This window comes from Otariodibacter oris, assembly GCF_009684715.1.
In the GTDB taxonomy this organism is placed as follows: domain Bacteria; phylum Pseudomonadota; class Gammaproteobacteria; order Enterobacterales; family Pasteurellaceae; genus Otariodibacter; species Otariodibacter oris.
Genome location: NZ_CP016604.1, coordinates 1672470 through 1903155, shown reverse-complemented (window position 1 = coordinate 1903155; position 230686 = coordinate 1672470). Strand labels below are relative to the sequence as shown.

At 36.9% G+C, this 230686-nt stretch carries 215 protein-coding genes, 11 tRNA genes, 3 rRNA genes, 1 other RNA gene, 2 pseudogenes and 1 CRISPR repeat array (2 of these 233 only partly in view); of the genes and pseudogenes, 127 read left to right on the top strand and 105 right to left on the bottom strand.

Annotated features, from left to right (window positions below):
• From tatA to corA, 5 genes are all read left to right on the top strand, one after another.
• Window positions 1-187: the 3' portion of a Sec-independent protein translocase subunit TatA gene (tatA, locus tag A6A10_RS08900; RefSeq protein WP_121123968.1), read on the top strand. The gene continues 41 nt to the left of window position 1, outside the view; 187 of the gene's 228 nt are visible here — the last part of the coding sequence; the start codon falls outside the window, past its left edge; the stop codon is at window positions 185-187.
• Window positions 188-190: 3 nt separating this feature from the next.
• On the top strand, window positions 191-793 hold the full coding sequence (tatB, locus tag A6A10_RS08895; RefSeq protein WP_121123965.1) for a Sec-independent protein translocase protein TatB: 603 nt from the start codon (window positions 191-193) through the stop codon (window positions 791-793).
• The gene (gene tatC, locus A6A10_RS08890; RefSeq protein WP_121123963.1) at window positions 783-1538 is read left to right on the top strand and encodes a twin-arginine translocase subunit TatC; all 756 of its coding nucleotides are present in this window, start codon (window positions 783-785) and stop codon (window positions 1536-1538) included. The genes tatB and tatC overlap by 11 nt, the downstream gene beginning before the upstream one ends.
• Window positions 1539-1594: 56 nt before the next feature.
• The gene (gene hemB / locus A6A10_RS08885) at window positions 1595-2617 is read left to right on the top strand and encodes a porphobilinogen synthase (RefSeq protein WP_121123961.1); all 1023 of its coding nucleotides are present in this window, start codon (window positions 1595-1597) and stop codon (window positions 2615-2617) included.
• 271 nt (window positions 2618-2888) lie between these two features.
• Entirely contained in the window at window positions 2889-3857 is a 969-nt protein-coding gene (gene corA / locus A6A10_RS08880) for a magnesium/cobalt transporter CorA (RefSeq protein WP_121123959.1), read from the top strand.
• A gap of 92 nt (window positions 3858-3949) precedes the next feature.
• On the opposite strand, the gene A6A10_RS08875 is transcribed toward corA, so the two are convergent.
• The 11 genes from A6A10_RS08875 to epmA all read right to left on the bottom strand — a co-directional run bounded on the left by A6A10_RS08875 (window position 3950) and on the right by epmA (window position 14266).
• Window positions 3950-5848, bottom strand: a complete 1899-nt coding sequence (locus A6A10_RS08875; protein WP_121123957.1) for an LTA synthase family protein — start codon at window positions 5846-5848, stop codon at window positions 3950-3952.
• Window positions 5848-6762, bottom strand: coding sequence for a tyrosine recombinase XerC (gene xerC / locus A6A10_RS08870; protein ID WP_121123955.1), 915 nt, complete (start codon window positions 6760-6762; stop codon window positions 5848-5850). Before xerC ends, A6A10_RS08875 begins: the two co-directional genes overlap by 1 nt.
• 4 nt (window positions 6763-6766) lie before the next feature.
• Complete coding sequence (locus A6A10_RS08865) at window positions 6767-7057, bottom strand: DUF5377 family protein (protein ID WP_121123953.1); 291 nt, start codon at window positions 7055-7057, stop codon at window positions 6767-6769.
• Between the two features lie 70 nt (window positions 7058-7127).
• Window positions 7128-9194 (bottom strand): glycine--tRNA ligase subunit beta, encoded by a 2067-nt coding sequence (gene glyS / locus A6A10_RS08860; protein WP_121123951.1) that lies wholly within the window; start codon window positions 9192-9194, stop codon window positions 7128-7130.
• Window positions 9195-9254: 60 nt separating this feature from the next.
• Entirely contained in the window at window positions 9255-9521 is a 267-nt protein-coding gene (locus A6A10_RS08855; RefSeq protein WP_121123949.1) for a hypothetical protein, read from the bottom strand.
• 16 nt (window positions 9522-9537) lie between these two features.
• Complete coding sequence (locus tag A6A10_RS08850; RefSeq protein WP_121123947.1) at window positions 9538-10047, bottom strand: hypothetical protein; 510 nt, start codon at window positions 10045-10047, stop codon at window positions 9538-9540.
• Window positions 10048-10079: 32 nt separating this feature from the next.
• Window positions 10080-10988: a glycine--tRNA ligase subunit alpha gene (gene glyQ, locus A6A10_RS08845; protein WP_121123946.1), complete on the bottom strand. Its 909-nt coding sequence runs from the start codon at window positions 10986-10988 to the stop codon at window positions 10080-10082.
• Between the two features lie 111 nt (window positions 10989-11099).
• Window positions 11100-11825 (bottom strand): UDP-2,3-diacylglucosamine diphosphatase, encoded by a 726-nt coding sequence (lpxH, locus tag A6A10_RS08840; protein WP_121123944.1) that lies wholly within the window; start codon window positions 11823-11825, stop codon window positions 11100-11102.
• A gap of 64 nt (window positions 11826-11889) precedes the next feature.
• Entirely contained in the window at window positions 11890-12417 is a 528-nt protein-coding gene (locus tag A6A10_RS08835) for a DUF1523 family protein (protein WP_121123942.1), read from the bottom strand.
• A gap of 8 nt (window positions 12418-12425) precedes the next feature.
• Window positions 12426-13214 (bottom strand): TatD family hydrolase, encoded by a 789-nt coding sequence (locus tag A6A10_RS08830; protein ID WP_121123940.1) that lies wholly within the window; start codon window positions 13212-13214, stop codon window positions 12426-12428.
• A gap of 68 nt (window positions 13215-13282) precedes the next feature.
• Window positions 13283-14266 (bottom strand): elongation factor P--(R)-beta-lysine ligase, encoded by a 984-nt coding sequence (epmA, locus tag A6A10_RS08825; protein WP_121123938.1) that lies wholly within the window; start codon window positions 14264-14266, stop codon window positions 13283-13285.
• 129 nt (window positions 14267-14395) lie between these two features.
• On the opposite strand from epmA, the gene A6A10_RS08820 reads away from it, so the two are divergent.
• The 5 genes from A6A10_RS08820 (at window position 14396) to dnaJ (ending at window position 20227) form a co-directional block, all read left to right on the top strand.
• Complete coding sequence (locus tag A6A10_RS08820; RefSeq protein WP_121123936.1) at window positions 14396-15880, top strand: TrkH family potassium uptake protein; 1485 nt, start codon at window positions 14396-14398, stop codon at window positions 15878-15880.
• A 314-nt stretch (window positions 15881-16194) separates the two neighbouring features.
• Window positions 16195-18096 (top strand): molecular chaperone DnaK, encoded by a 1902-nt coding sequence (gene dnaK / locus A6A10_RS08815; protein WP_121123934.1) that lies wholly within the window; start codon window positions 16195-16197, stop codon window positions 18094-18096.
• A 22-nt stretch (window positions 18097-18118) separates the two neighbouring features.
• On the top strand, window positions 18119-18508 hold the full coding sequence (locus tag A6A10_RS08810) for a hypothetical protein (protein ID WP_121123932.1): 390 nt from the start codon (window positions 18119-18121) through the stop codon (window positions 18506-18508).
• A 122-nt stretch (window positions 18509-18630) separates the two neighbouring features.
• Window positions 18631-19023, top strand: coding sequence for a GyrI-like domain-containing protein (locus A6A10_RS08805; RefSeq protein ID WP_121123930.1), 393 nt, complete (start codon window positions 18631-18633; stop codon window positions 19021-19023).
• Window positions 19024-19093: 70 nt separating this feature from the next.
• Complete coding sequence (gene dnaJ / locus A6A10_RS08800) at window positions 19094-20227, top strand: molecular chaperone DnaJ (RefSeq protein WP_121123928.1); 1134 nt, start codon at window positions 19094-19096, stop codon at window positions 20225-20227.
• 39 nt (window positions 20228-20266) lie between these two features.
• Here dnaJ and A6A10_RS08795 read toward each other — a convergent pair whose 3' ends face one another.
• From A6A10_RS08795 to A6A10_RS08775, 5 genes are all read right to left on the bottom strand, one after another.
• Window positions 20267-21436, bottom strand: a complete 1170-nt coding sequence (locus A6A10_RS08795) for an MFS transporter (protein WP_121123926.1) — start codon at window positions 21434-21436, stop codon at window positions 20267-20269.
• A gap of 120 nt (window positions 21437-21556) precedes the next feature.
• A complete protein-coding gene (yccS, locus tag A6A10_RS08790; RefSeq protein ID WP_121123924.1) occupies window positions 21557-23740 on the bottom strand; it encodes a YccS family putative transporter in 2184 nt (727 codons plus the stop codon).
• Between the two features lie 101 nt (window positions 23741-23841).
• Window positions 23842-24117: a deoxyribose-phosphate aldolase gene (locus tag A6A10_RS08785; RefSeq protein ID WP_121123922.1), complete on the bottom strand. Its 276-nt coding sequence runs from the start codon at window positions 24115-24117 to the stop codon at window positions 23842-23844.
• Window positions 24118-24168: 51 nt separating this feature from the next.
• Complete coding sequence (locus A6A10_RS08780; protein WP_121123920.1) at window positions 24169-24633, bottom strand: outer membrane lipoprotein; 465 nt, start codon at window positions 24631-24633, stop codon at window positions 24169-24171.
• A gap of 3 nt (window positions 24634-24636) precedes the next feature.
• The gene (locus tag A6A10_RS08775; protein ID WP_121123918.1) at window positions 24637-25272 is read right to left on the bottom strand and encodes a VOC family protein; all 636 of its coding nucleotides are present in this window, start codon (window positions 25270-25272) and stop codon (window positions 24637-24639) included.
• A gap of 38 nt (window positions 25273-25310) precedes the next feature.
• On the opposite strand from A6A10_RS08775, the gene argS reads away from it, so the two are divergent.
• Entirely contained in the window at window positions 25311-27038 is a 1728-nt protein-coding gene (gene argS, locus A6A10_RS08770) for an arginine--tRNA ligase (RefSeq protein ID WP_121123916.1), read from the top strand.
• Between the two features lie 78 nt (window positions 27039-27116).
• Here argS and rpoH read toward each other — a convergent pair whose 3' ends face one another.
• Window positions 27117-28070 carry an RNA polymerase sigma factor RpoH gene (gene rpoH / locus A6A10_RS08765; RefSeq protein ID WP_121123915.1) on the bottom strand — a complete coding sequence of 318 codons (954 nt, stop codon included), beginning with the start codon at window positions 28068-28070 and terminating at the stop codon, window positions 27117-27119.
• 93 nt (window positions 28071-28163) lie between these two features.
• Between rpoH and ssrA the strand changes: the two genes are divergently transcribed.
• The 8 genes from ssrA to A6A10_RS08725 all read left to right on the top strand — a co-directional run bounded on the left by ssrA (window position 28164) and on the right by A6A10_RS08725 (window position 33542).
• Window positions 28164-28530, top strand: a transfer-messenger RNA (tmRNA) gene (gene ssrA, locus A6A10_RS08760).
• Window positions 28531-28921: 391 nt separating this feature from the next.
• A complete protein-coding gene (locus A6A10_RS08755; protein ID WP_121123913.1) occupies window positions 28922-30187 on the top strand; it encodes an integrase arm-type DNA-binding domain-containing protein in 1266 nt (421 codons plus the stop codon).
• 782 nt (window positions 30188-30969) lie between these two features.
• A complete protein-coding gene (locus A6A10_RS08750) occupies window positions 30970-31218 on the top strand; it encodes a hypothetical protein (protein WP_121123911.1) in 249 nt (82 codons plus the stop codon).
• A gap of 20 nt (window positions 31219-31238) precedes the next feature.
• Window positions 31239-32057 carry a hypothetical protein gene (locus A6A10_RS08745; protein ID WP_121123909.1) on the top strand — a complete coding sequence of 273 codons (819 nt, stop codon included), beginning with the start codon at window positions 31239-31241 and terminating at the stop codon, window positions 32055-32057.
• Window positions 32058-32228: 171 nt separating this feature from the next.
• On the top strand, window positions 32229-32441 hold the full coding sequence (locus A6A10_RS08740; protein ID WP_121123907.1) for a helix-turn-helix transcriptional regulator: 213 nt from the start codon (window positions 32229-32231) through the stop codon (window positions 32439-32441).
• 12 nt (window positions 32442-32453) lie between these two features.
• Window positions 32454-32789, top strand: coding sequence for a hypothetical protein (locus A6A10_RS08735; protein ID WP_121123905.1), 336 nt, complete (start codon window positions 32454-32456; stop codon window positions 32787-32789).
• On the top strand, window positions 32789-33268 hold the full coding sequence (locus tag A6A10_RS08730; RefSeq protein WP_121123903.1) for a hypothetical protein: 480 nt from the start codon (window positions 32789-32791) through the stop codon (window positions 33266-33268). Before A6A10_RS08735 ends, A6A10_RS08730 begins: the two co-directional genes overlap by 1 nt.
• On the top strand, window positions 33243-33542 hold the full coding sequence (locus A6A10_RS08725) for a hypothetical protein (protein ID WP_121123901.1): 300 nt from the start codon (window positions 33243-33245) through the stop codon (window positions 33540-33542). Before A6A10_RS08730 ends, A6A10_RS08725 begins: the two co-directional genes overlap by 26 nt.
• A 4-nt stretch (window positions 33543-33546) precedes the next feature.
• Here the strand turns inward: A6A10_RS08725 and A6A10_RS08720 are convergent, their stop codons facing one another.
• Entirely contained in the window at window positions 33547-33735 is a 189-nt protein-coding gene (locus A6A10_RS08720) for a hypothetical protein (RefSeq protein WP_121123899.1), read from the bottom strand.
• A 381-nt stretch (window positions 33736-34116) separates the two neighbouring features.
• Between A6A10_RS08720 and A6A10_RS08715 the strand changes: the two genes are divergently transcribed.
• From A6A10_RS08715 to A6A10_RS08690, 6 genes are read left to right on the top strand one after another with little or no spacing between them, the layout of a single operon-like run.
• Window positions 34117-34770, top strand: a complete 654-nt coding sequence (locus tag A6A10_RS08715; RefSeq protein ID WP_121123897.1) for a host cell division inhibitor Icd-like protein — start codon at window positions 34117-34119, stop codon at window positions 34768-34770.
• Window positions 34763-34993: a hypothetical protein gene (locus tag A6A10_RS08710; protein WP_121123895.1), complete on the top strand. Its 231-nt coding sequence runs from the start codon at window positions 34763-34765 to the stop codon at window positions 34991-34993. Before A6A10_RS08715 ends, A6A10_RS08710 begins: the two co-directional genes overlap by 8 nt.
• Window positions 34983-35195: a hypothetical protein gene (locus A6A10_RS08705; protein WP_121123893.1), complete on the top strand. Its 213-nt coding sequence runs from the start codon at window positions 34983-34985 to the stop codon at window positions 35193-35195. Before A6A10_RS08710 ends, A6A10_RS08705 begins: the two co-directional genes overlap by 11 nt.
• The gene (locus tag A6A10_RS08700) at window positions 35185-35427 is read left to right on the top strand and encodes a hypothetical protein (protein ID WP_121123891.1); all 243 of its coding nucleotides are present in this window, start codon (window positions 35185-35187) and stop codon (window positions 35425-35427) included. The genes A6A10_RS08705 and A6A10_RS08700 overlap by 11 nt, the downstream gene beginning before the upstream one ends.
• A 1-nt stretch (window position 35428) precedes the next feature.
• Entirely contained in the window at window positions 35429-35731 is a 303-nt protein-coding gene (locus A6A10_RS08695) for a hypothetical protein (RefSeq protein ID WP_121123889.1), read from the top strand.
• Window positions 35721-37922, top strand: a complete 2202-nt coding sequence (locus A6A10_RS08690) for a DUF927 domain-containing protein (protein ID WP_121123887.1) — start codon at window positions 35721-35723, stop codon at window positions 37920-37922. The genes A6A10_RS08695 and A6A10_RS08690 overlap by 11 nt, the downstream gene beginning before the upstream one ends.
• Window positions 37923-39175: 1253 nt before the next feature.
• On the opposite strand, the gene A6A10_RS08685 is transcribed toward A6A10_RS08690, so the two are convergent.
• Both A6A10_RS08685 and coaBC read right to left on the bottom strand, forming a co-directional pair.
• Window positions 39176-39508 (bottom strand): SH3 domain-containing protein, encoded by a 333-nt coding sequence (locus tag A6A10_RS08685; RefSeq protein WP_229583602.1) that lies wholly within the window; start codon window positions 39506-39508, stop codon window positions 39176-39178.
• On the bottom strand, window positions 39505-40722 hold the full coding sequence (gene coaBC, locus A6A10_RS08680) for a bifunctional phosphopantothenoylcysteine decarboxylase/phosphopantothenate--cysteine ligase CoaBC (protein ID WP_121123885.1): 1218 nt from the start codon (window positions 40720-40722) through the stop codon (window positions 39505-39507). Before coaBC ends, A6A10_RS08685 begins: the two co-directional genes overlap by 4 nt.
• A 159-nt stretch (window positions 40723-40881) precedes the next feature.
• On the opposite strand from coaBC, the gene radC reads away from it, so the two are divergent.
• From radC to A6A10_RS08655, 5 genes are all read left to right on the top strand, one after another.
• A complete protein-coding gene (radC, locus tag A6A10_RS08675) occupies window positions 40882-41556 on the top strand; it encodes a RadC family protein (RefSeq protein ID WP_121123883.1) in 675 nt (224 codons plus the stop codon).
• 162 nt (window positions 41557-41718) lie between these two features.
• Window positions 41719-41955 carry a 50S ribosomal protein L28 gene (gene rpmB / locus A6A10_RS08670; RefSeq protein ID WP_121123881.1) on the top strand — a complete coding sequence of 79 codons (237 nt, stop codon included), beginning with the start codon at window positions 41719-41721 and terminating at the stop codon, window positions 41953-41955.
• Window positions 41956-41965: 10 nt separating this feature from the next.
• Window positions 41966-42136 (top strand): 50S ribosomal protein L33, encoded by a 171-nt coding sequence (gene rpmG / locus A6A10_RS08665; protein ID WP_005599764.1) that lies wholly within the window; start codon window positions 41966-41968, stop codon window positions 42134-42136.
• 314 nt (window positions 42137-42450) lie between these two features.
• Window positions 42451-43818: a diaminobutyrate--2-oxoglutarate transaminase gene (locus A6A10_RS08660; RefSeq protein WP_211327988.1), complete on the top strand. Its 1368-nt coding sequence runs from the start codon at window positions 42451-42453 to the stop codon at window positions 43816-43818.
• A 59-nt stretch (window positions 43819-43877) separates the two neighbouring features.
• The gene (locus A6A10_RS08655; RefSeq protein ID WP_121123877.1) at window positions 43878-45410 is read left to right on the top strand and encodes a pyridoxal phosphate-dependent decarboxylase family protein; all 1533 of its coding nucleotides are present in this window, start codon (window positions 43878-43880) and stop codon (window positions 45408-45410) included.
• Between the two features lie 58 nt (window positions 45411-45468).
• Here the strand turns inward: A6A10_RS08655 and trkA are convergent, their stop codons facing one another.
• From trkA to nhaA, 4 genes are all read right to left on the bottom strand, one after another.
• Window positions 45469-46845, bottom strand: coding sequence for a Trk system potassium transporter TrkA (gene trkA / locus A6A10_RS08650; RefSeq protein ID WP_121123875.1), 1377 nt, complete (start codon window positions 46843-46845; stop codon window positions 45469-45471).
• Window position 46846: 1 nt separating this feature from the next.
• A complete protein-coding gene (gene rsmB / locus A6A10_RS08645) occupies window positions 46847-48142 on the bottom strand; it encodes a 16S rRNA (cytosine(967)-C(5))-methyltransferase RsmB (protein WP_121123873.1) in 1296 nt (431 codons plus the stop codon).
• 1 nt (window position 48143) lies between these two features.
• Window positions 48144-49100 carry a methionyl-tRNA formyltransferase gene (gene fmt / locus A6A10_RS08640; protein WP_121123871.1) on the bottom strand — a complete coding sequence of 319 codons (957 nt, stop codon included), beginning with the start codon at window positions 49098-49100 and terminating at the stop codon, window positions 48144-48146.
• 229 nt (window positions 49101-49329) lie between these two features.
• Window positions 49330-50508, bottom strand: coding sequence for a Na+/H+ antiporter NhaA (gene nhaA, locus A6A10_RS08635; RefSeq protein ID WP_418789093.1), 1179 nt, complete (start codon window positions 50506-50508; stop codon window positions 49330-49332).
• 252 nt (window positions 50509-50760) lie between these two features.
• Here nhaA and rpmH point away from each other — a divergent pair, with 252 nt between their 5' ends.
• The 3 genes from rpmH to yidD are packed head-to-tail and all read left to right on the top strand — an operon-like array spanning window position 50761 to window position 51525.
• Window positions 50761-50895 (top strand): 50S ribosomal protein L34, encoded by a 135-nt coding sequence (gene rpmH / locus A6A10_RS08630; protein ID WP_121123869.1) that lies wholly within the window; start codon window positions 50761-50763, stop codon window positions 50893-50895.
• 28 nt (window positions 50896-50923) lie between these two features.
• Window positions 50924-51295 (top strand): ribonuclease P protein component, encoded by a 372-nt coding sequence (rnpA, locus tag A6A10_RS08625; RefSeq protein ID WP_121123867.1) that lies wholly within the window; start codon window positions 50924-50926, stop codon window positions 51293-51295.
• Entirely contained in the window at window positions 51247-51525 is a 279-nt protein-coding gene (gene yidD, locus A6A10_RS08620; RefSeq protein WP_121123865.1) for a membrane protein insertion efficiency factor YidD, read from the top strand. Before rnpA ends, yidD begins: the two co-directional genes overlap by 49 nt.
• 6 nt (window positions 51526-51531) lie before the next feature.
• Here the strand turns inward: yidD and A6A10_RS08615 are convergent, their stop codons facing one another.
• Complete coding sequence (locus A6A10_RS08615) at window positions 51532-52143, bottom strand: YigZ family protein (protein WP_121123863.1); 612 nt, start codon at window positions 52141-52143, stop codon at window positions 51532-51534.
• A gap of 178 nt (window positions 52144-52321) precedes the next feature.
• Here A6A10_RS08615 and A6A10_RS08610 point away from each other — a divergent pair, with 178 nt between their 5' ends.
• From A6A10_RS08610 to A6A10_RS08600, 3 genes are all read left to right on the top strand, one after another.
• Window positions 52322-53290: a TAXI family TRAP transporter solute-binding subunit gene (locus A6A10_RS08610; RefSeq protein ID WP_121123861.1), complete on the top strand. Its 969-nt coding sequence runs from the start codon at window positions 52322-52324 to the stop codon at window positions 53288-53290.
• Window positions 53291-53424: 134 nt separating this feature from the next.
• Entirely contained in the window at window positions 53425-56064 is a 2640-nt protein-coding gene (locus A6A10_RS08605; protein ID WP_121123859.1) for a TRAP transporter permease, read from the top strand.
• 68 nt (window positions 56065-56132) lie between these two features.
• On the top strand, window positions 56133-56558 hold the full coding sequence (locus A6A10_RS08600; protein WP_121123856.1) for a universal stress protein: 426 nt from the start codon (window positions 56133-56135) through the stop codon (window positions 56556-56558).
• Between the two features lie 89 nt (window positions 56559-56647).
• On the opposite strand, the gene znuA is transcribed toward A6A10_RS08600, so the two are convergent.
• Window positions 56648-57661 carry a zinc ABC transporter substrate-binding protein ZnuA gene (znuA, locus tag A6A10_RS08595; RefSeq protein ID WP_121123854.1) on the bottom strand — a complete coding sequence of 338 codons (1014 nt, stop codon included), beginning with the start codon at window positions 57659-57661 and terminating at the stop codon, window positions 56648-56650.
• A gap of 160 nt (window positions 57662-57821) precedes the next feature.
• Between znuA and ubiD the strand changes: the two genes are divergently transcribed.
• From ubiD to A6A10_RS08555, 8 genes are all read left to right on the top strand, one after another.
• Complete coding sequence (ubiD, locus tag A6A10_RS08590; RefSeq protein ID WP_121123852.1) at window positions 57822-59297, top strand: 4-hydroxy-3-polyprenylbenzoate decarboxylase; 1476 nt, start codon at window positions 57822-57824, stop codon at window positions 59295-59297.
• A 32-nt stretch (window positions 59298-59329) separates the two neighbouring features.
• Entirely contained in the window at window positions 59330-59626 is a 297-nt protein-coding gene (locus A6A10_RS08585; RefSeq protein WP_121123850.1) for a YrhK family protein, read from the top strand.
• A 268-nt stretch (window positions 59627-59894) separates the two neighbouring features.
• Window positions 59895-60881 (top strand): extracellular solute-binding protein, encoded by a 987-nt coding sequence (locus A6A10_RS08580; RefSeq protein ID WP_229583639.1) that lies wholly within the window; start codon window positions 59895-59897, stop codon window positions 60879-60881.
• A gap of 13 nt (window positions 60882-60894) precedes the next feature.
• The gene (locus A6A10_RS08575) at window positions 60895-61461 is read left to right on the top strand and encodes an acetate uptake transporter (protein ID WP_121123846.1); all 567 of its coding nucleotides are present in this window, start codon (window positions 60895-60897) and stop codon (window positions 61459-61461) included.
• Window positions 61462-61650: 189 nt separating this feature from the next.
• On the top strand, window positions 61651-61971 hold the full coding sequence (locus A6A10_RS08570) for a hypothetical protein (RefSeq protein ID WP_121123844.1): 321 nt from the start codon (window positions 61651-61653) through the stop codon (window positions 61969-61971).
• Window positions 61968-63002, top strand: a complete 1035-nt coding sequence (locus tag A6A10_RS08565) for an AAA family ATPase (protein WP_121123842.1) — start codon at window positions 61968-61970, stop codon at window positions 63000-63002. Before A6A10_RS08570 ends, A6A10_RS08565 begins: the two co-directional genes overlap by 4 nt.
• 31 nt (window positions 63003-63033) lie before the next feature.
• Complete coding sequence (locus tag A6A10_RS08560; RefSeq protein WP_211327987.1) at window positions 63034-64026, top strand: 5-methylcytosine restriction system specificity protein McrC; 993 nt, start codon at window positions 63034-63036, stop codon at window positions 64024-64026.
• A 161-nt stretch (window positions 64027-64187) separates the two neighbouring features.
• The gene (locus A6A10_RS08555; RefSeq protein ID WP_121123838.1) at window positions 64188-65045 is read left to right on the top strand and encodes a phosphoribosylaminoimidazolesuccinocarboxamide synthase; all 858 of its coding nucleotides are present in this window, start codon (window positions 64188-64190) and stop codon (window positions 65043-65045) included.
• A gap of 86 nt (window positions 65046-65131) precedes the next feature.
• Here A6A10_RS08555 and acpP read toward each other — a convergent pair whose 3' ends face one another.
• Window positions 65132-65362: an acyl carrier protein gene (acpP, locus tag A6A10_RS08550; protein WP_006249478.1), complete on the bottom strand. Its 231-nt coding sequence runs from the start codon at window positions 65360-65362 to the stop codon at window positions 65132-65134.
• Between the two features lie 351 nt (window positions 65363-65713).
• Between acpP and proS the strand changes: the two genes are divergently transcribed.
• Window positions 65714-67429 (top strand): proline--tRNA ligase, encoded by a 1716-nt coding sequence (gene proS, locus A6A10_RS08545; RefSeq protein ID WP_121123836.1) that lies wholly within the window; start codon window positions 65714-65716, stop codon window positions 67427-67429.
• 99 nt (window positions 67430-67528) lie between these two features.
• On the opposite strand, the gene A6A10_RS08540 is transcribed toward proS, so the two are convergent.
• Window positions 67529-69556 carry a M13 family metallopeptidase gene (locus A6A10_RS08540; RefSeq protein ID WP_121123834.1) on the bottom strand — a complete coding sequence of 676 codons (2028 nt, stop codon included), beginning with the start codon at window positions 69554-69556 and terminating at the stop codon, window positions 67529-67531.
• Between the two features lie 130 nt (window positions 69557-69686).
• The gene (hemH, locus tag A6A10_RS08535) at window positions 69687-70646 is read right to left on the bottom strand and encodes a ferrochelatase (protein WP_121123832.1); all 960 of its coding nucleotides are present in this window, start codon (window positions 70644-70646) and stop codon (window positions 69687-69689) included.
• Between the two features lie 192 nt (window positions 70647-70838).
• Here hemH and rpsL point away from each other — a divergent pair, with 192 nt between their 5' ends.
• The 12 genes from rpsL (at window position 70839) to accC (ending at window position 82632) form a co-directional block, all read left to right on the top strand.
• Entirely contained in the window at window positions 70839-71213 is a 375-nt protein-coding gene (gene rpsL, locus A6A10_RS08530) for a 30S ribosomal protein S12 (RefSeq protein ID WP_121123831.1), read from the top strand.
• A gap of 139 nt (window positions 71214-71352) precedes the next feature.
• On the top strand, window positions 71353-71823 hold the full coding sequence (rpsG, locus tag A6A10_RS08525; RefSeq protein ID WP_121123829.1) for a 30S ribosomal protein S7: 471 nt from the start codon (window positions 71353-71355) through the stop codon (window positions 71821-71823).
• 105 nt (window positions 71824-71928) lie between these two features.
• Window positions 71929-74031 (top strand): elongation factor G, encoded by a 2103-nt coding sequence (gene fusA / locus A6A10_RS08520; protein WP_121123827.1) that lies wholly within the window; start codon window positions 71929-71931, stop codon window positions 74029-74031.
• Window positions 74032-74094: 63 nt separating this feature from the next.
• On the top strand, window positions 74095-75279 hold the full coding sequence (gene tuf, locus A6A10_RS08515; RefSeq protein ID WP_121120754.1) for an elongation factor Tu: 1185 nt from the start codon (window positions 74095-74097) through the stop codon (window positions 75277-75279).
• A 204-nt stretch (window positions 75280-75483) separates the two neighbouring features.
• Window positions 75484-76707 carry a uracil-xanthine permease family protein gene (locus tag A6A10_RS08510; RefSeq protein ID WP_121124037.1) on the top strand — a complete coding sequence of 408 codons (1224 nt, stop codon included), beginning with the start codon at window positions 75484-75486 and terminating at the stop codon, window positions 76705-76707.
• A gap of 151 nt (window positions 76708-76858) precedes the next feature.
• On the top strand, window positions 76859-77683 hold the full coding sequence (gene dapD / locus A6A10_RS08505) for a 2,3,4,5-tetrahydropyridine-2,6-dicarboxylate N-succinyltransferase (protein ID WP_121124039.1): 825 nt from the start codon (window positions 76859-76861) through the stop codon (window positions 77681-77683).
• 59 nt (window positions 77684-77742) lie between these two features.
• On the top strand, window positions 77743-78351 hold the full coding sequence (locus A6A10_RS08500) for a haloacid dehalogenase-like hydrolase (RefSeq protein ID WP_170143767.1): 609 nt from the start codon (window positions 77743-77745) through the stop codon (window positions 78349-78351).
• 93 nt (window positions 78352-78444) lie between these two features.
• Window positions 78445-79752 (top strand): polyamine export protein PaeA, encoded by a 1308-nt coding sequence (paeA, locus tag A6A10_RS08495; protein WP_121124043.1) that lies wholly within the window; start codon window positions 78445-78447, stop codon window positions 79750-79752.
• Window position 79753: 1 nt separating this feature from the next.
• Complete coding sequence (gene arsC, locus A6A10_RS08490; protein WP_121124045.1) at window positions 79754-80098, top strand: arsenate reductase (glutaredoxin); 345 nt, start codon at window positions 79754-79756, stop codon at window positions 80096-80098.
• Between the two features lie 8 nt (window positions 80099-80106).
• Window positions 80107-80550 (top strand): type II 3-dehydroquinate dehydratase, encoded by a 444-nt coding sequence (gene aroQ / locus A6A10_RS08485; RefSeq protein ID WP_121124047.1) that lies wholly within the window; start codon window positions 80107-80109, stop codon window positions 80548-80550.
• A gap of 191 nt (window positions 80551-80741) precedes the next feature.
• Window positions 80742-81212 carry an acetyl-CoA carboxylase biotin carboxyl carrier protein gene (gene accB, locus A6A10_RS08480; protein ID WP_121124050.1) on the top strand — a complete coding sequence of 157 codons (471 nt, stop codon included), beginning with the start codon at window positions 80742-80744 and terminating at the stop codon, window positions 81210-81212.
• Between the two features lie 76 nt (window positions 81213-81288).
• Window positions 81289-82632 (top strand): acetyl-CoA carboxylase biotin carboxylase subunit, encoded by a 1344-nt coding sequence (gene accC / locus A6A10_RS08475; RefSeq protein WP_121124052.1) that lies wholly within the window; start codon window positions 81289-81291, stop codon window positions 82630-82632.
• 71 nt (window positions 82633-82703) lie between these two features.
• Here accC and pfkA read toward each other — a convergent pair whose 3' ends face one another.
• From pfkA to A6A10_RS08460, 3 genes are all read right to left on the bottom strand, one after another.
• Window positions 82704-83669: a 6-phosphofructokinase gene (gene pfkA, locus A6A10_RS08470; protein WP_121124054.1), complete on the bottom strand. Its 966-nt coding sequence runs from the start codon at window positions 83667-83669 to the stop codon at window positions 82704-82706.
• A 120-nt stretch (window positions 83670-83789) separates the two neighbouring features.
• Window positions 83790-84986, bottom strand: coding sequence for an aminotransferase class V-fold PLP-dependent enzyme (locus A6A10_RS08465; RefSeq protein WP_121124056.1), 1197 nt, complete (start codon window positions 84984-84986; stop codon window positions 83790-83792).
• The gene (locus A6A10_RS08460) at window positions 84983-85672 is read right to left on the bottom strand and encodes a thermonuclease family protein (protein WP_121124058.1); all 690 of its coding nucleotides are present in this window, start codon (window positions 85670-85672) and stop codon (window positions 84983-84985) included. Before A6A10_RS08460 ends, A6A10_RS08465 begins: the two co-directional genes overlap by 4 nt.
• Before the next feature lie 156 nt (window positions 85673-85828).
• On the opposite strand from A6A10_RS08460, the gene A6A10_RS08455 reads away from it, so the two are divergent.
• From A6A10_RS08455 to cas2, 25 genes and pseudogenes are all read left to right on the top strand, one after another.
• The gene (locus A6A10_RS08455) at window positions 85829-87088 is read left to right on the top strand and encodes an NRAMP family divalent metal transporter (protein ID WP_121124060.1); all 1260 of its coding nucleotides are present in this window, start codon (window positions 85829-85831) and stop codon (window positions 87086-87088) included.
• Window positions 87089-87278: 190 nt separating this feature from the next.
• Window positions 87279-87662 carry a 30S ribosomal protein S6 gene (rpsF, locus tag A6A10_RS08450; RefSeq protein ID WP_121124062.1) on the top strand — a complete coding sequence of 128 codons (384 nt, stop codon included), beginning with the start codon at window positions 87279-87281 and terminating at the stop codon, window positions 87660-87662.
• Window positions 87649-88012: pseudogene (gene priB / locus A6A10_RS08445) on the top strand (primosomal replication protein N). Before rpsF ends, priB begins: the two are co-directional and overlap by 14 nt.
• Window positions 87987-88214 carry a 30S ribosomal protein S18 gene (gene rpsR, locus A6A10_RS08440; protein ID WP_005598105.1) on the top strand — a complete coding sequence of 76 codons (228 nt, stop codon included), beginning with the start codon at window positions 87987-87989 and terminating at the stop codon, window positions 88212-88214. The pseudogene priB and the gene rpsR overlap by 26 nt, the downstream one beginning before the upstream one ends.
• 18 nt (window positions 88215-88232) lie before the next feature.
• Complete coding sequence (gene rplI / locus A6A10_RS08435) at window positions 88233-88682, top strand: 50S ribosomal protein L9 (RefSeq protein WP_121124066.1); 450 nt, start codon at window positions 88233-88235, stop codon at window positions 88680-88682.
• A gap of 171 nt (window positions 88683-88853) precedes the next feature.
• Window positions 88854-89564 carry a pirin family protein gene (locus A6A10_RS08430; protein ID WP_121124068.1) on the top strand — a complete coding sequence of 237 codons (711 nt, stop codon included), beginning with the start codon at window positions 88854-88856 and terminating at the stop codon, window positions 89562-89564.
• A 138-nt stretch (window positions 89565-89702) separates the two neighbouring features.
• Window positions 89703-90227: a 23S rRNA accumulation protein YceD gene (yceD, locus tag A6A10_RS08425; protein ID WP_121124070.1), complete on the top strand. Its 525-nt coding sequence runs from the start codon at window positions 89703-89705 to the stop codon at window positions 90225-90227.
• Between the two features lie 17 nt (window positions 90228-90244).
• On the top strand, window positions 90245-90415 hold the full coding sequence (rpmF, locus tag A6A10_RS08420) for a 50S ribosomal protein L32 (RefSeq protein WP_121124072.1): 171 nt from the start codon (window positions 90245-90247) through the stop codon (window positions 90413-90415).
• A 25-nt stretch (window positions 90416-90440) separates the two neighbouring features.
• Window positions 90441-91469: a phosphate acyltransferase PlsX gene (plsX, locus tag A6A10_RS08415; protein WP_121124074.1), complete on the top strand. Its 1029-nt coding sequence runs from the start codon at window positions 90441-90443 to the stop codon at window positions 91467-91469.
• A gap of 132 nt (window positions 91470-91601) precedes the next feature.
• Window positions 91602-92552 (top strand): beta-ketoacyl-ACP synthase III, encoded by a 951-nt coding sequence (locus A6A10_RS08410; protein WP_121124076.1) that lies wholly within the window; start codon window positions 91602-91604, stop codon window positions 92550-92552.
• Between the two features lies 1 nt (window position 92553).
• Window positions 92554-93300 (top strand): tRNA (guanosine(46)-N7)-methyltransferase TrmB, encoded by a 747-nt coding sequence (gene trmB, locus A6A10_RS08405; protein ID WP_121124078.1) that lies wholly within the window; start codon window positions 92554-92556, stop codon window positions 93298-93300.
• Between the two features lie 31 nt (window positions 93301-93331).
• Window positions 93332-93676 (top strand): YggL family protein, encoded by a 345-nt coding sequence (locus tag A6A10_RS08400; RefSeq protein WP_121124080.1) that lies wholly within the window; start codon window positions 93332-93334, stop codon window positions 93674-93676.
• Window positions 93677-93802: 126 nt separating this feature from the next.
• The gene (locus A6A10_RS08395) at window positions 93803-94336 is read left to right on the top strand and encodes a YggT family protein (protein WP_121124082.1); all 534 of its coding nucleotides are present in this window, start codon (window positions 93803-93805) and stop codon (window positions 94334-94336) included.
• The gene (gene yggU / locus A6A10_RS08390; protein ID WP_121124084.1) at window positions 94336-94635 is read left to right on the top strand and encodes a DUF167 family protein YggU; all 300 of its coding nucleotides are present in this window, start codon (window positions 94336-94338) and stop codon (window positions 94633-94635) included. The genes A6A10_RS08395 and yggU overlap by 1 nt, the downstream gene beginning before the upstream one ends.
• Before the next feature lie 116 nt (window positions 94636-94751).
• Window positions 94752-95531: a cytochrome C assembly family protein gene (locus A6A10_RS08385; RefSeq protein WP_121124086.1), complete on the top strand. Its 780-nt coding sequence runs from the start codon at window positions 94752-94754 to the stop codon at window positions 95529-95531.
• Between the two features lie 105 nt (window positions 95532-95636).
• Window positions 95637-96911: an HlyC/CorC family transporter gene (locus tag A6A10_RS08380; protein WP_121124088.1), complete on the top strand. Its 1275-nt coding sequence runs from the start codon at window positions 95637-95639 to the stop codon at window positions 96909-96911.
• Window positions 96912-97057: 146 nt separating this feature from the next.
• Window positions 97058-98041 carry an octaprenyl diphosphate synthase gene (ispB, locus tag A6A10_RS08375; RefSeq protein WP_121124090.1) on the top strand — a complete coding sequence of 328 codons (984 nt, stop codon included), beginning with the start codon at window positions 97058-97060 and terminating at the stop codon, window positions 98039-98041.
• 8 nt (window positions 98042-98049) lie between these two features.
• A complete protein-coding gene (locus A6A10_RS08370) occupies window positions 98050-98754 on the top strand; it encodes an epoxyqueuosine reductase QueH (protein ID WP_121124092.1) in 705 nt (234 codons plus the stop codon).
• 52 nt (window positions 98755-98806) lie between these two features.
• Window positions 98807-99742 (top strand): ACP S-malonyltransferase, encoded by a 936-nt coding sequence (gene fabD, locus A6A10_RS08365; RefSeq protein WP_121124094.1) that lies wholly within the window; start codon window positions 98807-98809, stop codon window positions 99740-99742.
• A 30-nt stretch (window positions 99743-99772) separates the two neighbouring features.
• A complete protein-coding gene (fabG, locus tag A6A10_RS08360) occupies window positions 99773-100501 on the top strand; it encodes a 3-oxoacyl-ACP reductase FabG (protein ID WP_121124097.1) in 729 nt (242 codons plus the stop codon).
• Window positions 100502-100616: 115 nt separating this feature from the next.
• Entirely contained in the window at window positions 100617-101909 is a 1293-nt protein-coding gene (brnQ, locus tag A6A10_RS08355; RefSeq protein WP_121124099.1) for a branched-chain amino acid transport system II carrier protein, read from the top strand.
• Window positions 101910-102047: 138 nt separating this feature from the next.
• Window positions 102048-102872, top strand: a complete 825-nt coding sequence (gene mutM / locus A6A10_RS08350) for a bifunctional DNA-formamidopyrimidine glycosylase/DNA-(apurinic or apyrimidinic site) lyase (protein WP_121124101.1) — start codon at window positions 102048-102050, stop codon at window positions 102870-102872.
• Window positions 102873-103144: 272 nt separating this feature from the next.
• Window positions 103145-106321 carry a type II CRISPR RNA-guided endonuclease Cas9 gene (gene cas9 / locus A6A10_RS08345; RefSeq protein ID WP_121124103.1) on the top strand — a complete coding sequence of 1059 codons (3177 nt, stop codon included), beginning with the start codon at window positions 103145-103147 and terminating at the stop codon, window positions 106319-106321.
• 60 nt (window positions 106322-106381) lie between these two features.
• The gene (gene cas1 / locus A6A10_RS08340; RefSeq protein ID WP_121124105.1) at window positions 106382-107296 is read left to right on the top strand and encodes a type II CRISPR-associated endonuclease Cas1; all 915 of its coding nucleotides are present in this window, start codon (window positions 106382-106384) and stop codon (window positions 107294-107296) included.
• Complete coding sequence (gene cas2 / locus A6A10_RS08335) at window positions 107289-107615, top strand: CRISPR-associated endonuclease Cas2 (protein ID WP_121124107.1); 327 nt, start codon at window positions 107289-107291, stop codon at window positions 107613-107615. Before cas1 ends, cas2 begins: the two co-directional genes overlap by 8 nt.
• A 249-nt stretch (window positions 107616-107864) precedes the next feature.
• Window positions 107865-108428: a CRISPR direct-repeat array (repeat unit 36 nt; unit sequence ATTGTAGCACAGCGAAATGAGAACGGGAGCTACAAC).
• A 961-nt stretch (window positions 108429-109389) separates the two neighbouring features.
• Here cas2 and A6A10_RS08330 read toward each other — a convergent pair.
• From A6A10_RS08330 to A6A10_RS08310, 5 genes are all read right to left on the bottom strand, one after another.
• Window positions 109390-109809 carry a DoxX family protein gene (locus A6A10_RS08330; protein WP_121124111.1) on the bottom strand — a complete coding sequence of 140 codons (420 nt, stop codon included), beginning with the start codon at window positions 109807-109809 and terminating at the stop codon, window positions 109390-109392.
• Window positions 109810-110147: 338 nt separating this feature from the next.
• Window positions 110148-113357 (bottom strand): carbamoyl-phosphate synthase large subunit, encoded by a 3210-nt coding sequence (gene carB, locus A6A10_RS08325; RefSeq protein ID WP_121124113.1) that lies wholly within the window; start codon window positions 113355-113357, stop codon window positions 110148-110150.
• Window positions 113358-113415: 58 nt separating this feature from the next.
• Window positions 113416-114600 (bottom strand): phospholipase D family protein, encoded by a 1185-nt coding sequence (locus A6A10_RS08320; protein ID WP_170143768.1) that lies wholly within the window; start codon window positions 114598-114600, stop codon window positions 113416-113418.
• A 17-nt stretch (window positions 114601-114617) separates the two neighbouring features.
• Window positions 114618-115742: a glutamine-hydrolyzing carbamoyl-phosphate synthase small subunit gene (carA, locus tag A6A10_RS08315; RefSeq protein ID WP_121124117.1), complete on the bottom strand. Its 1125-nt coding sequence runs from the start codon at window positions 115740-115742 to the stop codon at window positions 114618-114620.
• Window positions 115743-116040: 298 nt separating this feature from the next.
• Complete coding sequence (locus A6A10_RS08310; protein WP_121124119.1) at window positions 116041-116364, bottom strand: zinc ribbon domain-containing protein YjdM; 324 nt, start codon at window positions 116362-116364, stop codon at window positions 116041-116043.
• Between the two features lie 212 nt (window positions 116365-116576).
• Here A6A10_RS08310 and cysK point away from each other — a divergent pair, with 212 nt between their 5' ends.
• Complete coding sequence (gene cysK, locus A6A10_RS08305; RefSeq protein WP_121124121.1) at window positions 116577-117524, top strand: cysteine synthase A; 948 nt, start codon at window positions 116577-116579, stop codon at window positions 117522-117524.
• Between the two features lie 83 nt (window positions 117525-117607).
• On the opposite strand, the gene frdD is transcribed toward cysK, so the two are convergent.
• From frdD to recR, 6 genes are all read right to left on the bottom strand, one after another.
• The gene (gene frdD / locus A6A10_RS08300) at window positions 117608-117958 is read right to left on the bottom strand and encodes a fumarate reductase subunit FrdD (protein WP_121124123.1); all 351 of its coding nucleotides are present in this window, start codon (window positions 117956-117958) and stop codon (window positions 117608-117610) included.
• Window positions 117959-117966: 8 nt separating this feature from the next.
• On the bottom strand, window positions 117967-118368 hold the full coding sequence (frdC, locus tag A6A10_RS08295) for a fumarate reductase subunit FrdC (protein WP_121124125.1): 402 nt from the start codon (window positions 118366-118368) through the stop codon (window positions 117967-117969).
• 12 nt (window positions 118369-118380) lie between these two features.
• A complete protein-coding gene (locus A6A10_RS08290; protein WP_121124127.1) occupies window positions 118381-119151 on the bottom strand; it encodes a succinate dehydrogenase/fumarate reductase iron-sulfur subunit in 771 nt (256 codons plus the stop codon).
• 14 nt (window positions 119152-119165) lie between these two features.
• On the bottom strand, window positions 119166-120950 hold the full coding sequence (gene frdA / locus A6A10_RS08285; RefSeq protein ID WP_121124129.1) for a fumarate reductase (quinol) flavoprotein subunit: 1785 nt from the start codon (window positions 120948-120950) through the stop codon (window positions 119166-119168).
• A 383-nt stretch (window positions 120951-121333) separates the two neighbouring features.
• Window positions 121334-123181, bottom strand: a complete 1848-nt coding sequence (gene typA, locus A6A10_RS08280; RefSeq protein ID WP_121124131.1) for a translational GTPase TypA — start codon at window positions 123179-123181, stop codon at window positions 121334-121336.
• A 216-nt stretch (window positions 123182-123397) separates the two neighbouring features.
• Window positions 123398-124003 (bottom strand): recombination mediator RecR, encoded by a 606-nt coding sequence (recR, locus tag A6A10_RS08275; protein WP_121124133.1) that lies wholly within the window; start codon window positions 124001-124003, stop codon window positions 123398-123400.
• Window positions 124004-124239: 236 nt separating this feature from the next.
• Here recR and A6A10_RS08270 point away from each other — a divergent pair.
• Together A6A10_RS08270 and A6A10_RS08265 are read left to right on the top strand one after the other, a co-directional pair.
• Window positions 124240-124315, top strand: a tRNA-Gly gene (locus A6A10_RS08270).
• 12 nt (window positions 124316-124327) lie between these two features.
• Window positions 124328-124414: transfer RNA gene (locus A6A10_RS08265), tRNA-Leu, on the top strand.
• A 97-nt stretch (window positions 124415-124511) separates the two neighbouring features.
• Here the strand turns inward: A6A10_RS08265 and lolE are convergent.
• Entirely contained in the window at window positions 124512-125762 is a 1251-nt protein-coding gene (gene lolE, locus A6A10_RS08260) for a lipoprotein-releasing ABC transporter permease subunit LolE (protein ID WP_121124135.1), read from the bottom strand.
• Entirely contained in the window at window positions 125762-126448 is a 687-nt protein-coding gene (gene lolD, locus A6A10_RS08255; RefSeq protein WP_121124136.1) for a lipoprotein-releasing ABC transporter ATP-binding protein LolD, read from the bottom strand. Before lolD ends, lolE begins: the two co-directional genes overlap by 1 nt.
• A 187-nt stretch (window positions 126449-126635) precedes the next feature.
• Here lolD and eno point away from each other — a divergent pair, with 187 nt between their 5' ends.
• Together eno and A6A10_RS08245 are read left to right on the top strand one after the other, a co-directional pair.
• Entirely contained in the window at window positions 126636-127937 is a 1302-nt protein-coding gene (gene eno, locus A6A10_RS08250) for a phosphopyruvate hydratase (protein WP_121124137.1), read from the top strand.
• A gap of 132 nt (window positions 127938-128069) precedes the next feature.
• A complete protein-coding gene (locus tag A6A10_RS08245; protein ID WP_121124139.1) occupies window positions 128070-130517 on the top strand; it encodes a class I adenylate cyclase in 2448 nt (815 codons plus the stop codon).
• A gap of 24 nt (window positions 130518-130541) precedes the next feature.
• Here A6A10_RS08245 and A6A10_RS08240 read toward each other — a convergent pair whose 3' ends face one another.
• From A6A10_RS08240 to serB, 6 genes are all read right to left on the bottom strand, one after another.
• Entirely contained in the window at window positions 130542-131840 is a 1299-nt protein-coding gene (locus tag A6A10_RS08240) for an NAD(P)/FAD-dependent oxidoreductase (protein ID WP_121124141.1), read from the bottom strand.
• 58 nt (window positions 131841-131898) lie between these two features.
• Window positions 131899-131975: transfer RNA gene (locus A6A10_RS08235), tRNA-Arg, on the bottom strand.
• A gap of 63 nt (window positions 131976-132038) precedes the next feature.
• A tRNA-Arg gene (locus A6A10_RS08230) sits at window positions 132039-132115 on the bottom strand.
• Window positions 132116-132131: 16 nt separating this feature from the next.
• Window positions 132132-132224 (bottom strand) — tRNA-Ser (locus A6A10_RS08225).
• Between the two features lie 154 nt (window positions 132225-132378).
• Window positions 132379-132870, bottom strand: a complete 492-nt coding sequence (locus tag A6A10_RS08220) for a YajQ family cyclic di-GMP-binding protein (RefSeq protein ID WP_121124144.1) — start codon at window positions 132868-132870, stop codon at window positions 132379-132381.
• A 1-nt stretch (window position 132871) separates the two neighbouring features.
• Window positions 132872-133744, bottom strand: a complete 873-nt coding sequence (gene serB / locus A6A10_RS08215) for a phosphoserine phosphatase SerB (protein WP_121124219.1) — start codon at window positions 133742-133744, stop codon at window positions 132872-132874.
• Between the two features lie 130 nt (window positions 133745-133874).
• On the opposite strand from serB, the gene A6A10_RS08210 reads away from it, so the two are divergent.
• Window positions 133875-134525: a YtjB family periplasmic protein gene (locus A6A10_RS08210; RefSeq protein WP_121124146.1), complete on the top strand. Its 651-nt coding sequence runs from the start codon at window positions 133875-133877 to the stop codon at window positions 134523-134525.
• A gap of 111 nt (window positions 134526-134636) precedes the next feature.
• Window positions 134637-134855, top strand: coding sequence for a translation initiation factor IF-1 (gene infA, locus A6A10_RS08205; RefSeq protein ID WP_025217878.1), 219 nt, complete (start codon window positions 134637-134639; stop codon window positions 134853-134855).
• 43 nt (window positions 134856-134898) lie between these two features.
• On the opposite strand, the gene A6A10_RS08200 is transcribed toward infA, so the two are convergent.
• From A6A10_RS08200 to clpP, 4 genes are all read right to left on the bottom strand, one after another.
• Window positions 134899-135063: a Trm112 family protein gene (locus tag A6A10_RS08200; protein ID WP_121124148.1), complete on the bottom strand. Its 165-nt coding sequence runs from the start codon at window positions 135061-135063 to the stop codon at window positions 134899-134901.
• A gap of 1 nt (window position 135064) precedes the next feature.
• Window positions 135065-136045: a tetraacyldisaccharide 4'-kinase gene (gene lpxK, locus A6A10_RS08195; RefSeq protein ID WP_121124150.1), complete on the bottom strand. Its 981-nt coding sequence runs from the start codon at window positions 136043-136045 to the stop codon at window positions 135065-135067.
• Between the two features lie 67 nt (window positions 136046-136112).
• Window positions 136113-137363: an ATP-dependent protease ATP-binding subunit ClpX gene (gene clpX / locus A6A10_RS08190; RefSeq protein ID WP_121124152.1), complete on the bottom strand. Its 1251-nt coding sequence runs from the start codon at window positions 137361-137363 to the stop codon at window positions 136113-136115.
• Complete coding sequence (gene clpP, locus A6A10_RS08185) at window positions 137363-137953, bottom strand: ATP-dependent Clp endopeptidase proteolytic subunit ClpP (RefSeq protein WP_121124154.1); 591 nt, start codon at window positions 137951-137953, stop codon at window positions 137363-137365. Before clpP ends, clpX begins: the two co-directional genes overlap by 1 nt.
• A gap of 126 nt (window positions 137954-138079) precedes the next feature.
• Here clpP and A6A10_RS08180 point away from each other — a divergent pair, with 126 nt between their 5' ends.
• A complete protein-coding gene (locus A6A10_RS08180) occupies window positions 138080-138463 on the top strand; it encodes a SufE family protein (protein ID WP_121124156.1) in 384 nt (127 codons plus the stop codon).
• Here the strand turns inward: A6A10_RS08180 and pilW are convergent.
• The 8 genes and pseudogenes from pilW to A6A10_RS08140 all read right to left on the bottom strand — a co-directional run bounded on the left by pilW (window position 138456) and on the right by A6A10_RS08140 (window position 144149).
• A pseudogene (pilW, locus tag A6A10_RS08175) lies at window positions 138456-139034 on the bottom strand (type IV pilus biogenesis/stability protein PilW). The gene A6A10_RS08180 and the pseudogene pilW sit on opposite strands and share 8 nt — an antisense overlap.
• A gap of 65 nt (window positions 139035-139099) precedes the next feature.
• Window positions 139100-140260 carry a dual-specificity RNA methyltransferase RlmN gene (gene rlmN / locus A6A10_RS08170; RefSeq protein ID WP_121124158.1) on the bottom strand — a complete coding sequence of 387 codons (1161 nt, stop codon included), beginning with the start codon at window positions 140258-140260 and terminating at the stop codon, window positions 139100-139102.
• 262 nt (window positions 140261-140522) lie between these two features.
• The gene (locus A6A10_RS08165) at window positions 140523-141467 is read right to left on the bottom strand and encodes an AEC family transporter (protein ID WP_121124160.1); all 945 of its coding nucleotides are present in this window, start codon (window positions 141465-141467) and stop codon (window positions 140523-140525) included.
• Between the two features lie 17 nt (window positions 141468-141484).
• Entirely contained in the window at window positions 141485-143098 is a 1614-nt protein-coding gene (mdlC, locus tag A6A10_RS08160; protein ID WP_121124162.1) for a benzoylformate decarboxylase, read from the bottom strand.
• A 620-nt stretch (window positions 143099-143718) separates the two neighbouring features.
• A tRNA-Val gene (locus tag A6A10_RS08155) sits at window positions 143719-143794 on the bottom strand.
• 44 nt (window positions 143795-143838) lie between these two features.
• Window positions 143839-143914: transfer RNA gene (locus tag A6A10_RS08150), tRNA-Val, on the bottom strand.
• A gap of 38 nt (window positions 143915-143952) precedes the next feature.
• Window positions 143953-144028 (bottom strand) — tRNA-Val (locus A6A10_RS08145).
• A gap of 45 nt (window positions 144029-144073) precedes the next feature.
• A tRNA-Val gene (locus A6A10_RS08140) sits at window positions 144074-144149 on the bottom strand.
• Between the two features lie 170 nt (window positions 144150-144319).
• Between A6A10_RS08140 and gltX the strand changes: the two genes are divergently transcribed.
• From gltX to A6A10_RS08110, 6 genes are all read left to right on the top strand, one after another.
• Complete coding sequence (gltX, locus tag A6A10_RS08135) at window positions 144320-145765, top strand: glutamate--tRNA ligase (RefSeq protein WP_121124164.1); 1446 nt, start codon at window positions 144320-144322, stop codon at window positions 145763-145765.
• A gap of 78 nt (window positions 145766-145843) precedes the next feature.
• A tRNA-Ala gene (locus A6A10_RS08130) sits at window positions 145844-145919 on the top strand.
• A gap of 297 nt (window positions 145920-146216) precedes the next feature.
• Complete coding sequence (trpB, locus tag A6A10_RS08125; RefSeq protein WP_121124166.1) at window positions 146217-147422, top strand: tryptophan synthase subunit beta; 1206 nt, start codon at window positions 146217-146219, stop codon at window positions 147420-147422.
• A gap of 158 nt (window positions 147423-147580) precedes the next feature.
• Window positions 147581-149287: a 2-succinyl-5-enolpyruvyl-6-hydroxy-3-cyclohexene-1-carboxylic-acid synthase gene (gene menD, locus A6A10_RS08120; RefSeq protein ID WP_121124221.1), complete on the top strand. Its 1707-nt coding sequence runs from the start codon at window positions 147581-147583 to the stop codon at window positions 149285-149287.
• A gap of 1 nt (window position 149288) precedes the next feature.
• Window positions 149289-150056, top strand: a complete 768-nt coding sequence (menH, locus tag A6A10_RS08115) for a 2-succinyl-6-hydroxy-2,4-cyclohexadiene-1-carboxylate synthase (protein WP_121124169.1) — start codon at window positions 149289-149291, stop codon at window positions 150054-150056.
• Between the two features lies 1 nt (window position 150057).
• Window positions 150058-150288 (top strand): zinc ribbon domain-containing protein, encoded by a 231-nt coding sequence (locus tag A6A10_RS08110; protein WP_121124171.1) that lies wholly within the window; start codon window positions 150058-150060, stop codon window positions 150286-150288.
• Between the two features lie 47 nt (window positions 150289-150335).
• On the opposite strand, the gene A6A10_RS08105 is transcribed toward A6A10_RS08110, so the two are convergent.
• From A6A10_RS08105 to A6A10_RS08075, 7 genes are all read right to left on the bottom strand, one after another.
• Entirely contained in the window at window positions 150336-153329 is a 2994-nt protein-coding gene (locus A6A10_RS08105; protein ID WP_121124173.1) for a TonB-dependent receptor domain-containing protein, read from the bottom strand.
• Between the two features lie 193 nt (window positions 153330-153522).
• Window positions 153523-154089: a cysteine hydrolase family protein gene (locus A6A10_RS08100; protein WP_121124175.1), complete on the bottom strand. Its 567-nt coding sequence runs from the start codon at window positions 154087-154089 to the stop codon at window positions 153523-153525.
• 9 nt (window positions 154090-154098) lie between these two features.
• Window positions 154099-155382: an O-antigen ligase family protein gene (locus A6A10_RS08095; protein ID WP_121124177.1), complete on the bottom strand. Its 1284-nt coding sequence runs from the start codon at window positions 155380-155382 to the stop codon at window positions 154099-154101.
• 69 nt (window positions 155383-155451) lie between these two features.
• The gene (locus tag A6A10_RS08090) at window positions 155452-158316 is read right to left on the bottom strand and encodes a valine--tRNA ligase (RefSeq protein ID WP_121124179.1); all 2865 of its coding nucleotides are present in this window, start codon (window positions 158314-158316) and stop codon (window positions 155452-155454) included.
• 43 nt (window positions 158317-158359) lie between these two features.
• Window positions 158360-159097 carry a Fic family protein gene (locus A6A10_RS08085; protein ID WP_121124181.1) on the bottom strand — a complete coding sequence of 246 codons (738 nt, stop codon included), beginning with the start codon at window positions 159095-159097 and terminating at the stop codon, window positions 158360-158362.
• Window positions 159098-159115: 18 nt separating this feature from the next.
• The gene (locus A6A10_RS08080) at window positions 159116-159730 is read right to left on the bottom strand and encodes a hypothetical protein (RefSeq protein WP_121124183.1); all 615 of its coding nucleotides are present in this window, start codon (window positions 159728-159730) and stop codon (window positions 159116-159118) included.
• A 36-nt stretch (window positions 159731-159766) separates the two neighbouring features.
• On the bottom strand, window positions 159767-160204 hold the full coding sequence (locus A6A10_RS08075) for a DNA polymerase III subunit chi (RefSeq protein ID WP_121124185.1): 438 nt from the start codon (window positions 160202-160204) through the stop codon (window positions 159767-159769).
• A 241-nt stretch (window positions 160205-160445) separates the two neighbouring features.
• On the opposite strand from A6A10_RS08075, the gene A6A10_RS08070 reads away from it, so the two are divergent.
• Window positions 160446-160781, top strand: coding sequence for a hypothetical protein (locus A6A10_RS08070; RefSeq protein ID WP_121124186.1), 336 nt, complete (start codon window positions 160446-160448; stop codon window positions 160779-160781).
• A gap of 254 nt (window positions 160782-161035) precedes the next feature.
• On the opposite strand, the gene A6A10_RS08065 is transcribed toward A6A10_RS08070, so the two are convergent.
• The gene (locus A6A10_RS08065; RefSeq protein WP_121124188.1) at window positions 161036-161491 is read right to left on the bottom strand and encodes a DIP1984 family protein; all 456 of its coding nucleotides are present in this window, start codon (window positions 161489-161491) and stop codon (window positions 161036-161038) included.
• Window positions 161492-161589: 98 nt separating this feature from the next.
• Between A6A10_RS08065 and lysM the strand changes: the two genes are divergently transcribed.
• Window positions 161590-162033 carry a peptidoglycan-binding protein LysM gene (gene lysM, locus A6A10_RS08060; RefSeq protein ID WP_121124190.1) on the top strand — a complete coding sequence of 148 codons (444 nt, stop codon included), beginning with the start codon at window positions 161590-161592 and terminating at the stop codon, window positions 162031-162033.
• Window positions 162034-162144: 111 nt separating this feature from the next.
• On the opposite strand, the gene A6A10_RS08055 is transcribed toward lysM, so the two are convergent.
• Complete coding sequence (locus tag A6A10_RS08055) at window positions 162145-163380, bottom strand: DUF2254 domain-containing protein (protein ID WP_121124192.1); 1236 nt, start codon at window positions 163378-163380, stop codon at window positions 162145-162147.
• A gap of 125 nt (window positions 163381-163505) precedes the next feature.
• Here A6A10_RS08055 and A6A10_RS08050 point away from each other — a divergent pair, with 125 nt between their 5' ends.
• On the top strand, window positions 163506-164060 hold the full coding sequence (locus A6A10_RS08050; RefSeq protein WP_121124194.1) for a DUF5358 domain-containing protein: 555 nt from the start codon (window positions 163506-163508) through the stop codon (window positions 164058-164060).
• Between the two features lie 69 nt (window positions 164061-164129).
• Here A6A10_RS08050 and serA read toward each other — a convergent pair whose 3' ends face one another.
• Both serA and rpiA read right to left on the bottom strand, forming a co-directional pair.
• A complete protein-coding gene (gene serA, locus A6A10_RS08045) occupies window positions 164130-165362 on the bottom strand; it encodes a phosphoglycerate dehydrogenase (protein ID WP_121124195.1) in 1233 nt (410 codons plus the stop codon).
• An 18-nt stretch (window positions 165363-165380) separates the two neighbouring features.
• Window positions 165381-166040, bottom strand: a complete 660-nt coding sequence (gene rpiA / locus A6A10_RS08040) for a ribose-5-phosphate isomerase RpiA (RefSeq protein ID WP_121124197.1) — start codon at window positions 166038-166040, stop codon at window positions 165381-165383.
• 315 nt (window positions 166041-166355) lie between these two features.
• On the opposite strand from rpiA, the gene A6A10_RS08035 reads away from it, so the two are divergent.
• Entirely contained in the window at window positions 166356-166619 is a 264-nt protein-coding gene (locus tag A6A10_RS08035; protein WP_121124199.1) for a GrxA family glutaredoxin, read from the top strand.
• A gap of 57 nt (window positions 166620-166676) precedes the next feature.
• On the opposite strand, the gene plsB is transcribed toward A6A10_RS08035, so the two are convergent.
• Complete coding sequence (gene plsB / locus A6A10_RS08030; RefSeq protein ID WP_121124201.1) at window positions 166677-169112, bottom strand: glycerol-3-phosphate 1-O-acyltransferase PlsB; 2436 nt, start codon at window positions 169110-169112, stop codon at window positions 166677-166679.
• Window positions 169113-169261: 149 nt separating this feature from the next.
• Between plsB and lexA the strand changes: the two genes are divergently transcribed.
• The 3 genes from lexA to recQ all read left to right on the top strand — a co-directional run bounded on the left by lexA (window position 169262) and on the right by recQ (window position 172093).
• A complete protein-coding gene (lexA, locus tag A6A10_RS08025) occupies window positions 169262-169891 on the top strand; it encodes a transcriptional repressor LexA (protein ID WP_121124203.1) in 630 nt (209 codons plus the stop codon).
• Between the two features lie 67 nt (window positions 169892-169958).
• Complete coding sequence (cyaY, locus tag A6A10_RS08020) at window positions 169959-170270, top strand: iron donor protein CyaY (protein WP_121124206.1); 312 nt, start codon at window positions 169959-169961, stop codon at window positions 170268-170270.
• Window positions 170270-172093: an ATP-dependent DNA helicase RecQ gene (gene recQ / locus A6A10_RS08015; RefSeq protein WP_121124208.1), complete on the top strand. Its 1824-nt coding sequence runs from the start codon at window positions 170270-170272 to the stop codon at window positions 172091-172093. Before cyaY ends, recQ begins: the two co-directional genes overlap by 1 nt.
• 32 nt (window positions 172094-172125) lie before the next feature.
• Here the strand turns inward: recQ and A6A10_RS08010 are convergent, their stop codons facing one another.
• Window positions 172126-172374 (bottom strand): hypothetical protein, encoded by a 249-nt coding sequence (locus A6A10_RS08010; protein ID WP_121124210.1) that lies wholly within the window; start codon window positions 172372-172374, stop codon window positions 172126-172128.
• The gene (locus A6A10_RS08005; protein ID WP_121124212.1) at window positions 172371-173486 is read right to left on the bottom strand and encodes an MBL fold metallo-hydrolase; all 1116 of its coding nucleotides are present in this window, start codon (window positions 173484-173486) and stop codon (window positions 172371-172373) included. The genes A6A10_RS08010 and A6A10_RS08005 overlap by 4 nt, the downstream gene beginning before the upstream one ends.
• Before the next feature lie 201 nt (window positions 173487-173687).
• On the opposite strand from A6A10_RS08005, the gene A6A10_RS08000 reads away from it, so the two are divergent.
• A complete protein-coding gene (locus tag A6A10_RS08000; RefSeq protein ID WP_121124214.1) occupies window positions 173688-174515 on the top strand; it encodes an SEL1-like repeat protein in 828 nt (275 codons plus the stop codon).
• A 91-nt stretch (window positions 174516-174606) separates the two neighbouring features.
• Here the strand turns inward: A6A10_RS08000 and A6A10_RS07995 are convergent, their stop codons facing one another.
• Together A6A10_RS07995 and tal are read right to left on the bottom strand one after the other, a co-directional pair.
• Window positions 174607-175938, bottom strand: a complete 1332-nt coding sequence (locus tag A6A10_RS07995; protein ID WP_121124216.1) for an anaerobic C4-dicarboxylate transporter — start codon at window positions 175936-175938, stop codon at window positions 174607-174609.
• A 185-nt stretch (window positions 175939-176123) separates the two neighbouring features.
• On the bottom strand, window positions 176124-177074 hold the full coding sequence (gene tal, locus A6A10_RS07990; protein ID WP_121124218.1) for a transaldolase: 951 nt from the start codon (window positions 177072-177074) through the stop codon (window positions 176124-176126).
• Between the two features lie 448 nt (window positions 177075-177522).
• Here tal and A6A10_RS07985 point away from each other — a divergent pair.
• The 8 genes from A6A10_RS07985 (at window position 177523) to A6A10_RS07950 (ending at window position 191023) form a co-directional block, all read left to right on the top strand.
• Window positions 177523-179063: ribosomal RNA gene (locus tag A6A10_RS07985) — 16S ribosomal RNA — on the top strand.
• A 96-nt stretch (window positions 179064-179159) separates the two neighbouring features.
• Window positions 179160-179235: transfer RNA gene (locus A6A10_RS07980), tRNA-Glu, on the top strand.
• A 257-nt stretch (window positions 179236-179492) separates the two neighbouring features.
• Window positions 179493-182394: ribosomal RNA gene (locus A6A10_RS07975) — 23S ribosomal RNA — on the top strand.
• Between the two features lie 182 nt (window positions 182395-182576).
• Window positions 182577-182692, top strand: a 5S ribosomal RNA gene (gene rrf / locus A6A10_RS07970).
• The 16S, 23S and 5S rRNA genes sit together here with 1 tRNA gene alongside, the layout of an rRNA operon.
• Before the next feature lie 247 nt (window positions 182693-182939).
• Window positions 182940-184445, top strand: a complete 1506-nt coding sequence (gene putP / locus A6A10_RS07965) for a sodium/proline symporter PutP (RefSeq protein ID WP_121122813.1) — start codon at window positions 182940-182942, stop codon at window positions 184443-184445.
• Between the two features lie 113 nt (window positions 184446-184558).
• Window positions 184559-188164: a bifunctional proline dehydrogenase/L-glutamate gamma-semialdehyde dehydrogenase PutA gene (putA, locus tag A6A10_RS07960; RefSeq protein ID WP_121122811.1), complete on the top strand. Its 3606-nt coding sequence runs from the start codon at window positions 184559-184561 to the stop codon at window positions 188162-188164.
• Between the two features lie 227 nt (window positions 188165-188391).
• Entirely contained in the window at window positions 188392-189369 is a 978-nt protein-coding gene (locus tag A6A10_RS07955; protein WP_121122809.1) for a ribonucleotide-diphosphate reductase subunit beta, read from the top strand.
• On the top strand, window positions 189356-191023 hold the full coding sequence (locus A6A10_RS07950) for a ribonucleoside-diphosphate reductase subunit alpha (protein ID WP_121122808.1): 1668 nt from the start codon (window positions 189356-189358) through the stop codon (window positions 191021-191023). The genes A6A10_RS07955 and A6A10_RS07950 overlap by 14 nt, the downstream gene beginning before the upstream one ends.
• A gap of 101 nt (window positions 191024-191124) precedes the next feature.
• Here the strand turns inward: A6A10_RS07950 and rlmB are convergent, their stop codons facing one another.
• From rlmB to nadR, 4 genes are all read right to left on the bottom strand, one after another.
• Complete coding sequence (gene rlmB, locus A6A10_RS07945) at window positions 191125-191868, bottom strand: 23S rRNA (guanosine(2251)-2'-O)-methyltransferase RlmB (protein WP_121122835.1); 744 nt, start codon at window positions 191866-191868, stop codon at window positions 191125-191127.
• 84 nt (window positions 191869-191952) lie between these two features.
• Window positions 191953-193542, bottom strand: coding sequence for a peptide chain release factor 3 (prfC, locus tag A6A10_RS07940; RefSeq protein ID WP_121122807.1), 1590 nt, complete (start codon window positions 193540-193542; stop codon window positions 191953-191955).
• Window positions 193543-193746: 204 nt separating this feature from the next.
• Window positions 193747-194433 (bottom strand): metallophosphoesterase family protein, encoded by a 687-nt coding sequence (locus A6A10_RS07935; RefSeq protein ID WP_121122806.1) that lies wholly within the window; start codon window positions 194431-194433, stop codon window positions 193747-193749.
• Window positions 194433-195701, bottom strand: a complete 1269-nt coding sequence (nadR, locus tag A6A10_RS07930) for a multifunctional transcriptional regulator/nicotinamide-nucleotide adenylyltransferase/ribosylnicotinamide kinase NadR (protein ID WP_121122804.1) — start codon at window positions 195699-195701, stop codon at window positions 194433-194435. Before nadR ends, A6A10_RS07935 begins: the two co-directional genes overlap by 1 nt.
• A 184-nt stretch (window positions 195702-195885) precedes the next feature.
• On the opposite strand from nadR, the gene A6A10_RS07925 reads away from it, so the two are divergent.
• The 5 genes from A6A10_RS07925 (at window position 195886) to A6A10_RS07905 (ending at window position 198482) form a co-directional block, all read left to right on the top strand.
• Window positions 195886-196155: a YfhL family 4Fe-4S dicluster ferredoxin gene (locus A6A10_RS07925; protein ID WP_121122802.1), complete on the top strand. Its 270-nt coding sequence runs from the start codon at window positions 195886-195888 to the stop codon at window positions 196153-196155.
• Between the two features lie 342 nt (window positions 196156-196497).
• Window positions 196498-197010, top strand: a complete 513-nt coding sequence (locus tag A6A10_RS07920) for a hypothetical protein (RefSeq protein ID WP_229583601.1) — start codon at window positions 196498-196500, stop codon at window positions 197008-197010.
• Window positions 197011-197028: 18 nt separating this feature from the next.
• Entirely contained in the window at window positions 197029-197169 is a 141-nt protein-coding gene (locus tag A6A10_RS07915) for a hypothetical protein (RefSeq protein WP_154399696.1), read from the top strand.
• 88 nt (window positions 197170-197257) lie between these two features.
• Window positions 197258-197776, top strand: coding sequence for a hypothetical protein (locus A6A10_RS07910; protein WP_121122800.1), 519 nt, complete (start codon window positions 197258-197260; stop codon window positions 197774-197776).
• A 193-nt stretch (window positions 197777-197969) separates the two neighbouring features.
• Window positions 197970-198482, top strand: a complete 513-nt coding sequence (locus tag A6A10_RS07905; protein ID WP_229583600.1) for a hypothetical protein — start codon at window positions 197970-197972, stop codon at window positions 198480-198482.
• A 316-nt stretch (window positions 198483-198798) separates the two neighbouring features.
• Here A6A10_RS07905 and rph read toward each other — a convergent pair whose 3' ends face one another.
• A complete protein-coding gene (gene rph, locus A6A10_RS07900; RefSeq protein ID WP_121122798.1) occupies window positions 198799-199515 on the bottom strand; it encodes a ribonuclease PH in 717 nt (238 codons plus the stop codon).
• An 86-nt stretch (window positions 199516-199601) separates the two neighbouring features.
• On the opposite strand from rph, the gene A6A10_RS07895 reads away from it, so the two are divergent.
• The 4 genes from A6A10_RS07895 (at window position 199602) to A6A10_RS07880 (ending at window position 202837) form a co-directional block, all read left to right on the top strand.
• On the top strand, window positions 199602-200465 hold the full coding sequence (locus A6A10_RS07895; RefSeq protein ID WP_121122796.1) for a YicC/YloC family endoribonuclease: 864 nt from the start codon (window positions 199602-199604) through the stop codon (window positions 200463-200465).
• Window positions 200466-200579: 114 nt separating this feature from the next.
• A complete protein-coding gene (locus tag A6A10_RS07890) occupies window positions 200580-201350 on the top strand; it encodes an amino acid ABC transporter substrate-binding protein (RefSeq protein ID WP_121122829.1) in 771 nt (256 codons plus the stop codon).
• Window positions 201334-202050: an amino acid ABC transporter permease gene (locus A6A10_RS07885; RefSeq protein ID WP_121122794.1), complete on the top strand. Its 717-nt coding sequence runs from the start codon at window positions 201334-201336 to the stop codon at window positions 202048-202050. Before A6A10_RS07890 ends, A6A10_RS07885 begins: the two co-directional genes overlap by 17 nt.
• Before the next feature lie 16 nt (window positions 202051-202066).
• On the top strand, window positions 202067-202837 hold the full coding sequence (locus tag A6A10_RS07880; protein WP_121122793.1) for an amino acid ABC transporter ATP-binding protein: 771 nt from the start codon (window positions 202067-202069) through the stop codon (window positions 202835-202837).
• Between the two features lie 112 nt (window positions 202838-202949).
• Here the strand turns inward: A6A10_RS07880 and A6A10_RS07875 are convergent, their stop codons facing one another.
• From A6A10_RS07875 to lptF, 8 genes are read right to left on the bottom strand one after another with little or no spacing between them, the layout of a single operon-like run.
• Entirely contained in the window at window positions 202950-203924 is a 975-nt protein-coding gene (locus A6A10_RS07875) for an N-acetylmuramoyl-L-alanine amidase (RefSeq protein WP_121122792.1), read from the bottom strand.
• A gap of 8 nt (window positions 203925-203932) precedes the next feature.
• Window positions 203933-204436: a tRNA (adenosine(37)-N6)-threonylcarbamoyltransferase complex ATPase subunit type 1 TsaE gene (tsaE, locus tag A6A10_RS07870; protein ID WP_121122790.1), complete on the bottom strand. Its 504-nt coding sequence runs from the start codon at window positions 204434-204436 to the stop codon at window positions 203933-203935.
• 17 nt (window positions 204437-204453) lie between these two features.
• Window positions 204454-205005: an oligoribonuclease gene (gene orn / locus A6A10_RS07865; RefSeq protein ID WP_121122788.1), complete on the bottom strand. Its 552-nt coding sequence runs from the start codon at window positions 205003-205005 to the stop codon at window positions 204454-204456.
• A 1-nt stretch (window position 205006) separates the two neighbouring features.
• A complete protein-coding gene (coaD, locus tag A6A10_RS07860; RefSeq protein ID WP_121122786.1) occupies window positions 205007-205480 on the bottom strand; it encodes a pantetheine-phosphate adenylyltransferase in 474 nt (157 codons plus the stop codon).
• 13 nt (window positions 205481-205493) lie between these two features.
• Complete coding sequence (gene waaA / locus A6A10_RS07855; RefSeq protein ID WP_121122784.1) at window positions 205494-206774, bottom strand: lipid IV(A) 3-deoxy-D-manno-octulosonic acid transferase; 1281 nt, start codon at window positions 206772-206774, stop codon at window positions 205494-205496.
• A gap of 23 nt (window positions 206775-206797) precedes the next feature.
• The gene (gene dnaE / locus A6A10_RS07850; RefSeq protein WP_121122782.1) at window positions 206798-210274 is read right to left on the bottom strand and encodes a DNA polymerase III subunit alpha; all 3477 of its coding nucleotides are present in this window, start codon (window positions 210272-210274) and stop codon (window positions 206798-206800) included.
• Window positions 210275-210283: 9 nt separating this feature from the next.
• Window positions 210284-211354, bottom strand: a complete 1071-nt coding sequence (gene lptG / locus A6A10_RS07845; protein WP_121122780.1) for an LPS export ABC transporter permease LptG — start codon at window positions 211352-211354, stop codon at window positions 210284-210286.
• A gap of 1 nt (window position 211355) precedes the next feature.
• Window positions 211356-212453, bottom strand: coding sequence for an LPS export ABC transporter permease LptF (lptF, locus tag A6A10_RS07840; protein WP_121122778.1), 1098 nt, complete (start codon window positions 212451-212453; stop codon window positions 211356-211358).
• A gap of 189 nt (window positions 212454-212642) precedes the next feature.
• On the opposite strand from lptF, the gene A6A10_RS07835 reads away from it, so the two are divergent.
• Together A6A10_RS07835 and trhP are read left to right on the top strand one after the other, a co-directional pair.
• On the top strand, window positions 212643-214136 hold the full coding sequence (locus A6A10_RS07835) for a leucyl aminopeptidase (RefSeq protein WP_121122775.1): 1494 nt from the start codon (window positions 212643-212645) through the stop codon (window positions 214134-214136).
• Window positions 214137-214272: 136 nt separating this feature from the next.
• Window positions 214273-215652, top strand: a complete 1380-nt coding sequence (gene trhP / locus A6A10_RS07830; protein ID WP_121122773.1) for a prephenate-dependent tRNA uridine(34) hydroxylase TrhP — start codon at window positions 214273-214275, stop codon at window positions 215650-215652.
• A gap of 76 nt (window positions 215653-215728) precedes the next feature.
• On the opposite strand, the gene mnmA is transcribed toward trhP, so the two are convergent.
• From mnmA to A6A10_RS07785, 9 genes are all read right to left on the bottom strand, one after another.
• On the bottom strand, window positions 215729-216880 hold the full coding sequence (gene mnmA, locus A6A10_RS07825; protein ID WP_121122770.1) for a tRNA 2-thiouridine(34) synthase MnmA: 1152 nt from the start codon (window positions 216878-216880) through the stop codon (window positions 215729-215731).
• Between the two features lie 32 nt (window positions 216881-216912).
• On the bottom strand, window positions 216913-217164 hold the full coding sequence (gene nqrM, locus A6A10_RS07820; RefSeq protein ID WP_121122768.1) for a (Na+)-NQR maturation NqrM: 252 nt from the start codon (window positions 217162-217164) through the stop codon (window positions 216913-216915).
• A 26-nt stretch (window positions 217165-217190) separates the two neighbouring features.
• Window positions 217191-218243, bottom strand: coding sequence for an FAD:protein FMN transferase (locus tag A6A10_RS07815; RefSeq protein ID WP_121122766.1), 1053 nt, complete (start codon window positions 218241-218243; stop codon window positions 217191-217193).
• A 146-nt stretch (window positions 218244-218389) separates the two neighbouring features.
• A complete protein-coding gene (gene nqrF, locus A6A10_RS07810; RefSeq protein WP_121122764.1) occupies window positions 218390-219616 on the bottom strand; it encodes an NADH:ubiquinone reductase (Na(+)-transporting) subunit F in 1227 nt (408 codons plus the stop codon).
• A 12-nt stretch (window positions 219617-219628) separates the two neighbouring features.
• Window positions 219629-220225 carry an NADH:ubiquinone reductase (Na(+)-transporting) subunit E gene (gene nqrE, locus A6A10_RS07805; RefSeq protein WP_121122762.1) on the bottom strand — a complete coding sequence of 199 codons (597 nt, stop codon included), beginning with the start codon at window positions 220223-220225 and terminating at the stop codon, window positions 219629-219631.
• 3 nt (window positions 220226-220228) lie between these two features.
• On the bottom strand, window positions 220229-220852 hold the full coding sequence (locus A6A10_RS07800) for an NADH:ubiquinone reductase (Na(+)-transporting) subunit D (protein ID WP_121122759.1): 624 nt from the start codon (window positions 220850-220852) through the stop codon (window positions 220229-220231).
• Window positions 220852-221628 carry a Na(+)-translocating NADH-quinone reductase subunit C gene (locus tag A6A10_RS07795; RefSeq protein WP_121122757.1) on the bottom strand — a complete coding sequence of 259 codons (777 nt, stop codon included), beginning with the start codon at window positions 221626-221628 and terminating at the stop codon, window positions 220852-220854. Before A6A10_RS07795 ends, A6A10_RS07800 begins: the two co-directional genes overlap by 1 nt.
• Window positions 221621-222871, bottom strand: a complete 1251-nt coding sequence (locus tag A6A10_RS07790; RefSeq protein WP_121122755.1) for an NADH:ubiquinone reductase (Na(+)-transporting) subunit B — start codon at window positions 222869-222871, stop codon at window positions 221621-221623. The genes A6A10_RS07795 and A6A10_RS07790 overlap by 8 nt, the downstream gene beginning before the upstream one ends.
• Before the next feature lie 2 nt (window positions 222872-222873).
• Entirely contained in the window at window positions 222874-224220 is a 1347-nt protein-coding gene (locus tag A6A10_RS07785; RefSeq protein ID WP_121122753.1) for a Na(+)-translocating NADH-quinone reductase subunit A, read from the bottom strand.
• A 402-nt stretch (window positions 224221-224622) separates the two neighbouring features.
• On the opposite strand from A6A10_RS07785, the gene nfuA reads away from it, so the two are divergent.
• Complete coding sequence (gene nfuA, locus A6A10_RS07780) at window positions 224623-225216, top strand: Fe-S biogenesis protein NfuA (protein WP_121122751.1); 594 nt, start codon at window positions 224623-224625, stop codon at window positions 225214-225216.
• A gap of 106 nt (window positions 225217-225322) precedes the next feature.
• On the opposite strand, the gene A6A10_RS07775 is transcribed toward nfuA, so the two are convergent.
• The 4 genes from A6A10_RS07775 to exbB all read right to left on the bottom strand — a co-directional run bounded on the left by A6A10_RS07775 (window position 225323) and on the right by exbB (window position 228345).
• On the bottom strand, window positions 225323-226411 hold the full coding sequence (locus tag A6A10_RS07775; protein ID WP_121122749.1) for an anaerobic sulfatase maturase: 1089 nt from the start codon (window positions 226409-226411) through the stop codon (window positions 225323-225325).
• Window positions 226412-226570: 159 nt separating this feature from the next.
• Window positions 226571-227437 carry a cell envelope integrity protein TolA gene (tolA, locus tag A6A10_RS07770; protein ID WP_121122747.1) on the bottom strand — a complete coding sequence of 289 codons (867 nt, stop codon included), beginning with the start codon at window positions 227435-227437 and terminating at the stop codon, window positions 226571-226573.
• 9 nt (window positions 227438-227446) lie between these two features.
• Complete coding sequence (gene exbD / locus A6A10_RS07765; protein ID WP_121122745.1) at window positions 227447-227833, bottom strand: TonB system transport protein ExbD; 387 nt, start codon at window positions 227831-227833, stop codon at window positions 227447-227449.
• A 68-nt stretch (window positions 227834-227901) separates the two neighbouring features.
• Window positions 227902-228345, bottom strand: a complete 444-nt coding sequence (exbB, locus tag A6A10_RS07760; protein WP_121122743.1) for a TonB-system energizer ExbB — start codon at window positions 228343-228345, stop codon at window positions 227902-227904.
• A gap of 153 nt (window positions 228346-228498) precedes the next feature.
• Between exbB and glpE the strand changes: the two genes are divergently transcribed.
• The 3 genes from glpE to dusB all read left to right on the top strand — a co-directional run.
• Complete coding sequence (gene glpE, locus A6A10_RS07755; RefSeq protein ID WP_121122741.1) at window positions 228499-228819, top strand: thiosulfate sulfurtransferase GlpE; 321 nt, start codon at window positions 228499-228501, stop codon at window positions 228817-228819.
• A 36-nt stretch (window positions 228820-228855) separates the two neighbouring features.
• Entirely contained in the window at window positions 228856-229917 is a 1062-nt protein-coding gene (sohB, locus tag A6A10_RS07750; RefSeq protein ID WP_121122739.1) for a protease SohB, read from the top strand.
• A gap of 260 nt (window positions 229918-230177) precedes the next feature.
• A protein-coding gene (gene dusB, locus A6A10_RS07745) for a tRNA dihydrouridine synthase DusB (protein ID WP_121122737.1) crosses the window boundary here: on the top strand, window positions 230178-230686 show its 5' portion. 457 nt of this gene lie beyond the right edge of the window; 509 of the gene's 966 nt are visible here — the first part of the coding sequence; the start codon lies at window positions 230178-230180; its stop codon lies beyond the right edge, outside the window.

Below are 230686 nucleotides of genomic sequence, written 5' to 3'. Positions count from 1 at the left end.
GATTATCCTTCTTCTTTTTGGTACAAAGAAATTGCGTAATTTGGGTTCAGACTTAGGCGAATCAGTTAAAGGTTTCAAAAAAGCAATGAGTGATGATGATAAGTCTAAAGATGCAGAATTTGAAAAGGTAGAGAAAAAGCAGGCTGAATCTACAGAGCAAAAGGCGAAAGAGAAAGAGCAGGCATAATCCGTGTTTGATATTGGTTTTTCTGAATTATTGCTAATTCTGATTATTGGATTAGTCGTATTAGGGCCTAAACGGTTACCGATTGCGATTAGAACAGTAATGGGATGGGTTGCTACCATTCGAGGATTAGCAAGTAATGTGCAAAATGAATTAGCTCAGGAATTGAAATTACAAGAGCTACAAGAAAGCATAAAAAAAGCCGAAGCACTTAATCTTACTCAACTTTCACCTGAACTGACTGAAACTGTTGAAGAATTAAAACAATCAGCAGAAAAGATGAAAGAAGGTATTGATTCAGCTAAAAAACAAGCTCAATCTTTAGCGAAAGAAACGCAAGAGCAGATTAATGAAATTCCGCCTAAGCCTACGGAACATAAGGAATTAGGGCAGAAGCAAGTTGATGAACAATCATCATTGAGTAATTTGCAAAATAAGCAATTAAACTCACCGCTTGAGTCAGCTCAGGAAAGTAATGTTTCTCCTTCTGGAGAAACCGCAGAGCTTGCAGAAGCGGATGAAGATATGTTATCCATGTATTATCCACTAGATGATGATCTTGCTGTAGTAGATACTCAAACAAAACAGGATAAATCAGATGTCAGTTGAAGAGTCTCAACCGCTTATTTCTCATTTAATTGAATTACGTGATCGTTTACTCAGAGCTATTATTTGTGTACTGGTTGTCTTTGCTGTCTTAGTTTATTGGGCTAATGATATCTATACGTTATTAGCAACCCCGCTAACAGAACGTTTACCAGCTGGCGCTACAATGATTGCAACCAATGTGGCAACGCCTTTCTTTACGCCAATAAAACTGACTGCAATTGTTGCTGTTTTCCTTTCAGTTCCTTATATTCTGTATCAAATTTGGGCGTTTGTTGCGCCAGCGTTGTATAAACAAGAAAAACGTTTAGTGTATCCATTAATGTTTTCCAGTACTTTCTTGTTTTATCTTGGTGTAGGGTTTGCTTATTATGTTGTTTTCCCTTTAGTCTTTGGTTTCTTAACGAGTACAGCTCCGCAAGGCGTGACTATTGCAACAGATATTAGTAGCTATTTAGATTTTGTATTGACGATCTTTCTCGCTTTTGGTGTGTGTTTTGAAGTGCCTGTTGCAATTATCTTATTATGTTGGACTGGTATTACAACGCCAGAGGATTTGAAAGCAAAACGTCCATATATTGTCGTGGCGGTATTTGTCGTTGGGATGTTATTGACGCCTCCTGATATATTCTCTCAAACGTTATTAGCAATCCCAATGTGGTTGCTCTTTGAAGTGGGTATATTAGTTTCTCGGTTCTATGTTTCTTCCGATAATGAAGAGCAAGAAGATTCGCCAAGTATTAAATAATTGAACAGACCCGCACTAAGCGGGTCAATTTTTTTAATTCATAATAGGATCGTATCATGATTCAACATATCTCATCTCCTTTTCCCTCTAAGCGAATGCGCCGTTTACGTAAGCATGATTTTAGTCGTCGCCTTGTTGCTGAAAATAAAATTACAGTGGATGATTTGATTTACCCTGTATTTGTTATTGAAGGTGAAAATCAACGTGTTAACGTTCCATCAATGCCGAACATAGAACGTTTAACCATCGATCAATTATTAATTGAAGCAGGATTATTGGTGAAGTATGGTGTACCAGCCATCGCTCTTTTTCCCGTGGTTGAAGCTGATAAAAAATCATTAATGGCGGAAGAGGCTTATAATCCAGGCGGGTTAGCACAGCGTGCAGTAAAAGCATTAAAAAAAGCTTATCCTGAATTAGGTGTTATTACTGATGTAGCATTAGACCCATTTACTACGCACGGTCAAGATGGAATTATTGATGATAATGGGTATGTGATTAATGATATCACTACAGAAGTATTGATTAAGCAAGCATTATCTCATGCCCAAGCTGGTGCTGATATTGTGGCTCCAAGCGATATGATGGATGGACGTATCGGTGCAATTCGTCAAGCTCTTGAGGAAAAAGGATTTATTCATACGCAAATAATGGCATATTCTGCTAAATATGCCTCAAATTATTATGGACCATTCAGAGATGCGGTAGGTTCGGCAAGTAATTTAAAAGGTGGGGATAAAAAAACTTACCAATTAGATCCAGCTAATAGTAATGAAGGACTACATGAAGTTGCTTTGGATATTGAGGAGGGGGCTGATATGGTAATGGTAAAACCCGGTATGCCGTATTTAGATCTTGTTTATCGAGTCAAAACGACTTTTGGAGTGCCTACTTTCGCCTATCAAGTTTCAGGGGAATATGCGATGCACATGGCGGCTATTCAAAATGGTTGGTTAAAGGAAAAAGAGAGCATCTTGGAATCGTTACTTTGCTTTAAACGTGCAGGAGCAGATGGGATTTTAACCTACTTTGCTAAACAAGTTGCAGAGTGGTTATATGAAGAAGGTAAAATTAAGTAACTCATAGGTAAACAAATTGAAATGAGGGATTATGATCCCTCTTATTTATGCAAATTTCTTGACGATTTACTTCTAAATAGGTACTATTCGCCCGTTTTTTCACTTTGAGGATACCAGCATTTTGGACAGTCACAGTCGATACTTACCCGTTTTTTAATCCCCTCTCGTCCAAATTTCTTTTAATTGCCGACGAGTGTCGGTTTTTGCCAGTCAGTATCTTAATTTTTGTTCATTTTTGTTCATCGCCTCATACCATGTTTAGGAGTATGAAATGATCCGAGCTTTTTCGTTAAATAACGAGCGCTTAATCAGTGTAGATGAAACCGTTTCAGACCAATTAAATGACGCAATGTGGATCGATCTTATCGACCCATCCGATGATGAGCGTAAAGTTGTTGAACACCTTTTAAAACAAACTCTTGCGGAAGAGCATGAGCTAGAAGACTTAGAAGCATCTGCTCGTTTTTTTGAAGATGAAGATGGACTTCATTTGCACTCATTCTTTTATTGCTTAGATGATGAAGATTATGCCGATATTGCGACTGTCGGTTTTACTATTCGTGATGGGCGATTATTTACGATTCGTGAGCGAGATTTACCTGCATTCCGTTTATATCGAATGCGTTCTCGTCGTGAAAAAATGATGGATGGTAATGCTTACGAATTATTACTTGATTTACTGGAAACCAAGATCGAGCAGTTGGCAGATGTTATTGAAAATATTTACGCAGATTTAGAAAAGTTAAGTCGAGTTGTGTTAAGTGCTCAAGAAAATAAAGAACAACATAACAATGATACCTTTGATGATGCATTATCTGATTTAACTGAATTGGAAGATGCAAGTTCTAAAGTAAGATTATGTTTGATGGATACACAACGAGCGTTAAGTTTTCTATTGCGCAAAACGCGTTTACCCAACAATCAGTTAGAACAGGCAAGAGATATTCTACGAGATATTGAATCTCTACAACCTCACAATGAATCACTTTTCCAAAAAGTGAATTTCTTAATGCAAGCAGCGATGGGTTTTATCAATATTGAACAGAATAGAATTATGAAATTCTTCTCGGTAGTCTCAGTAATGTTCTTACCAGCAACATTAGTTGCCTCTACTTATGGAATGAATTTTGAGTTTATGCCTGAATTAAAATTACATTACGGATACCCAATGGCTATTGGCTTGATGATTTGTGCGGCGGCTACACCTTACATTTATTTTAAGCGTAAAGGGTGGCTGTAACGGGGATTTCAATTTTTTAATCAATTATAAATAAGCCTTATCATTTAATTGATAAGGCTTAATTTTTTACAATGATATTCTTATTTCATTTTCTAAGGTTTTGTCCAACGGTTTTGTCTCAATAGTTGATCGGCATATTGTATTTTTAATTTCAATTTATTGAGTTGTTGTTGGTCTTCTTCGGATAATTCATGGTGGACTTCTTCAATATTTTGTTGAGTAAATCCCACCCAATTATTTGGCGTGACCATTCCTACCATATCACCTTGATTTAACATCACTGATTCACTCTCTTCATTTGAGAATAATGATTTACCAAAGGTAAAAATAGATTGATTAAAACCTAGAATATCCATAATTGTTGGGAATAAATCATATTGTGATGCCAGTTTAGTATTTCTAGCAGGTGGTAATGATCCATCAGGCGTAAAAATCACTAAAGGAATATGGAATCGTTGATCTAACGTATCGTCAGTTTTTGCGTTTAACACATGATCGGCACTAAAGATAAAGACCGTATTGTTGTACCATGGTTGAAGGGATGCTGACTGCATAAATTGCTCTAATGCCCAATCACTGTATTTTAACGTGTTTAAGAAACCATTTTCACTTTTATCATCATGTGGATAAAGCTCAAATTCTTTCCCAATTTTTGGAAAAGGTTCATGGGTTGTACCTGTAAACATGAAGGCAAAAAATGGTTTATTATTTTCCGTTTCACTCAATTTTTGGTTAAAGGCTTGTAAGGCATCATAATCCCAACCAAAACGAGGTTGTTCTTGAGGGTATTCTTTAATAATTGGCACATCTTCTTTACCGTAATATTCCTGAAAACCCAGTGCATTGGCGATACTATCCATATGGAATGAACGACGAGCCGATGATTGCATCATGACGGTGCGGTAATCGTAATCACTTGCTATTTGTGCGATACGGCTCATATCTTTCATTTCTAAACCAAATCCAAGTGTGGGTTGGCTTTGAAGTGATGGAACAGAGGATAGGATTGCTTGAATCCCAATAATACTACGTTGTCCTGCTGCATAATAATTATCCCAAACTTGAGAGCGAGCAACGAGACTATCCATAAATGGTGTGACGCCATACTGGTTATGACTTAAGGCATCAATATATTTATAACTCCAGCTTTCTAGTAAAATTAGCACCACATTTTTCTTAGTTAGTGTGTTTTCTGAGTGTTGCCATTGGAAGATAAGCGGTGAGTTTTTAATAAAGTTTTGCACTTCCTCTTGAGAAAGGTAATTCAGGGGTTTTTCTTCCAACTTATTTCGAATTTCTCTGTAAGAAGTGTATACGGGATTTAATGATAGATTTGCTTGTTGAAGTTTACTACCATTAAATGCATCACTTAAATTAATTGGTCTTCCAGAAAGAATAATCCCCCTAAATAAAATAAGATAAACTACGGCAAGTCCTAACCAACTTAATCCCTTAATTAATTTACTAGAAATAAGAGGATTTATTGGAGAAGATGGTTTTACAACAAAATAGTACCATCCAATAAATAAAATAATTAAAAAGACCAAACCGCTTAATGTATAGGTAAGACGAGATGATAGAGCTATTTCAATTAATGCAGCTTGATCTGACGAAAGATTTGCAATTTCTGCACCAATATGGCGCTGTACTTCACCAAAGTAGGTTAAATCTGCCATATTGTAACCAAGCATAACAAAGATAACTAAAGCAGATAACCAAACTAGTAAGATTTTGAGTTTAGTTTCATGAATAACTTTGAAGGGTAAACTCAGTAATGCCAACATGGGTGAACAGAAAAGCATCACTGTTGCACTATCAAATTGTATCCCTGTTAATAGCCCACTTACGACCTCCGAGCTATTTAGGGGCGAAAAATAGTCTGAATGAACAAAATAGAATCCCAATCGAGATAATGTGAATGCAATTAATCCAAAAAGAATAATTCTAAGAGGTATTGAAATAAAGTTTATACGTTCTAAATTAAATTTCATTATGGTTTCTCTTTTTTTCTTCTCGCTCTTGGATGAGCTGAGTCATAAACTTTAGCAAGATGTTGAAAATCTAAGTGAGTATAGATCTGGGTTGTTGACAAATTGCTATGTCCGAGTAATTCTTGTACAGATCGAAGATCTGAACTAGCTTCAAGCATATGTGTAGCGAAAGAATGGCGAAGTTTATGAGGATGTAAATGAACCGTCAAGCCCTGTCTTTTTCCCCATTTTTGCATAATTAATTGGATTGAACGAGTGGAAATTCGCCCTCCTCGTTGATTTAAGAATACAGCATTATCTTTCGGTTGAAATTCCCCACGAACAGCTAACCATTTATTGATTGCTTCAATTGCTTTTGAGCCGATTGGTACAATCCGTTCTTTGCTACGTTTACCCAGTACCCGAACTTCCCCGACGTTTAAATCCATATCGCCAAGATCTAGCCCTTGTAATTCAGCTAGACGTAAACCTGAGCTATACATCAACTCCATCATGGCTAAATCACGAAGATCAAGCGGTTGGTTACTCTCAACATTTAGCAATTGTGTGATCTGTTCGGCATCAATATTTTTTGGAAGATGTTTATTTATTTTCGGTGCTTTAATACCAACAGCAGGGTTTGTTGGTAGTACTTCTTTACCAACTAAAAAAGCAAGAAATTGACGCAAGGCAACTAAACGCAAACCGACACTTTTTGCACCTAATCCTTCTTTGTGGCTTTGGGATAATATCCAACGTATCACAGATGCATCCACAGTTCGCCAATCTGTAATTTGCTGTTTATCTAACATCTCACAGATAGCTTTCAGTTGCCGTTGGTAATTGCTCAATGTATGTGGGCTGACTTGTCGCTCAATACGCAAAAAATCCCAGTAAGGCTGTGTTTGTAAATATAAAGGAGAACCTTCACTCATACCATTAAGCTAATCCTAATTTTCCGATTTTTACACCAATATTGCCTAGTGCAACAGGACCTAAATATTCTGCGAGGAATTTGAATAAATCATCAACATTATTGAAAATACGATGAGTTTCCACTTCTTTTTCTGCTTTACGAATAAACTCATAAGAAACCTGATCATTTTCAATATGCGCTTCTAATTTTAAACTGACAGTCTCAAAATAATTGCTCATTGAGCCTTCTAAGCCTGGATCACTAATACGTACATCCCATTGATTCGTAAATAATAATTCAGTTTTTTTAGTCATGTTGTATTCTCCTCTGTATATTATCTTCATGTTGAAAAAAGACCGCTTTTCAGCGGTCTTTATAACTCATTTATTGCAATAACGAAATATCAGCAACTTGCAAGAATAAGTTTTGCAAGGTGTTTAAAATCGCAAGTCGATTTTGGCGAAGTTTTGGATCTTCCGCATTCACCATAACGCTATCGAAGAAGCTATCAACAGGCTGACGTAAATTCGCAAGCTGATCTAACACGGCAGTGTAATTTCCTTCAGCCACTAATGGTTGCACATCCGCTTGGAGTTTAATTACCGTTTCAGCTAACGCTTTTTCTGTTGGCTCTACGCAAGCGGTCAGATCAATCTCGCCGATTGAAATATCCGCTTTAGCTAAAATATTGCTCACACGTTTATTCGCAGCCGCTAATGCAACCGCTGAATCTAAAGTACGGAAATGAGCTACCGCACGTACACGTGCATCAAAGTCGGCTGGTTTGGTTGGGCGACGAGCTAATACCGCTTGAATCACATCAACAGCAATGCCTTCATCTTGATACCAAGCACGGAAACGTCCGAGCATAAAATCAACCACATCGCTAACCACATCTTTATTCGTTAATTTATCGCCAAATAATTCCACTGAAGTTTTTACTAACTCTTCTAAATCAAGTGAGAGTTTTTTCTCAACGATAATACGTAACACACCTAATGCCGCACGGCGTAAAGCAAATGGGTCTTTATCGCCTTTTGGATGCTGTCCAATACCAAAAATCCCTGCTAGGGTATCAATTTTATCCACTAATGCGACTGCACAGGCAACGAGAGAATGTGGTAAGTCATCGCCTGCAAAACGTGGCATATATTGTTCATTTAACGCTACCGCCACTTCTTCATCTTCGCCATCGTGACGGGCATAGTGCATACCCATAACCCCTTGGGTATCGGTAAATTCAAACACCATATTGGTCATTAAGTCACATTTAGAAAGTAAGCCTGCACGTTTTGCTTTGGTTTCATCTGCCCCAATTTGTTTTGCAATCGCACCGCTTAATTGCTCAATACGATCTGTTTTATCACGCAATGTGCCTAATTGTTGTTGGAATAAAACAGTTTCTAAGCGTGGAAGTTGATCTTCTAAACGTTGTTTTAAATCGGTTTTGAAGAAGAATTCTGCATCGGTTAAACGTGGGCGAACGACCTTTTCATTTCCTTCAATAATCTTACTTGGATCTTCAGGATTGATATTAGAAACGAAAATAAAGTGCGGTAATAATTTGCCGTCTTTATCATAGATTGGGAAATATTTTTGGTCGCCTTTCATTGTATAAACGAGGGCTTCCGCAGGTACAGCTAAGAAACGCTCTTCAAATGTTGCAGCTAATACGTTTGGATACTCAACAAGCGAGGTAACTTCATCTAGTAAATCATCTTGAATATCGGCAACACCACCTAAAGCGGTCGCTTTCGCTTGTGCTTTTGCAAGAATTTCTTCACGACGTTCGTTGAAATCTGCAACCACTGATCCTTTTTCTCTTAATAATTGAGGATATTGATCAGCGTGTTCAATTTGAAATTCACGTTCGCCTAAGAAACGGTGACCACGAATGGTTCTACCGATAGTCACACCTAAAATTTCACCTTCGATTAATTCATCACCAAGTAATAAGGTAACAGTATGCACAGGGCGAACAAAGTGTTCAGTCTTATCACCCCAACGCATTGTTTTAGGAATAGGTAATTTTGCTAATGCTCGGCTGATGATATCTACCACTAAATTTTTAGTTGGTTGTCCTTCAATCACTGCACGATGCACTAACCATTCGCCCTTATCGGTCGCAATACGATCAGCTTGATCCACGCTGATACCACAACCTCTTGCCCAACCTTCCGCAGCTTTAGTTGGTTTACCTTCCGCATCAAATGCAGCAGAAACCGCAGGACCACGTTTTTCAACTTCTTTACTTGGTTGGCTTGTGGCTAATCCCAACACCTTCACTGCTAAACGACGAGGTGCAGCAAACCATTCTACTTTCTCAAAGCCTAAACCAGCTTGAGTTAATTCTTGTTCTACATTATCAGCAAAGGCAGTCGCTAATTTTTTCAGTGCCTTCGGTGGTAATTCTTCTGTGCCGATCTCGGCAAGGAAATTTTGTGTTGTCATTGTTTGTCTCTTTAAAATTTTTTAACTTAAATTGTAAATTCTCTTTAAGATCTCACCGCTTTAACTAAATATTTTCTGCAACTCTTCAAGATCTAACACAACTTTTTCATCATCCATCACTAAAGCAGGAATCCCGATGTAACCTTGTTTTTTGGCTTGATCAAAAGCTGAATGATTATCTCGTAATTTTAGAAAGCGTTTAAAATTTGCCATACTTTCAAAAATATTAACCGCTTCATATTCCACCTTAAGTTGCTCTAATTGGGTTACAAAAGGTGGGGAGTCAGGACACAAGTCAGCAAAAAATAATATGGTTTTAGTTTTCATTTGTTTGCTCTAAATTTTATCTTACAAAGCCGTTAGATAAGCAAATTTCTTTATTTGTTTTTAACTCGAATGCAAGAGATTTATTTGGATAGTCATAATAATATTTATGATCCTCTTCTAACCCTTTTTCTTGGGCTAAGGCAACAGTTCTTAAAGAACAAGTTCTATAAATTAAATCTCTTTGCATATTATTCTGAATATCTTTTTGTTTAGACTCTCCCAAACTTTTCCACCATGATGGATTAAATGAGTATTCATAAATTACTTGATTTTTGTTTGGTCTTACATTTTCAATATACATATATTGATCTATTTGCATTCGACTCTGCCCATTCATTTTAGCTTTATCTTTTTTTGCCCCATCAATAGCTAATTGTTCAACAGATAATCCTTCAATGTTTTTTGCAAATTGAGCCACATACTCATCACTTTGTTTATAGTGTTCAGCATAATTAGCTCGAATCTCTTGGTCACTGAGAGAGCATGCGGATAGGAATACTGAAAGAGTAATAAGTAATTTTTTCATTTTTGCCTCTGCTAGCTAGATTAACATTAATTTTATTTCTTACACCCTGGAAATCCTAACGCCTCACGGCTTGCGTAGTAGGCTTCTGCTACACCTTTAGTTAATGCACGGATGCGTAGAATATAACGTTGGCGTTCGGTCACTGAAATCGCTTTGCGAGCATCTAAAAGGTTAAAGCTATGAGCGGCTTTTAAAATGCGTTCGTAAGCAGGCAATGGTAGTGGTTTTTCTAGAGCGAGCAATTCTTGGGCTTCTTTTTCGTATTGGTCAAAACAGTAGAATAAGAAATCAGTATTTGCATATTCAAAGTTGTAAGTGGATTGTTCCACTTCGTTTTGGTGGAAAACGTCGCCATAGGTGGTTTTGCCTAATGGACCGTCAGACCAGACAAGATCATAAACAGAGTCTACACCTTGAATGTACATTGCTAAACGTTCTAAACCGTAAGTGATTTCGCCTGTAACGGGTTTACATTCTAAGCCCCCCACTTGTTGGAAATAGGTAAATTGAGTAACTTCCATACCGTTCAACCAGACTTCCCAACCTAATCCCCACGCACCTAATGTTGGGTTTTCCCAGTTGTCTTCCACAAAACGAATATCATTTTGAGTTGGGTCGAAACCTAACATTTTTAAGCTATCTAAATAGAGTTCTTGGATATTATCTGGGGAAGGTTTGATAACCACTTGGAATTGGTAGTAGTGTTGTAAACGGTTTGGGTTTTCACCATAGCGACCATCAGTTGGGCGACGTGAAGGCTGAACATAAGCCGATGCCATTGGTTCTGGACCAATCGCACGTAAACACGTCATCGGGTGAGAAGTTCCTGCGCCCACTTCCATATCAAATGGTTGAACGATGGTACAACCTTGAGTTGCCCAGTAATCTTGTAATGCAAGGATCATTCCTTGAAAGGTTTTCACATTAAATTTTGCTGACATTGTGATTCCTATTAATAAAATTCAGTTAAAAATACTGCTTATTATAGCGGGTAAGCGGTCGAATGTCGGGCATTTTTTGCAAAAATCTGCAAAAGAATCAGTCAGTAATCCTTAACGTTCTTCGTTAAAATAAAATGAGTCGGGGGTAACGGTTAAAATCGAGGCGGTTTTGCCCCAATCGCCAAGGACAATACGGGTAAAGGTGCGATCAGAATTTGCAAAATGTTGATTGGAATGCACCGCTTGTCGATGGGTGTGTCCGTGAATCAACCATTCCGCTTGATATTTTTCGACAATCTCGGCAGTGAACGCTTTATTTACGTCCATAATATCAATAGGTTTATGTTGTTTATCTTGTTTACTTTTAGCTCGAATTTTTTGCGCTATGTTGATACGCAAGGAAAGGGGCAATTTTAGGAACAGCCATTGTAGCCATTTTTGGTGGACTTTTTTGCGAAAGTTTTGGTATTTTTCATCATCAATACACAAGGTATCGCCGTGACAAATTAACGTTCGTTTGCCATAGAGGTCGACAATATGATAATCGGGTAGTAGCGTCATCCCCGACTCCTTCGCAAAGCGTTTACCAATTAAAAAATCTCGATTACCACAAATAAAATAACAAGGCACACCTTGCTCTACCACTTTGCACGTCGCTTGTTTGACTTGAGTAATGAGTTCGGACTGTTCATCATCGCCAATCCAGAAATCAAAGAGATCACCTAGGATATAAATCGCCTCTGCAAGCGGTGCTTTCTCTTGCATAAATTGCAAAAAGAGATCGGTAATCTCAGGTTGAGATTCATTTAGATGAAGATCGGCGATGAAATATTGCATTATGTCGTATCTATTGGATAAGAAAAAATTCCCTTCTCGTACAAGAAGGGAATAAGCTTAATGATTATTTGCTACTATCAAACCAACCACGGATAAATTGGACAGATAGGAAGAATGTGAAGGCAAAAAATGCATAGATAATATAGCTAATCCAAGGCATAGATTGGCTTTGTCCTTCTTCTACTGGTTGGATCGAAACAACATTTCTGAACTCATTTAACCAACTGATATACCAACCATAATATTTAATTTGGACCAATTTTTTATCGTTAGCAAAGGCTTGAGCTTTTGCTTGAGTTAAAGCAGCATCAAATTTGAAGTAGAAAGGTAAGCCCCAGCCTGTGTCTTCATTACGATAAGTCATAACTTTCTTGGTTTCAGGATTTTCAGTAAAGAGATAGTACACATCTCTTACTGGACCATCTTCTGGGTTTGATTTACTGATTGGACCATCTTTGTCCACACGGCGAACCTCCATACCCGTAATCACCGTTTGTTCATAACTTGGGAATGCGTAATTAACGGCTCCGATTAAAACGATATGCAACGAAAGCATAACTAAAATCAGGAAATATTTAAGAATTGATTTCATAGTCACTCCTATACAGTGAGTTTAAATAAACGTTGAACATTTTGTGTTGTCGTCTGAGCCATTTCTTCTACCGAAACACCTTTCAAGGTGGCTAAGTATTCGCACACTTCTCTGACATACGCTGGTTGATTTGGTTTACCTCGATAGGGAATCGGTGCTAAATAAGGCGAATCCGTTTCTACCAATAAACGATCAAGGGGTACTTTCTTTACGACTTCACGTAAATCTTCTGCATTTTTAAAAGTAATAATACCAGAGATAGAAATATAAAACCCGATATCTAAAGCGCGTTTTGCCATATTCCAATCTTCTGTAAAGCAATGCAACACTCCGCCACATTTTTCCGCATTATTTTCAATTAACAATTGCATCGTATCTTCACGAGCTGAGCGTGTGTGGATTACTAACGGCTTATTTACTTCATTCGCAATGTGAATTTGTTGTTGAAAAATAGACTGTTGTAGCTCTTTAGTTTCAGGGGTGTAGTGATAATCTAACCCTGTTTCGCCAATAGCAACCACTCTTGGATCTTTGGCTGATTCAAGCAATCTTGCATAATCAAAAGGTTCATCCTCAACATTGAGGGGATGTACTCCACACGAGAGCGAAACTTCGGGACGATGAGCGGTAAGCTTTTTCATATTTTCGAAGCTACCTAATGTCGTACAGATAGAGATAAAACGTTGCACACCTCTTGCTTTGGCATTTTCGATCACTTCATCGACGTTTTTATGACGAGTTTCATAATCCAAAGAATCTAAGTGGCAATGTGAATCAATAATAAATAAATCGTTCAAATTTTTTCCTGTTATTATTAAATTTTAATACAATACTTTAGCGTATTTTAATCTATTATAGCTAAATTCTAAGCACTTTCTATTCCAAATGCCATGACTTCCTCAATTCGTTCTGCACCAAGAGCAATCATAATTAAACGATCAACGCCAACTGCAACACCAGAACAATTTGGAATCCCCGATTTTAAAGCAGCGAGGAAACGGGAATCCAATTCTTGAGGTGGTAAGCCGATTTGTTGGCGGTAAACATTATCTTGCTCAAAACGGCGGAATTGTTCTTTAGCGTCACTTAATTCGTGAAAGCCGTTCGCTAATTCAATCCCTTTATAATAGAACTCAAAGCGTTCTGCCATTCTTGGGTCTTCCGCACTTACTTGAGCTAATGCTGCTTGAGAAGCAGGGAAGTGATAAATCGCAGTCGGGCGTTCTAAACCGATATTTGGCTCAACAACTTTAGTAAATAAGAATTGTAGTAATACATCACGATGATCATTATCGTCACATTGTAAGCCATGTTCTTGCGCTTTTGCCACAAGCTGAGATTTTGTTGCAGAAAGCGGATCTAATCCTACATAGTTCTGAAATACGAATTGATAGCTAAAAGATTCAGCAGGCTCACAATCTAAAATATATTGTAATAGATCATCCACTTCATTAATCAAACGATACATATCAAAATGAGGGCGATACCACTCTAGCATAGTAAATTCAGGATTATGATTTTTGCCAGCTTCTTCATTGCGGAATACGTGGCAAAGCTGAAAAATTGCTCCACTTCCACTGGCGAGCAAGCGTTTCATATGATATTCGGGGCTAGTAATTAAATGTAGCGTTTTAGCTTTACTCTCAAATGGCGAAAGAAATTGAGTGCTAAATGCTGAGAGATGAACGTCAGTGACCGAAAATTCACTCATTGTAGGTGTATCGACTTCAAGTAAGCCACGTTCTGTAAAGAATTTACGAATATCACTGATGATTTTTGAGCGTTTTAATAATGTTGGAATGGAAGCAGTTGGCTTCCAGTTAATATGTTCTTGTTGCAAATCGTCCATAGGATCTTACCGCTTGTAAAAAATTTTATTTAATGAAACACAGTATAACAGACCTTCAAGCGAGAAAAAATTTGACTGAAATAAAAAGCTGAGTACCATTGTGAGCAATATTATCAGTTGGAATATCCTGTGCAATTTCTTTCTATTATCAGAATAGTTGGCATCTTAGTAATGCTATTTTCTTTTACGATGCTTGTACCAGCTTCCGTTGCGCTTATTTATGGAGACGGTGGCGGACGTGCATTTTTAGAAGCATTTTTACTTAATTTTGTGGTTGGCACAGTGTTATGGTGGTTCTGCCGAGATTATAAATATGAGTTACGTTCTCGAGAAGGCTTTTTAATCGTTGTCTTATTCTGGGTGGTTCTAGGTTCTCTTGGGGCTGTACCTTTTATTTTACTAGAGCGACCAAATTTGAATTTTGCCGAATCTATTTTTGAATCATTTTCTGGGCTTACAACAACTGGTGCAACGGTGATTGTCGGGCTTGATCAGCTACCTAAAGCGATTTTATTTTATCGTCAATTTCTGCAGTGGTTGGGTGGGATGGGGATCATTGTGCTTGCTGTTGCGATTATTCCTTTGCTTGGTATTGGTGGAATGGAACTCTATCGGGCTGAAATGCCAGGACCATTGAAAGAGCAAAAAATGCGCCCTCGTATTGCAGAAACTGCAAAAGCATTGTGGCTGATTTATGTTGCGCTTACCGCCTTATGTGCGACAGCATTTTGGTTTGCAGGAATGGATTGGTTTGATGCAATTTCTCACAGTTTTTCGACGATTGCAATTGGTGGTTTTTCTACGCATGACGCTAGTATTGGTTATTTTAAAAGTGATCTGATCAATTATATTACGGTATTATTTTTGTTGATCTCATCTTGTAACTTTGCTTTGCATTTTGCGGTATTTGACCAATTTAATGGACGTTATAAAGGGCTAGCTAAACGTAAATTCTTTGGTGTGTATTGGCGTGACTATGAATTCCGTTTCTTTATTTTGATCCAATTTAGTTTATTCCTTATTTGTTTTTTAGTCCTCTGGGCAGATAGCTATTTTGGTGGACGAGCAAGTACCTTATCACAAGCCTTATTTCAATCGGTTTCAATTTCTACTACTGCTGGATTTACTACGGATAATTTCAGTATTTGGCCATCTTTCTTACCATTAATTTTGGTTTTGGCTTCATTTATTGGCGGTTGTGCTGGCTCAACAGGCGGTGGATTAAAGATGTTCCGTGTCTTATTACTTTATTTACAAGGCAGACGAGAGGTCCATCGTTTTATTCATCCTAATGTTATTCAGCCAATTAAACTGGGTAAACATGTATTATCAGAACGAATTGTAGAAGGTGTATGGGCGTTCTTTTCGGCTTATTTCTTCGTATTTGTGATATGTTGGATTGCTTCCATTGCTTGTGGAATGGAAACTTTTGATGCCTTAAATGCGGTGATCGCCACAATGAATAACTTAGGCCCCGCATTAGGTACGGTGAGTAGTAACTTTTTACACGTACCAGACAGTGCAAAATTGGTCCTTACGTTTGCTATGGTGTGTGGGCGATTAGAGGTCTTTACCTTATTGGTCATCCTTACACCAACGTTCTGGAAAGATTAATGATAAGCGGTGAGTTCTCAATCTTATTTTGCAAAAAGATAACTTAAACTTACCGCTTGCAAGCTCCTCTAGATATTGTTATTTGCATAAAATTCATACCTTGGATGATAAATTATTAGAAATTTTGAAAAATTTTTATATTTCCTCTTGAACTCATCATTTTTACCCCTATTTATTGCTCCGTCTGAACGGTATGTTAAAAATACCGCTTCCTTGTTAAAAAAGTTGTAAGTTACCCTTGAATTTTTAGGAAAAAACGCAATCTTGTAGGTATCTTACAAAAATGAACAAATTTTTATATCGGAGAATTTAAAATGGGTAAAATTATTGGTATTGACTTAGGAACAACAAACTCATGTGTTGCCGTAATGGATGGCGATAAACCACGTGTGTTAGAAAATGCTGAAGGTGCAAGAACAACTCCTTCTATTATTGCTTATACAGATAAAGAAACTTTAGTGGGTTCACCAGCAAAACGTCAAGCGATCACAAACCCAAAAAATACATTATTTGCAATCAAACGTTTAATCGGTCGTCGATTTACTGATGCTGAAGTACAACGTGATATTGAAATTATGCCATTTGAAATCACACAAGCTGATAATGGTGATGCGTGGGTTTCTGCAAAAGGCGAAAAAATGGCTCCACCACAAATTTCTGCTGAAGTATTGAAAAAAATGAAGAAAACAGCAGAAGATTTCTTAGGAGAGTCTGTAACTGAAGCCGTAATTACTGTACCAGCGTATTTTAACGATGCACAACGCCAAGCGACTAAAGATGCAGGTCGTATCGCTGGTTTAGAAGTTAAACGTATTATTAACGAACCAACAGCCGCTGCATTAGCATATGGTTTAGATTCTAAAAAAGAAAACCAAATCATTGCAGTTTATGACTTAGGTGGTGGTACATTTGACTTATCTATCATTGAGATGGATAATTTCGATGGTGAGCAAACTTTCGAAGTGCGTGCAACTAATGGTGATACTCACTTAGGTGGTGAAGATTTTGATAACCGTTTAATTAATTATTTGGTTGATGAGTTCAAAAAAGAACAAGGTGTCGATTTACGAAATGACTCTATGGCAATGCAACGTGTTAAGGAAGCAGCTGAAAAAGCAAAAATTGAGCTTTCTTCTACACAATCAACAGAAGTTAATCTTCCGTACATTACCGCAGACGCAACAGGACCTAAACACTTAGTGATTACTGTGACTCGTGCGAAATTAGAATCACTTGTTGAAGACTTAGTAACTCGTTCATTAGAACCTGTTAAAGTGGCATTAGCAGATGCAGGTTTATCAGTATCTGATATCAACGATGTTATCCTAGTTGGTGGTCAAACTCGTATGCCATTAGTGCAGCAAAAAGTAGCGGACTTCTTTGGTAAAGAACCTCGTAAAGATGTGAACCCAGATGAAGCAGTGGCAATTGGTGCAGCAGTTCAAGGTGGGGTATTAGCAGGTGATGTAACGGATGTATTATTACTTGACGTAACACCGCTTTCACTTGGTATTGAAACAATGGGTAGTGTGATGACTAAACTCATCGATAAAAACACAACAATCCCTACAAAACATAGTCAAGTGTTCTCAACTGCTGAAGATAATCAAAGTGCTGTAACTATTCATGTTTTACAGGGTGAACGTAAACGTGCAAGTGATAACAAATCACTTGGTCAGTTCAACTTAGATGGAATCCAACCAGCACCTCGTGGTATGCCACAAATCGAAGTAACATTTGATATCGATGCAGATGGTATTTTGCATGTTTCTGCTAAAGATAAGAATACAGGTAAAGAACAAAAGATCACGATCAAGGCATCTTCAGGTTTAAGTGACGATGAAGTTGAAAAAATGGTTCGTGATGCTGAAGCAAATGCGGAAGCGGATCGCAAGTTTGAAGAATTAGTTCAAACTCGTAACCAAGCAGATGCGATTGTTCACTCTACCCGTAAGCAAATTACAGAAGCTGGCGATAACTTGAACGCAGATGATAAAGCAAAAATTGAAGCAGCTCTTTCTGACTTAGAAACTTCAGCAAAAGGTGAAGATAAAGCAGATATCGAAGCTAAAATTGATGCATTAGTAAAAGCGTCTGAACCATTGCTACAAGCAGGACAAGCTCAGGCTCAAGCGGGTCAGCAACAAGCACAACAAAATCAGAAAGATGATGGCGTTGTTGATGCTGAGTTTGAAGAAGTCAAAGACAACAAATAATTATTAAACAGGGTAACAATTTATGAGTAACAATAAATTCGTAGGTGAAATCGCTATTGACAACAATGGCAAAAAAGCAACATCTCAAGCTAATGCTAAATTAGATAATGGCACGTTGTATGTGTATTTATCACAAGAACTTGAAAAAGCGGCTCCAGGATATTTAAATGTATATACTGAGAAGTTTGTAGATGCTGTTAAATCACAATTTAAAGCACCGAAAAAATCGTTTTGGCAAAAACTTTTCGGTGGCGGTGAAAGCAATGAAGTTAAAAATGTTGTTGTATTAACTTACATTGAAGAGTTTGCTCCTTATCAACTTTATGTGGGTAATGACTTTAAACATTCTAAACATATGGGTAAGGAAGAGCTTGTAAAAAGATACCCTATTTTTAATGAATTAGTTGGTTAATTTTGAGTTGAGATAATTAAGTTTGTCTTATTATCTTAGATTAAATAGGGCGTATCATTACGCCCTTTTTAATGTGTAACAAGCGGTCAGATATTTATAAAATTTATCAAAAGGAATATGTTATGAGCTTAAAACTTTATCCAGTTAAAACAGTACGTTTAACCAATAATACTGCTGAACAAGATATCCCTGCTCTTTGGCAATCTGTTGCGTTATCTCAGGATGAAATTGCATATGGTATCTATAATAATTACGAAAGTGATCATAATGGTGAATATGATTTTACGATTGCAGTAGAAAAAGAGATTGCAGGAGTTGAACCAATAGTTATTGATGATAGTTTTTATTGGTTTGAAAATTTCACAACAAATAGAGAATTACTTGCAGATACATGGAAAACGATTTGGAATAAAAGTAAACAAGGGTTATTAAAAAGAACATATTCGCTTGATTTTGAAAAACATTATCCAGACGGGAAAGTTGAAATTAATATTTCAATTCAGCCTCACTGTTAATATTTGAAAAATGAGGAAAACCAAGCGGTAAGATCGTTCTAAAATCTTGCAAATTTAAAATGGAAAAATTATGTCAAAACGTGATTATTATGAAGTCCTTGGTTTAAGTAAGGGGGCGAGCGAGCAAGAAATTAAACGTGCTTATAAACGTTTAGCCGCAAAGCATCACCCAGATAAAAACAAAGGTAGTAAAGAGGCAGAAGAAAAATTTAAAGAAATTAAAGAAGCCTACGAAGTACTTGGGGATAGTGAAAAACGTAGTATGTATGACCAATATGGTCATCAAGCCTTTGAACAAGGTGGATTTGGCGGAGGCGGTGGCTTCGGCGGTGGTGGTTTCGGTGGATTTGAAGATATCTTCAGCGAAATGTTTGGTGGGGGTTTTGGCGGTGGCGGTCGTCGTCAACGTGTAGTCCGTGGTGATGATTTACAATATAACTTAGAAATTACCCTAGAAGAAGCCGTTCGTGGTGTCAAAAAAGATATTCGTATTCAAACATTAGCAGAATGTGACGCTTGTCATGGATCAGGTGCGGAGCCAGGAAGCAAAGTTGAAACCTGTCCAACTTGTCATGGTTCAGGGCGTATTCGTCGTCAGCAAGGCTTCTTTGTTACGGAACAAGTGTGTCCAACCTGTCACGGAACGGGTAAGAAGATTGAGAATCCTTGTAAGGTTTGTCACGGTGATGGACGTGTTCATAAAGCAAAAAATCTTTCTGTGACTATCCCAGCAGGTGTCGATACAGGTAACCAACTTCGCCTATCTGGTGAGGGTGCTGCTGGAGAAAATGGCGCACCTCCAGGTGATTTATACGTGGTTATTCACGTTAAACCGCATGATATTTTCGAACGTGATGGTTCAAACCTTTATTGCGAAGTCCCTATTAGTTTTACCATGGCAGCATTGGGTGGCGAAATTGAAGTGCCAACCCTTGATGGTCGTGTAAAATTAAAAATCCCAGCAGAAACGCAAACAGGTAAACTTTTCCGTATTAGAGGGAAAGGCGTTCCGAGTCCAAGAAGTAGCTATGCAGGTGATTTAATTTGTAAAACAATTATTGAAACACCAGTTTCTCTTAATGAGGAACAGAAAGAGTTATTACGTAAATTAGAGGAAAGTCTTGATGGTGAAGGACAACATCGTCCAAAACATGAAGGTTTCTTTGAAGGTGTAAAAAAATTCTTCGATAATTTAGGTAAATAAGCCTTAAATAAAACCTAAGAAGCAGTAAATATAAAGTATTTACTGCTTTTTTAATCCTAAAATAAGCAGAGGAATAGAAAGCAATAATACTTCTGCACTGAGTGGTACTGTTGTCCACGCCATTGTTTGATAAAAATAGAGTAGATAAAACCCTCCTACACTTGCTCCTAAGTAATAACATGACAGATATAACGCAGAAGCTAAGGCTCTCGCCTTTATTGCTGTTTTACCCACCCATGCACTTGCAAGCGAATGAACCAGAAAGAATCCTATACTGCAAATTAATAATCCAAGGATAATTAACCACAGTGAATCAAATAAGGTAAATAAAATACCGATTGAAAAGATTCCCCAGCCAATAAACATTGTTTTTATCATTCCCCATTTATAGCTTAATTTCCCAGCCATACTTGCGGTCGCTGTTCCGCTGAGATAACAAAGGAAGATCAGGGATACTTGAGTCGTTGAAAAATTCCATGGCTCTTGTTCTAAATGTAATCCCACAACAGAAAATAAATTAATAAACATTCCAAAACTGATTCCTCCAATTAAAAAAGCACGCCACAGTTGTGGATTTTTAATATGTTGGCAAAGATTCTCAATCATGCGTTTAATCGCTAAACTTTGTGAAGTGAAATGCGTTTCTTTGGGTAAATAGTGATAAGTTGCTATAACACCGAGTAAAGTTATTATTGAGCAAAATAACATGGCACTATTTGGGCTAAAATATTCAGATAATATTCCACCAATCAATCGTCCCGAAATCCCGCCCAACGTATTGGCGGCAATATAAATGCCCACTGCACTGATCACCGCATTTTGCTCAAACTCTTCTGTAATATATGCTACAACTACGGCAGGCATACCCGCTAGCGAAAGACCTTGAAGTAAACGTAGCCCAATCCATGTTGTCAAATCATTGCTGAAAAAGAGTAATAGAGAAGTTAATGTGGTTAAAATAAGACTCGTTAAGATGATAATCTTACGCCCAAAGCGATCAGCAAAAATTGCCCACGGAATTAAGCAACAGCTAATCCCCAGTGAACCACTTGCAAAAATCCAGTTAGCGACACTTTCTGATACATTGAATTGCTCACTAAATAGTGAAAGCATTGGTTGAACTGTATATAAGTTACAAAAAACGAGAAAAGAAGAGAATGCTAAGGTCGCAATGGCATGGCGATACGCTTTAGATGTTCTGGTCAGCATAACGAGATGAATTTCAAAAAATAATGGGTAAATGTATCCCAACGATTTTAAAATGTAAATAAGTTGTTACAAAATAAGTGAGCTATCTTCCTTATCAAAAGGAAGATAGATAATATAAAGTTATACATTATGTGTTTTGTGGTATTGTTTTTCCATACCAACAAATATCCATAATTGAGGTAAGATTTGAATAATTAAGCGCAATTGTTGCAGTAAAATTAGATTTTGTGCATCAATTTTAGATTCATATTCCTCTTCAAAATCTTGTAATTGTTTATTGATATCTTTTAATGTTTGTTCAGTATCCTCTGATTTTATTGCCATTTGATCGAGTAGATCTGCCATTAGTTTACTTTGTTTAAAGAAAATAGAGGCAAATTCTATATCATGATTAAGTTCATTATTTTTTCTCCTATAGCTACCTAATGTTGCAATATGGCTTGATAAGCTATAACTGATATTTAATAACTCAGGTACGAATTCAAGAGCTGCTTGATATTTTTTAGGTTCACTCATCATATTAGAAATGACACTACTGAGCTGTGCTAAGCTATTCTGAGCAGAACGTCTAGCAACACGATATGATAACTGATCTTTGTAACCGAATTGGAGTTGCGCCGTAATATGCCTTAAGTAAGTTGCACTATTAACTAGCATATCTTTTAAACTCTGATGGAGATTTAAATATTTCCAATCAGGCCACAAATAAGCTGCAGCCAGCCATGCAATAAGAGCTCCCATTAATGTATCTAGAATTCTCGGTAACATAGCATTGTCTAAACCAAATCCAACCACATCAAAACTAATTAGCACTTGAATCGTAATAAAAAAGGTAGAAAAACCAAACTTATTTGCTTTGAAGAAAAAGAATAAACTGCTAGATACTACGATTAATCCTAATTGAGCTCCTAATGTTGGGGATAAATAAGGAAAAGAGAGTCCAACAATTACACCAAGAATAGTACCAATAACACGTTGTATTAGTCGTTTTTTCGTTGCGGAATAATTGGGTTGAGAGACTAAAATTGCAGTCAATAGAATCCAGTATCCCTGTTCAACATAAAATATTTCTGCTATCAATGCACTAAAAAAAACGACGACTGATAATCGAATAGCGTGCCGGAAAAGAGGAGATCCTAGATTGCACTGATTTTTTATGGCTTGAATCATATGTTGAAAATTAGAAATATTTTCTGGAATCAAGCGGGCAGTTTGTTGTGCTTTTTTATCATTCTTAATATCTATAGTTGGGTCTGATATTTGTACGAGTTGATTTTCAATATTTTGTAAATTATCTGCTATAGATTGTAGATGATGGAAATGTTTAATCCCATTTTCCTTGTGATAATTTAAGGATTGTGAAAGCCCTTTTAATGCTTTTTCTATACGATGTTGATCCTCATATGGTGAATCATGTCTAAGATCATTCGCAATTTGCTGACATGCGATTGCTTGTAATTCAATGATACGTTGGAAGCGAAAAACTAAATCGGTGTTTTGCAATTCTCTAAAGAAAGTGGCGTATTCTGTATGATGAGAACTGGCAATTTCCCAGATCTCTTGACCCGAAAAAAAATATCGTAGCATTTGTCTTGTTCGAGAATGACGATGTTGAATTCTTAGGCGATAGAATAGTGACGTTCTAGCACGATCTAGTGCACTCATTACACCAATATTGGCTTGGCCAAGTATCAATTGTTTTTGGGGAAGATTTTCTTCACCCATCTCATCAGGATCAAAAAAATTCGCACGTGCTTGTAGATATTTTCCGAGAGCTTCAAAATAGAGAGCTAAATTTTCTTGCATTATTCTATGAGGGAAAAGAAGATAAACAATCATAGCTATGATGCCGTAAATGATTGCTCCAATGATGATAAGAGCTGTATGCTCATACCAAATTGCTGTTGGAGAATAAATCATTGCAGTATAAACAGCCATTAGTAATGTACTAAATGCAATAGTACTATATCGCTGTCCAATTGCACTTAACATAATCATGCAGAATGTGAGAATGGTAATGAGAGGAATAAACCATCCATGACTAAGAGCAAATTGAGAACTTAAAGACGATATGGCAAATGCAATTAACGTAAAGAATAGATTTTTTAAACGTCCAGTAAATCGATTGTCTAAATCGGTTAATCCTGCAGCCATTGCCCCTAATATTAATCCCATCGTATATGTAGGAATCTGCAATGTCCATACAATTAGAGCGATAAGATTTGTTGCTAAAAAAATGGGCAATACTCCAACAATACTAGCACTGAACCAGTCGTTAGACAGTGTTTTAATAAATTTATTCATAATTAAAAATCTATAAAATTGCTTATGTGTAAAGTATAGAAATAAAAAAACCTCGAATCAATTATTCGAGGTTTCTATATTTAGACTTAAGTAAATTAAGTTTATTTAAATTCGTAGCGACGAATAGTATCTAATTGAGAATCTACATCTTCTTGCGTTTCATCAATTGTTACTCTAGCGCCCACGGTTGCATGAGCATCATATTGACGGTTCATTTTAACTATTTGTCCATCATCTTTTTGTATTGTCAACTCCACAGTATCATCGGTTAATGTTCTACTAGAGAGAATAGTTGCATTACCTGTATTTGTATACACTCCAGCAGTACAAGCTGCCAGTATCATGCTTGTTAAGATAACAAGAGAAAATTTTTTCATGAGTTTTTCCTTATGATAAATTAAATGATATAAAATCCCGAATTATATTGATTATAAAAGAGAGACATTGAGGTCGGCATTTGAACCAACAATTCTGACTCTTCTGCCAGGAACAAAGCCATCTTCTTTTTTCTGAACAACAACAATTTCTTGACCATTATCTTTTCGGATAACAAGTTCAACAGACGACACTTGGCTTGCTTTTTCCTCTACCTTACTACCAACTACAGAACCAGCAATAGCCCCAACAGCAGTTGCAATGGCTTGTCCTCGTCCACCGCCGATAGCAGAACCAGCTACACCACCAAGCACACCACCACCAACTGTGCCAATCACACCTTGGTTATCTGCTTGGATTTTAACATCGCGTACAGATACGATAGTACCATAACTAATTGAACGAGCTTCTTTTGCTTGATCTGCCCGGTATACACTACCACTAAATATGTCTGTATTTGCACAACCTGTAATAACAATACTCGTAACAAGCATTGTCGCTAAACCAAATTTTTTCATATTTTACTCCGATAAAATGGTATTAGGAAATATTTCTGACTTAATAATTGTATTTATATCATAAGGATGAAACTTTAGACAGCAATTATTATGATTAGTTTTGTCATTTAATGTAAGTGCAATACTTGGATTTGGGAGTTCTTCCCCGATAGCTTTAGGTTGACTCATTTTAAATGTAAGTAATGGGTGATCTTCCAATTTAAATGTAGATAACACTCTTTCTATCCATTGCTCAATGGTTTCATTGGGTTGAAATGGGACAACCAGTTCAATATGTTCCCATCCTTCTTGAGGGTAAATTTTCCCCTTAGGGAAAGGCAATTCGATAATAGAAATAGATTGATTACAAAATGAAATTGGTTGCTCCAATTTGAACAATACAATGGGACGTCCATTAATCATGCTTTCATTCAGAATTTCTGCTGATTCTAATAGCATATTGTACCAAGCCTGAGCAGTATCTATATGATTCATCCTCACAGAAAGATGATCAATTTGGTAATCTTGTAATGAAACATTTGCAAGGGTGGCAATTTCTTGGATTTGTTGTTCGAATTTCGTTAATTCACCAAAACAAGCGGTCATTTTTGTGAAAAATTTTGCAAAATCTAAGCTTTTAGTGGGGTTTTTTAGTATCATTATGATTATATTTTATAAATGAATAAATAGGACTATTTGTGAATATTCAGCACATTCTATCGGAAAAAATTAAGCAAGCAATGATCGGTTCTGGAGCAGAACAAAATGTTGAAGCATTAGTTCGCCAGTCAGGAAAGCCTCAATTTGGTGACTATCAAGCGAATGGAGTCATGGGAGCAGCCAAAAAACTTGGACTAAATCCAAGAGAATTTGCTCAAAAAGTGGTGGATAATGTTGATTCAGATCCGCTTATCGAAAAACTCGAAATTGCAGGACCGGGGTTTATCAATATTTTTCTTAATCCTGCATGGTTATCAGAACAAGTTCAAACTTCACTAAATGATGAAAAGTTAGGTGTTTCAGTGAATCAGCAACAAACTGTGGTTGTTGATTATTCATCACCTAATGTAGCAAAAGAAATGCACGTGGGGCATTTACGTTCAACCATCATTGGTGATGGCGTTGTCCGTGCGTTAGAGTTTTTAGGTAATAAAGTTATTCGGGCAAACCACGTTGGTGACTGGGGTACGCAGTTTGGTATGCTCATCGCTTATCTGGAAAAGATGGAAAACGAAAATGCTTCGGAGATGCAATTAAGTGATTTAGAGGCTTTTTATCGTGAAGCAAAAGCACATTACGATAACGATTCTGCATTTGCAGAAAAAGCACGTAACTATGTGGTAAAACTACAAGGTGGCGATGAATATTGCCGCACAATGTGGAAAAAACTTGTTGATATTACCATGCAACAAAATCAGCGTAATTATGAACGTTTAAACGTGACATTAACTGAAAAAGACGTAATGGGTGAAAGCCTATATAACCCAATGTTGCCAGGTATTGTTGCAGATTTAAAAGAAAAAGGCTTAGCTGTTGAAGATGATGGGGCTTTAGTTGTCTTTTTAGAAGAATTCAAAAATAAAGATGGCGATCCAATGGGCGTAATTGTTCAGAAAAAAGATGGCGGTTTCCTTTATACCACAACGGATATTGCTGCAGCGAAATATCGTTATGAAACGTTAAAAGCAGACCGTGCCTTAGTGTTCTCAGACACTCGTCAAAGCCAACATATGCAACAAGCGTGGTTGATTACTCGTAAAGCGGGTTATGTGCCAGATAGCTTTAGCCTTGAGCATCAAAACTTCGGTATGATGTTAGGCAAAGATGGTAAACCGTTCAAAACACGTACTGGCGGTACTGTAAAATTAGCCGATTTATTGGATGAAGCGGTAGAGCGTGCGGGCAAATTAATTGCAGAGAAAAACACCAATTTAACGGATGAAGAAAAACAAGCCGTTGTTGAAGCCGTTGCGATTGGAGCAGTGAAATATTCTGACCTTTCAAAAAATCGTACTACTGATTACGTATTCGATTGGGATAATATGCTCAGTTTTGAAGGCAATACTGCACCTTATATGCAATATGCTTATACGCGTATTCGTTCTATTTTCAGTAAGTCTGGCATTGATCCTGATACATTGAAAGGCAAAATTAATCTGACAGAAGATAAAGAAAGAACATTAGCACTTAAATTATTACAATTTGAAGAGTCTGTTTCCGTTGTAGCGAAGGATGGAACTCCTCATGTGCTATGTCAATATCTTTATGAATTAGCGGGTATTTTCTCTAGCTTCTATGAAGCTTGCCCAATTCTTAATGCAGAAGATGATATTAAACAAAGCCGTTTACAACTTGCAAGCTTAACGGCTAAAACCTTAAAACAAGGTTTAGAATTACTCGGTATTAAAACCGTTGAGAAGATGTAATTAATCTTTGAATTCAAATTATGAGATCAACAAGCGGTAAGTTTCGTAAAATATTTTGCATAACTTACCGCTTGTATTTTATTCAACGTCTATCGTCATTGCTTCTTTGATTTTTTTCAGTGCTTGCGTTTCTAATTGGCGGACTCGTTCAGCTGAAATATTATATTTATCCGCAAGTTCGTGTAAGGTTGCTTTCTCATCATCTAACCAGCGAGTTTTGATGATGTCTTGACTACGCTCATCTAATTGAGCAAGTGCGTACATTAATTGAGCGGTTGCTTTACCATTGTGCTGTTCATCTTCAATCTCTTCCGCAAAATTAGAGGAATCGTCTTCCACATACATAGAAGGTACATAAGATTCATCATCATCCCCAACAGGTAAATCAAATCCCATATCTTGCCCTGTCATACGGGATTCCATTTCTTTGACATCATCGGTCGAAACACCTAAATCATCAGCAACTTTTTGAATTTCTTCTTCATTAAACCATGCTAGACGTTGTTTATTTTTACGCAAATTAAAGAAGAGTTTACGTTGTGCTTTTGTCGTCGCAACTTTCACAATTCGCCAATTACGTAAGACGTATTCGTGAATCTCAGCTTTAACCCAATGGACAGCAAAAGAGACTAAGCGAACACCAACTTCAGGATTGAATCGTTTTACCGCTTTCATCAATCCAATATTGCCTTCTTGGATCAAATCAGCTAAAGGTAAACCATATCCCATATAGCCACGTGCAATATGGACCACAAAGCGTAAATGAGAAAGAATGAGCTGTTTTGCTGCATCTAAATCTTCATCATAATAAAAACGCTCTGCTAATTCTTTTTCTTGGTCAGCAGTTAAAATTGGATATTGGTTTGCCATACGAATATAGCTATCCAAATTACCTTGAGGCACGAGCATAGTACTGGATAATGCTTTTTGATCGATTTCTTCATCAACATCATCATCAATAACTTCAATTTCAGGCTCGATGATCTCATCCTCTTCATCTTCAAGGATTTCTGTTTTCGGATTATTTTTCATTTGGATCTCGCTTCGTATAAAAACAGTTTGAACATCAAACTGTAAAAAAGTTTACAGATCTTACCGCTTTCTGATAGAATCGACAAACTTTTTGGGGCTGATTCTGGATTCGACGGGATTAGCGAAGCCCAAGGTGCACGTCGAGGTGCGGTAGGCCTCGTAAATAAACCGCAAAATAATAGTCGCAAACGACGAACAATACGCACTAGCAGCTTAATAACCTGCATAGAGCCTTCTCTCCCCAGCTTTCGCTCGTAAGACGGGGATCAAGAGGAGTCAAACCCAAACGAGATCGTGTGGAAGCCTCTGCTTGAGGATCGAAGCATTAAATTGAATCAAGCTAGTTTGTTAATGGCGTGTCTGTCCGCAGTTAGCTTACGAAATTAAAGATCAGACTAAACGTGTAGTACTGACGGTAGAGTAATTTCGGACGGGGGTTCAAATCCCCCCAGCTCCACCAAATCAATGTAATTCGATGTAATCGGATGTAAAGAAAAGCCTTGAGCCACAACGGTTCAGGGCTTTTTTATTGTCTTTTGATGTACGCCGACGTAAGCCTAAATCATGGACTTTTAGTAGTACGTTTAGTAGTATGGCTTACCTATGGGGTATGGGTCGTACTACTAAAAATTCCGCAAGGCTTGATATATAAGGCTTTAGCTTACCTTGTTTTTTCAACACGATATTTTACCTCGTACTACTAAAACCTATACGCCTTAAGTACGCCTTAATTAACCCATACCACTAAATCAGCGGTACTAGAAAATAAACCGTACTACTAAAAACTGAATGCGTACTACTAAAATAAACAAACTCGTACTACTAAAACGTACTACTAAGCGAGGGATTTTATGGCTAGAACAACCAAACCTTTAACCTATACAGAAATAGAGAAAGCGAAACCTAAAAAGTCCGCTAGTGGAAAATTAGCAGACAATAAGCTACAAGATGGACAAGGACTTTATTTACTGGTTAAGGTAAACGGTTCGAAGTTGTGGCGGTTTAACTACTATAAACCGTTTACGAAGAAACGATCTGAAATTGCTTTAGGTCGTTACCCTGACTTATCACTAGCTCAAGCAAGAGAGATTAGAGAGAATTACAGAGCGTTACTTGCTCAGAATATCGATCCACTGGCTCAACGACAAAATGAGGAAACCGCCCGATACAATGAGCTAAATAATACCTTCGAGGTTATAGCGTGGCAGTGGTTCGAGTATCGCAAGACACGGAAGAACTTTTCCGCCAATTATGCGAGAGATATTGAGAGCTTAATCAAAAGGCACTTACTGCCTGCTTTTGGTAAGCTCCCTATATCCCAAATAACCGCACCTATGGCACTAAAAGCATTCAAGCCATTACAGGATAAAGGCACACTAGAGGCATTAAAGCGGTCGATTCAGAAACTTAATGAGATAATGACCTATGCGGTACACCGTGAAATAATCCCATACAATCCAACCGCCAACATATCAAAGGAATTCGACAGCCCAACCGTAGAGCATTTTAAGACGATTAAGCCTGATGATTTACCTGAGTTTCTTTATGCCTTAAATAACGCACAGATTCACGCACAGACACGCTTTTTAATCTTATGGCAGTTACTCACAATGACACGCCCTAATGAATCAGCAACCGCCAAATATAGCGATATAGACGAAAAGGCGAGGATATGGACGATTTATATTAATAAAGGACTCAAAGAAGACAACAAAGGGCGAGAGCATAAAGTAACGCTATCACGTCAAGCTATGGCATTATTGCGAGAAATTAAAAAACTAAGTGGCGATAAGGAATATTTATTCCCTAGCGTAAAGAATCCTAAAACTCACTGTAATACACAGACCGCCAACTCAGCTATAAAGCGTATGGGTTACAAGGGTAAGCTAGTAGCTCACGGGTTGCGGAGTATTGCCAGTACCTACCTAAACGAGAAAGGCTATAATCCAGAGCTAATCGAGGTTACTCTATCTCATATCAACCAAGACAGAATCAGAATGGCGTATAACAGAGCGGACTATATAAGACAACGTTTTGATATTCTTCAGGCGTGGGCTGACTTTATAGATGAATGCTCGCAAGGCACATTACCGAAATATCATTTAAAAGTAGCTTAATACTTAAAAGAGGGCTTTATGCCCTCCCTCCTCACGCAATCCCTTTAATTTGAGTTGTTTCGATATGAAAACAACTGAATATTTATCTATTCCAACCGTTTCGATACCGAAACACTTCAAACGTGGTCTTATCACTATAGTTCAGTCATGGACATATCTCCATAACTGGATCAATCGAGCTCATATGAACCCAGTTCAACCGTGGACATATCACCATAGTTCAGTCGTGTTCATATGAACACAACTCAACCTATTTTTATTTTTTCTCACGTGGGAAAGGTATTTTTTTGTAGGACAATGAGGACAATTTTAACAATATATAATAATATCAATTACTTAATAAAAATTATTGTCCTATTTTACCCCCATTTTGTCCTATTTTGACCCTGTTTTGTCCTCATTTTTCCTTAAATTGTCCTCACTTTCAGGATGATTTATTCTAAATCAAGGTGTTTATTTGATTAAAAAATTAACAAAACTCAAATTTGAGCTTGAATCAATGCGTTACTTGCCTAATACATTCCGCCAACCCAAGAAGATAAATTATACAAAACACTGATTTTATATTCAGTATTTTTTGCTTGACCTTACCCGCAATATAAAGATAATAATTCTATGTAAGCGGGCGTAATCCGAAGTAATCAAAAGTAAGATTTACCCCGCAATCTGAATACCAAAATTTGCGTGGATAGTGGCGGAGTAGCTACCAAAACGACAAGGTAATAACCCTTATTATTACTTTCCACGCTCTCACTAGATAAGGGCAAACGTAAGGGCGTTTTATGATAGATACATCAGAATATATTAGCTTATATGATTTACTTATGTGGGCGTCACAGCAAAACGATAACGATTTATTAGATGGTAATCAGGATTTATTAAATATTATCCAAGAACAACAAACCGAGATACCAACCTATACTTTTTATAATGGAATAAAACCAAGAATAAAAAAGAATCATATAACCTTAACTGCCTGTTTGAACATGATTAAGCGTGAGCATGGTTTTTATGAGGACATACCATTTTAAAGCAATGATTTGGGGAATATATGGATCTTAAAAGTATAAATATAGATGAAAATCTAGCCAAAAAGATATTAGTCAAAAAATCCGACTTGTCAAAATTGGGGATAAACATAGAAGTAAACAAAAAAGAAAATAAAAGACTCTCTATTGAGTTTAAACCATTTGTAACAATGGAGTATTTCAACTTAAATCAAGCAACTTATCTAGTTCTAGGTTGCCCTCCTCTATTAGATATTAATGGAGAAGATGATTTATTTTTTAATACTAGAGCCTCTATTGTTACTGCAGTTAAAGAAAATAAATTACCTGATTCAATTATTGAGGGAAGTGGGTTTAATTATGTAGATAGAATTAGCCATGTATCTTTAGAAAGATGGGCTAAATTTTATGGGTATAATTGGGTTCTACCTCCTTACATACCTTACTATGTTGATGATACTGAAAGCATATCAAATGATAATAAATCTTTAATTGAAGATAATGAGCGGTTAAAAAAAGAAAATAGCTTGTTGAATAAAAAAATAGAGGATATGGAAAAGCAGGCTCAACTCGTTAATGAAAAGAATAATAATCAAATCATAAATTATGAACAGGGTTCTTTATATGGATATTTTACTGAGAACCTCGAACTTGTATTTAAAATGTGTAAGCAGATGGCAGAATGTGATCCTGATAATCCATTTTCATACCCCACTAAAAAACAATTTACGGATCATTTAATTAAGCGGTTTAGTTGTAGTCGTAAATCAGCAGAAGCTATTTATATAATTGTTGCACCAAAGGAGGCAAAATTTAAGGGAAGACCACCAAAAAATGTGGATACCTTTCAAGGCTTTAAATAGCAAGGCTCTAACGAGTTTACAAGGGTTATATATTAAAAGGTATATAACCCTTTTTTAATACGTAAGGTATCCCTACCTTTAAATACTATATAGCCTATTATCTAACCGTTTAATATCACACACTACCTCCCGAAATATTTACGCACAACCACACACAATAGGAGGTATTCAATGGATATAACCATCAATTCACAAGAACCTATCATCGAGAAACGTTACACCTGTAAAGAGCTTATGGCTCTTGGTGGCGGTGTATCTCGTACATTCATCTATGACCAAATCAAATCAGGTAATTTGCCTAAACCTGAAAAATGGGGACGTTCTACTCGTTGGAAAGAATCAGACGTCAAAACTTGGTTAGCGAGTTTTCAACCTAAAGCATAGAGGTAGTAAGCAATGAAAAGTACAAAATCAACAAGAGAAGAACGAATAGCTAGAGCTTTATTACTGAATGGCAGTTTTTCAGAACGTGAGGGGGTTACTCAACTCAACATCACAAGCGGACGTAATGAAATATCAGACATTGAGAGAAAGCTAAACATTAAAGTAAATCGAGTATGGGAAAAGACAGCAGATGGACTAGGTCAATATTACCGTTATTCAATCGCTAATAAAAGGCAAGCCTACAAGGTAATGAAACACGCTAATAGATTAGCTCTAGCACGAGATGGCGAGCCATTTAATGCGACAGAAACCAGAGCGATTTTAGCTAGATTTAAAGGGGAAATTTAATGAACGGTACTCAAAACCCAATCAAAGACCTTAAACAGTGGAAAAACGCACAGAATAAGGCAACAACACCGCAAACAATGTCAACAAAAGGCAACATTAAAGCAAAGGATAAACCCGCCAAAAAAGCGAATAAGGCAACGATATGGTTCTACCCACTTTATCAGATGAGCTATGTATTTCAGCAGACAAAATGGAACATCGCTAGTTGTAAGAAAAATTACCCTGATTGTTTCCACTTTAAAAAACGATTGGCGAAGGAGGTCGCAGAAATTGACCAGTATTTAAAAGGGGGTCATGAATTATTAATGATGTTTGCCTCACTAGAAAAGCTACCGCCAGAGGAGGCATTAAAACTAAAAAGATTTCATCATGCGATCCGCTATCTATCAAAACAACTTAACGATATAGCCGATTATGTAGAGCAAGTCGAGAAAGCAGATGATGAGGTATTGAATGCGTTGTGTTTTAGCAAAGCTTAACCCTTTAGTAATGAATTCTGCTATCGCCCATTACCTAGATAAATCTAAGCGTTTAGGAAAGCCCTTGTTTACGTTTGTGAGTCTTTGGAGTGATGAAGAACCTTATACATTAGATGAATTATTGATGTTGATAGATGAGCGAATAGAGATATTGGCGGAGGAATTTAAGCAACACCCGATAGATAGCACTTTAATAGCTATGAGTGTGTGGCGGAGGAAGAAAAGACAGTTACAGAAAATGATAGATGAGGAGTTAAAGGCAAGTGGTTATTGATTTCTTATTGTCTTTGAGACGAATAATCGATTAAGAAATCAGCCAACCAATCATTCAGCGTTTCGGTTTCTTCTTCGTTAGCATTAATGACGTCCAGTTGATCATCTACCTTTGAGAGAATGACGTCAATCCCGCAACCTTTGATGAAACTTGAGTTTTGATTGATTAGCCATTGCTTAAATAGTGTTTTCATAATCTCCCCTTTGTTTCAAGTGAGAATACATTGAAAGCATTTTTATTCTAGGAATGAACATCATTTTTTCGATACAGATCGCAAAAATCTAACAAGCTTTACGACACTTTAGAACCGTACCGCTTGCTATGGTGGCTTAATTCAACGGACGCAATTTTGCGTTGGTTAGCCAATCCATTTTTGGATTGGTTAAACATTCAGGTTTTCTCAGGTTCATTTACCGAAATAGTAAACGTCTTTTACCGAAACAGTAAAGAAACCTTTACCGAAAGAGTAAATATTACATAAACAAAAAACCACTAACAAAAATTGTACCTAGTAACAAAAAATGTACCTAGTACCAATGTTTGAGAGTGGTTCAATCAAGAGATATATACAGCAATGAAAAGCAGAATACATTCTACACTAAAAGCGGGTTTATTGCTCAATATTGTAGAAATATGGGTAACAAATCCAATAAATCTACACTTTAATCCAATAAATCCACACCAAAAAACCGCAAAATGTGAAGTGAATCACTTTACAAACTGGCTCAATTTATTTTATTCTAATTACGCATTAGCAAAATCTAATGCCGAGCGTCAGAACTCGAACTATAAATCAACGGCGAACAATAGCACGCCTTTATCTCGTGCTTTTTTTGTTTGTAGCACACGCACACCCAAAATAGATCTATCTACTGATAGTCTATTCTCTATGGTAGCGTGTAATGGGAAAGGTTTCGCCCTTTGCTGTGTTCCGTTGATCGCAGTTTCTGACCCCGTTACACGTTACCGCCAACTCACAGTCAGAAGTGAAGCGGTAACTCTATATAAAATCATCAACGGAGTTACGACAATGATCTATCAATTCCTCGGCATATCTCGCCAACATTACGACAAAACCAAAGCAGAACAAATCCGCATACTTGCTGAAAACGAAACACAAGCAAGAGCCTTTAAAGCTCGTGAATATGTTTTGATTCCCGTCGGTCGCTTACCTGATTCCGCTTTCAATGCGAACACCTTTAATGCGTTGGAGGTGGCTCATGTCTAAAATCTTACTTACTGGCAACATTGAAACACTCAGAGAGAATCTAGACGAAGTGGGCTATGTATTAGCTCTATTAGAAACACTCTCAGCGGTTAATGTAGAAGATTTACAAGCTAAAGATTCTATAACTCACTCACTCCACAGAATATCTAAGTTATTAGGTCGCTCATACGCTCAACTATCATCAATGGGGCATACAGCTCAGGAGGTGGAAAATGGCAAATAAGACTTTCACTATTTCACAAATTGATTTAGATATTTTATTTCATCGCCAAGAAGAAGCCGAGGCTATCGTTTTTTTGTTGCAACGTTGGAAAGAAGACAGCGAAGACCTAACCGAAAAAAGAGCCTTAACAGTATTAGAGGGCTGTTTATTGAAGATTTATACAGAATTGAAACGTATTGAGGGGGCAGAAAATGGCAAGTAAGACAATTAAACAAGCAGAGCAAAAGGCGATTACTTATATCGAGGACGTTTTGCCAAAGAAAGAACTAGCCTCTTTCAAAAAGGTTAAATCTTCATTGTGGGTTGCTCAATCAATCCTAGAGGTAATGGCTCAATCAGATATTCAAGAAGTCGATATTCACGCCTTACAAAATGCGATTAGAGGCGTGGCGGAAATGGTACTCGATAGCGTGGCACAACTGGAGGAGCTTTAAGATGATAAAGAACCTATACCAAGTTATCGGAATCACTCAGGCAAGCCGTAAAGTCATTTTAGGTAGCTATGAAACACTATCACAAGCAGAGGAAAAAGTAACAGAGGCTAAGGCTCAGGGGTTTTATATTGATTATCGTATTAGCAAAATGTATCAATATTTAGTGCGATGTTTTGATAAGGATGGCGGGCTAATTGATGAGTTTTTATGTCGTTCTAAGATTCAAGCCGAGCAAGCTCTAACAGATTTAAGACAAGAGTTTCACAAGGTAGAAATCGTCTTTATAGGGGGTAATGATGAGTAAATTAATCTCAGCACCTAACCTATTAAAACAGCCGTCAGAGGCAACAGAATGTAAGATTTTTATCGGTTCGCAAGCGTGGGATTTTGCCAAGTTACCAATGGCAGAAAGAACACAAGCAGAAATTGAGCTAAATCAAGCGTTACCAACGGGGGAAAATATCCCCCCTATCGTACTCAGTGAAAGAGAAATCAATAATCTGACCGCTTACCGAATCGCCCCGCCATCTGTTCAGTATGTGGAATTACACAGAGCAAATAAAGCGGAGGCATTGAAAGGCAATACCTTAACGATTATTTGCGATTTTTTAGCAAAAAGAACAAAAGCGACCACTGTTTATCAGTATGACGAGGCAGAAAATCTTATCGAAGATTTAAGTAATTACGTCCAACGCTTACGCACTGATGAAAGCACGCAAGAAATAGCCGAATTAATTACAGAATCAAGCAAGGCAAGCATTTCTGATGATGATAAGAATAAACGCCAACCTTACATAGAAAAACGCACCACAAACGGAATAAAGGGGCTATATCGTGTTATGCCTAAGTTTGATAATACAACAGGAAAACTATTATCAGAGCGTGAAGAATGGTTATCTGATGTTGTGGACGTAATAGGAATAGGTCGCAGTGATTCAGAAGATTTTATTGTTTTAGAATGGAAACCAGAGGGAAGTAAGGACAAAATCAAAGAGGCTTTACCGCTTGAATACCTAGGCGAGCGTGAGGGTTGGAAGTTACTCAAAAAACGAGGGCTAAAAATCACAACTAAAAGTAACCTAAGAAACGAATTGGCGGACTATATACAGAACACAGGCGACCGCAAGCTATGGACGATCACTAATGCGACAGGGTGGCAAAATGGGGCTTATATTCTACCGAATGGGGAAATCATAGGTACACCTGAAACACCCGTACTATTTCGCAGTCAATCAGCCTCATTTGCGGGATATGATACCAAAGGCACGTTAGAGAGTTGGCAAGAGGAAATAGCCCAATATGTAAATAAAAATCCCTCTATGATGTTAGGTGTGGCGGTAGCTCTTTCTGCCCCACTGATTGAGATATTAGGTGCGGAATCTTTCGGGGTTCATCTTTTCGGTGGCTCTACCGCAGGGAAAACAACGACCGCCAACATTGCCAGTAGTATTTACGGACACCCTGAAAAGACTAGATTATCTTGGAATGCGACTTCACTCGGTTTAACCAATGAGGCGTCAGCTCGTAATGATTGCTTTATGCCTTTAGATGAAATAGGGCAAGGTTCAGCAAGAAAACACGTAGAGCAGACCGCCTATGCTCTTTTTAATGGTGTAGGTAAGATACAAGGGGCAAGAGAGGGAGGCAATCGAGAGTTACAGCGTTGGCGAATCATGGCTTTTTCTACTGGAGAAATAGACCTTGAGGGTTATCTATCAGCAGGTGGAGTAAAAACGAATGCTGGCCAACTTGTAAGATTGCTCAATGTACCGATTAAACAAGCTCTCGTTTACCACAAGTTTAACGATGGAAAAGCACACGCCGACCATTTGAACCAAGCCTCAAAAGCTCATTATGGCGTTGTTGGTCGTGAGTGGATTAAGTGGCTTATTGAACACCGCCAAGACGTGATAGAGCAATACAATGCGATTAAAATAAGATGGCTAGATAGACTACCAACAGACGCAAGCGGACAGGTTCAACGTGTGGCGGGTAGATTTGCTATATTAGAAACCGCCTTACAGCTATCATCACACCTTACCCTTTGGGAATCACAAGACAACAGCGAGGCACTTATTCAATCTTTCAATGAATGGGTAAATATCTTTGGTTTACATTCCAGAGAAGAAAAACAGGTTATAGAGCAAGTGAATGGGTGGCTATTAGCTAATGCCGAGGGGCGATTTATACGCTTTCCTATTGATGAAAAGCAAAAGCAGACGATAGCTAATATTGCGGGGTATAGAATGATGTTATCAGATAGCAACGATACAGAGCATTTTTACCTATACCCAATAGCATTTGATGAGGCAATCAACGGACACCCTAAAAATCAAGCTTGCCAAATATTAGCAGATAATGGGATTCTGAAAAAAGGGAATGAAACCCGATACAAATATCAGCTCAAAATACCGCACAAAGTCGATCCAAAGCGGACTAGGTGCTATGTACTCTATCCAATCATAGAACAAGACGAGGACGAGCCAGAGGGCTAATCTAAGCAAACAGAGAGAGAGTGTAAAAGCTCTCTTTTTTATTTTAGCTTGTAGCGTAAATAATATAAACAAATAAAATAATAGATATTATGTAGCATATGCTTTACATAGTTAAAATGCCATTTTAACCCTTATTTTTCATCAAAATAGATTTTTTCCAAAAAAGCCTTTTTTAGTAGGACAATGAGCATAATTAACATTATCTAATAATATCAACAAGTTAATGAAAAAATGCGTATTTTTTAAGCTAAAAAATTGTCCTCATTGTCCTACACGTGTAGGACAATTTTAGGCTTTTAACTTATTGATATTACTAGAATTGTCCTATTGTCCTCATTGTCCTACAATTTTTTAGTTATCTATATAAAAAAGGGTAAAAATCAGAAAATGACGAAATTATGAGAATTGAGATTTTGGCGGTATTCATGCTACATAATTTTACATGGTAATTTAGCTCGAATGATGTCGATAGATGTCGATGAGCTATTCATCATCTTTCATCATTCCAAGACATGATCAAGTCGGGCTAAAATGCCAATCAATAAAGAGCTAATACTAGATAGGGCAAGGATTGGCAAGGTGTGATCAAAAAGGTACTCCTGAGGGGTGTACGTTCTCCACGGGGTTACGGGGGCGTGGTTTCCGCCAATTTTTCGCATTTCTAGCCATCATCATCATCTGATTTTTTTAGTATGTTTTGTAAGCAATGATGATTAGCTATGAAATAAGACTTACCCGTAATGCTTAATATCTGAATCAAAATAAGTAAAAAACTGGATTAGCGATGAAATGGGGTTCTATGGGCGGTATTCTGACCTTTTGCCCTGGACTTTTTACCCGCCCTCCCCTCATAATTTTTTGACCAGTACGCGCGCGCGCGAGGGAATGCTTGAATTTCACTAAATTATGCTTGCCTATCCAACGCAAATTTTAAAAATTGAGTTAGACAGATAACCTCATTTGTTAAGGCTAAATATTCGGATCTAATTCCCGATATAGCCACCTCAAATCTGAGGAGGCTAAAGGCTTTGATTGCTGATTGTAAAATAGACAAAAAAGGGGGTTACTTTTGCTTTTAGTAGTACGTTTAGTAGTACGATTCAAGTCTGAATCAAAATAAACCCTTATATACCAATGCTTGTGAGCCTCAATTCAGATGACCCCAGCCCACCAAATCGATATAATCTGATGTAATCGGATGTAAAGAAAAGCCTTGGGCCACAACGGTTCATGGCTTTTTTATTATTATACTTCTATATATCAAGAGACATGATGGATCTTAGTATATGGCAAGGAAGCCACCCATTTTGATCTTGATATTTTACATATGCCCATTGGTAATAAAGTGCCAATAATTCAACAACCTCACCTTTTTTAATTTGTAATTCAGTAGGATTGTAATTTTGATTTAATGTATCATTTGTGATGAAGTCTATCGGTACGTAGGTATCATATCCATTAATTTGACAGGCATACCAATTGGGGTATTTTTCATATAATGCGAGATTCTTTATGACAGAACCTTTAGAAAAGGTTGGAAATTTACCTTCACCATTATGAGATTCGATCACACATAATTTCATCATTGTATTTTTTGCTTATATCGTTCTAAAATTTCAACCGCTAGGTTTTCTGCCAATTTAGCTTTATCCGCAAGCGGTAAGATCTTGTTTCCATTTTGCCAAAATAAATGCAAGCTATTTTGCTCTGCACCGAATACTTGTCCATCAGATACATCATTAGCACAAATTAAATCTAAATTCTTACGTTGTAATTTGTCCTTTGCATATTGTTCAAGGTTTTGGGTTTCTGCCGCAAATCCCACCACAAAAGGACGATTTTCGGAAAGATGGGCAACATTAGAAATAATGTCTGGATTTTTAACCAGTTTTAATATGAGTTCATCATTATCGCCCGTTTTCTTAATTTTTTGCGTGGCAACTTGTTCGACTCGATAGTCTGCAACAGCAGCACAACCGATAAAAATTGCAGATTGTTGAGCGAAACTCACCGCTTGTTGTTCCATTTCTAAAGCGGATTTCACGTTAATTCGGGTCACATTGTGTGGCGTAGCCAAATTAACAGGACCTGCAATTAACGTGACTTTAGCTCCTCGTTTGGCAAATGCACCGGCAATCGCAAAGCCCATTTTTCCAGAGCTATGATTACTAATATAGCGAACAGGATCGATCGCCTCTTGAGTTGGACCCGCAGTGATCGTAATAGAGAGATCTAAAAGATCTTTAGCGTGCTTCTGTTGCACAAAATGGTTTTCTACCGCATGAAAAATTTCTGCGGGTTCTGACATTCTGCCCGCACCAATATCGCCACAAGCTTGAAATCCATCATTTGGACCAATAGTTAATACGCCTTGTTCTTTTAGACTTTGCAAATTTTCTTGAACAATTGACCGCTTGTACATTTGCTGATTCATTGCTGGCGCAATTAAAATGGGCGACGCAGTAGCAAGGCAAAGTGTAGAGAGAAGATCATTTCCCATACCAACACGAAGTCGAGCGATAAAATCAGCCGTAGCGGGTGCAATCACCACTAGATCTGCCCATTTTGCTAGCTCAATATGCCCCATCGCAAGTTCTGCTTGAGGGTCGAGTAAGGAAGAAGAAACTGCATTACCTGAAATGGCTTGCAATGTAAGTGGAGTCACAAATGCTTCTGCTGAAGGCGTTAAAACTACTCGTACTTCGGCATCTGCTTTTTTAAATAAACGAATTAATTCGATTGTTTTATAGGCTGCAATACCACCAGTAATTCCTACCACAATTTTTTTATTCTTCAGCATGTGTTTCTCCTTCAAAAATAGACTGTCATTTTACGCAAATAGGTACTTACTCACAATGTAAATATTTTTTCGAGAAGGATCGAAAAAAATAACAACGTATTTTGCGTAATAGTCCATTTCTTTTTATGGTAAATATTCGTTTGAATAAGAGCTGAAAATATGGATGAAAACACGTCTGATGAACTTATGCCGAGGGAGAAATTATTGCAATATGGTGCTTCATCATTAACCGATGAAGAATTATTAGCGATTTTTTTAAGAACAGGCATTAAGGGATTACCCGTAATGGCATTATCTCGGCACGTTCTACAAGCTTTTGGGTCATTTAGGGCATTATTAACTGCGGAATTAGCGGATTTTTGCAAAATTAAAGGATTAGGACAAACACAATATATTCAGCTTCAAGCAACAAAAGAGATGACAAAACGTTATCTTTTACAGCAAATGGAAGTAGAAGAAACGATAGATTCCCCTCATTTGGCGATCATGTATTTTCAATCTGTATTAGAGAATGATGAGCGAGAAATCTTTATGGTGTTATTTTTGAATAACAAGCACCATTTGATAAAAGCAGAAAAAATGTTTTTAGGAACAATTAATCAAGCATCTGTTTACTCTAGAGAAATCATCAAAGAAGCCTTAAAATGCAATGCTGCCGCAATTATTGTGGCACATAATCATCCATCAGGTAGTTGTACGCCAAGTGAAGCGGATCGATATTTGACTCGAAAAATAGAAATGGCGTGCGATTTGGTTGATATTCGTTTTGTGGATCATATTATTGTGGGAAAAGGGAGCTATTTTTCATTCGAGGAGAACAAACTTGACTCATAAAACAGATAAATTTTCCTTGAATGAGAACGCTAAAGCAAGTATAATTCGCAGTCTTTAAAATAGTCTGTGGGTCGGGTTTATATACCTGACGAGGTAGTCAGTGATTTTCCTGATAACCCGAACCATTTAGCTTAAGCTTAAGTAATCATTGGAGAATTTCAAATGTCTAGAGTCTGTCAAGTAACAGGCAAGCGTCCAGCTGTTGGTAACAACCGCTCACACGCATTGAATGCGACAAGACGTCGTTTTCTACCTAACCTTCATACACACCGTTTCTGGGTTGAAAGTGAAAAACGTTTCGTAACTTTACGCTTAACAGCGAAAGGTATGCGTATTATTGATAAAAAAGGCATCGATGCAGTATTAGCTGAAATCCGTGCTCGTGGCGAAAAAATCTAAGGAGTAACCCATGGCAGCTAAAGGTAATCGTGAGAAAATTAGATTAGTTTCAAGTGCTGAAACTGGTCATTTCTACACAACAACTAAAAATAAACGTAACATGCCAGAAAAAATGGAGATCAAAAAATTTGATCCTGTTGTTCGCAAACACGTTATTTACAAAGAAGCAAAAATCAAATAGTTTGCATTTTGTTTAAATAAAAAGCCCGATAGTAACTTATCGGGCTTTTTTATTGTTTAAAGTACAAAGCATTTCCCTTTTTCACCAAAACTCTGTAATATTGCGCCCTCTTAAATATGCCCTTTATTTAAGGATCGTTTCCAACCTATCCTGTTCTTTGGGAATCAATAGGGTAAAAACAAAAAAGTTGAAACGCTTTTTTTAATAAGTAGCGAGTCAAATGCCCCAAGGCATCTTATTTTTAGAATAAGAAAGCTTAGCTTTCCGCAAGGCACCCGACTTATTTTTTTAACCTCTTACAGAAGGTCTATTCAATTATGATAAATACTCCAGTAAATCCAATCCAACAAGCAACCAACGAATATTACTTAACCCGCCAAAATGAGATGGAATCAAATGTGCGTAGTTATCCGCGTAAATTACCGCTTGCGATTGCAAAAGCGCAAGGTTGCTGGGTTACTGATGTGGAAGGCAATGATTATTTAGATTGTCTAGCAGGAGCAGGAACACTTGCATTAGGACATAATCATCCTGATGTGATTCAAGCAATTCAAGATGTCCTTGCAAGTGGATTACCTTTGCATACCCTTGATTTAACCACACCATTAAAAGATGCTTTTACTGAAGAATTACTTTCATTCTTTCCAAAAGATCAATATCGCTTACAGTTTTGTGGACCATCTGGTGCAGACGGTACAGAAGCCGCAGTTAAATTAGCAAAAACCTATACGGGCCGAGGCAATGTGATTGCTTTTTCTGGTGGTTATCACGGTATGACACATGGTTCTCTTTCTATGACGGGGAATTTAGGGGCGAAAAATGCCGTACAAAACTTAATGGCTGGCGTGCAATTTATGCCATACCCACATGAATACCGTTGTCCTTTAGGATTAGGTGGAAAAGCGGGTGTTGATGCCTTAACTTACTATTTTGAAAACTTTATTGAAGACGTAGAAAGTGGTGTAGTTAAACCTGCTGCAGTGATTCTTGAAGCAATTCAAGGGGAAGGTGGTGTAGTGCCAGCGCCAGTGAAATGGTTACAAAAAATTCGTGAAGTGACGAAAAAACACGGTATCGTGCTGATTTTAGATGAAGTTCAAGCGGGATTCTGCCGTTCAGGTAAAATGTTTGCTTTTGAACATGCGGGTATTGAGCCTGATGTGGTGGTCATGTCAAAAGCCGTAGGTGGAAGTTTACCGCTTGCTGTGCTTGCAATTAAGAAAGAATTTGATGCTTGGCAACCAGCAGGGCACACCGGTACTTTCCGTGGTAATCAAATGGCAATGGCAACAGGCTATGCGTCATTAAAAGTAATGAAAGAGCAAAATCTTGCGAAAAATGCCCAAGAACGTGGTGATTTCTTACAAGCAGAATTGAAGAAATTAGCTGAGCAATATCCATGTATCGGCAATGTGCGTGGTAAAGGGTTAATGATTGGGATTGAAATCGTGGATGAACGTCAACCTCAAGATAGAATTGGTTCATATCCTGCTGATGGTGCATTAGCTGCTGAAATTCAAAAAGCGTGTTTCAATAATAAGCTTTTACTAGAACGCGGTGGACGTGGTGGAAACGTTGTACGTATCCTTTGCCCATTGATTATTACTCAAGCAGAATGTGAAGAAATGCTCAAACGTTTCACCCAATCTGTAAAAGATGCGTTAAACGTAACACGCGGATAAATTCCCAAATACCTTACCTCTCTTAAATTAAGAGAGGTTCTTCTTATTAGGAATATAAAATGATTGATTTTGTAAAACATAAACAGGCGTTATTGTGCAACGATCCTAATTCCATTGCTGATTATGAATCTGCGATGGCAGAAGCGGTACAAGCGGTCAGTTCATGGCTAAAAAATGAAAAAATGTACACCGGTGGTAGTATTAAACAATTGCGTGAAGCGATTGCGTTTTCCCCATCAAAAGAAGGGCTTGGCGTCGAAAAATCATTACACCGCTTAATTGATTTATTTTTAAATAAAAGTTTAAAAGTTCACCACCCACATTCATTGGCACATTTACATTGTCCAACAATGGTTACCAGTCAAATTGCCGAGGTGTTAATCAATGCCACCAATCAATCAATGGATTCTTGGGATCAAAGCCCTGCGGGTTCGTTGATGGAAGTACAGTTGATTGAATGGCTACGTGAAAAAGTAGGCTATGGCAAAGGGCAAGCGGGTGTTTTCACTTCTGGCGGTACACAATCCAACCTTATGGGTGTTTTATTAGCTCGTGATGCGTGTATAGCAAAAAACTGGCAAGATAGCGAAGGTAATCCTTGGTCTGTGCAAAAAGATGGTATTCCAGCGGAAGCGATGCAAAAAGTAAAAGTTGTGTGCTCTGAAAATGCTCACTTTTCTGTGCAAAAGAATATGGCAATGATGGGAATGGGTTTCCAATCGGTTGTCACTGTGCCGAGCAATGCCAACGCACAAATGGACGTTGATGCTTTAGCAAAAACTTTGGCGGATCTGACCGCTGATGGCAAGATTGTAGCTTGTGTGGTGGCGACTGCGGGTACAACGGATGCAGGAGCGATTGATCCTCTCAAAGAAATTCGAGCGATCACCGATCAATATGGCATCTGGATGCACGTTGATGCTGCATGGGGTGGCGCATTATTGCTTTCCAATGATTACCGCCATTGGTTAGATGGGCTTGAATTGACGGATTCTGTTACCTTAGATTTCCATAAGCATTTCTTCCAAAGTATTTCTTGTGGTGCATTTTTACTTAAAAATGAAGAAGACTATCGCTACATTGATTACAAAGCCGATTATCTTAATTCAGAATATGATGAAGAGCATGGCGTGCCAAATCTCGTCGCTAAATCATTACAAACCACTCGTCGTTTTGATGCATTAAAATTATGGTTTACCATTGAAGCATTGGGCGAGTCGCTCTATGGTTCAATGATCGATCACGGCATTAAATTAGCTCAACAGGTGTCAGAGTACATTAAATCAACTGATGATTTAGAAATGTTTGTTGAATCACAATTTGCATCGGTTTTATTCCGTGTTGTGCCGAAAGACTACCCAACGGAGTTTATTGACAGCTTAAATCAAAACGTGGCAGATGAATTATTTGCACGTGGAGAGGCGAATATTGGGGTAACTAAGGTTGGCAATGTTCAATCATTAAAAATGACCTTACTCAGTCCAGTAGCGACATTTGATGATGTTAAATCCTTATTAGATCAGGTTTTAGCAGAAGCGAATAGAATTAAAGAGTCGATTGTGAAAGGTGAGTACATACCGCCAATAGATTAATCGTTGGAAAAAAGCCTCATAAGTTAAGTTTATGAGGCTTTTTTTATATTTGGATTGGCTATAGATAGAAGCTGCTGACTTGGAACATTTTTTCTATTTCTTCTACCTGTTTTCTATCATTGAGTAATAAAATCAGATGATCATTTTCTTCTATCACTGTTGATTTATGCGCAATAATGACAAGCCCATTACGGACAATCGATCCAATAACCGCACCTTGAGGTAATTTGATTTCACTCATTTTGCGTCCAACAATTTTAGAGGATTCACTATCACCATGGGCGATAATTTCTATTGCTTCAACTTCTCCTTGTCTAAAAGATGCAACTTTCACAATATCACCTTTACGCACATGACTTGATAATGCAGAGATCGTTGCTTGTTGAGGAGATAATGCGATATCAATAGTACCGCCTTGAATTAAGTTTAAATAGGCAAGACGTTGCACTAATACGATTGCTTTAGTTACTCCTAAGCGTTTAGCAAGTAGCCCCGACATAATATTGGCTTCATCATCACTGGTAAAAGCTAAAAATAAGTCAATATTCTCAATATGCTCTTCAAATAATAATTCCTGATCAGACGCATCACCGCATAAAACGAGGGTGTTCGATAATTTCTCAGAGAGTCTTTCTGCTTTTTCTTGGTCTCGTTCTAATAATTTTACACTGTAATTTTGCTCAAGATTTTTAGCTAACTCCGTACCTATATTACCACCGCCTACGATCATAATTCGTTTATGTGGTTTTTCTAAGCGTTGTAATTCAGCCATGACCGCTTTGATATGATTTGTTGCACAAATAAAGAAGACCTCATCGCCCGCTTCTATAATTGTTGAGCCTTGTGGTACAAAGCCTTTATCTTGACGGAAAATGGATAAAATACGCGTTTCAATATAAGGAAGATGGTCAGTTAAGACTGAAATTGGATATCCGACGAGTGGTCCACCATAGTAGGCTTTAACATGAACTACACTGACAAGATCATTGGCAAAATGCGCCACTTGTAATGCTCCAGGGTAATCAATTAAACGTAAGATTTCTTGGGTAACTAAAAGCTCAGGGGCAATGATATGATCAATCGGTAACACTGCATTGCTGAATAGTACTTCACTTTCATAGACATAATCAGGATTTCTAATACGTGCGATTTTTGTAGGAATGTTAAATAAAGTATAAGCAATTTGACACGCAATCATATTACTTTCATCGCTGTTTGTTACCGCCACAATCAAATCTGCATCACTTGCACCTGCTTGGCGAAGAATTCGAGGCGAGGCGGCATTGCCTTTGACGACCTGTAAATCGTGTTTATCTTGTAATTTATTTAAGCGAGACTGATCATCATCAATAATTACGATATCATTATCATCATTAGATAAATATTCAGCTAGTGTCGTACCAACTTGCCCTGCCCCTAAAATAATAATTTTCATACTAATCTGCTCGTTTCATCAATTTTGCGTAGAAGAATCCATCCCCACCATTAGGTGTCGGGAAAAATTGTTTCTTTGTGATTTTTTCGCCATTTAAACTTATTTCAACTAATTTAGCATCTCTTGTTTTTTCGAGAAAGCGTTTAATTTGCTCACTATTTTCTTCGGGTAAAACTGAACAAGTTGCATACAGTAATACGCCATTCGGTTTTAGTTTCTTCCAGAGTGCAGAAAGAATTTTACCTTGTAACTCTGCAAGTTCTTCAATATCACTTTCTTTACGTAACCATTTGATATCAGGATGACGACGAATTACACCCGTTGCGGAACAAGGGGCGTCTAATAAAATTCGGTCAAATAATCTATCTTCTTTGAGCCATTGTTCAGGTTGAGTTGCATCACCACATAAAACCGTAGCTTGTTGTCCAAGGCGTTGTAGATTTTCTTCAACCCGTTTTAAACGAGAGGATTCAATATCCACAGCGATCACGTTTGCTTGGGGAGCTAATTCTAGGATATGAGTCGTTTTGCCACCTGGGGCAGCACAAGCATCTAAAATCCATTCATCATTTTGTGGTTCAAGCCAGTGTGCAGACCATTGAGCGTGAGCATCTTGTACGGTTACTCCACCTGTTGCAAAATTTGGTAAAGAAGTAACCGCTTGCGGATTCACTAAACGAATCGCTGAATCAGGGATCTCATTAGTATTATCTGTTGCTACGCTATCGCCCAATAATTTTACATAATCCATGGAGGAGTTTTGTTGAGTATTGACCCTTAACCACATTGGCGGACGTTGATTATTGGCTCCAATAATTTCTCGCCAGTGGGGATAGGCTTTTTTCAATTTATTCACTAACCATTCTGGGTGCAAGGTTTGCCAATGTTTATCCACTTTTGCAAGAATGCTTTCTTGCTCGCGTAAAAAACGACGTAATACCCCGTTGGTTAAGGCTCTAAAACTATCTAACTTTAATGTTTTAGTCGCATTAACTACTTCGTCCACAGCAGCATGAGCAGGCACTCGCATATAAAGTAATTGGTATAATCCAACTAATAATAAGCAATGGACTAATCTGGTTTTCCCTTTAAGGGGTTTAGCGACCAACAATTTAATAATCGCTTCTAAGCGAGGAAGAACACGACAAACACCAAAAGTGATTTCTTGAATAAAAGGTAAATCTTTCGCATCCACCTCTTGCTGAATTTGTGGAATTAAAGCAGACAGGGATTTACCTTCGTCCAAAACTTGACGAATGATTTGGGCTGAAATGGCTCGGGAAGATTGTTTTTTCAATTTAAATCACCTCTCCAACTTTAAACCACTCACCTCGTCCATTCAGAAAATCTTGGACTGACATTGGTTTTTTCCCCGCGGGTTGTAATTGAGTGATATTGAGTACACCTTCTTTAGTTGCAATTTGAATGCCTTTTTTATCAACCGAAAGTATCGTCCCTGCCGTTTTATTTTGATGCGGTAATACATCTGCTTGATAAACTTTAATTCGCTCTTCTTTACCATCTACCATTAAATTGAGGTAAGCAATCGGAGAAGGATTGAAAGCACGAATATTTCTTTCTAGCTGGCAAGCGGTAAGATCCCAATCAAGTTTTGCTTCTTCCTTGGTAAGTTTTTCCGCGTAGTTTGCTAAGTCTTCTTGTTGTTTTTCTGCGACAAACTGACCGTTTGTTAATCCATTGAGTACTTCAATCAATGCTGGTGGCGCAATTTCAGCTAAACGTTCATAAAGTGATGCTGACGTTTCAGTTGGTAAAATTGGTGTCGTAACTTTATGTAACATATCGCCTGTATCCAATCCAACATCCATTTGCATAATAGTAACGCCCGTTTCTTGATCACCCGCCCAAATTGCCCGTTGAATCGGTGCAGCACCACGCCAACGAGGAAGTAGCGAACCATGTACATTAAGACAACCATAGCGAGGTATATCTAAGATTGCTTTCGGTAAAATTAAGCCGTAAGCCACAACGACCATAACATCCGCGCCTAAAGTTGCAAACTCCGCTTGAGCCTCTTCTTTACGCAAAGATTTAGGTTGAAAAACAGGAATATTATGAGATTCAGCCAGTTTTTTTACTGGGCTAGATTGTAATTTTTTACCTCGACCAGCAGGTTTGTCAGGTTGGGTATAAACTGCAATGACATCATGTTCAGAATCTAACAATGCTTGTAAATGGATTGCAGCAAAATCAGGCGTACCTGCAAAAATAATCTTTAATTTATTTGTGTTCATAAAATGGTATTGATTGAATATTAATGCCTTATTGTATCGCAAAATAAGACATAACGCAGAAAAGCGTTATTAAATAATAGCAGTATTAAACTAAAAGGATCATTAAGATGATGATATTATAAGATTTGGTGCTAATGCCTATCGACATTGGTGATGAAAATATAATGAGTTCAATAAAGTTGTACCATTTTTATTGAACTCAATTATGGTCATGGAGTTTTTTTCTTGATTAATTATGTTGTTGATCGGCAGTACAATGACGTAACAAGAAATAACCAAGGATTGCAGAAACAAATGAGCCGATCAGGATTCCTAATCGCGCTAAAGACATGAGCTGTCCGTTAGAGTCATCACCAAAGGCCAAACTTGCTAAGAACATCGACATAGTGAATCCGATACCACATAGGATGGATATAGCAAAAATTTGTTTAAAATTAACTCCTTTTGGTAGTTGAGCAATTCTTAATTTAACTGCTGTATAACTAAATAGAAAAACGCCAAGAGGTTTACCAATTAACAGACCGAGAGTTACACCAAGTGTTAATGGCGAGGTTAGACTACTTATTCCCATGCCTGAGAGAGATACTCCTGCATTAGAAAAAGCAAAGAGTGGTAAAATTACAAAAGAACACCATGGTGTCAGGATATGTTCTAAATCGATTAATGGTGTTTCGTCTTTTTTCCCTTTTAGAGGGATACAAAAACCGATAATAACTCCTGCTAAGGTTGCATGAACACCAGATTTTAATACTGATGCCCATAAAATGATACCTACAACAAGATAAGCACAAAGGGCGGTTACTTTCATTCGGTTCAGGGTAATTAATATCGCAATAGAAATTCCAGCAGAAATTAATGCTGTTGTACTTAATTCGTGAGAAAAGAAAATTGCAATAACAACAATAGCACCAAGATCATCAATGATTGCTAAGGCTAGTAAGAATATTTTTAGAGCAAATGGAACACGTTTACCTAAGAGTGCAAGCACACCAAGGGCAAAAGCAATATCCGTTGCCATCGGAATAGCCCAACCAGACTGATTTTCAGGCACGCCTTGATTTAATCCCCAATAGATTAAAGCAGGAATAACCATTCCTCCAATTGCACCTACAGCAGGGAAAATAGCTTTTTGATAGCTAGATAAGGCACCTATCAATAATTCTCTCTTAACTTCTAATCCAACTAATATGAAAAATATTGCCATAAAACCATCATTTACCCACATTAAAAGAGGTTTATGAATTTCGAATAATCCAATTTGGATTCGAACAGGCATATCTAAAAAGTCAAAATAGAGATTTTCTGCAGAGGTGTTTGCTAAAATAATGGCAATGGAAGCAAAGAATAATAATAAAATTCCACCCGCAGAGCCAAGTTTAAAAAAGCTTTTTATCAAGTTAATCAACATTATCCTCCTAAAATAAATTTTTCTTTCAACATAACATTTTTTTACTAAAAATAATATCTTCAAATGTTTTAAATAGGGTAATGGATGTTTGAATTATGAACAGAAAGTATATTATTTTAGTTATAAGTCTAGTTATAAAATATGAGTATTATGCCTTGATCTTTCTTTACTTTGTCGGTAGAATTCGCACTCTATTTTTATTATTATTGTTTTGGCATACGCCAACATTTATTACATTTTTGGGTAGATAACATGAAACGTACATTTCAACCATCAGTATTAAAACGCGCTCGTTCTCACGGTTTCCGTGCTCGTATGGCAACTAAAAACGGTCGCCAAGTATTAGCACGCCGTCGTGCTAAAGGTCGTAAAAGTTTGTCTGCATAATTTGTAGATACTAGCAGATACACATTGTGTGAATAAGCTAACTTTTTCTCGGGAGCTACGTTTGTTAGCTCCCGTTCAATTTAAAGCAGTCTTCGAACAGCCGTTTCGAGCTAGCACTCCTCAACTTACTCTTCTTGCTCGACAAAATAATTTTGATAAGCCTCGTTTAGGATTAACTGTTGCGAAAAAACATTTAAAACGTGCTCATGATAGAAATCGGATTAAACGTATTGTGCGTGAAAGTTTTCGCCTAAAACAGCATGAATTACCTTGCTATGATTTTGTCTTTGTCGCAAAAGGCGGAATTGGTAAATTGAGCAATCAAGAATTATTTGAAACCTTAGAAAAATTATGGCATCGTCACATTCGCCTGTCACAAAAAAACAGGGAACAAGCTTAATCGCCTATTTATTGATAGGTATTATTAAATTTTACCGCTATTTTATCAGTCCATTGATTGGTCCCCGTTGTCGCTTTCAGCCAACTTGCTCAGCTTATGCTCTAGAAGCTATTCGCTTTCATGGTGGGCTAAAAGGTGGTTGGTTGGCTGCAAAACGTATTGCTCGTTGCCATCCTTTAAGTGAAGGTGGAGAAGATCCAGTTCCACCAAAATGTGATTGCAAAAAATAATCACAATCATACCGCTTCACTGAGTACGAGTTTTCCTGAAAAGCGTTGTGTGAGTAGATTTTCAATCTGTGATAAATACGAAGGATTAATACCGATTGTTAAGTTTATTTTTTCCGCAAATTCTTGTTCAAGAATAATGATATCTTGTTCATCAAGTAAATTTTGCAAGCTATGGAATTGATCATATTCGCATTGCAAGCGGTAAGATTCGCGTAATACTTTGCGTATTTTTTCAACTTGTTGTAGAGCTTGTTGAACCCCATTTCCATACGCTTTCACTAGCCCGCCCGTACCTAGCAAAACCCCACCATAGTAGCGTACCACTACAGCACTGATTTCACCTAGCCCGCTGCCTTGTAAATGATTAAGCATGGGTTTTCCTGCTGTACCAGAAGGTTCGCCATCATCAGAAAATCCATATTGTTGAGAGTCATTAGGTGAACCAGCAACACATGCCCAACAATGATGGCGAGCTTGGGGATGCAGAGCCTTTACTTCTGCCCAAAATGCTTTAGCTTCTTCTAAACCTTCAGTGTGGCGAATGTAGGTAATAAATCGACTTTTTTTGATTTCTTCTTCAAAAATAGTTTGTTGAGTATTTGGGATAAAAAATTCCATATTTCGTCTTTTTAAGGTAAAAATTGCGAATATTTTGTGAAGTTAGCCTTATTTTAGTGATAAATGATTTGCATATATACTTAAAGTTTAGTATACCTAATACGTCTTTTTTGATATATCTCAAAAAAAAACGAATACAGCAATATGCTATTTTTTCCCGATAAGAGGATCTATTTAAATGAAAAAATTATTCAAATTTTCTTTGCTTACAACATTAGCGATGTCAGCTTTTTCTATTTCTGCTCAAGCTGAAGAGCAGTTTATTACTATTGGTACTGGTGGTCAAACGGGTGTTTATTATGTGGTTGGACAATCTGTATGCCAACTTGTAAATCGTGATACAGCAAAAACACAAATTAAATGTAACGCACCATCAACGGGTGGCTCAGTAGCGAATTTAAATTCAATCGCAGATAATCAAATGGACATGGGAATTGCTCAATCAGACTGGCAATATCATGCGTACAATGGTACAAGTTCATTTGAAAACAAAAAGAATGATAAATTACGTGCGATCTTCTCTATCCATCCAGAACCATTTACTGTAATGGCTCGTGATGATTCAGGTGTTGCAACTTTTGATGATTTAAAAGGTAAAAGAGTAAACGTAGGCGATCCAGGTTCTGGTACACGTGCAACAATGAACGTTATTTTAGATGCGAAAGGTTGGACAGATAAAGAATTCAAAGTCGCGTCTGAGTTAAAACCTTCAGAAATGGCTTCAGTAATGTGTGATAACAACTTAGATGCTATCACTTATAATGTAGGTCATCCAAATGGCGCATTAAAAGAAGCAGCAGCATCTTGTGATGCACATTTAGTGCCAGTAACAGGCGAAGCAATTGATAAATTAGTTGCAGATCACCCTTACTATGCAAAAGCAACGATTCCAGGTGGATTATATAAAGGTTCTGATGAGCCAGTAGATACATTCGGTGTGTATGCAACATTAGTCACTTCTGCTGATGTGGATGACGATAAAGTTTATGCTGTAGTTAAAGCAGTATTCGATAACTTCTCACGTTTCAAACGCTTACATCCAGCATTTGCAAATCTTACAGAACAAGATATGATTAAGAATGCACTTTCAGCTCCGCTTCATGATGGCGCAGTACGTTATTATAAAGAGCGTGGTTGGATTCAATAATCTTAATCTTGATTAAAAATAAGAGGCAGGTTAATCCTGCCTTTTTCTGTTTAACCTTACAAGCGGTCATTTATTCGATATATTTTACAAATTATTTAAAATAAGATCGCTCGTTTTTGATTTTAGGAATTTTTATGTCCAAACAAGACAATACTGTTAATTATGACGATTTACAGGATATGGTGGCATCCAATGATGCGGGAGGACGGAACCCAAGTGGGCTAACAAAAAAGACTATCATCGTAGTTGCTATCTTATGGTCTTTATTTCAGCTCTATTACACTTCTCCTTTACCATTTTGGTTACAAGAAGTTGTAAGAAATTGGGGATGGGATCTTAATGTCGTGATTGATGACACTAAGGCTCGATCTATCCATTTAGCATTTGCGTTGTTTTTAGCCTATCTTTCCTTTCCAGCGTTTTCAACCTCGCCGAAACATAGAGTACCTTATCAAGACTGGCTCTTTGCTGTGTTAGGTGCTTTTTTGGGCGCGTATTACATTTTCTTTTATGATGGATTGGTAACACGTTTTGGCGCACCAAATACGCAAGATATTATTGCTGGATGCTTAGGTCTTCTTATTCTTTTAGAGGCTTGTCGTCGTAGTTTAGGTTTGCCATTAGTAATTATTGCAGGAGTTTTCTTACTATATAACTATTTTGGGCAATATTTACCAACTAGCTGGATTATCAGCCATCGTTCAGGCTCATTATCGCAAATCATCAACCAACAATGGATCACAACGGAAGGGGTATTTGGTGTCGCCCTAGGGGTTTCAACAAAATACGTGTTCCTATTCGTATTGTTTGGTGCGTTATTAGATAAAGCTGGCGCAGGTAACTATTTTATTAAAACTGCCTTTGCTTATTTAGGGCATTTTAGTGGTGGTCCAGGTAAAGCGGCGGTGGTTTCTTCTGGTTTAACTGGATTAGTATCAGGCTCATCAATTGCTAATGTAGTTACAACGGGAACATTCACTATTCCAATGATGAAACGTGTTGGTCTAAATGCCGAAAAAGCGGGAGCGATTGAAGTTGCCTCATCTGTGAATGGGCAAATCATGCCACCTGTAATGGGAGCAGCGGCATTCTTAATGATTGAATACGTTAATATGCCCTATAGTGAGTTAATCACTCATGCGTTTTTACCAGCATTAATTTCGTATATTGCCTTAGTTTATATTGTACATTTAGAAGCACAAAAATTAGGCTTGAATGGCTTAGAACGTGTCGAACCTGCAAGTCCATTTTTAGCGACATTATTAAAAGCAGTGACCTCTATTTTAGTTGTTATTGTGCTTGCTATGGCGGTTTACTATGGATTAGGTTGGATTAAAGATGTTATTCCAAATTCAGCATTCCTCATTGTAGCTATTGCACTTACATTAGCTTATATAGGTTTGATTCGCCGAGTAGCAAGATTTCCTGATTTAGAAATGGATGATCCAAATTCTAAAGTGGTTAAACTGCCTTATCGCAAACCAACAGTAAATGCTGGCTTACATTATCTATTACCAGTAGTAGTATTAATGTGGTGTTTAATGGTTGAACAAATGTCACCAGGCCTATCTGCATTCTGGGGAACCGTTGCACTCAGCTTTATCTTAATTACACAACGTCCATTATTAAGTTTATTCCGTAAGGATAGTGGGCATAAAGCTTCGTTATTCAAACAAGGTGTTAAAGATTTAGTCGATGGCTTAGAATCGGGCGCAAGAAATATGATTGGTATCGGTATCGCTACGGCGACGGCAGGTATCATTGTTGGTGTTGTGTCTTTAACCGGTTTTGGTGTTCAGCTTTCAGGTATCATTGAAATGCTTTCAATGGGCAATATTTTAATTATGTTGATCCTTGTTGCCATCTTCAGCTTGATACTTGGTATGGGCTTACCAACTACGGCAAACTATATCGTTGTTTCTTCATTAATGGCGTTAGTCATCGTTGAAATTGGTAAACAAAATGGCTTGATCGTACCATTGATTGCAGTCCACTTATTTGTTTTCTACTTTGGTATTATGGCGGATGTTACCCCTCCTGTTGGCTTGGCTTCCTTTGCGGCAGCAGCGATTTCAGGGGGAAGTCCTATTAAGACTGGGGTGCAGGCCTTCTACTATAGCTTAAGAACGGTCATTTTACCTTTCCTCTTTATCTTCAATACAGACTTGTTGTTGATCGATGTGGGGTGGGCAAAAGGATTGTTAGTCTTTGTAACGGCAACTATCGGTATTTTAGTTTTCACTGCTGCAACGATGAATTTCTTCTTTACCAAGAATAAATGGTGGGAAACATTAGCATTGATACTAGCGGCATTTACCTTGTTCCGTCCAGGCTTCTTTATGGAAGAAATTTCACCGACTTCTTATCATGTTGAACCGACTCAATTAGTACAAGAAATAGAGAAATCTAAAGTCGGCGAGAATATGATGTTGAAAGTACGAGGTTTAGACCCGTATGGTTCTGAAATTGAATTCTATTCAGAGTTAGTTGTGCCAGAAGGGGCAACAGGCGAAGAACGTATTGAAGCATTAGGTTTAATGTTATTAGATACTGGAGAACAGATTGAAATTAACGGTAAGTCATCACCTAAGATTTTAATTGATAATGTTGAGATTGATTCCCCTGCCGCAAAAGCGGGGCTGAATTGGGATCAAACAATTCTTGATGTCTCATTCTCTCAAGATGCTATCGCGAAAGAATGGATGTTTATTCCAGCATTATTACTTATTTGGGTAATTGCTTGGAATCAACGTCGTCGAGTTAAAAAACAGTAGCTAACAAGCGGTGAGATTATGGCAAAATTTTGCAATGATCTTACCGCTTTCACCATAAAGGACAGACTATGTATAATAAAATATTAATTGCCGTCGATCTAAGTAATTTGGAAAGTGCGAAGTTTGTGGTTGAAACCGCACAAAAAATGACAGCACATAACCCGAACGCTATTTATCGTGTTGTAACTATTATTGAACCGATTGATGACAGTTTTATTTCTGCATTTTTACCAAAGAATTTCGACAAATCAGTAGTAGAAGAAGCCAATAAGGCTCTGCATGATTTTACTAAAGCACATTTCCCTGAGGGTTCGAGAGTACAACATATCGTTGCTCATGGCACTATTTATGAGGAAATTAATCGTATTGCTGAAGAGAAAGATATTGATTTGATCGTCATGCTTGCAAGTAGTAAACCGAAAGCGAAAGGATTGAGTTCAAATACGGTTAAAGTAGCAAGACATTGTAAAAAGCCAATTTTAGTTTTACGGTAAATTTTCTATTTATACTATGTAGAGAGTATTATGAAAATATGCCATTCCAACGGATTTCTCCATTTGAAATGGCATTTGAATTTAATCTCTTAGTTAGCTAAGCATTGGCTAAATTCGTCAGCCATTACTTGTAAGAATTGTGGGTAAGAATCTTTGCCTAATTCAACTTTTGCACCAAGAGGATCTAATTGGCCAACTTTGGTTGCAGTACCTTGACTTAAAGTTTCAATTACTTTTGGTGTAAATTGTGGTTCCGCAAATAAGCATTGTGCTTTATTTGATGCAATATCCGCTTTAATTGCAGCTAGTGTTTTTGCGCCAGGAGCAACTGTTGGATTGATTGTGAATGAACCTAATGAAGTTAAGCCATAAGCATCTTCAAAATAACCATAAGCATCATGGAAAGTGTAGTAACCTTTACCTGAAACACTTGAAAGTTGTTTTACAATTTCAGCATTTTTTGCAGTTAATTTAGTTTTGAATTCTGCTAAGTTAGCTTCAATTTTTGCTTTTTGGTTAGGCATTTTTTCAATTAAACGATCAGCAATTGCTTGAGCAATATCTGTACTTGCTGATGGTGAAAGCCAAACGTGCCAGTTTTCATCGTGGTGGTGACCGTGGATATCATCGCCATCCACAAAGTCATGACCTTCATCATCGTGATGGTGTTCGTGGTCATGATCGTGATGAGCATGCTCGTGATCATGATCGTCATCATCATGGTCATCGTCGTCGTGATCATCATGATCGTGGTCATGATGGTCTTTGCTTGAGCCTTCCACAAGCTCTTCAATTGCATGAACTTCTTCTAAAGTTAAAACATTATCTTCTGGTAATTGTTCGATACTTTTTTCTAGGAATGCTTCCATTTCATCACCAACCCAAACTACAAGATCAGCAGATTTTAATTTTTCTACATCAGATGGTTTAAGGCTGTAGTCATGTGGAGAAGCAGTTACTGGTAAAAGGACTTGTGTATTTGTTACACCATCAGTGATTGCACTTGCGATAAAACCAAGCGGTTTGATTGATGTTAAGACATCAGCATGTGATAAAGCTGTTGCACCAAGTAAAGCAACGCTTAAAGCAGTTCTTTTAAACATTTTTATGTTCTCCTATATTTGATTAGTGAGGCGATCTTAGCAGAATTGAATCAAATTACTATAAATTTTTTATGGTTATTTTATTACAAAATTTTCACAATAAATAACCGCTTGTAATGATTAAGATTTGTTATACTGCACTCAATTGAGGAGTCAAAATATGAAATATAAGAATCTACGAGAGTTTCTAGATTTGCTTGAGCAAAAGGGTGAATTAAAACGAATCACCCAAGAAATTGATCCCTATTTAGAGATGACGGAAATTTCTGATCGCACCTTACGCAAAGGTGGTCCTGCATTGTTATTTGAAAATCCAAAGGGATTTGATATGCCTGTTTTATGCAATCTATTCGGTACGCCTGAGCGTGTTGCAATGGGAATGGGGCAGTCAGACACGAAAGCATTGCGTGAATTAGGCAAATTATTAGCTTTTTTGAAAGAGCCTGAGCCACCAAAAGGATTTAAAGAACTCATTGGGCAAATTCCACAATGGAAGCAAGTGTTAAATATGCCAAGCAAGGTATTAAGTAAAGCAGAGTGCCAACAAGTTGTTCTTTCTGGCGATGATGTGGATTTGTATAAATTACCAATTATGCATTGCTGGGGAGGCGATGTTGCACCGCTAGTTACTTGGGGATTAACCATTACTCAAGGTCCCTATAAAAAACGCTTAAATTTAGGTATTTATCGCCAACAATTAATTGGAAAAAATAAGCTCATTATGCGTTGGTTATCCCACCGTGGTGGCGCTTTAGATTTCCAAGAATGGAAAGAGGCTAATCCAGGTAAACCTTTCCCGGTGTCTGTTGCATTAGGGGCAGATCCTGCGACTATTTTAGCGGCAGTAACACCGATTCCTGATACCTTATCTGAATACGCTTTTGCAGGATTATTGCGTGGACATAAAACCGAAGTGGTGAAATCTATCAGCAATTATCTAGAGGTGCCTGCAAGTGCGGAAATTGTTTTAGAAGGGTATATTGACCTCGAAGAAACCGCATTAGAAGGTCCTTATGGCGATCATACTGGTTACTACAATGAACAAGAGTATTTTCCAGTCTTTACAGTAACACATATTACGATGCGTAAAGATGCGATTTATCATTCTACTTACACAGGTCGTCCACCCGATGAACCCGCTGTACTAGGCGAAGCCTTGAATGAAGTCTTTATCCCTATTTTGCAAAAACAATTCCCTGAAATTGTCGATTTTTATCTACCGCCTGAAGGCTGTTCTTATCGTTTAGCAGTGGTAACGATCAAAAAACAATATGCAGGTCACGCTAAACGCGTGATGATGGGCGTGTGGTCTTTCCTCCGTCAATTTATGTATACAAAGTATGTGATTGTGTGTGATGATGATGTCAATGCAAGGGATTGGAAAGACGTTATTTGGGCAATTACCACACGTTGTGATCCGGCTCGTGATACCACGCTTATCGAGAATACTCCAATTGATTACCTTGATTTTGCCTCACCAGTCGCAGGTTTAGGCTCAAAAATGGGGATTGATGCCACAAATAAATGGCAAGGGGAAACTCAACGTGAATGGGGAACACCGATTCACCACGATCCTAAAGTAGTAGAACGTATTGATGCAATTTGGGATTCCTTAGGCATTGATGAAGAAAATTAACCACAAGAGAACACAAAATGAATAAGGAAAAAATGTCCAATAGTTTAGATAAGTTACAACCTCCATTAATTCTCCATTTTGGGTCAGAGGCACTGATTATTCATCAGCGATATGAAACGTTGAGTATCGTTAATGATTTCCTGATTGGTCTTATTTTTCTTATCGGCAGTATTATGTTTTTTTACCCTGATCTTACCAAGATCGGTGTATGGTTATTTGTTATTGGGAGTATTCAAATGTTAATTCGCCCGATTATTCGTTTTAGTCACAGGGTTCATTTACAAAAATATCGTCAATATGAAGGTGTATTATCTCAAACTGATTTGTAAATGCGTTTATGTATTTGTAAAACTTAGGAAATAACTGACCGCTTGTTAGGTTTTTGATAGAAATAATCTTAAAAATCTTTATAATCCATCGCCCTTACTTTCAAAAAGTAAGGGCGATTTGCTATATAAGTGGTAAGTTATTCTGCTAAATTTGCAAATATTATATTTTTCATCATGTTATTTTTACTAAGAGAGGATCAAACCATTGATTAAATTCTGGCAAACATTTTTAAAAAAACTCACCGCAATTGCTATTGCATTTTCAGCGATGTCAGCACACGCAACGGAACAGCTATATGTCTATAACTGGACGGAATACGTTCCTTCATCATTATTAGAACAATTTACGGATGAAACAGGTATCGAAGTTATTTATTCGACCTTTGAAAGTAATGAGGAAATGTATTCTAAGTTAAAACTCGCTGACAATGCAGGCTACGATATCGTATTCCCTTCTAGTTACTATGTAGGGAAAATGGCGAAAGAAGGAATGTTAGCACCTATAGACAAAACTAAATTGAAAAATTTAGATTATGTCAGCAAAGAATTAATGGATAAATCATTCGATCCCGAAAACAAATATTCACTACCTTACGTTTATGGTTTAACGGGTATTGGTGTGAATGCAGATATGATTGACCCTAAATCACTCACTAGCTGGGGTGATTTTTGGAAACCCGAATTCAAAGGCAAATTATTGCTAATGAATGACTCTCGTGAAGTGTTTCATATTGCTTTGTTGCTAGATGGTAAATCTCCAAATACAACAAATCCAGATGAAATCAAAGCAGCTTACGAGCGTTTAACAACCTTAATGCCAAATGTCTTAGTATTTAATTCAGACTCACCTGAAATGCCTTATTTACAAGGCGAAGTTGATGTCGGAATGCAATGGACAGGTTCGGCATATAGAGCAAAAGCAGAAAATCCAGCTTTACAATTTGTTTTCCCGAAAGAGGGAGCGGTTATTTGGATGGATAATTATGCAATTCCTAAAAATGCAAAAAATATAGATGCAGCACATAAATTTATTGATTTCTTGTTGCGTCCTGAAAGTGCAAAAGAGGTGATTGAAAAAATGGGATTCTCTATGCCAAACGAAGGAGTAAAAGCATTACTTTCTCCTGAAGTGGTACAAGATCCTTTAATTTTCCCACCAAAAGAAGAAATAGAAAAAGGTATTTTACAAGGTGATGTGGGTGATGCCGTAGAAGTCTATGAAAAATACTGGAATATACTTAGAACAAATAATTAATTAGAGGTTTTAGATGTCATCTAATCATTCTGCTACTGCAAACCCTGGTCCATTAGGGCTATGTGGATTTGCTTTGACCACTTGGTTATTAAGCTTAATTAACAACGGAACGTTTACTGGGGACAACGTAGGATTAGTTCTCGCAATGGGTTTTGCTTTTGGCGGTACTGCTCAAATGATCGCGGGGATGTTTGAGTTTGCTAAAGGAAATACCTTTGGCTTTACTGCATTTACTAGCTATGGTGCATTTTGGTGGTCTTTTGCATTATTTAAAGTATTTTTTGCCTCCACAGTATCTGCCTCATTTGTGGGTTGGTATTTAGTTGCTTGGGGAACCTTTACTTTAATGATGTTTATCGGCACATTAACTAAACCACGTGCATTGCAAGCAATTTTCCTTGCATTAACTATCACATTCTACCTACTTGCCGCAGGCGACTTTATGGGTAACCATTCAATCACTCATATTGGTGGAAACTTTGGCTTATTAACTGCTTTCTTAGCATTTTATCTAGCAGCAGCAGAAATTATTAATGAAAGTTTTGGACGTACAGTACTTCCTATCGGTGCGCCGAAATAATTCATTTAGCATAATATGACGTACTTAAGGGCTGATCTTCAGCCCTTTTTTGTACCTAATATTTCTATTTTTATTTTATAAAAATCATTCATTGGCTAAATTTTTGGCTTCTTCAAATAAGTAGAAAAAAGCATTTCTTTATTCTAATATTAAAGGTAGTAACTAAGATGGAATTTGGCAAGGTATTGTATGAATAATATAGCAGAACAACAAAAAATACTTTTCTCTGAATGGGCAATGGAAAATCTAGGAAAACAAAGTGGTGGATGGTATGCCCCATATATTGACAAGTTAGGACATTTATTGAAATCTTTTGGATTAAATGATGGGAAAATTTATCGTAAAAGTTTTTTTTCTTATCGTTCCTTTGAAGAATTTAAGAATATTTATAAAAAAATTACTGAAGACAATGATGAACAAATTGAAAAAATTCTCAAAGGTAAGCAACCACATTATCAAAAAGCTTTTTCCAAAAAAATGAGAAATGGAAACAAAAGTATGTACAAATGACTTACGATAAAGGAGAACGAAGTCAGCTCAGTAATACAGGAGGTGTTGTTCATCTTGGAACATTACTTCGTGCATATCTGAAATTTTTGTATTATAAAGAACATCCATTATTAAACTACCCTAATAACCAGCCTACAGAGAGTGAAGTGAGTATTGATCAAAATAGTAATTCTTATAGCTTAAATGATTTTATGAAAGAGGTGTTTCTTAATAAAGAGGATGTAATTACTTTAAGATCAATACTTGACCATAAGAAAAATCTAATTCTTAGAGGTGCACCAGGTGTAGGAAAAACATTTATTGCTGATCGTTTAGCCTATTTGGTTATGGGAGAAACAGATGATTCTCGCATTCAAATGATTCAATTTCATCAAAGTTATAGCTATGAAGACTTTATTGAAGGCTATCGCCCTAAAAAGGATGGAGATGGTTTCGAATTAAAAAAAGGTCCTTTTGTTGAATTTGCTAGAAATGCATCGGAAGATCCTGATACCAAATATTTTTTTATCATTGATGAAATTAATCGGGGTAATATGAGTAAAATTTTCGGTGAGTTAATGATGCTTATTGAGACAGATAAACGGGGTAAGTCTATTAATTTACTTTATTCTGATGAAAAATTTTCTGTACCTGATAATTTATATTTAATAGGTATGATGAATACTGCCGATAGAAGTTTAGCTTTACTTGATTATGCCTTACGTCGCCGTTTTGCTTTTTTTGATATTAATCCTGCTTTTGAAAATAGTACTTTTCAAGATTATCTTGAAAGTATTGAAAATTCATCAACATTATTAAAAGTCATTAGTATAATTCACGAACTAAATATAGAGATTACTAATTCATTAGGAAAAGGTTTCCAAATTGGACATAGCTATTTTGTTGATCAAGCTCTTAAAGAGAATGCAGTGCAACGAACTAAAGAAATTGTTAATTTTGAAATTATTCCACAACTTGAAGAATATTGGTTTGATAATCAAGAAAAGGCTGATGAATGGGCAAATCGTTTGAAGGATGCTTGCAGTGAATAATAGGAAAATTCCCATTAGGAATGTTTATTATATGTTGGCCTATGCCTATCAGACTTTATATTTTTCAGAATATAAGAGTTTTACTCCAGAAAAATTTAAAAATGTTATAGAGCTATATGCTGAAATACTAATAATTGGTGTTCCAGTGCTAATTCGCAGTGGATTACTAAAAGACTATATTCTAATCAATGAAAAATCTAGCGTAATACGAGGCAAATTAGATCTCAATACTTCAATTAAACAAAATTCGATGATTGATAATAAATTATTGATTGTTTATGATGAGTTTTCTGAAGATATATTTCTTAATCAGATTTTAAAAGCAACTTTAGCTTATCTTGCTAGATCAAGAAAAATATCAAAGGAAAAACGTCATAAATTTCTTAGCTTTTTAGTCTATTTTAAGAACGTTTCCGATATTGAATTAAGTCTTAGCCAATGGAAAAATATTAAATATAATCGTCAAAACATTCGTTATCAGTTTCTGATTGATATCTGTCGTTTTTTATATGAAGAAATGATTCTTTCGGTATCATCTGGTTATAAGAACCAAGGTATAAATGATGAACAAAGACTATCGTCATTATATGAAAAATTTGTGTATGCTTTTTATAAAAAGGAAACTCAATACAAAGTTACCCGTCCACAAATTAAGTGGAAAGTAGATGATGGATCTAATGAAGCCTTACCTATTATGCAAACGGATATGGTATTACAGAATAAAAATAACACATTGATTATAGATACTAAGTTTTACTCCGAAAATATGGGAAATAGATACAATAAAGATAAATTAATATCGGCTAACCTGTATCAGATTTTTACTTATATAAATAATTGGCGACCTCGAGATAATGAAAAAGTAAGTGGAATGCTCTTGTATGCAAAAACAACAGCTGATGTCCAACCCAATTATTATTATGAGATTAACGGAAATTCGATTAGTGTAGTAACTATTGATTTAAACAAGGATTTTGAAATTATTTGTAGCAGCTTAAAGGCTTTGGTTACTAAATTTCTTTAATGTTTTTATCATCAATTGATGTGATTAGCCAAGGATCATTGATGGCGTATTAATCATTAATTTCTTTTCAGACATTTCACTATATTAATTTATCGCAAACGTTTGCGTAACTTTGGTATAATGGCATTATTTCATTTTTATATAATCAATAGGATGCTAATATGCAAATCAGCCTTAAAAAAATTTACTCTGGGAAAGTGCGTGATCTCTATGAAATTGATGAAAAGCGTATGTTAATGGTCGCAACTGACCGCTTATCTGCCTTTGACGTGATTTTAGATGATCCTATTCCTCGCAAGGGTGAAATTTTGACTCAGATTTCTAATTTCTGGTTTAACAAATTGTCACACATTATGCCTAATCATTTTACGGGCGATTCAGTTTTTGATGTGTTACCAAAAGAAGAGGCGGAAGCCATTCAATATCGTGCCGTGGTGTGTAAACGTTTAACGCCAGTGAAGATTGAATCGATTGTAAGAGGCTATTTAACGGGTAGTGGCTTAAAAGACTATAAAAAAACAGGGGCTATTTGTGGGTTAGCGTTACCAGAAGGGTTAGTGGAAGCAAGTAAATTACCAGAACCTATTTTCACGCCATCAAGTAAAGCAGAAGTGGGCGACCACGATATTAATATCAGCTATGAAGAGTGTGAGCGTCAAATTGGAGCGGATTTAGCTAAACAAGTCAAAGAATCAGCTATCGCCCTTTATAAAGAAGCGGCAGATTATGCGCTGACTAAAGGCATTATTATTTGTGATACAAAATTTGAATTTGGTTTAGATGAGAATGGTGTATTAACCTTAATGGATGAAGTTTTAACGCCAGATTCAAGTCGTTTTTGGTCAGTTGATACTTATCAAGAGGGTACAAATCCACCATCATTCGATAAACAGTTTGTGCGTGATTGGTTAGAAAATAGCGGTTGGAATAAACAAGCTCCTGCACCGAAAGTACCAAGTGATGTGATTGAGAAAACCGTTGCTAAATACCAAGAAGCGTTGGATTTATTAACTAAATAGCAAAAAACAAAAGGGATTTTTAAAATCCCTTTTGTTTTTCATTCAATGAAATAAAGAGGTAACAGGCTACCTCTTATATATAAATCTTATTGATTGTTTTGAACGTAATCAATCGCAGATTGAACAGTTGTAATTTTTTCAGCTTCTTCATCAGGAATTTCAATATCAAATTCTTCTTCTAAAGCCATTACTAACTCAACAGTGTCAAGAGAATCAGCACCTAAATCTTCGATGAAAGAAGCTTCAGGTTTTACGTCTTCTGCTTTTGCGCCAAGTTGATCAACAATGATTTTTTTTACGCGTTCTTCAATGCTCATTTTTTGTTTCCTATTGTAAATTCGCTTAAGTGCGAGAGTTGAGTAGTGTAAAGAAAATTGGCATAAATTCAACTATTTTATGAGATGTCAAACCAGCCTTGCTTTTCCACACAGCTAAATTCTTAGTGGTCTCGCCCATCAGTTGAGCGAAAAAGCGTATTGATTTTATCATTATGGATAGGGTTTATCCATAGTGGATTTTGATGAACATCACAATTTTGTGAAAACAAGCGGTAAGATGGATTAAATTTTTTGTAAATTATAAATTCTTTGCCGATTTTTTCTATTTTGATTTAGAATAAACACCATTTTTTATATTACTGAATTTAATTAAAACAAATAGGAAAAACTATGCGTACGAGCCAATATTTATTTTCTACCTTGAAAGAAACGCCAAACGATGCTCAAGTTGTTAGCCACCAATTAATGTTAAGAGCGGGAATGATCCGACCGCTTGCATCTGGGTTATACAATTGGTTACCGACGGGCTTACGCGTATTAAAGAAAGTTGAAAATATTGTTCGTGAGGAAATGAATAAAAGTGGTGCATTGGAAGTGGAAATGCCAATAGTTCAGCCCGCTGATTTATGGATTGAATCTGAACGTTGGGAAGATTATGGTCCAGAATTATTACGCTTTAAAGATCGTGGCGATCGCCCTTTTGTTTTGGGGCCAACCCATGAAGAAGTGATAACAGATCTTGTACGTCGTGAAGTGAGTTCATACAAACAATTACCTTTGAATTTATATCAAATCCAAACTAAATTCCGTGATGAAGTTCGTCCTCGTTTCGGAGTAATGCGTGGTCGTGAATTTTTAATGAAAGATGCTTATTCATTCCACGTAACTAAAGAGTCATTACAAGAAACTTATGATGTAATGCATCAAACCTATAGCAATATTTTTAGTCGCTTAGGCTTAGATTTCCGCCCAGTTGCTGCGGATACGGGTTCCATCGGGGGTAGTGCCTCTCACGAATTTCAGGTGTTAGCCGAAAGTGGTGAAGATGACGTAGTATTCTCAACAGAATCTGATTACGCTGCGAATATTGAATTAGCGGAAGCAATTGCGGTAGGCGAACGTCAAGCACCAACCCAAGAAATGAAATTGGTTGATACGCCTAATGCAAAAACTATTGTGGAGTTAGTTGAGCAATTTAATGTACCTGTGGAAAAGACAGTAAAAACATTGATCGTAAAAGGTGCATCGGAAGAACATCCTTTAGTTGCGTTAGTGGTACGTGGTGATCACGAATTAAACGATATTAAAGCGGTTAAATTAGCAGAAGTTGCAGAGCCATTTGAATTTGCTAATGAAGCAGATATCAAAGCCAAAATTGGTGCGGGGGTTGGCTCATTAGGTCCTGTGAATTTAGATATTCCAGTGATTATTGATAGAAGTGTCGCGATTATGAGCGATTTCACTGCTGGAGCCAATATTGATGGCAAACACTATTTTAATATCAACTGGGAAAGAGATGTTGCATTACCAAAAGTAGCAGACTTACGTAATGTAGTCGAAGGTGATCCAAGTCCAGATGGTAAAGGTACATTGCTAATTAAACGTGGTATCGAAGTAGGGCATATCTTCCAACTTGGGACTAAATATTCAGAAGCAATGAAAGCAACCGTTCAAGGTGAAGATGGCCGTCCACAAACGTTGATTATGGGTTGCTATGGTATCGGTGTAACACGTGTCGTTGCAGCGGCAATTGAACAGCACCATGACGATCGCGGAATCATTTGGCCAACTGATGAAATTGCACCATTTACTGTGGCTATTGTGCCAATGAATATGCATAAATCAGAAAAAGTACAAGCGTTTGCGGAAGATTTATATAAAACATTACATTCTCAAGGTGTAGAAGTGATTTTTGATGATCGTAAAGAGCGTCCGGGTGTAATGTTCGCAGATATGGAGCTAATCGGTGTTCCACATATGTTCGTTATTGGTGAGAAAAATCTAGAAAAAGGCGAGATCGAATACAAAAACCGTCGCACTGGCGAAAAAGAAATGATCGCAAAAGAGACTTTACTTGATTTTATTGCTCAAAAGGTTAAAAAATAACTTAAGTTGATTTAAGCATTTACTTTTAATAGAAATCGGGCTTGTGAATATTGTGCCACAAGCCCGATTGTTATTTACGCGAGGTCTTCAGGGAATCTTTTACCAAATCTGAATACGTTCATTAATTGGTTTATACATTGCATCGCCTTCTTTAGTGCCAAAGGCATTGTGGAATCCACTAATATTTAAGATCGGTGCAAATGCACGGAATTGCCCCGGTGCGTGAGGATCACTTTTCACTTGATGAGAGAGGGCTTGCACAGTGGCTTTATTACGCCATGAACGTGTCCAACTCATAAAATAGCGTTGATCTGGGGTTAAGTTTTCAATATTTGGTGTTACACCATGATCTTTTTCATATAATTTAAGTGCATCGTAAGAAATACTTAACCCACCTAAATCAGCAATATTTTCACCCAAAGTGAAACGTCCATTAACGAAAACATGTGGAGCGACTTCAAATTGATTAAATTGCTCAACCAGTCTATCTGCTAAGGCCTCAAATTTTTTGCGATCGTCCGGTGTCCACCAATCTTTTAAGTTACCATCCCCATCAAAGTGTGAACCACTATCATCAAACCCGTGAGTAATTTCGTGTCCAATAATCGCACCAATCGCCCCAAAGTTTACTGCTGGGTCAGCATCAATATCATAGAGTGGTGGTTGTAAAATCCCTGCAGGGAAAACAATACGATTCATTAATGGACTATAAGAGGCATTGACCACTTGTGGTAACATTCCCCATTCATTCAAATCAACAGGTTTACCAACTCGACTGAGGGCATCTTGATAATTCCATTTTGCAATTTCTTGTAAGTTAGTATAGATAGAACCACCTTGTTCTACATCTTTTAAATTCAAACTACTGTAATCTTTCCATTTGTTTGGATAACCCACTTCAACGATGAATTTATCCAATTTCTCTCTCGCCTTTTGTTTAGTTTCTTCGGACATCCAAGTGAGGTTATCAATACGATGCTGATAGGCTTTAATTAAGTAATCCGCAATGTTCAATAAATTTTGTTTTGCGGTTTCAGGGAAGAATTTATCGACATAGAATTGTGCAAATTCTTCGCCTACATTACCGTTGATCAATCTTAATGCACGTTTTTCAATAGCGCGTTGTTTTTTCTGGCCAACAAGAGTCTTACCATAGAAATCAAAATTAGCATCATCTAATTCCTTAGTTAAATAAGATGCTGCACCCGAAATGGTTTGAAAACGTAAATAATCTTTAATTACAGATAGATTTTTAGGGTTGATTAAAGTATCAAATTTTTTGAGGAAATTAGGTTCCCATACGATCACTTCATCCGTATTTACACCAACGGCTTTAAGATAATTTGCCAAATTGATATTTTTACTTGCAGAAGCAAATTGTTCCATTGTCATCGGGTTAAAGCGTTTTTCGATATCGCGACTTTCTTCATTCGTAAATAGGGTATTTGCAATTGTTTTTTCATAATTCACGATAGCTTTTGCTTTGCTCTCGCCATTTTTAATGCCAGCTAATCCTAACATCTTGGCAATGTAGGCTTGGTACTGTTTCAATGTTTTACGATTTTCAGGCGTATCTTTTTGGAAATAATCTTTGCTCAAGCCAAGGCTACTATTGCTAAAATAAATTGCATTTTGGCGGGAGTTTTTTAAATGCGCGAACACTGACCAACCAAATAAAACTTCGTTACCTTGTTTAGTTTCTTCAATAATATAGCGTTCTAAATCACCAAATGTTTTAATTTGATCGATTTTAGCGAGATCAACTTGCATTGGAGCAAGACCTAATTTCTCACGAGCATCCATATTAGTATAGGTTTGATAGAGTGCTTTTAAATGCTGAGCTTTCACATCATTTGCAAGTTTTGGATCGGAAATCACCGCTTGTAATAATTCTAACGAGCGTTTTTCATTCATATCATTGAGTTCAGCCAATGTTCCCCATGAGGTACGATCATCAGGTATTTTGGCGGAATCCATCCATTTACCATTCACATAACGATAAAAATCTTGTTGCGGTGCAACAAGGGGATCCATACCTTCAGTTAAGGTGCTGTGATAGGTTTTAGGTGTACAAGCTGCGAGAGCAACGGAGCAAGCAACTAATGAAAATAACATAGACTTCTTCATTACTTCTTTTCCTTATTGATTTTTTAATTTTATAAGCGGTATGATGTGAAGATGTTTTTACATAATAAATAGGTAATCTTACCGCTTGCTTTTCTTGTTATCTATTTTTGACTATTTTGTGTTGTATAGTTCAACATTTTTCTTCGATCAATGTGGTTAATGCGTGAATATGGTCTGGATTATTATTCAATGCAGGAATATAGCGATAGCTTTCTCCACCTGATGTTAAAAAATATTCCCTATTTTCTTGAGCAATTTCTTCTAGCGTTTCTAAACAATCCGCCGAAAATCCAGGACAAATTACTGCTACCTTTTTGATGCCTTTATTTGGAAGTTCTTTTAACACTATATCGGTATAGGGTTTTAACCATTCCTCTTTTCCAAATCGAGATTGAAATGCCAGACACCATTGATGATCTTCTAATTTTAGGGACTCAGCAACAAGGCGGGCGGTTTCACGGCAGTGATGAGCGTAGTAATCGCCTTCATCATCGTAACGTTGAGGGATGCCATGAAAAGAAAATACCAAAAATTCATTTTGTTCTAAATTAATCGTATTAACGAGAGCATTAATGTAAAGAGGGTGATTATAGTAATTATGGATAAACTCAAAAGGAACGATGTTTTTATAACGAATGAGACTTCGTGCAAAGGCATCAAATACAGGGGCTGTAGTAGTTGAGCCATACTGAGGATAGAGCGGAAGTATAATAATTTTATCTACTTTTTGTGCTAAAAGGTTTTCTATCGCACTATCAATACTTGGATTTCCGTAAGTCATGCCCAATTCAACAATAAAATCTTTATTCTGTTGATTAAAATAGGCTTGAATTGCTTGTTGTTGTTGGCGAGAAATGACTAACAGTGGAGAACCTTCTTTGCTCCAAACTATTTGATAATTCTTAGCGACCTTAGGTGATCTCCTTGGCAAAACAATAAAATTAAGGATAGGCAACCATTTTCCGCGGGGAAGGTCAATGACTCTAGGATCACTCAAAAATTGCTTCAAATAGCGTTTAACAGCGCTAGAGGTGGGTTCATCTGGTGTACCTAAATTACTTAAGAGAACACCTATTTTAGGTTTCGACATAGCATTTCCTTGGAATTTCCTATGTTTTTATTATAGAAAATAAATTCAATTGACGCTATTTATTAAAGCAACAGGTTACATCGACAAGTCTATTCAGCTCTTGACATTGAGCAATTAGTCGCCTAGAATTTACCGTCCTCTCTTTTATGAGAGGCAATTTGTATTTTTTTAATTTTAACTGGAGCTTAATTAATGGCAACTATCAACCAGCTAGTACGCAAACCGCGTGTGAAAAAGGTTGTAAAAAGTAACGTTCCTGCATTGGAAGCATGTCCACAGAAACGTGGTGTATGTACTCGTGTATATACTACAACTCCTAAAAAACCAAACTCAGCATTACGTAAAGTATGCCGTATTCGTTTAACGAATGGTTTTGAAGTTACTTCTTACATCGGTGGTGAAGGTCACAACCTTCAAGAACATAGTGTTGTATTGATTCGTGGTGGTCGTGTTAAAGACTTACCAGGTGTGCGTTATCACACAGTACGCGGCGCATTAGACTGTGCAGGCGTAAAAGATCGTAAACAAGCACGTTCTAAATACGGCGTAAAACGTCCTAAATCTTAATGGTTCTCCGTTGAGTAAGGCCAAACGTCTAACTTAGTTATTTAACTATTTAAACCATAAACTCCAGTCAAAATGCGACAATGTTCGCACAAAGATGAGTTTTGGATATCCTGAAGATTTATTATACGGAGAAATTAAAATGCCACGTCGTCGTGATGTAGGTCAACGCAAGATCCTCCCAGATCCAAAGTTCGGATCAGAATTGCTTGCAAAATTCATTAATGTATTAATGGTAGATGGTAAAAAATCTATCGCTGAATCAATCGTTTACGGTGCATTAGAAACTCTTTCTGAGCGTTCTGGAAAAGAAGCTTTAGAAGCATTCGAAGTTGCACTTGAAAACGTTCGTCCAACAGTAGAGGTTAAATCTCGTCGTGTTGGTGGTTCAACTTACCAAGTACCAGTAGAAGTTCGTCCAACTCGTCGTAACGCATTAGCAATGCGTTGGATTGTTGAAGCTGCTCGTAAACGTGGTGACAAATCAATGGCACTTCGTTTAGCTAACGAACTTTCTGATGCAGCAGATAACAAAGGTGCGGCAGTTAAGAAACGTGAAGACGTTCACCGCATGGCTGAAGCTAATAAAGCATTTGCCCACTACCGTTGGTAATAAGCTTTTGATGTTTTTGGGCTTCATCTCAACAATTGTGATGGAGCCTCTTACTATATAACTAATTGAATAAATTAGATTTAAAAATAAAATAAGGTAATAATAATGGCTCGTCAAACTCCCATTGAGCTATATCGTAATATCGGTATCAGTGCTCACATCGACGCAGGTAAAACAACTACCTCTGAGCGTATCCTCTTCTATACAGGTGTAAGTCACAAAATTGGTGAAGTGCATGATGGTGCAGCAACGATGGACTGGATGGAACAAGAGCAAGAGCGTGGTATCACTATCACCTCTGCTGCAACAACAGCGTTCTGGTCTGGTATGTCTCAACAGTATCCACAACATCGTATTAACGTTATTGATACTCCAGGACACGTTGACTTCACGATCGAAGTAGAACGTTCAATGCGTGTTCTTGATGGTGCAGTAATGGTTTACTGTGCTGTAGGTGGTGTTCAGCCACAATCAGAAACGGTATGGCGTCAAGCAAATAAATATGAAGTACCGCGTCTTGCGTTCGTAAACAAAATGGACCGTACTGGTGCAAACTTCTTACGTGTTGTTGAACAAATCAAAACTCGTTTAGGCGGTAATGCTGTTCCTTTACAACTTCCTATCGGTTCAGAAGATAATTTTACTGGTGTTGTTGATTTAATCAAAATGAAAGCAATTAACTGGAATGAAGCAGATCAAGGTATGACATTTACCTATGAAGATGTTCCAGCTGATATGGTGGAAGCTTGTGAAGAGTGGCGTAATCATCTTGTAGAGGCTGCGGCTGAAGCTTCAGAAGAATTAATGGAAAAATTCTTCTCTGGAGAAGAATTGACTGAAGAAGAAATCAAAAAAGCATTACGTCAACGTGTGCTTTCGAATGAAATTATTCCAGTTTGTTGTGGTTCTGCATTTAAGAACAAAGGTGTTCAAGCAATGCTTGATGCGGTAATTGATTTCTTACCAGCACCGACAGATGTTCCTTCAATCAAAGGTATTAACTTAGATGAAACTGAAGGTGAGCGTCATGCAGATGATAATGAACCATTCTCTGCATTAGCATTTAAAATTGCAACAGACCCATTTGTAGGAAACTTAACATTCTTCCGTGTTTATTCTGGTGTTATTAATTCTGGAGATACAGTTCTTAACTCAGTAAAACAAAAACGTGAGCGTTTTGGTCGTATCGTACAGATGCACGCAAACAAACGTGAAGAAATTAAAGAAGTTCGTGCCGGTGATATTGCAGCTGCTATTGGTTTAAAAGATGTTGCAACAGGTGATACATTATGTGCTTTAGATGCACCAATTATCCTTGAGCGTATGGAATTCCCAGAACCAGTAATTTCTGTGGCGGTTGAACCAAAAACTAAAGCTGACCAAGAAAAAATGGGTCTTGCATTAGGTCGTCTTGCACAAGAAGATCCTTCATTCCGTGTTCACACAGATGAAGATTCTGGTGAAACAATTATTTCTGGTATGGGTGAGCTACACTTAGATATTATCGTTGATCGTATGAAACGTGAATTCAAGGTGGAAGCTAATATCGGTAAACCACAAGTATCTTACCGTGAAACTATCCGTACACGTGTTAATGATGTTGAAGGTAAACACGCAAAACAATCTGGTGGTCGTGGTCAGTATGGTCACGTTGTTATCGATTTATATCCATTAGATCCTGAAGGTCCTGGTTATGAGTTCGTTAACGAAATCAAAGGTGGTGTAATTCCTGGTGAATATATCCCTGCTGTAGATAAAGGTATCCAAGAACAACTTAAGTCTGGTCCTTTAGCGGGTTATCCTGTAGTAGATTTAGGTGTACGTTTACACTTCGGTTCATACCATGATGTTGACTCATCAGAATTAGCATTTAAACTTGCTGCTTCTATCGCATTTAAAGCAGCGTTTGCAAAAGCAAACCCAGTTCTTCTTGAGCCTATCATGAAAGTTGAAGTTGAAACTCCACCAGATTATGTTGGTGATGTAATTGGTGACTTAAGCCGTCGTCGTGCGATGGTGAATGGCCAAGAAGCAAGTGAGTTTGTTGTTAAGATCAATGCTGAAGTACCACTTTCAGAGATGTTTGGTTATGCAACAGATCTCCGTTCACAAACTCAAGGTCGTGCATCATACTCAATGGAACCATTGAAATATGCTGAAGCTCCATCTAGTGTTGCAGCAGCAGTTATTGAAGCACGTAAAAAATAATTTATTACTCAGAAATCCGTAGTACATTTTGTACTACGGAATTTAACAAAGGAAACATTAGCAATGTCTAAAGAAAAATTTGAACGTACAAAACCGCACGTTAACGTGGGTACAATCGGCCACGTTGACCATGGTAAAACAACTTTAACAGCAGCAATCACAACTGTATTAGCGAAAAAATTCGGTGGTGCAGCACGTGCATTCGACCAAATTGATAACGCGCCAGAAGAAAAAGCGCGTGGTATCACCATCAACACTTCACACGTTGAGTACGATACAGAAACTCGTCACTATGCTCACGTTGACTGCCCGGGACACGCGGACTATGTTAAAAACATGATCACAGGTGCGGCACAAATGGATGGTGCTATCTTAGTAGTAGCAGCAACAGATGGTCCAATGCCACAAACTCGTGAACACATTCTTTTAGGACGTCAAGTAGGTGTACCATACATCATCGTATTCTTAAACAAATGTGATATGGTTGATGATGAAGAATTATTAGAATTAGTTGAAATGGAAGTTCGTGAACTTCTATCTCAATATGATTTCCCAGGTGACGATACACCAATCGTACGTGGTTCAGCGTTACAAGCATTAAACGGTGTGCCTGAGTGGGAAGAAAAAATTGTTGAATTAGCGGGTTACTTAGATTCATATATCCCAGAACCACAACGTGCAATCGACAAACCATTCTTATTACCAATTGAAGACGTATTCTCAATTTCAGGTCGTGGTACAGTAGTAACAGGTCGTGTTGAACGTGGAATCATCCGTACTGGTGAAGAAGTTGAAATTGTTGGTATCAAAGATACAACAAAAACAACAGTAACAGGTGTGGAAATGTTCCGTAAATTACTTGACGAAGGTCGTGCAGGTGAGAACGTAGGTGCATTATTACGTGGTACAAAACGTGAAGAAATCGAACGTGGTCAAGTATTAGCGAAACCAGGTTCAATCACACCACATACAGACTTTGAATCAGAAGTTTACGTATTATCAAAAGAAGAAGGTGGACGTCACACTCCATTCTTCAAAGGTTACCGTCCACAATTCTATTTCCGTACAACAGACGTAACAGGTACAATCGAATTACCTGAAGGTGTAGAAATGGTAATGCCAGGCGATAACATCAAAATGAAAGTAAGCTTAATTCACCCGATCGCGATGGACGAAGGTTTACGTTTTGCGATTCGTGAAGGTGGTCGTACAGTAGGTGCGGGCGTTGTAGCGAAAATCATCAAATAATCATTGATGGATTAAGCATAGATAGGCGTATCGTAAGGATACGCCTTTTGTTTATCTGTAAAAAGATAAACAAAAAGAGCAATTATGCAGATAACTACCTCATCTTAATTGTGAGAATAATAAATTTTCTTTATAATCCACGCTAGTCATTATCAAGTTAGATAATGTATATTTACAGTTAATTCAAACAGAGAGTTGAAACTAATGACAACAGAAAATATCAGCACACCTAAACAGGTGTTCGTGGGCTTACAAATGTTATTCGTTGCATTTGGAGCTTTGGTTCTTGTTCCCCTTATTACAGGTTTAGATCCTAATACAGCCCTTCTTACCGCAGGTGTCGGTACCCTACTTTTCCAACTTTGTACAAAACGTCAAGTTCCTATTTTTTTAGCTTCATCTTTTGCCTTTATTGCACCAATCCAATATGGTGTTCAGCAATGGGGTATTCCCGTAACTATGGGTGGGCTAATTTTTACAGGTTTAATTTACTTTGCCTTATCGGCTCTAGTGAAACTCAGAGGCGTTACAATATTGGATAAGTTATTTCCACCAATTGTGGTTGGTCCAGTTATCATTATTATTGGATTAGGTTTAGCCCCTGTTGCAGTGGATATGGCAATAGGAAAAAGTAACAATATTCCCTATGAGCAAGCTATTATTGTTTCAATGGTTACATTAATAACCACTCTAATTGTAGCGGTATTTGCTAAAGGACTAATGAAATTAGTGCCTATCATGGTAGCAATTGTTGTGGGATATGTGTTGTCTATATTTATGGGGTTAGTAGATTTTCAGCCGATTTACGATGCAGCATGGTTTAGCCTACCGACATTGACAACACCAGAATTTAAATTAGAAGCGATTATTTATTTGTTACCGATCGCATTAGCTCCTGCTGTTGAGCATGTGGGAGGCATTATGGCTATCAGTTCTGTAGCAGGGAAAAATTTCTTACATAAACCTGGGTTACACCGAACTTTATTAGGTGATGGTGTCGCAACTTCAGCAGCGGCTTTATTAGGTGGTCCACCAAATACAACCTATGCAGAAGTGACAGGTGCGGTGATGTTAACCAAAAACTTTAATCCAAAGATTATGACTTGGGCTGCTATTTGGGCGATAGGAATTTCTTTCTGCGGTAAAGTTGGTGCATTCTTACAAACGATTCCAAGTGTCGTAATGGGTGGAATTATGATGTTAGTATTTGGTTCTATTGCAGCAGTAGGTATGAGCACACTTATTCGCGCTAGAATTGATATGGGTGAAGCTCGTAATCTTTGTATCGTTTCAGTGGTAATGACATTTGGTATTGGTGGAATGCTCATTAACGTAGGTGAGTTTTCACTTAAAGGTATTAGCTTATGTGCGATAGTGGCTATTGTACTTAATTTAGTTTTACCACAATCAAAAGAGATAAAAGATTGATATTCTAATCCTATTATCTATATTTTTTGATAAGGGTAAAAATAGTTATTATTTTTACCCTTATTTTTTATTTTAAAATATAATGGTAATCAAAGAGCTTATATGCTAAAACAGTTTGAATTTTATATAAATAATTAAGAAGGAAGTAAAAATGTCATTACAGACAATCATTGAAACAGCATTTGAAAATCGTGCAGAAATTACCCCTAATACCGTTGATACAGAAACAAAGACAGCAATAGAAGAAGTCCTAGAAGGATTAGATAGTGGAAAATATCGTGTAGCAGAAAAAATTGATGGTGAGTGGGTTACTCATCAATGGTTGAAAAAAGCCGTACTGCTTTCATTCCGTATTTACGATAATCAAATTATTGATGGTGCAGAAACAAAATACTACGATAAAGTACCATTAAAATTTGCAAATTATGATGAAGCGCGTTTCCAACAAGAAGGATTCCGTGTGGTGCCATCAGCAACAGTACGTAAAGGGGCTTATATTGGGAAAAACACTGTTTTAATGCCATCTTACGTTAATATTGGTGCCTATGTGGGTGAAGGTACAATGGTTGATACTTGGGCAACTGTGGGTTCTTGTGCACAAATTGGTAAAAATGTTCACTTATCTGGTGGGGTCGGAATCGGTGGCGTCTTAGAGCCATTACAAGCCAATCCAACTATCATTGGTGATAATTGCTTTATCGGAGCACGTTCTGAAATTGTAGAGGGTGTAATTGTTGAAGATGGTTGTGTAATTTCAATGGGCGTGTTCATTGGTCAAAGCACAAAAATTTATGATCGTGAAACAGGCGAAATTCATTATGGACGAGTGCCAGCAGGTTCAGTTGTCGTATCGGGTAGCCTTCCTTCTAAAAATGGGGAATATAGCCTTTATTGTGCCGTGATTGTGAAAAAAGTTGATGAGAAGACTCGTAGTAAAGTAGGTATTAATGAATTACTGCGTTCTATTGAAGAATAAGTAAAATTAAAAATGGAATGTTAAACATTCCATTTTTAATTTTTAGGCCGAATAAAGTTATGAAGTATATCTTTTTTGATATAGATGGGACTTTGCATAAAGAAGATGCTTTTAAGGCATTTATCCGATATTTAATTGGTAAAAGGTGGGGAAATTTAGTCATATTTTTCCCATTCATTCTTGTTGGATTTTTGCTACATAAGATGTTACCTACGGGAAAGTTTGGTATTAATTTAGTTTTCTTTTTTCTAGGAATAGGTAGCTCGTTACAAAAACGGGGTGAGTATGCAGAAGAATTTTCTAGCACTTTTACTTACCATCCTTTTCCTGATGTAGTGGCAAAGTTTTCTGAATATCTGAATAAGGGATATCATGTTGTGTTGATTTCTGGTAGCCCGAAGATATTGATTCAACACATTTATAAAGAATGGTTAGAGCATGACAATGTAACCCTAATTGCTTCAGAGTTATCTTTAGCAGACTTTAAATTGCATTCTCGTTGCATGGCTCATCATAAGTTGGAAATGTTAGATGAGCATTTTCAGCGAGCTATTTATTTTGAGGCAGGGTATTCCGATAGTTTATCGGATCTTCCTGTTCTAACACGTTGTAAATTCAGCTTTAAAGTCACTGAACAAGGTAAAATTGAGCCAATATCCATTCTTTAATTTACAAAATAATATAACAATCTAACCGCTTGTATTTTAATTATTTATTTCCTTGATTATAATTTTGCGAGTTTATTACTATAACGAGATACTATGGGATTATTTACATCTATTTTTATTATTTTTGTACTCATTGTCATGAGTTCAATTATTTCTTCTGCTGAAATTTCATTAGCGGGAGCAAGAAAACTTAAGTTACAAAATTTAGCAAATGAAGGTAACTCAAAAGCACAAAAAATTTTGGATCTTCAAGAACATCCAGGACAATTTATTACCGTTGTACAAATTGGCTTAAATATGGTGGCTATTTTAGGAGGGATGGTTGGAGAAGCTTCTGTTACTCCCTACATTTACCGATTCTTGACCGAATATAGTCAGGCTGATTGGTTACAAAGTGCCTCTTCTTGGATCTCTTTTACATTGGTTACTGTCGCTTTCATTTTATTTGCTGATTTAATGCCAAAGCGTATGGCAATGGCAGATCCGGAGAAGGTCGCATTACGATTAGTCAATATTATTATATTTATCATTATTGTTTTTAAACCTTTTGTGCTCCTATTTGATAGTATTGCGAATCTATTATTCAAGCTACTGGGTATTTCCACTATTCGACAAGATAATATGACGTCAGAGGATATTCTTGCGATGATGGATGCAGGGGCAGAAGCGGGAGTACTAAAAACACAAGAGCATTACTTAATTGAAAATATTTTGGATATGCAACAAAGAACGGTGACCTCGACAATGACGACTCGAGAGCATATTATCTTTTTAGATCGATCTTTTACTCGTCAAGAGGTACTGGAAACTTTGCAAAAAGATTCACATTCAAAAGTTCTTATTTCAGATGGTGGTATTGATAAGATTTTAGGATATGTAGAATCACACACCCTACTAACTCTTTATTTACAAGCAGAAACGGTATCCTTAACGGATAATCGTGTATTACGCAAAGCGCTCTATGTTCCCGATACTCTAACCCTTTATGAAGTATTAGAATTATTCAAATCCTCAGGGGAAGACTTTGCCGTTATTATTAATGAATACGCTATCGTTGTGGGTATTGTCACATTAAATGATGTGATGAGTATCGTTATGGGAGAACTCGTTTCAAACGAAGAGGAACAGATCGTTCGCCGTGATGAAAAATCGTGGTTGATTGATGGCTCAACACCTTTAGCTGATGTCATGCGAGCATTGGATATTGAGGAATTTCCTCATCAAGAAAATTATGAAACGATTGGTGGTTTTATGATGTATATGCTACGTAAGATTCCGAAGAAAACCGATTCTGTTTTATATGACAAATATAAGTTTGAAATTATTGATACTGAAAATTTTAAAATTGACCAGTTAATGGTGTCTTATCGTAAAGATATAGATGTCAACGTGGAGGAATAATATGTCTATTACTATTTATCATAATCCTAAATGCAGTAAATCTAGAGAAACATTAGCGTTAATTCGGGAAGCAGGTATTGAACCAATGATTGTAGAGTATTTAAAAACACCAGTTAACCCAGCAACGATCAAACGCTTGATTCAAGAGAGTGGTATTAGTATTGATAAAGCCTTAAGAACAGAAGTTGAGGTATACCATCAATATGTTGAAGGTAAAGATTTATCTGATGATGCCATTATTCAATTGATGTCAGAGCATCCTACTTTAATGAATCGTCCTTTTGTGAGCAGTGAAAAGGGCACACGTTTTTGTCGCCCACCAGAATTAGTGAAAGAATTATTATAGGAAATAAAATGAAAAAAATTTTATTACTTAATGGTCCAAACCTTAATATGTTGGGCAAACGAGAGCCTCAGATTTATGGATCGGAGACTTTATCAAATATAGAAGAACGTTTAAAAAAGCAAGCAGAACAAAAAAATATTGAGTTATCTTGTTTTCAAGCAAATGGTGAAGAACTGATTATTAATCGAATTCATCAAGCTTTTAATCAAGTTGATTTTATTATTATTAATCCAGCAGCATTTACCCATACAAGCGTAGCCTTGAGAGATGCGTTATTGTCAGTTTCAATTCCTTTTGTTGAAGTTCATCTTTCTAATGTACACGCAAGAGAGCCTTTTAGACACCATTCTTATTTGAGTGATATTGCTCAAGGAGTAATTTGTGGCTTAGGCTCAAGTGGTTATGATTATGCATTAGATTATGCAATTTTATTTTTGGCAAAAAAAGCGTAAAACTTTCTTAATAAATTACAGACTAATAAAATTATAAACTGATACGATCAGTGGTATAATTGGCTTGATTTCGCCGAAATTATCAGAATTTCGTCGCAATTTCGTTGAAATTCAGGTAACCTTACGTACAGTTTTATCTCATGTGTTTTACATGGGATATTTGTCATTCTAACTTTTAAACGGATCTCATTATGGATATTCGAAAAATCAAAAAACTTATTGAACTTGTGGAAGAGTCGGGCATTACTGAATTAGAAGTTTCAGAAGAAGAGGGTACTGTACGAATTAGTCGTTCAGCACCTGTTGCACCTCCAGTACAGTATGTTTCAGCTCCTCAAATGAGTCAACCAGTAACGGCACCAGCTCCAATATCGATGGCTTCATCAGTAGAAGCTGCTCCTACAGATACTAAACCAGCTCAAATTACTGGACATGCAGTGTTATCGCCAATGGTTGGAACATTCTATCGTAGCCCTAGCCCTGAGGCTTCTGCATTTGTAGAAGTAGGGCAAAGTGTCAGTGTAGGCGATACATTATGTATCGTTGAGGCAATGAAAATGATGAATCGTATTGAATCTGATAAAGCGGGTGTTATCAAGGCGATTTTAGTAGAAGACGGAGAACCCGTTGAATTTGATCAAAAACTTTTCATTATTGAATAATTTATTTCTTTCATGTGGTCATTTTGGTAAATAATGAAAATAAAGTGACCGCTTGATCAGTTAAGGACAGACATTAATGTTAAAAAAAGTTGTCATTGCAAATCGTGGTGAAATCGCATTGCGTATTTTACGTGCATGTAAAGAGCTTGGCATCACGACAGTAGCGGTTCATTCAACAGCAGACCGTGAGTTAAAACACGTATTACTTGCAGATGAGACTATTTGTATCGGTCCTGCACCTTCTACAAAAAGTTATTTAAATATTCCTGCAATTATTGCAGCCGCAGAAGTCACTGATGCAGATGCTATTCATCCTGGTTATGGTTTCCTCTCTGAAAATGCAAATTTTGCAGAACAAGTAGAAATGTCAGGCTTTACGTTTATTGGCCCAACTGCCGATGTTATTCGTCTAATGGGGGATAAGGTTTCTGCGATAAATGCAATGAAAAAAGCAGGCGTACCTTGTGTGCCAGGTTCTGGTGGACCGGTGGGGGGAGATGCTGAGAAAAACAAAGAAATTGCAAATAAGATTGGTTATCCGGTTATCATCAAAGCATCGGGTGGCGGTGGTGGTCGTGGTATGCGAGTTGTTCATAAAGAAAAAGATTTAGAAGAATCGATTGCAATGACGAAAGCTGAGGCCAAGGCTGCATTTAATAATGATATGGTATATATGGAAAAATACCTAGAAAATCCTCGCCATATCGAAATTCAAGTACTAGCAGATACCCATGGCAATGCGGTATATCTTGCAGAACGTGATTGTTCAATGCAACGTCGTCATCAAAAGGTCATTGAAGAAGCCCCAGCTCCAGGTATTACTGATGAATTACGTAAATTTATTGGTGAACGTTGTGCAAAAGCCTGTGTTGAAATTGGTTACCGTGGTGCAGGTACTTTTGAATTCTTGTATGAAAATGGAGAGTTCTATTTCATTGAAATGAATACCCGTATTCAGGTGGAGCATCCTGTTACAGAAATGATTACAGGTGTCGATTTAGTAAAAGAGCAGTTACGTATTGCTTCTGGATTACCACTATCTATCAAACAAGAGGATATTAAAGTACGTGGTCATGCGATGGAATGTCGAATTAATGCAGAAGATCCCGTTAGTTTCTTACCTTCTCCAGGTAAAATTACTCGTTTACATGTACCTGGTGGATTAGGTGTACGTTGGGATTCTCATATCTATTCAAGCTATACCGTACCACCTCATTATGATTCAATGATTGCAAAATTGATCACTTATGGTGAAAATCGTGAGATTGCAATTAGACGTATGGAAAACGCATTATCTGAAACGATCATTGATGGTATAAAAAGTAATATTCCACTACACGAACAGATCTTAGAGGATGAGAATTTCCGTAAAGGCGGTACTAATATTCATTATTTAGAACATAAACTAGGCTTGAAATAATAGTACATAGCGTTTATGTTGCAAAGGAAAGGGCTATCATTTGATAGCCCTTTGATCTAATTAGAGATTTATTAGAATAATTTGCCTGATGTATCAAATAATGTTTGGCAGAATGGGCGACGAAGGTTTGTAATAGCTTCAATAATATCGTGATGCACTAAATCACCATTTTGAATACCCACACAACGTCCTTTATAACCGTGAATTAATAATTCAACAGCATAAACTCCCATACGTGAAGCTAGGATACGGTCAAATGCACATGGTGAACCACCACGTTGTGTATGGCCTAATACTGTTGCACGAGTTTCATTACCAAAACGTTCTTCCATTTCTCTCGCAAGTGCATGAACATCGGTGATCATTTCAGTAATAGCGATAATGGCGTGACGTTTACCTTTCTTTAAGCCCTCTTCAATGCTCACCATTAACGCATCTTTATCAAATCCTTTTTCTGGCACAATGATGTATTCACATCCGCCTGCTAACGCAGCATTTACAGTTAAGTCACCACAGTGACGCCCCATAATTTCTACGATAGAAATACGTTGGTGAGATGTTGAGGTATCTCTTAAACGGTCAATTGCTTCTAGAGCTGTGCCTAAAGCAGTTTGGAATCCGATGGTGTAGTCTGTACCCGCAACATCATTATCAATGGTACCTGGTAAGCCAATACATGCAATACCATGTTCTTCAGTGAGAAGTTTAGCTCCCATGTAAGAACCATCACCACCAATAACAACAAGTCCATCGATTTCATATTTTTTCAATGTCTCAACAGCTTTAGCACGAACTTCAGGATCTTTAAACTCAGGAAAACGAGCAGAACCGAGGAATGTACCACCACGATTGATTACATCAGAAACTGAACGACGTTCTAATTTAATCAAATTGTCATGATATAATCCGTAATAGCCGTCTCTAACACCATATACTTCCAACCCTTCACTTAATGCGGCTCTTACTACACCACGAATTGCCGCATTCATACCTGGTGCGTCACCACCACTTGTTAAAACAGCGATTTTTTTAACCATAAAAACACCCTAAATAATTAAATTTTTAAAATAAATTGAAAACTGTGCAAAGGTTACATTATTCCGCTTTTTCGTTCTAGCAGAAATTCAGAAATTTCACTATTTTTTGATCTGAATGAATTAATCTTCTAGCAATTGTAATGTCATATCTAACGCATTGAAAAAACGAGTAATATCTTCCCCTGTATTATAGTGAGCAAGGGATATGCGTAACGTGCCTGTTTTTTCTAAATAGCGTAGATAAGGTTTCGCACAATGTTCCCCTGTTCGTAATGCAATTTTTTGTTCAGTTAATATTGTAGCGATATCAGCATGATGATGATTGCTAAAATTGAAACTTATTGTTGGGGTTATCACATTGGATTTCAATATCTGTATATTTGCATATTGTTGTAGTCGATTTTGGCATTTTCCCGCTAATTGGTAAAGCGAGTTGTTTAATATGGTAAGATCCCATTGTTCTAGCCACGCTAATACTTTGCCAAAGCTAATAATGCCAGCGATATTGGGGGTGCCAGCTTCTAATCGATAGGGCAGTTCTGCTAATATGAGTTTCTGCTCACTAATATCGGTTAACATTTTCCCGCCAAAGAATAGCGGTCTGATTGTTGCTAAACTTTGCAATTTTCCTGTTAGTACGCCAACGCCCGTCGGTCCATACATCTTATGTGCAGAGAAAGCATAAAAATCGGCATCTAATTGTTGAATATCAATCTGCTCTGAATTTACCGCTTGGGCCATATCTAACAAAATTTTTGCTGAACTTTTTTCTCTGATAATTGGAATTAATTTCTCAACAGGTTGGCGTACACCCGTCACATTTGAAACCAGATTAAAAGCAACAATCTTTGTTTTTGATGAGAGTGATTCACTTAATCTATTGATATCAATGTAATAATTTTCATCAACGGGTAATACGATTAAGTTTGCTTTTTTTCGTTCAGCTAATTGTTGCCAAGGAATAAAGTTGGCGTGGTGTTCTGCAACAGAAACAATAATGTCGTCGCCTGCTTTAATTTCATCCGATAATCCATTTGCGACAAGATTAATAGCATGCGTTGTGCCACTAGTCCAAATAACCGCATTTCTAGATTCAACATTAAATCGTTTAACGACAAGATCTCGTGCCATTTCATAGGCTTCTGTTTGCGCTAAATCGTACTGGCTACGGTGTACAGATCCTGCTGATTGATAAAATGCCATTGTTTCATCAATTAACACTTGGGGTTTGAGAGTGGTTGCCGCTGAGTCTAGATAGACCCAATTAGCTTCATTCTTAAAAAAAGGAAAATGCGAGCGAAAGTCTGAATTTATCATTTGTGTTGTGCCTTACGATAGAGTTTGTTGCAAGGAATGCCATCATTATTGCCATCGAGGGCTTTCCATCCACATTGTTGAAAATATTGAACCGCCCGATCATAATCGCCGATTTTCTTACAGCTTAATTGATGAGAGCAATCTATGTTGGTAAGCGGTTTGTTCGTTGAATTTTTTTGCAAATTATTACCCGAATGTGACCGCTTGTTCTTTCGCCAATCTGCTGGATTGATTGGGTTTGGATCCTGCCATAATCCTATTTTTGCTATGCGAGCTTTTTGTTCAGCTTGCTGATATATTGGCTGAGTTTTGTAATAAGCCCAAGCCATTCCTTGTTCAACGAGGGCTAAATTAATGTTGCGTTGCTTTTCATCATAAATTACACCTAATAAACGGTGATATTTATCATAGCCCGTACTGAGAATTTTCACTTCTTTTTTAAATACTAAGTTTGCTAACGCCTGTTTTGCTTTATTACCGAAAGGTTGCTTTGATTCAGGAGCATCAATATAAAGTAATCGAACTTTAATTTCTGATTTTTGATATAAACAGGTCAAAGTATCGCCATCATTTATTCCTATCACTTTACACTGTATTTCCCTTAATTTAGCAAATGATTGACTGTTCAAAAAGATTAAAATAAATAAAAGTGTTGATTTTACTACTTGTTTTAGAATTTTATCCATATAAAAATCCGTTTATATAAAAAAAATAGTATTTTATTTTAAAAAAATAATAAGTTTGTCTATTGCCAATGTTAAAATTTTGTGATTAAAATCACGGTGTTTAATTTTTATATTATTTTATCTAACTATAATTTAAGTATTTTTTAGGAAGTTATTATGACACAACAAACAGAACCCGTATCAAATTGGAAGTCAAAATTTGCCGCTATGGGCCCAGGGATCTTATTAGCATCTGCAGCGATTGGAGGCTCACATCTGGTGGCTTCAACTCAAGCAGGAGCGATTTATGGTTGGCAACTTGCTTTAATTATTGTTCTTGCTAATCTCTTTAAATATCCTTTTTTTCGTTTTGGCGCACAATATACTTTAGCATCAAATAAAACATTATTAGAAGGTTATAAGGAAAAAGGAAGATTATATCTTTGGGTATTCTTTATTTTGAACGTATTCGCAACAGTGGTAAATGTTGCAGGGGTAGGTATTGTTACCGCTGCTATTTTAAGTTTTATTTTACCTCAAGATTTAGGATTAGGTATTTCTTCGTTGAGTATCATTGTGATTGCTATTACATGGGGAATGTTACTGTTAGGAAAATATCGTTTCTTGGATAAACTTTCTAAATGGATTATGACTGCTTTGACTGTTTCTACTGTGATGGCTGTTGTTATTGCAGCATTTAAAACAAGAGAATATGTTCCTGACTTTATTGAGCCATCGCCTTGGAATTTAGCTTCTTTAGCTTTTATTGTGGCTTTAATGGGATGGATGCCTGCACCGATCGAGTTTTCTGCAATTAATTCAATGTGGGTGGTGGCGAAAAAACGTTTCACTAAAATAGGCTATCGTGATGGGTTATTTGATTTCAATGTTGGATATATTGGTACTGCTGTATTGGCTTTAGTCTTTCTTGCATTAGGAGCATTGGTTCAGTATGGATCAGGTGAGGCTGTTGAACAAGCGGGAGTGAAATACATTGCCCAATTAATAAAAATGTATGCTTTTGCCATTGGCGATTGGTCTAGATTACTTATTGCACTTATTGCTTTTATGTGTATGTTTGGTACCACAATTACAGCTATTGATGGCTATTCTCGTGCAAATGCAGAGACATTTCGTTTGCTTAGAAATAAAGTAGATAGCTCACAGCTTTCATTAAATATTTGGATCACCATTGCTGCTGTTGTTGGAATTATCATCATCACGATGTTTATGGGCAATGTGGCGAGTTTATTAAGTTTTGCAATGATAGGATCATTTGTTTCTACACCCATTTTTGCATGGTTAAATCTTTCGCTTGTGCTTAAGGGAGAACATAAGGTCAGTGGCGGATTATTTTGGCTATCTATTATTGGTTTAATTTATCTTTCAGCCTTTGCTATTTTCTTTATCATTTATCAATTGGGGCTGTTGAACTAAAGCTTCTCCTCAAGCGGTCAGTTAATTGTAAAAATTTGCAAATAACTGACCGCTTATGTTTTTATCCCTCTTGCAAAATTAGCATTTCTGCGTATAATTCGCCCGTTCAGTCACATTCTATTTTTAATCCTTGCTTCCACAAGTTGGTGACTGGCTGAGGTTGGAAGCTGTTAACCCGTAAGGATCAGTAATGCGTCACTACGAAATCGTTTTTATGGTTCATCCGGACCAAAGCGAACAAGTACCTGGTATGATCGAGCGTTATACCGCTTCAGTTAAAGAAGCAGGCGGTCAAGTTCATCGTTTAGAAGATTGGGGTCGTCGTCAATTAGCATACCCAATCAACAAACTTCACAAAGCACACTATGTGTTAATGAATGTAGAAGCACCTCAAAGTGTAATCGACGAGCTAGAAACTAACTTCCGTTACAACGATGCAGTTCTTCGTAACTTAATCGTTCACACTAAGAATGCTGTAACTGAAGCATCACCAATGGCGAAAGCTAAAGATGAGCGTAAAGCTCCTGAAGCTGATGCTACTGCTAAAGTTGAAGCAGAGGATGCAGACGAATAATTCGTCTATTGATAATTGTTTAATATTAACTGGTAATATTGCAAGTGTTATTAAACAAAGCCGAAGCCCGATTGGTATTCCAAATTATCGCTTTTGGCTAGAACATAGTTCCAAGCAGAAAGAAGTTAATTTAGAACGTCAAGCGTGGTGTAAGATCCCAGTGATTTTAGCCGGCGATCAATTTAGTATAATAGCCCAACAAATAAAGGTCGGTATGAGAGTGAGAGTAAAGGGATTCCTACATTCTCACAAAGATTATAATGGTTTACTCCAGTTAGTATTGCATACCGAACAGATTGAATTTATAGATTAGGAGAAGCCAAAATGGCACGTTATTTCCGTCGTCGTAAGTTCTGCCGTTTCACAGCGGAAAATGTTGTTGAAATCGATTACAAAGATATCGCTACATTAAAGAACTACATTTCAGAAAGCGGCAAGATTGTTCCAAGCCGTATCACAGGTACTCGTGCGAAGTATCAACGTCAATTAGCTCGTGCAATTAAACGTGCACGCTACCTTGCGTTACTTCCATACACTGACAATCATCAGTAATAAGAGAGGAAGAGTACAATGCAAGTTATTTTATTAGACAAAGTAGCTCATCTTGGCACAGTTGGTGACCAAGTTAGCGTAAAATCAGGTTTTGCTCGTAACTACTTAATCCCACAAGGTAAAGCAGTAATGGCAACGCCAGCAAATATTGCTCATTTCGAAGCACGTCGTGCAGAATTAGAAGCGAAAGCTGCTGAAGTATTAAGTGCAGCACAAGCTCGTGCTGAAGCAGTGACAAATTTAGCGTCAGTTGTTATCACTTCAAAAGCAGGTGAAGATGGTCGTTTATTTGGTTCTGTTGGCGCTCGTGATATTGCTGATGCAGTATCTAATGCGGGTGTTGATGTAGCTAAAAATGAAGTTCGTCTTCCTGAAGGTGCTTTACGTGCAATAGGTGAATACGAAGTTAAACTTCACTTACATCCAGAAGTAAGCTCAGTAGTTACCGTTAGCATCGTTGCAGAATAAGCAAAATAATTAATTTAAATACCTAGCAAATTACTGCTAGGTATTTTTTTATCTTTATTGTTTCTTATTGGTTGATAGTTTCTATATATTTTTATTATTTATTTTTATATTTTCAAGAACTATAATATAGAAAATACATTAGCGTATTAGCATATTCAATTAGGAGAGGTTATGAAAAGTATTTATCATGCTGCAGATTCTCGCGGTAAAGCAAATCATGGTTGGTTAAAGAGTAATCATACATTCAGTTTTGCGAATTATTATGATCCAGATCGTTTAGGTTTCGGAGCATTACGTGTAATTAATGATGACCATGTGATTGCAGGTGAAGGATTTGGTGTTCATCCACATAACAATATGGAAATTATTTCAATTCCTCTTGAAGGCGATCTTGCTCACAAAGATAGTATGGGTAATGGAACAACGATTCGCAATGGTGATATTCAAGTAATGTCTGCAGGTACAGGTGTTGTTCACAGTGAAATGAATGCTAATCAAGATAGAGATGTTAAATTTTTACAAATTTGGGTATTCCCAAATAAACGTAATGTTCAACCTCGCTATCAACAAATGAAAATTGCTGATCAAGCGAAACCAAATGATTTCCAACAAATTTTATCACCAAATCCTGATGATGATGGTGTGTGGATTTATCAAGATGCATGGTTCTCACTTGCTAAGTTTGATAAAGATATCAGTAAAACCTATAACTTGCATAAAGAAAATACAGGTGTATATGTTTTTGTTATCAAAGGAAAAGCAAAAATCGGTGATAAAGAGTTAAATGAACGTGATGGTTTAGGTGTTTGGGATGTTAAGAGTCTTGATGTAACAGCTTTAACTGATGCAGAGATTCTTTTGATAGAAGTGCCTGTAATGTAGTAATAATGTGTATGGACATAAAAGATGGGGATCTTCCCCATTTTTTATTATTTTTATTATTACAAAAACAATAATTTCTGCAAAATCACCTATTTTCCCTTTGACTATTTTGCTCACGAACTGTAATATTCGCACCCTATGCAAAAGGTAAAATTACCCCTAACTATTGACCCATATAAAGACGCTCAGCGTCGAATGGATTATGATGGTTATGTTACTCGTAGCCTATTTAGTCGTTTGGGTGAATCTGTTAGTTCAGTGCTAAGCGATGCACAAGTTACTCTCTCGTTATATGTTGATCCACAACGTCTGACTGTGATTAAAGGCACAGCAACAGTTGATGTGGAACTTGACTGTCAGCGTTGTGGTAACCCGTTTACACAAACACTAGACTGTTCTTTTTGTTTCAGTCCTGTGTCAAACATGGATCAGGCGGACAATTTGCCCGAGATTTATGACCCAATAGAAGTAGATTCTTTTGGTGAAATAAGTTTGCTAGATATGATTGAGGATGAGTTTATCCTTGCTCTGCCTTTAGTCCCGATGCATGATTCTGAACACTGTGAAGTGTCCGTGGCTGAACAGGTTTTTGGTGCTTTGCCAGAAGAGTTGGCAACAAAGCCTAACCCGTTCGCTGTATTAGCTAATTTAAAGAAAAACTAGATCTAGGAGTATAGCCAATGGCTGTTCAACAAAATAAAAAATCTCGTTCACGTCGTGATATGCGTCGTTCACACGATGCTTTAACAACTGCTGCAGTATCAGTAGATAAAGTGACGGGTGAAACTCATTTACGTCATCATGTAACTGCTGACGGTTACTATCGTGGTCGTAAAGTAATTAATAAATAATCAAGTTTATCTTTCGAGGTATAATTTGACTCGTCTAACCTTAGCGTTAGATGTTATGGGCGGGGACTTCGGTCCCCGTGTTACTATTCCTGCCATATCATTAGCCCTAAAACATCATCCAACGCTTTCTTTTATTCTCTTTGGTGATCAAGCAATGGTTACACCTTTGCTAACAAGATTACCAACGGAATATCAACAAAGAATTCAACTGGTTCACACCCCTAAGCTGATTGATGAAGCTCTACCTTTTACACAAGCATTACGCCAAAGTAAAGGAAGTTCGATGTATCTTGCGGTACACTCTGTCGCTCAAGGTGAGACAGATGGGTGTGTGAGTGGTGGAAATACAGGGTTATTGATGGGGTTGGCAAAGCAACAAATTTCGTTATTGCCAGAAATTACTCGTCCTGCATTAACTTCTCTTATTCCAACATTGAATGGTAAGTCCAGTGTAATGCTTGATTTGGGGGCAAATGTTGAAGCAGATAGTCGATTATTACTTCAATTTGCAGAAATGGGGAATATTTTTGCACAAACGTTACTTGATTTAGTCTATCCTCGTTTAGCGTTATTGAATATAGGTACGGAAGATAATAAAGGGACAAGACAAATTAGAGAGGCTCATCAGGCACTAAAATTAGCCAATCATCTGAATTATATTGGTTATATTGAAGGTGATAAGTTAATGAATCATGTGTCAGATGTGATTGTGTGTGATGGTTTTAACGGTAACATTGCATTGAAAACGTTAGAAGGGGCGGTAAAGAATACCTTTTCCTTCTTTAAGAAACCCACAGAGGATTCGCATTTTTGCCATAATAGCAAACGTTATTTACTTAAATTAATGTTTCATCATTATTACCGTAAATTACAGAAAATTAATCCTGATCGTCACAATGGTGCAACCTTACTTGGATTGTCCTCTGTAGTTGTGAAAAGTCATGGCGGAGCAAATATCAATGCATTTTACTATGCGATCGAATATGCGATTTCTCAAATACGAGGGGAAATACCTCGTAAGATTTCGGTAGGATTAGACAATTTAAGTCATTAATGTGTATTGGTTTTGGTGTAGGGTGTAGGTTTTATCCATTTATTGCTTAGATGGTTTTACCTACTCTTTTGATACTTTTACCGTTATAATGAAAGAATATAAAGACAAGATAAGTTATTTTGAGAACAGATTATGTATAGCAAGATTGTAGCAACGGGTAGTTATCTACCAACAAAAATCCGCACAAATGCAGATTTAGAGAAAATGGTAGATACGTCTGATGAATGGATTACAACTCGTTCAGGAATTAAAGAACGCCGTATTGCAGAAGTTCATGAAACTGCATCAACAATGGCAACTGAGGCAGCAAAACAATGTTTATCTAGAATTGATTTGGATCCACAAGAGATTGATCTTATCATTGTTGGAACAACAACTAATTCTCACGCTTATCCAAGTGCAGCTTGTCAAGTACAGGGTTTATTGGGGATTAAGGATGCGATTGCGTTTGATGTTGCTGCAGCATGTACAGGCTTTGTATATGCATTAAGTGTTGCTGATCAATTTATTCGTACTGGCAAAGTAAAAAAAGCATTAGTAATTGGTTCAGATCTCAATTCTCGCAGTTTAGATGAAACAGATCGCAGTACTGTTATTCTCTTTGGGGATGGTGCAGGTGCTGTAATCTTGGAAGCAAGTGAAGAAGAGGGCGTTATTTCAACACACTTACACGCTTCACCTGAAAAAAGTGAGATGCTTATTTTACCTCATGCACAAAGAGATGATGAGAAATCTGGTTTTATTTCTATGCATGGCAATGAAACCTTCAAACTTGCAGTGCGTCAGTTAGCAGAAGTAGTTGAAGAAACATTGGTGGATAATAATTTAGATAAATCTGAAATTGATTGGCTTGTTCCACATCAAGCAAATTTACGTATTATTGCAGCAACAGCCAAAAGATTAGAAATGGATATGTCTCAAGTGGTAGTAACATTGGATCGTTATGCAAATACGAGTGCTGCGACCATTCCTGTGGCGCTGGATGAAGCGGTGCGTGATGGTCGAATTCAACGAGGACAATTATTGCTACTAGAAGCATTTGGTGGCGGTTGGACTTGGGGTTCAGCATTGGTGAGATTTTAAGATGTCTGACGTTGTGACTTTTGCTGACAAAAAACGAAAAACTGTAGAACAAGCTGAATTTACTGCTGATGGTCGCTATTTACGTAAAGTACGTAGCTTCGTATTACGCACTGGACGATTAAGTGATTATCAGCGTGATATGATGAACAATAATTGGCAGGCTTTCGGTTTAGATTATCAAAATATGCCTTTTGATTTTTCTGCTATTTTTGGCAATAGCAATCCCGTTGTCCTTGAAATTGGATTCGGTATGGGAAAATCATTAGTGGAAATGGCAGAACAAAATCCTGATCGTAATTATATTGGGATTGAAGTTCACACCCCTGGTGTTGGGGCTTGCATTGCGTATGCTGTAGAAAAACAAGTGAAAAACTTGCGTGTTATCTGTCACGATGCGACAGAAATTTTACGTGATAGTATTGCTGATCATAGTTTAGGTGGGTTACAACTTTATTTCCCTGACCCATGGCAAAAAGCGAAACATCATAAACGCCGTATTGTGCAACCTGCATTTATTGAGCGAGTATTAGAAAAACTTGCAGATAATGGGTTTATCCATATGGCAACAGATTGGGAAAATTATGCAGAGCATATGCTTGAAGTATTACGTCAATTCCCACAATTAACAAATCAATCAAACACGGGGGATTTTATTCCTCGCCCTGATTTTCGTCCACTAACTAAGTTTGAGCAACGAGGACAAAAAATGGGACATGGCGTTTGGGATTTATATTTTTTAAAACAGTAGATTTATCTATTACAGAACAGGAGAAGTAATTATGACTCAACCAGCACGTAATCGCAGACAGCGTAAAAAAATGCACCTTGCAGAGTTCCAAGAATTGGGCTTTTTAGTGAAGTTTCAATTCGCAGAAGGTACAGGCATTGATCAAATTGATATGATCGTTGATCGTTTTATTGAAGAAGTGATCCGTCCAAATGGATTAGCTTACGAAGGTAGTGGCTATTTACATTGGGAAGGCTTAGTTTGTTTAGAAAAATGCGGTAAGTGCGATGAATCTCATCGTCAATTAGTTCAAAAATGGTTAGAAGATAACGGTTTAGTTGAAATTGAAGTGAGTGATTTATTTGATATCTGGTGGGATTTACCTATCAATGCATAGTCGTGTGACGTTGTTGTTACATTGTGAAGCGGTAACTTATTGCTAATTTTTTGCAAAAGAATGAACAAATCTTACCGCTTGTGTTCCTAACTATAAGTATATTAGGTGTGAGAAGAAAGGAATTATATGGACGTTTTAGCCCCAATTATTTCGATTGTTATTAGCTTTTTTGGTTTTGTGTTGGTATTACGCGCTTGGTTACAATTCTGTCGAGTTGACCCTTACATACCGATTTCACAAACATTAATGCGATTAACAAATCCTGCAGTAATTCCTGTAAGTAAGCTAATTCCGACCGTAAAAGGTATCAATTTCGCTGCGTTATTAATTGCCGTTGGATTGGTTACTTTTCAGTTCATATTATTTGGTGTGGACGTCCCACGTGCAGTATTAATTGGTTTATTAAGTGTAGTTAAAACTTTCGGGCAAATTTTATTCTTTACTACTTTGATTCGAGCTTTAATGAGCTGGATTTCACAAGGTAACCATCCATTAGATTATACGGTGGCACAAATTACCGAACCTGTTTTAAAATGGATTCGTAAGATTTTACCGCGTACTGGTATGCTAGATTTTTCAGTCATGGTATTAGGCTTTGGATTGTTACTGATCAACAGCGGACTTTACCGAGTGTTTGGTCAATTATGGGCAGTTGCTTAATGCAGGCAGTTGAATTTTCTGAAAATCCGTACGGTATCCGCCTACGGATTTTTTTACAGCCAAAATCAAGCCGAGATCAGATTGTGGGTTTACATGATAATGAGCTAAAAATCGCAATTACTGCACCACCGATTGATGGCAAAGCAAATGCTCACTTACTTAAATATCTTAGTAAATTATTTAAAGTACCTAAAAGCAGTATCGTCTTAGAGAAAGGCGAATTACAACGGCATAAACAGATTTTTGTACCAGAGCCGAAAGTTATACCAGAAGAAATTAATCTACTAATTAAAGGTTGATAGCATTTATTTTTTTGTCTATCTAATGAAATCCTTTGTTCTTTATAGCCAAAAAAGACGAAAACTGATAACGTTGTATCTAGTTAAAAACTATTCTTATTTATAGAGTAACCAATATGTTATTTGCGATTTTAGCCATTGTGGCGTATTTAGGTGCATTATTGTGGATTGTGCCAACCCTTGCTCATATTGATACCAGTAAAATGCTGAATATCAAAGCGGTATTAGGATTGGGATCTGTTGCGGTTATTTTTCACTTAATTAATTTATCTCAACTTTTCTTCGTTGGCGAAGGGCAAAACTTCACTGTTATGAATGTTTCATCCATGATTAGCTTGAGTTTAAGTTTTATCGCTACATTAGCATTACCTCGTTGGAAAACAGTTTGGTTACCATTATCTATCATCTACGCATTAGGTATCGTATCCGTTGCTTTATCTAGTTTTATATCAGGTTCTGTGGTTAAACAATTAACCGAAAATACAGGATTGCTTTTTCATTTATCTATTGCCATTTTGTCTTATGCATTATTCTTTATGGCGTTACTCTATGCGATAGAGCAGAAATGGTTAGATTCTCGCCTAAAACGTAAAAAAATGAGTTTTTCACCTTTACTGCCCCCTTTAATGACAGTAGAGCGTCATTTCTTTATGTTAATATTAATTGCTCAAGCCTTACTCACAGTTACACTTGTGACAGGTATGATTTATTTACATGATTTTTTTGCGCCAGAACATATTCACAAAGCAATTTTTTCTTTTATTGCTTGGATAGTGTATAGCATTTTACTTTTAGGATTATGGAAGTTACATTGGCGTGGAAATCGGGTGCTAATTTATTCAATTTCGGGTATCATGCTCCTTACTGTTGCCTATTTTGGCAGTAGATTGGTCTAGTTGCTTAGTCTAGTACCTTAGGAAGCGGTGAGATAACAACTATATTTTGCGAAAAATATCGAAGATCTTACCGCTTGTTCGTTTAATCAATATAGGAATATTGCATTGGAAAGTATCCCCCTGAGTAGCTTATTTATCGCATTAGCTATTCTTCTTGTCTTATCTGGTTTCTTCTCTAGTTCTGAAACAGGTTTAATGTCATTAAATCGCTATCGCATGCGATATTTAGCACAACAAGGTCATCGTGGCGCTAAACAAACAGAAAAATTATTAGCAAAAACAGATATCTTACTGAGTTTAATTTTAATCTGTAATAACTTAGTAAATATTGTTGCTTCTGCTATTGCCACCATGATTGGTATGCGATTGTCTGGTGATGCAGGTGTTGCCATTGCAACAGGCTTGCTAACTTTAGTCATGCTTGTTTTTGCTGAAATTCTACCTAAAACGATTGCAGCAATTTATCCAGAAAAAGTGGGCTTTACGGCGAGTTATATTTTATTACCATTAAGACGTTTATTATTACCCGTTGTTTTTTTAATGAATTTGGTAATCAGCGGATTAATGAAATTACTGCGTATCCGTAAATCAGAAAAAGCGGGATTAAGTGCAGAAGAACTACGCAGTGTAGTATTAGAAGCAGGGCGTTTTATTCCAAGTGCTCACCAAGAAATGTTAGTGTCCATTTTAGATATGGAAAAAGTAACCGTGGATGACATTATGGTTCCACGTAATGACATCGGTGGGATTGATATTGATGATGATTGGAAATCGATCATGCGTCAATTAACGGGGGCTGCTCATGCAAGGGTTGTGATCTATAAGAGCAATATGGATAACATTCTTGGCATCTTACGGGTTAGAGAAGCGTTTCGTTTAATGCTAGACAGAAATGAATTTACCAAAGAAATGCTCGTAAGAGCCGTTGATGAAGCGTACTTTATTCCTGAAGATACGCCACTGACTACTCAGCTAATGAACTTTAGATCGAACAAAGAAAGAATCGGGTTAGTGGTTGATGAATATGGCGATATAAAAGGGTTAGTGACCCTTGAAGATATTCTCGAAGAAATTGTCGGGGAGTTTACCACTTCTGCTGCACCAACCTTAGAGGAAGAGGTCCAGCCACAATCAGATGGTACGGTTCTAATTGAAGGATCGGCTAATTTACGTGATTTAAACAAGCTCTTTAATTGGCATTTGCCAGTTGATGAGGTGAGAACATTCAACGGATTGATTGTTGAGCATTTGGAAAAAATTCCAGATGAAGGCGTTGAATTTACACTGTTTAATTTGAAAGTTATCGTATTAGAAGTGAGTGATAATATGGTTAAACTTGCGAGAGTGGAACCTATTCCTCAAAGCGATGACAACGAATAAAGATGAATTTTAAAAGGGAATAGGCTATTCCCTTTTTCGTATTTCCTCATCGGAACAGTAATTTTTAGTAAATCTTATTTTGAAGCCTTATACACATTAGGGTAAAATCCTATCTTATTTTATACACTTATATAAAGATCATACTGATGACAAAACAACTTACACAGGAACAAATTTCTGCACTAGCTAAAATTGACATGCAGGCGGTCGATCAAGCTATCCTTTCACAGCTAAGTTCAGATGTTGTTCTAATTAATCAATTAGGGCACTACATTGTGAGTGCAGGGGGAAAACGCATTCGCCCATTAATTGCAGTTTTATCAGCGAATGCTTTGGGGTACAAAGGTACTCAGCATATTACTTGTGCAGCTTTTGTGGAATTTATTCATACCGCAACGTTATTGCATGATGATGTGGTTGATGAATCTGATATGCGTCGTGGCCGAGCAACAGCGAATGCTGAATTTGGTAATGCTGCAAGCGTGCTTGTGGGAGACTTTATTTATACTCGTGCGTTCCAAATGATGACGAGTTTGAAATCCCTTGAAGTTTTACAAGTGATGTCAGATGCAACGAATGTGATTGCCGAAGGGGAAGTTCAACAATTAATGAATGTGAATGATCCTGATATTACTGAAGAAAATTATATGCAGGTGATTTACAGTAAAACTGCCCGTTTATTTGAAGCCTCTACACAATGTGCGGCAATCGTTGCAGGCGCTGATGAAAAAGGCGTTACCGCATTAAAAGATTATGGCAGATACTTAGGAACAGCTTTCCAATTAGTTGATGATATTTTAGATTACAGTGCCAATGCGGAAAAATTAGGTAAAAATATTGGCGATGATCTCGCCGAAGGTAAACCAACATTACCATTATTACACGCAATGCGTCACGGTAATGAACAACAATCTGCACTCATTCGAGAAGCGATTGAACAAGGCGGAAAACGTGAAGCCTTAGATGAAATTTTAGCGATTATGGCGGAACATGGATCACTTGATTACGCAATGCAACGCGCGAAAGAAGAAGCAAAAAAGGCAGTGGATGCGATTGCGATGTTACCTGAAAGTGACTATAAACAAGCTTTAGTTTCTTTAGCTTATCTCTCCGTCGATCGTGCTTATTAGGAAAAATAATGACAGAACAAAGACAAGCACCAGTAAAAAAAACGCGTAAGGGCAAAGATCCTAACGCACCTTTTGTCCGTGAGAAACTTTCTCTACCCGATGGGCATAATAAATTATTACTCCACTCTTGCTGTGCGCCTTGCTCTGGCGAGGTGATGGAAGCAATTCATGCTTCTGGTATTGAATTTACCATCTATTTCTACAATCCAAATATTCACCCACTCAAAGAATATTTAATCCGTAAAGAAGAGAATATCCGTTTCGCAGAAAAATGGGGTATTCCATTTATTGATGCCGATTATGACCGTCAAAATTGGTTCGATCGAGCTAAAGGAATGGAAAATGAGCCAGAACGTGGTATTCGTTGCACCATGTGCTTTGATATGCGTTTTGAAAAAGCCGCAGAATATGCTCATGAACATGGTTTCCCTGTATTCACAAGCTGTTTAGGCATTTCTCGTTGGAAAGATATGAACCAAATCAATGGATGCGGTCATCGTGCAGCAGAAAAATATGATGATGTAGTTTATTGGGACTACAACTGGCGTAAAGGTGGCGGTTCACAACGTATGATTGAAATCAGTAAACGTGAGCATTTTTATCAACAAGAATATTGTGGATGCGTTTACTCACTTCGAGATACAAACAAATGGCGTGAAGCAAATGGTCGCCAAAAAATTGAAATTGGTAAACTTTATTATTCAGCAGATTAAACAAGCGGTGAGATATCGCATTTGTTTTGCAAAAATTTAAAAGGAAAAAATAATGTCTAAATTTGCAATGGTATTTCCGGGGCAAGGTTCACAAGCAATTGGTATGTTAGCTGATTTAGCACCTGTATATCCCGTAATTGAACAAACTTTTCAACGAGCGAGTGAAGTGCTTGGTTATGATTTATGGGATTTAGTTCAAAATGGTGAAGCAACAGAATTAAATCAAACTCATCGTACTCAACCTGCATTACTTGCTGCCTCTGTGGCGCTTTTCCGAGTATGGCAAGAAAAATTCCCAGAACATAACCCAACAGTAATGGCAGGGCATAGCTTGGGTGAATATTCTGCCTTAGTTTGCTCAGGTGCATTAGATTTCCAAGATGCGATTAAATTAGTGGAATTGCGTGGTCAGTTAATGCAAGAAGCTGTACCAGCGGGTACAGGGGCAATGTTTGCTATTATTGGATTAGATAATGAATCAATTATCAAAGCGTGCGAACAAGCTCAACAAGAAACAGGTGAAATCGTTTCAGCGGTAAACTTTAACTCACCAGGGCAAGTTGTGATTGCAGGAACAAAAACAGCGGCAGAAAAAGCGGGGGCTTTATGTAAGGAAGCAGGAGCTAAACGTGCATTACCATTAGCAGTGAGCGTTCCCTCACATTGTGCATTAATGAAACCAGCCGCGGATAAACTGGCAGAAACATTGCAAAATATTCAATTTTCCCGACCGCTTGTACCAGTGATTAATAATGTGGATGTTGCGATTGAGAATGAAGCAGATGCGATTCGTGATGCCTTAATTCGTCAATTATATAGCCCTGTGCGTTGGACTGAAGTGGTAGAAAAAATGGCGGAAGCAGGTGTGACAACACTTTATGAAATTGGGCCAAATAAAGTGTTAACGGGATTGGCAAAACGTATTGTGGCTGATATTTCAGCACAAGCAGTCAATGACGTAGCTTCATTAGATGCAGTGAGTTTTTAATTAAAATAAGAAAAAGGTAGAGAGTTAAATATGCAAAATAAAATCGCATTAGTAACGGGTGCAACCCGTGGTATTGGTAAAGCAATCGCAGAAGAGTTAGTGGCTAAAGGGGCTTTTGTTATTGGTACAGCGACATCAGAAAAAGGAGCGGAAACTATTTCTGCTTATTTAGGCGAAAAGGGTAAAGGACTTGTATTGAATGTGGCTGATGAAGAATCAATTGAGCAAGTGCTTGCTCACATTAAAGCTGAGTTTGGCGATATTGATATTTTAGTGAATAACGCAGGGATCACCCGTGATAATTTATTAATGCGAATGAAAGATGATGAATGGTTTGACATTATCCAAACAAATTTAACGTCAGTTTATCGTCTATCTAAAGCAATGTTACGTTCAATGATGAAAAAACGTCATGGTCGTATTGTGACTATCGGTTCAGTTGTTGGGTCAAGTGGCAATCCAGGGCAAACAAACTACTGTGCAGCAAAAGCAGGTTTAGTCGGTTTCTCAAAAGCATTAGCAAAAGAAGTCGCATCTCGTGGTATCACTGTAAATGTTGTTGCACCGGGTTTTATTGCAACAGATATGACAGAAGAATTAACAGACGAGCAAAAAAATGCTATTTTAAGTCAAATTCCAGCTGGTCAGTTGGGACAAGCAAAGGATATTGCGAAAGCAGTCGCTTTTTTAGCATCTGAAGATGCAGGCTATATTACAGGTGAAACTATTCATGTGAATGGTGGCTTGTATATGAACTAACCGCAAAATAATAAGCGGTCGTTTTGGAATCGAATTTTGCAATTTGTAGAATTCGATTCTTTTATTTTTTAATTTCTTCCCAAAATAGAAGAATAATTAGTGAGACATTACTCTTATGAAAAAAAACACACTCATCATTGGTTTTATGTTATTCGCCATCTTCTTTGGCGCAGGTAATCTTATTTTTCCACCCAAACTGGGATTAGAAAGCGGAGAACACTTTTGGACAGCGATTATTGGTTTCGTTGTCACAGGCGTAGGTTTACCGTTATTAGGTATTATTATTGGTGCTTTCTATGAAGGTGGCTATAAAGAAGCATTAAATAAAGTCCATCCGTGGTTTTCAATCGTATTCTTAGTGGCAATTTATTTAGCGATTGGTCCATTCTTTGCAATTCCTCGTACTGGTGCAACCGCCTATGAAATGGCAATTATTCCATTTATTGGCGAATCAACAACGGTATCATTACTGGTATTTACAGTGATTTATTTTGGTATTACGCTTTGGATCAGTTTAAACCCTTCTAGAGTAGTAGATCGCATCGGTTCGATTTTAACGCCAGTGTTACTTGTTGCAATTATTGCATTAGTTGTGAAAGCTTATTTCTTGCTCTCTAATAACGAGTTAGTCGTATCGACACCAGCCATTGAACAAAATAGCTTTGTTCAAGGTATTTTAGAGGGCTATTTAACTATGGATGCGTTAGCTTCCTTAGCTTTCTCGGTCATTGTATTAAATGCGATTAAAGCAAAAACAAGTAATCAAACTAAACTTATTAAACAAACCATTGGTGCAGGGATTATAGCAGCAGTGGCTTTAGGATTTATTTATATTTCTTTAGGTTGGATTGGTAACCACTCAGCATTACCTGCAGAAACGGTTGCTGAACTTAAAACAAATGGTCAAGATATTGGTACTTATATTTTAAATACTGTAACGGCTCAAGCTTTCGGTGAATTTGGTCGCATGATCTTAGGTATCATTGTGTCTTTAGCTTGTTTAACCACATCGATTGGATTAGTTGTGGCGGTCAGCGAATACTTTAATGAAATCTTCCCTAAAATTTCTTATAAAGCCTATGCGATTTTATTTGTTTTAATTAGTTTTGTGCTTTCAAATCAAGGATTAAGTGCAGTAATCAGTAAATCTGTACCTGTATTATTAGTGCTTTACCCAATTTCAATGACAATTATGGCATTATTATTAGTCAATTTATTTATTAAATTGCCATTACTTGCGTTACGTTTTGCACTTGGTTTAGTAACTGTCGTTTCAATCCTTTCTGTTGCAGGTGTTGAATTTGTTAATGGCTTACCATTAAAAGAATATTCAATGGAATGGCTACCATTTGCAGTAGTAGGTTTAGTGGTTGGATTTGTTATTGCTAAGGCAATGAAAACTGAATAATTTTATAATTAGATTTTAAACTTAAAAAGCACTCCCAAAGATTTTGAGAGTGCTTTTTTATTTGTATATTTCAACGTGTCAGTGTGTGTAAATTTGTTATGATAAGAGTACATTTATCAGTTTTATATTGGAGGATATATGCCTGAATTACCCGAAGTTGAAACCAGTGTTCGCGGTGTTTCACCCTATTTAGTTGGGCAGACTATTAAGCAAATTATTATCCGACAAAAACAGTTACGTTGGCTTGTGAGTGATCAACTATCAGCAATGGATGGCGCAAATATTCTCAATATTTATCGTCGTGCTAAGTATCTTATTATTCACACAGATAAAGGCGATATTCTCATTCACTTAGGTATGTCTGGTTCATTAGGTATATTAAATACCGAAACTGAAAAAGAAATCGGTAAACACGATCATGTGGATTTAGTGACCACAAATGGCACGATTTTACGTTATAACGATCCGCGTAAATTTGGTGCGTGGTTATGGGCGAATAAAGCGGAAGAGGCTGAGTTGCTCAAGAAACTAGGACTAGAACCACTTTCTGATGAGTTTAATGCGGATTACCTCTATAAACAAAGTCGCAATAAAACCGTCGCCATAAAAAATTTCATTATGAATAATGCCGTAGTGGTTGGGGTTGGGAATATTTATGCGTGTGAATCGCTCTTTATGGCGGGACTTCATCCCGATATGGCGACACAAAATCTGAAACCGAAGCAAGCAGAACGATTAGTCAAAGTGATTAAAGATGTACTGACGAAAGCAATTATACAGGGTGGAACGACCTTAAAAGATTTTATCCAACCAGACGGAAAACCCGGTTATTTTGCTCAAGTACTAAAAGTTTATGGTAGAAAAGGGCAGGAGTGCTACGATTGTGGCTCAATCATCGAATCCAAAGTAATCGGGCAAAGAAACAGTTTTTATTGCCCTAAATGTCAGAAATTACCGCGATAAATTTGATTTTGCAAATTTTTTTCAGAAAGTGACCGCTTGTTAGGTTGGGTGGAAATTGGATAGAGTAGATAAAATGATGCTCCTTAGAACCGAAGTCCTAAGGAGCAGAGCATTACGGTAATTCTTTACGAATTCCTTATTGTAGCAACGGTTCTCATTTCGCTGTGCAACAACGTGATCGATTCTACAAAAGCGTATAAATTTTGTCAACATTACTGAATTTTTATGGTAAAAATAAGTAAAATTTTTAATAGCTGAATAAGAGAATTGTGATGAATAACAGTACATTAAATTATATTTTAGGGCTTGATATTGGTATCGCTTCTGTCGGTTGGGCTGTCGTTGAAATTGATGGGGAAGAAAATCCGATTGGGCTAATTGATGTAGGTGTACGCACCTTTGAACGAGCAGAAGTACCCAAAACAGGCGAATCTTTGGCATTAGCTCGACGCTTAAAACGAGGCACAAGACGTTTAATTCGTCGTCGAGCATTCCGTTTATTAAAGGCGAAACGTTTATTAAAGCAAGAGGGAATATTAACCCAAGACGATTTTGAATCTTCAAGGGTTATAAAAAGTTTGCCTCATAATACGTGGGAATTACGTGTTAAAGGATTAACCCAGTTATTATCCAATAAAGAATGGGCAGCAGTGCTACTGCATTTATTGAAACATCGAGGCTATTTATCCCAACGAAAAAATGAAACGAAAACCGATAATAAAGAGTTGGGCGCATTATTATCAGGCGTACATAGTAATCATCAATTATTAGCAGAGAAAAATTATCGAACACCCGCAGAATTAGCCCTCAAACATTTTTATGAAGAAGAAGGACATATTCGCAATCAGCGAGGGGCTTATACCCACACCTTTGGTCGCTTAGATTTAAAACAGGAATTGAGACAATTATTCAACGCACAGCGAGAATTGGGGAACCCTCACACTTCTAATGAACTAGAGCAAGCCTTTACGGAACTTTTAATGTGGCAAAAACCAGCTTTGTCGGGCGAAGCTATTTTAAAAATGTTAGGAAAATGTACTCTTGAGAAAGAAGAATATAAAGCCGCTAAGAACACTTACAGTGCCGAATATTTTGTATGGCTTACCAAGCTAAATAATTTACGCATTTTAGAAAATGGTAGCGAGCGTGCTTTATCACAAGAAGAGCGAGCAATATTAATTGAACAGCCTTATCTCAAAGCAAAACTCACCTATACACAAGTTAGAAAATTATTAGGATTATCTGATCAGGCTCACTTTAAAGGACTCAGCTATCGTAAAGATAATGCCGAGAATACCACATTGATGGAAATGAAAGCGTGGCACGCTATTCGTAAAGCATTAGAAAGTAATGGGCTAAAAACAGAATGGGAAGGGCTAAAAACGCAACCTGATCTTTTAGATAAAATTGGTACGGCTTTTTCACTCTACAAAACTGATGAGGATATCACTCAGTATCTCAATGGTTGCCTTTCAACTGACGTATTGAATACTTTATTAGAGCATCTTAATTTCGATCGATTTATTCATCTTTCTTTGCAAAGTTTAAGCAAGATCTTACCGCTTATGGAACAAGGGTTACGCTACGATGAGGCTTGCAAACAAGTTTATGGCGATCATTATGGAGCGAAAGAGCAACAAGAAGAACGTTATTTACCTGTTATCCCAGCCGATGAAATTCGTAATCCTGTTGTACTAAGAAGTTTATCCCAAGCTCGCAAAATCATTAATGGCGTGGTTCGTCTTTATGGTTCGCCTTGTCGAATACATATTGAAACAGGTCGAGAAGTGGGAAAATCTTATAAAGATAGAAAAGAGATTGAAAAACGTCAGAATGAAAATCAAGCAGATAAATTGCGTGCTATCGCTCACTTTAAAGAACTGTTCCCAAATTTTGTCGGCGAGCCAAAAGCGAAAGATATTTTGAAAATGCGACTCTATGAACAACAACACGGAAAATGTTTATATTCAGGCAAAGGGCTAGATCTCAATCGCTTATTAGAAAAAGGCTATGTGGAGATCGATCACGCATTGCCTTTCTCTCGTACGTGGGATGATAGTTTCAATAATAAAGTCCTTGTGTTAGCAGGCGAAAACCAGAATAAAGGCAATAAAACCCCTTATGAATGGTTAGATGGAAAAGCGGATACAGAACAATGGAAACATTTTGTCTCATTAGTTCTTGGTAGTTATTTTTCACAAAAGAAAAAGCATCGATTATTAACTAAAGAGCTTGATGAAAAAGGATTTAAAGAAAAGAACCTGAATGATACTCGCTATGTGGCTCGTTTCTTATGTAATTACATTGCAGAAAATATGTTATTAACAGGCAAAGGTAAACGCCGAGTATTTGCCTCAAATGGTCAAATTACTAGCTTGTTACGTCATCGTTGGGGAATGAGCAAAAGTCGGGAAGAAAATGACCGCCATCACGCTATTGATGCCATTGTTGTGGCTTGTTCAACGGTGGCGATGCAAAAGAAAATTACTGATTTTGTTCGCCGTAAAGAAATGGATGTGTTTTCGGGGGAAATGGTTGATAAATCAACGGGCGAAATTCAATGGATTCATTTTCCAGAACCTTGGAAGTATTTCAGACAAGAGGCGGAAATTCGCGTATTTAGTGATAATCCACAAGAAGATCTGGTCATTCGTTTGCCAGATCGTCCTCAAGCTAATCATCAATTTGTACAGCCATTGTTTGTATCGAGAGCGCCCACTCGTAAAGTAACAGGGCAAGGGCATATGGAAACCGTCAAATCAGCTAAGCGAATTAATGAAGGTATTAGCGTGATTAAAGTGCCTCTCACTCAATTAAAACTCAAAGAGCTTGAAAATATGGTAAATCGAGAGAGAGAACAAGCATTATATGAATCTCTTAAAGAGCAATTAATGCAATATAACGATGATCCTAATAAAGCATTTGCTGAACCATTTTATAAAAAAGGCGGGCAACAGGTTAAGTCTGTGAGGGTCGAACAATTACAAAAAACGGGTGTATTAGTACATAATGAAACAGGCGTTGCTGATAATGCCTCAATGGTACGAGTGGATGTCTTTAAGAAAAAAGGCAAATATTTCTTAGTACCAATTTATACTTGGCAAGTCGCTAAAGGTATTTTGCCGAATAAAGCAGTAATTCAGAGAAAATCAGAAGATGAATGGGAAGAAATGGATGAAACCGCTGAATTTCAGTTCTCATTATTTGCTAATGATCTTATTAAAGTAACGACTAAGAAAAATGCAATTTTAGGTTATTTTGGTGGGTTAGATAGAGCAACAGGAAATATCAGTATTAAAGAACACGATTTAAATAAAAATGTAGTAAAAAATGGGATTCATACTAGTGTGGGTGTAAAACTTATTCCCAACTTTGAAAAATACCAAGTGGATGAATTAGGTAAAAATATTCGACCTTGTCGAAAATCCAAACGTCTTGGTGTGCGTTAAATCAATGCCCTGCTTTGTAAAAAGTGGGGCATTTTTTTATTTACTATTGAGAGGATGGTTATGAGTTGGCGGAGTATATTAATTAGTAATGGTGGGAAATTATCGCTAAAACGTGGGCAATTATTTATTCAGCAAGATATTGGGGAGTTTTCTGTTCCTTTGGAAGATATTGCGGTAATTGTGGTTGAAAGTAAGGAAACGGTAATTACTGCCCCTTTGCTATCGGCTTTAGCGTTAAATGGCATTACCTTAATGAGTTGCGACAATCAATTTTTACCTTGTGGACAGTGGCTACCTTTTGCCCAATATCATCGACAATTAAAAATATTAAAATTGCAAATGGAATTAACGCAACCACAGAAAAAGCAATTGTGGCAAAAAATTGTTCAGCAAAAAATTCGTAATCAAGCCTTTGTCTTAGAACAATCTGCTCATCCTAAGCAAGCGAATACTTTATATAGTATGGCAAATCGAGTGAAATCGGGCGATAAGGAAAATATTGAGGCTCAAGCCGCACTACTTTATTTTAAAACCGCATTCGGTAAAGATTTTCGGCGTTGGCAAGAAAATAGCGTTAATGCTCATTTGAATTATGCCTACACGATTTTGAGATCCGCCATTGCTCGCTCATTAGTATTATATGGTTGGTTACCCGCATTAGGATTATTTCACCATAGTGAAGTGAACCCATTTAATTTAGCTGATGATTTTATTGAGCCTTTTCGCCCATTGGTAGATTTATGTGTATGGCACTTATGGCAAGAGAATAAATTGGAGCAAGGTTTAATCCCTAAAACTAAGCAAAATTTGGTGTCGTTATTACATTATCAAATGCAGTTTCAAGAGCAGACATTCAGTGTGTTGGCGGCGATTGATCGCACTATTGGTTCGTTACAACAAGCGATACAAGCTAAAAATGCTGAATTATTAAAATTACCCGAAATGTTACCCCTAAAGGAACACCAGTATGAGTGAGGCAAAATTTATGCGAATTATTGTCTTTTTTGATCTACCTGTAACGACTAAAGCGAAACAACGGGCAGCCAATCAATTTCGCCAATTTTTACTGAAAGATGGCTATCAAATGCTCCAACTTTCTGTGTATAGTCGAATTGTGAGGGGACGAGATGCACTAGAAAAGCATAACAAACGATTACGCGAACATTTACCCGAAGAAGGCTCTATTCGTTGTTTAGAAGTGACAGAAAAACAGTTTGCCAATATGCAAATTTTACTGGGTAAACTGAAATTGCAAGAGAAAAAAGTGAATGCTAATCAAATGCTACTTTTTTAATGGATTATTAAAAGAAAATAAATTTTCTATGTAACATAAAAAAACAAGTTTAACTGATTTATTTTTAAGCAAAAAAAATCCTTTTTTTGAAGGGAAAAAGGACGTTATAGTCTAAATTTCAAACTGTTTTTAAAGTGGGATTTAGCTAAAAAAATGTAATTTTTGAGTAGTTTTAGGAATAAATAAATGGAATTTTTGAGATAGAAAAATGCCGATAATCCTTACATAACAAGGGATATCGGCATATCTATTGTAGCACAGCGAAATGAGAACGGGAGCTACAACTTCTATTCCTACGTATTGACCGATAGAGTTATTGTAGCACAGCGAAATGAGAACGGGAGCTACAACAGAGCTATGTTTAGCTGGCTTACAAAATCAATTGTAGCACAGCGAAATGAGAACGGGAGCTACAACGGCTTGGTTTAACTATAAAGGACAAAAAACATTGTAGCACAGCGAAATGAGAACGGGAGCTACAACAAGCAACAAAATCTTAGGATTACAAGCAAAATTGTAGCACAGCGAAATGAGAACGGGAGCTACAACCCTGATATTCTTTGACTGTAAAAACTCTTGATTGTAGCACAGCGAAATGAGAACGGGAGCTACAACGCGATAGATCGTTTAACTCAACGGAGACAAATTGTAGCACAGCGAAATGAGAACGGGAGCTACAACAGCGTATTTGACCCCGTCAAGAGGGTCGAGATTGTAGCACAGCGAAATGAGAACGGGAGCTACAACGGATGAATGGTTACGCAATCGTTATTGGAAATTGTAGCACAGCGAAATGAGAACGGGAGCTACAACCAAACACGTTTTAGAATTTTTATTTGTAATATTGTAGCACAGCGAAATGAGAACCAGTAGAGATTGGCTTACCCTAGAAATTGCATTATAACTGATGATAATGAACGCTTACTTGAAAGTAAAAAGTGGTAATCTTTGTGCTATATATAAAGAATAGCTAAAAAGATTATACAGGCAACACATTGCTAATTGCTAGTTAGTGGGAGTGTAGTTACTAGTCTTTAATATCTAGTACAGAGACTTGTGAGCAGTTATTGGTACATCTGAACATTATGGTCGACATCAAGCAGGAACAAAATATTGTTTAGCATGTCGATTTTGGAATGAGTGAAAATTTGATTGTGAATTACCTAAATAGAATTTAAGAAATAATAAATTTGTATAGAAAAAATCCTCCGATGTACCAAATAACGGCACTACCAATATTCGGAATTAGTGTTTCTCTAGCAGAATTAAGATCAATTTCATAATATGTAGAGATGAAATCATCATATATAACCCATAATGGTAATATGATAAAAATTAACCCTATACTGAGAACTATAAAACTTGTAGCAAGCAAAAGTAATAATGTAATCATTTTAGTGTCCAAGTGTTCTTTTTAAAAGTATTGGATAAATTTTTATAATGATTGTCAATAAACTTTAAGGATTTATATCTTAAAATTTAACATGTTAAGTTAGAATGTATGCAAAAGATTCATTCCTAGAAAGGTAATAATTAAGCTAAATTAAAAGGTTTTGAAAACGTACGTATAAACTGGCATTATTAGCTCATAAGATAGTTTAGGTTTAGATAGATTGATTTTTAATATTAAAACGAAAAGGATAATAAAATCTTATGTTCTAATCTTTTTAAAGTTTTGACTTCAATGTTGAGACTAATCCGGGGTATCCAAATATTGCTACTTACATAGCAGGCTATATGTTTACCAAACTATATAAGTAGCATAAATAATAAATTATTTTCTTTCTAAGAAACGGTCAATACTCCAAGCTCCGCCACCTAGTAACATGATAGCTAAGAAGCCACCAGTAATACCGAAGTTTTTCATTAATTGAATTTCTTGTCCTGGTGCACCATGTACAAGGAAACCTGATACTAATGTGAAAAGACCTAAAATTAAGGCAAGAATACGAGTTTGGAATCCGAGTAGTACAGCTAATCCACCACCAACTTCTAGTAATATTGTAGGTGGAAGTAATATAGCTGGAATACCTAGATGTTCCATATGTTCAGCTGTAAGCTCATAACCATTAAATTTCCCTACGCCAGAAACAAGGAAAATATAAACTAAAAGAGCACGAGCAACTACATTTATTAATGCATAAAGGGTTGGGTTTGTAACAATATTTTTAACAATTACATTAGGATTAAACATGTATTTTTCTCCATTAAAAATTATCAGCTACAAAATATGTAACTAATTTATCATTTAGATCCAACATTGAAGTGTGGTGTTTAAAAAAGATTGAAATGAAAAATGTGTAACAAGCTCTTGTTATTAGGTTTTATTGCCATTATAAAAGCATAACAAAATGCTACAAACATTTTACAAATGCAACGATACCAAATCTCAAGCGTATTGAAAACTGCTGTGAGAGTCTTCACAAGATTATTTGATCGTTATCAATAAAATTTAATTAATTATAGGAAGTGATAGATTAATCCTACCTCTCCATAAATGACAGGTAGGATTATTATCGATATTGGCGGTACTTAATTGGTTAATTCTGCATGCAGCTGTTGAATAGAATACACATCAAATTCATTGATATGTTCTACTGCTGTAGAAATTGCATCAGCACTAGCAATCGTTGTGTAAATAGGCACACGTTGCTGTAAGGCAGTGCGACGGATAGAGTGACTATCTGCAATTACCTCTGAATCCCCACTTACCGTATTAATGACTAATGCAATTTCATTATTTTTAATTGCATCAACAATGTGTGGACGCCCTTCTCTCACTTTATTAATAGTCTGCACTGCAATACCATTTTCTCGTAAGAATTTAGCCGATCCCCACGTTGCACATAAGCCATAGCCTTGTTCTTGGAAACGTTTAGCAATATTTAATAAGGTCGGTTTATCTTGATCAACAACGGACATAAACACTTTTCCAACTTTTGGAATTCGTTCTCCCGCACCTAATTGAGCTTTGTAAAAGGCTTCGGCAAAGGTTTCACCGATGCCCATCACTTCACCTGTTGAACGCATTTCAGGGCCTAAAATCGTATCAACACCTGGGAATTTGATGAATGGGAATACCGCTTCCTTAACAAAGTATTTGTGTGGAATAATCTCTTCCAATGCATTCAATTCAGCGAGGGTTTCGCCTGCCATAACTCGTGCAGCAATTTTTGCTAAAGATTGTCCTGTTGCTTTACTTACGAAAGGCACAGTACGACTTGCTCTCGGATTGACTTCAAGTACATAGATAACATCATTCTGTACCGCAAACTGTACGTTCATTAGCCCTTTCACTTTTAAGGCCAACGCCATTTCTTTAGTTTGTCTGCGAATTTCATCAAGGATCTGACCGCTTAGTGAGTATGCAGGAAGTGAGCAAGCGGAATCACCACTGTGAATACCGGCTTGTTCAACGTGTTGCATAATGCCACCGATAACCACGTTTTTTCCATCACAAATACAATCCACATCGACTTCAATCGCATTATTTAGGAAGTGATCGAGCAAAATTGGGCTATCGTTAGATACAGAAACGGCTTCTCGCATATAGGTATTCAATTCTTCATCGTTATAAACGATTTGCATCGCTCGTCCACCTAATACGTAAGAAGGACGAACAACGAGCGGATAGCCGACTTCATTCGCCAACTCTAACGCTTCTGAGGCATTACGAGCCGTACGGTTGGCGGGTTGTTTGAGATTGAGATCATTGAGAATACGTTGGAAACGTTCACGATCTTCTGCAGCATCAATACTATCTGCGGAAGTTCCAATAATATTTACACCATTTTCGTGTAGTGCATTGGCTAATTTTAATGGTGTTTGACCGCCATAATGAACAATGACACCCCAAGGATTTTCTACTCGCACAATCTCAAGCACATCTTCGAGAGTCAAAGGCTCGAAATACAAGCGATCAGAAGTATCGAAATCGGTTGAAACAGTTTCTGGATTGCAGTTCACCATAATAGTTTCATAGCCCGCTTCACGTAAAGCAAGTGAAGCATGAACACAACAATAATCAAACTCGATCCCTTGTCCGATACGGTTTGGTCCGCCCCCTAAGATCATCACTTTTTTACGATCGCTTGGGTTAGACTCACACTCTTCTTCATAGGTTGAGTAAAGGTAAGCCGTATCTGATGCAAATTCAGCAGCACAAGTATCGACTCGTTTATAAACAGGTAAAATACCTAAATTATGACGATAATCACGTACGGTTTTTTCACTGACTTTGGTTAATTCAGCAATACGTTTATCGGAGAAACCTTTGCGTTTTAAGCGACGTAATTCTTCACGATCAAGATCGCTAAATTGTTTTTTCTCTAAATTAAGTTCTTCTTGAACAAGATCTTGAATTTGAATTAAGAACCAAGGATCAATTTTAGAATAATAATGAACATCCTCTAGAGAGAATCCTGCACCAAAGGCATCAGCAACATATAAGATACGGTTTGGACCGGGATTTGCTAATTCCCTACGAATTTTTTCTGGTTCTTCAGATAGCAAATTGAACCCGCAAATCCCCGTTTCTAAACCACGTAGCGCTTTTTGTAATGATTCTTGGAATGTTCTTCCCATCGCCATGACTTCCCCAACGGATTTCATTTGAGTAGTTAAGCGATCATCCGCATTGGCAAATTTTTCAAAGGCAAAACGAGGGATTTTGGTCACAACATAATCTAGAGTTGGCTCGAAAGAGGCTGGAATTAAGCCACCAGTAATATCATTACGGAGTTCATTTAAGGTATAACCTACCGCCAGTTTTGCTGCAACTTTCGCAATCGGGAAGCCCGTAGCTTTGGAAGCAAGTGCAGAAGAACGGCTTACACGAGGGTTCATTTCAATCACGATCATTTCGCCATTTTCTGGATTAATCGCAAATTGCACATTTGACCCGCCCGTATCCACCCCAATTTCACGCAATACCGCTAAAGAGGCATTACGCATAATTTGGTATTCCTTATCTGTTAAAGTTTGAGCTGGAGCAACAGTAATAGAGTCGCCAGTATGGACTCCCATTGGATCAAAGTTCTCAATTGAACAGATGATAATACAGTTATCGGCTTTATCTCGAACAACTTCCATTTCATATTCTTTCCAGCCAAGGACAGATTGTTCAATCAATAATTCGTGCGTTGGTGAGGCTTCAAAACCACGCTCACAAATCGCCATAAATTCATCTTGATTATAAGCAATACCGCCACCAGAACCACCCATCGTGAAAGAGGGACGAATTAAGGTTGGGAATCCCACTTCTTTTTGTGCGGTTAAGGCCTCTTCAAAACTATGAGCAACAAATGATTTAGGGCAAGATAATCCTATCTTAGCCATTGCCTCTTTAAATCGTCCACGATCTTCTGCCTTATCAATCGCATCTTCGGTCGCCCCAATAAGTTCAACATTGTATTGTTTTAATACACCGTGACGGGAAAGATCTAATGCACAATTTAATGCAGTTTGCCCACCCATTGTCGGTAAAATCGCATCTGGACGTTCTTTCTCAATAATTTTGGTAACAGTACGCCATTCAATTGGCTCAATGTAAGTCACATCCGCCATATTTGGATCGGTCATAATCGTTGCTGGGTTAGAATTGACTAACACCACTTTATAACCTTCCTCACGCAATGCTTTGCAAGCCTGAGCTCCTGAATAGTCAAATTCACACGCTTGCCCAATAACAATCGGACCCGCTCCAATAATTAAAATCGTTTTTATATCTGTACGTTTTGGCATTTTGTTTTCTCTGATTTTGAAATTAGTTAAATATGAAATTATTCAGCAATATTAATTTTTATTGTGGCTTATAATAAATACAATCAAGCAAAGCTACTCTATATTTCCATGCTAATTTTTCTTCTGGATCTTTTGGTTCTGGTCTATTAAACCAAGGTGTTTCATATATAATAGATAATAATTCATCCCAATAACGTTCAGCATAAAAACTATTACTAGATATTCCGAAATCTTTTAATATACCTTTATTGGCTCCGTTAAAACTTATGAACAAATCAGGTCTTTTCATTGATATTATTCTTGTTACAACGGAAGTTTCTCTTTCTCCTTTGCAAAGATGATCAATATTATGAGCATAATGCATAAATAATTCTTTATTTATATTACCTTCCAGTGGAATACCATCAATCAAGGAACTTAGCTTTTTATTGTTAGTATTTACTCTATTGGAAAAGGTTCCTCTCGCTTGTAAATTTCCAAACCAAGGAGCTCTCTCATCAGAGCATTTTAATCCACAGATAAATTTACGGTTATCTTCATTGATCATTGAGAATGTTTCATGTGACTTAAATAAATATTGAAATAATTCAAGCATTTTTAGTCGGCTTTTAAAATTGTGATATGGATCTTTTTTTACTTCTTGGAAATATTCTGCCCAAGAGCATGTTAAAATTTCATTATCTAACACAGGATTTTTTAGTATGCTTTTAGATTGAAAGTCAGTTAATTTATTAATACTCTTTCTTTTTACGGAATATAATTCTTCATAGCGTTTAATATATTCTTTAGAAATTTCTTTTGCTGATTTAAAACATTGATCTAAAAAATTACTAACCTCATTAAATAATTTATTATCTTCTACATCCTCACTGTTTATAAACATCATGTTTTCAGTATTTTTTCCATGAAATGCCCCATGAGTAAAATTAGCACTACCAGATAAAACAGCCCAATCATTTTCATCATTCCAAAATAAATAAACTTTAGGATGAAAAACACCTGATGCTTGTAACGAGATTTTCACTTGTTTATTACTTTTAAATTTGATTAATACTTGAGGATCTGTTTGATAAAAATGAATACCTACTGTTGAGGATTGAATTTTAGTCTTATTCATAAGAAGAGTTTCAAAAGCTGGATGATTAGATGATGCCCACGCAGTTGCAAAAGAAATATTTTTATATTTATTTACTAATGAATTAAATTTAGCAGTAAGCGTTGATTGTTTAGTAATAAATTTCATAATTAATCCTTCCAGAATCATTGCCCTATATTTCTTAGTTCATCGACAAATTTATCAAACAAATAAGCTACATCATTTGGACCAGGACTCGCTTCAGGATGCCCTTGGAAAGAAAATGCCACTTGGTCAGTCAATTCAATACCTTGTACGGAATTATCAAATAAAGAGCGATGAGTGACTTTAACATTGCTCGGTAAACTATTTTCATCAACTTCAAAACCGTGGTTTTGGCTTGTAATTAGCACTTTTTGTGTTGCAAGATCTTGTACGGGATGATTTGCACCGTGATGCCCAAATGCCATTTTTTTCGTTTTACCGCCTGTTGCTAATCCCAATAATTGATGCCCTAGGCAAATACCAAAGATTGGTTTTTTAGTGGCTAATAACTTTTTAATTGCGGTAATTGCATATTCGCAAGGCTCTGGATCACCGGGTCCATTAGAAAGGAAAATACCATCTGGATTCAAGGCGAGTACCGCTTCAGCTGAAGTAGTCGCAGGAACAACCGTTAAACGACATCCTCGTTCAGCCAACATTCGCAAGATATTACGTTTTACGCCGAAATCATAAGCGACAACGTGAAATTCCGCTTTTTGTTGCGTAACATAGCCTTGACCCAATTTCCACTCGCTTTCTTTCCATTGATAAAGTTCTTTGCAAGTGACTTCTTTTGCCAGATCTTTTCCTGCCATTGAACCAAAACTTTTTGCAAGTGCTAATGCTTCGGTTTCATCTGTGCCAACATAAATACAACCTGCCTGAGCGCCTTTATCACGCAAAATGCGGGTTAAACGACGCGTATCAATATCAGCAATAGCAACAATTTTATGATGGATAAGATAATCAGAAAGGGATGAATTAGAACGGAAGTTACTATGTAAAAGGGGAAGATCTCGAATAATTAGTCCTGAGGCATAAACACGATTGGATTCTTCATCTTCATTATTCGTTCCCGTGTTACCTATATGAGGATAAGTGAGGGTAACAATTTGGCTAGTATATGAGGGATCAGTGAGAATTTCTTGGTAACCCGTCATTGCCGTATTAAATACAACTTCACCGATTGTATGTCCCTGATAGCCAATCGACTTACCATGGAACACCGAACCGTCTGCGAGTACAAGAATTGCAGGTTCAAACATATTTTACTCCTATTTAGAATCTGTTTGGTTGGTACTTTCGAGTCGCCATTAACCTTTACTAGAAGTAGGCGAGTAAGTTTAAATGAGCAAACGATTGCTTTCAAGTTAAACTTTATAGAAAGTGCTTCAAATATATCTATTACATTTTTATGCATTAATATTGCATTTTTATTCATAAAATTTCAATAAATATTTAATATGAACTCTATTTCTTTTATGCAAGCGGTTAGAATGAATGGATTTTTTGCAAATAAAAAAACGGACAGTTAAGTGTCCGTTTCAGATGAAGTGATTTTATTTAGGCTTTCTTTAAAAACTCTGATTTAAGTAGTAACTTTCCACAATCGACATTGTGATCGCCAGAAACAAGGCGAATACCTTTAAATTTAGTCCCTTTCTTTAAGACTTCTGATGAACCTTTTAATTTTAAGTCTTTGATGAGTAACACATCATCACCATCAGATAATAAATTCCCATTACTGTCTTTTACAATTAATTTATCATCATCTTGTTCTTCTATTTCTTCGCCTGTCCATTCATAAGCACAATCAGGGCAAACGAATTGAATCGAGTCGTGGTAAGTATTTTCGCTTTTACACGTTGGACAAATAGGGAAATCCATAAATATTCCTTAATCAATTAAAAGTTCACTATTCTACAAGAAATTGAAGGCATTTGCGTTGATTTTTTCCATTTTATTGTGAAACATGCTTTTTTATTAGCTCATATTTTTTAAAGTTATATATCATTTAGTTATATAAAATAGATATTATATTCTTAACATTTTATGGAAATTGAGTATCCTTTTCCTAATTCATTTAGGAGGAAATAATCATGAAAATTCATTCAGATCATTCAGAAGCTATTGGTAATAGTCCACTTGTTCGTTTAAAAAATTTTGGTAAAAATGGCAATATCTTGGCAAAAATTGAATCAAGAAACCCAAGTTTTAGTGTTAAAGATCGCATTGGTGCCAATATGGTATGGCAAGCTGAAAAAGATGGTATTTTAACTAAAGGCAAAGAAATTGTAGATGCAACAAGTGGTAATACAGGGATTGCGTTAGCTTATGTTGCGGCAGCACGAGGCTATAAATTAACAATTGTGATGCCAGAAACGATGAGTATTGAACGTCGTCGTTTATTAAAAGGTTTAGGTGCAACTTTAGTTTTAACTGAAGGTGCTAAAGGGATGAAAGGTGCGATTGCAAAAGCAGAGGAAATTATTGCAAGTAATCCTGATCATTACGTGATGCTAAAACAATTTGAAAATCCTGCTAACCCAGCTATTCATGAGCAAACAACAGGTCCAGAAATTTGGAACGATACAGAAGGTAAAGTTGATGTATTTGTTGCTGGTGTTGGAACTGGTGGTACCATCACCGGAACTACTCGTTACCTTAAAAAACAAGGTAAGGAAATCATTAGTGTTGCCGTTGAACCTGAAGAGTCACCAGTGATCACACAAACATTAAATGGCGAAGAGGTAAAACCAGGCTCGCACAAAATCCAAGGAATTGGTGCAGGTTTCATTCCTAAAAATTTAGATTTAAGTTTAATTGATCGCGTAGAAAAGGTTGATAGTAATACAGCTATTGAAACAGCACGCAGATTAATGGCAGAGGAAGGGATTTTAGCTGGGATTTCTTCAGGAGCAGCAGTAGCTGCGGCAGATCGTATTGCTCAATTACCTGAGTTTGCAGATAAAACAATCGTAGTTATTTTACCATCTGCGTCAGAAAGATATTTGAGTACAGCCTTATTTGAGGGAATTGAAGCATAAAGCTGATAGCTGAATAAAATAGTAACCAACAAAAAGCGGAGAGATTATAAAATCTCTCCGCTTTTGTATTCATAAGCTAAATCTTATAAATTAATCACTGCAAAAAATGCGAGTACACTATAAAGCACTGATAGTCCATAAAATATAACGCCACCAGCTGGTATATGCAGTTTAAAATCGTGCATACCATGATGGATACGATGCATTGCGCCCCATACTGAAAAAATTAATACGATCAAAATTACTAATTTTCCAATCCAACTATGTAAAAATGAAACGAATCCAAATACATTTTCTGGGCTAATCAATCCGAATGGCAGTAGAAAGCCGATTAATAAGATTAGTACTGGGAAAAGAATTGCGGTAACAGTTGTTCCTGCCCCAAATAACAGCCATACTACTGGCTCATTAGAACGTTTAGGTGCTTCTTTCATTTGTCCCCCTAGATATACATCAAAATTAAAATTACTACGCTAACAATAGCGGTTAAAGCCCATAAGCTTAATGTAATTATATTTGGATTTATTCTTTGATTTTTTACTATTATGTTTAGTACTTTTGGTACCATTTTATAATAAGTCACCGTATTTAATACTGCAGCAGCTAATGCAATAATATTCAGTATTACAACAATAGGGTTTTGTAAGAAATCAACAAAATCAGAAAAGCCAGGTAGTCCATTCCCTAAGCTAATTACTCCATAAAGCAGCACTAGGCAGAACCATAAAGTAGGAACTGACGTTGCTTCGCGAGCAATATAGAGTTTGTAAAAATCTAACCTTTTCCACCATGTTGGTTTTACTTCACGCACGTATTTTTTGCGTTTACTTGCTGTTGTTGTCATTTTACATTCTCCTTACTTTTGCGGTTTTAACATTGCAAAGACATAATCTATAGAGCTTTCTACTTTGCCTTGGTTAACAGCTGAAGCAGGATCAACATGTTTTGGACATACTTCAGAGCAATATCCAACAAAAGTACAACTCCATACACCATTTTTACCATTGATAATTTTCATACGTTCAGCTTTACCGTTATCACGATTATCTAGGTTATAGCGGTGAGCAAGCGTTAAAGCGGCAGGGCCTACAAACTCAGGATTTAAGCCAAATTGAGGGCAAGCTGCATAACATAACCCACAGTTAATACACATGGAAAATGTACGATATTTTTCCAATTGTGCAGGTGTTTGTTTTGTACGACTTTTAGCTAATTCTGCAGATGGATGAGGATTACCATCTAATTCAGGCTCTTTATTGTCTATAATATAGGGCTTTATTGATTCTAAACTTTCAATAAAGTGGCTTAAATCTACAACTAAATCACGTTCAATTGGGAAGTTAGCAAGCGGTTCAATTCGCATATAACCACTGTAATCACGTAGGAATGTTTTACATGCTAATTTCGGTTTACCATTTACCATCATTCCACAAGAACCACAGATAGCCATACGGCAAGACCAACGATACGAAAGCTCTGGCTCTAATTCATCTTTGATATAACCTAAAGCATCAAGTAGAGAGGTTTGGCTATCATAAGGTACTTCGTACTTACTCAAAAAAGGTTCATTGTCTTGTTCTGGGTTATAACGAAGGACTTCCACCGTCATTTTATTTTTATTAACCATTTTATTCCCCTTACTTATTTGCCTTGATTTGCTTTTTCTAGTGCTTCTGCTTCAGCACCATATACACGTTTAGCTGGTTGTGATTTAGTAATCTTCACATCACTATATTTGATAGTTGGTGCACCATCAGCATTGTAGAATGCTAAAGTATGTTTTAAATAATTTACATCATCACGTTCTTCATAGTCTAAACGTTGATGCGCACCCCGAGACTCTTTACGTTCAACAGCAGAAGATGAAATAGATTGTGCAACATCAAGGATATATCCAAGTTCTATTTTGTAGAGTAAATCGGTATTGAATACACTTGAATTATCTTTTATTTTTATACGTTTATAACGTTCTTTAAGCTCTGCAATTTTATTGACGGTTTTTTCCATACTTTCTTGAGTACGATAAATACCACAACCTTCTTCCATTGAGTCACCCATTTCATTACGAATTTGTGACCAAGATTCTTCACCTTCTTGGCGAGCAAGTGCATAGACTCTTTCAAGGACATCTTTAGCTTGGGCATCAATGACTGCTTGATTACGAGGAGATGCTTCTACTGCACGTCGTGCAGCCATTTCACCAGCAACTTTACCAAATACAACAAGTTCAGCTAATGAGTTAGAACCCAAACGATTAGCTCCATGTAAACCAGAAGAGGCACATTCACCTACAGCTAATAACCCTTTTATACTCGTTTCTGCATGCTGATCAACTTCAATTCCCCCCATTGTGTAGTGTACAACTGGGCGGACTGGAATTGGTGCAGTGACAGGATCAACACCTTCATAAGCTTTAGCTAATTCACAAATAAAAGGTAGGCGCTCAAGTAGATGTTTTTCACCTAAATGACGTAGATCTAAGTGAACAACATCAACTCCTTTTGCTGTTTTTAGTGTGTTTCCTTTACGCCATTCTTGCCAGAATGCTTGTGATACTTTATCACGAGGACCTAGTTCCATATATTTATTTTCAGGTTTACCAATTGGTGTTTCTGGTCCTAGTCCATAATCTTGTAAGTAACGATAACCATCTTTGTTAACCAAGATACCACCTTCACCACGGCATCCTTCTGTCATAAGAATACCTGTATTTGGTAATCCTGTTGGGTGATATTGTACAAACTCCATGTCACGTAATGGTACACCATGACGATAAGCCATTGATAATCCATCACCAGTTACGATACCACCATTAGTATTGAAGCGGAAAGCTCGGCATCCACCACCAGTTGCAATTACAACGGCATTTGCATTGATTTGAACGAAAGTACCTTCCATCATGTTCATTGCAACACAACCGCGAGCTTGGCCTTCATCGACTAGGATATCAACAACGAAATGTTCATCGAAACGAATAATTTGAGGGTATTTAATAGATGTTTGGAAGAGAGTGTGTAATAAGTGGAAACCTGTTTTATCGGCAGCGAACCAAGTTCTTTCAATTTTCATCCCACCGAAACGGCGAACATTGACGTCACCATCTTCTTTTCGGCTCCAAGGACATCCCCAACGTTCTAGCTGAGTCATTTCTACTGGTGAATGTTCAACAAAATATTCCACAACATCTTGCTCACATAACCAGTCACCACCACCGACAGTATCGTTAAAATGCTTATCATAAGAGTCAGTATCCTTTATTACTGCTGCTGCACCACCTTCGGCTGCAACAGTATGACTTCTCATTGGGTAAACTTTAGAAATTAAAGCAATTTTAAGATTTGGGTTTGCTTCTGCTGCAGCTATAGCTGAACGTAATCCACCGCCACCGGCGCCCACAATTGCAATATCAACATTGACAGTTTGCACAATCTCCTCCTCGGAAAATAAAATACGTCAAATAATTTAAACACTACTATTCTGCCATTATTCTCACCAATTTATAATCGTTTTTTACATTTTATTAACCTAAAAAATGATGTTTTGTGATCTACCTCAAAAATATTCTTAAGTAAGAATATTTATTGATAATCAATTGTATTTATTGGTTAAAATTAATTTTGAATAGAGGATAGGAGTACGAAATTGTAACTTTTAATGATTTACTAAAAATAAAGCAGGTATTCGTTATATAAGTTATCTTTGATCTTATTTGAATTCTGTTATTTTAGTCAATTAATGATTGAAAGAGATTAAGTGGTTAATAACCACTTAATCTCTTTTTATACACTAATAATAATTTATGAATGAATCTAGTGAGTACTTGTACTTGTTGTTGTACGACCAGCACGTTTACGATCTGTTTCTGTCAGTAATTTTTTACGAATACGTACAGCAACAGGTGTTACCTCTACTAATTCATCATCATCAATAAACTCTAAAGCTTGTTCTAATGTAAAGCGAATCGGAGTAGAAAGCGTTAATGCTTCATCTTTACCTGATGCACGCATATTTGTGAGCTTTTTACCTTGAAGTGCATTTACGGTTAAGTCATTTGAACGGCTATGAATACCGATAACTTGTCCTTCATAAACTTCTGTACCATGTTCAATCATTAATTTACCACGCTCTTGTAAGCCATAAAGTGCATAAGCTAATGCTTTACCCGTACCATTTGAAATTAATACACCATTGATACGTTGTCCAATTTCACCCGGTTTTACATCATCATAATGGCTGAAACTTGAATAAAGTAAACCTGTACCTGATGTCATTGTCATAAATTCATTACGGAAACCAATTAATCCACGGCTTGGAATAATGTATTCTAAACGTGTACGACCTTTACCATCTGGCGACATATCACGTACTTCACCTTTACGGATACCAAGTGCTTCCATTACTGAACCTTGATGCTGTTCTTCAATATCAATCGTTACTTGTTCAAATGGTTCTTGCTTGTGACCATTTTCTTGTTTAAAAATAACTTTAGGACGAGAAACCGCTAATTCATAACCTTCACGACGCATATTTTCAATTAATACTGATAAATGTAATTCACCACGACCAGAAACACGGAAAATATCTGGATCTTCTGTTTCTTCAACACGTAATGCTACGTTATGGACTAATTCTTTTTTCAAGCGTTCTAAAATTTGACGAGAAGTAACGTATTTACCTTCTTGCCCACAGAATGGAGAAGTATTTACACAGAAGAACATGGTTACAGTTGGTTCATCAACAGTAAGTGCAGGTAATGCTTCTACATTATTAATATCACAAATCGTATCTGAAATATTGAGTTCGCCTAAACCAGTGATTGCAATAATATCACCAGCAAAAGCCTCAGTCGCTTCATAACGTTGTAAACCTAAATGACCTAGCACTTGACCGATACGACCGTTACGAGTTTTTCCTTCTGCATCAATCAACGTAATTGGTTGGTTTGGTTTTACTGAACCACGTTTAATACGCCCAATTCCAATAACACCTAAGTAGCTGTTATAGTCTAATTGTGAAATTTGCATTTGGAATGGTGCGTTAAGCTCAACATTTGGTGGTGAAACGTGTTTAATAATCGCTTCAAATAACGGATCCATATTTGGTGCAAGATCTTCATGTTCTAACCCCGCCACACCGTTTAATGCTGAAGCGTAGATGATTGGGAAGTCTAACTGTTCATCTGTTGCACCTAAGTTTACGAAAAGATCGAAAACTTGATCCACAACCCAATCAGGACGAGCACCTGGACGATCGACTTTATTGATTACAACGATTGGTTTTAATCCGTGAGCAAAGGCTTTTTGTGTCACAAAACGGGTTTGTGGCATTGGACCATCAAAAGCATCAACAACCAATAATACTGAATCAACCATTGACAACACACGCTCTACTTCACCACCGAAGTCTGCGTGTCCCGGAGTATCTACGATATTAATACGATAATCATTCCAGTCAATTGCTGTATTTTTCGCTAAAATTGTAATTCCACGTTCTTTCTCGAGGTCATTGGAATCCATAACACGTTCTGCATCATCACCTCGACTTGTATCAAGGGTACCAGAAAGTTTAAGAAGTTTATCTACCAGTGTTGTTTTACCATGGTCAACGTGAGCGATAATTGCGATATTGCGCAATTTATTTGTATCTATATTTTGCATTGAAATTACTTATATATGGGGTAGTCATGTCACCAAGACGATACTACCAAAATAGGAACTAATTGATGAATTTTCATCAAGACAAATAATGGGATTTAACCCAAACGATTGAAATGTGATCTCTATCACAATTTGCAAAGGCGATCGATTATACAGTGTTTTTGCTCAATCACCTAGACAACAAGCGGTAACTTTGTCGTAAATATTTGCAAATAATTATAGAATGATGTCTCGACGACCTGAAAAAGAGTGGGAGAGGGTTGTGCCATCAACGGTTTCAAGTTCTCCACCAACAGGGATACCATGTGCAATACGAGTAACTTTAATGTTGTGTACTAAACACATTTCAGCAATATAGTTTGCTGTGGCATCCCCCTCAATGGTTGGATTAGTGGCTAAAATGACTTCATGAAAGGATTCATTTTCTAGTCTTTGTTGCAGTAAATCTAAGCCAATTTCTCTCGGTCCTATACCATCTAGTGGAGATAAATGTCCCATTAATACAAAATAACGACCTGAAAATTGCCCTGTTTGTTCAATCGCTTGAATATCAGCTGGCATTTCAACCACGCAAAGTTGTCCACTCATTTGGCGACGATAGTTTTGGCAAATACTGCATTCCTCATCCTCGGTAAAAGTGCGACAAGACTTGCAATGACCAATATGGGTCATTGCTTCATTTAGTGCTTTTGCTAAACTAATTCCACCTTTTCTATTACGTTGCAGTAGGTGATAAGCCATACGTTGTGCAGATTTAGGTCCCACCCCTGGTAATGCTCTAAGTGCTTCTATTAAATTTTCAAGTAATGGGCTGGTTTGCATAAATCTCACCTTCAATATCGCTTAGTAAAATAATGGAGATGCATTTTATGTGTTAATAAATAGGATAACAAGTGATATATCTAGAGCCTATCTAGGGTAGACGGGTAATAAATCTAGTCTAACAAGAATAATTTTTAATCTAATAAAAATTTTTTTATAATTTCTATTTGACACAGGCGTTCAATTAGCTAGAATACGCCTCGTTGAAACGCTACAGTAATCTGTAGCGTTTTTTAGCGGGAATAGCTCAGTTGGTAGAGCACGACCTTGCCAAGGTCGGGGTCGCGAGTTCGAGCCTCGTTTCCCGCTCCATTTTAGCGTTTAGCCCGAGTGGCGGAATCGGTAGACGCAAGGGATTTAAAATCCCTCGCCTTTCGGGGCGTGCCAGTTCAAGTCTGGCCTCGGGCACCATTCTAAAATAAAAGATAGCACCTAAAGGTGCTTTTTTTATGTCTGAAATTTATGAAAATAAAAGCCTTAATTATTACTCAAGGCTTCTATTAAGAAATTAGTGTCCACTTAATACCTTAGCAGGCTCTAATTTTGAGGCTCGTATTGCAGGATATAAGCTTGCAACAAGGCTCAGTATGATGGTCGCAAGTAGAACCCAGACAATATCTAACCAATGAATTTCACTCGGTAGGAAATCAATAAAATAGATACCATCAGAAAGCAATTTTATATTGAAAAATTGTTCAATACCTTTAATGATGCCTGTCAAATTCAGTGAAACAATCACACCTAAAACAATGCCAAATACAGCCCCTTTCATACCTGAAATCAGTCCATACCATAGGAAAATTTGGCGGATAAAACGATTATTGGCTCCCAATGTGCGTTGAATCGCAATGTCGCCCTGTTTATCTTTCACTGCCATGACAAGTGTAGAGATGATATTAAAACACGCTACACCAATTACAAGCACCATCGCAATATACATAACGGTTCGGATAAGTTGAATATCGTTATACATATAGCCAAATTGGTTTATCCACGTTTGCACAGTAAGCATTTGCGGATAAGTATTCAATGATGAAAAATCCATTTCTCGCACGTTAAATGGCGAGGTAACCGATAGTTCTACTCCTGAAATTTGATTAGCTTGGTAGCCTAATAATTCTTGTGCTTTTTTTAATGGCAATAGGGTATAAGAGTGATCTAATTGCCCATCTAAGCGTAAAATACCTGTGATTGGCAAATTAAAGCGAAGTGGCTGTGCCATTTTTCCATCATTGGTGTTTTGAGGTAGAAGTAATGTCACTTCATCACCGACCGTCACTGCTAAATCTCTTGCAATACCCGCGCCAACAATTAATCCACCCGTTTCCTGAAAATCTTGCCACTGGTCAGTGGGAATAAATTGGCTCAAAGCACTCACTTTATCTTGTTCACTTGCCTCAACCCCTTTGACCTGTGTGATTTTTAAGGTTGAACCATTTTCTATCAACCCAGTGAAACTCACGAAAGGTGAAACAGCGGTCACTTCGGGGATATTTTTTGCAATTTCTGTTAAATAATCGCGATTTTTTACGATCCCTTGTCCATCTTCACTATAGGCTTTGATTTCTACGTGAGGCACAACGGATAACACACGTTGATTAAGCTCTCGTTCAAAGCCATTCATTGCACTCAGCCCAATAATCAGCACAGCGACACCTAAGGCAATCCCAATGCTAGAAAAAAGAGAGATAAGGGAAACAAGGCGATTTTTTTGTTTACCTCGTTGGTAACGCCAACTAATAAAAAAAGGAGTATTCATTAGTTTTCCTCTTGTAATACGCCATCTCGCATGGTGAGGCGACGATTGAGTTTTTGCGCTAAATTGAGATCGTGAGTGACCAGTAAAAATGCAATATGTTGCTCTTGGTTGAGCTGTTTAATCAATTCAAAAATACTTTCTGTTGTTTTGTGATCAAGGTTACCAGTGGGTTCATCTGCCAACACTAATGCAGGCTTATTCACTAAGGCACGAGCAATGGCAACACGTTGTCTTTCACCACCAGAAAGTGCCGATGGACGATGCGTAATTCGATGTGCTAAACCGACCGCTTGTAACATTTTTTCAGCACGGTCTTTCGCTTCAGTTTTATTTTGTTGTCCGATTAACATTGGCATCATCACATTTTCTAAGGCACTAAAATCTGCCATTAAATGATGAAATTGGTAAACAAAACCGAGGTACTGGTTACGTAATTTAGCTAGGGCATTATTACTAAGTTGTTGCAAGGATTGGTTTTGAATAAAAACCTCACCACTACTTGGTTGATCCAATCCTCCTAATGTATGCAAAAGGGTACTTTTACCTGAACCAGAGCTGCCGACAATCGCAACTAATTCGCCCTTTGACATAGAAAAAGAGACGTCCCGTAAAACTTGGGTTTTGTGATCGCCTTCTTGATAAAATTTTGTGATATTTTTACAACTGAGTAAGATTTCTGAATTCATAATTTATTGTTTCGTTTAATGCTTAGAATGATGATAGCCTAGTTTTATTAAAATAACCGATTAGGATCAAATTACTGTCACTTTTTGTGAAGTATGTCACTTTTTTGCAAGACAAAATAGCAAAATCACATTAGTATATATAGCAGTTTTTTATTTTATATTAACTCTTACATTGAGGATATTAACAATGGCAAAAATCGTTAAAGTAATTGGTCGTGAAATCATCGACTCTCGTGGTAACCCAACTGTTGAAGCAGAAGTGCATTTAGAAGGTGGTTTCGTTGGTTTAGCAGCTGCTCCATCAGGTGCATCAACAGGTTCACGTGAAGCGTTAGAATTACGTGATGGTGATAAAGCACGTTTCCTTGGTAAAGGTGTGTTAAAAGCAGTAGGTGCAGTAAATAACGAACTTGCACAAGCAATCTTAGGTAAAGATGCGTCTAACCAAGCTGAAATTGACCAAATTATGATTGATTTAGATGGAACAGACAATAAATCTAAATTTGGTGCAAACGCAATTCTTGCAGTATCTTTAGCAAACGCAAAAGCAGCAGCAGCATCAAAAGGTTTACCACTTTACGCGCATATCGCAGAATTAAACGGCACACCTGGCGTTTACTCTATGCCATTACCAATGATGAATATCATCAATGGTGGTGAACACGCAGACAACAACGTTGATATCCAAGAATTTATGATTCAACCAGTTGGTGCTAAAACATTAAAAGAAGCACTTCGTATCGGTGCTGAAGTGTTCCACAACCTTGCTAAAGTATTAAAAGGTAAAGGTTTAAGCACAGCAGTTGGTGATGAAGGTGGTTTCGCGCCTAACTTAGAATCAAATGCAGCAGCATTAGCTTGTATTAAAGAAGCAGTTGAAAAAGCAGGTTATGTATTAGGTAAAGACGTAACTTTAGCGATGGACTGTGCATCATCTGAATTCTATAACAAAGAAACTGGTATGTATGAAATGAAAGGTGAAGGTAAATCATTCACTTCTCAAGAATTTACACACTATTTAGAAAAATTATGTGAAGAATACCCAATTAAATCAATTGAAGATGGTCAAGATGAGTCTGACTGGGATGGTTTCGCATACCAAACTAAAGTATTAGGCGATAAGATCCAATTAGTGGGTGACGATTTATTCGTAACGAATACTAAGATCTTAAAAGAAGGTATCGAAAAAGGTATCGCAAACTCAATCTTAATCAAATTTAACCAAATCGGTTCATTAACTGAAACATTAGCTGCAATTAAAATGGCTAAAGATGCAGGTTACACAGCAGTAATTTCTCACCGTTCTGGTGAAACTGAAGATGCAACTATTGCTGATTTAGCAGTAGGTACAGCAGCAGGTCAAATCAAAACTGGTTCAATGAGCCGTTCAGACCGTATTGCTAAATACAACCAATTAATCCGTATTGAAGAAGCATTAGGTGATAAAGCACCATTCTTAGGATTAAAAGCAGTTAAAGGTCAAGCATAATCATTTCTTGATGAATAAGCCACTAAGGGAAACCCCTTAGTGGCTTTTGTTTAAAATTTGTTTAAATCTTGTTATATTTACTTTTCATAAAAAAATTTAAAATATTCCCATTCTTATCAATATAGGTCATAAATGAGAGAGCTTGTTTTTACACAATTTGAGACTAAAGGCTCGGGAGTATCTCATTTAGCTGATTCAATCCATAACGCCAAAATTCGCATTGATCAGTTGGATAAACTTCGAATTCAACGAGTCTTAAATAATAATACTAAAGAATTCCATCAGGTATTCTCGCTGATTCCATTGTTTATTCACTACAATCACCCAGATTTAATAGGATACGTTGAAGGTTCTCCAGCGGGGCTTTATCATTTTGAGCGAAACAATATCCAAGATAACTATTTTTCTGCTCATATTTCAGAAACTATTAATGAAAATCAGGATTATCAATTTGATGCACTCTATGTTATGGGGAGCTTAGGTTCCATCACACAAACCACGCTGTCCGATATCGATATTTGGCTATGTCATTCAAAAGCTTTTACCGAAAATGAGCTGGCGTTACTTCATCAAAAATTAGCTAAAATTGTGCAATGGGCTAAAAATTTAGGCATTGATATCAATTTTTACCTTATGAATCCCGATAAGTTTAGAACTGAAAAATATTATGGCGATATTTCTTCGGAAAATAGCGGTTCTGCACAACATTATTTTTTACTTGATGAATTCTATCGTTCAGCAATTCGGTTAGCTGGAAAGCGTATTTTGTGGCTACATATTTGGGAAAAGCATCTCTCTTATCAAGAAACCGTTGAACAAGCGATTAATGAAAATATTATCGATTTAGAGGAATGGCTCGATTTTGGGGATTTCTCTTCTTTAGAACTTGGCGAATATTTTGGAGCAAGTCTGTGGCAACTTTATAAAGGTATTGATCACCCTTATAAATCGGCAATTAAAATTTTGCTATTAGAAAGCTATACGGCGATTTATCCAAAAGTAGCTTTAATTTCTAAAAAGTTCAAGCGGTTACTTTCTAAAGAAAAAGTGCGATATCACTTTGATCCTTATTTAGCTATGTTGGAACAAGTGACGAAGTATTTAGAAGGACGTAATGAAATTACTCGATTAGAGTGTTTAAGACAATGCTTCTACATGAAAGCGAATGAAGGACAAATTGATGGGTGGAAGAAGGAAGAACTAAAAAAATTAGCGCTATCGTGGGGCTGGAAAGAGAAAGATTTTGCCGAGTTAGATAACAAAGATAATTGGAAAATAAAGCAAGCCGTTCGCTATCAAAAAATGTTGGTAGAGCAGTTGTTAAAAAGCTACCGACATTTAATTAATTTTGCTCGAAAATTTCATATTGACCCTAGTATTATGCCTCAAGATACCGATTTGCTGATGCGTAAATTGTACTCAGTATTTGAAGTTCTACCTGGTAAAGTGACATTAATTAATGAAAAGATAGCTAAAAATTTAGAAGAAAAAGAAGTCACTTTTGTTGAGGTCTCAGAAAATGGACCAACTAAACAAGGTTGGTATCTTATTAACCATGCTCCATTAAGCCATTATGATTCGACAACACGTTATGTTGAGTATCAAAAAAATCTAATTCAGCTTGTTGCATGGGCATATTTTAATGGGGTGATTACAGTTAATACTCAATTAAATATTGTCAGCCAAACAGTCTCGTTAGCTCGATTAAGAAATTTTATTAGTGATCTTCGCTTGTCATTTCCTGCAAAACCGCCTGTAATGAATCGTAATGATTTTTATCATCCTAATGAAATCAGAAATTTGATTGTTTCGGTGAATCTCACTAACGATCCTACTCGTAAAATGGCAACTCAATCCGATCTCACACAAATAGATTGGTTTAATTTAAATTCTTCTAGTCAGGGCTTAGTTGGGAGTGTTAGTTTTATTTACCGAAATATGTGGAATGAAATTATTACTCAGCACATAGAAGGTAATGATGCCATTCTTAAGGCGTTAAAACTGATTTCTAATAATATTTATCGTAGCTCTGCTCCACCACAGTCGGTTAATGTATTTTGCTATAGTGTGCAGTTATGTGAGCCTTTACAAAAATTTGTGATGGGATTGGTAGAACGTTGTATCATTGTACAAACGGGAAAAATTTCACAAAAACAGCATACAAATACCTTTAAATTAGCAGGTAAAAAATGGCAACTGGTTTTTGGAAGACATGTAGAATTAAAAGAGTGTCCTTCAGACAGTGAACATTTGAAAGCACCTAGTGAAATTTATAATTTTGCAAGTGCAGGTTTTTTACAATTTTTCTTTGAAGATAATGATAATGGCAGTTTCAACGTATTTATTCTAGATAAAGATAATAATGTTGAGATTTATCCTGAATGTTTAGGTCAAAAAGAAGATAAAATCAAACAGATTATTCGATTACATGACCAAGATAAATTGGATCGACTAGAAGAGAATGAGAGTTTTAATTACCCTCAATTTTATCAACTTTTAAAATATAACGGTATAATTTCTATTGTTCCATTCCAAAGTAAGCAACATAGAGATTACTTAGAAACGATGAGCTATTGCTAATTCAAGAAGTATAAGAACATATTCCTATCTATATTTATCTAAAAATCGGTAATAGGGTATTCCTATTTTTAATGCGAATTTTTTGACTAACTTACCACCCAAAATACTTGGTACCTTTAAATTTTCAAACACGCGTAAACGTTCATCATTACCTTCAATCGCTTCGGCAAGAATTCGCCCCGCTAATCCCGTTAAGGCAACACCATGCCCTGAAAAACCTTGCGCAAAATAGATATTAGGCTGAATTCGACCAAAATGAGGAGAGGCATTTAGCGTCATATCAATAGGTCCACCCCAACCATAATCAATTTTGACTGATTCTAGTTGTGGGAAAATATCGAGCATATTACGACGCATTTTTTCAATCATATTGGTATTATTGCTAGAATCACTACCAAATAATAACCTGTTATCTGCACTTAAACGGTAATAATCCAATAGAATATTATTATCACACACAGACATTCCATTATTGATAATAGTATCAGCCACATCCTGTTTAAGAGGTTCTGTGGCAATAATAAAACTTTCTACTGGTAAAATCTTACGAGCAAGTTTAGCACCAAATTTTTTATTTGCTTTACTATCAATGTAAGCATTAGTCGCTAAGACAACGTGCTTTGCTTTCACTATGCCTTGTGGGGTAAATACCTCGATATGAGATCCTTTAGATTGAATATCTATTGCTGGAGAGTGTTCAAAAATAGATACGTGGCAATCTAGTGCTGCTTGCGCTAACCCTAGACAATAATTTAATGGATGCAGATGACCTGATTGGGAATCGTATAAACCACCGCAATAAACTTCACTGCCAACATGTTGAGATAGCTTCGCTTTATCCCATAATTGCATATTAGAATAGCCAAATGCATTATGTGCTGCTTTTTCTATACGAATAAGATCATCTAAACGACGCTCATTCAAAGCAAGGGTGGCATACCCTTTTTTCCAATCACACTGAATATTATATTTTTTTACACGTTCATCAATGATTTGAATTGCTTCAAGGGACATATCCCACAATTTTTTAGCCTGTTCAAACCCTTGCTGTTCAATATATTCGTCTATGCCTTCTTCAAATCCATTGATAGCTTGACCACCATTGCGTCCAGATGCACCAAATCCAACTCTTGCACCTTCTAGCACAACAACCTGCTTACCCTTTTCTGCCAGTTCTAGTGCCGTTGATAAGCCTAAAAAACCCGCACCAATAACACATACATCGGCGGTTAATTGTTGAGATAAAGTAGGAAGTTGTAAATGTATATTTCTAGAATCCGAATAATAAGTGCGGATATGTTCTTGGTATGAAAAATTAAGCATAAAAAACCAGCAATGGTAATATTATTGTAAACATGTATAAAGGAATTATAACTTGAAATGGCGCACCCGAGAGGATTCGAACCTCTGACCGCTCGGTTCGTAGCCGAGTACTCTATCCAGCTGAGCTACGGGTGCGTATTTGAAAAGAAACGATGTGATTTACTGCTATTAATTTTTACCATTTTTAAAAATAAAAAATGGCGCACCCGAGAGGATTCGAACCTCTGACCGCTCGGTTCGTAGCCGAGTACTCTATCCAGCTGAGCTACGGGTGCCCAATAAAAGAGTAAATGGCGGTGAGAGAGGGATTCGAACCCTCGATGGAGTTTTTGACCCCATACTCCCTTAGCAGGGGAGCGCCTTCAGCCTCTCGGCCATCTCACCACACACTGTGTCTGTGGGCGTGCATATTACTAGTTTCTAAAAATATGTCAAACGCTTTTTTGCAAAAATAGAACGCTTGGCTACATCATAGTCAAAATGATATTTTTTTGTCTAAAATATACTGAATATCATAACGTTAAGCTATCTTTCAATCTTAATCCCTAAAATTGTTAAATTGGAATGGTTGTCCTAAATCCGCACCTTTTACTAGTTGAATAACTGATTGCAAGTCATCTCTAGATTTTCCTGTTACTCGCACTTGCTCGCCTTGAATTTGCGTTTGTACTTTAATTTTGGCATCTTTAATTAGCTTAGTAATTTTCTTCGCCATTTCAGTTTCAATGCCTTGCTTCAGCTTTATCTCTTTACTATAAAGTTTACCATGATGCTCGCTTTCAGCAGGGATATCCAAAGAACTATGCTCAATACCACGTTTAATGCAAGCCCCAATTAAAATTTCCACTAACTGCTCTAATTGGAAATCAGATTCAGTGGTTAATTTAATACTCTCATTCTTCTCATTTAATTCAATAACTGACTCGACGCCACGAAAATCATAGCGTGTACTCAATACTCTATTCGCATTTTCCACCGCATTACGCACTTCGTGCATAGTAATTTCAGACACAATATCAAAAGATGGCATATTATTTTTCTCCTAATTGATTCAATAAATTTTTAGCATTGAGCAATAATGCTAATGCACTTAAATCACCAAAATTAATTTTAAATTTAGCTTGTTGCTGTACTTTGGGTTTAGCATGAATAGCCACACCTAAACTCGCCGTATTAAGCATTAATAAATCATTTGCTCCATCACCGATGGAAACCCATTGCGATTTAGGAATAGAAAACTCTTCTCCTAAACGTAATAAGGTATCAGATTTATATTGAGCATCGACAACTCTACCCAATACATTTCCTGTCAATTTACCTTCTACTACTTCTAATTGATTCGATACTGCTTCATCTAATCCATATTCCTGTTTTAAATAATCAGCAAAATAATCAAATCCGCCAGAAGCAATTGCAATTCGCCAATTATATTGCTTAAGGGTTGAAATTAACTGCTCAAAACCCTCCATAAGCGGTAAGTTATCTCGTACTTTTTGCAAAATACTTTCAGACGCATTTTTTAGTGTTCCTACACGCTCACGCAAACTTTGTTCAAAATCAAGCTCGCCTCGCATAGCTCTTGCGGTAATATTTGAAACCTTTTCGCCTGTGCCCGCCAATTTAGCAATTTCATCAATACACTCAATTTTAATGGCTGTTGAATCCATATCCATAACAAGCAAACCTGCTTGAGTTAGCTCAGGAATAATGTCTAATTCACTATAATCAAAGGATTCCAAGCTTGCTAGCTCACGAATATCATCATTCAACTTTCCATTAAAAAATGCAATTTGGTAGCCTAAATATTGGCCCATACCTAAGAAAATGACACGATTTTCTGTCGCAATTTTCTCTATCTTTTGTGTATCTAGCGTTCTTGAGTAAATAAAAAAAGTGTTTTCCATGCTAAAATCTTCTGCAATAAGTATTTGAATGATCATAAGAAAATAATCACGCTCTGTCTATAATCCCTTTTAAATTGTCCATTTATTATTTACAAGCTAGAATACAATGAAGGATAAATGGGGAAAATCTATGAGAATAACAAAAAAAAATACCTTAAGAGTAGGCATACTTTCAGTAGTGGTTATGCTGTGTATTGCAATTGTTGCAATTATCTTCACAGGTATTGGTCACTTCAAAGTAGGCTCTCAACTTGCTGCCGTTAATCAAGTCTCAAACTTGTCGCATCTACTCGTTCGTCAACAAGCAAAGTTATTTTCATTATTACTTGTGCAAAATGCAGAGAATGAAGAATTGGTCGATGCCTTAGATACTTTTTCTAAAGAAGAGTTTGTTATGGATGCAACACTCTATTCAACATCAGGCGTATTAATTGCACAAAGTAATGGTGCTAACCAATTTCAACTTGATCAAGGAAATGAGCAAAACATCAATACACAACAAATTGTTGAGCCTATATTATCTCAACAAGAGCTTATTGGTTTTTTAAGAGTTACACTGGATACCCAATATGGGCAAATTACACAAAATAAAATTAATGCACTGTTTCATTTATTGTATGGTGAACTAATTATTTTATTCTTAGCAGGCGGACTTTTTGTAAGCTGTTTCTTCTACTTTAAAAGAAGAAATCTTGCTAATCATCACCATACTAAAATTGCACCTAGACATAATCCTTCTCAGCGATTTCATTCAAGACGACGAGCTTTTATGCGTAAATGATTGTAATTCAGGTAAGGGATAGTATAATAGATACCGTTTTGTCTTTAATTGACACTTAAATTAACAAAAGTTACTCACAAACTAACAGAAAAGAAGGAATAAGAGGAATAAATGGCTAAAGAAGATTCCATAGAAATGCAAGGTACGATTCTAGAAACCTTACCTAATACAATGTTCCGTGTAGAACTCGAAAATGGACACGTTGTTACGGCTCATATTTCAGGGAAAATGCGTAAAAATTACATTCGAATCTTAACAGGTGATAAAGTCACTGTTGAGATGACACCTTATGATTTAAGTAAAGCTCGTATTATTTTCCGAGCAAGATAATTTATTTATGGTGGAAAAATGGGAGCTTAATGCTCCCATTTTTTTATGCTAATTTTTCTGCTTTCTCAGGTAATAAAACTAAAATACCATTCTCTATTGGATAAAATAGATTTGCATCACGAGAGATTAAGCGATTATTTTCTTTATCCCATTCCAATTTTGTATGAGAAACTGGGCAAGCAATCATATTCAATAATTTTTCATTCATATCATTTTCCTAATAATTTTAAAATAGGTGCAAGTAAACAAGCGGTCGATTCTTCAGATAATTTTGCAGATACAGGAACATACCACCAATTATCTTTAGCAAAGGGCAAACATTTTACCGCATCTTTTTCTGTCATTAATAGTGGTAACTGCGGTTGTTCAATCGCTTGAATAGTCTCTAAAGTATAAGATTGATGATCCGCAAAACTATGACTCCCACCCAATTTAATCCCTAAATCACGCAACATATTGAAAAATCGAGGTGGATACCCAATTCCAGCAAAAGCAACACAAGGCTTACCATTGAACTGTGTAAGTGGCTTTCTTTCCCCTGTTTTCAAATTGACTGCATCATCGGGTTGCAGACTCATTAAATGTTCATTATTTTTTGCAATTCCGCCGTTACAAATGACAGCTTGTACTGAATTTAAACGGCTTGGTAACTCCCTCAATCCACCAGCAGGCAGAACGAATCCATTACCAAAGCGACGCTCGCCGTCAATCACCACCCATTCAATATCACGTTCTAACGCATAGTGTTGCAAGCCATCATCGGTGATAATTAAATTGAGATCATGTTGAGAAAGCAATAATTCTATACTTTGCTGACGATTAGGCGAAATTGCTACTGGTGCTTGAGTACGTTGTGCAATCAAAACAGGCTCATCTCCCATTTCTGCAGGTAAGCTTTTAGCCGTAACAAGTTGTGGGAAAATTTTGTTACTTCCACCATAACCCCGAGAAATCACACCAACTTTAATGCCTCGCTGTTGTAACTGCTCGACTAGCCAAATTACTGTCGGAGTTTTACCATTCCCACCCACAGAAATATTACCAACCACTAAAACAGGTACTGGAGGGCGGTAAGTTTTAAGGATTTTTTTACTATATAGCCATTTTCTCAACGAGCTTATTAGAAAAAAAAGCAGAGATAAGGGGGAAAGTAAAATAGTAAACAGGTTAATTGATTGCCAAATTTTCATCATCAGCCTTATATAAAAAGAATGGATAATATAAATCATCCATTCTTTTCTAAATCTATGTTATTGATTATTCAATTTTTGGTTTATCACCTTTTTCGACGACCGCTTTACCTACCGTCACCTTTTTCGCATTAAGTGAAGGAAGATCATACATCGTATCAAGCAATAAATCCTCAACGATAGAACGTAATCCACGCGCACCTGTTTTACGTGAAATCGCTTTTTGAGCCATTGCAAGTAAAGCATCTTTGGTGAATTTTAACTCTACCCCTTCCATATTAAATAAGGCTTGGTATTGCTTAATAATCGCGTTTTTAGGTTCTGTAAGAATCTTAACTAATGCTTCTTCATCTAACTCTTCTAAAGGTGTAATTACTGGCAAACGACCAATTAATTCAGGGATAAGGCCAAATTTTACAAGATCTTCTGGTTCAACCTGTTTAAATAGGTCAGAGAGTGCTTCACGATCTTTATCTTTCTTCAATTCAGCACCAAAACCGATCCCACCTTGTTTATTTGTTCTTGCTTCAACAATTCTATCCAAACCCGCAAAAGCTCCGCCACAGATAAATAGAATCTTAGAGGTATCGACAGGAATTGTTTCTTGCTTAGGATGTTTACGACCACCTTGTGGATTAATATTCGCAACGGTTCCTTCAACAAGTTTCAATAATGCTTGTTGTACACCTTCCCCTGAAACATCACGTGTTAAAGATGGATTTTCTGATTTACGGGTGATTTTATCGATCTCATCAATAAAGATAATCCCTCTTTCAGCTTGTTCTGGATCGTAATCACATTTCATGAGTAATTTTTGGATTACATTTTCAACGTCTTCACCCACATAACCTGCTTGAGTTAATGTGGTTGCATCCGCCACAGCAAAAGGGACATTTAAACGACGAGCTAAACTTTCTGCTAATAATGTTTTTCCGCTTCCTGTTGGTCCAATTAATAAAATGTTACTTTTACCTAATTCAACCCCTTCACTTTCTTTATTATCAGCTAAAGCATTACGCAAGCGTTTGTAATGGTTATAAACCGCAACAGACAACACTTTTTTCGCATGGGACTGCCCAATTACGTATTCATCTAAATGTGCATGGATCTCATGAGGAGTTGGCACTTTATCAAAAACTTGCCCTTCTTGTTTTTCATCATCTTCACTCAATAAATCCTCATCTGAATTTAATAAAGCATAAGATTCCTCAATACATTCATTACAAATATAACCTTCCGTACCTTCTATTAAGGCATCCACTTCTGAACGTCGTTTTCCACAAAAACTACAATGTGGCTCTTTTTCAAAATTACTCATTATTTACCATCTCTATGTGTCATCACTGCATCAATTAAACCATAAGCTCTTGCTTCTTCAGCAGACATAAAGTTATCTCGATCGGTATCTTTTTCTACTTTTTCCAAAGGTTGCCCTGTATGTTCTGCCATACGTTGATTTAATGTTTGCTTAATTTTTAAAATTTCTTGTGCATGAATTTGAATATCAGACGCTTGTCCACGGAAACCACCTAATGGTTGATGAATCATCACTCTTGCATGTGGTAATGCAAAACGCTTACCTTTAGCACCAGCTGAGAGTAAAAAAGCGCCCATTGAACACGCTTGTCCAATACAAACTGTACTCACATCAGGTTTAATAAAATTCATCGTATCAAAAATTGCCATACCCGCTGTCACAGATCCACCCGGCGAGTTAATATAAATGCTGATATCTTTTTCAGGATCTTCTGATTCAAGGAAAAGTAATTGTGCCACGATCAAATTCGCCATGTTATCTTCTACTTCACCATTCAAGAAGATAATGCGTTCTTTTAATAAACGAGAGTAGATATCATAAGCTCGTTCACCTTTCGAACTTTGCTCAACTACCATTGGAATAACTGCCATTCTGTGTTCCTTATATAAAAATCGTTAACTTAATAGATTTTAGCAAAAATTGCCTATTGTATAAATAAAGAGATTAACAAATAGCGGTGAGATCGTTACAATCTTTTGCTAAATATGGGAGAAAGTATGTCACTTGATGAAATTTATATGCAATTTACAAATTGCAAATCTTGGGAAGAAAGATACCGCTTATTGATTCAATTAAGTAAAAAACTTCCAAAACCAACCGAAGAAGAACTTACACAATGGCCAGAAATTCATGGTTGTGAAAGTCGATTATGGTTTGAGTTTCAAGCAGAGCCAAGAATGATCAATGCTTATAGTGATGCAAGATTAATGCAAGGTTTATTATTTATTGCCATCACCGCATTATCAGACCAATCTATTGCGGAACTTCAATCATTTAATATTCAAAAATTATTTGATGATCTCAATATCACTCGCCATTTAACCAGTACACGTTTAAATGGATTAAAACAGATAGAAACGAGAGTGAAACAAGCTATTTAAGTAACTTTCTCAGTTTTTCCGCTCTATTGGTATCTAATTTGACTAATTGTGTTAGAGCGTCTTCTTTAAGCTGATGATTTCCAGCTTCATAGGCGCAAAGTGCCAAATTCTCTAGAGTATCTGATTGATGGTAGTAAGGCTGTTCACTCTCCAACACTAAATTAAATTGGCTATAAGCTTGTTCAAACTTCCCTTGTTTACATAAAAATGTCCCATAATTATTCAGGATATCAGGAGATGCTTGAGTATTATGATTCTGTTTTTGGCTTAATTGAATGGCAGCTTGGTAGGCTTTTTCTGCCTTGTTAGTATCACCTACTTGCTGATAATAATAAGCTAATACAGAATGTGGGAGATAATCATTAATATCATGCTCCATCGCTGTATCAATATTTTGCTTAGCTTTAGGAAAATCATTTTGCTCTAAATAAGCTAAAGCTAATTTTACTCTCGCCTCTACAGCTTCAGAACGCTCAAATTAAACAGACTCATTTGTTTGCATGGTACAACCAGCAAGCCATAAAACAGCCATAAAAGCGGTTAGATTCTGAGAATATTTTGCAAATTTCATAATGACCTCTATGGCTACTTAAGACTAAATATGGCGAATATAGTGAACTATTCGCTATCAAAAGATTAATGTGTCGCTACGGATATATTGCGACCAAACTTACGTTTTTCCATTGTACGCTTCGTACGGTCAATCACTTCTCCCGCAAGCTGACCACAAGCAGCATCAATATCATCACCGCGTGTTTTTCTAACCGTTACAGTAAACCCATATTCCATTAATGTTTTTTGGAAACGATCAATGCGTGTATTTGAGCTTTTTGAATAAGGTGCTTCAGGGAACGGATTCCACGGAATTAAATTGATTTTGCTTGGCGTATTTTTCAATACCTGTGCTAATTGATGAGCATGTTCTACGCCATCATTCACTTGATTTAGCATCACATATTCAATCGTCACCTTACCATGATTAGCATTAGAAACTTTTAAATATTCATTCACTGAATCAATTAACATTTTAATATTATATTTTTTGTTAATCGGCACGATTTCATTACGCAATTCATCGTTAGGTGCATGAAGTGAAATAGCTAAAGCCACATCAATCTGATCACGCATCTTATCTAATGCCGGTACGACACCAGAGGTGGAAAGTGTAACTCGGCGTTTTGATAAACCATACGCAAAATCATCTAACATAATTTCCATTGATGGAATCACATTACTCATATTAAGTAATGGCTCTCCCATGCCCATCATTACCACATTAGTAATAGGTCGGACACCCGTTACACCGAAATTCCCCACAATTTTAGAAGCACGCCAAACTTGGCCAATAATTTCTGAAACTGATAAATTACGATTAAAACCTTGTTGTGCTGTAGAACAAAATGTACAAGCCAAGGCACAACCGACTTGTGAAGAAACACATAATGTCGCTCGATCGTCTTCTGGAATATATACCGTTTCAATTTGCTGATCGCCCACTTGCATTGCCCACTTGATTGTACCGTCTGAAGAACGTTGTTCTACTGCAATCTCAGGTGCTTTAATTTCAGCAACTTGTTTTAGCTTCTCACGCAATGCTTTGTTAATATTCGTCATATTATCAAAGTTATCTTCACCAAAATGATAAATCCATTTCATCAATTGGTCTGCACGAAAAGGTTTCTCACCCATATCTGCAAATAACTCTCGCATTTGTTGGCGGTTTAAATCTAATAAATTAATTTTTTCTTGTTTAGTGGTTGTGCAACTAATATTCGTTGCTTGTATTGTTTCAGACATTAAAAATAGCCTCGTTATTACACGGATTATGGCAAAAGGTTAGTTTTGCAAGAATTAAAGGGAGCAAATTCTACTTGTGTCTTGCTGATTAGGCTAGTTATTTTTACAAGATTTTCAAAGCAAGGAAAGAAAAATATTCGATACAGATCGCAAAATTTATTTACTAGCGGTCGGTTTAAGTGAATATTTTACTCATATTACAAAGCCATCTCACAAGTTAACCTCATGAGATGGCTGATTTATAGATTGGGCAAAACTTATATTAGACTAACCAACCTAAGAACACTGCGAGGGTAAGAATACCACCTATCGAAGATAGAAGTAATGTTGCACCTGCTACTGCTGGGCGAGAGTTTACTAATGCACCAAACACTAAACCAAAGAATGCTGATGGAATAGCCATAAGGATAGCTGCACGTGCTGCTGTTGTATATTCAATCCCTAGTAATAATCCAATACCAAGACCCACTAAAGGTTGAACAACATTCGCTAAGATAGCACTTAGTGTTACATTAACATTCAATTGTATCTTTTGTGCGGAAAGTAATAGACCTGTAATAAATAGCCCTACCCCACCTGTTGCAAGAGTAATTGGTCCAAATAAAGTTGGTACAAAACTTGGCATTTGAAGCCCCAATACTGACCAGATCAAGCCAAGAATAGGGAAGAAAAATACCGGTGTTCTTACTGCACCAGAAAGTGCTTTCAAAAACTCTTTACCTACAGAAACTTGTGCTCCTGAGTCAATCGCACTACCCATTCTCAATAAAGACAACGCAATAGGTGTTACAAAGATCGATCCTGACACAATTCCTGTCGCAGCAAGCAATGCCGCTTGGTCACCATATAAAGGTAATAATAATGGTATACCCAAAGAAGCGAAGTTAGGAAAAGCAACGATTAACGCTTGTACAACCCCATCAGTCAACCCAAATCCAAAGAACTTACGTTGTATAAATAAGGTCCCAAAGAACATGACAAGCATAGACGATCCTATTACCAAAATAAGTGGTAAATTAGGGAGGATCAAATCTCTAGGAGTACGTGCAATGGCAATAAACATGGTTAAAGGCACCATAAATGTCATCAACATCATGTTTATTGATTTTACATTTTGATTATCAACTATACCACGCTTCCCTGCGAAAAAACCTAACGCGATACCAACGTAGATAGGTAATAATGCACTAATTATAGTATCGAACATTATTTAACCCTCCAATATTAATATACTTGGCCTTTACTTGGATCAACAATGACATCAATTAAGTGAGTATGTGGATCGCTTAACGCTTTTTTGATCGCTTCATCTAAATCAGCGACATTATCAACACGAGAAGTATTACAGCCATACCCTTTTGCGATTTCTGTTAAATCAATGCCCGGTAAATCAACTCCTGGTACATTTTCTGCGCCCATAATTTTTGAGAATGCTTTTAACGCACCGTATCCACCATTGTTAAGTACAATAATAGTCACTGGAAGACCACGTTGAGCAGCAGTCCATAATGCTTGAATTGAATATTGCATAGAACCATCACCAATCAAAGCAACCACTTTACGTTTATCTTGATTGTCAGCTTGAGCTAATGCCACACCGACTGATGCAGGTAAACCATAACCTAAACCACCACTAGACATAGTGAAGAATCCACCTTGTTGTTTGATTGGTAAGTTTTGTTGCATTGCTGGACGATGAGATGGTGCTTCTTCAACAAGAACTGCATCTTCTGGCATTAATTCAGAAATACGTGATAATACATAAGCTGCTGATGGCATGCCTTCTTCTTTATCTAATACTGGACGAGATACCGCTAAAGGTGCTTCTACATTCGCTGCTTTTTCTGGAAGAAGCGCAACTAATTTATCAATTGATTCTTTTAATTCACCGACTAAGCTTAATTCTGCTCTTGCTCTCGCTGCTGCACCTGAATCTGCTGTTAAGTGTAAAATACGAGTATCTGGACTATTAAGTACTGGCGCTTCACCTTCCATGTGGAAAGTAAATACTGGTGCACCAATAACAACCACAACGTCATGGCGTTCTAGCATTTTTGATAAGCCCATTGGAATCGCTGGTAAGAAACCACCAAATTGTGGGTGATTTTCTGGGAATGCCGCAGCAGCTGCTACTGGTGCGATATAAGCGGTTGCACCTGTACGCTCTACTAATTTAACCCCATTATCGTAAGCACCAAAAATATCCATTTCTGTACCAAATACAATCGCTGGACGTTTTGCTCCCACTAATGCTTTCGCCATTTCTTGCAAACCACTTTCACGAGCTGCACCAAAACCAAGTGCATTTACTACTTTATAAGGTTCACAAGGTTTATCCCAGTCATCATTAGGAATTGAAATGAATGTTGGACCATATGGAGGTTGCATTGCTACTTCAAAACAACGCGCTAATGCAGCTGGCACATCTTGTGCATTTGCTGGTTCAACAGAATATTTTACATAAGGTTTTGGAAAATCCGCCGCATTCTCTGCTGCAAGATAAGCTTCTGAAGATAGTAATGAACGACCTTGTTGACCCGCCATAACAACCATTGGTACTTGGTTTTTATATGCAGTAAATAGATTACCTAATCCATTACCCATACCTGCAGCTGAGTGTACGTTAACAAAACTTGGGCGACCTGTCGCACGAGCATCACCATCAGCCATTGCAATCGCTGATGCTTCTTGTAAACCTAATACATAATCAAAATCGTCTGGCCAATCGCCTAAAAAAGCAAGTTCTGTAGAACCTGGGTTTCCGTAAACTCTTTTAATACCAAGATCACGTAACATTTGAATAACAACATCACGAACTGTTAATTGATTAGATGACATAATTTTTCTCCTGCATAATTATTTAGAATTTATATTTAGAGAATTAACAGAAGAATGTCTTAAATCTATGGCATTTTTCCTAAAAGAACTATCCTTTTGTTAATTCATTCTTCCAGGCATAGTTATATTGTTACAAACCATGTCAGCAAGTATTTTTTACTCGACCGGAAGCAATCATACAACTTTTAAAAAAAAATCACAAAATATTTTTTTACAAAAAATAAACAATTTTTAAACAAAACAACCACATATATCAAACATTGTTATAAAAATACAAAAATAAAATATAACTATTTGATAAATATAAATAATATTCAATATTTATTTTAGTAAAAAATTATCTATTTAACCTAATTACAAAAAAAACTAGTATAAACATAAAGCAAAAAAAGAACAAATAACAAACAAAAAAGTTAAAATTAACTCATAAAATCACAAAGTATATAGACTGTTTTATTTTAGTGAATAATTAAGAAAATAACATAAAAGAAATATATTTAGGGGAAATAATATCACAATATTACAGTAATAAAATGATTCAAATCTAGTGTAAAAATTGAGGGAGACAAAGGGATAAAATAATAGAATAATAACTTGAAAATAGTATTGATAGGATAAAATGGTGGGCGATACCGGTCTCGAACCAGTGACCCCCTCCTTGTAAGGGAGGTGCTCTCCCAACTGAGCTAATCGCCCGAATGATAACACATAGGTTATAATCGGCTGACTTAAGTCTTAAGTGGTGGGCGATACCGGTCTCGAACCAGTGACCCCCTCCTTGTAAGGGAGGTGCTCTCCCAACTGAGCTAATCGCCCACTTGAGACTTAAAATCATGGGAACTTAAACTAAAGAGTGGTGGGCGATACCGGTCTCGAACCAGTGACCCCCTCCTTGTAAGGGAGGTGCTCTCCCAACTGAGCTAATCGCCCGTTAGTTTAAGCTACAACAACAGAACAAACTATATTGAAATAGAGTGGTGGGCGATACCGGTCTCGAACCAGTGACCCCCTCCTTGTAAGGGAGGTGCTCTCCCAACTGAGCTAATCGCCCGTTGTTGTGGGACAGCATTATAGGGAGCTTAATATTTCAGTCAATCAATTTTTATAAAAATACTATTATTCGTCGCAAAAATCATCAATTTACTGCATTTTTTACTACTATTCCCGTTCAGGTAGAGTAGAATAGATCCATCTTTGTCTTAATAAATAGTGAAATATAAAATGAAAATTGAAACCCTTTTCCCTCTTGATCCAAATGTAAAAGTGAGAACACGCTTCGCACCAAGTCCAACAGGTTATTTACATGTTGGTGGAGCAAGAACAGCACTCTATTCGTGGTTATATGCAAAACACAACCGAGGTGAATTTGTATTACGTATTGAAGACACCGATTTAGAGCGTTCTACCCCAGAAGCAACACAGGCGATCCTTGAAGGAATGGAATGGTTGAATTTATCATGGGAACATGGCCCTTTTTATCAAACTAAAAGATTTGAGCGTTATAACCAAGTCATTGATCAAATGTTAGAACAAGGACTTGCTTATCGTTGCTATTGTACAAAAGAGCGTTTAGAAGAACTTCGTCATACACAAGAAGCCAACAAAGAAAAACCTCGCTATGACCGCTATTGTTTAACTCATCCTACTCCTGATAATAAAAATGCGCCTCATGTGGTACGTTTCTTGAACCCAACAGAAGGCTCAGTTGTGTTTGAAGATGCTGTTCGTGGACGTATTGAAATTAGCAATGGTGAATTAGATGATCTCATCATTCGTCGTACCGATGGTTCACCAACTTATAATTTCTGTGTCGTGGTAGATGACTGGGATATGGGCATTACTCACGTTGTGCGAGGTGAAGATCATATCAATAATACACCCCGCCAAATTAATATTTTGAAAGCATTAGGCGCACCTATTCCAACTTATGCTCACGTTTCAATGATTTTAGGGGATGATGGACAAAAATTATCGAAACGTCACGGCGCAGTTAGCGTAATGCAATATAGAGATGATGGCTATTTGCCGGAAGCATTAGTTAACTATCTTGTTCGTTTAGGTTGGGGGCATGGTGACCAAGAAATCTTTAGCCGTGAAGAAATGATTGATTTATTTAATCTTGAAGCGGTGAGCCGTTCTGCAAGTGCATTTAATACGGATAAGTTGCAATGGGTCAACCAACATTATATTCGTTCCTTAGATCCTGAGTATGTGGCTAAACACCTAGAATGGCATATGAAAGACCAAGCCATCAATTATTCAAATGGTCCTGCTCTTAGCGAAATTGTCAGTGTTCTTGGAGAACGTTGTAAGACCTTAAAAGAAATGGCAACAGCAAGTCGCTATTTCTATGAAGATTTTGATGCTTACGATGCAAAAGCAGTAGCTAAAAACTTCAAAGAAGCAGCAATTGCACCACTTACAAAACTTTTAGAGAAACTGACCACTTGTACTGATTGGACTGTAGAAAATATTCATGAGGCAATGAATCAAACAGCCCAAGAATTAGAAATTGGGATGGGTAAAGTCGGTATGCCATTCCGTTTAGCTGTAACTGGTACAGGGCAATCACCATCAATGGATATTACCGCAAAATTAGTAGGTAAAGAGCGTACTCTTACTCGTATTGAGAAAGCTATTAACTTTATCCAAGCGAATGCTAGCTAGTTTTTAAACACTCAATAAAGTGTTTAAATTTTCACATTGACAGAAAAAGTGAGAGAGCATATTATCTCTCCCGCTTTTGGGGATATAGCTCAGTTGGGAGAGCGCTTGAATGGCATTCAAGAGGTCGTCGGTTCGATCCCGATTATCTCCACCAAATACAGAACCTCGATATTACAATATCGGGGTTTTTGCAACCATATCCCTCTCTACTTATTCCCTCTATAATTATTAGGTTAGCATTGTATTATTTTTTATACTATGTGTTGAATACGATAAGAATTTCTATATGTATTATTAAAAAAGATTTTGGCTACGAGGGAATTATTATTGTGTGGTCCATCATTTCTAGATACCTGTTATAGAATTTTTATAGAATAAACCCTATATTCTTTTTTATTTATGTTGTACTATTAAAATAGTTTAATAATACAAAATGTTATAAGGAAGAAACATGGCTCAAGAATCACTCAACCCATTTATCACGCCAGATCAAAACGGCAATCTTGGAAAACACGGCGGGAAAATTCAACACCCCGCATTAGTTACAGCATTAGCAGAAATCGAAGAAGGATTTCGTAAAATTATTCATGACGAAGAATTTATCGCTGAAATGAAACGTCTTCAAGCCACATTTGTAGGACGCCCAAGCCCTATTTATCATGCAAGAACACTTTCTCAATCAGGGGCTCAGATTTTTTTAAAAAGAGAAGATCTCAACCATACGGGAGCTCATAAAATCAATCATTGCATTGGTGAAGTATTATTAGCTAAAAAATTAGGTAAGAAAAAAGTGATTGCGGAAACAGGCGCAGGACAGCACGGTGTCGCTTTAGCCACCGCAGCTGCATTACTTGGCTTGGCGTGTGAAATTCACATGGGTGTCGTTGATATTGCCAAAGAGCATCCAAATGTTTCTCGTATGAAAATTTTAGGCGCTAAATTAGTGCCAGTATCAGAAGGTGCAGGAACCTTAAAAGAAGCGGTAGATAGTGCTTTTGCCTCTTATATGGAACAACTTGATGAAAGTATGTTTGCCATTGGATCGGTTGTCGGTCCAGCCCCTTATCCAGAAATGGTGGCCTATTTCCAAAGTATAGTGGGACATGAGGCTAAAGCTCAATTTGAAAGCCAATATGGCGGATTACCTGATGAAGTGATCGCTTGTGTTGGTGGAGGATCTAATGCTATCGGGTTGTTCAATGCATTTATTGATGAACCATCCGTGGATCTAGTAGGCGTCGAACCCGCAGGCGAAGGGTTAGATAAAGCAGGTCGCCACGCGGCTACCTTATCATTAGGAAAATTCGGTAATATCCAAGGCTTTAATTGTTATTACCTACAAGAAGAAGATGGCACGCCTGCAGAAGTACACTCTATTGCCTCAGGTTTAGATTACCCTGGTGTAGGTCCTCAACATTGTTATTTAAAAGATACTGGGCGAGGTCGATATGAAATCGCTACAGATAAAGAATGTTTAGATGCCTTCCTGCGTTTATCTCGTGAAGAAGGAATCATCCCAGCCCTCGAAAGTTCCCACGCTGTTGCTTATGCCCTACGACGAGCTAAAGAACTTGGCCCAGAAAAACGCTTATTAGTGAATTTATCAGGACGAGGCGATAAAGATATTGATTTTGTATTAACTAAAATCACCCTTTAATTTCTGAAAATAAGTACGAGTACAATATTCTTATAATTATTAATAGAATAATACTGGATTTATTTTCAATAAGCGGTTAAATTCGATCTTATTTTTGCAAAAATTTGTTACAATCTAACCGCTTATATTTTACAAAATTAAAGGGAAGAAAAATGATGATAAATACCAGCACCTTTAACCGTTCTTGGGCTAGAGTTGTCTTGAATGCCCTCCTTCGATATGGTGTTAAACATTTTTGTATTGCCCCTGGCTCACGTTCTACGCCATTAACATTAGAAGCTTTACACTTAGAAAATCAAAATCAAGCAGAGTGTCATACCCATTTTGATGAAAGAGGGCTTGCTTTTTATGCCCTTGGATTAACAAAAGCGACCAAAGATCCTGTGGCGATTATTGTCACTTCAGGCACCGCTGTGGCTAACTTATTTCCAGCAATTATTGAAGCTCAACTTACCCATCATAAATTAATTGTATTAACGGCAGATCGCCCACCAGAACTTATTGGCTGTGGGGCAAACCAAGCAATTCAACAACAAAATATTTTTGGCGAATATACTGTTGCCTCAGTCAATTTACCCAAAGCAAGCCCTAACTTTAGTGCTAATTGGCTTGTTTCAGTCATTGAGCATGCTTGCGTGAAACAAGCACAACAAAGTGGTGTTGTTCATGTCAATGCGCCTTTTGCTGAACCACTATACGAAGCCGATGAACAGGCAATTGAACAAGATCCTTGGCTTGCGCCAATTCAACGTTGGTTAAACCAACCTAAAACACAATGGATAGATCGCCAAGCAAATCAAAAAGACGTGTTAATGCATGAACATTGGGATTATTGGCGAACAAAACGCGGTGTCGTTGTTGTCGGTAAATTGCCATTAGAACAAGGCATGGGATTGAAATCTTGGGCAGAAACACTCGGTTGGTGCTTAATTACGGATGTGCAATCTGGGGTTGAAACAAATTTACCTTACGCAGATATTTGGTTATCCAATAAAACTGTTGAGCAACGTTTATTACAAGCAGATATTGTGGTGCAATTTGGCTCACAAATTGTGAGTAAACGTGTTAATCAATTTTTAACTGCATTTAGGGGTGAATATTGGGTTGTGGAAGAATCACAAGATTATCTCAATCCGAATGCACACCATCAAACTCGTTTTGTGGCTAAAGCCCATCATTTTACGCGTGTGCATCCACCACTTCGTCAAAAACCATGGTTACTTGAACCATTAGCATTATCTCAATTCTGTGCAGATTTTATTGAGAAACAAGTTGGTGGAAACCTAAACGAAGCAGCACTTGCACATCATATTGAACGTGTATTACCAACCAATGGTAACCTTTTCTTAGGCAATAGTTTATTCGTTCGTTTAGTCGATGCATTATGCAAATTACCAGAAGGCTACCCCGTTTACACTAACCGTGGAGCAAGCGGTATTGATGGCTTAATTGCAACCATGGCAGGCGTCGCTAACGGTAGTGAAATTCCAACAATTGGTTTTATTGGTGATGTCTCAGCATTACATGATCTCAATTCTGTTGCTCTTCTTCGCCAAATTACGGTACCAACGATTTTATTTGTGATTAATAATAATGGCGGGGCAATTTTTGATATTTTACCTGTCGATCCTAAGGTTAAAGAGAAATACTACCGCTTATCTCATAATTTAGAATTCTCACAAATTGCAGCGATGTTTGGTTTAGACTATCTTAGACCATATACTTGGGCAGATTTAAGCACAAAATTAAAACAAGCTTATATTCGAAAAGGAGTCACTATCGTTGAAATCAAAGTCAATGATCAAGAGGGTAGTAGTTTATTTAAATCCTTATTAGAGCAAATCTCTCGCGCTAAAATTGACTAATATGCTCGCTTATCAATGGCATAAAACATCTGGTACACCCGTGGTGTTTCTCCACGGGTTACTCGGTTCTCAACAAGATTGGGTCTGTGTTGTTCACTATTTGCAAAATATTCCCCGCATCCGACCGCTTACTCTCGATCTTCCTTTTCACGCATTCAGTAAAAACATTCACTGCCAAGGTTTTGAAGATATGAGAGCTATTTTAGATAAAACTCTTAATCATCTCTTAGATCAACAACCTTTTTGGTTAGTTGGCTACTCGCTCGGTGGAAGGATTGCTCTTGACTATACTCTCCAAATGAACCCATCTAACTTATTAGGTACAATCCTCGAAGGTGCAAACATCGGTTTAAAAACCGATGAAGAAAAAGCATTACGTTGGGAAAATGATAAGGCATGGGGAGAACGTTTTCGAACAGAAAATTTAAACACGGTATTAACTGATTGGTATCATCAACCTGTATTCGCTAATTTAGATCCTGACAAGCGGTTAGATCTAATCGAAACAAGGCAAAAAAATAATGATGGAAAGCAGATTGCATCAATGCTTGAAGCAACTAGCCTAGCCAAACAAGATTTTTACGGAAATTTCCCATGGGAGAGTAGAAATATTCAATTTCTTATTGGTGAAAAAGATGAAAAATTTAAAAATATAGCAAAACAATATAATCTACCCTATCAATTAATCGCCAAAGCGGGACATAATACACATCAAGCAAGTCCAGAACTTTTTGCAAATTCATTACTTAACATTATTAATAGGAAATAATATGGCATTAAATCGTTGTCCAGAATGTCGGAAAAAAATTAGTGATTCCGTTGAACAATGCCCACATTGTGGCTTTTCATTTAAAGAAGCAGATTTAGAAATTTATAAACAAAAGCTTGAACAACGTCGCCTAGAAAATGCAGAAATTAATCGTAAAAGTATTAAGTTTCATCTGATTTGGTTACTAATATTTGTACTCGTTATTGGCTTATCGAGTGTGTTATTTAGCTAAAAAAAAGATCCAGCACTAACTGGATCTTTTTACTCACTTAAGAATAATTAGAATGTAAGTTCTGCATTAACTCTGAAATTTCTACCTGGTGCATAAAAACGTTTAAATCCGGCTCCTGTATTCTGATCAATTCGATTAACTGTGCCAATTGCACGAATTGAACGAGCAGAATCCCATGTGACATATTTCTCATCAGTCAAGTTATAAACACCTGCAGTAACTAATAAGTTTTTAATTGGTCTAGCGTAAGCTATCGCATCAATTGTTGTATAGCGTTTATTACGATATGATAATTTATTATCAGTGACAGGCTCGCCTTTAACTAAACTTCCATTACCTTGCTGAGTTTTCCAATACATATTATAGGTATCGCCACGTTTTTTCTCTGCCACATTGGTAATAAAGAAATCAATACCATATTTATCATCTTGAGTTGAATAACCAACGTTATAAACCATTGTTGTAGGTTGGATTGCATTCATTGGTAAATCACGTACTTGATCATCAAGATCAACGCCCTTCACGCGGCCTTTTTGATAAGTTAATTTATAGCCAAGTCTGAATCCATTTAATGTTGAATATACATCACCTAGATTAAGACGAGAATTGATCTCAATTCCTTTAACTTTGGCACTGTCTCTATTTTGGTTTTGATAGAAAGGATAATTTATTGCACTACCTACATCAACAGGGCGTTCTCCCGCAAATACTAGATCAATAAAGTTATCATAATCTGTTTGGAATGCACTAAAGGTCACAAAACTTTGATCTTTATAGAAAGTTAATGCTAACTCTTTAGTTTTCGCTATTTCTGGTTTTAGTTCTGAATTTGGTGCAATAGAGAAACTTGGATGTTTAAATGTCATAAACATTTCATCAGAAGTTGGCGCTCTAAATCCATTAGAATATTTAACTTGGAAACGCATCCAATCCAAAGGATCAAAATTCAAACCAATATTGTAAGAATGATGTTTATAGGTTTTATTCTTTAATAAAATAGATAAATTTTCTGCAACATTGTTATCCATACATTCTGTGTTATATCCACATTCTGCATTGGTACCATAGGCATTGCCTGGTAACGGAACAAAAATCCCAGCAATCATTCCTTTAGGTACTGGTACATTAGTATTATATCTTGGTTTATGTTTTATTTTGTCATAACGATAATTAAGATCTAAATTAAGCCAGTTCGTTAATGTGATGTTGTCACTTAAATATAATGCAGTATTTTTCGTTTTTACAGGAATCAAATAACTAAAAATATTATTCGTATTTTCTCTTAAATTCCCACCACAAGATCCGGTTGGCCAGTTATCTGGTCTTGGATCATAGGTAATATCAGGGTAATTATCGATATTTTGTGTTGCACAGAAAAAGTTGTCAGCCCACCATTGTACATTCATACCACGATAGCCATCTTTATTTACCATACTTTTATCTGTTTTACTATAAAGTCCACCATACTTGAGAAGATGTTCAACATTCCAAGTAGAAAACTCTTTATCAAAATCAAGATTTATTTGTTTAGTATCTGTATTTAAATCACGATCATTGAAATCATCACGGCTATAGCCAGCAGATTTTGGAAAGGCAAAAGATAAATCTTCATATTGTTTAGTTTTACCGCCTAACCACGATTCAACTTCCTTATACTTACGTTCAATAACGCCATATTCCTTACCGCCAATAGACTTCCTAACAATAGGTCTAGCTTGAAATGCGTAAACATTGTTCCAATTTTCATCACTACGAACAAGTACATCGAAAGGTTTACTACAATCTAATTTTGTACAGTCAATATAGGTTCTTTCAACAGGAAATAGTGCAACACCATCATCAATATTTTCACCTTTTGAGTTTAAATAGGTATCATACCATCCATCTTTTTCAGCCTTAATTTCCCCATTATCTTTATCTAGGGTTTTATAAGTACCGCTACTATCATCCAAGTGTAATCCAGCAGGATTTAGGATAGAAATACATTGTGGACCATCACAGAATTCATCCGTTCTCGCGTTATTTGTGATTTTTTGAGAAGAATAGGCAACTTTAGCATGATCCCAGAAAGGTGTTTGTGTAAAGGTTTCATAGGCGAATTGAACATTACGACGATGAGATTTATCGTGAGTCTTTCTTTCACCACGGCGATAGCTATCTAAAAAATTACTGATTCTAAAAGAATAAGAAAGATCATCGCCATCAGAATGAATTTTAGAATCATCTAACATCACACTAAAGCGATGATCATCCGTTGGTTGAATACCAAATTTAACCAATGTACTATCACGTCTAATACTATATGGATCGGCTTTCTCACGAGTCTCACCAACCGCAGAAAAATCTTCTTCTTTATTTTTATAAATATCATAGAAATAGTTTTCTAATTCATGTCCTTCACGACGGGTTTTTATGAAAAGAAGATCAAACCATTTATAGCGTCCAGCAAGCGTGGCAGATAAGATATCTTGATTATCACTGCTTTGATAACCTCTTTTTAGCCCCACATGCCAATCTTTTTCCGTAAGATAATCGCGTGCATCTTTCGTTTCAAATAAAACGGAACCGCCTAAAGCGCCACTACCTGATTTAATCGAGTCAGCCCCTTTGGTAATGGTTGCCATACGTACATTCTCAATCTCCGCACCATTACGAGTATTATTAAAGTTGCCATAACCCTCAAAAAGTTCTTTAAAACCTTGAGAACTTAGCGTTTCGGCTTGGCGTAAGCCATCAATCATAATACCAACGCGGTTTTCATCTACACCGCGTACCGCATATCCACTTGATCCCATTCGTCCTGTTTCAACAACAGTAATACCTGTCTCATATCGTACTAAATCTCGGCTATCAGAAACTTGTTGTTTAGTTAAACGTGTTGAATTAATTTGAGTCTCCCCAACTTTTTTTTCCAATACATTTTCTTGATCATCTCCAGACACCACTATCGTATCTAGTGCTTCAGTTTCTTCTGCCAAAGCAGGATAGTGTGAAACTGCGATTCCCGTTAAAATTCCTAAAGCCAATTTATTTAGTCGCATACAAGCCTCTAATAATAAATAAAAATAAAAACAATTATCGTTTCGAAATTATAATGTAAAGGATTGAGATTTACTAGTTAGATAAACTTAAATTCCTTTAAATTTACAAACTTAGAGTAATGTATAAGCGGTAAGATCCTACATACAATATGCAAATATTGATAATATAGGAATCGACGTGAAAGGATGAATATTAAAGAATACTCAACAGCGTATTGGTATCGATAACTTGAGCAAACTCGTTATGTAAGTTAGCCAATGTAGTTTGGTGGATAAGTTCTGCATCAAAATGCTCACCATTTACACCAATGCGATCAAAAGTTGCCGTAGCATCAGAAATCAGGTAAGTCACATACCCATAATTCCCCGCCATGCGTGTTGTGGTAGAAACACAATGGTTGGTCGTAAGCCCAACAATCACCACATGAGAAATCTTCTGTTTATCTAATTGAGCTTTTAAATCCGTCCCAATAAAAGCACTATTCACGGATTTCTTTATTACAGGCTCATGTGCTAATGGTTTTAATTGATCCTTAATTTCAAAGCCATTATTTGATTCATGTAATAACGATTCAGGATTCTGCGAACTATGCATAATATGAAAAATAGGCAATTTTAACTCCCGCCATTTTTCTAAGATAGCGACACAATGTTCTTCCGCATTTTTATTATTCCGATTACCACCCCAATAGGCTTCATTATCAAATGCCTTTTGGAGATCGATAAGGATTAGGGCTGGGTTGTGTTGTTTTAAGTTCATTCTGGTTTCCTATTTATAAATATCTTGTTTTGGAATAACGAAAGCTTGTGACTCATCTTGTTGTTCTTCTGGTAGAAATAAAACACTCTCACTTGTTCTAAATATTATTTTACCTTTAATTGTCTTATATGTTTTTTCTAGATTATTTACAGTATATATATTATTAATTTTAAAGTCATAACCTCGCATATTTAGATAATCTTGATTAATCCAGTATAATGAAGAGTTTTTATCTCTCATACCGATTAGTTCCATTGATAAGTTTTCAACTGAAATAAATGGAGAAATATTAATTTTATTTTTAACACCCAAAAAATTATTAAAAAGCATAAAATACATAAAAAAACAAATTATAAAAACAATGACAAAAAATATATAAAAATAATCTTTATTGTGCAGTAAAAAATAAATAAACGACAAACCAAAAATTAAAGATACAATCAAAAAACCCAAAATTGGAATAATTGACCTCAACAATACGCAAACAAGAATTAAACTAAATATAAGCAATGAAAATACAATATACTTATTATTCTTAAAAGAATGCAATATTAAGTAAACATAAAAAAAGGATGATACAATTATAATAAATACGGATATAAAAAATATAAAATAGTTAAATCCATTACTAAAGCTTAAATCATACAATAAAAATGAAGATCCGCTTCTTTCTAAATAACTAATAGCCAATAAAAACAACAAAACAGAACAAAAAAATACAAAATATGAGATAATCTTTGTAAAGTTAATTGTAAAATTTTTTGCGTTTTTTTCAAAGATAAAATTAGATAAACTAATATAGATAGCATCATTTAAATTTTTAACATTAACTAAAAATTCATCAATATTTTGGTTTTTTTCCAGATCTACTTTTCTTATAAAGAAATCATTTTCATCAACAACATCATTTTCAATAGATGAATTATATATTTCATTCAAAATACCTATACACTCTTCAAACATTATGGAGTTTATATATGAATTTTTAATCTTTAGCGGATATGAAAAATCTCCAAGAGATTTAAGTCTAAAAAAAACCCTATCTTCAATAGATTTATCATTAATTTTATATGTCAAAAAATCTTTTAACTTTTCATGTTTTTTAGAGTTTATGCCAGAATTATTTTCTATGAAATCAGAAAAAATCATTGATTTTCCTTTATTAAGATCAAAAACATATAAATTATTTTCTCTTTTATTTAAATAATAGTTAGAAATAAATTTAATGAAATTCATCATATTATTTAAATAAATATTAATATTCTTATATTTTTTAACATCTTTTTCTATCATAGCTATAATTCCAATATCCAGATTCTAAAGAAAAAATGCGGTATAAAATACCGCATTTTTCAAAACACCCTACAACGCTTCAATTTCGCTAAACTGGATTCTCAGTTTTTCTAGTCCTTCTTGATAGCCTTGCATTTTTTCTTTTTCCTTCGCAATCACTTGCTCTGGAGCTTTGGCAACAAAGGCTTCGTTGCTGAGTTTGTTTTCTATCCGTTTAATTTCGCCTTGGATTTTTTCAATCTCTTTGTTTAAACGGGCGAGTTCAGCATCTTTGTTGATAAAGCCAGCCATTGGTACAAATAATTCCGCTTTGCCAACTAACTTAGTGACAGAAAGTGGCGCTTTTTCATCAGCACCTAGCACTTGGATAGTTTCAAGTTTAGCTAAGGTTTTTAACAAGCGGTCGTTTTCTACCAAAATTTTGCGATTTTCATCACTCACATGACGTAATAACAGGTCTAATGGTTTACTTGGTGCGATATTACTTTCTGCACGGATATTACGTACCGCGGTAATTACTTCTTTAATCCAACCGATTTGTTGTTCTGCTACTTCATCAAGGCTAGCCGTATCCACTTGAGGGAATGGTTGTAACATAATGGTATCGCCTGATACGCCTGCAAAACCTTTCACTTTTTGCCAAATTTCTTCTGTGATAAATGGCATAATTGGATGGGCTAAACGCAATAATTGCTCTAACACTTGAACAAGCGTACGACTTGCACCACGTTTTTGTGCGTCTGTACCTTGTGCAAAAATCGGTTTAGTTAGCTCTAAATACCAGTCACAGAATTGGTTCCAAGTAAATTCATAAATCGCATTCGCTGCGAGGTCGAAACGATATTGAGCCAGTGCTGAACGGAATGCTTCAACGGTACGGTTAAATTCAGATTTGATCCAACGATCCGCCAAACTATATTCAACGTCACCTTCATTCAGATCCAATTTTTCATTGGTCAGCACAAAACGGCTCGCATTCCATAATTTATTACAGAAATTACGATAACCTTCTAAACGTTTCATATCCCAGTTAATGTCACGTCCGTTACTTGCTAATGCAGCTAATGTAAAGCGTAAGGCATCTGTACCGTGTGCTGAAATACCATCCGCAAACTCTTTACGAGTTGCTTTTGCAATTTTCTCTGCAAGTTGCGGTTGCATCATATTACCAGTACGTTTTTCGAGAAGATCCTCAAGGCTGATACCATCGATCATATCAATTGGGTCAAGTACGTTCCCTTTTGATTTCGACATTTTTTGACCTTGTTCATCACGAATCAAGCCCGTTACATACACAGTCTTGAATGGTACTTGAGGTTTACCATTTTCATCCTTAATAAAGTGCATCGTAAACATAATCATACGTGCAACCCAGAAGAAAATAATATCAAAGCCCGTGATCAATACGTCTGTTGGGTGGAACATTTTTAATTCTGGAGTTTGCTCTGGCCAACCTAATGTAGAGAATGTCCACAAGCCTGAAGAGAACCACGTATCTAATACGTCTTCATCTTGTTTTAATACGAGATCCGCAGTTAAATTATATTTTTGACGTACTTCTTCTTCATTGCGAGCTACATAAATATTACCGTCTTCATCATACCAAGCGGGGATACGGTGTCCCCACCATAATTGACGAGAAATACACCAGTCTTGAATATCACGCATCCAAGAGAAATACAGGTTTTCATACTGTTTTGGTACGAATTGAATTTCACCATCTTCTACTGCTTTAGTCGCCACTTCCGCAAGTGGTTTTACGCTCACATACCATTGGTTTGTTAGCATTGGTTCGATTGGTACGCCACCACGGTCGCCATAAGGCACTTTGAGATCGTGTGGTTTAATTTCTTCTAATAAACCTAATGCATCAAAATCAGCTACAATTTTCTTACGAGCCGCAAAACGCTCTAAACCTTTATAGTCGTTAGGAATCAAGGCAGGGTAATTTTCAATCGGCTTATTGTTATAACCAAAGATTTCAGCTTCATCACGAATATCTGCATTTAAGGTTAAGATATTCACCAATGGTAAATTGTGACGTTTACCCACTTCATAGTCGTTAAAGTCATGAGCAGGGGTGATTTTTACTACACCCGTTCCAAATTCACGATCCACATAATCATCAGCGATAATTGGAATTTCACGATTGGCGAGTGGTAGCATCACAGTTTTACCAATCAGATCTTGATAACGTTCATCTTCTGGATGCACTGCCACTGCTGTATCGCCTAACATTGTTTCGGGACGAGTGGTTGCAACGATTAAATAATCTTTTCCTTCAGCAGTTTTTGCTCCATTCGCGAGTGGATAACGGAAATGCCAAAGACTGCCTTTGCTCTCTTTATTTTCGACTTCTAAATCAGAAATAGCCGTACGTAATTTTGGATCCCAGTTTACCAAGCGTTTACCGCGATAAATTAAGCCTTCTTCGTGTAGACGAACAAAAACTTCTTTTACTGCGTTAGATAAACCTTCATCCATTGTAAAGCGTTCACGCTCCCAATCGACCGAGTTACCTAAACGACGCATTTGTTGGCTGATTGTGCCACCTGAATGGGCTTTCCAATCCCAAATTTTATTGATGAACGCTTTACGTCCGTAATCGTGACGAGTTTTACCTTCTTCTGCGGCAATTTTACGCTCAACCACCATTTGCGTTGCAATCCCTGCATGGTCTGTACCCGCTTGCCATAAGGTATTGTTACCTTCCATGCGATTAAAACGGATTAAAGTATCCATTAATGTTTGTTGGAAAGCGTGTCCCATATGTAAGCTACCCGTTACATTCGGTGGTGGAATCGCAATACAATAACCCGGTTTTGACGTATTGAGGGAAGGCTTAAAGTAACCTTGTTCTTCCCAGTGTTTATAAAGTGCTTGTTCTACTGCAGAAGAATCAAATCTATCTGCCATTTCAAATTGTTTAGTCATTGGTTTTCTCTTTTTTAAATTCTTAATATTGATAATTCTTTAATTAAATTAATATCTGTAAATACCGCTCTAGCTCATTCAATTCATAATGGCTAACTAAGTTAAGTAGTGAGCGAATATCTTGATTATTTTTATGATAATCATCAAAACATTGATAATACTTTGCTCGGTCAGAGAATTTGATATCAACAGGTAAATATCCTTGTTTTAATAACTCAAAATTTAAAAGTAAACGTCCCGTTCTTCCATTTCCATCAATAAATGGATGAATACTCTCAAAAGCTAAATGTAACCAAGTAATAGCTTCTAAGGGATGATAAGCGGTCAGTTTAGATTGATAAATGGCAATTAATTCCGCCATTTTTTCTGCAATTAAGTAAGGTGCTGTTGTTTCGTTTTCAGCCCCCAATATTTTTACAGGAATTTTTCGATATACACCTCGATTTTCGGCACTATTCATTAATACCAACGAATGAATATCTTTAATTACTCGCTCGGATAATAATTCATTATTAGCCACTAATTTATAAATATAATTAAACGCATCTTTAAAACCAATAATATCTAAATGTTCTCTCATTGGTTTTTCTGCGATAGTCATGCCTTCTTTTAAGATTAAGACAGTTTCCCTTAGCGTAATCGTATTTCCTTCAATGGCATTAGAATTATAACTACTCTCAATAATAAACTCTTCACGCAGACGCTTGACCTCTTCCATAGAAAGAGGTCGCAATTGTGTTAATTTATTTTTTAGCTCATCAATTTTTTCTAATGTATTCATTTAAAAGTCTGTTATTCGCTATACTTTATATTCATCATTAACTATATTGCTAAGAATTTCATCAATCCTTTCCCCCATATTTGCTAAAGCACCTTTAAAAAATATCGGGCTTGAATTAATAAACTGTCTATTTTCTTTATAAGAGATATCTAACATTTCTCTTGGGTTAGACATTTCAAAAAATTTATTAACAAAAGGCTCAAATTGCTCAAAATCTTTGACTTTTTCAGTGTATTGCAACGGCTTTTCTTGTTGTAATCTAATCGAGGTTGCCTGTTTTTCAGCTTGTGGAAAAATGAATAATTTTTTCTGATTAAACAAGTAAGATAAAGCTATTGCTCTTTCTTTCAGTTTAGTTAAATCACTGTTGTAAAATAAAAATGCTGTTTTACTGAATTGAGTAATTTCAATAAATGGATTTTCAAAAGTGACTAAGATATTTCTTAGTACTGAAGTATAGTCTTCATTTTCATCTTTGAACAAAAAGTGACTACTTCCAAATAAATCTCGAATATCAGCTAATGAAAATCTACCATATTCTTGCTCTTGTTCTGCACTGATCAACGCACAGTGAAAGTTATCAAATACACTAGGATTAATTGTTATCAATGGCTGACTTAGTCTTTCAATCATATTCACTCCAATGTTGCACATATAAATGTAAAACGACTATACGTTCTCTGTACTCAACTGCCAGCCCAACTGACGGTATTGCTTATAACGTTCCCTAGCTTGTGCTTTTTCTGTTTCATCAACAGGGACAAAATCAATAATCTGATTAAAACTATTGATAAATTCAGGCAGTTCTTTTTGCAATGAGATCAATAAATCTCGGCGTTGTGCATTACGCTTACCTTTCCAAGAAATTTCTATTGGCGTCGCGTAAGTCGTTGCTTCACCTGATAAATTGTGTGGCACAAAATCATCGGGATCTCTTGCCCATAGTGCTTCATCAATTAATAAGGCTTGCTCTTCTGTTTCACAAGTGACGATAACCCGCTTACCTTGTCGCCAAGCATTTGCAGCTAAATCACACGCAAGCAATGCTTGAGCGGATAATTCCCCTTCATTTTGCTGACTGAGTAAATAGAAAATGACGTGTTTCACTGCAAATCCCAATTAAATAAAATGTAAGTGGTCAATTTTAACGGAATAATCAATAAATTGAAAATACAAGCGGTCAGATCCAACGGTTTTTTTGCAAATTCATCTTATTTTCGTGCTGAATAGGGTATTTTATTGAAATCGATCAAATAGGTAAGATAAAAAATCTTCATGTGTATTCTATCTCATTAATTTTTAAATATAATTTCTTTACCTGTTAATTCTTACTCAAGAGAGATAAACGATGAAAAAAGCCATCTTACTCACACCATTAATTTTAACCGCTTGTCTATTTTCAACTAAATATACGGGCGATAGCTTCGCAGATAGCATACTTAAAAGTGATATAGAACGAAGTGTCCGCATGATGTTCCGAGCACATTATGATTGTGGACAGATTGATGAAATTCATACAAGAATCGAGGAATTTAAATTGCTACCAGATCAACAGACTGCAGATTATGTCAAAGAAATTTGGACAGCTTCAGGATGTGGTAATACTCAAGCCTACCGCATATTCGCCAAGACTGATCAAAATTATGAAACCGATTTTAGGGTGTCAGAACTGAGCGATAACTAGAGAAAACTAAAAACCAAGCGGTCAGATCTGCAAATTATTTTGCAAATCTGACCGCTTGATCCCCTATCCCACCCTCACCATTATTTTAATCAATACAAGGTTATACAATTTACACCATATCAATACAGAATAACGTGTACAGAGCTACACTGTTCAAAAAATGAAACTGCTCTTCGTTTCTGTTAATTAATGCTTTTACCCTAAGCAAAGGTTGTATTCACCTTAAAATAATAGCTACGCTAATTTTTTGCTAATTATTCGATCTCGTTAAGCCAATTCGCTTGTTGAATTTGAGTATCCAATTCACGGTGCTGTTTCGCCACTTCATCGGCTTGTTTTCTGATCGCTTTCACATTCACTGCCGATAAACTCTTAATTTCACTTCGACTATATCGTGTTTGCTCTGGCATTGCCGCATCAGCAAGGCTTATTAACATAGCATGTTTTGTTTTGAGTAAATCACGCTCAGCAAGTGCTTCAACCATTGTTGTACCATTCGTAAGTTGGACAGCGTTATTGGCTAGATTAATCTTAACAATTAACACTTTTAACTTTTCAGCTACTGCGCTGTACTCGACTAATAATTCATTCGGATCTTCAGTTGGTTTTTCACCTTCCTGATATTGTGCATTTTGTTGTAAACGTTGGGTTAATTGTGATAAACGACGTTGTAAATCAGCACGTTCAATTAAAGCTTCTGCAAGTTTCATAATTTTTCTCTTTGGAACTTCTCTAAATTGGGGTAATCTAACTAATTGATTGAAGAATTTCAATCTAAAAATATTATTTTTATTCAGAGGATTTAATAATGGGTTTATTTGATTTTGTTGCCGATATTGGTAAAAAATTATTTGATAAAGAAGAAGATGCATCGAAGGTTGTCACTGAACACCTAGCTGAAGATAATCCAGGTGTTGAGGATGTAAAAGTGACTGTTGAAAATGGAACAGCCAAAATTAGTGGGGTTGCTTCAACTGCTGCTGCGATTGAAAAAGCGGTGTTAATGGCAGGAAACATTGCGGGTATCAATAACGTAAATATTGATGAAGTTAAAATTGAAAGTGGTGAACCATTAGCAACAGATGATGAATTTTATGTAATAGAAAAAGGCGATACGCTTTGGAAAATTGCGGAAAAAGCTTATGGTAATGGTGCAAAATACACTGCAATTGTTGAAGCTAATAAAGAAGTTATCAAAGATGCGGATAAAATTTTCCCAGGCCAAAAGATCCGTATTCCTAAGAGTTTATAATACTACAGCGTATTAAAATCACATTAATGTACCTAGTAGTACTATAATTGCTCCTTGAAAATAGGCACTGAAATAAAAGTGCCTATTTTTATCAATATATTTAGTGTGGAACTATGGAAATAAGGATTTATGCTTTTGTTTAAGTAATTCAACATCTGGTTCAAATTCTATCTGCTGTACCGCTCTTTTCAGGGCGTTCTCAGCCATATCAAATGCAGCTTGAGAGAGCTTTTGTTCTGGTGCATTTCGCCAAATACTTGCCAACATTTTTTGCATCACTAAATTTACTTCTAAAATAGTTGCACCATCACGTGAAATAGGTGCAAAAGCATCTCGAATCCATTCACCACAATCAATTGATTTTATTGAAAGTCGATCAAATTCTTTAGTATTTTTATCCTTTTCACCTTCTTTGAGTAATAAAGATGTCATAATCATCATCACATTAATTGCCGTACCTGGATCATTGATCCCTGGCGATAATGCTTTTTGGGCAGCTTCACTTAACACTATCATTCCCCAATTAGGATCTTGAGCAAAGGTGCGTTGTTGATCGAACACAAAACTATTTCTGATTGATTCTGGTTCATCAAACTTTCCTTCAATAAAACAAAGAATGGTATCAGGTGCAATCAATTCCCCAGGGCGAACATTAATATGAATATAGCAATTTGCATCTTCGGCTTTATTTTGTAATGTTTGTATATCAATATGCGTTAAATAACCACTAATTCCTGCACTTAAACTTTTAGATCGAGCTGTTAAATTTCCTTGCCAAGTAGCTCCCATTTGAGGATTAGCTCGATAGTTTTGTAAAGCAGTGTCTGCTACTTGTTCAATCTTCGTTAATGTATTTCTTAGCCTGCCTAATTGAGATAACGTGTAAACCCAATGAATTAGAGTAACAATGAGATAAGTAAGCACAGCAATGGTACTGATGAATAAAATAAAGCGACCGTTTTGCCCATAAAATTCCATACCCAAAGCAGTTTGAGCAATAATTGCATAAATAAAAGCACAGATAAAACTTGAGATTGCTGTTCTTGTATGTTCATCACCCATTACTAAATCTGTTGCTCTTGGTGTTGCACTATTCGCTGCTGATGAAAAAGCGGAAACCATAATAGATAATGAGAAAGTACTGACCGCTAACATACTTGAAGCGATAATATTGAGTAAGTTACTTAATGTTTCATGGGAAATGTCAGGGAAAATAGCTTCTGTAAAAAAACGTGTTCCAAATTTCAACGATAAAATAAAAATAACTGTTAATACTGCCCAATATGTAGGTGTAACCCATAACTTATTACTTGGTTTATTAAATGCCAAAAGCCATTGATACATCATTGTTCTATTCCTTATTTAAAATAATTTTACTCAAAATCTATTAAAGAAATATGAGTAGCAATATTTATCAATAACAACATTATTGTTAAAATTGGATCATTATACAACCAAAATATATTTAAAATATGTTAAAGAAAATTGTTATTAGTACATTATGTTTAGGGACTGTTGTTGCTTGTACGTCTCAACCAGTTGAACAACCTTTTCCTGGAGAATTTATTGGGGCAGATTATATTCTTTTGGATAAAGATGCAAAACAATGGACAATGGTAAGCCGCCAAGTAGAAGAGTGCATTTATCCAAACCTAACTCGAATTCAGCAAGAGCATTTTGCACCAGAAGATGCGTATATTCATGCACAATATGTCTTATTTTATCCCTTGGAAGACATTATTGGAGAAGATTATGTAAAAATGATTCAAAATGACTCTAAATCAATGGGATATGCAAAGTATCAGTTTAAAAAATATAAGACTACGATGGTCCCAGATTTAGATATGGAACAATGTAAGATACTAAGAGAGAAAGCAAAAAATGATCTAGCCGTACTCAAAGGCGAATATTTGAGTGGAATGGCTGAGGATAAACAAGAGCAACCTAGTCCCTCAAATGATGTTGCAACAGATAATAATAAATTCTTCTTTGACATCATCAAATGGGGTTCTGCATTATTATTATAATTTGATAAATAACCCCCAATACAGTTTTTTTGAACTAGTATTGGGGGAATTTATATTTTAGCTGACTAATTAATAAAGTACTCTCGCCCTGATCGTACCATCAATTGCTTTCAAACGTTTTAATGCTTCTTCTGTATTCTCTGATTCCACATCAATAACAACATAACCAATAGCTGGATCAGTTTGTAAGAACTGAGCTGCAATATTTACATCTGCATCAACAAACACTTGGTTAATTTTATTTAAAATACCTGGCTTGTTAGCATGAATATGCAATAAACGTTTTGCACCATGATGCTCTGGTAATGAAACCTCTGGGAAATTAACCGCAGATAATGTTGAACCATTATCAGAATATTTTACAAATTTACTTGCGACTTCAGAACCAATGTTTGCTTGAGCTTCTGATGTTGAACCACCGATATGAGGAGTTAAGATCACATTATCAAACTCACGTAATGGTGATTCAAATGGATCATTAATAGAAGCGGGTTCTTTAGGGAAGACATCTAATGCTGCACCTCTAATTTGACCTGATTTTAATACCTCGACCAAAGCATCAATATCAACTACGGTTCCACGAGCTGCATTAATAATTACTGCACCTTGTTTTACTTTTGGTAAGTTAGTCGCATTTAAAATATTTTTAGTTGAAGCATTTTCGGGAACATGAAGTGAAATCGCATCACTCATTGCCAGTAATTCATCAAGAGAACCAACTTGTTGCGCATTCCCTAATGGCAATTTATTTTCAATGTCATAAAAATAAACTCGCATACCGACAGCTTCGGCTAATATACTCAATTGTGAACCAATATGCCCATAACCAATAATACCTAGATTTTTACCACGAACTTCATTTGCTCCTGCAGCTGATTTATTCCATAGACCACGATGAACCTCAGCATTTGCTTTAGGTACTTGGCGCATTAATAATAGAATTTCACCTAAAGCCAATTCTGCTACAGAGCGAGTGTTAGAGAATGGTGCATTAAATACAGGAATACCTCGTCGTTTTGCTGCTTCTAAATTTACTTGGTTTGTTCCAATACAGAAACAACCAATTGCAATAAGTTTATTCGCATGAGATAGCACTTCCTCTGTTAAAAAAGTACGAGAACGAATACCAAGGAAATGTGCATCTTTTATTGCATCAATCAACTCTTCGCCATCTAAGGCTTTTTTATGATATTCAATATTGGTATAACCAGCTGCTTTTAGTGTATCAATCGCATTTTGATGAACACCTTCTAGCAATACAAATTTAATTTTTGCTTTATCTAATGAAACTTTGTTTGTCATATTATTCCCTAATTTTTACTATTCAATAATTTTGGCACCCTTTGGTGTACCAACAATTGTGACGTTTGCGTAGCGTTGTGCAAAAATTCCATTAGTGACTACGCCTGCAATATTATTAATTGTCTGTTCCATTTTTAATGGTTCTAAGATTTTAAAGTTGTACACGTCTAAAATGACATTACCGTTATCAGTTACGACATTTTCACGGTATTCTGGCGAACCGCCTAATGCAACTAATTGGCGAGCAACGTAAGAACGTGCCATTGGAATAACCTCAACAGGCAAAGCAAAGGTGGAACCGAGAACATCAACTTGTTTACTTGCATCGACAATACAAATAAATTTTTTCGCTAACGAACTTACTATTTTTTCACGAGTTAACGCAGCACCACCGCCTTTAATCATATAGCCTTGAGGGGTAATTTCATCTGCACCATCAATATACACATCTAACCCTGAAACTTCATTTGCATTAAACACTTCAATGCCTTGTTTTTTTAATAATTCTTCCGAATTTTTCGAAGCGGCTACTGCACCTTTAATTTGATGAGCCATTTCCCCCAATGCCTCAATAAAGCAATTTACGGTGGAACCACTACCTACCCCAACAATAGTATCGGGTTTAACATATTTCAATGCGGCACGAGCTGCAATTTTTTTCATTTCTAATTGATCCATAAGCTCTCCCAAAAGCAAACGATTGCTTTAAATTCTAAATATAAATAAGTAAATAAACAAGGTACTAATTTTATTCTCATTAACACCTATAGTCATCACTCTTGCATTATATCAGACTTATTAAATTTAATTTTATAAAAGCTTTTAATTGATTGTAGTAATTGTCTCATTGTTGCTAGTTAATTAAGATTTATTACACATAGTTAGTTTTTAATTATATAATGTCAGGGATAGTCATATCAGAATACGCATACTTCCATATGACTTATGGCAGGGATTTTTGCCAATATTTGATTAATTTAGTAGGAAAATATTATGTTTGTAGAAATTTATGGTCGCCTAACTTGCCCTTATTGTGTTAAGGCAAAAACACTAGCTGAAAAGATGAAAAAGGAATTACCTGATTTTGATTTTGAATTTATTAATATGATTGAAAAAGGTATTTCAAAAGAAGATTTGGAACCTAAAGTAGGCGGTCCTGTTGCAACAGTCCCACAGATTTTCTTGGATAATAAACACGTAGGTGGTTCAACAGATTTTGTTGCTTTAGTCAAAGAAAAATTCGGAATTGAACTTTAGTATAATGAAAAATGCAGAATCTAATGATAGTTTCTGCATTTTTCCTATTAGTTAGTATTATCTTTTATTTTTTTCTATTTCATCTAGTTTAATAGTAACACCTTGGATTGTTTGCTGTATTTCTACAGAAATCAATCCTTGAATAAGCAGTTTGGTATCTTCAACTTTAGATAGGATTGTCTTACCTTCATCATCAAAATAGCCTTGCTCTCTTAGGGTTTTACTAAAGGTAGTAAACAATGCTTTATCGAAGAATTCAGGTGCATTAATACCATGTAAAACAGACATACGTTGAGCGACTGAACGACTTTCTTTTTCCAGATCGTTTCTACTCATTTCTGGTTGCTCAAGCAGAATGCTTAGACTGATATAATAGCGTTGTAACAATTCTCTAATACCTGAAGAATGTAACTGTAGCGTACGTAATCGATGGCGGTTAATTAAAAACATTTCACTTTCATTTTTAATTAAATTTTGTCGAGTAAATTCAGCTAAAATTGCTTCAATATGCTCGCGTATTTGCTCTTTTTTCAAATGTAAGAATAATTCAGCTTTGAGGAAAGGATAAATATGTTTCACGCTCTGCATAATGAGATCTTTAGAAACCGCTTCATGATGCAATATGATGCTAGCCACTAATGATGGTAAGACAAATAAGTGCTGAATATTATTACGATAATACGTCATTAAAATCGCAGACTGGCGGTCAAGGCGAATAATTTCCCCAAAATTATCAGTTTCAGAAATCACACCAGAACGAGGTAATGTCAATACGTGTTCCAATAACTCTTCAGGCGTTTCTGTTGGTAGCGTAATATCTTGTGTATAAGGTACGGCTTGGAATAATTCTATATAACTAGATATTTGTTCAATCAGTTGCTCTTTAGTCACAGAGCGTTGACGCGTTGCGAGTAAAATTGAACCGATTAAGTTTTTCGCATTCACTGCCGCAGCATTATTAATATTTACCATCACCTGATGGGATAATGACTCAACTGCTTCACTGAGCCATTTAGGACGATCCAGATCAAGCGGTGACTTCCAGTCAGGATAATGCGAATTAAGGTAATTATTGACTTGAATCGGTTCGCCAAAATTCACAAAACCTTGACCTAGATTACGGAGTTTTTTGATAACTCGTAATACAAGACCCGCATTTTCTTTTTCTTTTGCCGCACCACGTAATTCCTTCGCATAGGTATCGACTTCTAGAACATGTTCATAACCAATATAGACAGGTACAATACTGATAGGACGAGTTAAACCACGCTGTAAAGCTTGGATTGTCATAGACATCATCCCTGTTTTAGGCTCAAGTAATCGACCTGTACGAGAACGCCCCCCTTCAATAAAGTATTCCACAGAGTAACCACGATAAAAGAGTTCGGCTAAATATTCACGGAATATTGTGGAATAAAGTCGATTGCCTTTAAAAGTTCGACGAATAAAGAATGCGCCCCAACTGCGGAAAAGAGGGCCTGCTGGCCAGAAGTTGAGGTTGATTCCCGCTGCAATGTGAGGGGGTACTAGTCCTTGATGATAAAGAATATAAGAGAGTAGTAAATAATCCATGTGGCTACGATGACAAGGAACATAAACGAGTTCATGTCCTTCTAATGCGAGTTTACGCACTCTCTCAGCATATTGCACATTGATACCCTGATAGAGTTTATTCCAAAGCCAACCTAAAACTCTATCCACAGTACGTAAACTCTCATGTCTAACATGTGCAGCAATTTCATCTAGCATTTTTTCTGCTTCTTTTTGTGCTTTTTCTAAAGAGCTTTTCGGTTTTTTTGCTTCTTCTTCAATAGCATCCAAAATGATAGGGGACTGCAATATTTTGTTAAACATGGCTTGTCTATCAGGAAGTCTAGGACCTGTTGCTGAATAGCGTTGTTTAGCAAAGTGAATTTTTGCAACTCGAGCTAGTTTTTGGGAGATAGCTTCATCACTGCCGTGGTTTTCCTTCATGTTGCGTAATGAAACTGCTTGTGAGAAACGAACAAAATTATCTCGCCCAAACCAAATCATGGTAATAATACGTTGAAATGGTCCTAATAAACGTAATACAGGTAAGCCTTTTTCCTTTCCTGGAGCTCGTCCCCACAGTACAGATACTGGGACAACTTGTACATTTAAATCAGGATTAGAACTATGCAAATCAAGATAACGATAGAACAGTGATTCCGTTTCACTCTTGATTTTCTTGGATTTAAAAAAACGTCGTCCCTCATCTAAGAATGCGTAGCGAGGTAGCGAATGTTCACCAATTTGGTTATTTTCCAATGGATCAGGCAGATTTAATGCTAAACAATTTTTTTGTAAGATTAATAAATCTGTTTGTGATGTATAGGGTAGGATATAAATAATAGGTTGTTGTAAATTTAGTTCTAATTCAATAGTTGGATCTGTCGGAATAGGATGTGATTTTACTAATACCGAGAGTGGTAAATTAAGGAGTTTACGATAAAGCTTCATAAAGCTAGACATATTTGTATCCCTTCAATAATTATTCATAGTTAAATTAGCAATGATTTTACCATAAATTTTATGAATAACATTGATTTTGTTAGTTACAAACAATAGATTACTGTATATAATAACACTATGTCTGTATATAAAAACAGTGAGGGATTATAATGGCACGTCAACACCTAACAGCTCGTCAACAAGAGATATTTGATTTCGTAAAACAATATATCGAAATGACAGGAATGCCTCCAACACGTGTTGAGATAGCTCGTGAAATTGGATTTAAATCTCCTAATGCTGCAGAAGAACATTTAAAAGCATTAGCAAAAAAAGGTTATATTGAAATTTTATCAGGAACTTCTCGAGGAATTAGGATTTTAGTAGAAGAGGATAGTGCTGCAAATGAAGAGGGGTTACCTTTAATTGGCAAAGTTGCAGCAGGATCACCTATTATGGCAATGGAGCATATCGAAAATTATTATCCTATTAATGGTTCGCTTTTTTCACCTTCAGCAGATTATCTTTTAAAAGTACATGGTAATTCAATGGAAAAAATAGGGATTTTAGATGGTGATTTACTTGCTGTTCATCGCACGAGTTCAGCACGTAATGGACAAGTTGTTGTCGCTCGAGTTGATGATGAAGTGACAGTAAAACGTTTAGAAAAAAAATCAAATATGATTTATTTACACCCAGAAAATGATGAGTTAGAGCCTATTATTGTAAATCCTAAAGAGTCTTCTATTGAAATAGAAGGCATTGCGGTTGGGATTATCAGAAGTAATACTTGGATGTAAATTTTATTGAAAATTATTCAAGAAAAATTGAGAATGATCACCTACAAAATATATTAAGAGATAATTAATGAATTTAATTACATTTCATGAAGAAGTTGACAAGGTATGGACTTATATTGAAGAGCAGTTAGATGCTCAAGATGCAGATATTGATACTGAAAGACAAGGTGCCGTGTTTACGTTACATTTTGATGATGATTCGCAAATTGTAATCAATAAACAAGAAGCAATGTTAGAACTTTGGCTTGCAAGTAAATTAGGTGGATTCCATTTTGCTTACCATGATGGAGATTGGGTGAGCTCAGAAGGTCGTTCTTTTTGGACTCATCTAGAAGAAGCCATTGCTCATCACGGTGAAAAAATCTCATTTCATAAGTAATGTCAACCTCAAATCCAAATATTACTGATGCCCAAAATATCTTACAAACGGTATTTGGGTATCAATCTTTTCGGCAAGGACAATTAGAAGTTATTGATGCTATTCTTTCTGGCAAGGATTGTTTAGTCATCATGGCTACTGGTGGCGGAAAATCACTTTGCTATCAAGTTCCAGCTTTGTGTCTGGATGGGATAACATTAGTGATATCTCCTTTGATTTCATTGATGAAGGATCAGGTAGATCAGCTACAAGCTTCTGGTGTTGAAGCTGCATACCTTAATTCAACCCAAACTATTGAAGAGCAACAGCAAGTTGAACAGAAGGCATTATCGGGTCAATTAAAATTACTTTATCTATCACCAGAAAAAGTAATGACATCCAGTTTTTTTCATTTTATTTCACACAGCAAAATCAGTTTGTTGGCGGTAGATGAGGCTCATTGCGTTTCACAATGGGGACATGATTTTCGTCCAGAATATACCCTATTGGGCAGTTTGCGAAAAACGTTCCCGAACGTACCGCTTGTAGCCTTAACCGCCACAGCTGATCCCACAACGCGTATTGATATTATTCAGCATTTAAAATTAGACAATCCTCATACTTATTTGGGCAGTTTTGATCGACCAAATATACGATATACCGTACAAGAAAAATTTAAGCCTATTGAACAATTGGTTAAATTTGTCCTGAGCCAAAAAGGCAAAAGTGGTATCGTTTACTGTAATAGCCGTAAGAAAGTGGAAGATATTACGCAAAAATTAGCGAGCCGAAATGTGAGTGTGATGGGCTACCATGCTGGAATGGGAATGGAAGAGAGAGAAACTGTTCAAAATGCATTTCAACGAGATAATATTCAGGTGGTCGTTGCCACGGTCGCATTTGGAATGGGGATCAATAAATCAAATGTGAGATTTGTTGTGCATTTTGATTTACCAAGAAGTATCGAATCTTACTACCAGGAAACTGGGCGTGCAGGTCGAGATGATTTACCTGCTGAAGCGGTGCTTTTTTATGATCCTGCTGATTATGCATGGCTCAACAAGATTTTGCTGGAAAAGCCTGAGAATGATCAGAGACAAATTGAACAACATAAGTTACAAGCCATAGGAGCCTTTGCTGAGTCACAAACTTGTCGGCGGTTAGTCTTACTTAACTATTTTGGCGAATCACGCCAACATCAGTGTAATAATTGTGATATTTGTCTAGATCCACCCAAAAAATATGATGGATTAGTCGATGCGCAAAAAGTAATGTCGGTTATTTATAAAACAGGACAGACTTTTGGATTACATCACGTCATTGCGGTATTAAGAGGATTAAATCATCAAAGAATTCGAGAACTGGGACAAGATCAGCTCTCAGTTTATGGAATTGGAAAAGATAAATCACAGGAATATTGGATTAATGTCACTCGTCAGCTTATTCATTTAGGCTTTATCCGACAAAATATTGTTAATCATTCTGCTTTACAATTAACGGAAGAGGCTCGCCCTATATTACGTTCAGAAATAGGGCTAGAGTTAGCAATGCCTCGTTTAAGTTTCTCTGCAACTTCTTACATACAGAAACAAGCTGCGGTATCTCGTCGGTATGATAAAGATCTTTTTGCTCGTTTGCGTTTTCTTCGAAAGCAATTGGCGGATCAAGAAAATATTCCACCTTATGCTGTTTTTAATGATGCGACTTTACAAGAAATGGCTGAATTTATGCCAACTACAGAATGTGAATTGTTGGCAATTAATGGTGTAGGTGAGCGCAAACTAGAGCGTTTTGGCGGTGTATTTTTAAATCTGATTAGAGAGCATAAACATAATCGTCAGTAATTTACTAATATTCCCTTGATTTTTCACTTCTCTTATTCTGGGATAATTGGAACCAAAAGGCGACTTAAAATAGTTACTAGCAAAAGAAAAAATATTAGATACTTAAATGTTATAGTCTTTTCAGGAATAAAGGCTAAAATTACTGACAACAAAAATATTACCAGTAATTCTATTAAATTAGCTAAGCTTTGAGCACCGATTCCGAGTGCGGTTAAAAGTATCCACAGCAATGAGGGTAAAAAAATAAGACTAAGTTTTTGCAAAATGATTTTTGTTGTCATGATATTGATTCCCACCAGTTAGTGTAATATTGTTCTGGATTATTAATAATTACTTCTTCGCCAATCATGGGTGTAACAAGCGGTAGATTTACTTCTTTAGCTCTCGCTTTTGCTCTAATGATCGGATCGGTCCAAGGGTGAAGAGCAAGTCTAAAACTGCCCCAATGCATAGGCAGTAATTTTTGTGCTTTTACATCAAGTCCCGCTTGAATACTTTCTTCTGGGATCATATGAACACTTTTCCACATTTCATCATATTGACCACATTCCATAAGAGCGAGATCAAATGGGCCATACTGGTCACCTATTTCTTTGAAATGATCAGAATAACCACCATCTCCACTAAAAAATAGACGTGTTTTGAGAGTTATAATTGTCCATGAACACCAAAGGGTCTCCATATTATTGGAAATTCTTCGCCCAGAAAAATGTTGAGCTGGTGTACAAATTAATTTAATGTCTTTATATGTTATATCTTGCCACCAATCTAATTCCGTGATTTTGTTTTTATCAACCCCCCAAGTTTCTAGATGAGTTCCTACACCTAAAGGTACGAAAAAATGTTCAGTTTTATCTTTTAACTGCTGAATGGATTGGTAGTCAAGATGATCGTAATGGTCATGTGATAAAATAATAGCATCAATCTGAGGTAAATCTGTAATATTGAGTGGTAGTTCCTTATTATAACGATTACTACCCAACCAGTTATGAGGAGCTGCAACCTTAGAAAACATAGGATCTAATAGTATATTCTTCCCTTCAAGTTGTAATAAAAAAGCGGAATGCCCATACCAGAAAAGACGAGATGCTCCTTCATAGTTGGCAATTTCACTAGGATCTAATTTTTTTACGGGTAAATCATGATTAGGTATACCATTAGGTGGTTTTTTAAAGAAAAATCGATAAGCAATTTTTAAGCTGCCAAGTTTACCATCATGGGAAATAGCCGATATCTTTTTATTATGAAAATAACCCTCTTTAAATTGATTTGATTTACTATATAGTTGTTTTCTTTCTTTGGAAATTTTAGCTCCGAAACTAGGATAATATTTTATGAAAACCAGATAAAAGATGATTAGAACAATAATAAATCCAATTATAAAATACAGCATATTAAAATCCTATTTTATTAAACATATAGTCATTGTATCAGTATCATAACTTCACAGTAGGAAGTTTATAGTATGACAAAGCGGTAAGATCAGCAAAATAATTTGCAGATCAAGAATGATTGGAATTATCTATATTGGATTTTAAAAATTGTATTGTATGATAATACTCATGGTTATTTTCTATCAAGTAAGGTCTTTTTTATGTCTTTAAAAAATTTTGCGTTACTCTCTTTTATTGCACTCAGTGTCGTTTCTTGTACAACTACAAGCAGTCTCAATACTTCTAACAAAGAATCAGGTAATCAAGAATATACTGAAATTCAGAAAAATGCAGAACAGGGTAATGCTATCGCTCAGTTTAATTTAGGCGTTATGTATGAGCGCGGGCTAGGCGTTAATCAGGATAATAAAAAAGCTTTTGAATGGTATCAAAAGTCTGCACAGCAAGGCTTAGCAGAGGCACAATCATATCTTGGGGCAATGTACGAAGCGGGTGAAGGTGTAGATAAAAATGAGAAAAAGGCTTTTGAGTGGTATCAAAAAGCCGCAGAACAAGGGCATGCAGCTGCTCAATCAAACCTTGGAGTAATGTATATAAATGGTAAATCCGTAGCTAAAAATCCAAGCAAGGCATTTGAGTGGTTTCAAAAAGCAGCTAAGCAAGGACATGCTGGTGCTCAATTGAATTTGGCTTTAATGTATGTCAATGGTGATGGGATCGCAAAGAACTATAAAAAAGCATTTGAATGGTTGCAAAAATCAGCAAAACAAGGCTTGGCAGAGGCTCAGTTTAATTTAGCTGTCATGTATAAGAATGGTGAAGGTATGGCAGTAGATACTCAAAAAGCTTTTGAGTGGTACAAAAAATCAGCTGATCAAGGCTTTGCTCGAGCTCAGGCTGTGGTTGCCACAATGTATTTCCAAGGAGAAGGGGTAGAGCAGAATATTGCAGAGGCGAAACGTTATTTAACATTATCTTGTGAAAATGGTCTTGAGCTTGCCTGTCAAGCACTTACGCAATTTAACTAACTTGGAAGATGAGATAATTTAAGCGGTAAGATTAGCAAAATAATTTGCAGATCTTACCGCTTGTATTTTCTATTTCTTATGATTTTTATAGTTAAATAATGACTTCCGCTAAGAAAATACCAACAAGACAAGCAACCACTACTCCAATCAAACCGGGCGCCATAAAGCTATGATTGAAATAATATTTACCAATCTTAGTTGTACCAGTCACATCAAAGTTTACTGTGGCGATATCAGATGGGTAATTCGGAATAAAGAAATAACCATAGGTTGCAGGCATTAATCCAATTAATAACGGAGCAGGTAAGCCTAGTGTAATACCGACAGGTAATAACATACGAGCAGTAGCTGCTTGGCTGTTTATTACAACAGAAACGGCAAATAGTGCTAGTGCGAAAGTCCAAGGATATTCATTAACCATTTCTGTAATTCCTGCTTTAAATGATGGCATAGCATATGAGAAATAGGTATCACTCATCCAAGCTATACCAAAAATAGCAATGGCTGCAACCATACCAGACTTAAATACCACACCATTTGGAATTTTTTGTACATCAGTTTTAGTTGCAAGAAGAATAATTCCACCAAATCCAAGCATCAACATTTGGATAACTGCACTCATAGAAATTGGTTTTTCTGCATCTGCAATGGTACGCACTTCTGGAAACATCGCTATAACGACAATAGTTGCTAAAGCAAGTATAAATAGAAGAACAGAACGTTTTGCGGCTGGTGGAAGTTCTTCATCTAATGAAGTACTGGTTGTATTCAGAATGCGTTCACGCCACACAGGGTCCTTTAAGCGACGCTGGTATTCAGGATCATCTTGTAGGTCTTTACCTCTTCTTAAACTATATAGTGAAAGAGCTAATGTACCGATCAATGTTGCTGGAATAGTCACTGCAACAATACTCAACAAGCTAACGTGAGAGAAACCTGGTAATTCAACAATTTGTCCTAAGTAATAGACAACAGCAGCAGAAATAGGGCTTCCTGTAATACCTAATTGAGATGAAACAGATGCAGCAGCCATAGGGCGTTCTGGACGAATATTATTTTTAAGTGAAACATCACCAATAATAGGCATTATTGAATAAACAGCATGTCCTGTTCCAAGCATGAGTGTCATTGTGTATGTGACTAAGGGACCAAGAATAGTTACACGCTTAGGATTACTACGTAAAATTCGTTCAGCAATTTGGAGCATGAATTTCAGTCCACCAGCGGCTTCAAGTACAGATGCACAAGTGACAACAGCTAAGATAATTAACATTACTTCAATAGGAGGAGAGGTTGGCGGCATTCTTAAAATGAAAACTTCAACCATTAGACCTATACCGGAAACAACTCCGAGTCCAATGCCACCATAACGACTTCCTGCATAAAGGAATGCAAGCAAAAGTAAGAATTCAAAATAAAGCATAGTAGTGCCTCCATATGATAAAAATTATCAAATAGATTTTATTGCTTTTTTCTGATCATATATAGAGGTTACATTTAATAATTTTTAAGTAAATCAAATTTCATATAACTATTTATTTTTATAAGAAAAAGAAACCCCGAGAATAGCAATATTCTCGGGGTTTAGAATCTAAATTAGGTTAGCAATTATAATTTTTCTAAAAGCATTGCTTCTAATTTCTCTTGGTCAATCGCAAATTTACGGATACCTTCTGCTAATTTATCAACTGCCATTGGATCTGAATTGTGTTCCCAATAGAACTCAGCTTCAGTCATTGGTGTTGGGCGAGCTTTTACTTCACCAGTAAATGAAAGTTTACGAGGTAATTCAGCATTGCTTTCTTGTAATGCCTTTAATAATGGTGGAGCAATAGTTAAACGATCGCAACCTGCTAATTCAGTAATTTCACCAACATTACGGAAACTTGCACCCATAACTACAGTTTTATAACCATACTCTTTGTAGTAGTTATAAATAGAAGTGACAGAAATTACACCTGGATCTTCTGCTGGTGCATATTCCTTTGTATCAGTATTCGCTTTGTACCAATCTAAAATACGGCCAACGAATGGTGAAATTAAATAAACACCTGCTTCAGCACAAGCACGAGCTTGAGCTTGAGAGAATAATAATGTTAGGTTACAGTTAATGCCTTCTTTTTCTAATTGCTCAGCGGCTTTAATACCTTGCCATGTAGAAGCAATTTTAATTAAGATGCGATCGTTACTGATTCCAGCTGCGTTATATAAGCCAATAAGTTTACGAGCTTTAGCAATGGTCTTTTCTGTATCGTAAGAATAACGAGCATCAACTTCTGTTGAAATTCTTCCTTTTACTACTTTTAAAATCTCTAAGCCAATGTTTACCGCTAATTTATCTTCTGCATCAATAAGCTGTTGAGCTTTATCAGAACTTTGCGCTTTTGCGTAAGCAATCGCATCATCAATTAATGGTACATATTGTGGAAGTGCTGATGCACTTAAGATTAAAGATGGGTTTGTGGTCGCATCTTCTGGTTGATATGTTTTAATTGCATCAATATCACCAGTATCTGCAACAACAACAGTCATTTCACGTAATAAATCTAATTGGTTCATAAAAATCCCCTAATTGTTTAATAAAATTTGGATTAAGTATAGTAACAGAATGTTACCTGAAAACGTTAAACAGGATCAATTCTATGCTCAAAAGAATATTTTGCAAATTATTATTAAAATCTGACCGCTTGTTGATATCAAAATATGCAATAAGAGTTAAATTTCATCAAATAGAGAAAAAATGAAATTTTTTTGCAAAAAGTACTTGTCAGGATGTAATTTTTCTCTATAATACGCCCCACACAACGACGCGCTGTTGTGAATGAGTTCAAAATGCAGTGCGTCGTTATTTTTTGCTCTTTAACAACATATCAGACAATCTGTGTGGGCACTTGTTGATGGTTGATTTTAAAATAAATTTAATTTTGAAGTCTTAATAAGTGTCTATAACTTGAAAATTCATAAAGAATAATAAAGCTAGAAAACAGTTATTGAGCGATTGAACTTTTAATTGAAGAGTTTGATCATGGCTCAGATTGAACGCTGGCGGCAGGCTTAACACATGCAAGTCGAACGGTAACAGGGAAAAGCTTGCTTTTCTGCTGACGAGTGGCGGACGGGTGAGTAATGCTTGGGAATCTGGCTTATGGAGGGGGATAACTACGGGAAACTGTAGCTAATACCGCGTAATATCTACGGATTAAAGTGTGGGACCGCAAGGCCACATGCCATAAGATGAGCCCAAGTGGGATTAGGTAGTTGGTGGGGTAAAGGCCTACCAAGCCGACGATCTCTAGCTGGTCTGAGAGGATGACCAGCCACACTGGAACTGAGACACGGTCCAGACTCCTACGGGAGGCAGCAGTGGGGAATATTGCACAATGGGGGGAACCCTGATGCAGCCATGCCGCGTGAATGAAGAAGGCCTTCGGGTTGTAAAGTTCTTTCGGTGATGAGGAAGGCTATTGTTTTAATAGAACAGTAGATTGACGTTAGTCACAGAAGAAGCACCGGCTAACTCCGTGCCAGCAGCCGCGGTAATACGGAGGGTGCGAGCGTTAATCGGAATGACTGGGCGTAAAGGGTACGCAGGCGGTGACTTAAGTGAGGTGTGAAATCCCTGGGCTCAACCTAGGAATTGCACTTCATACTGGGTCGCTAGAGTATTTTAGGGAGGGGTAGAATTCCACGTGTAGCGGTGAAATGCGTAGAGATGTGGAGGAATACCGAAGGCGAAGGCAGCCCCTTGGGAATATACTGACGCTCAAGTACGAAAGCGTGGGGAGCAAACAGGATTAGATACCCTGGTAGTCCACGCCGTAAACGATGTCGATTTGGGGATTGGGCTATAAGCTTGGTGCCCGTAGCTAACGTGATAAATCGACCGCCTGGGGAGTACGGCCGCAAGGTTAAAACTCAAATGAATTGACGGGGGCCCGCACAAGCGGTGGAGCATGTGGTTTAATTCGATGCAACGCGAAGAACCTTACCTACTCTTGACATCCATAGAAGAACGCAGAGATGTGTTTGTGCCTTCGGGAACTATGAGACAGGTGCTGCATGGCTGTCGTCAGCTCGTGTTGTGAAATGTTGGGTTAAGTCCCGCAACGAGCGCAACCCTTATCCTTTGTTGCTAGCAGGTAATGCTGAGAACTCAAAGGAGACTGCCAGTGATAAACTGGAGGAAGGTGGGGATGACGTCAAGTCATCATGGCCCTTACGAGTAGGGCTACACACGTGCTACAATGGCGTATACAGAGGGAAGCGATATAGCGATATGGAGCGAATCTCAGAAAGTACGTCTAAGTCCGGATTGGAGTCTGCAACTCGACTCCATGAAGTCGGAATCGCTAGTAATCGCGAATCAGAATGTCGCGGTGAATACGTTCCCGGGCCTTGTACACACCGCCCGTCACACCATGGGAGTGGGTTGTACCAGAAGTAGATAGCTTAACCTTCGGGGGGGCGTTTACCACGGTATGATTCATGACTGGGGTGAAGTCGTAACAAGGTAACCGTAGGGGAACCTGCGGTTGGATCACCTCCTTACCAAAGAAATCGACATAGCGAGTGTTCACACAGATTGTTTGATGTAGTAGTAAAAAGACAAAAGACGTTTTTTAACGGAAGACATCTTTAAATGTTGTCCCCATCGTCTAGAGGCCTAGGACATCGCCCTTTCACGGCGGTAACAGGGGTTCGAATCCCCTTGGGGACGCCATTTAAAGATGGCTTTTTTGTCGAGAGATGAATAAGAATTTATCTTAATTGTTCTTTAAAAATTGAGAAACAAGCTGAAAAACTGAAGAGACTTTCAAGTCCGAGAGGATAAGAAGAAGTCTGAGTAAGAATAAAATCTTGTCTGAACAAAAGCAGGCAAGTATTAGTAGACTTGCATAAGCTTTGAGTTTTTTATTGTTATTTAATTATTATTTAATATTAATGATTAAATTGATTTAAAAATACTTGAGGTTGTATGGTTAAGTGACTAAGCGTACACGGTGGATGCCTAGGCAATCAGAGGCGAAGAAGGACGTGCTAATCTGCGAAAAGCTTGGATGAGTCGATAAGAGGCGTTTAATCCAAGATATCCGAATGGGGAAACCCAATAGGTGAAGAACCTATTATTACTGAGTGAATACATAGCTCAGTAAGGCAAACCGGGAGAACTGAAACATCTAAGTACCCCGAGGAAAAGAAATCAACCGAGATTCTGTGAGTAGCGGCGAGCGAAAGCGGAGAAGCCAGTTAGTGATAGTGGCAGAGTTAGGAGAATGAGTTGGGAAGCTCAGCGACACAGGGTGATAGCCCCGTATCCGAAGACCAGGCCATGGTACTAAGCTAACGAAAAGTAGGGCGGGACACGAGAAATCCTGTTTGAAGATGGGGGGACCATCCTCCAAGGCTAAATACTCCTGATTGACCGATAGTGAACCAGTACTGTGAAGGAAAGGCGAAAAGAACCCCAGTGAGGGGAGTGAAATAGAACCTGAAACCGTGTACGTACAAGCAGTGGGAGCAAGTTTATCTTGTGACTGCGTACCTTTTGTATAATGGGTCAGCGACTTATATTTTGTAGCAAGGTTAACTGAATAAGGGAGCCGTAGGGAAACCGAGTCTTAACTGGGCGAGTAGTTGCAAGGTATAGACCCGAAACCCGGTGATCTAGCCATGGGCAGGTTGAAGGTTGGGTAACACTAACTGGAGGACCGAACCGACTAATGTTGAAAAATTAGCGGATGACCTGTGGCTGGGGGTGAAAGGCCAATCAAACCGGGAGATAGCTGGTTCTCCCCGAAATCTATTTAGGTAGAGCCTTGAGCGGACACCTTCGGGGGTAGAGCACTGTTTCGACTAGGGGGCCATCCCGGCTTACCAACTCGATGCAAACTGCGAATACCGAAGAGTGATACTCAGGAGACACACGGTGGGTGCTAACGTTCATCGTGAAGAGGGAAACAACCCAGACCGCCAGCTAAGGTCCCAAAATCTATATTAAGTGGGAAACGAAGTGGGAAGGCTTAGACAGCTAGGATGTTGGCTTAGAAGCAGCCATCATTTAAAGAAAGCGTAATAGCTCACTAGTCGAGTCGGCCTGCGCGGAAGATGTAACGGGGCTAAAATATAGTACCGAAGCTGCGGCATCAGAATTTATTCTGTTGGGTAGGGGAGCGTCGTGTAAGCGGATGAAGGTGAATCGAGAGGTTTGCTGGACGTATCACGAGTGCGAATGCTGACATAAGTAACGATAAAACGAGTGAAAAACTCGTTCGCCGGAAGACCAAGGGTTCCTGTCCAACGTTAATCGGGGCAGGGTGAGTCGGCCCCTAAGGTGAGGCTGAAAAGCGTAATCGATGGGAAACGGGTTAATATTCCCGTACTTGTTATAAGTGCGATGTGGGGACGGAGAAGGTTAGGTTATCAGGGTGTTGGATATCCCTGTTTAAGCCGTTAGGTGGAGAGACTAGGCAAATCCGGTCTCTTATTAAACACCGAGAAGTGATGACGAGACTCTACGGAGTCGAAGTAACTGATACCACGCTTCCAGGAAAAGCCACTAAGCTCTAGCTTATAATAAACCGTACTGAAAACCGACACAGGTGGTCAGGTAGAGAATACTCAGGCGCTTGAGAGAACTCGGGTGAAGGAACTAGGCAAAATAGCACCGTAACTTCGGGAGAAGGTGCGCCGGCGTAGATTGTAAGGGCTTGCCCCTGAAGGTTGAACCGGTCGAAGATACCAGCTGGCTGCAACTGTTTATTAAAAACACAGCACTCTGCAAACACGAAAGTGGACGTATAGGGTGTGATGCCTGCCCGGTGCTGGAAGGTTAATTGATGGTGTTATCGAAAGAGAAGCTCCTGATCGAAGCCCCAGTAAACGGCGGCCGTAACTATAACGGTCCTAAGGTAGCGAAATTCCTTGTCGGGTAAGTTCCGACCTGCACGAATGGCATAATGATGGCCAGGCTGTCTCCACCCGAGACTCAGTGAAATTGAAATCGCCGTGAAGATGCGGTGTACCCGCGGCTAGACGGAAAGACCCCGTGAACCTTTACTATAGCTTGACACTGAACATTGAATTTTGATGTGTAGGATAGGTGGGAGCCTATGAAGTAGGAACGCTAGTTTCTATGGAGGCGTCCTTGAAATACCACCCTTTAACGTTTGATGTTCTAACGAAGACTGCGGAACGTGGTCTCGGACAGTGTCTGGTGGGTAGTTTGACTGGGGCGGTCTCCTCCCAAAGAGTAACGGAGGAGCACGAAGGTTTGCTAATCACGGTCGGACATCGTGAGGTTAGTGCAATGGTATAAGCAAGCTTAACTGCGAGACAGACAAGTCGAGCAGGTGCGAAAGCAGGTCATAGTGATCCGGTGGTTCTGAATGGAAGGGCCATCGCTCAACGGATAAAAGGTACTCCGGGGATAACAGGCTGATACCGCCCAAGAGTTCATATCGACGGCGGTGTTTGGCACCTCGATGTCGGCTCATCACATCCTGGGGCTGAAGTAGGTCCCAAGGGTATGGCTGTTCGCCATTTAAAGTGGTACGCGAGCTGGGTTTAGAACGTCGTGAGACAGTTCGGTCCCTATCTGCCGTGGGCGTTGGAGAATTGATTGGGGCTGCTCCTAGTACGAGAGGACCGGAGTGGACACATCACTGGTGTTCCAGTTGTCTCGCCAGAGGCACTGCTGGGTAGCTACATGTGGAAGAGATAAGTGCTGAAAGCATCTAAGCACGAAACTTGCCAAGAGATGAGTTCTCCCTGACTATAAGTCAGTAAGGGTTGTTGGAGACTACGACGTAGATAGGTGTGGTGTGTAAGCGTTGTGAGACGTTGAGCTAACACATACTAATTGCCCGAGAGGCTTAACCATACAACCTCAAGTGTTTTTTCGAAAAAAACTATAGAGAAAACATAAGAGAGTATGAAGTTTACTAAGAAAAGGTACACAGACTGAAAGAAGTAAAAGGAAGTCGAACAGAAAGACAGCTTGTTTTAAGATTTTAAAAGAAAGAAAAAAAGACAGAATAAGACGGAAGTCGTCAACAGGATTATCCTGATGGTCATAGTGCAGTGGAACTACCTGAACCCATCCCGAACTCAGAAGTAAAATGCTGTCACGCCGATGGTAGTGTGGTGATTCGCCATGTGAGAGTAGGTCGTCATCAGGGCTTTATTAGGAAAACCGTAGGTTAGAGATAACTTACGGTTTTTTGCTTTTTAGTGTTTGGGAATTTTCTAAAAAAGTGTTGCATACATCTCATTTTTGTTAATTTATTGTAATTTATATATGTTTTTTAAGTTATACTCTTATAGAATGTGTGTAATTAATGGGCTTCTATCAATTTGCAATATCTAATCTTTTGATAATTTCTGTTATATTTACTCCCTTTTTTAATTTAACCAAGAGGAAAAGCCATGTTTGGATTAGATCCAACCACAATAACATTTTTAATCTATATCGTAGGGATGATTTCTATTGGTTTCATTGCTTATCGATTTACTACTAATCTATCGGATTATATTTTAGGCGGACGTCGTTTAGGTAGTTTTGTAACGGGTTTATCAGCTGGAGCATCCGATATGTCGGGTTGGCTGTTAATGGGGTTACCTGGTGCAGTATATGCAGCAGGTTTAGTTGAAGGATGGATTGCTATTGGTTTAACTATTGGTGCTTATTTGAATTGGTTATTCGTTGCTGGTCGGTTAAGAACGCATACAGAATATAATGCCAATTCATTGACATTACCTGAGTATTTTCATCATAGATTTGGTGATAAAACCAAATTACTGAAAATTGTATCCGCTACGATTATTCTTTTCTTTTTTGCTATTTATTGTGCTTCTGGTGTCGTTGCTGGCGCTCGGTTATTTGAGAATTTATTTGATGTTCCTTACTCGACTGCACTTTGGTATGGTGCTTTAGCAACAATTATTTATACCTTTATCGGTGGTTTCTTAGCGGTAAGTTGGACTGATACGATTCAGGCAACCTTAATGTTATTCGCATTATTTTTAACTCCAATCTTTATTTTGATCCAGTTAGGTGGTTTTGAAGAAACTCATACCGTGTTAATGCAAGCAGGTGAAGCTGCTAATAAAGATTTTACTGACTTATTTACAGGGACTACGTTTGTTGGTTTATTAAGCCTTTCAGCTTGGGGCTTGGGTTATTTCGGTCAGCCTCATATCTTAGCGCGTTTTATGGCTGCTGATAGCGCCCGTTCTATCCCTAATGCTCGCCGTATTAGTATGGCTTGGATGATTATTTGTTTATTCGGTTCAGTTGGAATTGGATTCTTTGGACAAGCTTATTTCTTTGCGAATCCAGAACAAGCTGAATTAGTGAATCAAAATCATGAGCAAGTATTTATTGAGTTAGCTAAATTATTATTTAACCCATGGGTTGCTGGGGTTCTGTTATCAGCAATTTTAGCAGCGGTAATGAGTACACTAAGTTGTCAGTTATTGATCTGTTCAAGCGCTATTACTGAAGACTTTTATAAAGGAATGTTGAAACCTAATGCATCAGAAAAAGAGTTAGTTTGGTTAGGACGTATCATGGTATTGGTGATTGCAGTGCTTGCTATTGTATTAGCTCAGGATCCTGACAGTAAAGTACTGGGTCTTGTTTCATACGCTTGGGCTGGTTTTGGTTGTGCATTTGGTCCAGTAGTTATTCTCTCACTATTTTGGAAACGCATGAATGCTGCGGGTGCAATGGCTGGTATGCTAACAGGCGCATTAGTTGTGGTATTTTGGAATACTTTAGTGCCAGATAGTGGTATTTACGAAATGATTCCAGGGTTCATTTTAGCAACGTTAGCGATTTTTGTTGTGTCGTTGGTTACTCCATCACCAAGAAAAGAAATTGTAACTACGTTTGAAAATGCTCAAAAAGCTTATGAGCAAGAAATGAATTAATAAAAAGCAAGCGATTGGTATTTATATCAATCGCTTTTTTTAGTAATAAATAACAAGCGGTAAGATACTCTTATCATTTTGCAGAAGATATTTTTATTCAGAAGGATTTATTTATGTCACTGCTCAACTACCAACTTCTCCCTCCAAATACAACTATCCGTTCACAATTAAGCACTCATTATCGTATAGATGAGCAATTATTAGTTAACTCATTAATTGAGCAAGCTGAAACAGAATCTCTTGCAGGAGAGATTAAAATTTTAGCCAAGAAACTGGTTAGAAAAGTCAGGGAATCTCGTCAAAAAGCAAGTGGTGTGGATGCACTCATGCATGAATTTTCATTATCTAGCCAAGAAGGTATTGCTTTAATGTGTTTAGCAGAAGCCTTATTGCGTATTCCTGATCAAGAAACCGCGGATAAGCTTATTAAAGACAAATTAGCCAAAGGCGATTGGCGTTCTCACGTTGGGCATAGTCCTTCACTGTTTGTGAATGCAGCTGCTTGGGGATTAGTGGTTACGGGTAAACTATTAGATACCCATAGCGAAAGAGGATTATCTTCTGCACTAACTCAGCTACTTGCGAAAGGTGGGGAGCCATTCATTCGTCGAGGTGTTGATGTTGCTATGCGTTTGCTTGGTAAGCAATTCGTAACAGGTGAAAACATTCAGCAAGCGATAAAAAATGGTGAGAAACGTTTTGCGATGGGTTATCGCTATAGCTACGATATGCTTGGTGAAGCGGCTCTAACAGAAGAAGATGCTAAACGATATTATGATGATTATGTTCAATCTATTCATGCCGTTGGGGCAACGTCTAAAGGACTTGGTGTTTATCAGTCGTCAGGTGTTTCTGTAAAATTATCCGCAATTCATTCTCGTTATAGCTTATCACAGCACCAACGTGTGATGGATGAACTTTACCCTCGTTTAAAATCATTATTCTTATTAGCCAAACAATATGATATTGGATTGAATATTGATGCAGAAGAGGCAGATCGCTTAGAACTTTCCTTAGATTTAATGGATAAATTACTTTCCGATCCCGATTTAGCAAGATTTGATGGCATTGGTTTTGTGGTGCAAGCTTACCAAAAACGTTGCCCTTATGTGATTGAGTATCTAATTGAGAAAGCGAGAGAAAATAATCGAAAATTGATGATTCGATTAGTAAAAGGGGCTTATTGGGATACAGAAATTAAACGCGCTCAAACAGACAGCCTTGAAGGTTATCCAGTATTCACACGTAAAGTCCATACTGATTTGAATTACGTAGTTTGTGCTAAAAAATTACTGTCTGCACAAGACGTGATTTATCCTCAATTTGCAACACATAATGCACAAACACTTTCTACTGTTTATCATTTAGCTAAAGGCAAGAAATTTGAATTCCAGTGCTTACACGGTATGGGAGAAACTTTATACGATCAGGTGGTTGGTAAAGATAATTTGAATGTTCAATGCCGAATCTACGCGCCAGTGGGTTCTTATCAAACCTTGCTTGCGTATTTAGTGCGTCGTTTATTAGAAAATGGGGCAAATAGCTCTTTTGTGAATCAAATTGTCGATGAGAATTTAGATATGGAGCAATTAGTCAAAGCTCCAACGATAAAAGCCCTTGAAACAGAGGGAACAATGCACCCTAAAATTCCATTACCGCAACAGCTATTTGGAGAATCACGTTTTAACTCTAAGGGTTATGATTTAACGGATGCAATTTCATTAAAAGATCTTCAAGAGCAATTAAATAATCTTTCACAGCAATACGTAGCTGAATCATTACTTGCCAATGGCAAAACAACCAATAACGAATCTCGTGTAGTCAATAACCCTGCTAATTTAGCCGAAGTGGTTGGGGAAGTTGTAGATGCCTCTTTAGAAGACATTGAACGAGCTTTTGAAGTAGCAGAATCGTTTAAGGCCGAATGGCAAAATACTTCACCAGTTGTACGAGCGGAAGCATTAGAAAAAATGGCAGATTTAATGGAACAGAATATGCCTGTTTTATTCGATCTTGCGGTGAGAGAGGCTGGTAAAACATTAAATAATGCGATTGCAGAAGTAAGAGAAGCGGTCGATTTCTGTCGATATTATGCAAAAGAAGTGAAAGCGAATCCTGAAGGATTTACACAATCACGCGGTATTATTACGACCATTAGTCCGTGGAACTTCCCTCTAGCGATATTTGTGGGTGAAGTGTCTTCAGCATTGGTAACAGGTAATGTCGTATTGGCTAAACCTGCGGAACAAACCAGTTTAATGGCACATTATGCGGTGAGCTTATTCCATCAAGCAGGTATTCCTACTCAAGCACTTCAATGTTTACTTGGAAGCGGTAAAGAGGTTGGGAATAAACTTATTTCCGATCCACGTGTTGATGGTGTGATTTTTACAGGCTCAACGGCAACCGCAAAACATATCAACACTAATTTGCAAAAATCTGATCGGATCTTACCGCTTATTGCTGAAACAGGCGGACAAAATGCAATGATCGTGGACAGTTCTGCTCTAGCGGAACAAGTGGTAGTCGATGTTTTAAATTCTGCATTTGATTCAGCGGGACAACGCTGTTCAGCTTTACGTGTTCTTTATTTACAAGAAGATATTGCCGATCATCTGCTTGAAATGTTGAAGGGGGCAATGGCTGAATTAAAAGTCGGTAAACCACAAGCCCTTGATATTGATGTTGGTCCAGTGATTGATCGTACTGCGCAATCTCGTTTACTTGAGCATATCGAGAAATTTAAAAAGATCGCTAAGTCTTATTATCAAGTACCAATAGAAGACTCAGTTGAGCAAGGTGGGATCTTTGTACCTCCAACATTGTTAGAGATTGATAATATCCGTCAGCTTACACAGGAAGTGTTTGGACCTGTCCTACACGTAGTTCGTTTCAATGCTAAAAACTTATCGCAAGTAATGCAGGATATTAACTCCACTGGCTTTGGTTTAACCAGTGGCTTACATAGCCGTATTGATGAAACGGTTGAAAAATGGTTAGCGACAATCGAGGCTGGCAATTTATATGTGAATCGAAATACTGTCGGTGCGGTTGTAGGGGTTCAACCATTTGGTGGAATGGGACTTTCTGGTACAGGACCTAAAGCAGGTGGACCATTGTACTTGCAACGTTTAGTCAATCGCAAAGAATGGGATTTACAAGATATTGAAGGTGGCGAAAAAGTTGATTTATCGTTACTTACAGAAGGACTTGAGGCAACCTTATCAAATGCTGAACTTGATAATGCAATGACTTTAATGAATCAATTATCAGAAAGATCGCCACTTGGAAAAGTGCTAACTATGCAAGGCATCACGGGTGAAGATAACTTCATGCGTTTAGCCTCTCGCTCAGTTATTGCGATTGGTAATGGCTCGTTAGAAGAGCAAGTTAAAGCATTGATCGCCATTACGGTATCGGGAAGTAAAGCGGTTGTATTAAGTGGTTCGTCTCTTGCTCAACACGTATCTAATTTTGGCAACTTAATTTCCGTGGTCGATGATTTCAATACCCTTTCTGAATTGAGTGTGTTGATCGTACTTAATCCATTATCCGTTGAACAAAAATTACATTTTGCACAACGAGAAGGGGCAATCTTAACTTATGTTGAAAGTTTAGATTTAGCCTTATCACTCTTCCCATTATTACACGAAAAAGCAGTGAGTATTAATACTGCCGCTGCGGGTGGTAATGCAAGTTTAATGAGTGAAATGGATTAATCTATTGAGTTAATAAGCGGTGAGTTTTTATCAGTATTTTGTAAAATATACGGATAAACTTACCGCTTTATAATTAATAATGATTATTATTTACAAAAAATAATCTCTTTATAAATCAAAATGTTCCTACCATCTAATCAGCATCGTAATTTGTCAAGGTCTTGTTCTGCAAAAAAATATAGCTAGAATGATCTCCTTTCATTTTCTAGATAGGGGTTTATTTCCTTATGTCTCGTAATATTTTCGAAAAACGTCTTAACATTAAACCCTATGAATATCCAGAATTACTCGAATTTAAAGATGCGATTCGCCATTCCTATTGGTTGCACACTGAGTTTAATTTCACAGGGGATATTCAGGATTACCGTACGAATATTAATGACCACGAACGTCAGGTCTTAACTCGTACCATGTTAGCCATTTCACAAATTGAAGTGAGCGTTAAACGCTTTTGGGGCGATTTGTATCGCTATTTTCCTAAACCCGAAATTGACGACGTTGGCGGTACTTTTGCGGAAAGTGAAGTACGCCATAAAGATGCCTATTCTTTCTTATTGGAAAAATTAGGCTTAAATGAAATGTTTTCACAAATCACAGAAATTCCTGCGTTGATGAGTCGTATCAACTATATGGAAGATTTTATGCGTGATAAAGATGAAGGCAAAGATCGCTTTGTTCTATCCCTTGTGCTTTTTTCGTTATTTGTGGAACATATTTCACTGTTTGGACAATTCTTAATTATGATGTCCTTTAATAAGCACAAGAATTTATTTAAAGGGATTTCTAATGCCGTTGAAGCAACGTCAAAAGAAGAAGAGATTCACGGGCGTTTTGGGATTACTTTATATGAAATTCTTCGTGAAGAACATTCAGAATTGTTCAATGATGAATTCTACGAAGAATTAAAATTGTTAGCTTCACAAGCATTAGCGGCGGAAAGAAGTATTTTAGATTGGATTTTTGAAGGTGGCGATTTGAGTTTTATTAGTCGTGCAACCGTTGAAAACTACATTATGAGCCGTTACAACAATTCATTAATGGCACTAGGCTTAGAGCCACCTTACAACATTGATCCTGATATGTTGAAAGAAACCGAGTGGTTTGATATTGAAATCTTATCGACAAAAGAAACGGATTTCTTTAACAAACGTAGTACAGATTACAGTAAAAAGATGAAACAGATAACAGCCGATGACTTATTTTAATTCCGACCGACCTGATTTTGCGTGGCTAAATGATGATAGCCGTTTATTTTTACAACGTGGTTACTTACTAGAGGGAACCACAGCCTACGATCGCATTCGTTATATTGCAGATTATGCCGAGAGCAAACTTGGCATTGAAGGCTTTGCCGATAAATTTTATCACTATATGGCGAGAGGGTATTTTTCCCTTTCCTCGCCAATTTGGTCTAATTTTGGCTTAGATCGTGGATTACCGATTTCATGTTTTGGTAGTTATATTGGCGATTCAATTTATGAGATCATGAGAACAGTCGCTGAAGTTGGCATGATGAGCAAGATTGGTGGCGGCACGTCGGCTTACTTTGGTGATATTCGTCCTCGTGGTAGTTTGATTACCAATAATGGAAAATCAGACGGCTCTTTTAATTTCAGTAAATTATTCGATACGACAATTGACGTGATTTCCCAAGGCACTTCTCGAAAAGGGCAGTTTGCGGGCTATATTGATATTGAGCATGGCGATATTGAGGAATGGCTTGATATTCATACGGAAGGTAACCCGATTCAGCTTATGTACTATGGGGTATGCGTAGGGCATGATTGGTTAGAATCCATGAAAGCAGGCGATACCTATAAGCGTCAGCTTTGGGCGAAATTGTTACAACGTAAAACGGAAACAGGTATCCCGTATTTATTCTTTAAGGATAATGCCAACGCAGGACGTCCTGACGTGTATAAAGATAAAAACATGACAGTGCATGCCTCAAATTTATGTACTGAAATTATGTTGCCATCAAATTCAGAAGAGAGCTTTGTGTGTTGTCTTTCTTCCATGAATCTATTGTATTTTGATGAATGGAAAGATACTGACGCACCCGAAGTTTTAACCTATTTCCTTGACGTTGTTATGTCTGAATTTATCGAAAAAAGTGCGGATATGCCATTTTTAGATAGAGCGAATCGCTTTGCTCGCAGACACAGAGCATTAGGTTTAGGCGTACTTGGTTGGCATAGCTATCTTCAAGCTAATCATATTGCCTTTGATAGTTATGAAGCAATGCAGAAAAATAATCTTATCTTTCAAACATTGCGTGACAAAACATTAAAAGCCTCACAAGAGCTTGCTCAACGTTTTGGCGAGCCTGAGATTTTAAAAGGCTATGGTCGTCGTAATACAACTTTAATGAGTATTGCACCAACGAAATCCAGTAGCTTTATTTTAGGTAGTGTTTCTCCGTCTGTTGAGCCATTTAGATCGAATTACTATGTTAAAGATTTGGCGAAAATTAAGACGGTTTACAAAAATCCATTCTTAGAAAAACTGTTGCAAGAGAAAGGGTTAGATAAAGAGGAAATTTGGGAAAGTATTTTATTGAATGATGGTTCTGTGCAACATTTAGAACAGCTTTCTGAACACGATAAAGAAGTGTTTAAAACCTTCTCAGAAATTAGCCAATTAAGTGTGATTCAGCAAGTGGCACAACGTCAGCAATATATTGACCAAGGACAGAGCATTAATATTATGGTTCACCCAGCCACCCCTGCTCGTGACTTAAATCAATTATATTTAACAGCAGAAGAGCTTGGCTTAAAATCGATCTACTATCAATATTCAATGAGTGCGGCTCAAGTGTTTAACCGCAACTTGTTAAATTGTAGTAGTTGTGAGGGGTAGATAGGTTTTTCTATTACTATAAATCTTAAACTTAAGCGGTCAGATAATTACAAAAAATTGTAAAAATCTGACCGCTTGCTTATATGGGGAAATAAAGATAATTATTGAGTGTGAGCCAAATTTTGACGAACGATTTCAAATAAGCATACGCCTGTGGCAACAGAGACATTCAATGATGAAACTGAGCCAGCCATTGGGATGCTAACCAGTTGATCGCAATGTTCACGAGTTAAACGACGCATTCCATCCCCTTCTGCTCCCATCACTAATGCGATTGGTCCTGTGAGTTTAGCTTGGTAGATATTTTCAGTCGCTTCACCTGCTGTACCCACAATCCAAATATTATGCTCTTGTAGTTCTCGCATTGTACGAGCCAAGTTGGTAACACGAATCAAAGGTACGACTTCCGCTGCACCACAAGCCACTTTACGAGCGATAGAGGTAAGCTGTGCTGATTTATCTTTTGGTACAATGACTGCATCCACTCCAGCCGCATCTGCTGTACGCAAACACGCTCCAAGATTATGCGGATCGGTGACACCATCTAAGATCAATAAAAGTGGATTTTGTTTAGTCGCTAAGATCTGATCGAGATCCTGTTCATTTAATTCTTTGGCTGGCAATACACGAGCAATAATGCCTTGATGCACTTCGCCTTTCGCTTTGTTATCTAGCGTTTGGCGGTTTACTTGTTGAATACCAATGCCTAAACGTTGTAAAGCGTTGAGTAGTGGGGTTAAGCGTTTGTCTTCACGCCCTTTTAATACAAACACCTCAATTAATCGTTCTGGTGCGTTGTCTAAAAAGGCTTTAACGGCATGAATACCGTAAATTTGTTCACTCATTTTTTGTCCTAAAGTATGTGACAAGCGGTGAGATTGTGGCAATTTTTTGCAAAAAAATCCCATAAACTGACCGCTTGCTTGAGATTAGTGTTCTCGTGTTTTGAAGAAAGTTACGTCAGGGTAACGTTCTTGAGCGAGGTTGAGATTAACCGTTGTTGGAGCAATATAAGTTAAATTATCTCCACCATCTAAGGCTAAGTTTTGCTCATTCTTACGTTTAAATTCTTCAAATTTTTTCGCATCTGTACATTCAACCCAACGTGCTGTGGCAACGTTTACGGTTTCATAAATCGCCTCCACGTTATATTCGGTTTTTAAGCGAGCAACAACCACATCAAACTGTAACACACCGACCGCACCAACAATCAAATCATTATTGTGTAGTGGACGGAATACTTGCACTGCGCCTTCTTCTGAAAGCTGAACTAAGCCTTTAAGTAATTGCTTTTGTTTAAGTGGATCACGTAAACGAATACGGCGGAATAATTCAGGGGCGAAGTTTGGAATCCCTGTAAATTTAAAGTTTTCGCCTTGGGTGAAAGTATCACCAATTTGAATCGTGCCGTGATTATGTAAACCGATAATATCGCCCGCATAAGCCTCTTCAGCGTGCGCTCGGTCCCCTGCCATAAAGGTTAAGGCATCGGAAATTACCACGTCTTTACCAATGCGTACGTGTTTTAATTTCATGCCTTTTTCGTATTTACCTGAAACTACTCGCATAAATGCCACACGGTCGCGGTGTTTTGGATCCATATTGGCTTGAATTTTAAACACAAATCCGCTGAATTTTTCTTCACTGGCTTGGACTTCACGTTGATCCGTTTGACGAGATTGTGGTGTCGGCGCCCATTCAGTTAATCCATCTAAGAAATGATCGACCCCAAAGTTACCTAATGCAGTACCGAAAAAGACGGGAGTTAATTCACCATTTAAGAAAGCTTCTAAATCAAACTCGTGGCTTGCTCCTTGCACTAATTCTAATTCTTCACGCAATTGTAAGGCTAGGTCTTCACCGACGGCACCGTCTAATTCTGGATTATCCAAGCCTTTAATAATGCGAATATCTTGGATGGTATGACCTTGTCCTGTTTGATAGAGGTAGGTTTCATCTTTGGTTAAGTGATACACGCCTTTAAATAATTTCCCACAACCGATAGGCCAAGTGATAGGCGCGCAATTAATTTTTAGCACGCTCTCTACTTCATCAAGTAACTCCATTGGATCACGAATATCACGGTCGAGTTTATTCATAAAAGTAAGAATTGGCGTATCACGCAAGCGTGTGACTTCCATTAATTTAATGGTACGTTCCTCAACCCCTTTGGCTGAGTCAATCACCATTAAACAGCTATCGACCGCTGTTAGTGTGCGGTAAGTATCTTCCGAGAAGTCTTCATGCCCTGGAGTATCAAGTAAATTGACTAAGCAATCGTTATAAGGGAATTGCATTACAGAGGTGGTAATTGAGATCCCACGTTGCTTTTCCATTTCCATCCAGTCTGATTTAGCGTGTTGTGCCGAGCCTTTACCTTTAACAGAACCTGCTTTTTGAATCGCATTTCCGTAAAGTAACACTTTTTCAGTAATGGTGGTTTTACCCGCATCAGGGTGAGAAATAATCGCAAAAGTTCTTCGTTTATTAACTTGTTGTGGATAATCGTTCAATGACATTGATTTTCTCTATATAGAATTGATTTTTCATAAAGGGTTATTTTCCCTGATCTTGAAGGGTATAACAACCACTAGGCAAAATTTATATCTGTTTTTTGCAAAATTTAGTGAGGAAGTGACCGCTTGTTTGTGTTTTATGTCAGGTGGTTTTACAAAAAAGAGAGTGATTAATTCACTCTCTTTTATTGGCGGAATTCGCGGGTATTAGTCTCTATCATCAACACCACGTAATAAATAATTTCCGTCGAGATCAGCAATGCTTCTAAAGCCTACGTTGTAAATATCGCAAGCTTTATTACGATTGATAGGTTTGTAATCGAAGTTATCGTGATGATGTCCGTGAAAGATTTTTCGTACACCCATTTTGCGTGCTAATTGATTAAGTACCGCAAAACCTTGAGGATGAGGTCTTGGAGCCTCATGGGAGATCAGCACATCAGCTTTTTGAGTTTCTAACGCTTCTACATCTGATGGAAAAATCGAAGTGCGATGACGTAAAGGCACGCCTCCTCTCCATATTTTCTCTTGTGGAGAGTATTGGCAAAAATGAATAGGGTCAAAAAACATGGGACGATGGGGAGGCATCCAGATATGCCCTCGGAATACACCGCCCAGTCCAGCAATGCGGGTACCTTGAATTTCTACCACTCTTCCATGCAGATTGCGAGACTTCCACTCAGTACCCCATAAAGCATCAAATGCGGCTACGGTTTTACTGTCATGATTGCCATGAATAAACCATAGATCACAATATTGGGCCAACTTATCTAACTCATCTGTTGTAGTTAGCTGTAAATCCCCTAAAATAATGAGCGACACATTTTCTTGCTCTTGAACAAAAGGGTAAAGGTGGGAATAATTTCCGTGAGGATCGCCCGCAAAAAGTATCATTAGTCTTTCTCTTTTTCTGCTTGTAATGTAAGTGGAATATCTTCTTCATTTAGAATGGCTTCAACGATTTCTTTCGTTTGATTATAACGATCTAAATAGCTTGGCGATTCAATTTCAATATAAGGTACATTATACTTATCTAAAAGTTTTTTGAGTAGTTGCTGGAATCGTTGGCGTTGTTTTGCTGAGCCTAAACTGCGTAAGCCATCATCAACCCATTTAGTATTATTAGACAGTAAGATCGTGACATCAAACGGATATTCTTTGATCATTGAATCTAAGAATGGGTGTGCTTTTCCTTCGTACTGAATACAAAAGGCTTGAGTGGTAATGTAATCCGTATCAATAATTGCCACTTTATCAGCGTGTTTCATGGCATAATCAATATAGCGTTGATGCCCCAATGCTATTTTTGGATAATCCGAATATTGCATGGCTTGTTCATCACCGCCTAATTGTTCGAAAACGTATTCACGACCATATTCCCAAGCCGAAGTAGTATTAAAAACGTTTGCGAGTTTACTCACTAGCACGCTTTTACCACTGCTTTCTCCCCCCAAAATAGCAATGGTTTTAACGAAGAAAGGGCGAACTTCTTTAGGAATAAACTTCCAATATTGGAAAGGATGACTCCGAATTTTAGTCGCAGAAACATTAAATGATTGGCGAGCAGGATCCACTAGATGAACTTTTAAATTCAGGTATTTTTCGTAAGGTTCTTTATCTTGAACTTCGCTACTAAATACCACACTTGGTTGAATACCTTTGTCCGCAAATAATTCTTTCACTCGATTTGCCCAAGCTTCCCAACCATTTGGATAACTCGGCACACCATCTTCAACTAATTGATGAATGAAAATTTGTTTTTTCTGATATTTGAAAATTTGTTGCATCCAACGTAAACGATCTTCGTTGGTTGGCATATGCTTCATTTTACTTTCTTTGAATAAGCGAATATCACGTTCAGTATCGGTACCTACAACAACATGTAGAATATCAACCTTACTGAATGCCTCATAGATAATGTTGATATGGCCAGTATGAACAGGATAGAACTTACCAAAAATCACACCAACACGTTGATTGGGATTTTCAACAATATTCAATGCATCATGGAGTGCTTGTAATTTGGCAGCACTTGGATTCTTAATCTTACCAGTAACAAGTTGGTTAAAATAAGCTCTTGTGACATTAGCTTGTGCACAAATATCATTAACTTTCAGTTTAAGTTGTTTACGTTTTTGTTGAAGATAAGCGAAATCAGTCATGAATAATCCCTCAAAATTAAGCTAGGAATGATAGGGCAAATTGTCCTTTTTGTCATTTTTTTATCAAAAAAATGTATAGTCAAGCGGTCAGTTTTAATGGTTTTTTTGCAAAAAAATGTATAAAGCCTTTCTACTTTTCGCTGAATCGGTATAATCAGCGACCTTCAATGGAGAGCAAAATTTTATGGCATTATTAATAACTCACAAATGTACAAATTGTGATATGTGTGAACCCGAGTGTCCGAATCAGGCAATCTCAATGGGGGATGATATCTATGTGATCGATCCCGATCTCTGTACGGAATGTGTGGGGCATTATGAAATTCCAACTTGTCAGAAGGTTTGTCCCATCAATAATTGTATTATTACCGATCCTGAACATGTTGAAACCAATGATCAACTTTGGGAAAAATTTGTATTGATTCATCATGCAGATGAATTGGAAGAGGCTTAAAGATTTAAGCATTCATCAAGCGGTCAGTTTATTGGGATTTTTTGCAAATTATTTCTTGGAACTGATCTAACCCCAACAAGTTAAATTGCGATTTTAAGGATTGTGTTTGATATTGTATCGGACTCAATCCTTTTCCTTAAATCCCTGTTTATAAAAAATCAGTAACCGCTCACAAATTTAACATTGAGTTGTTTTTTATATCTACTCACTGTGTTATAAGCATATTTCCTTTATCCAATTATTCCTAGAAAGCCCATAATGAAGTGTAGTGAGATAATGCGTAATTTTTTTATTAGATTAAATCAGCATATTGGCAAGCATCCTTGTTGTTACGTGCTTCTAATGTTTCCACTTTCCTTATTTCTCTATCTTCACGATATATTTCTTGCTGAAATTATCACACCTTTCCGTTGTGAAATGTGGGAAGGTAAAGAAGTAGAAGTTTTTTTAACGCCTGAAGAGTGGAGAAAACTATCGGGCGTTAATGAATCATTAAAAGATACTGAGTGGGTGTATTATCCTACTATTGAAGGTCAACCAGAAAAAGATCCTTTTTTTATAAAAAATCAAGGTTTATATCAACCAGTGATGTATTTTAATGGAAATAAGCATTATTTAAGTTCAGTGAATAATAAGTATCCTTATTTAAATTCGTATTCATATATAAATCCAACAACGATATTTGGTCATGATACCTATGTACTATACGATAATAAGCTTAAGAAGGCAGTGTTTCAGTATCATTCTATTGCTGGATATTACACAGATCCTCTTTCTGGGTTAGCGGACAATTTTGCATGTAATGAAAATTATTTCTCAGATTTTTATAAACTACAACAAAATTATCTACATTAAATTAAAAAGGAAAGTAATATGTCTAATGATAATATGGCTTTATTAGCTAGTGCTTCATATGCTGATTTTAAGGATATAAAAAATACTAAAAGTATTCAGGATGCACTAAAAAATGAAAAAATGTTCGCTACTCAAGCTACAAAATTTACAGATACTTAGGCGATTCTAGCTCATCAACCAAATACAGAAAGAGGCTATTCAGGGACTATTGTTAAAAATAAATATTTTATATGGGGAGTGTTAGAGTATGAAAAAAAAGATTCTTGCCATATTTTTAATTATTATTGCGATTATATTTACCTATACCTATCCTTATTCATATTGGCTTAGTGAATATGCTGCTAGAACAGTGATTGCTGTATTTGAAGAAATAACATTTCCAGCTAAAAGAGTAAAGATTTTGAGTGACAATGGTTTTAATATTAAAGAAGAAATATGTATCCCTTATAAAAGTTTTTTTGGTGAATATGCAATTGACATTGATCTAAAAGATAAATCACTAAAACCATTTGAGACAAAAAGTGTTTTATTAAATAATTTTGATTTTTATATATCTATATATAATGATAAAAATCAATTATTATTTTATAACACCCCTCAAGAAATCCTAGATAAGTCTAGAGAAAGATATAATTCTGTTATATTAAATAAATATACTTTTCCTAAATCAGGGTGTTATAAGATTAATGTAAAAGGTACAGATATAAATAATGGCAAATATAAATATTTATATTTGCATATTTTTATAGCTCATGTTTTTCCTTAAACTAAGATAACCGTAGGTGATTATTATGAAAAAATATACTTTAGAAATTAATTTAGGCATTGTGTTATAAGCATATTTCCTTTATCCAATCATTCCTAGAAAATCCATAATGAAGTGTAGTGAGATAATGCGTAATTTTTTTAGTAGATTAAATCAGCATATTGGCAAGCATCCTTGTTGTTACGTGCTTCTAATGTTTCCACTTTCCTTATTTCTCTATCTTCACGATATATTTCTTGCTAAAATTATCACTCCTTTCCGTTGTGAAATGTGGGAAGGTAAAGAAGTAGAAGTTTTTTTAACGCCTGAAGAGTGGAGAAAGCTATCGGGTGTTAATGAATCATTAAAAGATACTGAGTGGGTGTATTATCCTACTATTGAAGGTCAACCAGAAAAAGATCCTTTTTTTATAAAAAATCAAGGATTATATCAACCAGTGATGTATTTTAATGGAAATAAGCATTATTTAATTTCAGTGAATAATAAGTATCCTTATTTAAATTCGTATTCATATATAAATCCAACAACGATATTTGGTCATAATACCTATGTACTATACGATAATAAGCTTAAGAAGGAAGTGTTTCAGTATCATTCTATTGCTGGATATTACACAAATCCCCTTTCTGGATTAGCGGACAATTTTGCATGTAATGAAAATTATTTCTCAGATTTTGATAAACTACTACAAAATTATCTACATTAAATTAAAGAGGAAAGTAATATGTCTAATGATAATATGGCTTTATTAGCTGTTGCTTAATATTCTGATTTTAGGAATATAAAAAATACTCAAAGTATTAAGAATGCACTAAAAAACGAAAATATATCCCCTATTGAAGCTACAAAATTTACAGATACTTATGAGATTCTAGCTCAAGGCGTATGCTTATTTGAAATCGTTCGTCAAAATTTGGCTCAAACTCAATAATTATCTTTATTTCATACATAAGCAAGCGGTTAGATTTTGACAATTTTTTGTAATTATCTAACCGCTTGTTAATTTATCTGTTTGACTAAAATTATTCAGACAACGCCTTACGTTGTGCTTCAACTAATTGTTGAATACCTTGTCCTGCTAAATCAAGCAAGGTTAATAATTCAGAATGGCTAAATGGTTCTCCTTCTGCTGTGCCTTGAACTTCCACTAAGCGACCATCTTCAACCATTACCACATTCATATCGGTTTCTGCGTTTGAATCTTCGATATATTCCAAATCACATACAGCCTCACCATCTACGATACCGACTGAAATCGCAGCCACTAAGCCTTTAAGTGGATTTTGTTTTAGCACGCCATCTGCCATTAATTTATTAATGGCATCGTGTAGTGCGACACAAGCCCCTGTAATTGATGCGGTACGAGTACCACCATCTGCTTGGATAACGTCACAATCGACAGTAATTGTACGCTCGCCTAATGCTTTCAAATCAACAATGGCACGCAATGAACGAGCAATAAGACGTTGGATTTCCATCGTTCTTCCACCTTGTTTACCTTTTGCTGCTTCACGTTGTGTTCTAGAGTGAGTGGCTCTTGGGAGCATGCCATATTCCGCAGTAACCCAACCTTGTTGCTGACCTTTTAAAAAACGTGGGACATTTTCTTCAACGGTTGCATTACATAAAACTTTGGTTTCGCCAAACTCAATTAAAACAGAGCCTTCTGCATAGCGAGTGTAATTACGGGTGATAGTAACAGGGCGAGTTTGATTGATTGGGCGGTTATTTGGACGCATATTTCTTCCTTTTTCGTAAAAATTTCCCCTATTTTATCAGAATAACCAGTACAATATGCCAAATTTCGTTAAATAGAGAGAATATCATGATTTATAGTATGACGGCTTTTGCCCACTTAGAGCTTAAAAAAGAATGGGGAAATGCAGTATGGGAACTTCGTTCCGTTAATCAACGTTTTTTAGAAACCTATTTCCGCTTACCTGAAGCATTTCGCCATTTAGAAGTGGGATTGCGTGAAAAACTTCGAGCTTCTTTAACGAGAGGTAAAGTGGAGTGTAGTTTACGTATTGAATTGAGCAATACGCAAAATAATAGCTTGGCACTTAATCAAGATTACGCACAGCAAGTGATTAAATCTCTGCAATGGTTAAAAGAAACCGCTAACGAAGGCGAGATTAATCTGGTTGATGTGTTACGTTTCCCCGGTGTTGTGGATACGCAAAATCAAGATTTAGACCAAATCAGTCAAGATTTAATGGCGGGCTTTGACCAGATCGTACAAGATTTTATTGCTATGCGAGGACGTGAAGGGGAAAACTTGCAAAACTTAATTCAACAACGTTTAGATGCAATAGCCGTTGAAGCAAGTAAAGTGCAAGATCAAATGCCTGAAATTTTACAGTGGCAGAAAGATCGTTTACAGCAACGTTTTGATGAGTTGAATTTACAAATTGATCCGCAACGTTTAGAACAAGAAATGGTGTTATTGGCACAGCGTGTCGATGTGGCGGAAGAACTTGATCGCCTACAACTTCACGTAAAAGAAACGACTTCAATTTTAAATAAAGGTGGCCCAGTAGGGCGTAAATTAGACTTTATGATGCAAGAGCTAAACCGAGAAGCAAATACTTTAGCATCTAAATCAATCAATGCAGAAGTGACGAATTCAGCGGTAGAATTAAAGGTCTTAATTGAACAGATGCGTGAGCAGATTCAGAATTTAGAGTGATTTTTCTTATGCTTTTTAGTTATAAGAGAGTGGTATAGGTTATTTTACCTGAGGTAAATCGTTTCTATAATGTATTGGTTTTTAAACAAGTTTAATTTAGATCGGGAAGTTATTATGAAATTATTTAAGAAATTAGCATTATCAACATTCGCATTTGCGATGATTGCAAACGTTAGTGCAGGTCCTATTAGCGACCGCATTGAGCAAAATAAAACATTACTCGTGGGTACAGAAGGCACATATCCTCCGTTCACTTTCCACGATTCAACAGGCAAATTAACAGGATTTGATGTTGAAGTGATTGAAGAAGTGGCAAAACGTCTTGGATTGAAAATTGAATTCCAAGAAACTCAATGGGATGCGATGTATGCTGGTTTAAATGCACAACGTTTTGACGTGATTGCAAACCAAACCAACCCAAGCCCAGAACGCTTGAAAAAATATATTTATAGTGATCTATATGACTATTCTAATGCGGTAGTTGTGACTCGTGAAGATGATGATAGCATCAAGAGTTTTGAAGATTTAAAAGACAAAAGAGCAGGGCAATCTTTAACGAGTAATTATTCTAAAATTGCAACTGGCAATGGTGCTGAATTAGTTACTGTAGATGGCTTAGCTCAAGCGTTAGAATTAATTCGCCAAAAACGCATTGATACAACGGTGAATGATAAATTAGCTGTTTTAGATTATTTCCAAAAAATACCAAATGCAGGACTTAAAGTTGCTGTTGAAGCATCAGATAAAGTAGGTTCAGGCTTTGCTTTTTTAAAAGGCGAAGAAGATATCGTAAATAAAGTGAACCAAGCTTTAACTGAAATGCGTAAAGATGGTACGTTAAAACAAATTTCAATCAAATGGTTTGGTGATGACATTACTGAATAGTTTATTAGCAAATTTGCCTTTTATGACAGAAGATCGAGCTGATTTAGTAATCAGCTCGTTTTTGCCTATGTTGGAGGCAACAATTGTAAGTACGATCCCCTTAGCGATAATCTCGTTTTTAGGCGGTTTGCTTATTGCAGTGCTTGTGGCGGTAGTGAGAACGATGCCGTCTCAAACATTGGGACATCGTATTCTTGATTGGATATGTCGAGTCTATGTTTCATTGATTCGTGGTACGCCAATGTTGGTGCAAATATTCATTATTTTCTACGGCTTACCTGAAATTGGCGTGGTGTTGGATCCTTTCCCGACAGCAATTATTGCTTTTTCAATTAATATTGGTGCTTATGCCTCAGAAACTGTGCGGGCAGCAATTCTTTCTATTCCTAAAGGACAATGGGAAGCCTCTTACGCGATTGGAATGAATTATTATCAGGCGTTCACTCGTACGATTATTCCACAAGCGATGCGTGTATCCGTACCACCATTAGCGAATACTTTTATTAGTACCGTAAAAGATACTTCTTTGGCATCCTTAGTCTTGGTAACTGAGCTATTTCGTATTGCACAAAACGTTGCGTCGGCTTCTTACGAATTTATCTTGGTGTATAGTGAGGCGGCACTAATCTATTGGATTATTTGTTTTGTGTTATCGCTCTTCCAACAACGCTTAGAAACTCGTCTTTCTCGACATTTGTAAAATCATAGGGAATGGTATGTTAGAAATTAAAAATATTCATAAACGTTTTAAAGATAACGAAGTTCTCAAAGGGATTGATCTAACAATTGAGAAAGGGGAAGTGATTGCGATTTTGGGGCCATCAGGTTCAGGCAAAACGACGTTTTTGCGTTGCTTAAATTTGCTTGAAACACCCGATCAAGGCACGTTGCATTTTACTGATGGTAAATTGGATATCGACTTTGCAAAGAAAGTACATAAAGCAGATGTGATGGCACTTCGCCTTCGTTCTTCAATGGTATTTCAACAGTATAATTTATTTCCTCACCGTACAGCGCTAGAAAACGTAATGGAAGGTCCTGTTGTTGTACAGAAGAAGTCAAAGGAAGAGGCTAAAGCACAGGCATTGAGCTTATTAGAAAAAGTGGGATTGGCGGATAAAGCCGAATTATATCCTTCGCAACTTTCTGGTGGACAACAGCAACGTGTGGGTATTGCTCGAGCATTGGCGGTAAAACCCGATTTAATTTTACTTGATGAGCCAACGTCAGCATTAGATCCAGAACTTGTAGGGGAAGTATTGCAAGTTTTGCGAGTCCTAGCGAATGAAGGTTGGACAATGATTATTGTGACTCACGAAATGGCGTTTGCACGCGATGTTGCTGATCGTGTGATCTTTATGGATAAAGGCTATATTGTTGAGCAGAATACTGCCCATGAGTTTTTTAATCATCCACAAGAAGAACGGACTAAGCAATTCCTATTACAAGGTAAAATGAGTGATGGGATTGAAGATTATTCAATTTAATTTTTAATTTTTAATTTTTAATTTTTAATCTTTAATCTTTAATCTTTAAATAAGTTAAAGCCCCATAAAACTTAAATTCATTTTATGGGGCTTTTTGCATTAGTATCTGAAATTATTTTAATTTCAATTTCTGACCAACAAGAATTTTATTATCTTTGATATTATTCAAATCACTCAATTTTTGAGGTGTTGTATTGTATTTTCTCGAAATTGAGTAAAGCGTCTCATTTTGTTGAACAATATGATAACTTGCATTAGATGTTGTTGATGATTTTGAATTATTCGCTTTTGATTTTGATGCTGTAGATTTTGGCGTTGTTTCTATTGGATTCTTGCGATTATATTCGACTAATCCATTGTAAATTGCTCGAGCTAATTGGCGACGATAGGCTTTGGTTGCAAGTCTTTTTTCTTCCGTTGGATTAGATAAAAATCCAGTTTCCACTAAAATAGAAGGAATGTCAGGCGAACGTAATACACTTAAACTTGCATGTTGTGGTTGTTTTTTAGCTAAACTGGTTACTTTACTTAATTTATCTAATACTGTTTTACCTAACTCATAACCAGAGCGTTGGGAGTGGGAAAACTGTAGATCTAATACAGTCTGACTTAAATAGCGTTCATTAGCATTAGATAAAACGGATCCTGCTCCACCAAGTAATTCTGATTGCTTTTCATGATCTTCCAACCATTTACCTAATTCATCATTAGCACGACGGTTAGACAATACCCAAACAGAAGCACCTTTTAAATTTTCTGAAACTGGTGAGGTATCTGCATGGATGGAAACCAAATAATTGGCTTTATTTTTTCGGGCAATTTCTGTTCGTTGTGGAAGCTGGATAAAATTATCTTTACTTCTAGTCATTACAGCTTTAAAGTTTGGATCGGCATCAAGTAATGCTTTTAGTTCTTTAGCTATAGCAAGAGTAATATCTTTCTCTTTTACTTGGAGATGCCTACCAATAGCTCCAGGATCTTTTCCTCCATGACCCGCATCAATAGCCACAATTGTTCTCGCATAGCTTAGACTACTGACCAACAAGCAAGTGGAAATCATTAAACAGGCTAAAAATTTATCTTTCATTATTCATCCTAAGTAATAGCGGTAAGATTGGTTAAATATTTTGCTAAAATATGTTGTCCTTCTAAATTTTGAGGAAGTAATTCAACCCGTCTTCCTACATTTTCATAATCAATCTGAATAATCAGATCAGCATCAGGGATCATTCCTTGACCTTTACTCGCCCATTCTAATAGACAGAGTGTTTTAGGGCGAAAATAATCTCGGATCCCCATAAATTCTAATTCTTCAGGATCAGATAAACGATATAAATCAAAATGATATAGGGTATAAGGTGGTAGAGGATACTCTTCCACCAAGGTGTAGGTTGGACTTTTCACATTACCTTTGTGCCCAAATGATTGAACAATACTGCGTGTTAATGTTGTTTTTCCTGCCCCAAGTTCCCCATTGAGATAAATAACAAGGGATTTCCCATTGTCGTCTAAACTGATTTTTAAAATCTCAGCAAGTGATTCACCAAATTTTAAGAGCTCAGCTTCATCTCGAAGATAGAATTGATTTTTATTAGTCATTATTTACCATTATTAGTTTAATCTAAGCGGATAAAATTTTGTCTGTAAAACTTTAACTCTTCGATTGATTCTCGGATATCATCTAAAGCAAGATGCGTATTTTTCTTCGAAAATTGAGTTAAAAGCTCAGGTTTCCAACGACTTACAAGTTCTTTCAATGTGCTAACATCCAAATGTCTATAATGAAAATAATTGGCTAAGTCAGGCATATATTTATATAGAAAACGTTTATCTTGAGCAATACTGTTTCCACAAATTGGTGAAGCACCTTTCGGCACCCATTTTTCTAGAAAATCAATGGTTTGAAGTTCTGCTGCTCGTTCTGTGAGTTTACTTTGTTTAACTCGTTTAACTAATCCATTTTCAGTGTGCGTTTTTACACACCATTCATTCATATTATTAAGTAATGAATCAGCTTGATTTATCGCGATGACTGGCCCTTCAGCAAGAATATTGAGATCTTTGTCGGTAATAATCGTTGCAATTTCAATAATTCGTTCTTTTTCTGGATCCAGTCCAGTCATTTCAAGATCTATCCAAATTAAATTTTGTTTATTGTATTGAATCATTCTATTTTCCTAATTGAGTGAGGGCATTATTGACTGCTAATGGAACGAATTGTGCAACATCACCTTGATGAAAGTAAATTTCTCTCACCATTGTTGATGATAAATAACGCCATTCCACTGCAGAAGGTAAAAATACCGTATCTAATTCTGAGGATAGTCGATTATTTAACTGTGCAAGTTGTATTTCATAATCAATATCATCGTTTCCTCTAATTCCTCGAATTAAGGTTTTTGCGCCATAAGATTTAGCAAGATCAACTAATAGCCCACTAAATCCAATGACTTGTACATTGGTTATATTTTGACAACTTTCTTGAGCTAATTTAATTCGTTGTTGATGTAAAAAAAGCGGTCTTTTTGTGGTATTTTCTGCAACAGCAACAATGACTTTGGGAAAAAGTGTTGCAGCTCGTTGAATAATATTTAAGTGTCCATTTGTTATAGGATCAAATGTACCGGCATAAATTACAGTCATAATATTTTTCTTTTTATTTAATAAGATAAGGGGCTAATAAATTAAGATGACGAGTTAAAGCACCTTGATTTTCTGTTAATACACTAAATCCAGCATGAGCAATTTTTTCACCCAATTCAGGGGTATCTAGTAATTTGCTCACAGCACTAACTAAGTATTTTTGATGACTTTCAATCTCAATAACACCATTTACATTGCGTAATTTAGCGAATATTTCAGGGAAGTTAAAGGTGTGAAGTCCAGAAATAACAGGAATTTTAAATACAATAGGTTCAAGGGGGTTATGTCCGCCATGTTTTACTAAACTCCCACCAATAAAGGCGATTTGAGCTAAGCCATATAGTAACATCATTTCACCCATCGTATCGCCTAGTAAAACGCGAGTATTTTGCAAAATTTCTTGGTTATCTGACCGCTTAACATAAGAGATCTGCATTTTTTGGAGCAGATGTTCAACTTCTTCAAAGCGTTCTGGATGACGAGGAACAAGAATTAAAATTAAGTCTTTGTATTGCTTCAGTAATTGTTGGTGGGCTTCTAAAATTATTTTTTCCTCACCTTCATGAGTACTGCCCGCAATCCATACAGGACGTTGTACAATATGCAATATATTTTGTGTCTCGGTAATTTTATTACAAAGATTTGGCGTAACCTCTAAATCAAACTTGAGATTTCCTGTATTGATTAAATTGTCAGGATTGAATCCTAATGCTAAATAACGATCAGCACTTACCCTATCCTGAGCTAAGATCAGGTCAATTTCATTTAACATGGGTTGTAAATGTGATTTTACCCATCCATAGCGTTTTGCAGATCGAGGAGAAAGTCGAGCATTTGCAATAACAAAAGGGATCTTTCTTATATGGCTTTGGTGGATCAAATTTGGCCATAATTCTGTTTCAATGACAATAAAGAGTTTGGGATCAACAAAATTAAGAAAACGTTTAACAGCATCGGGCAGATCATAAGGTAAATAAAAATGGGTAACCTTATCACCAAAAGCAGCCTTGACTCGGCTCGAACCAGTCGGCGTAACCGTAGTGATTGTAATTGATAACTGAGGATAATATTCCTGTATTTTTTTTATGAGAGGCGTCGCTGCAATGACTTCCCCTACGGAAGCTGCATGTATGACGACTCCTTTAGGCATTGGCTTTTTTAAATTTTTGTAGAATGCGTAACGTTCATGAAGACGATGACGATATTCTGGTTGTAAAAATCCCTTTCTCCATATGAAAAATAGCACAAATGGCTGAATAAGGTAACTTAATAAACTATATAAACAGCGCAGCATCACGCAATATCCTTCAAAAATGGTTATTCAAATTCCAATTCGACAGCATTTTCACCTAACAATGTCTTTAACTCAGTGAGCATTTGTTCAGTCGGTGTAATACGCCATTCGACTCCGCCAGAAACAAGTACTCGAGCATCTTGGCTTTGATAATAGAAATGTAATGGCAAAATGCCCTCTTTATGAGGGGTAATAATCGTCATCAAGGTTTTGATAAATTGTGGTGTTAATTGTTCTTGATATATTGCAAGAGCAAGACTTTTCGCATAACGATTACGAGCTTCTTCCAACGAAATGACTTCTCTTGCTGACATTTTTAATCCGCCACTAAAATCATCATGTTGAATAGAGCCTTGGGCGATAATGATATTATCATTTTGCAATAGATGCCCATAATTTTCCAAGGCTTCAGAAAATAATGTAATATCCAGTTTACCCGAACGATCTTCAATGGTGGCGATGCCGATACGATTGCCTTTTTTTGTGGTGGCGATTCGTGATGCCATAATGATTCCTGCTACCGTTGCCATTTGACCTCGATAGGTTGGTTGAAGTTCGTTAAGGCGAACAGGTGCATAGCGTGATAGCTCTTTGAGGAATCGCCCAATAGGATGCCCACTAAGATAAAGCCCTAATGTTGCTTTTTCTCCCTCAAGAATAACTTGCTCACTCCATTTTGGTGTGTTGGCATAGGCATTTTGGACTTCTTCAGGGCTATCGGTTAGCACACCAAACATATCCGTTTGTCCGAGGGCTTCCATTTTTGAGTGCTGATCGGAAGCTTTTAAGGCATCTTCTAGATTTTTCATTAAAGCCGCACGATGAGGTCCTAATTTATCAAATGCTCCCGACATAATTAGCGCTTCAAAAGTACGACGATTAACTTTCTTGAGATCAACTCTTGCAGTTAAATCAAATAAATCTTTGAAGAATCCACCTTGATTACGAGCTTCTAACAGGGCATCAACAGGGCCTTCACCTACACCTTTAATTGCACCAAGCCCATACACGATTTCACCTTTTTCATTTACGCTGAATCGGTGTTTACCTGTATTGATATCAGGTGGAACAACCGTCAATCCCATATTGATACATTCATCATAAAAGCCGACGATTTTATCGGTATTATCTAACTCGGAAGTCATTACCGCCGCCATAAATTCAGCAGGGTAATGTGCTTTGAGCCAAAGTGTTTGGTAAGAAACGAGAGCATAGGCAGCAGAGTGCGATTTGTTAAAACCATAACCAGCAAATTTTTCTACTAGGTCAAAGATTTTCATCGCAAGAGCACCATCTACACCATTTTCGATCGCGCCTTTTTCAAAAATCTCACGTTGAGCTGCCATTTCTTCGGGTTTCTTCTTACCCATGGCACGACGAAGTAAATCCGCGCCTCCTAGGGTATAACCCGCAAGAACCTGTGCTATCTGCATAACTTGTTCTTGGTACAGAATAATCCCATAGGTTGGATCTAAAATCGGTTTAAGTGATGCGTGCTGAAATTGTGCATCGGGGTAAGAAACTTCCTCTTTACCATGTTTACGATCGATAAAGTTTTGTACCATACCTGATTCAAGAGGGCCCGGTCGGAATAGTGCAACCAAAGCGATAATATCTTCAAAACAGTCAGGTTTTAAACGAGAAATCAGATCCTTCATTCCGCGAGATTCTAATTGGAATACTGCGGTGGTTTGCGATTTTAATAGTAAATCAAACGCCTTTTTATCATCCAGTGGAATGCTTTCGATTCTAACTGGATCTTTGCCTTCTTTGGTTAGGCGTTGATTAATCATTTCCAACGCCCATTTGATAATGGTTAGTGTGCGTAAACCTAAGAAGTCGAACTTAACTAAACCCGCATATTCCACGTCATTTTTATCAAAATGGGTAACAGGGTGTAGCCCTTCTGAATCACAATAGATTGGTGAAAAATCGGTAATTGCTGTTGGGGCGATAACCACACCACCTGCGTGTTTACCTGCATTACGTGTTACGCCTTCAAGCTTTCTTGCCATATCAATCAGTGCTTGCACTTCTTCATCGGCATCATAGAGTTCTTGTAATTTTGGCTCGACATTAAAGGCTTTTTCGAGAGTCATCCCCGGATCTGGCGGAATCAACTTAGAAATACGATCCACAAAGTTATAAGGATGCCCAAGCACTCGCCCTACGTCACGAATAACCGCTTTTGCCGCCATTGTTCCAAAGGTAATAATTTGTGAAACCGCTTGGCGACCATAGGTTTCTGACACGTGTTCAATCACACGATCTCGTCCATCCATACAGAAATCGACGTCAAAATCGGGCATGGAAACACGTTCTGGATTAAGAAAACGCTCAAAGAGTAAATCCAATGCTAAAGGATCTAAATCGGTAATTTTCAAGGCATAAGCCACTAAAGAACCAGCACCCGAACCTCGTCCTGGTCCGACGGGAATATCATTATCTTTTGACCATTGGATAAATTCCATCACGATTAAGAAGTAACCAGGGAAACCCATTTGGTTGATAACGTCTAATTCAATTTGCAATCTTTCATCATAATCTGACCGCTTTATTTTTCGTTCTTCGGGATCAGGAAAGAGAAAGGCTAAGCGTTCTTCTAAACCATCTTGGGCTTTTTTCACTAAAAAGTCTTCAACGGAAAGATCGCCTGTTGGAAAGTTCGGTAGGAAATATTTACCGAGTTGAATCGTAACATTACAACGTTGTGCAATTTGTACGGTATTTTCAACCGCTTGAGGTAAATCGGCAAAGAGCTGGCACATCTCATCTTCGGAGCGAAAATATTGTTGTGCTGAATATTTTTTCGGACGTTTCGGATCGTCTAAAGTATAACTATCGTGGATAGCTACTCGGATTTCGTGGGCGTCAAAATCATCCTCTTTCAAAAAGACGACGTCATTTACCGCAACCAGTGGAATTGCAAATTGTTTTGCTAAACTGACCGCTTGTTGAATATAACGCTCTTCATCCGCTCGCCCTGTACGACAAACAGAGAGATAATAATGATTGGGAAAATAAGTTTGATAAAATTGTAGGTTTTGCTCAGTTTCTTGTTGATTCTGCTTAAGTAAGGACTTACCCACATCGCCATTTCTGCCACCAGAAAGCACGATGATGCCTTCATTTAATTCCGCTAGCCATGCTTTTTCTACCACAGGAAACTCGTGATAGCCTTGTTGATAAGCCTTAGAAATTAAGAGGGTAATATTGTGATAACCCTTGTTATTTTTAGCCAATAAAGTAAGTTCATAAAAATCATCACTTTCAGGTTCAGGGCGAACCATAATGTCCACGCCTACAATTGGCTTTACACCAGAGCTAAGAGATTCACCATAGAATTTAACTAAACCACAGAAGTTAGTAAAATCAGTAATTGCCATTGCGACCATATTATTGGCAACGGCAGCCTTAACCAATGGTTTGACTTTAGCTAAACCATCGATCATAGAGAAATCACTGTGAACTTTTAAGTGGACGAAACGAGGTTGAGTCATCAATTATTCCTAATCTCTTTTCTTATTGAGTAACCACCAAACAATAATTAAGCAGAGAATACTTGGCAATAATGTGGCGATTTGGATTGGTAACCAAGTAATCACAAGGCTTAAATTACCAAAGACAATATCTGACACATAGAAGACAAAGCCCGCAAGAATCCCAATCACAATTTTCGCACCCATGGTACTACTACGCAGTGGGCCAAAAATAAATGAAATCGCTAATAGCATCATCATTGCCATAGAGATCGGTTGGAAGACCTTACGCCATAGTGTAATTTCATAGCGTTTGGCATCTTGTCCTGTTTCTTTTAAGAAGCCGACATAATCAACCAATCCTGAGATAGATAAGGATTCTGGCTTAAGTGAAACAATGCCCAATTTATTTGGAGTAATACTAGTTTCCCAATCAAGTGCATTTTCCCTTGATAACGTGATATTTTCAGGTGAGATGATTGATTTCTCGATATTTTTCAGTTCCCAACCTTTATCATCTAAATATTCTGCTGTGTTAGCTTTTAAAATCGATTTAAGTTCTCTTTGCTCAAACTGATAAATTAAAATGTTGTTTAAGTGTTTTTCATCAGTAATTTTCTGAATATAAATAAAATCATTACCATCTTTTGCCCAAAAGCCCTGTTGGGTTGCAAGCATTGAGCCACCACTTTGTGCCACAGAACGCATATTTCGTGCAAATTGTTCTGTTTGTGGCACACCCCATTCACCGATCACCATAGTAAAAATAACGAGAGGGATCGCTGTTTTCATCACCGCAAGACCGATTTTGAAGCGAGAGAAGCCCGAAGATTGCATAACGATTAATTCACTACGGCTTGCTAGTGTTCCAAGCCCCATGAGTGAACCCAATAAAGCAGCAATCGGGAAAAAGGTTTCCACATCACGAGGAATAGTTAATACCGTATAATAGGCAGCCAAAAAGCCATCATAAGTTCCTCTACCCACCGCTCGAAATTCTTCAACAAATTTGATAATAGCGCCTAATCCAACTAATAAAAAGAGTGTCAGCAGAATAGCAGATAGAATTGTTTTTCCAATATAACGTTCTAATACATTCATGTTATTTTGCTACCTTTGTTGATCTAAAATGATAACGTAATGCAGAAAACCATTTGCTATCTAAACTATTGAGAAATATTCCGAGTAATAAAAATCCAATGGAAACAATTGGCATAAGTACTGTTGGATTTACTTTGCCTGATCCACCTGCTGATTTAAGTGAGCTTTGTAGTAGGAAATAGATTAAATAGAGTAATAATGCAGGCAGTAATTTTGCAAAGCGTCCCTGTCTTGGATTTACGTTACTCATCGGCACAGCCAATAACGCCATAAGTGGTACGGCTAGAATCAGTGAAATTCGCCATTGTAATTCTGCTTTAGCTTCATCTGAATCATCATTAATTAACTTGGTAAAATCCGCCCGTTGTACTAATTTCTGATCACTATCAACATTTTGATAACCTAAATAAGCTGTATAAGTATCAAAATTAGAAATACGAAAATCTGCAGTTTGAGGTGTACCTTCATAGCGCTTGCTATTGGTTAAATTCAATAATTGATCGCCATTCGGTAAACCCGTCAGGGTTGCTGATTCAGCGACAACAACAGAGGGTCTATTATTGCGCTGTTGAGCGGGTTGGAAAACGTAAATATCATTAATTGTATTATTTTCAATATTATCAATAAATAACACATAGCCTCCAGCTGACATAAATTGTCCTGCTGAAAGTGCTGAAAATCTTGGGTTAGCTTGTGCTTCTGCAAGCATTTCACTTTGTTTGTTTATTGCCCAAGGCGTGAGCCAAAATACATTATAAACCGCAATAGCTGTGGTAAACACTGAAAGGAATAGTGCTGCCTTTAAAAGTAAGCTTTGTCCGATACCACAGGCGCGCATCACTGTGACTTCACTTTCTGCATACAAGCGTCCAAGTGTCAGTAATAATGCAATAAAGAGAGAGAGGGGTAGCATAAGCTGTGCCATAGTTGGCATGCCTAATCCCAATAAGCTTAGTACTAAATCTGTTGGCACTTTGCCACTCACAGCTGAAGTCAGTACTCGAACTAATTGTTGGAAGAAGAAAATTACCAATAGTATAAATAGAATGGTAACTTGGCTCTTAAAAATCTCTTTGGTCAAATATCGGCTTAAAATCACAATATAGTTCTCATTTTAGTCAAATTAATACTTGCAATTTTTTATTTAGTGAGTAGCTTTATGCACCACATTATTCTATTTGCAAGGTAAGCGGTTAGATTAGAGTAAAATTTTGCAAAAAAGTTACCACTTATTTCTTGTAAATGTGTAATGATACCTTTTTACACGGAAAAAATCACGGGAGTATTTATGGAATTTAGTGTTAATAATTTATCAACTGAAAAGCTAGAAACGGCTTGTTTAGTGGTGGGTGTTTATGAATCAGCAACTTTAACACCAACAGCAGAAAAGCTTGATAAAGTGAGCGAAGGCTATCTTAGCACATTACTCAAAAAAGGCGACTTAACAGGTAAAGTTGGACAAAGCTTGGTACTACATAATGTGCCTAATATTGCCGCAGAACGAGTATTATTGGTGGGTGTAGGTAAATCAGACGAATTAACACAGCGTCAATATAAAAAAGTTATTCAAAAAACAGCTCAGGTACTGAATGATATTGGCGTACAAAATGCAACAATTAGCTTACCACAATTACAAGTAAGCAATCGTTCACTTTATTGGAATGTACGTTTTGCGATTGAGACAATGCAAGATAATGCTTATTCGTATGATGAATTTAAAAGTAAAAAATCCGAACCTTCAAAATTAGCAAATATCGTCTTTAATATTGACGAAAAGGGCGACTTGATCGAAGCTGAAAAAGCAGTGAAAGAGGCAAAAGCTATCGCAACAGGCGTACTTGCTGCTAAAAATGTCGCAAATTGCCCACCGAATGTTTGCAATCCAAAATACCTAGCGGACTTAGCTAAAGGCTTAGCTAAAGATTACGCTAAAGTTCAAACAACCATTATTGACGAAAAAGAAATGGCAGGATTAGGCATGAATTCTTATTTAGCTGTTTCTCGTGGTTCGGCAAATGAAGCCTTTATGTCAGTTATAGAATATAAAAATAATCCAAATCCAGATGCAAAACCGATTGTGTTAGTGGGTAAAGGATTAACTTTTGACTCTGGCGGTATCTCGATCAAACCATCTGCCTCAATGGATGAAATGAAATATGACATGGGTGGTGCGGCCTCTGTTTACGGTACAATGAAAGCGATTGCAGAATTACAACTGCCGATAAATGTAGTGGGTGTATTGGCAGGTTGTGAAAATATGCCTGATGGCGATGCTTATCGTCCAGGGGATATTGTTACAACAATGTCTGGTTTAACTGTTGAAGTGTTAAATACCGATGCAGAAGGTCGTTTAGTGCTATGTGATGCTTTAACTTATGTTGAGCGTTTTGGGCCTGAATTAGTGATCGATATTGCGACATTAACGGGAGCTTGTGTGGTGGCATTAGGTGAGGTTAATAGCGGGTTGTTCTCACAAAATGAAGAACTTGCTACCGATCTTTTATCAGCTGCAAAACAAGCTGATGATAAAACATGGCGTTTACCAATGGACGAAGAGTACCAAGAGCAACTTAAATCTAATTTTGCTGATCTTGCCAATGTGGGTAGCCGTATGGGTGGAGCAATCACTGCGGGTATGTTCTTATCTAACTTCACTAAAAACTACACTTGGGCGCATTTAGATATTGCAGGTACAGCATGGAAATCGGGAGCAGCAAAAGGCGCAACGGGTCGTCCAGTACCACTATTAACGCAATTCTTAATGAATAAAGCTTATAATTAAGCAGTGCAAGCGGTGAGTTAATCGTAATTTTTTGCAAAATATAATGAAATGTAAGGGCGTGTTCAGTTAGAATAACGCCTTTTTATTATACTTTCCCTTGCGGGAAGTCCTGACTTGTTATCAGAAGAGAATTAAAATGTTAAATAATAAACCAGAACTGTTGTCACCAGCAGGCTCACTAAAGAATATGCGATATGCATTCGCATATGGTGCAGATGCGGTGTACGCAGGACAACCTCGTTATAGTTTGCGTGTACGTAATAATGAATTTAATCACGCTAATTTAAAAGTTGGAATTGATGAAGCCCATAACTTAGGTAAAAAATTCTATGTGGTGGTAAACATTGCTCCACACAATTCAAAGTTAAAAACCTTTATTAAAGACTTAGAACCCGTTGTTGCAATGCAACCAGATGCGTTAATTATGTCAGATCCAGGGCTAATTATGTTAGTCCGTGAACATTTTCCTGATATGGCAATTCATCTTTCTGTTCAGGCAAATGCAGTAAATTGGGCAACAGTCAAATTTTGGAAACAAATGGGCTTAACTCGTGTGATTTTATCGAGAGAGCTTTCTATTGATGAAATTACTGAAATTCGTAAGCAAGTTCCTGATATGGAAATTGAGATTTTTGTACATGGTGCATTATGTATGGCATATTCTGGGCGTTGCTTACTTTCAGGTTATATCAATAAGCGTGATCCAAACCAAGGGACTTGTACCAATGCTTGTCGTTGGGAATATCAAGTCGAAGAAGGCAAGGTTGATGAAGTGGGTAATATTGTTCCTACTAAAATCGATCCTGAACAACAGATTGAAATTAAAAATGTTGCGCCTACCTTAGGTGAAGGAAAGACGACTGATAAAGTGTTCTTATTGGCAGAAACGCAAAAACCCAATGAGCAAATGACCGCTTACGAAGATGAACATGGTACCTATATCATGAATTCAAAGGATCTTCGTGCGGTGCAACACGTCGAGAAATTAACTCAAATTGGGGTACATTCTTTGAAAATTGAAGGGCGTACCAAGTCTTTCTATTACTGTGCGAGAACAGCCCAAGTTTATCGTAAAGCGATTGATGATGCCGCAGAAGGTAAACCTTTTGATGAATCTTTAATGGATACCTTAGAATCATTGGCTCATCGTGGCTATACCGAAGGTTTCTTACGTCGCCATACACACGATGAATACCAGAATTATGATTACGGCTATTCAATCTCAGAACGTCAGCAATTTGTCGGAGAATTTACGGGTAAACGTAATGAACAGGGCATGGCTGAAGTGGCGGTTAAAAATAAGTTTTTGCTCGGTGATGAAGTCGAAATGATGACTCCAAAAGGGAATATTGTATTCAAAATTGAGAAGATGTTAAATCGTAAAAATGAATCTGTAGAAGCAGGGTTAGGCGACGGACATTTCGTCTTTTTAGATGTGCCAGAAGACGTCACGTTAGACTATGCATTATTGATGCGTAACTTAGTGAACACTAATACGCGTAATCCGCATAAATAATAGTAACTAAGTGATATAAAAATAGCTAAGGAGAATATCCTTAGCTATTTTTTTACACAATATTAATTTATCGCAATTATTTCAATTGTTTCTCAATAACCCCACCACCTAAACAGACTTCACCTTGGTAGAAAACCGCAGACTGTCCTGGAGTAACTGCTATTTGTGGTTCATCAAAAATGACTTCGATAGTTTGATCATCAATTGGATGAATTTCACAAGGAATATCCACTTGGCGATAACGTGTTTTGACCGTACAGCGTAGATTTTCTCGAATAGGTTTACGATCGACCCAATCTAATTGACTTGCAATCAGTCCTGTTGAGAGTAGTGCGGAGTTATCGTGACCTTGAGCAACAATGAGCACGTTATTGATCAAATCTTTTTCAACCACATACCATGCGTTCTCACTTGCACCTTTAATCCCACCAATACCAAGACCTTTGCGTTGTCCTAAGGTGTGGTACATTAATCCATCATGACGTCCAATCACTTGCCCATCTATTGTTTTAATATCTCCTGCTTGAGCTGGTAAATAACGAGCAAGGAAATCTTTAAATTTACGTTCACCAATAAAGCAAATGCCCGTAGAATCTTTTTTCTTAGCGGTTGCTAATCCAAGATCTTCCGCAATTGCCCTTACAACTGGTTTTTCTAATTCGCCGACTGGGAATAGGCTCTGACCAATTTGTGCTTGGCTTAAAGTATAAAGAAAATAGCTTTGGTCTTTATTACTATCTAATCCACGTAATAATTTAGGCTCTTCATTTAATGGTGGTCGTCTTACGTAATGACCAGTTGCAATAAAATCCGCTCCAAGATCTTCTGCGGCATATTCAAGAAAGGCTTTAAATTTTATTTCTTTGTTACACAAAATATCTGGATTAGGTGTTCGTCCCGCTTTATATTCTGCAAGAAAATGCTCAAAAACATTATCCCAATACTCAGCTGCAAAATTAATTTTATGTAACTTGATACCCAATTTATCACATACAGCTTGGGCATCAGCTAAATCTGTTGCAGCCGTACAATAATCAGTATCATCATCTTCTTCCCAGTTTTTCATAAACAATCCTTCAACTTGATAGCCTTGCTGTTGAAGAATAAATGCTGAAACAGAAGAATCTACACCACCAGACATACCACAAATGACTTTTTTGTGTGCATTTTCTGCGAGCTGTTCTGGCGTTAATTTTTGGAAATACTGTTCGTAGGTTTTTGAATTCATGAGCTTCTCATTAAAAGTTAATCACAAAGAAATTACTTAACTTCGTAGAAGTTAGGTTGATTTTTATTTGCAAAGTGAGCAACTTCTTTAGGATCTGCTGTACCGTCATCAATTTTTGCTTGTAAATTGCTACAAGGTGTATCGCAATCGCACATTTTTTGCATGCCTAAGGCAGTAATGCCCCCACAGCTTCCAGTGATAGCTTTACCTTTAAATATAAAACCAATCGCCATTGCGAAAATAATGGCAACAAAAAAGCCAAAGGTAATTAATATCGTTTCCATTTTTTACTCCTAATATACTATATATACTATTGTTGTTCGGTTAATTTTTTAAACTTGCTAGACATTTCTGTCGTATAACCTTGTTCTGTTTTGATAATTAAAAAGATCGCAAGTTCTTCTTTTTCTGCAATTTCTAATGCTTTTTCAGGACCCAACACAAATAATCCTGTAGCTAAGCCATCTGCTGTCATCGTCTTGTCAGAAAAGACTGTTACAGAGGCTAAATTATGGGAAATAGGTCTGAGTATTTTGGGATCTATAATATGAGACAATCTGTCACCATTTTCATCTTCAAAATAATTTCGATAATTTCCCGAAGTTGCCATAGCTAAATTATGCAGAGGCACAACAATTTGGCTTGTGGTACCTTGGGTAAATTCTGGTTTTTCAATTGAAATTCTCCAATCTGTGCCACTTAAATTTTTTCCTTTACCACGAATTTCACCACCGATTTCTACCAAGTAGTTAGCAACATTTAATTGTTCAAAGTATTCACTTAATTTATCAACACCAAATCCCTTAGCAATCGATGAAAGATCGATATATACATGAGGTTCTTTTTTGATAAGGAATGTTTGACCATTATTAACAGTGAGTTCAATATTATGAATTCCTACTGATTTCGCATATTCAGCAATTTTTTCTGCAGAAGGCTCTCTATTCAAGCGTTTATCTGGTCCAAATCCCCATAGATTAACAAGTCTTCCAATTGTAATGTCTAACGCCCCTTCGGTAACATCATTTAGTTTAATTCCTTCTTTTACAACTTTGGCAAAATCATCAGAAATTAGGAAAGGCTTATTAATTTCTTCACTTGAATTAAATTGCGATATCACAGAATCTTTTTGATAAGTGGACATTTGATCATTGACATCGACTAATAATTTATCAAGTGCTTCTTGAATTTTTTCTGGAGAAGGCAAATTGCTTACTTTTCCATCATCGATGTATTTAATGTGGTAAGTTGTTCCCATTGTTTTTCCTTCTAAGGAAATCTGTTCTGGGGCTTTTTCACATGCAGCAACAAATAAAGCTGTAACTAGTGCGAGAATCCCTATATAACGTGATTTAAGATTCACAGGTACTCCTAATTTATAAAAGTCTAAAATTGTAAATGAAAAGAAGCAGTATTTCTTTTCATTTACAACTTGTAATATCAAACGGTTAAATTTGCAAATAAAGCTACAAATCTAACCGCTTGTTTTTCTATTAAAATGTGCTTGAATTAGCCACCGAAGTCATCTAACAAGATGTTTTCATCTTCAACACCAAGATCCTTCAACATTTTAATTACAGATGCATTCATGATTGGAGGACCACACATGTAGTATTCACAATCTTCTGGAGCTTCATGATTTTTCAAATAGTTTTCATAAAGTACATTGTGAATAAAGCCTGTGTAACCATCCCAGTTATCATCTGGCTGTGGATCTGAAAGGGCAACATGCCATTCAAAGTTATCATTTTCTGCTGCAAGCGTATCAAAATCTTCAACATAGAACATTTCACGTACTGAACGAGCACCATACCAGAATGTCATTTTACGTTTAGATTTCAAACGTTTTAATTGGTCAAAGATATGTGAACGCATTGGTGCCATACCAGCACCACCACCGATAAATACCATTTCTGCATCGGTATCTTTAGCAAAGAACTCACCAAATGGACCAGAAATTGTCACTTTATCACCTGGTTTTAATGACCAAATATAAGATGACATTTGACCTGGTGGTACATCTGGATTTCTTGGTGGAGGCGTTGCAATACGAACGTTAAGCATAATGATCCCTTTTTCTTCAGGATATGATGCCATTGAATATGCACGAGTAATATGCTCATCAACTTTAGAAACGTAGCGCCATAAATCAAATTTATCCCAATCTTCGTGATACTCTGCTGGAATATCAAAGTCTTTATAACTGACTGTATGAGGATCTGCTTCAATCTGAATATAACCACCAGCACGGAATGGCACTTCTTCACCTTCAGGAATTGCTAATTTAAGCTCTTTAATGAAAGTTGCTTTGTTATCGTTAGAGATAACAGTACATTCCCATTTCTTAACACCAAAAATTTCTTCAGGTAATTCAACATCCATACTACCTTTTACATTAACTTGACAAGCTAATCGGTAGCCTTCTTTTGCTTCACGTTTAGTAATATGTGATAGTTCTGTAGGTAGAATTTCACCACCACCACTTTTTACTCTAACTATACATTGACCACATGAACCACCTCCCCCACAAGCAGATGAAACGAAAATTCCTTGGCTTGCTAAAGCTCCAAGTAATTTTCCTCCAGCTGGAAGTGTGATCGCCTTTTCAGGATCATCATTGATTGAAATTGTGATATCACCAGAATCCACAAGTTTAGATTTAGCGAGTAAGATCAATACCGCAAGTACTAACACAATGGCTGTAAATACCACAATACCGAAAATAAAATTATCCATTCGATATGCTCCTTATAACTGAATGCCTGAGAATGACATAAAGCCAAGTGCCATTAATCCTGCAGTAATAAAGGTAATGCCTAAACCACGTAAGCCCGCAGGAATATCAGAGTATTTCATTTTTTCTGTTAAACCAGCTAATGCTACAATAGCTAACATCCATCCTGTTCCTGCCCCGATACCATAAACAACAGATTCAGTGAAATTATATTCACGTTGTACCATGAATGAAACACCACCAAAGATCGCACAGTTTACAGTAATAAGCGGAAGGAAGATCCCTAATGCACTATAAAGTGCAGGGAAGAACTTATCTAAAATCATCTCTAATATTTGTACCAATGCAGCAATTACACCGATAAAAGTAATAAAGTTCAAGAAGCTAAGATCAACACCTTCAATTAATACACCATCTTTTAAAACATGGGCATATACTAATTGGTTTACGGGTACTGAAATACCAAGTACAACAATAACAGCAATACCTAAACCAAATGCAGTCGAAACCTTCTTAGAAACGGCAAGAAATGTACACATACCTAAGAAGAAAGAAAGTGCCATATTTTCAATAAATACGGATTTTACAAATAGACTAATATAATGTTCCATTGACTATTTCTCCACCTGTGCAGGTTTCCAAGTTCTGATACCCCAGATAACGAAACCAATAATAAAGAATGCACTTGGTGCTAATAGGAATAAACCATTAGCCTGATACCAACCACCATCTTGAATAGTTTGGAAAATAGTAACGCCAAAAAGTTTACCTGATCCGATTAATTCACGGAAGAAACCAACTACAAGTAGCATTGCACCATAACCTAAACCATTACCAATACCATCCACAAAACTATCTAATGGTTTAGATTTCATTGCGAACGCTTCTGCACGTCCCATTACAATACAGTTCGTAATAATTAAGCCAACAAATACAGAAAGTTGTTTAGATAATCCATAGGCATATGCACGTAATATTTGGTCAACCAATATTACAAGCGATGCGATAATTGCCATTTGCACAATAATACGGATACTATTTGGAATATAGTTACGAATACAAGAAATGAAGAAACTTGAAAATGCGGTAACAAAACATACCGCTATTGCCATTACCATGGCAGTTTCTAACTTCGTTGTTACCGCTAAAGCAGAACAAATACCTAAAATTTGTAATGCAATAGGGTTGTTATCAACTACTGGAGAAAACAGTAACTTTTTCAAATTTGAACCAGCCATTAGTTAGCCCCCATTTTTAATTTTTCTAAGTATGGACCAAACCCATTATCACTGAACCAGTATTTAAATGATCCATCAACACCTTTTGATGTTAATGTTGCACCAGATAATGCATCAATACCGTGTTCTTTATCAGCTGAAGCACCTTTAGCAACAGTAATCGCTGATTCACCTTTTTCATTACGTAATTTTTTACCAACGAAATTAGCTTGCCAACGAGGGTTTTCAATTTCTCCACCAAGTCCTGGAGTTTCTCCTTCATCATAATACGTAATGCCTTTAATTGTATTACCATCAGGTTCAACAGAAACAAATCCATACATGACAGACCATAAACCAGTACCATAGAAAGGTAAAACGATTTGATTAACCTCTCCTTGTGCATTTTTCACTAAATAAATTTCAGCATATTTTGCACGAGTACGTAAACTTGCTTTATCATCTTCAGGAGAAATTTGGATACTTTGATTAGGATCTTTAGCTGCTACTTGAGCATCAAAGTTTGTTATTCCTTCAACATATTCACCTGTTGCTAAATCAACAATCTTAGGTTCAATGCTGTTACCAAAAATATCTTTAATTTCACTTGTTGTTGTATTTGGTTGTAATAAACCAGCAACACTTAAAATATTTCTTTGTTTATCAAGCTGTTTTTGTTCTTCTTGTGCGGGTTTAAGTGACACAGATGCACTAGCCACAATAAGAGAACAAATTAAACTTAATAAAACAACGACGGTAAGTGTTCCGCCAATGCTATCTTTATTAAATTTAGCCATTGCGTGCCTTCCTACGTTTGATATTACGCTGAACCACTAGGTAGTCAAAGATTGGAGCAAATAAGTTAGCGAATAAAATTGCTAACATCATGCCTTCTGGATAAGCAGGGTTTGCTACACGAATAATGACACACATCACACCAATTAATGCACCATATGCCCATTTACCTTTATTAGTAAATGCTGCTGATACAGGGTCTGTTGCCATAAAGAACATACCAAGAGCAAAACCACCTAGAACTAAATGCCAATGCCAAGGCATAGAGAACATTGCGTTAGTTGTAGAACCAATCATATTGAATAATGTTGAGGTAATAATCATACCGATCATTACGCCTGCAATAATTCTCCATGAGGCAATGCGTGCAAATACAATAATTGCTGCACCAATAATAAGTGCTAAAGTTGAAACTTCACCCACTGAACCTGGGATATTTCCAAGGAATGCATCCATCCAAGAAATACTTTCACCACTTACTACATGTTTAAGTGCTTCTTGTCCACCAGATGCCCATTGTGATAATGCTGTCGCTCCAGAGAATCCGTCTGCTGCAGTCCATACTAAATCACCAGAAATTTGAGCTGGGTAAGCAAAGAATAAAAATGCACGACCTGCTAAAGCAGGGTTCATGAAGTTTTTACCTACGCCACCAAATACTTCTTTTGCAACAACAACACCAAATGTCGTCGCTAAAGCGGCTTGCCATAATGGTAATGTTGGTGGAACAATTAATGCAAGTAGGATAGATGTTACAAAGAAACCTTCATTAATTTCATGTTTCCGGATCATTGCAAATAAAACTTCCCAAAAACCACCCACAATAAATACTGTTAAGTAGATTGGTAGAAAGAAGATTGCACCTAAAAGCATTTTAGATAAAACGCCTGCATCTTGTGATAACACACCAAATACATTAGCTAAAGCAAAGTGCCAATTATTTGAAACATTATGTGCAACATTTTGAGCAAATATATCAGCTGAGGCAAATTGACCTAATGCCTGTAATGATTGTCCTCCAACATTATACATACCGTAGAACATCGCAGGAAATAAAGCCAACCATACTAGTACCATCATACGTTTAGAATCCAACGCATCACGAATATGAGAGGCTTTTTGCGTTACTGTACCTGGTGTATATAAAAACGTTGCTGTTGCTTCAAACAAGGCATACCATTTTTCATATTTTCCACCGGGTAAAAACGCTGGTTCGATTTTCTCTATAAGATGTTTTAAACCCATTTTTAACCTTCCTTCTCGATCTTATCTAGAGCCTGACGCAATAGAGGACCATACTCATTTTTGCCTGGACAAACAAAAGTACACAGCGCTAAATCTTCTTCATCTAACTCTAAACAACCTAATGCTTGAGCAGAGTCAGTGTCTCCAGAGGCTAAATCACGTAATAATAACGTTGGAATAATGTCTAAAGGCATTACTCTTTCATAAGCACCTATTGGCACCATTGCACGATGACCACCATGGACAGCGGAGGTAAAGTTAAATAATTTTTTACCGAAATGACCGAGAACAGTACGAGAAATTGAGAATTTATTCGCACCAGGCATAATCCAACCTAAGAACTCTTTTTCTCTGCCTTCTGCAATGACAGATACTTGTAAAGCATAACGCCCTAGATAATCATGAGGTCCGGATGCTTTTGTTCCGCTTAATACAGAGCCTGAAATTACACGGTTTTCGCCTTCATTCAATTCATTTGCTGTTAATTGAGATAAATTCGCACCAATAATTGTACGCACTAGACGAGGATTTTTAACTTGAGGACCTGCCAGTGAAATCACTCTTTCAGCAAATAATTCACCTGTTGTGAATAATTTACCAATAGCAATAACGTCTTGATAATTCAAATACCATACTTGCTTATTGATACTGACTGGATCAATAAAATGGATATGTGTACCACTTAAGCCTGCTGGATGAGGACCTTCAAATGCAGTTACTTTTACATTGTTTAGCTCTGCATTTGGAGTTGAACTGTCTGGGGCTCTACATAAATGAACTGTTTTTTCTCCATTAAATAGGCGACTTAAAACAGTTAATCCATCCACAAAATCTTGCTTATTGTTACTTAATACAACTTCAGGATCAGCAGATAAAGGATTTGTATCCATCGCATTAACAAAGATTGATGATGGTTCTGCATCCAATCTAGGTATTTTACTAAATGGACGAGTACGGAATGCAGTCCATAAGCCAGAATTCACTAAATTTTGCTTAACTTGCTCGCTAGTTAAAGAAGCAAGCGCAGCCGAATCATAACGGCTAAAAGTAACTTGCTCATCACCCTCAACTTTAATTACGACAGACTGAAGAACACGTTTTTCTCCACGGTTAATCACAGTGATAGTACCGCTTGCAGGTGCAGTAAAGATAACGCCTGGATTCTTTTTATCTTCAAAAAGTACCTGACCTTTTTTTACTACATCACCTTCACGAACTTTCATTGAAGGTCTCATACCCACATATTCTTCGCCAAGCACAGCAACTTCACTAACGGTATTGCCGTCACGGATTACTTGCTCAGGTTTTCCCGAGATAGGGAGATCCAAGCCTTGTTTAATTGTAATCATATTGTTTGCACTACTTTTTGTTGGGTTAAAATTATGATTGCAGATGACCTGCAATCCCATCTATTGAGTCATAGCCAAAATAAAAAAACAAACGTTGGTTCCCCCACTTTTTTTAAATGACTACATTAAGTTCTCAAATCGGATTCTTATCTTAAAAACGAAAGATAAAAATAAACGAACCATTCTACCTGAAAATTGGTGAAGAATTCCAGTTTTACTACACTTTTTTAACATTTACACATTAAAATTTGAATTGAATCAATATTCTTATGATATTTAACTTTGATAAAAAATAGATGGTATGTTTGATTGGTTTAAACGATAGCAAAAATTGAATAATATTTGATACTGGTCAAAAAAATAGTATAGCGGTACAATGGCTACTAATTTACTCAAGTATAGATGGATTTTCTTATGAATATTACTATTTCAGATGCTGCTCAAAGCCATTTTCGCAAATTACTCGATCAACAAGAAGAGGGAACTAATATTCGCATTTTTGTTGTAAATCCAGGAACTACAAGTGCAGAATGCGGTGTTTCTTATTGCCCACCTAATGCTGTTGAGGAAAGCGATACAGAATTAAAACTTGCTCAATTTTCTGCTTTTATTGATGAAATAAGCTTACCATTTTTAGAAGATGCTGAGATTGATTATGTAACTGATGCGATGGGTGCTCAACTTACAATGAAAGCACCTAATGCTAAGATGAAGAAAGTTGCTGATGATGCACCTTTTATTGAACGCTTAGATTATGTTATTCAGACTCAAGTTAATCCTCAATTAGCGAGCCATGGTGGGCGTGTGACATTAATTGATGTTACAGAAGATAAAGTGGCTATTTTACAATTTGGTGGTGGCTGTAATGGTTGCTCAATGGTTGATGTTACATTGAAAGAAGGGATTGAAAAACAGTTATTAGCTATGTTCCCAGAAGAATTAATGGGTGTAAAAGATGCCACAGAACATCAGGCTGGTGAGCATTCTTATTATTAACCAATGTAGCGTATGAAATTTAATATAAGCGGTAGGATCTTGTTAAGATTTTGCCGTTTTTTATATGTACATACTACATGGAAAATTCTTTTTATAGAGAATAGCATTACATACGGTGTCTTTGTTTAAATTGAATAGCTAATTGTTTGAGATAAGGTTCCATGTAGGATAATGCAGAGTAGTAGGCTTCACATAGTTGATTATGCGGCTCGCCAAAGCCTTGAACGGTACGATGTTTAGGGCATCCACCATTGCAAGCAAAACGGAATTTACATTGTTGACAACGTTGTGAAACTTTTTCTTTGGCTAAGCCAAACTTGGTTTGAAAATCGGAGTAGGTAATATCAACTAAGGGTGTTTCAACTAAATTGCCAATGTTATAAGTGGGATAAACATAGTGATCACAACTATAAATATCCCCATTTTGCTCAATAACTAATTGATCGCCACAGGTTTTTCGGAAGATACACAAGCTAGGCTCAAATCCAAGGAAAGCCATAAACCATTGTTCAATGAATTGCACATTGATTCGTCCAATATCTCCCTTGAACCACTCATCAAAAATCTCAATCAGCATTTGTCCATAATCTTTTGCCTCAGCTTGTTGATTATAGTCCCCCATTAGTGGAATAAATTGTAAGTGAGTTGAGCCAATTTCTTTTAAAAAGTGATAAATCCGTTTTCCTGCATGCACATTCTTCTTATGCACAACGGTTAAGGTATTAAATTCGACACCAAAGCGGATCAAATTTTCTAAAGCATTCATTACTTGGCTAAATGTGCCTTTTTGCGATTTAGTCACGCGATAAGCATCGTGTAAGTCTTCGGGACCATCAATTGATAACCCAACCAAGAAATGATTTTCTTTTAAAAATTGGCACCAATTGTGATTGAGTAGCACACCATTTGTTTGAAGGGAATTATAAATGCGTTTGCCATTTGCATATTTTCGTTGGAATTCGACCGCTTTCTGATAAAAATCGAGACCAGCGAGAGTAGGTTCCCCCCCTTGCCATAGAAAAGTAATTTCTCGTTGTGGGGCGGTTTGAATGTAGCTTTGAATATACTTTTCTAATACTTCATCACTCATTCTGATTTGTTCAGAATGGGGCTTTTCCAAATAGAAGCAGTATTTGCAATCCAAATTACAAATAGAACCAGTTGGTTTTGCCAAAATATTGAAAGCATGATTCATTAGACTATCCTTGTTTTATCAATTTCACGTGCTGATAATAGAGAAAAATAGCGTTTTCCAGTATGACGATGATCATAATAGAATGAATGACAACCAAGAGTTTAATTTTTTGCTAAACTCTTGGTTAATACGATAATGAAGATTTTTTAGGTAGAAATACTACCGTAGGCTGAACTTTACAGGAACTGTCAGAGACGAAGGGAATCCCGCTGGTGGAGCGGATTTCATATCTGTATTTTGTGCGGCTTTTACTGCTGCTGCATCTAAATTACTATTTCCTGATGATTTAACTACTTTAACGTTAATAAGTTTTCCTGATGAAGAGATAGAAAAAGACAGTGTAACCACCCCTGTTTTTCTCATCATTTGCTCCCTTCTTGGATAGCTATTATTAGCTTGACGTTGAAGCGCTTTTTGTAACTGAGCTTTGTAACGATTCAATTCTCCACTGGATGCTTGACTATTCCCTTGGTTATTACCATTAGCAGAAGTTTGATTGTTATTCGATGTACCTCTTTGAGCCTGAGCATTTTGTGGCACATTTGGCACAGCCTTAGCAACAATACCTTTTTTCGTTTCAGTACTCTTTTCTACAGCCTTAGGTTTTGGTTTAGGCTTAGGTTTCTCTTTTGGTTTAGGCTTTTCTTTTGGTTTTTCCTTTGGCTTCGGTTTAGGCTCTTCTTTTGGTTTAGGTTCTTCCTTTGGTTTTTCAACAACAGGCTCTGGAACTGGTTCTGCTTCAACAACGGGTTCTGGCTCTGGTTCTATTACTTTTTCTGGAATTTCTTCCGCTGGTTGAACTTCTTCTACAACTTCTTCTGGTGTCTCCACATTCTCAGGTTCTGGTGCGGTAGCCACCTGAGGTTGTTCTAATAATGCAGTCATCATTTCCATAGAAATGCTTGTGACTTCTTCTGTTGCTCTCAAGGGCGGTTTACTACTCAACAACCATCCTACCCCAGCAAAAGCTAATCCATGGATAATAATGGAAGTGATAAAACCAATTCGGGAATATGTTTTATTCATGCCAATATTCTACTCCGAGGTTTCTTTTTTAGTAATGATTGCAACATTTTTGATTTCATTAGTAGATAAAAGATCTGTTAATGCAACGAATGTTTCAAAAGTTACTGCTCCATCAACTTTAAGTGTTACCTTTTGTTCTTTATCCCAACTTGCAATTTCTTCTTCAAGCAATTCTTTTGTAATAGGTTCATCGTTATAAAAGAATGCATTATCTTCTGTAATAGTTAACAATTTAGCCAACTCATCTGCTTTTATTGCCTGTGTTGTGGATGCTTTAGGAACATTAACTTGAATTTTTCCTTGAGAAATAAAAGATGCAGTAACGAGTACGATAGCAAGTAACACTAACATAATGTCAATAAATGGAATGATATTAATTTGATCAAATTTTTTCATATGTTATGTCTGTTTTCCAATGAGTAAAACAAAAGCGGAAAATGACCGCTTGTTTGGGATATTCTTATTTACTTACGATGTTGAGCATCTTGCCAAAGTAATTTATTTTTCTCTACACTACGACCGAATCCGTTGTAAAACACCATTGCAGGAATTGCAACTAGAATACCAATAGCTGTTGCTTTTAATGCAAGAGAAAGGTGTACCATGATGGAGCCGGCATCAAGATCTCCACCTGCATTACCCAATTCATAGAAAGTAAGTAATATACCAATTACAGTTCCAAGTAAACCAACGTATGGTGCATTAGACCCAATGGTTGAAATAGTTGTGAGGTTGTGAGTTAGATCAATTTCTAACGATTCAATTGTTTGATAATTTGCTACATTTACTTTTTTATAGAAAAGGATTCGTTCAATCACTTTTGCAAGTAAAATAATACTCATTAATCCAAGTAGTCCGAGAATAAAATAGTCAACATATTGTTGTAGAAATGTGAAAAATTGTTCCATTTAAAAACCCTAATTTTTTTATGTATTCTATGTGAGAATCATTATTATATTTATTAAGGGTAAAACTTCAATACCAAAGTTAGATAAAGTGTAACATTTACAATTTTGAGTTTAATGCTATATTAAGGATTGATCCAAATTATAGGTAACATAATGGAAGAAACATTCATAGAAATAACGCCTCTTGAAGCATGGGATATGCTTAAACAAGAAAATGCAGTATTAGTAGATATTCGTGATCCAATTAGATTTAAACATAGTCATCCTCAAAATGCTTTTCATCTGACTAATTTAACTTATGGACAATTTTTGGATGAATATGATTACGAGCAACCTATATTAGTGATGTGTTATCACGGTATAAGTAGTAGGAATACAGCACAATATCTTGTAGAACAAGGATTTGAGCGAGTATATAGTGTGAGAGGTGGCTTTGATGGTTGGGTCAGAGAAAGTTTGCCTGTAGAGCAATAAATAGTACCCAGAAAATAATAAGAGGAAAAATATTATATGTGGAAGGACGTTTTACTAAATTATGGCGTTTTCTTACTAGAATTACTAACACTATTTGCCATTGTCGTAGTAATTATCATGATGATTTTAGAAAGTCGAAAACAACCTGAAAATGGGGCAATTACGGTTATAAATTTGTCTAAAAAGCATGAAGAGCAGAAAAAAGCGTTAAACAATTTTTTTCTTTCTGATGCTGAACAAAAACATTTAGATAAAGAATATAAAAAAGAGCAAAAGGCTAAAAATAAACGTGATAAGAAACTTTTAAAAAAAGGACATGATTTGCTTAGTCAAGAGACTAAACCGAGATTATTTGTCCTTGATTTTCAAGGTGATATTCAAGCGAGTGGTGTTTCAGGATTACGTAAGGAAATCGATGCCGTTATTGCACTTGCTGATGTGGAAAAGAATGATGAAGTTTTACTAAAATTAGAAAGCCCTGGTGGGGTTGTCCATGGTTATGGTTTAGCTGCTTCACAGTTGCAACGATTAAAAGATAGAAATATACCTTTAACTGTAGCGGTAGATAAAGTTGCTGCAAGTGGAGGTTATATGATGGCATGTGTAGCAGATAAGATCATTGCTGCCCCTTTTTCAATAATTGGTTCAATCGGTGTTGTGGCTCAAGTTCCTAATATACATAGATTATTGAAGAAACATGATATTGATGTAGATGTAATGACGGCAGGGGAATACAAACGTACGGTTACTCTAGTGGGTGAAAATACCGAAAAAGGAAAACAAAAATTCCAACAAGAATTGGAAGAAGCTCATCTTTTGTTTAAGGAGTTTGTTGAAACTCATAGACCTCAACTTAATATTGAAAAAATCGCAACAGGTGAACATTGGTTTGGAAAACAGGCTTTGGAGCTCAATTTAATTGATGCTATTTCAACAAGTGATGATTTATTACTCGATGAGATATCCAAAAAAGATGTTTTTGAAGTGAAATATCATACTAAAAAGAAATTGATAAAACGCATAGGTGAACAAGCAGAGTCTAGTATTGAAAAGGTTTTTGGTAGATTATTCTTCAAAAATAGTACAAATATGTTATAAAACAGGTTGTATCTGTTATAAAAAGCACTCCATTTTGTTATTTAAATGACAATAATTTTAAAAAAATCAAAAAATATTAAAATTGTTGAATAAATAGTCTTCCAAAATGGGAAAAAAATGCGTATTATACGCACCCTTAATTCAAGGAAGTGAACTTTCTTTGGATACTAGATGCAAGTTAAAAGTACGGTTTATACCGTACTTTGTTATTTGTGGGCTTTTTTACTGTATTTTGTATAAAATGTCAGCAAGGATGATTTATGCATATAGGTAAGCATGAAATAAAAAATAGAGTTTTTCTTGCTCCAATGGCTGGTATAACGGATCAACCTTTTAGACGTTTATGTAGTCAACTCGGTGCTGGATTAACCTTTTCTGAAATGATGTCGACTAATCCCGAAGTTTGGCATACTGAAAAATCTAGATTGCGGTTATCTCATCATAAAGACATCGGTATAAATGCCGTGCAAATTGCAGGTTCTGACCCTTCAGAAATGGCCACCGCAGCAAAGATTAATGTTGATTATGGGGCTGATATTATTGATATCAATATGGGATGCCCTGCTAAGAAGGTAAACAAAAAAATGGCTGGTTCAGCTCTTTTGCGTGATCCTGATTTGGTCGAAAAAATCTTGAATGCAGTAGTAAAGGCTGTGGAAGTGCCTGTAACACTAAAAATTAGAACAGGCTGGGATTTAGAAAATAGAAATTGTCTACAAATTGCAAAGATTGCTGAGAATGCAGGTATTTCTGCTCTAACTATCCATGG

Bases quoted from the DNA above. Each gene is read 5' to 3' on its own strand.
- A6A10_RS07935 (WP_121122806.1), bottom strand. From the start codon at position 194,433: ATGATACTTTTTGCGGGCGATCCTCACGGAAATTATTCCCACCTTTAC.
- A6A10_RS07880 (WP_121122793.1), top strand. From the start codon at position 202,067: ATGTTAGAAATTAAAAATATTCATAAACGTTTTAAAGATAACGAAGTT.
- A6A10_RS08685 (WP_229583602.1), bottom strand. From the start codon at position 39,508: ATGATGAAATTATGTGTGATCGAATCTCATAATGGTGAAGGTAAATTT.
- rplI (WP_121124066.1), top strand. From the start codon at position 88,233: ATGCAAGTTATTTTATTAGACAAAGTAGCTCATCTTGGCACAGTTGGT.
- A6A10_RS08865 (WP_121123953.1), bottom strand. From the start codon at position 7,057: ATGACTAAAAAAACTGAATTATTATTTACGAATCAATGGGATGTACGT.
- A6A10_RS07905 (WP_229583600.1), top strand. From the start codon at position 197,970: ATGTTTCCACTTTCCTTATTTCTCTATCTTCACGATATATTTCTTGCT.
- A6A10_RS08400 (WP_121124080.1), top strand. From the start codon at position 93,332: ATGACTCAACCAGCACGTAATCGCAGACAGCGTAAAAAAATGCACCTT.
- exbD (WP_121122745.1), bottom strand. From the start codon at position 227,833: ATGAAAAAATTTGATCAAATTAATATCATTCCATTTATTGACATTATG.
- A6A10_RS08080 (WP_121124183.1), bottom strand. From the start codon at position 159,730: ATGATTGAAAGACTAAGTCAGCCATTGATAACAATTAATCCTAGTGTA.
- A6A10_RS08210 (WP_121124146.1), top strand. From the start codon at position 133,875: ATGAGAATAACAAAAAAAAATACCTTAAGAGTAGGCATACTTTCAGTA.
- plsB (WP_121124201.1), bottom strand. From the start codon at position 169,112: ATGTCTAGCTTTATGAAGCTTTATCGTAAACTCCTTAATTTACCACTC.
- mnmA (WP_121122770.1), bottom strand. From the start codon at position 216,880: ATGAATTCAAAAACCTACGAACAGTATTTCCAAAAATTAACGCCAGAA.
- A6A10_RS08035 (WP_121124199.1), top strand. From the start codon at position 166,356: ATGTTTGTAGAAATTTATGGTCGCCTAACTTGCCCTTATTGTGTTAAG.
- A6A10_RS08875 (WP_121123957.1), bottom strand. From the start codon at position 5,848: ATGAAATTTAATTTAGAACGTATAAACTTTATTTCAATACCTCTTAGA.
- A6A10_RS08385 (WP_121124086.1), top strand. From the start codon at position 94,752: ATGTTATTTGCGATTTTAGCCATTGTGGCGTATTTAGGTGCATTATTG.
- cysK (WP_121124121.1), top strand. From the start codon at position 116,577: ATGAAAATTCATTCAGATCATTCAGAAGCTATTGGTAATAGTCCACTT.
- putA (WP_121122811.1), top strand. From the start codon at position 184,559: ATGTCACTGCTCAACTACCAACTTCTCCCTCCAAATACAACTATCCGT.
- A6A10_RS08730 (WP_121123903.1), top strand. From the start codon at position 32,789: ATGAACGGTACTCAAAACCCAATCAAAGACCTTAAACAGTGGAAAAAC.
- fabG (WP_121124097.1), top strand. From the start codon at position 99,773: ATGCAAAATAAAATCGCATTAGTAACGGGTGCAACCCGTGGTATTGGT.
- A6A10_RS08570 (WP_121123844.1), top strand. From the start codon at position 61,651: ATGAATAATATAGCAGAACAACAAAAAATACTTTTCTCTGAATGGGCA.
- infA (WP_025217878.1), top strand. From the start codon at position 134,637: ATGGCTAAAGAAGATTCCATAGAAATGCAAGGTACGATTCTAGAAACC.
- mdlC (WP_121124162.1), bottom strand. From the start codon at position 143,098: ATGTCATCTAATCAATTAACAGTTCGTGATGTTGTTATTCAAATGTTA.
- yidD (WP_121123865.1), top strand. From the start codon at position 51,247: ATGGCATCGTCACATTCGCCTGTCACAAAAAAACAGGGAACAAGCTTA.
- ispB (WP_121124090.1), top strand. From the start codon at position 97,058: ATGACAAAACAACTTACACAGGAACAAATTTCTGCACTAGCTAAAATT.
- acpP (WP_006249478.1), bottom strand. From the start codon at position 65,362: ATGAGCATTGAAGAACGCGTAAAAAAAATCATTGTTGATCAACTTGGC.
- A6A10_RS08055 (WP_121124192.1), bottom strand. From the start codon at position 163,380: ATGATGTATCAATGGCTTTTGGCATTTAATAAACCAAGTAATAAGTTA.
- A6A10_RS07785 (WP_121122753.1), bottom strand. From the start codon at position 224,220: ATGATTACAATTAAACAAGGCTTGGATCTCCCTATCTCGGGAAAACCT.
- lexA (WP_121124203.1), top strand. From the start codon at position 169,262: ATGGCACGTCAACACCTAACAGCTCGTCAACAAGAGATATTTGATTTC.
- A6A10_RS08705 (WP_121123893.1), top strand. From the start codon at position 34,983: ATGGCAAATAAGACTTTCACTATTTCACAAATTGATTTAGATATTTTA.
- typA (WP_121124131.1), bottom strand. From the start codon at position 123,181: ATGCAAAATATAGATACAAATAAATTGCGCAATATCGCAATTATCGCT.
- aroQ (WP_121124047.1), top strand. From the start codon at position 80,107: ATGAAAAAAATTTTATTACTTAATGGTCCAAACCTTAATATGTTGGGC.
- A6A10_RS08775 (WP_121123918.1), bottom strand. From the start codon at position 25,272: ATGATACTAAAAAACCCCACTAAAAGCTTAGATTTTGCAAAATTTTTC.
- serA (WP_121124195.1), bottom strand. From the start codon at position 165,362: ATGACAAACAAAGTTTCATTAGATAAAGCAAAAATTAAATTTGTATTG.
- fmt (WP_121123871.1), bottom strand. From the start codon at position 49,100: ATGAACACAAATAAATTAAAGATTATTTTTGCAGGTACGCCTGATTTT.
- lysM (WP_121124190.1), top strand. From the start codon at position 161,590: ATGGGTTTATTTGATTTTGTTGCCGATATTGGTAAAAAATTATTTGAT.
- A6A10_RS08720 (WP_121123899.1), bottom strand. From the start codon at position 33,735: ATGAAAACACTATTTAAGCAATGGCTAATCAATCAAAACTCAAGTTTC.
- radC (WP_121123883.1), top strand. From the start codon at position 40,882: ATGGATGAAAACACGTCTGATGAACTTATGCCGAGGGAGAAATTATTG.
- A6A10_RS08310 (WP_121124119.1), bottom strand. From the start codon at position 116,364: ATGGATTTCCCTATTTGTCCAACGTGTAAAAGCGAAAATACTTACCAC.
- paeA (WP_121124043.1), top strand. From the start codon at position 78,445: ATGGGATTATTTACATCTATTTTTATTATTTTTGTACTCATTGTCATG.
- orn (WP_121122788.1), bottom strand. From the start codon at position 205,005: ATGATTCAATACAATAAACAAAATTTAATTTGGATAGATCTTGAAATG.
- rpsL (WP_121123831.1), top strand. From the start codon at position 70,839: ATGGCAACTATCAACCAGCTAGTACGCAAACCGCGTGTGAAAAAGGTT.
- A6A10_RS08290 (WP_121124127.1), bottom strand. From the start codon at position 119,151: ATGGTTAATAAAAATAAAATGACGGTGGAAGTCCTTCGTTATAACCCA.
- znuA (WP_121123854.1), bottom strand. From the start codon at position 57,661: ATGTTTAAAAGAACTGCTTTAAGCGTTGCTTTACTTGGTGCAACAGCT.
- A6A10_RS08610 (WP_121123861.1), top strand. From the start codon at position 52,322: ATGAAAAAATTATTCAAATTTTCTTTGCTTACAACATTAGCGATGTCA.
- hemH (WP_121123832.1), bottom strand. From the start codon at position 70,646: ATGTCGAAACCTAAAATAGGTGTTCTCTTAAGTAATTTAGGTACACCA.
- A6A10_RS08240 (WP_121124141.1), bottom strand. From the start codon at position 131,840: ATGCTTAATTTTTCATACCAAGAACATATCCGCACTTATTATTCGGAT.
- A6A10_RS08110 (WP_121124171.1), top strand. From the start codon at position 150,058: ATGGCATTAAATCGTTGTCCAGAATGTCGGAAAAAAATTAGTGATTCC.
- A6A10_RS08410 (WP_121124076.1), top strand. From the start codon at position 91,602: ATGTATAGCAAGATTGTAGCAACGGGTAGTTATCTACCAACAAAAATC.
- A6A10_RS08600 (WP_121123856.1), top strand. From the start codon at position 56,133: ATGTATAATAAAATATTAATTGCCGTCGATCTAAGTAATTTGGAAAGT.
- A6A10_RS08605 (WP_121123859.1), top strand. From the start codon at position 53,425: ATGTCCAAACAAGACAATACTGTTAATTATGACGATTTACAGGATATG.
- waaA (WP_121122784.1), bottom strand. From the start codon at position 206,774: ATGCTGCGCTGTTTATATAGTTTATTAAGTTACCTTATTCAGCCATTT.
- mutM (WP_121124101.1), top strand. From the start codon at position 102,048: ATGCCTGAATTACCCGAAGTTGAAACCAGTGTTCGCGGTGTTTCACCC.
- clpP (WP_121124154.1), bottom strand. From the start codon at position 137,953: ATGGCAGTTATTCCAATGGTAGTTGAGCAAAGTTCGAAAGGTGAACGA.
- A6A10_RS08785 (WP_121123922.1), bottom strand. From the start codon at position 24,117: ATGAAAAAATTTTCTCTTGTTATCTTAACAAGCATGATACTGGCAGCT.
- A6A10_RS08835 (WP_121123942.1), bottom strand. From the start codon at position 12,417: ATGAAATCAATTCTTAAATATTTCCTGATTTTAGTTATGCTTTCGTTG.
- glpE (WP_121122741.1), top strand. From the start codon at position 228,499: ATGGAAGAAACATTCATAGAAATAACGCCTCTTGAAGCATGGGATATG.
- A6A10_RS07925 (WP_121122802.1), top strand. From the start codon at position 195,886: ATGGCATTATTAATAACTCACAAATGTACAAATTGTGATATGTGTGAA.
- rpiA (WP_121124197.1), bottom strand. From the start codon at position 166,040: ATGGATCAATTAGAAATGAAAAAAATTGCAGCTCGTGCCGCATTGAAA.
- A6A10_RS08090 (WP_121124179.1), bottom strand. From the start codon at position 158,316: ATGACTAAACAATTTGAAATGGCAGATAGATTTGATTCTTCTGCAGTA.
- A6A10_RS08005 (WP_121124212.1), bottom strand. From the start codon at position 173,486: ATGCTGTATTTTATAATTGGATTTATTATTGTTCTAATCATCTTTTAT.
- A6A10_RS08795 (WP_121123926.1), bottom strand. From the start codon at position 21,436: ATGCTGACCAGAACATCTAAAGCGTATCGCCATGCCATTGCGACCTTA.
- A6A10_RS08430 (WP_121124068.1), top strand. From the start codon at position 88,854: ATGAAAAGTATTTATCATGCTGCAGATTCTCGCGGTAAAGCAAATCAT.
- accB (WP_121124050.1), top strand. From the start codon at position 80,742: ATGGATATTCGAAAAATCAAAAAACTTATTGAACTTGTGGAAGAGTCG.
- A6A10_RS08050 (WP_121124194.1), top strand. From the start codon at position 163,506: ATGTTAAAGAAAATTGTTATTAGTACATTATGTTTAGGGACTGTTGTT.
- A6A10_RS07800 (WP_121122759.1), bottom strand. From the start codon at position 220,852: ATGGCTGGTTCAAATTTGAAAAAGTTACTGTTTTCTCCAGTAGTTGAT.
- A6A10_RS08745 (WP_121123909.1), top strand. From the start codon at position 31,239: ATGGATCTTAAAAGTATAAATATAGATGAAAATCTAGCCAAAAAGATA.
- A6A10_RS08105 (WP_121124173.1), bottom strand. From the start codon at position 153,329: ATGCGACTAAATAAATTGGCTTTAGGAATTTTAACGGGAATCGCAGTT.
- tuf (WP_121120754.1), top strand. From the start codon at position 74,095: ATGTCTAAAGAAAAATTTGAACGTACAAAACCGCACGTTAACGTGGGT.
- putP (WP_121122813.1), top strand. From the start codon at position 182,940: ATGTTTGGATTAGATCCAACCACAATAACATTTTTAATCTATATCGTA.
- brnQ (WP_121124099.1), top strand. From the start codon at position 100,617: ATGAAAAAAAACACACTCATCATTGGTTTTATGTTATTCGCCATCTTC.
- dnaE (WP_121122782.1), bottom strand. From the start codon at position 210,274: ATGACTCAACCTCGTTTCGTCCACTTAAAAGTTCACAGTGATTTCTCT.
- rph (WP_121122798.1), bottom strand. From the start codon at position 199,515: ATGCGTCCAAATAACCGCCCAATCAATCAAACTCGCCCTGTTACTATC.
- carB (WP_121124113.1), bottom strand. From the start codon at position 113,357: ATGCCAAAACGTACAGATATAAAAACGATTTTAATTATTGGAGCGGGT.
- A6A10_RS07950 (WP_121122808.1), top strand. From the start codon at position 189,356: ATGACTTATTTTAATTCCGACCGACCTGATTTTGCGTGGCTAAATGAT.
- A6A10_RS08085 (WP_121124181.1), bottom strand. From the start codon at position 159,097: ATGAATACATTAGAAAAAATTGATGAGCTAAAAAATAAATTAACACAA.
- glyQ (WP_121123946.1), bottom strand. From the start codon at position 10,988: ATGTCAGCAAAATTTAATGTGAAAACCTTTCAAGGAATGATCCTTGCA.
- trpB (WP_121124166.1), top strand. From the start codon at position 146,217: ATGGCTCAAGAATCACTCAACCCATTTATCACGCCAGATCAAAACGGC.
- yggU (WP_121124084.1), top strand. From the start codon at position 94,336: ATGCAGGCAGTTGAATTTTCTGAAAATCCGTACGGTATCCGCCTACGG.
- A6A10_RS08200 (WP_121124148.1), bottom strand. From the start codon at position 135,063: ATGAATGAAAAATTATTGAATATGATTGCTTGCCCAGTTTCTCATACA.
- rpmB (WP_121123881.1), top strand. From the start codon at position 41,719: ATGTCTAGAGTCTGTCAAGTAACAGGCAAGCGTCCAGCTGTTGGTAAC.
- arsC (WP_121124045.1), top strand. From the start codon at position 79,754: ATGTCTATTACTATTTATCATAATCCTAAATGCAGTAAATCTAGAGAA.
- carA (WP_121124117.1), bottom strand. From the start codon at position 115,742: ATGTTTGAACCTGCAATTCTTGTACTCGCAGACGGTTCGGTGTTCCAT.
- rpsR (WP_005598105.1), top strand. From the start codon at position 87,987: ATGGCACGTTATTTCCGTCGTCGTAAGTTCTGCCGTTTCACAGCGGAA.
- frdD (WP_121124123.1), bottom strand. From the start codon at position 117,958: ATGAAAGAAGCACCTAAACGTTCTAATGAGCCAGTAGTATGGCTGTTA.
- A6A10_RS08750 (WP_121123911.1), top strand. From the start codon at position 30,970: ATGATAGATACATCAGAATATATTAGCTTATATGATTTACTTATGTGG.
- fusA (WP_121123827.1), top strand. From the start codon at position 71,929: ATGGCTCGTCAAACTCCCATTGAGCTATATCGTAATATCGGTATCAGT.
- tatC (WP_121123963.1), top strand. From the start codon at position 783: ATGTCAGTTGAAGAGTCTCAACCGCTTATTTCTCATTTAATTGAATTA.
- dnaJ (WP_121123928.1), top strand. From the start codon at position 19,094: ATGTCAAAACGTGATTATTATGAAGTCCTTGGTTTAAGTAAGGGGGCG.
- eno (WP_121124137.1), top strand. From the start codon at position 126,636: ATGGCAAAAATCGTTAAAGTAATTGGTCGTGAAATCATCGACTCTCGT.
- corA (WP_121123959.1), top strand. From the start codon at position 2,889: ATGATCCGAGCTTTTTCGTTAAATAACGAGCGCTTAATCAGTGTAGAT.
- gltX (WP_121124164.1), top strand. From the start codon at position 144,320: ATGAAAATTGAAACCCTTTTCCCTCTTGATCCAAATGTAAAAGTGAGA.
- trmB (WP_121124078.1), top strand. From the start codon at position 92,554: ATGTCTGACGTTGTGACTTTTGCTGACAAAAAACGAAAAACTGTAGAA.
- A6A10_RS08220 (WP_121124144.1), bottom strand. From the start codon at position 132,870: ATGCCATCTTTTGATATTGTGTCTGAAATTACTATGCACGAAGTGCGT.
- A6A10_RS08165 (WP_121124160.1), bottom strand. From the start codon at position 141,467: ATGTTCGATACTATAATTAGTGCATTATTACCTATCTACGTTGGTATC.
- accC (WP_121124052.1), top strand. From the start codon at position 81,289: ATGTTAAAAAAAGTTGTCATTGCAAATCGTGGTGAAATCGCATTGCGT.
- A6A10_RS08690 (WP_121123887.1), top strand. From the start codon at position 35,721: ATGATGAGTAAATTAATCTCAGCACCTAACCTATTAAAACAGCCGTCA.
- A6A10_RS08585 (WP_121123850.1), top strand. From the start codon at position 59,330: ATGTCCAATAGTTTAGATAAGTTACAACCTCCATTAATTCTCCATTTT.
- cas1 (WP_121124105.1), top strand. From the start codon at position 106,382: ATGAGTTGGCGGAGTATATTAATTAGTAATGGTGGGAAATTATCGCTA.
- tolA (WP_121122747.1), bottom strand. From the start codon at position 227,437: ATGAATAAAACATATTCCCGAATTGGTTTTATCACTTCCATTATTATC.
- cas9 (WP_121124103.1), top strand. From the start codon at position 103,145: ATGAATAACAGTACATTAAATTATATTTTAGGGCTTGATATTGGTATC.
- nqrE (WP_121122762.1), bottom strand. From the start codon at position 220,225: ATGGAACATTATATTAGTCTATTTGTAAAATCCGTATTTATTGAAAAT.
- fabD (WP_121124094.1), top strand. From the start codon at position 98,807: ATGTCTAAATTTGCAATGGTATTTCCGGGGCAAGGTTCACAAGCAATT.
- A6A10_RS08560 (WP_211327987.1), top strand. From the start codon at position 63,034: ATGTTGGCCTATGCCTATCAGACTTTATATTTTTCAGAATATAAGAGT.
- sohB (WP_121122739.1), top strand. From the start codon at position 228,856: ATGTGGAAGGACGTTTTACTAAATTATGGCGTTTTCTTACTAGAATTA.
- nqrF (WP_121122764.1), bottom strand. From the start codon at position 219,616: ATGGATAATTTTATTTTCGGTATTGTGGTATTTACAGCCATTGTGTTA.
- A6A10_RS08395 (WP_121124082.1), top strand. From the start codon at position 93,803: ATGGACGTTTTAGCCCCAATTATTTCGATTGTTATTAGCTTTTTTGGT.
- A6A10_RS08565 (WP_121123842.1), top strand. From the start codon at position 61,968: ATGACTTACGATAAAGGAGAACGAAGTCAGCTCAGTAATACAGGAGGT.
- nhaA (WP_418789093.1), bottom strand. From the start codon at position 50,508: ATGTTGATTAACTTGATAAAAAGCTTTTTTAAACTTGGCTCTGCGGGT.
- rlmN (WP_121124158.1), bottom strand. From the start codon at position 140,260: ATGTCTGAAACAATACAAGCAACGAATATTAGTTGCACAACCACTAAA.
- A6A10_RS08700 (WP_121123891.1), top strand. From the start codon at position 35,185: ATGGCAAGTAAGACAATTAAACAAGCAGAGCAAAAGGCGATTACTTAT.
- A6A10_RS08010 (WP_121124210.1), bottom strand. From the start codon at position 172,374: ATGACAACAAAAATCATTTTGCAAAAACTTAGTCTTATTTTTTTACCC.
- A6A10_RS07790 (WP_121122755.1), bottom strand. From the start codon at position 222,871: ATGGGTTTAAAACATCTTATAGAGAAAATCGAACCAGCGTTTTTACCC.
- rlmB (WP_121122835.1), bottom strand. From the start codon at position 191,868: ATGAGTGAACAAATTTACGGTATTCATGCCGTTAAAGCCTTTTTAGAC.
- yccS (WP_121123924.1), bottom strand. From the start codon at position 23,740: ATGAATAAATTTATTAAAACACTGTCTAACGACTGGTTCAGTGCTAGT.
- rpmF (WP_121124072.1), top strand. From the start codon at position 90,245: ATGGCTGTTCAACAAAATAAAAAATCTCGTTCACGTCGTGATATGCGT.
- A6A10_RS07890 (WP_121122829.1), top strand. From the start codon at position 200,580: ATGAAATTATTTAAGAAATTAGCATTATCAACATTCGCATTTGCGATG.
- A6A10_RS07995 (WP_121124216.1), bottom strand. From the start codon at position 175,938: ATGCTTTATTTTGAATTCTTACTTTTGCTTGCATTCCTTTATGCAGGA.
- tsaE (WP_121122790.1), bottom strand. From the start codon at position 204,436: ATGACTAATAAAAATCAATTCTATCTTCGAGATGAAGCTGAGCTCTTA.
- cas2 (WP_121124107.1), top strand. From the start codon at position 107,289: ATGAGTGAGGCAAAATTTATGCGAATTATTGTCTTTTTTGATCTACCT.
- A6A10_RS07885 (WP_121122794.1), top strand. From the start codon at position 201,334: ATGACATTACTGAATAGTTTATTAGCAAATTTGCCTTTTATGACAGAA.
- A6A10_RS08500 (WP_170143767.1), top strand. From the start codon at position 77,743: ATGAAGTATATCTTTTTTGATATAGATGGGACTTTGCATAAAGAAGAT.
- rpmG (WP_005599764.1), top strand. From the start codon at position 41,966: ATGGCAGCTAAAGGTAATCGTGAGAAAATTAGATTAGTTTCAAGTGCT.
- frdC (WP_121124125.1), bottom strand. From the start codon at position 118,368: ATGACAACAACAGCAAGTAAACGCAAAAAATACGTGCGTGAAGTAAAA.
- cyaY (WP_121124206.1), top strand. From the start codon at position 169,959: ATGAATTTAATTACATTTCATGAAGAAGTTGACAAGGTATGGACTTAT.
- A6A10_RS07835 (WP_121122775.1), top strand. From the start codon at position 212,643: ATGGAATTTAGTGTTAATAATTTATCAACTGAAAAGCTAGAAACGGCT.
- A6A10_RS08095 (WP_121124177.1), bottom strand. From the start codon at position 155,382: ATGATAGAAAAAGATGTTAAAAAATATAAGAATATTAATATTTATTTA.
- A6A10_RS08065 (WP_121124188.1), bottom strand. From the start codon at position 161,491: ATGAAACTTGCAGAAGCTTTAATTGAACGTGCTGATTTACAACGTCGT.
- lpxK (WP_121124150.1), bottom strand. From the start codon at position 136,045: ATGAAAATTTGGCAATCAATTAACCTGTTTACTATTTTACTTTCCCCC.
- proS (WP_121123836.1), top strand. From the start codon at position 65,714: ATGCGTACGAGCCAATATTTATTTTCTACCTTGAAAGAAACGCCAAAC.
- hemB (WP_121123961.1), top strand. From the start codon at position 1,595: ATGATTCAACATATCTCATCTCCTTTTCCCTCTAAGCGAATGCGCCGT.
- A6A10_RS07955 (WP_121122809.1), top strand. From the start codon at position 188,392: ATGTCTCGTAATATTTTCGAAAAACGTCTTAACATTAAACCCTATGAA.
- A6A10_RS08740 (WP_121123907.1), top strand. From the start codon at position 32,229: ATGGATATAACCATCAATTCACAAGAACCTATCATCGAGAAACGTTAC.
- A6A10_RS07915 (WP_154399696.1), top strand. From the start codon at position 197,029: ATGTCTAATGATAATATGGCTTTATTAGCTAGTGCTTCATATGCTGAT.
- lolD (WP_121124136.1), bottom strand. From the start codon at position 126,448: ATGAATTCAGAAATCTTACTCAGTTGTAAAAATATCACAAAATTTTAT.
- A6A10_RS07775 (WP_121122749.1), bottom strand. From the start codon at position 226,411: ATGAATCATGCTTTCAATATTTTGGCAAAACCAACTGGTTCTATTTGT.
- prfC (WP_121122807.1), bottom strand. From the start codon at position 193,542: ATGTCATTGAACGATTATCCACAACAAGTTAATAAACGAAGAACTTTT.
- coaD (WP_121122786.1), bottom strand. From the start codon at position 205,480: ATGACTGTAATTTATGCCGGTACATTTGATCCTATAACAAATGGACAC.
- A6A10_RS08710 (WP_121123895.1), top strand. From the start codon at position 34,763: ATGTCTAAAATCTTACTTACTGGCAACATTGAAACACTCAGAGAGAAT.
- trkA (WP_121123875.1), bottom strand. From the start codon at position 46,845: ATGAAAATTATTATTTTAGGGGCAGGGCAAGTTGGTACGACACTAGCT.
- A6A10_RS07795 (WP_121122757.1), bottom strand. From the start codon at position 221,628: ATGGCTAAATTTAATAAAGATAGCATTGGCGGAACACTTACCGTCGTT.
- rpoH (WP_121123915.1), bottom strand. From the start codon at position 28,070: ATGAAAAATAATCCGAAAACAGAAATCCTTGAAGATGAAGAGGATGAG.
- A6A10_RS08540 (WP_121123834.1), bottom strand. From the start codon at position 69,556: ATGAAGAAGTCTATGTTATTTTCATTAGTTGCTTGCTCCGTTGCTCTC.
- recQ (WP_121124208.1), top strand. From the start codon at position 170,270: ATGTCAACCTCAAATCCAAATATTACTGATGCCCAAAATATCTTACAA.
- rpsF (WP_121124062.1), top strand. From the start codon at position 87,279: ATGCGTCACTACGAAATCGTTTTTATGGTTCATCCGGACCAAAGCGAA.
- tal (WP_121124218.1), bottom strand. From the start codon at position 177,074: ATGAACCAATTAGATTTATTACGTGAAATGACTGTTGTTGTTGCAGAT.
- A6A10_RS08580 (WP_229583639.1), top strand. From the start codon at position 59,895: ATGTCAGCACACGCAACGGAACAGCTATATGTCTATAACTGGACGGAA.
- A6A10_RS08615 (WP_121123863.1), bottom strand. From the start codon at position 52,143: ATGGAATTTTTTATCCCAAATACTCAACAAACTATTTTTGAAGAAGAA.
- A6A10_RS08510 (WP_121124037.1), top strand. From the start codon at position 75,484: ATGACAACAGAAAATATCAGCACACCTAAACAGGTGTTCGTGGGCTTA.
- serB (WP_121124219.1), bottom strand. From the start codon at position 133,744: ATGGAAAACACTTTTTTTATTTACTCAAGAACGCTAGATACACAAAAG.
- A6A10_RS08465 (WP_121124056.1), bottom strand. From the start codon at position 84,986: ATGATAAATTCAGACTTTCGCTCGCATTTTCCTTTTTTTAAGAATGAA.
- rpmH (WP_121123869.1), top strand. From the start codon at position 50,761: ATGAAACGTACATTTCAACCATCAGTATTAAAACGCGCTCGTTCTCAC.
- A6A10_RS08735 (WP_121123905.1), top strand. From the start codon at position 32,454: ATGAAAAGTACAAAATCAACAAGAGAAGAACGAATAGCTAGAGCTTTA.
- lptG (WP_121122780.1), bottom strand. From the start codon at position 211,354: ATGAATGTATTAGAACGTTATATTGGAAAAACAATTCTATCTGCTATT.
- exbB (WP_121122743.1), bottom strand. From the start codon at position 228,345: ATGGAACAATTTTTCACATTTCTACAACAATATGTTGACTATTTTATT.
- trhP (WP_121122773.1), top strand. From the start codon at position 214,273: ATGTTAAATAATAAACCAGAACTGTTGTCACCAGCAGGCTCACTAAAG.
- nfuA (WP_121122751.1), top strand. From the start codon at position 224,623: ATGGATTTTCTTATGAATATTACTATTTCAGATGCTGCTCAAAGCCAT.
- A6A10_RS08000 (WP_121124214.1), top strand. From the start codon at position 173,688: ATGTCTTTAAAAAATTTTGCGTTACTCTCTTTTATTGCACTCAGTGTC.
- A6A10_RS08245 (WP_121124139.1), top strand. From the start codon at position 128,070: ATGAGAGAGCTTGTTTTTACACAATTTGAGACTAAAGGCTCGGGAGTA.
- menH (WP_121124169.1), top strand. From the start codon at position 149,289: ATGCTCGCTTATCAATGGCATAAAACATCTGGTACACCCGTGGTGTTT.
- A6A10_RS07920 (WP_229583601.1), top strand. From the start codon at position 196,498: ATGTTTCCACTTTCCTTATTTCTCTATCTTCACGATATATTTCTTGCT.
- A6A10_RS08695 (WP_121123889.1), top strand. From the start codon at position 35,429: ATGATAAAGAACCTATACCAAGTTATCGGAATCACTCAGGCAAGCCGT.
- A6A10_RS08655 (WP_121123877.1), top strand. From the start codon at position 43,878: ATGATTGATTTTGTAAAACATAAACAGGCGTTATTGTGCAACGATCCT.
- A6A10_RS08850 (WP_121123947.1), bottom strand. From the start codon at position 10,047: ATGAAAAAATTACTTATTACTCTTTCAGTATTCCTATCCGCATGCTCT.
- A6A10_RS07895 (WP_121122796.1), top strand. From the start codon at position 199,602: ATGATTTATAGTATGACGGCTTTTGCCCACTTAGAGCTTAAAAAAGAA.
- A6A10_RS08180 (WP_121124156.1), top strand. From the start codon at position 138,080: ATGTCACTTGATGAAATTTATATGCAATTTACAAATTGCAAATCTTGG.
- A6A10_RS08460 (WP_121124058.1), bottom strand. From the start codon at position 85,672: ATGGATAAAATTCTAAAACAAGTAGTAAAATCAACACTTTTATTTATT.
- coaBC (WP_121123885.1), bottom strand. From the start codon at position 40,722: ATGCTGAAGAATAAAAAAATTGTGGTAGGAATTACTGGTGGTATTGCA.
- A6A10_RS07875 (WP_121122792.1), bottom strand. From the start codon at position 203,924: ATGAAAGATAAATTTTTAGCCTGTTTAATGATTTCCACTTGCTTGTTG.
- nqrM (WP_121122768.1), bottom strand. From the start codon at position 217,164: ATGGAAACGATATTAATTACCTTTGGCTTTTTTGTTGCCATTATTTTC.
- glyS (WP_121123951.1), bottom strand. From the start codon at position 9,194: ATGACAACACAAAATTTCCTTGCCGAGATCGGCACAGAAGAATTACCA.
- recR (WP_121124133.1), bottom strand. From the start codon at position 124,003: ATGCAAACCAGCCCATTACTTGAAAATTTAATAGAAGCACTTAGAGCA.
- A6A10_RS08320 (WP_170143768.1), bottom strand. From the start codon at position 114,600: ATGAAATTTATTACTAAACAATCAACGCTTACTGCTAAATTTAATTCA.
- epmA (WP_121123938.1), bottom strand. From the start codon at position 14,266: ATGGACGATTTGCAACAAGAACATATTAACTGGAAGCCAACTGCTTCC.
- A6A10_RS08555 (WP_121123838.1), top strand. From the start codon at position 64,188: ATGCAAATCAGCCTTAAAAAAATTTACTCTGGGAAAGTGCGTGATCTC.
- rpsG (WP_121123829.1), top strand. From the start codon at position 71,353: ATGCCACGTCGTCGTGATGTAGGTCAACGCAAGATCCTCCCAGATCCA.
- A6A10_RS08755 (WP_121123913.1), top strand. From the start codon at position 28,922: ATGGCTAGAACAACCAAACCTTTAACCTATACAGAAATAGAGAAAGCG.
- A6A10_RS08575 (WP_121123846.1), top strand. From the start codon at position 60,895: ATGTCATCTAATCATTCTGCTACTGCAAACCCTGGTCCATTAGGGCTA.
- A6A10_RS08100 (WP_121124175.1), bottom strand. From the start codon at position 154,089: ATGAACTTAAAACAACACAACCCAGCCCTAATCCTTATCGATCTCCAA.
- A6A10_RS08455 (WP_121124060.1), top strand. From the start codon at position 85,829: ATGACACAACAAACAGAACCCGTATCAAATTGGAAGTCAAAATTTGCC.
- A6A10_RS08810 (WP_121123932.1), top strand. From the start codon at position 18,119: ATGAGTAACAATAAATTCGTAGGTGAAATCGCTATTGACAACAATGGC.
- yceD (WP_121124070.1), top strand. From the start codon at position 89,703: ATGCAAAAGGTAAAATTACCCCTAACTATTGACCCATATAAAGACGCT.
- A6A10_RS08855 (WP_121123949.1), bottom strand. From the start codon at position 9,521: ATGAAAACTAAAACCATATTATTTTTTGCTGACTTGTGTCCTGACTCC.
- A6A10_RS08725 (WP_121123901.1), top strand. From the start codon at position 33,243: ATGCGTTGTGTTTTAGCAAAGCTTAACCCTTTAGTAATGAATTCTGCT.
- A6A10_RS08805 (WP_121123930.1), top strand. From the start codon at position 18,631: ATGAGCTTAAAACTTTATCCAGTTAAAACAGTACGTTTAACCAATAAT.
- lolE (WP_121124135.1), bottom strand. From the start codon at position 125,762: ATGAATACTCCTTTTTTTATTAGTTGGCGTTACCAACGAGGTAAACAA.
- nadR (WP_121122804.1), bottom strand. From the start codon at position 195,701: ATGACTGATTTCGCTTATCTTCAACAAAAACGTAAACAACTTAAACTG.
- dapD (WP_121124039.1), top strand. From the start codon at position 76,859: ATGTCATTACAGACAATCATTGAAACAGCATTTGAAAATCGTGCAGAA.
- lpxH (WP_121123944.1), bottom strand. From the start codon at position 11,825: ATGCAATATTTCATCGCCGATCTTCATCTAAATGAATCTCAACCTGAG.
- A6A10_RS08370 (WP_121124092.1), top strand. From the start codon at position 98,050: ATGACAGAACAAAGACAAGCACCAGTAAAAAAAACGCGTAAGGGCAAA.
- ubiD (WP_121123852.1), top strand. From the start codon at position 57,822: ATGAAATATAAGAATCTACGAGAGTTTCTAGATTTGCTTGAGCAAAAG.
- xerC (WP_121123955.1), bottom strand. From the start codon at position 6,762: ATGAGTGAAGGTTCTCCTTTATATTTACAAACACAGCCTTACTGGGAT.
- A6A10_RS08330 (WP_121124111.1), bottom strand. From the start codon at position 109,809: ATGTTTAATCCTAATGTAATTGTTAAAAATATTGTTACAAACCCAACC.
- A6A10_RS08070 (WP_121124186.1), top strand. From the start codon at position 160,446: ATGAAAAAAGCCATCTTACTCACACCATTAATTTTAACCGCTTGTCTA.
- A6A10_RS08780 (WP_121123920.1), bottom strand. From the start codon at position 24,633: ATGAAAAAATTTGGTTTAGCGACAATGCTTGTTACGAGTATTGTTATT.
- pfkA (WP_121124054.1), bottom strand. From the start codon at position 83,669: ATGGTTAAAAAAATCGCTGTTTTAACAAGTGGTGGTGACGCACCAGGT.
- clpX (WP_121124152.1), bottom strand. From the start codon at position 137,363: ATGAGTAATTTTGAAAAAGAGCCACATTGTAGTTTTTGTGGAAAACGA.
- dnaK (WP_121123934.1), top strand. From the start codon at position 16,195: ATGGGTAAAATTATTGGTATTGACTTAGGAACAACAAACTCATGTGTT.
- A6A10_RS07910 (WP_121122800.1), top strand. From the start codon at position 197,258: ATGAAAAAAAAGATTCTTGCCATATTTTTAATTATTATTGCGATTATA.
- A6A10_RS08715 (WP_121123897.1), top strand. From the start codon at position 34,117: ATGAAAAGCAGAATACATTCTACACTAAAAGCGGGTTTATTGCTCAAT.